The sequence below is a fragment of the Rhizobium zaerense genome, from assembly GCF_051810725.1.
GTDB classification, from domain to species: domain Bacteria; phylum Pseudomonadota; class Alphaproteobacteria; order Rhizobiales; family Rhizobiaceae; genus Rhizobium; species Rhizobium leguminosarum_I.
In genome coordinates this window covers 398,971-624,929 of sequence record NZ_JBPWQY020000004.1, presented here as the reverse complement: position 1 = coordinate 624,929, position 225,959 = coordinate 398,971, and the positions used below count along the sequence as shown (strand labels likewise).

The 225,959-nt window shown below is 60.7% G+C and carries 214 protein-coding genes and 6 pseudogenes (1 of these 220 running past the window's edge); 134 read left to right on the top strand and 86 right to left on the bottom strand.

Annotated features, from left to right (window positions below; all coding sequences use genetic code 11):
* The coding region (locus tag ACS4RR_RS30900; protein WP_456190596.1) for a hypothetical protein at positions 1-214 on the bottom strand (214 nt) is incomplete at its 3' end.
* Between ACS4RR_RS30900 and ACS4RR_RS30895 the strand changes: the two genes are divergently transcribed.
* Positions 198-1,220, top strand: a complete 1,023-nt coding sequence (locus ACS4RR_RS30895) for a helix-turn-helix domain-containing protein (protein ID WP_456190590.1) — start codon at positions 198-200, stop codon at positions 1,218-1,220. The genes ACS4RR_RS30900 and ACS4RR_RS30895 overlap by 17 nt on opposite strands.
* Before the next feature lie 46 nt (positions 1,221-1,266).
* Here ACS4RR_RS30895 and ACS4RR_RS30890 read toward each other — a convergent pair whose 3' ends face one another.
* Both ACS4RR_RS30890 and ACS4RR_RS30885 read right to left on the bottom strand, forming a co-directional pair.
* Complete coding sequence (locus ACS4RR_RS30890) at positions 1,267-2,346, bottom strand: LacI family DNA-binding transcriptional regulator (RefSeq protein WP_260111246.1); 1,080 nt, start codon at positions 2,344-2,346, stop codon at positions 1,267-1,269.
* Positions 2,347-2,421: 75 nt separating this feature from the next.
* On the bottom strand, positions 2,422-3,054 hold the full coding sequence (locus ACS4RR_RS30885; protein ID WP_170279653.1) for a TetR/AcrR family transcriptional regulator: 633 nt from the start codon (positions 3,052-3,054) through the stop codon (positions 2,422-2,424).
* 110 nt (positions 3,055-3,164) lie between these two features.
* On the opposite strand from ACS4RR_RS30885, the gene ACS4RR_RS30880 reads away from it, so the two are divergent.
* The 7 genes from ACS4RR_RS30880 to ACS4RR_RS30850 all read left to right on the top strand — a co-directional run bounded on the left by ACS4RR_RS30880 (position 3,165) and on the right by ACS4RR_RS30850 (position 12,670).
* Positions 3,165-4,238: an efflux RND transporter periplasmic adaptor subunit gene (locus tag ACS4RR_RS30880; RefSeq protein ID WP_170279654.1), complete on the top strand. Its 1,074-nt coding sequence runs from the start codon at positions 3,165-3,167 to the stop codon at positions 4,236-4,238.
* Positions 4,235-5,320, top strand: a complete 1,086-nt coding sequence (locus ACS4RR_RS30875; protein ID WP_456190589.1) for an efflux RND transporter periplasmic adaptor subunit — start codon at positions 4,235-4,237, stop codon at positions 5,318-5,320. The genes ACS4RR_RS30880 and ACS4RR_RS30875 overlap by 4 nt, the downstream gene beginning before the upstream one ends.
* On the top strand, positions 5,317-8,391 hold the full coding sequence (locus ACS4RR_RS30870; RefSeq protein WP_456190588.1) for an efflux RND transporter permease subunit: 3,075 nt from the start codon (positions 5,317-5,319) through the stop codon (positions 8,389-8,391). The genes ACS4RR_RS30875 and ACS4RR_RS30870 overlap by 4 nt, the downstream gene beginning before the upstream one ends.
* 271 nt (positions 8,392-8,662) lie before the next feature.
* Positions 8,663-9,748: an alpha/beta hydrolase gene (locus ACS4RR_RS30865; RefSeq protein ID WP_246709669.1), complete on the top strand. Its 1,086-nt coding sequence runs from the start codon at positions 8,663-8,665 to the stop codon at positions 9,746-9,748.
* 151 nt (positions 9,749-9,899) lie between these two features.
* A complete protein-coding gene (locus ACS4RR_RS30860; RefSeq protein WP_456190587.1) occupies positions 9,900-11,351 on the top strand; it encodes an NCS1 family nucleobase:cation symporter-1 in 1,452 nt (483 codons plus the stop codon).
* Between the two features lie 38 nt (positions 11,352-11,389).
* Positions 11,390-11,560 (top strand): hypothetical protein, encoded by a 171-nt coding sequence (locus ACS4RR_RS30855; RefSeq protein WP_162116336.1) that lies wholly within the window; start codon positions 11,390-11,392, stop codon positions 11,558-11,560.
* 66 nt (positions 11,561-11,626) lie between these two features.
* Positions 11,627-12,670, top strand: coding sequence for a magnesium and cobalt transport protein CorA (locus ACS4RR_RS30850; RefSeq protein WP_456190586.1), 1,044 nt, complete (start codon positions 11,627-11,629; stop codon positions 12,668-12,670).
* A gap of 44 nt (positions 12,671-12,714) precedes the next feature.
* On the opposite strand, the gene ACS4RR_RS30845 is transcribed toward ACS4RR_RS30850, so the two are convergent.
* Together ACS4RR_RS30845 and ACS4RR_RS30840 are read right to left on the bottom strand one after the other, a co-directional pair.
* On the bottom strand, positions 12,715-13,485 hold the full coding sequence (locus tag ACS4RR_RS30845) for a phosphotransferase enzyme family protein (protein WP_456190585.1): 771 nt from the start codon (positions 13,483-13,485) through the stop codon (positions 12,715-12,717).
* A 21-nt stretch (positions 13,486-13,506) separates the two neighbouring features.
* Positions 13,507-14,388, bottom strand: a complete 882-nt coding sequence (locus ACS4RR_RS30840; protein ID WP_456190584.1) for an MBL fold metallo-hydrolase — start codon at positions 14,386-14,388, stop codon at positions 13,507-13,509.
* 325 nt (positions 14,389-14,713) lie between these two features.
* Between ACS4RR_RS30840 and ACS4RR_RS30835 the strand changes: the two genes are divergently transcribed.
* The 3 genes from ACS4RR_RS30835 to glgB are packed head-to-tail and all read left to right on the top strand — an operon-like array spanning position 14,714 to position 23,427.
* Positions 14,714-17,938: an alpha-1,4-glucan--maltose-1-phosphate maltosyltransferase gene (locus ACS4RR_RS30835; protein ID WP_456190583.1), complete on the top strand. Its 3,225-nt coding sequence runs from the start codon at positions 14,714-14,716 to the stop codon at positions 17,936-17,938.
* On the top strand, positions 17,939-21,220 hold the full coding sequence (gene treS / locus ACS4RR_RS30830) for a maltose alpha-D-glucosyltransferase (RefSeq protein WP_456190582.1): 3,282 nt from the start codon (positions 17,939-17,941) through the stop codon (positions 21,218-21,220).
* Complete coding sequence (glgB, locus tag ACS4RR_RS30825) at positions 21,217-23,427, top strand: 1,4-alpha-glucan branching protein GlgB (protein ID WP_456190581.1); 2,211 nt, start codon at positions 21,217-21,219, stop codon at positions 23,425-23,427. Before treS ends, glgB begins: the two co-directional genes overlap by 4 nt.
* Positions 23,428-23,446: 19 nt before the next feature.
* Here glgB and ACS4RR_RS30820 read toward each other — a convergent pair whose 3' ends face one another.
* Positions 23,447-25,075: a thiamine pyrophosphate-dependent enzyme gene (locus ACS4RR_RS30820; protein WP_407768613.1), complete on the bottom strand. Its 1,629-nt coding sequence runs from the start codon at positions 25,073-25,075 to the stop codon at positions 23,447-23,449.
* Positions 25,076-25,100: 25 nt separating this feature from the next.
* A complete protein-coding gene (locus ACS4RR_RS30815) occupies positions 25,101-26,279 on the bottom strand; it encodes an amino acid aminotransferase (protein ID WP_407768612.1) in 1,179 nt (392 codons plus the stop codon).
* A gap of 155 nt (positions 26,280-26,434) precedes the next feature.
* Here ACS4RR_RS30815 and ACS4RR_RS30810 point away from each other — a divergent pair, with 155 nt between their 5' ends.
* Entirely contained in the window at positions 26,435-26,902 is a 468-nt protein-coding gene (locus ACS4RR_RS30810; protein WP_456190580.1) for an Lrp/AsnC family transcriptional regulator, read from the top strand.
* A gap of 12 nt (positions 26,903-26,914) precedes the next feature.
* Here ACS4RR_RS30810 and ACS4RR_RS30805 read toward each other — a convergent pair whose 3' ends face one another.
* The 6 genes from ACS4RR_RS30805 to ACS4RR_RS30780 all read right to left on the bottom strand — a co-directional run bounded on the left by ACS4RR_RS30805 (position 26,915) and on the right by ACS4RR_RS30780 (position 31,516).
* Positions 26,915-27,676 carry an ABC transporter ATP-binding protein gene (locus ACS4RR_RS30805; RefSeq protein WP_407768610.1) on the bottom strand — a complete coding sequence of 254 codons (762 nt, stop codon included), beginning with the start codon at positions 27,674-27,676 and terminating at the stop codon, positions 26,915-26,917.
* A complete protein-coding gene (locus ACS4RR_RS30800) occupies positions 27,673-28,713 on the bottom strand; it encodes a FecCD family ABC transporter permease (RefSeq protein ID WP_456190579.1) in 1,041 nt (346 codons plus the stop codon). The genes ACS4RR_RS30805 and ACS4RR_RS30800 overlap by 4 nt, the downstream gene beginning before the upstream one ends.
* Positions 28,710-29,735, bottom strand: coding sequence for an ABC transporter substrate-binding protein (locus ACS4RR_RS30795; RefSeq protein WP_456190578.1), 1,026 nt, complete (start codon positions 29,733-29,735; stop codon positions 28,710-28,712). The genes ACS4RR_RS30800 and ACS4RR_RS30795 overlap by 4 nt, the downstream gene beginning before the upstream one ends.
* 155 nt (positions 29,736-29,890) lie before the next feature.
* Positions 29,891-30,754, bottom strand: a complete 864-nt coding sequence (locus ACS4RR_RS30790; RefSeq protein ID WP_162116348.1) for an alpha/beta fold hydrolase — start codon at positions 30,752-30,754, stop codon at positions 29,891-29,893.
* A gap of 2 nt (positions 30,755-30,756) precedes the next feature.
* Positions 30,757-31,038, bottom strand: a complete 282-nt coding sequence (locus ACS4RR_RS30785; RefSeq protein ID WP_162116349.1) for a hypothetical protein — start codon at positions 31,036-31,038, stop codon at positions 30,757-30,759.
* 25 nt (positions 31,039-31,063) lie between these two features.
* The gene (locus ACS4RR_RS30780; protein ID WP_162116350.1) at positions 31,064-31,516 is read right to left on the bottom strand and encodes a hypothetical protein; all 453 of its coding nucleotides are present in this window, start codon (positions 31,514-31,516) and stop codon (positions 31,064-31,066) included.
* A 168-nt stretch (positions 31,517-31,684) separates the two neighbouring features.
* Here ACS4RR_RS30780 and ACS4RR_RS30775 point away from each other — a divergent pair.
* From ACS4RR_RS30775 to ACS4RR_RS30700, 16 genes and pseudogenes are all read left to right on the top strand, one after another.
* Positions 31,685-32,662: pseudogene (locus ACS4RR_RS30775) on the top strand (HAMP domain-containing protein); the annotation flags it as partial.
* Between the two features lies 1 nt (position 32,663).
* A pseudogene (locus ACS4RR_RS30770) lies at positions 32,664-32,957 on the top strand (response regulator); the annotation flags it as partial.
* A gap of 112 nt (positions 32,958-33,069) precedes the next feature.
* Complete coding sequence (locus tag ACS4RR_RS30765) at positions 33,070-33,327, top strand: type II toxin-antitoxin system ParD family antitoxin (protein WP_020486220.1); 258 nt, start codon at positions 33,070-33,072, stop codon at positions 33,325-33,327.
* On the top strand, positions 33,320-33,610 hold the full coding sequence (locus tag ACS4RR_RS30760) for a type II toxin-antitoxin system RelE/ParE family toxin (RefSeq protein WP_017967436.1): 291 nt from the start codon (positions 33,320-33,322) through the stop codon (positions 33,608-33,610). Before ACS4RR_RS30765 ends, ACS4RR_RS30760 begins: the two co-directional genes overlap by 8 nt.
* 132 nt (positions 33,611-33,742) lie before the next feature.
* Entirely contained in the window at positions 33,743-35,503 is a 1,761-nt protein-coding gene (gene treZ, locus ACS4RR_RS30755) for a malto-oligosyltrehalose trehalohydrolase (protein WP_456190595.1), read from the top strand.
* A 29-nt stretch (positions 35,504-35,532) separates the two neighbouring features.
* Complete coding sequence (malQ, locus tag ACS4RR_RS30750; protein ID WP_222350921.1) at positions 35,533-37,440, top strand: 4-alpha-glucanotransferase; 1,908 nt, start codon at positions 35,533-35,535, stop codon at positions 37,438-37,440.
* Between the two features lie 11 nt (positions 37,441-37,451).
* Complete coding sequence (locus tag ACS4RR_RS30745) at positions 37,452-37,652, top strand: hypothetical protein (RefSeq protein ID WP_026154492.1); 201 nt, start codon at positions 37,452-37,454, stop codon at positions 37,650-37,652.
* Between the two features lie 91 nt (positions 37,653-37,743).
* Positions 37,744-37,959 (top strand): hypothetical protein, encoded by a 216-nt coding sequence (locus ACS4RR_RS30740; protein WP_017967432.1) that lies wholly within the window; start codon positions 37,744-37,746, stop codon positions 37,957-37,959.
* Between the two features lie 10 nt (positions 37,960-37,969).
* Positions 37,970-38,155, top strand: a complete 186-nt coding sequence (locus ACS4RR_RS30735; protein ID WP_017967431.1) for a hypothetical protein — start codon at positions 37,970-37,972, stop codon at positions 38,153-38,155.
* Between the two features lie 9 nt (positions 38,156-38,164).
* A complete protein-coding gene (locus tag ACS4RR_RS30730) occupies positions 38,165-38,353 on the top strand; it encodes a hypothetical protein (RefSeq protein ID WP_080635731.1) in 189 nt (62 codons plus the stop codon).
* Between the two features lie 84 nt (positions 38,354-38,437).
* Positions 38,438-38,599, top strand: a complete 162-nt coding sequence (locus ACS4RR_RS30725) for a hypothetical protein (protein ID WP_017967429.1) — start codon at positions 38,438-38,440, stop codon at positions 38,597-38,599.
* A gap of 372 nt (positions 38,600-38,971) precedes the next feature.
* Positions 38,972-39,262, top strand: a complete 291-nt coding sequence (locus ACS4RR_RS30720; RefSeq protein ID WP_026154491.1) for a hypothetical protein — start codon at positions 38,972-38,974, stop codon at positions 39,260-39,262.
* Between the two features lie 41 nt (positions 39,263-39,303).
* Entirely contained in the window at positions 39,304-39,720 is a 417-nt protein-coding gene (locus ACS4RR_RS30715; RefSeq protein WP_222295496.1) for a hypothetical protein, read from the top strand.
* Between the two features lie 63 nt (positions 39,721-39,783).
* Positions 39,784-40,032, top strand: a complete 249-nt coding sequence (locus ACS4RR_RS30710; RefSeq protein ID WP_026154490.1) for a hypothetical protein — start codon at positions 39,784-39,786, stop codon at positions 40,030-40,032.
* A 178-nt stretch (positions 40,033-40,210) separates the two neighbouring features.
* Positions 40,211-40,441, top strand: a complete 231-nt coding sequence (locus ACS4RR_RS30705; protein ID WP_162116354.1) for a hypothetical protein — start codon at positions 40,211-40,213, stop codon at positions 40,439-40,441.
* 134 nt (positions 40,442-40,575) lie between these two features.
* The gene (locus ACS4RR_RS30700) at positions 40,576-40,839 is read left to right on the top strand and encodes a hypothetical protein (protein WP_017967425.1); all 264 of its coding nucleotides are present in this window, start codon (positions 40,576-40,578) and stop codon (positions 40,837-40,839) included.
* 8 nt (positions 40,840-40,847) lie between these two features.
* Here the strand turns inward: ACS4RR_RS30700 and ACS4RR_RS30695 are convergent, their stop codons facing one another.
* On the bottom strand, positions 40,848-41,918 hold the full coding sequence (locus ACS4RR_RS30695; protein WP_456190577.1) for a LacI family DNA-binding transcriptional regulator: 1,071 nt from the start codon (positions 41,916-41,918) through the stop codon (positions 40,848-40,850).
* Positions 41,919-42,101: 183 nt separating this feature from the next.
* On the opposite strand from ACS4RR_RS30695, the gene ACS4RR_RS30690 reads away from it, so the two are divergent.
* The 4 genes from ACS4RR_RS30690 (at position 42,102) to ACS4RR_RS30675 (ending at position 46,366) form a co-directional block, all read left to right on the top strand.
* The gene (locus ACS4RR_RS30690; RefSeq protein ID WP_456190576.1) at positions 42,102-42,929 is read left to right on the top strand and encodes an ABC transporter substrate-binding protein; all 828 of its coding nucleotides are present in this window, start codon (positions 42,102-42,104) and stop codon (positions 42,927-42,929) included.
* A 90-nt stretch (positions 42,930-43,019) separates the two neighbouring features.
* Positions 43,020-44,555, top strand: coding sequence for an amino acid ABC transporter permease/ATP-binding protein (locus ACS4RR_RS30685; protein ID WP_170259667.1), 1,536 nt, complete (start codon positions 43,020-43,022; stop codon positions 44,553-44,555).
* 93 nt (positions 44,556-44,648) lie between these two features.
* A complete protein-coding gene (locus ACS4RR_RS30680) occupies positions 44,649-45,785 on the top strand; it encodes an NAD(P)/FAD-dependent oxidoreductase (protein ID WP_170259668.1) in 1,137 nt (378 codons plus the stop codon).
* Positions 45,786-45,859: 74 nt separating this feature from the next.
* A complete protein-coding gene (locus ACS4RR_RS30675) occupies positions 45,860-46,366 on the top strand; it encodes a hypothetical protein (protein WP_222350924.1) in 507 nt (168 codons plus the stop codon).
* A 21-nt stretch (positions 46,367-46,387) separates the two neighbouring features.
* Here ACS4RR_RS30675 and ACS4RR_RS30670 read toward each other — a convergent pair whose 3' ends face one another.
* Positions 46,388-47,116 carry an endonuclease/exonuclease/phosphatase family protein gene (locus ACS4RR_RS30670; RefSeq protein WP_222350959.1) on the bottom strand — a complete coding sequence of 243 codons (729 nt, stop codon included), beginning with the start codon at positions 47,114-47,116 and terminating at the stop codon, positions 46,388-46,390.
* Between the two features lie 171 nt (positions 47,117-47,287).
* Between ACS4RR_RS30670 and ACS4RR_RS30665 the strand changes: the two genes are divergently transcribed.
* Positions 47,288-48,250, top strand: coding sequence for a lysylphosphatidylglycerol synthase domain-containing protein (locus ACS4RR_RS30665; protein WP_456190575.1), 963 nt, complete (start codon positions 47,288-47,290; stop codon positions 48,248-48,250).
* Here the strand turns inward: ACS4RR_RS30665 and ACS4RR_RS30660 are convergent.
* A complete protein-coding gene (locus ACS4RR_RS30660) occupies positions 48,197-49,702 on the bottom strand; it encodes a phospholipase D-like domain-containing protein (RefSeq protein WP_456190574.1) in 1,506 nt (501 codons plus the stop codon). The genes ACS4RR_RS30665 and ACS4RR_RS30660 overlap by 54 nt on opposite strands.
* 115 nt (positions 49,703-49,817) lie before the next feature.
* Here ACS4RR_RS30660 and ACS4RR_RS30655 point away from each other — a divergent pair, with 115 nt between their 5' ends.
* Positions 49,818-51,068, top strand: a complete 1,251-nt coding sequence (locus ACS4RR_RS30655; RefSeq protein WP_162116362.1) for a DUF763 domain-containing protein — start codon at positions 49,818-49,820, stop codon at positions 51,066-51,068.
* Between the two features lie 83 nt (positions 51,069-51,151).
* Here ACS4RR_RS30655 and ACS4RR_RS30650 read toward each other — a convergent pair whose 3' ends face one another.
* The gene (locus ACS4RR_RS30650; protein WP_162116363.1) at positions 51,152-52,069 is read right to left on the bottom strand and encodes a DMT family transporter; all 918 of its coding nucleotides are present in this window, start codon (positions 52,067-52,069) and stop codon (positions 51,152-51,154) included.
* A 245-nt stretch (positions 52,070-52,314) separates the two neighbouring features.
* Positions 52,315-53,031 (bottom strand): SDR family oxidoreductase, encoded by a 717-nt coding sequence (locus ACS4RR_RS30645; protein ID WP_260111260.1) that lies wholly within the window; start codon positions 53,029-53,031, stop codon positions 52,315-52,317.
* Between the two features lie 132 nt (positions 53,032-53,163).
* On the opposite strand from ACS4RR_RS30645, the gene ACS4RR_RS30640 reads away from it, so the two are divergent.
* Complete coding sequence (locus ACS4RR_RS30640) at positions 53,164-54,102, top strand: AraC family transcriptional regulator (RefSeq protein ID WP_456190573.1); 939 nt, start codon at positions 53,164-53,166, stop codon at positions 54,100-54,102.
* 208 nt (positions 54,103-54,310) lie between these two features.
* Here the strand turns inward: ACS4RR_RS30640 and ACS4RR_RS30635 are convergent, their stop codons facing one another.
* Positions 54,311-55,234, bottom strand: a complete 924-nt coding sequence (locus ACS4RR_RS30635; protein ID WP_170256546.1) for a LysR family transcriptional regulator — start codon at positions 55,232-55,234, stop codon at positions 54,311-54,313.
* Between the two features lie 102 nt (positions 55,235-55,336).
* Between ACS4RR_RS30635 and ACS4RR_RS30630 the strand changes: the two genes are divergently transcribed.
* The gene (locus ACS4RR_RS30630; protein ID WP_170279674.1) at positions 55,337-56,362 is read left to right on the top strand and encodes a YeiH family protein; all 1,026 of its coding nucleotides are present in this window, start codon (positions 55,337-55,339) and stop codon (positions 56,360-56,362) included.
* Positions 56,363-56,466: 104 nt separating this feature from the next.
* A complete protein-coding gene (locus ACS4RR_RS30625; protein ID WP_261321742.1) occupies positions 56,467-56,667 on the top strand; it encodes a hypothetical protein in 201 nt (66 codons plus the stop codon).
* A gap of 193 nt (positions 56,668-56,860) precedes the next feature.
* Here ACS4RR_RS30625 and ACS4RR_RS30620 read toward each other — a convergent pair whose 3' ends face one another.
* Both ACS4RR_RS30620 and ACS4RR_RS30615 read right to left on the bottom strand, forming a co-directional pair.
* Complete coding sequence (locus ACS4RR_RS30620; protein ID WP_017967409.1) at positions 56,861-57,064, bottom strand: cold-shock protein; 204 nt, start codon at positions 57,062-57,064, stop codon at positions 56,861-56,863.
* A 112-nt stretch (positions 57,065-57,176) separates the two neighbouring features.
* Complete coding sequence (locus ACS4RR_RS30615; protein WP_246726484.1) at positions 57,177-57,722, bottom strand: hypothetical protein; 546 nt, start codon at positions 57,720-57,722, stop codon at positions 57,177-57,179.
* Positions 57,723-58,032: 310 nt separating this feature from the next.
* On the opposite strand from ACS4RR_RS30615, the gene ACS4RR_RS30610 reads away from it, so the two are divergent.
* Both ACS4RR_RS30610 and ACS4RR_RS30605 read left to right on the top strand, forming a co-directional pair.
* Positions 58,033-59,127 carry a hypothetical protein gene (locus ACS4RR_RS30610; protein WP_170279675.1) on the top strand — a complete coding sequence of 365 codons (1,095 nt, stop codon included), beginning with the start codon at positions 58,033-58,035 and terminating at the stop codon, positions 59,125-59,127.
* 289 nt (positions 59,128-59,416) lie between these two features.
* Entirely contained in the window at positions 59,417-59,863 is a 447-nt protein-coding gene (locus ACS4RR_RS30605; RefSeq protein WP_170279676.1) for a GNAT family N-acetyltransferase, read from the top strand.
* Positions 59,864-59,877: 14 nt separating this feature from the next.
* On the opposite strand, the gene ACS4RR_RS30600 is transcribed toward ACS4RR_RS30605, so the two are convergent.
* The 9 genes and pseudogenes from ACS4RR_RS30600 to ACS4RR_RS30560 all read right to left on the bottom strand — a co-directional run bounded on the left by ACS4RR_RS30600 (position 59,878) and on the right by ACS4RR_RS30560 (position 68,563).
* Complete coding sequence (locus ACS4RR_RS30600) at positions 59,878-60,621, bottom strand: ABC transporter ATP-binding protein (protein ID WP_260111262.1); 744 nt, start codon at positions 60,619-60,621, stop codon at positions 59,878-59,880.
* Positions 60,618-61,472 (bottom strand): ABC transporter ATP-binding protein, encoded by an 855-nt coding sequence (locus ACS4RR_RS30595; RefSeq protein WP_170279678.1) that lies wholly within the window; start codon positions 61,470-61,472, stop codon positions 60,618-60,620. Before ACS4RR_RS30595 ends, ACS4RR_RS30600 begins: the two co-directional genes overlap by 4 nt.
* Positions 61,469-62,404 (bottom strand): ABC transporter permease, encoded by a 936-nt coding sequence (locus ACS4RR_RS30590; protein ID WP_170279679.1) that lies wholly within the window; start codon positions 62,402-62,404, stop codon positions 61,469-61,471. Before ACS4RR_RS30590 ends, ACS4RR_RS30595 begins: the two co-directional genes overlap by 4 nt.
* Positions 62,405-62,408: 4 nt before the next feature.
* Positions 62,409-63,506 (bottom strand): ABC transporter permease, encoded by a 1,098-nt coding sequence (locus ACS4RR_RS30585; RefSeq protein ID WP_456190572.1) that lies wholly within the window; start codon positions 63,504-63,506, stop codon positions 62,409-62,411.
* 6 nt (positions 63,507-63,512) lie between these two features.
* Positions 63,513-65,097 (bottom strand): annotated as a pseudogene (locus ACS4RR_RS30580) (ABC transporter substrate-binding protein).
* 42 nt (positions 65,098-65,139) lie between these two features.
* Positions 65,140-66,090, bottom strand: a complete 951-nt coding sequence (locus ACS4RR_RS30575; protein WP_407751216.1) for a dihydrodipicolinate synthase family protein — start codon at positions 66,088-66,090, stop codon at positions 65,140-65,142.
* A 36-nt stretch (positions 66,091-66,126) separates the two neighbouring features.
* Positions 66,127-67,002 carry an SMP-30/gluconolactonase/LRE family protein gene (locus tag ACS4RR_RS30570; protein WP_170259679.1) on the bottom strand — a complete coding sequence of 292 codons (876 nt, stop codon included), beginning with the start codon at positions 67,000-67,002 and terminating at the stop codon, positions 66,127-66,129.
* Positions 66,999-67,829, bottom strand: coding sequence for an NAD-dependent epimerase/dehydratase family protein (locus tag ACS4RR_RS30565; protein WP_260111266.1), 831 nt, complete (start codon positions 67,827-67,829; stop codon positions 66,999-67,001). Before ACS4RR_RS30565 ends, ACS4RR_RS30570 begins: the two co-directional genes overlap by 4 nt.
* A 14-nt stretch (positions 67,830-67,843) precedes the next feature.
* Positions 67,844-68,563, bottom strand: coding sequence for a FadR/GntR family transcriptional regulator (locus ACS4RR_RS30560; protein WP_017967398.1), 720 nt, complete (start codon positions 68,561-68,563; stop codon positions 67,844-67,846).
* 301 nt (positions 68,564-68,864) lie between these two features.
* Here ACS4RR_RS30560 and ACS4RR_RS30555 point away from each other — a divergent pair, with 301 nt between their 5' ends.
* The 6 genes and pseudogenes from ACS4RR_RS30555 to ACS4RR_RS30530 all read left to right on the top strand — a co-directional run bounded on the left by ACS4RR_RS30555 (position 68,865) and on the right by ACS4RR_RS30530 (position 77,182).
* Positions 68,865-70,805 carry an ABC transporter substrate-binding protein gene (locus tag ACS4RR_RS30555; RefSeq protein ID WP_017967397.1) on the top strand — a complete coding sequence of 647 codons (1,941 nt, stop codon included), beginning with the start codon at positions 68,865-68,867 and terminating at the stop codon, positions 70,803-70,805.
* Between the two features lie 123 nt (positions 70,806-70,928).
* Positions 70,929-71,915: an ABC transporter permease gene (locus ACS4RR_RS30550; protein ID WP_017967396.1), complete on the top strand. Its 987-nt coding sequence runs from the start codon at positions 70,929-70,931 to the stop codon at positions 71,913-71,915.
* 9 nt (positions 71,916-71,924) lie between these two features.
* Positions 71,925-73,045 (top strand): annotated as a pseudogene (locus ACS4RR_RS30545) (ABC transporter permease).
* A 7-nt stretch (positions 73,046-73,052) separates the two neighbouring features.
* On the top strand, positions 73,053-74,774 hold the full coding sequence (locus ACS4RR_RS30540; RefSeq protein WP_260111267.1) for an ABC transporter ATP-binding protein: 1,722 nt from the start codon (positions 73,053-73,055) through the stop codon (positions 74,772-74,774).
* Positions 74,771-75,982, top strand: a complete 1,212-nt coding sequence (locus ACS4RR_RS30535; protein WP_260111268.1) for a mandelate racemase/muconate lactonizing enzyme family protein — start codon at positions 74,771-74,773, stop codon at positions 75,980-75,982. Before ACS4RR_RS30540 ends, ACS4RR_RS30535 begins: the two co-directional genes overlap by 4 nt.
* 12 nt (positions 75,983-75,994) lie before the next feature.
* Positions 75,995-77,182 carry a mandelate racemase/muconate lactonizing enzyme family protein gene (locus ACS4RR_RS30530; protein ID WP_222295459.1) on the top strand — a complete coding sequence of 396 codons (1,188 nt, stop codon included), beginning with the start codon at positions 75,995-75,997 and terminating at the stop codon, positions 77,180-77,182.
* A gap of 188 nt (positions 77,183-77,370) precedes the next feature.
* On the opposite strand, the gene ACS4RR_RS30525 is transcribed toward ACS4RR_RS30530, so the two are convergent.
* The 5 genes from ACS4RR_RS30525 to ACS4RR_RS30505 all read right to left on the bottom strand — a co-directional run bounded on the left by ACS4RR_RS30525 (position 77,371) and on the right by ACS4RR_RS30505 (position 83,262).
* A complete protein-coding gene (locus tag ACS4RR_RS30525; protein WP_017967391.1) occupies positions 77,371-77,724 on the bottom strand; it encodes an ArsR/SmtB family transcription factor in 354 nt (117 codons plus the stop codon).
* Positions 77,725-77,913: 189 nt separating this feature from the next.
* Positions 77,914-78,606, bottom strand: coding sequence for a response regulator transcription factor (locus ACS4RR_RS30520; RefSeq protein ID WP_170258415.1), 693 nt, complete (start codon positions 78,604-78,606; stop codon positions 77,914-77,916).
* Position 78,607: 1 nt separating this feature from the next.
* On the bottom strand, positions 78,608-78,985 hold the full coding sequence (locus ACS4RR_RS30515) for a response regulator (RefSeq protein WP_162116410.1): 378 nt from the start codon (positions 78,983-78,985) through the stop codon (positions 78,608-78,610).
* Between the two features lie 3 nt (positions 78,986-78,988).
* A complete protein-coding gene (locus ACS4RR_RS30510; protein WP_162116382.1) occupies positions 78,989-79,630 on the bottom strand; it encodes a response regulator transcription factor in 642 nt (213 codons plus the stop codon).
* Positions 79,627-83,262, bottom strand: a complete 3,636-nt coding sequence (locus tag ACS4RR_RS30505; RefSeq protein WP_456190571.1) for a PAS domain-containing protein — start codon at positions 83,260-83,262, stop codon at positions 79,627-79,629. Before ACS4RR_RS30505 ends, ACS4RR_RS30510 begins: the two co-directional genes overlap by 4 nt.
* Positions 83,263-83,674: 412 nt before the next feature.
* On the opposite strand from ACS4RR_RS30505, the gene ACS4RR_RS30500 reads away from it, so the two are divergent.
* A complete protein-coding gene (locus ACS4RR_RS30500; RefSeq protein WP_456190570.1) occupies positions 83,675-84,427 on the top strand; it encodes an SDR family oxidoreductase in 753 nt (250 codons plus the stop codon).
* Positions 84,428-84,630: 203 nt separating this feature from the next.
* Entirely contained in the window at positions 84,631-85,401 is a 771-nt protein-coding gene (locus ACS4RR_RS30495; RefSeq protein ID WP_017967385.1) for an alpha/beta fold hydrolase, read from the top strand.
* A 145-nt stretch (positions 85,402-85,546) separates the two neighbouring features.
* On the opposite strand, the gene ACS4RR_RS30490 is transcribed toward ACS4RR_RS30495, so the two are convergent.
* Entirely contained in the window at positions 85,547-87,178 is a 1,632-nt protein-coding gene (locus ACS4RR_RS30490) for an ArnT family glycosyltransferase (protein ID WP_026154483.1), read from the bottom strand.
* 1,616 nt (positions 87,179-88,794) lie between these two features.
* Between ACS4RR_RS30490 and ACS4RR_RS30485 the strand changes: the two genes are divergently transcribed.
* Positions 88,795-89,784, top strand: a complete 990-nt coding sequence (locus ACS4RR_RS30485; protein ID WP_456190569.1) for a potassium channel beta subunit family protein — start codon at positions 88,795-88,797, stop codon at positions 89,782-89,784.
* 185 nt (positions 89,785-89,969) lie between these two features.
* Here ACS4RR_RS30485 and ACS4RR_RS30480 read toward each other — a convergent pair whose 3' ends face one another.
* Positions 89,970-90,920 carry a LysR family transcriptional regulator gene (locus ACS4RR_RS30480; protein ID WP_456190568.1) on the bottom strand — a complete coding sequence of 317 codons (951 nt, stop codon included), beginning with the start codon at positions 90,918-90,920 and terminating at the stop codon, positions 89,970-89,972.
* An 88-nt stretch (positions 90,921-91,008) separates the two neighbouring features.
* On the opposite strand from ACS4RR_RS30480, the gene ACS4RR_RS30475 reads away from it, so the two are divergent.
* The 9 genes from ACS4RR_RS30475 to ACS4RR_RS30435 are packed head-to-tail and all read left to right on the top strand — an operon-like array spanning position 91,009 to position 100,380.
* Positions 91,009-91,887 carry a dioxygenase family protein gene (locus ACS4RR_RS30475; RefSeq protein ID WP_456190567.1) on the top strand — a complete coding sequence of 293 codons (879 nt, stop codon included), beginning with the start codon at positions 91,009-91,011 and terminating at the stop codon, positions 91,885-91,887.
* The gene (locus ACS4RR_RS30470; RefSeq protein ID WP_456190566.1) at positions 91,884-92,945 is read left to right on the top strand and encodes a maleylacetate reductase; all 1,062 of its coding nucleotides are present in this window, start codon (positions 91,884-91,886) and stop codon (positions 92,943-92,945) included. Before ACS4RR_RS30475 ends, ACS4RR_RS30470 begins: the two co-directional genes overlap by 4 nt.
* A 56-nt stretch (positions 92,946-93,001) precedes the next feature.
* Positions 93,002-94,282: an ABC transporter substrate-binding protein gene (locus ACS4RR_RS30465; protein WP_407766409.1), complete on the top strand. Its 1,281-nt coding sequence runs from the start codon at positions 93,002-93,004 to the stop codon at positions 94,280-94,282.
* Between the two features lie 54 nt (positions 94,283-94,336).
* Complete coding sequence (locus ACS4RR_RS30460; protein ID WP_017967378.1) at positions 94,337-95,056, top strand: ABC transporter ATP-binding protein; 720 nt, start codon at positions 94,337-94,339, stop codon at positions 95,054-95,056.
* Entirely contained in the window at positions 95,056-95,781 is a 726-nt protein-coding gene (locus ACS4RR_RS30455) for an ABC transporter ATP-binding protein (protein WP_260111277.1), read from the top strand. Before ACS4RR_RS30460 ends, ACS4RR_RS30455 begins: the two co-directional genes overlap by 1 nt.
* Positions 95,768-96,631: a branched-chain amino acid ABC transporter permease gene (locus tag ACS4RR_RS30450; protein ID WP_260111278.1), complete on the top strand. Its 864-nt coding sequence runs from the start codon at positions 95,768-95,770 to the stop codon at positions 96,629-96,631. The genes ACS4RR_RS30455 and ACS4RR_RS30450 overlap by 14 nt, the downstream gene beginning before the upstream one ends.
* An 8-nt stretch (positions 96,632-96,639) precedes the next feature.
* Complete coding sequence (locus tag ACS4RR_RS30445) at positions 96,640-97,746, top strand: branched-chain amino acid ABC transporter permease (protein WP_456190565.1); 1,107 nt, start codon at positions 96,640-96,642, stop codon at positions 97,744-97,746.
* A complete protein-coding gene (locus tag ACS4RR_RS30440; protein WP_260111280.1) occupies positions 97,739-99,493 on the top strand; it encodes an FAD-dependent oxidoreductase in 1,755 nt (584 codons plus the stop codon). The genes ACS4RR_RS30445 and ACS4RR_RS30440 overlap by 8 nt, the downstream gene beginning before the upstream one ends.
* An 8-nt stretch (positions 99,494-99,501) precedes the next feature.
* Positions 99,502-100,380, top strand: a complete 879-nt coding sequence (locus ACS4RR_RS30435; RefSeq protein WP_456190564.1) for an intradiol ring-cleavage dioxygenase — start codon at positions 99,502-99,504, stop codon at positions 100,378-100,380.
* Positions 100,381-100,465: 85 nt separating this feature from the next.
* On the opposite strand, the gene ACS4RR_RS30430 is transcribed toward ACS4RR_RS30435, so the two are convergent.
* Entirely contained in the window at positions 100,466-100,678 is a 213-nt protein-coding gene (locus ACS4RR_RS30430) for a hypothetical protein (protein WP_017967372.1), read from the bottom strand.
* A 237-nt stretch (positions 100,679-100,915) separates the two neighbouring features.
* On the opposite strand from ACS4RR_RS30430, the gene ACS4RR_RS30425 reads away from it, so the two are divergent.
* The 10 genes from ACS4RR_RS30425 (at position 100,916) to ACS4RR_RS30380 (ending at position 111,971) form a co-directional block, all read left to right on the top strand.
* Entirely contained in the window at positions 100,916-102,229 is a 1,314-nt protein-coding gene (locus ACS4RR_RS30425) for a hypothetical protein (protein WP_407766412.1), read from the top strand.
* A 273-nt stretch (positions 102,230-102,502) separates the two neighbouring features.
* Positions 102,503-103,696, top strand: a complete 1,194-nt coding sequence (repA, locus tag ACS4RR_RS30420; protein WP_170279700.1) for a plasmid partitioning protein RepA — start codon at positions 102,503-102,505, stop codon at positions 103,694-103,696.
* A gap of 4 nt (positions 103,697-103,700) precedes the next feature.
* Positions 103,701-104,702 carry a plasmid partitioning protein RepB gene (repB, locus tag ACS4RR_RS30415; RefSeq protein WP_260111283.1) on the top strand — a complete coding sequence of 334 codons (1,002 nt, stop codon included), beginning with the start codon at positions 103,701-103,703 and terminating at the stop codon, positions 104,700-104,702.
* A gap of 154 nt (positions 104,703-104,856) precedes the next feature.
* Complete coding sequence (gene repC, locus ACS4RR_RS30410; protein ID WP_407766406.1) at positions 104,857-106,152, top strand: plasmid replication protein RepC; 1,296 nt, start codon at positions 104,857-104,859, stop codon at positions 106,150-106,152.
* Positions 106,153-106,265: 113 nt separating this feature from the next.
* Positions 106,266-107,150: a dihydrodipicolinate synthase family protein gene (locus tag ACS4RR_RS30405; RefSeq protein ID WP_407766405.1), complete on the top strand. Its 885-nt coding sequence runs from the start codon at positions 106,266-106,268 to the stop codon at positions 107,148-107,150.
* Positions 107,151-107,157: 7 nt separating this feature from the next.
* Positions 107,158-107,835 (top strand): GntR family transcriptional regulator, encoded by a 678-nt coding sequence (locus ACS4RR_RS30400; RefSeq protein ID WP_017967366.1) that lies wholly within the window; start codon positions 107,158-107,160, stop codon positions 107,833-107,835.
* 55 nt (positions 107,836-107,890) lie between these two features.
* Positions 107,891-109,219 (top strand): ABC transporter substrate-binding protein, encoded by a 1,329-nt coding sequence (locus ACS4RR_RS30395; protein WP_017967365.1) that lies wholly within the window; start codon positions 107,891-107,893, stop codon positions 109,217-109,219.
* Positions 109,219-110,157 carry a carbohydrate ABC transporter permease gene (locus ACS4RR_RS30390; RefSeq protein WP_407766403.1) on the top strand — a complete coding sequence of 313 codons (939 nt, stop codon included), beginning with the start codon at positions 109,219-109,221 and terminating at the stop codon, positions 110,155-110,157. Before ACS4RR_RS30395 ends, ACS4RR_RS30390 begins: the two co-directional genes overlap by 1 nt.
* A complete protein-coding gene (locus tag ACS4RR_RS30385) occupies positions 110,157-110,972 on the top strand; it encodes a carbohydrate ABC transporter permease (protein ID WP_260299121.1) in 816 nt (271 codons plus the stop codon). The genes ACS4RR_RS30390 and ACS4RR_RS30385 overlap by 1 nt, the downstream gene beginning before the upstream one ends.
* Positions 110,973-110,990: 18 nt before the next feature.
* Positions 110,991-111,971, top strand: a complete 981-nt coding sequence (locus tag ACS4RR_RS30380) for a sugar kinase (protein ID WP_456190563.1) — start codon at positions 110,991-110,993, stop codon at positions 111,969-111,971.
* A gap of 25 nt (positions 111,972-111,996) precedes the next feature.
* Here ACS4RR_RS30380 and ACS4RR_RS30375 read toward each other — a convergent pair whose 3' ends face one another.
* The 3 genes from ACS4RR_RS30375 to ACS4RR_RS30365 form a co-directional block, all read right to left on the bottom strand.
* Complete coding sequence (locus tag ACS4RR_RS30375; protein ID WP_456190562.1) at positions 111,997-112,842, bottom strand: carbohydrate ABC transporter permease; 846 nt, start codon at positions 112,840-112,842, stop codon at positions 111,997-111,999.
* Positions 112,843-112,847: 5 nt separating this feature from the next.
* Complete coding sequence (locus ACS4RR_RS30370) at positions 112,848-113,786, bottom strand: carbohydrate ABC transporter permease (protein WP_222385397.1); 939 nt, start codon at positions 113,784-113,786, stop codon at positions 112,848-112,850.
* A gap of 88 nt (positions 113,787-113,874) precedes the next feature.
* A complete protein-coding gene (locus ACS4RR_RS30365; RefSeq protein WP_162115646.1) occupies positions 113,875-115,122 on the bottom strand; it encodes an ABC transporter substrate-binding protein in 1,248 nt (415 codons plus the stop codon).
* 572 nt (positions 115,123-115,694) lie between these two features.
* Here ACS4RR_RS30365 and ACS4RR_RS30360 point away from each other — a divergent pair.
* The gene (locus tag ACS4RR_RS30360; RefSeq protein WP_222280674.1) at positions 115,695-116,729 is read left to right on the top strand and encodes a LacI family DNA-binding transcriptional regulator; all 1,035 of its coding nucleotides are present in this window, start codon (positions 115,695-115,697) and stop codon (positions 116,727-116,729) included.
* A gap of 19 nt (positions 116,730-116,748) precedes the next feature.
* On the opposite strand, the gene ACS4RR_RS30355 is transcribed toward ACS4RR_RS30360, so the two are convergent.
* A complete protein-coding gene (locus tag ACS4RR_RS30355) occupies positions 116,749-117,684 on the bottom strand; it encodes an alpha/beta hydrolase (RefSeq protein ID WP_222280673.1) in 936 nt (311 codons plus the stop codon).
* On the bottom strand, positions 117,681-118,829 hold the full coding sequence (locus tag ACS4RR_RS30350; protein WP_222280672.1) for a Gfo/Idh/MocA family protein: 1,149 nt from the start codon (positions 118,827-118,829) through the stop codon (positions 117,681-117,683). The genes ACS4RR_RS30355 and ACS4RR_RS30350 overlap by 4 nt, the downstream gene beginning before the upstream one ends.
* Before the next feature lie 247 nt (positions 118,830-119,076).
* Between ACS4RR_RS30350 and ACS4RR_RS30345 the strand changes: the two genes are divergently transcribed.
* Positions 119,077-119,895 (top strand): sugar phosphate isomerase/epimerase family protein, encoded by an 819-nt coding sequence (locus ACS4RR_RS30345; protein ID WP_260111288.1) that lies wholly within the window; start codon positions 119,077-119,079, stop codon positions 119,893-119,895.
* A gap of 92 nt (positions 119,896-119,987) precedes the next feature.
* On the opposite strand, the gene ACS4RR_RS30340 is transcribed toward ACS4RR_RS30345, so the two are convergent.
* Positions 119,988-120,749, bottom strand: a complete 762-nt coding sequence (locus ACS4RR_RS30340) for a DeoR/GlpR family DNA-binding transcription regulator (RefSeq protein ID WP_003550157.1) — start codon at positions 120,747-120,749, stop codon at positions 119,988-119,990.
* Positions 120,750-120,994: 245 nt separating this feature from the next.
* Between ACS4RR_RS30340 and ACS4RR_RS30335 the strand changes: the two genes are divergently transcribed.
* From ACS4RR_RS30335 to ACS4RR_RS30300, 8 genes are all read left to right on the top strand, one after another.
* Positions 120,995-121,795 carry a class I fructose-bisphosphate aldolase gene (locus ACS4RR_RS30335; RefSeq protein WP_260059461.1) on the top strand — a complete coding sequence of 267 codons (801 nt, stop codon included), beginning with the start codon at positions 120,995-120,997 and terminating at the stop codon, positions 121,793-121,795.
* A gap of 3 nt (positions 121,796-121,798) precedes the next feature.
* Positions 121,799-122,734 (top strand): PfkB family carbohydrate kinase, encoded by a 936-nt coding sequence (locus tag ACS4RR_RS30330; protein ID WP_456190561.1) that lies wholly within the window; start codon positions 121,799-121,801, stop codon positions 122,732-122,734.
* A 227-nt stretch (positions 122,735-122,961) separates the two neighbouring features.
* Complete coding sequence (locus ACS4RR_RS30325) at positions 122,962-124,107, top strand: ABC transporter ATP-binding protein (protein WP_407766488.1); 1,146 nt, start codon at positions 122,962-122,964, stop codon at positions 124,105-124,107.
* Positions 124,108-124,240: 133 nt separating this feature from the next.
* Positions 124,241-125,317, top strand: coding sequence for a Gfo/Idh/MocA family protein (locus ACS4RR_RS30320; protein WP_456190560.1), 1,077 nt, complete (start codon positions 124,241-124,243; stop codon positions 125,315-125,317).
* Positions 125,317-126,162: a sugar phosphate isomerase/epimerase family protein gene (locus ACS4RR_RS30315; protein WP_456190559.1), complete on the top strand. Its 846-nt coding sequence runs from the start codon at positions 125,317-125,319 to the stop codon at positions 126,160-126,162. The genes ACS4RR_RS30320 and ACS4RR_RS30315 overlap by 1 nt, the downstream gene beginning before the upstream one ends.
* Complete coding sequence (locus ACS4RR_RS30310) at positions 126,159-126,968, top strand: alpha/beta fold hydrolase (protein WP_260111291.1); 810 nt, start codon at positions 126,159-126,161, stop codon at positions 126,966-126,968. Before ACS4RR_RS30315 ends, ACS4RR_RS30310 begins: the two co-directional genes overlap by 4 nt.
* Positions 126,969-126,973: 5 nt before the next feature.
* Positions 126,974-127,675 (top strand): ribulose-phosphate 3-epimerase, encoded by a 702-nt coding sequence (locus ACS4RR_RS30305; protein WP_260111292.1) that lies wholly within the window; start codon positions 126,974-126,976, stop codon positions 127,673-127,675.
* A gap of 14 nt (positions 127,676-127,689) precedes the next feature.
* Positions 127,690-128,655 carry an ROK family protein gene (locus tag ACS4RR_RS30300; protein WP_260111452.1) on the top strand — a complete coding sequence of 322 codons (966 nt, stop codon included), beginning with the start codon at positions 127,690-127,692 and terminating at the stop codon, positions 128,653-128,655.
* Positions 128,656-128,704: 49 nt separating this feature from the next.
* On the opposite strand, the gene ACS4RR_RS30295 is transcribed toward ACS4RR_RS30300, so the two are convergent.
* From ACS4RR_RS30295 to ACS4RR_RS30265, 7 genes are all read right to left on the bottom strand, one after another.
* On the bottom strand, positions 128,705-130,315 hold the full coding sequence (locus ACS4RR_RS30295) for a DHA2 family efflux MFS transporter permease subunit (RefSeq protein WP_260111293.1): 1,611 nt from the start codon (positions 130,313-130,315) through the stop codon (positions 128,705-128,707).
* Between the two features lies 1 nt (position 130,316).
* Entirely contained in the window at positions 130,317-131,327 is a 1,011-nt protein-coding gene (locus tag ACS4RR_RS30290; protein ID WP_170259741.1) for an HlyD family secretion protein, read from the bottom strand.
* A 244-nt stretch (positions 131,328-131,571) separates the two neighbouring features.
* A complete protein-coding gene (locus ACS4RR_RS30285; protein ID WP_170275913.1) occupies positions 131,572-131,964 on the bottom strand; it encodes a DUF4112 domain-containing protein in 393 nt (130 codons plus the stop codon).
* Positions 131,965-132,130: 166 nt separating this feature from the next.
* On the bottom strand, positions 132,131-133,204 hold the full coding sequence (locus ACS4RR_RS30280; RefSeq protein WP_260111295.1) for an alcohol dehydrogenase family protein: 1,074 nt from the start codon (positions 133,202-133,204) through the stop codon (positions 132,131-132,133).
* 14 nt (positions 133,205-133,218) lie between these two features.
* A complete protein-coding gene (locus ACS4RR_RS30275; protein WP_456190558.1) occupies positions 133,219-134,598 on the bottom strand; it encodes an aspartate aminotransferase family protein in 1,380 nt (459 codons plus the stop codon).
* 31 nt (positions 134,599-134,629) lie between these two features.
* On the bottom strand, positions 134,630-136,126 hold the full coding sequence (locus ACS4RR_RS30270; RefSeq protein ID WP_456190557.1) for an NAD-dependent succinate-semialdehyde dehydrogenase: 1,497 nt from the start codon (positions 136,124-136,126) through the stop codon (positions 134,630-134,632).
* A gap of 120 nt (positions 136,127-136,246) precedes the next feature.
* On the bottom strand, positions 136,247-136,744 hold the full coding sequence (locus tag ACS4RR_RS30265) for an Lrp/AsnC family transcriptional regulator (RefSeq protein ID WP_456190556.1): 498 nt from the start codon (positions 136,742-136,744) through the stop codon (positions 136,247-136,249).
* 101 nt (positions 136,745-136,845) lie between these two features.
* Here ACS4RR_RS30265 and ehuR point away from each other — a divergent pair, with 101 nt between their 5' ends.
* The 10 genes from ehuR (at position 136,846) to doeB (ending at position 146,449) form a co-directional block, all read left to right on the top strand.
* The gene (ehuR, locus tag ACS4RR_RS30260; RefSeq protein ID WP_456190555.1) at positions 136,846-138,231 is read left to right on the top strand and encodes a MocR-like ectoine utilization transcription factor EhuR; all 1,386 of its coding nucleotides are present in this window, start codon (positions 136,846-136,848) and stop codon (positions 138,229-138,231) included.
* A gap of 122 nt (positions 138,232-138,353) precedes the next feature.
* Positions 138,354-139,139, top strand: coding sequence for an ectoine/hydroxyectoine ABC transporter ATP-binding protein EhuA (gene ehuA, locus ACS4RR_RS30255; protein ID WP_017967336.1), 786 nt, complete (start codon positions 138,354-138,356; stop codon positions 139,137-139,139).
* Positions 139,140-139,195: 56 nt separating this feature from the next.
* A complete protein-coding gene (gene ehuB / locus ACS4RR_RS30250; protein ID WP_017967335.1) occupies positions 139,196-140,044 on the top strand; it encodes an ectoine/hydroxyectoine ABC transporter substrate-binding protein EhuB in 849 nt (282 codons plus the stop codon).
* Positions 140,045-140,119: 75 nt separating this feature from the next.
* Positions 140,120-140,779 carry an ectoine/hydroxyectoine ABC transporter permease subunit EhuC gene (ehuC, locus tag ACS4RR_RS30245; RefSeq protein ID WP_026154478.1) on the top strand — a complete coding sequence of 220 codons (660 nt, stop codon included), beginning with the start codon at positions 140,120-140,122 and terminating at the stop codon, positions 140,777-140,779.
* Positions 140,780-140,783: 4 nt separating this feature from the next.
* A complete protein-coding gene (gene ehuD / locus ACS4RR_RS30240; protein ID WP_162115661.1) occupies positions 140,784-141,443 on the top strand; it encodes an ectoine/hydroxyectoine ABC transporter permease subunit EhuD in 660 nt (219 codons plus the stop codon).
* A gap of 2 nt (positions 141,444-141,445) precedes the next feature.
* Positions 141,446-142,225: an ectoine utilization protein EutA gene (eutA, locus tag ACS4RR_RS30235; protein ID WP_017967332.1), complete on the top strand. Its 780-nt coding sequence runs from the start codon at positions 141,446-141,448 to the stop codon at positions 142,223-142,225.
* 4 nt (positions 142,226-142,229) lie between these two features.
* Complete coding sequence (eutB, locus tag ACS4RR_RS30230; protein WP_222280657.1) at positions 142,230-143,231, top strand: hydroxyectoine utilization dehydratase EutB; 1,002 nt, start codon at positions 142,230-142,232, stop codon at positions 143,229-143,231.
* A complete protein-coding gene (gene eutC / locus ACS4RR_RS30225; protein ID WP_017967330.1) occupies positions 143,228-144,220 on the top strand; it encodes an ectoine utilization protein EutC in 993 nt (330 codons plus the stop codon). Before eutB ends, eutC begins: the two co-directional genes overlap by 4 nt.
* A gap of 32 nt (positions 144,221-144,252) precedes the next feature.
* Positions 144,253-145,434 carry an ectoine hydrolase DoeA gene (gene doeA, locus ACS4RR_RS30220; RefSeq protein ID WP_017967329.1) on the top strand — a complete coding sequence of 394 codons (1,182 nt, stop codon included), beginning with the start codon at positions 144,253-144,255 and terminating at the stop codon, positions 145,432-145,434.
* Positions 145,435-145,441: 7 nt separating this feature from the next.
* Positions 145,442-146,449 carry a N(2)-acetyl-L-2,4-diaminobutanoate deacetylase DoeB gene (gene doeB, locus ACS4RR_RS30215; RefSeq protein WP_017967328.1) on the top strand — a complete coding sequence of 336 codons (1,008 nt, stop codon included), beginning with the start codon at positions 145,442-145,444 and terminating at the stop codon, positions 146,447-146,449.
* Positions 146,450-146,455: 6 nt separating this feature from the next.
* Here the strand turns inward: doeB and ACS4RR_RS30210 are convergent.
* Positions 146,456-147,404, bottom strand: a protein-coding gene (locus tag ACS4RR_RS30210; protein ID WP_162115351.1) for an IS630 family transposase whose coding sequence is annotated in 2 segments (ribosomal slippage) — positions 146,456-147,067 and positions 147,069-147,404 — 948 coding nt in all. Because the reading frame shifts where the segments join, the coding sequence is not laid out codon by codon here.
* 251 nt (positions 147,405-147,655) lie between these two features.
* Entirely contained in the window at positions 147,656-149,473 is a 1,818-nt protein-coding gene (locus ACS4RR_RS30205) for a methyl-accepting chemotaxis protein (RefSeq protein ID WP_222280654.1), read from the bottom strand.
* Between the two features lie 202 nt (positions 149,474-149,675).
* Between ACS4RR_RS30205 and ACS4RR_RS30200 the strand changes: the two genes are divergently transcribed.
* The 14 genes and pseudogenes from ACS4RR_RS30200 to ACS4RR_RS30135 all read left to right on the top strand — a co-directional run bounded on the left by ACS4RR_RS30200 (position 149,676) and on the right by ACS4RR_RS30135 (position 159,302).
* The gene (locus tag ACS4RR_RS30200; RefSeq protein ID WP_170279719.1) at positions 149,676-149,924 is read left to right on the top strand and encodes a type II toxin-antitoxin system VapB family antitoxin; all 249 of its coding nucleotides are present in this window, start codon (positions 149,676-149,678) and stop codon (positions 149,922-149,924) included.
* 317 nt (positions 149,925-150,241) lie between these two features.
* Positions 150,242-150,886, top strand: a complete 645-nt coding sequence (locus ACS4RR_RS30195) for a TetR/AcrR family transcriptional regulator (RefSeq protein ID WP_017967326.1) — start codon at positions 150,242-150,244, stop codon at positions 150,884-150,886.
* A 36-nt stretch (positions 150,887-150,922) separates the two neighbouring features.
* A pseudogene (locus ACS4RR_RS30190) lies at positions 150,923-151,120 on the top strand (DUF1217 domain-containing protein); the annotation flags it as partial.
* Between the two features lie 446 nt (positions 151,121-151,566).
* Positions 151,567-152,406, top strand: a complete 840-nt coding sequence (locus tag ACS4RR_RS30185; RefSeq protein ID WP_456190554.1) for a transporter substrate-binding protein — start codon at positions 151,567-151,569, stop codon at positions 152,404-152,406.
* Positions 152,407-152,523: 117 nt separating this feature from the next.
* Positions 152,524-153,186, top strand: coding sequence for an amino acid ABC transporter permease (locus ACS4RR_RS30180; protein ID WP_260111304.1), 663 nt, complete (start codon positions 152,524-152,526; stop codon positions 153,184-153,186).
* Between the two features lie 5 nt (positions 153,187-153,191).
* Positions 153,192-153,851 (top strand): amino acid ABC transporter permease, encoded by a 660-nt coding sequence (locus ACS4RR_RS30175; RefSeq protein WP_017967322.1) that lies wholly within the window; start codon positions 153,192-153,194, stop codon positions 153,849-153,851.
* Between the two features lie 12 nt (positions 153,852-153,863).
* On the top strand, positions 153,864-154,634 hold the full coding sequence (locus tag ACS4RR_RS30170; protein WP_017967321.1) for an amino acid ABC transporter ATP-binding protein: 771 nt from the start codon (positions 153,864-153,866) through the stop codon (positions 154,632-154,634).
* 154 nt (positions 154,635-154,788) lie between these two features.
* Positions 154,789-155,043: a FitA-like ribbon-helix-helix domain-containing protein gene (locus ACS4RR_RS30165; RefSeq protein ID WP_017967320.1), complete on the top strand. Its 255-nt coding sequence runs from the start codon at positions 154,789-154,791 to the stop codon at positions 155,041-155,043.
* Positions 155,040-155,465, top strand: coding sequence for a type II toxin-antitoxin system VapC family toxin (locus ACS4RR_RS30160; protein ID WP_017967319.1), 426 nt, complete (start codon positions 155,040-155,042; stop codon positions 155,463-155,465). The genes ACS4RR_RS30165 and ACS4RR_RS30160 overlap by 4 nt, the downstream gene beginning before the upstream one ends.
* Positions 155,466-155,657: 192 nt before the next feature.
* On the top strand, positions 155,658-156,401 hold the full coding sequence (locus ACS4RR_RS30155) for a GntR family transcriptional regulator (protein WP_456190553.1): 744 nt from the start codon (positions 155,658-155,660) through the stop codon (positions 156,399-156,401).
* A 3-nt stretch (positions 156,402-156,404) separates the two neighbouring features.
* The gene (locus ACS4RR_RS30150) at positions 156,405-157,190 is read left to right on the top strand and encodes a transporter substrate-binding domain-containing protein (RefSeq protein ID WP_017967318.1); all 786 of its coding nucleotides are present in this window, start codon (positions 156,405-156,407) and stop codon (positions 157,188-157,190) included.
* Between the two features lie 81 nt (positions 157,191-157,271).
* On the top strand, positions 157,272-157,943 hold the full coding sequence (locus ACS4RR_RS30145; RefSeq protein ID WP_017967317.1) for an amino acid ABC transporter permease: 672 nt from the start codon (positions 157,272-157,274) through the stop codon (positions 157,941-157,943).
* A complete protein-coding gene (locus tag ACS4RR_RS30140; protein WP_017967316.1) occupies positions 157,940-158,599 on the top strand; it encodes an amino acid ABC transporter permease in 660 nt (219 codons plus the stop codon). The genes ACS4RR_RS30145 and ACS4RR_RS30140 overlap by 4 nt, the downstream gene beginning before the upstream one ends.
* Positions 158,577-159,302, top strand: a complete 726-nt coding sequence (locus tag ACS4RR_RS30135) for an amino acid ABC transporter ATP-binding protein (protein ID WP_260111305.1) — start codon at positions 158,577-158,579, stop codon at positions 159,300-159,302. The genes ACS4RR_RS30140 and ACS4RR_RS30135 overlap by 23 nt, the downstream gene beginning before the upstream one ends.
* Positions 159,303-159,753: 451 nt before the next feature.
* Here the strand turns inward: ACS4RR_RS30135 and ACS4RR_RS30130 are convergent, their stop codons facing one another.
* Together ACS4RR_RS30130 and ACS4RR_RS30125 are read right to left on the bottom strand one after the other, a co-directional pair.
* The gene (locus tag ACS4RR_RS30130) at positions 159,754-161,127 is read right to left on the bottom strand and encodes an ISNCY family transposase (RefSeq protein ID WP_456188934.1); all 1,374 of its coding nucleotides are present in this window, start codon (positions 161,125-161,127) and stop codon (positions 159,754-159,756) included.
* Between the two features lie 557 nt (positions 161,128-161,684).
* Entirely contained in the window at positions 161,685-162,644 is a 960-nt protein-coding gene (locus ACS4RR_RS30125; RefSeq protein ID WP_017967189.1) for a LysR family transcriptional regulator, read from the bottom strand.
* A 107-nt stretch (positions 162,645-162,751) separates the two neighbouring features.
* On the opposite strand from ACS4RR_RS30125, the gene ACS4RR_RS30120 reads away from it, so the two are divergent.
* Positions 162,752-163,201 (top strand): cupin domain-containing protein, encoded by a 450-nt coding sequence (locus tag ACS4RR_RS30120; RefSeq protein WP_456190552.1) that lies wholly within the window; start codon positions 162,752-162,754, stop codon positions 163,199-163,201.
* Positions 163,202-163,420: 219 nt separating this feature from the next.
* On the opposite strand, the gene ACS4RR_RS30115 is transcribed toward ACS4RR_RS30120, so the two are convergent.
* Positions 163,421-163,765 (bottom strand): YkgJ family cysteine cluster protein, encoded by a 345-nt coding sequence (locus ACS4RR_RS30115; protein ID WP_017967187.1) that lies wholly within the window; start codon positions 163,763-163,765, stop codon positions 163,421-163,423.
* 136 nt (positions 163,766-163,901) lie between these two features.
* Positions 163,902-165,131 (bottom strand): flavin monoamine oxidase family protein, encoded by a 1,230-nt coding sequence (locus ACS4RR_RS30110; protein WP_456190551.1) that lies wholly within the window; start codon positions 165,129-165,131, stop codon positions 163,902-163,904.
* A gap of 100 nt (positions 165,132-165,231) precedes the next feature.
* Here ACS4RR_RS30110 and ACS4RR_RS30105 point away from each other — a divergent pair, with 100 nt between their 5' ends.
* Complete coding sequence (locus ACS4RR_RS30105) at positions 165,232-166,773, top strand: cation:proton antiporter (protein ID WP_170259347.1); 1,542 nt, start codon at positions 165,232-165,234, stop codon at positions 166,771-166,773.
* Positions 166,774-166,838: 65 nt separating this feature from the next.
* On the opposite strand, the gene ACS4RR_RS30100 is transcribed toward ACS4RR_RS30105, so the two are convergent.
* Entirely contained in the window at positions 166,839-167,897 is a 1,059-nt protein-coding gene (locus tag ACS4RR_RS30100) for a LacI family DNA-binding transcriptional regulator (protein WP_170255469.1), read from the bottom strand.
* Positions 167,898-168,142: 245 nt separating this feature from the next.
* Between ACS4RR_RS30100 and ACS4RR_RS30095 the strand changes: the two genes are divergently transcribed.
* From ACS4RR_RS30095 to fba, 6 genes are all read left to right on the top strand, one after another.
* Positions 168,143-169,126 carry an autoinducer 2 ABC transporter substrate-binding protein gene (locus tag ACS4RR_RS30095; protein ID WP_456190550.1) on the top strand — a complete coding sequence of 328 codons (984 nt, stop codon included), beginning with the start codon at positions 168,143-168,145 and terminating at the stop codon, positions 169,124-169,126.
* Between the two features lie 126 nt (positions 169,127-169,252).
* Positions 169,253-170,767, top strand: coding sequence for a sugar ABC transporter ATP-binding protein (locus ACS4RR_RS30090; RefSeq protein WP_456190549.1), 1,515 nt, complete (start codon positions 169,253-169,255; stop codon positions 170,765-170,767).
* Positions 170,760-171,788 carry an ABC transporter permease gene (locus tag ACS4RR_RS30085; RefSeq protein ID WP_222385944.1) on the top strand — a complete coding sequence of 343 codons (1,029 nt, stop codon included), beginning with the start codon at positions 170,760-170,762 and terminating at the stop codon, positions 171,786-171,788. The genes ACS4RR_RS30090 and ACS4RR_RS30085 overlap by 8 nt, the downstream gene beginning before the upstream one ends.
* On the top strand, positions 171,788-172,774 hold the full coding sequence (locus tag ACS4RR_RS30080; RefSeq protein WP_170280911.1) for an ABC transporter permease: 987 nt from the start codon (positions 171,788-171,790) through the stop codon (positions 172,772-172,774). Before ACS4RR_RS30085 ends, ACS4RR_RS30080 begins: the two co-directional genes overlap by 1 nt.
* A gap of 11 nt (positions 172,775-172,785) precedes the next feature.
* On the top strand, positions 172,786-173,634 hold the full coding sequence (locus ACS4RR_RS30075; protein WP_170280912.1) for a sugar phosphate isomerase/epimerase family protein: 849 nt from the start codon (positions 172,786-172,788) through the stop codon (positions 173,632-173,634).
* 302 nt (positions 173,635-173,936) lie between these two features.
* Complete coding sequence (gene fba, locus ACS4RR_RS30070) at positions 173,937-175,001, top strand: class II fructose-bisphosphate aldolase (protein WP_170280913.1); 1,065 nt, start codon at positions 173,937-173,939, stop codon at positions 174,999-175,001.
* 7 nt (positions 175,002-175,008) lie between these two features.
* Here fba and ACS4RR_RS30065 read toward each other — a convergent pair whose 3' ends face one another.
* The 7 genes from ACS4RR_RS30065 to ACS4RR_RS30035 all read right to left on the bottom strand — a co-directional run bounded on the left by ACS4RR_RS30065 (position 175,009) and on the right by ACS4RR_RS30035 (position 183,689).
* On the bottom strand, positions 175,009-176,760 hold the full coding sequence (locus tag ACS4RR_RS30065; RefSeq protein ID WP_456190548.1) for a glycerol-3-phosphate dehydrogenase/oxidase: 1,752 nt from the start codon (positions 176,758-176,760) through the stop codon (positions 175,009-175,011).
* A 37-nt stretch (positions 176,761-176,797) separates the two neighbouring features.
* Entirely contained in the window at positions 176,798-178,327 is a 1,530-nt protein-coding gene (locus ACS4RR_RS30060; protein ID WP_456190547.1) for an FGGY-family carbohydrate kinase, read from the bottom strand.
* A 37-nt stretch (positions 178,328-178,364) separates the two neighbouring features.
* Positions 178,365-179,207, bottom strand: coding sequence for a DeoR/GlpR family DNA-binding transcription regulator (locus ACS4RR_RS30055; RefSeq protein WP_003562490.1), 843 nt, complete (start codon positions 179,205-179,207; stop codon positions 178,365-178,367).
* 150 nt (positions 179,208-179,357) lie between these two features.
* On the bottom strand, positions 179,358-180,305 hold the full coding sequence (locus ACS4RR_RS30050) for a D-ribose ABC transporter substrate-binding protein (RefSeq protein ID WP_162115737.1): 948 nt from the start codon (positions 180,303-180,305) through the stop codon (positions 179,358-179,360).
* Between the two features lie 111 nt (positions 180,306-180,416).
* Positions 180,417-181,469, bottom strand: coding sequence for an ABC transporter permease (locus tag ACS4RR_RS30045; RefSeq protein ID WP_003562489.1), 1,053 nt, complete (start codon positions 181,467-181,469; stop codon positions 180,417-180,419).
* A gap of 22 nt (positions 181,470-181,491) precedes the next feature.
* Complete coding sequence (locus ACS4RR_RS30040) at positions 181,492-183,036, bottom strand: sugar ABC transporter ATP-binding protein (RefSeq protein WP_456190546.1); 1,545 nt, start codon at positions 183,034-183,036, stop codon at positions 181,492-181,494.
* Positions 183,033-183,689 (bottom strand): DUF2291 domain-containing protein, encoded by a 657-nt coding sequence (locus tag ACS4RR_RS30035; RefSeq protein WP_170280917.1) that lies wholly within the window; start codon positions 183,687-183,689, stop codon positions 183,033-183,035. Before ACS4RR_RS30035 ends, ACS4RR_RS30040 begins: the two co-directional genes overlap by 4 nt.
* Positions 183,690-184,065: 376 nt before the next feature.
* Between ACS4RR_RS30035 and ACS4RR_RS30030 the strand changes: the two genes are divergently transcribed.
* From ACS4RR_RS30030 to ACS4RR_RS29940, 19 genes are all read left to right on the top strand, one after another.
* Entirely contained in the window at positions 184,066-184,485 is a 420-nt protein-coding gene (locus ACS4RR_RS30030; protein WP_456190545.1) for a hypothetical protein, read from the top strand.
* Entirely contained in the window at positions 184,482-186,056 is a 1,575-nt protein-coding gene (locus ACS4RR_RS30025) for an FGGY-family carbohydrate kinase (RefSeq protein WP_456190544.1), read from the top strand. Before ACS4RR_RS30030 ends, ACS4RR_RS30025 begins: the two co-directional genes overlap by 4 nt.
* A 32-nt stretch (positions 186,057-186,088) precedes the next feature.
* On the top strand, positions 186,089-187,600 hold the full coding sequence (locus ACS4RR_RS30020; protein ID WP_456190543.1) for a glycerol-3-phosphate dehydrogenase: 1,512 nt from the start codon (positions 186,089-186,091) through the stop codon (positions 187,598-187,600).
* Positions 187,601-187,611: 11 nt separating this feature from the next.
* Positions 187,612-188,544: a sugar phosphate isomerase/epimerase family protein gene (locus ACS4RR_RS30015; RefSeq protein WP_260111320.1), complete on the top strand. Its 933-nt coding sequence runs from the start codon at positions 187,612-187,614 to the stop codon at positions 188,542-188,544.
* A gap of 70 nt (positions 188,545-188,614) precedes the next feature.
* Complete coding sequence (locus tag ACS4RR_RS30010) at positions 188,615-189,550, top strand: sugar-binding transcriptional regulator (RefSeq protein ID WP_260111321.1); 936 nt, start codon at positions 188,615-188,617, stop codon at positions 189,548-189,550.
* Positions 189,551-189,645: 95 nt separating this feature from the next.
* Positions 189,646-190,422: a DeoR/GlpR family DNA-binding transcription regulator gene (locus ACS4RR_RS30005; RefSeq protein WP_456190542.1), complete on the top strand. Its 777-nt coding sequence runs from the start codon at positions 189,646-189,648 to the stop codon at positions 190,420-190,422.
* Complete coding sequence (locus tag ACS4RR_RS30000) at positions 190,419-191,189, top strand: triose-phosphate isomerase (RefSeq protein ID WP_222295865.1); 771 nt, start codon at positions 190,419-190,421, stop codon at positions 191,187-191,189. The genes ACS4RR_RS30005 and ACS4RR_RS30000 overlap by 4 nt, the downstream gene beginning before the upstream one ends.
* 11 nt (positions 191,190-191,200) lie before the next feature.
* Positions 191,201-191,656 (top strand): D-erythrulose-4-phosphate isomerase, encoded by a 456-nt coding sequence (gene derI / locus ACS4RR_RS29995; RefSeq protein ID WP_003562478.1) that lies wholly within the window; start codon positions 191,201-191,203, stop codon positions 191,654-191,656.
* Positions 191,657-191,872: 216 nt separating this feature from the next.
* Positions 191,873-192,772 carry a non-homologous end joining protein Ku gene (gene ku, locus ACS4RR_RS29990; protein ID WP_456190541.1) on the top strand — a complete coding sequence of 300 codons (900 nt, stop codon included), beginning with the start codon at positions 191,873-191,875 and terminating at the stop codon, positions 192,770-192,772.
* Between the two features lie 12 nt (positions 192,773-192,784).
* Entirely contained in the window at positions 192,785-193,603 is an 819-nt protein-coding gene (ku, locus tag ACS4RR_RS29985; RefSeq protein ID WP_456190540.1) for a non-homologous end joining protein Ku, read from the top strand.
* A gap of 8 nt (positions 193,604-193,611) precedes the next feature.
* Positions 193,612-194,670 carry a non-homologous end-joining DNA ligase gene (gene ligD, locus ACS4RR_RS29980; protein ID WP_456190539.1) on the top strand — a complete coding sequence of 353 codons (1,059 nt, stop codon included), beginning with the start codon at positions 193,612-193,614 and terminating at the stop codon, positions 194,668-194,670.
* A gap of 146 nt (positions 194,671-194,816) precedes the next feature.
* Positions 194,817-195,050, top strand: a complete 234-nt coding sequence (locus ACS4RR_RS29975) for a BrnA antitoxin family protein (RefSeq protein WP_456190538.1) — start codon at positions 194,817-194,819, stop codon at positions 195,048-195,050.
* A 40-nt stretch (positions 195,051-195,090) separates the two neighbouring features.
* Complete coding sequence (locus ACS4RR_RS29970) at positions 195,091-195,453, top strand: DUF488 family protein (RefSeq protein ID WP_456190537.1); 363 nt, start codon at positions 195,091-195,093, stop codon at positions 195,451-195,453.
* A 152-nt stretch (positions 195,454-195,605) separates the two neighbouring features.
* Positions 195,606-196,127 carry a DUF4142 domain-containing protein gene (locus ACS4RR_RS29965; RefSeq protein ID WP_026154531.1) on the top strand — a complete coding sequence of 174 codons (522 nt, stop codon included), beginning with the start codon at positions 195,606-195,608 and terminating at the stop codon, positions 196,125-196,127.
* Positions 196,128-196,136: 9 nt separating this feature from the next.
* Entirely contained in the window at positions 196,137-196,457 is a 321-nt protein-coding gene (locus tag ACS4RR_RS29960; protein WP_017967809.1) for a cupredoxin domain-containing protein, read from the top strand.
* A 41-nt stretch (positions 196,458-196,498) separates the two neighbouring features.
* Positions 196,499-197,212: an RNA polymerase sigma factor gene (locus tag ACS4RR_RS29955; RefSeq protein ID WP_017967808.1), complete on the top strand. Its 714-nt coding sequence runs from the start codon at positions 196,499-196,501 to the stop codon at positions 197,210-197,212.
* Between the two features lie 399 nt (positions 197,213-197,611).
* Positions 197,612-198,973, top strand: a complete 1,362-nt coding sequence (locus tag ACS4RR_RS29950; RefSeq protein ID WP_170276213.1) for a TadE/TadG family type IV pilus assembly protein — start codon at positions 197,612-197,614, stop codon at positions 198,971-198,973.
* A complete protein-coding gene (locus ACS4RR_RS29945) occupies positions 198,970-199,500 on the top strand; it encodes a TadE/TadG family type IV pilus assembly protein (RefSeq protein WP_170276212.1) in 531 nt (176 codons plus the stop codon). The genes ACS4RR_RS29950 and ACS4RR_RS29945 overlap by 4 nt, the downstream gene beginning before the upstream one ends.
* A gap of 1 nt (position 199,501) precedes the next feature.
* Positions 199,502-200,083: a TadE/TadG family type IV pilus assembly protein gene (locus tag ACS4RR_RS29940; protein WP_260059565.1), complete on the top strand. Its 582-nt coding sequence runs from the start codon at positions 199,502-199,504 to the stop codon at positions 200,081-200,083.
* Between the two features lie 103 nt (positions 200,084-200,186).
* Here the strand turns inward: ACS4RR_RS29940 and ACS4RR_RS29935 are convergent.
* From ACS4RR_RS29935 to ACS4RR_RS29895, 9 genes and pseudogenes are all read right to left on the bottom strand, one after another.
* Positions 200,187-200,625, bottom strand: a pseudogene (locus ACS4RR_RS29935) (SDR family NAD(P)-dependent oxidoreductase); the annotation flags it as partial.
* Positions 200,618-201,652: a proline racemase family protein gene (locus ACS4RR_RS29930; protein WP_456190536.1), complete on the bottom strand. Its 1,035-nt coding sequence runs from the start codon at positions 201,650-201,652 to the stop codon at positions 200,618-200,620. The pseudogene ACS4RR_RS29935 and the gene ACS4RR_RS29930, both read right to left, overlap by 8 nt.
* Positions 201,649-203,139, bottom strand: a complete 1,491-nt coding sequence (locus tag ACS4RR_RS29925) for an aldehyde dehydrogenase family protein (protein ID WP_456190594.1) — start codon at positions 203,137-203,139, stop codon at positions 201,649-201,651. Before ACS4RR_RS29925 ends, ACS4RR_RS29930 begins: the two co-directional genes overlap by 4 nt.
* 33 nt (positions 203,140-203,172) lie before the next feature.
* Positions 203,173-204,459, bottom strand: coding sequence for an NAD(P)/FAD-dependent oxidoreductase (locus ACS4RR_RS29920; protein WP_456190535.1), 1,287 nt, complete (start codon positions 204,457-204,459; stop codon positions 203,173-203,175).
* 22 nt (positions 204,460-204,481) lie between these two features.
* Positions 204,482-205,360 carry a 4-hydroxy-tetrahydrodipicolinate synthase gene (gene dapA / locus ACS4RR_RS29915; RefSeq protein WP_456190534.1) on the bottom strand — a complete coding sequence of 293 codons (879 nt, stop codon included), beginning with the start codon at positions 205,358-205,360 and terminating at the stop codon, positions 204,482-204,484.
* Between the two features lie 31 nt (positions 205,361-205,391).
* A complete protein-coding gene (locus ACS4RR_RS29910; RefSeq protein WP_456190533.1) occupies positions 205,392-206,057 on the bottom strand; it encodes an amino acid ABC transporter permease in 666 nt (221 codons plus the stop codon).
* 9 nt (positions 206,058-206,066) lie between these two features.
* On the bottom strand, positions 206,067-206,729 hold the full coding sequence (locus tag ACS4RR_RS29905) for an amino acid ABC transporter permease (protein ID WP_456190532.1): 663 nt from the start codon (positions 206,727-206,729) through the stop codon (positions 206,067-206,069).
* Positions 206,730-206,756: 27 nt separating this feature from the next.
* Positions 206,757-207,539, bottom strand: coding sequence for an amino acid ABC transporter ATP-binding protein (locus tag ACS4RR_RS29900; RefSeq protein WP_456190531.1), 783 nt, complete (start codon positions 207,537-207,539; stop codon positions 206,757-206,759).
* 62 nt (positions 207,540-207,601) lie between these two features.
* Entirely contained in the window at positions 207,602-208,435 is an 834-nt protein-coding gene (locus ACS4RR_RS29895; protein WP_456190530.1) for a substrate-binding periplasmic protein, read from the bottom strand.
* Between the two features lie 199 nt (positions 208,436-208,634).
* Between ACS4RR_RS29895 and ACS4RR_RS29890 the strand changes: the two genes are divergently transcribed.
* Together ACS4RR_RS29890 and ACS4RR_RS29885 are read left to right on the top strand one after the other, a co-directional pair.
* Positions 208,635-209,354, top strand: coding sequence for a GntR family transcriptional regulator (locus ACS4RR_RS29890; RefSeq protein ID WP_027664541.1), 720 nt, complete (start codon positions 208,635-208,637; stop codon positions 209,352-209,354).
* Between the two features lie 4 nt (positions 209,355-209,358).
* Positions 209,359-210,141, top strand: coding sequence for a pyrroline-5-carboxylate reductase (locus ACS4RR_RS29885; RefSeq protein WP_456190529.1), 783 nt, complete (start codon positions 209,359-209,361; stop codon positions 210,139-210,141).
* On the opposite strand, the gene ACS4RR_RS29880 is transcribed toward ACS4RR_RS29885, so the two are convergent.
* A complete protein-coding gene (locus tag ACS4RR_RS29880; RefSeq protein WP_456190528.1) occupies positions 210,138-210,686 on the bottom strand; it encodes a cupin domain-containing protein in 549 nt (182 codons plus the stop codon). The two genes, ACS4RR_RS29885 and ACS4RR_RS29880, sit on opposite strands and share 4 nt — an antisense overlap.
* Before the next feature lie 143 nt (positions 210,687-210,829).
* On the opposite strand from ACS4RR_RS29880, the gene aptA reads away from it, so the two are divergent.
* Complete coding sequence (gene aptA, locus ACS4RR_RS29875) at positions 210,830-212,164, top strand: omega-aminotransferase AptA (RefSeq protein WP_456190527.1); 1,335 nt, start codon at positions 210,830-210,832, stop codon at positions 212,162-212,164.
* A 78-nt stretch (positions 212,165-212,242) separates the two neighbouring features.
* Here the strand turns inward: aptA and ACS4RR_RS29870 are convergent, their stop codons facing one another.
* The 3 genes from ACS4RR_RS29870 to alr all read right to left on the bottom strand — a co-directional run bounded on the left by ACS4RR_RS29870 (position 212,243) and on the right by alr (position 215,754).
* Positions 212,243-213,265 carry a helix-turn-helix transcriptional regulator gene (locus ACS4RR_RS29870; RefSeq protein WP_456190526.1) on the bottom strand — a complete coding sequence of 341 codons (1,023 nt, stop codon included), beginning with the start codon at positions 213,263-213,265 and terminating at the stop codon, positions 212,243-212,245.
* Positions 213,266-213,340: 75 nt separating this feature from the next.
* The gene (locus ACS4RR_RS29865; protein ID WP_017967799.1) at positions 213,341-214,591 is read right to left on the bottom strand and encodes a D-amino acid dehydrogenase; all 1,251 of its coding nucleotides are present in this window, start codon (positions 214,589-214,591) and stop codon (positions 213,341-213,343) included.
* A gap of 29 nt (positions 214,592-214,620) precedes the next feature.
* Entirely contained in the window at positions 214,621-215,754 is a 1,134-nt protein-coding gene (gene alr / locus ACS4RR_RS29860; protein WP_017967798.1) for an alanine racemase, read from the bottom strand.
* A gap of 126 nt (positions 215,755-215,880) precedes the next feature.
* Between alr and ACS4RR_RS29855 the strand changes: the two genes are divergently transcribed.
* Complete coding sequence (locus tag ACS4RR_RS29855) at positions 215,881-216,345, top strand: Lrp/AsnC family transcriptional regulator (protein ID WP_170255508.1); 465 nt, start codon at positions 215,881-215,883, stop codon at positions 216,343-216,345.
* An 87-nt stretch (positions 216,346-216,432) separates the two neighbouring features.
* Here the strand turns inward: ACS4RR_RS29855 and ACS4RR_RS29850 are convergent, their stop codons facing one another.
* The 8 genes from ACS4RR_RS29850 to ACS4RR_RS29815 all read right to left on the bottom strand — a co-directional run bounded on the left by ACS4RR_RS29850 (position 216,433) and on the right by ACS4RR_RS29815 (position 224,144).
* The gene (locus ACS4RR_RS29850; RefSeq protein WP_026154530.1) at positions 216,433-217,467 is read right to left on the bottom strand and encodes an L-idonate 5-dehydrogenase; all 1,035 of its coding nucleotides are present in this window, start codon (positions 217,465-217,467) and stop codon (positions 216,433-216,435) included.
* 10 nt (positions 217,468-217,477) lie between these two features.
* Positions 217,478-218,884, bottom strand: a complete 1,407-nt coding sequence (locus tag ACS4RR_RS29845) for a TRAP transporter large permease (RefSeq protein WP_017967795.1) — start codon at positions 218,882-218,884, stop codon at positions 217,478-217,480.
* A 4-nt stretch (positions 218,885-218,888) separates the two neighbouring features.
* Entirely contained in the window at positions 218,889-219,461 is a 573-nt protein-coding gene (locus ACS4RR_RS29840) for a TRAP transporter small permease (RefSeq protein ID WP_017967794.1), read from the bottom strand.
* 272 nt (positions 219,462-219,733) lie between these two features.
* Positions 219,734-220,708, bottom strand: a complete 975-nt coding sequence (locus tag ACS4RR_RS29835) for a sialic acid TRAP transporter substrate-binding protein SiaP (protein ID WP_017967793.1) — start codon at positions 220,706-220,708, stop codon at positions 219,734-219,736.
* 23 nt (positions 220,709-220,731) lie between these two features.
* The gene (locus ACS4RR_RS29830) at positions 220,732-221,490 is read right to left on the bottom strand and encodes a FadR/GntR family transcriptional regulator (protein ID WP_017967792.1); all 759 of its coding nucleotides are present in this window, start codon (positions 221,488-221,490) and stop codon (positions 220,732-220,734) included.
* Between the two features lie 272 nt (positions 221,491-221,762).
* Complete coding sequence (locus tag ACS4RR_RS29825) at positions 221,763-222,683, bottom strand: alpha/beta hydrolase (RefSeq protein WP_050561859.1); 921 nt, start codon at positions 222,681-222,683, stop codon at positions 221,763-221,765.
* A 74-nt stretch (positions 222,684-222,757) separates the two neighbouring features.
* Complete coding sequence (locus ACS4RR_RS29820; protein WP_017967790.1) at positions 222,758-223,255, bottom strand: DUF4142 domain-containing protein; 498 nt, start codon at positions 223,253-223,255, stop codon at positions 222,758-222,760.
* 64 nt (positions 223,256-223,319) lie between these two features.
* Positions 223,320-224,144 (bottom strand): manganese catalase family protein, encoded by an 825-nt coding sequence (locus ACS4RR_RS29815; protein WP_017967789.1) that lies wholly within the window; start codon positions 224,142-224,144, stop codon positions 223,320-223,322.
* A 195-nt stretch (positions 224,145-224,339) separates the two neighbouring features.
* Here ACS4RR_RS29815 and ACS4RR_RS29810 point away from each other — a divergent pair, with 195 nt between their 5' ends.
* Positions 224,340-224,852 (top strand): ferritin-like domain-containing protein, encoded by a 513-nt coding sequence (locus ACS4RR_RS29810; RefSeq protein ID WP_162118918.1) that lies wholly within the window; start codon positions 224,340-224,342, stop codon positions 224,850-224,852.
* 649 nt (positions 224,853-225,501) lie between these two features.
* Positions 225,502-225,959, top strand: partial view of a sensor histidine kinase gene (locus tag ACS4RR_RS29805; protein ID WP_456190525.1) — the start only. 928 nt of this gene lie beyond the right edge of the window; 458 of the gene's 1,386 nt are visible here — the first part of the coding sequence; the start codon lies at positions 225,502-225,504; its stop codon lies beyond the right edge, outside the window.

The following is a 225,959-nucleotide window of genomic DNA, read 5'->3' as shown; positions in this document are numbered from 1 at the left end:
GCGCGGCGATGTGGTCTAGCGGATCATACTTCATTTTGGGTTCGGTTTGATTTACACTGTGAGTGTGAACCACATTGGGAGGGCGTTTTGCTTCTGTCAAACAAGGAATTCGAGCCCCGGTTTGCCGGCCCTGCTTACTCCATTGAGATTGGCCAAGCCAGCCGGGATCACAATTCACGAACGCAGAGGGGATATCGTTGAGATCCGAGAGCACGGCGCGCGCTCCTGAGCGTGAGACATATGGGTTTGCGCCGACGCATGAAGGCAGGGACTTCGAGTCGATGGTGCAAGCCTATTTGGCAGGCTACGGAGCCTTTAGCGCCAAGCCGCTGAGCAAAGATCGGGCTTTTGCTTGGGCAGCGGACCTGAGAACAAGCGGGCCATTTACGGCGCTTCATTCGGTTTATCAGAGTTCCTGGACGATTCGAACGCTCGAGGAGACGCCGCAACACCTCGCGTTTTACATCCCGCACACCGGATCCTTTCGACTGTCCATTGGAAAAAGGGTGGTTGAAAGTGAGGCGGGTCATCTTCTCATGGCCAACAACCATCAGGCCGGCGATCGTTTCGTCCAGGGCGGCCCGCACCGCTCGGATGCGCTGTTCCTGGACTGGAAAATTGTGAGACGAATGCTCGTTTCACTGGTGGAAACGCCGATCCTCGATCTGCTTGACCTAGAACCCGTTCTGGATCTCGCAACACCATCGGGCCAGCTTATCGGCAGCCTCGCGCAGACGATCGTGCGGGGCATGCTCAATGACGGTCCGCTTCTGTCTTCACCGCTTGCCATGGCAGGAATGAGCGAAACCCTTGCCAATCTCGTGATCCGATTTGGCTCTCACCGTTTTTCCGGCTATCTGGAAAAAAACAAAGTGTCGTTGGTCGCGCCTTGGCATGTCCGACGTGCTATCGACTATATGCACGCCAATATCGCAGAGCCCCTCACCATGACGATGATTGCGGATGACGTCGGTGTTTCACTTCGGGCGCTGCAAACGGGCTTCAAGGCCTTCAGGGGAACTTCACCGGGCAGTTACTTGCGCACGATCAGGCTGCAGGCAGCCCGCGACCAGTTGCGGGATCCGATGAATCAGCGATCCGTCCGGGAGATCTGCGCGATGTGGGGTTTTTCTCATGCCGGCAGGTTTTCCAGTGTCTACCGCAGCGCCTTTGGAGAAAGCCCGCGCGATACGCGCCTGCGGGCCGAGCGCTTGCGCTAATGCAGGATGCCGAAACGTGTGAACGGTTTTCGGACGACATCCTGTTCTAGGAGCGCGGCGGCGCGATGCTGCCCCTCAAGACGAGATGGCAACCGAGTTCCAGGCGATGGGCCGGCCGCTGCGGGTCGTTGGCGATCAGCCGCTGTTCGATGAGCGCCAAAGCGGCCGCGCCGAGCCTGTCTGTGGGAACGCTGATCGTCGACAACGGCGGGCGGCTGAATTCGCCGGGGACGATGTCGTCGAACCCCAGCACTGATATCGCTTCGGGCACGCGGATGTCGCGATCGGCCAATGCCTTCAGGCATCCGAGCGCTAGATTGTCGGCCGCGCAGAAGACGGCGGTCGCGCCTTTCATCGTGGCATCGCGGTCGAGCAGCGCATTGATCGCAGCCTCGCCGTGCCTGGGCTCATACCCCTCGGCCTCGACGATCATATCGTCGGGCACCGGAAGCTGCGCGGCGAAATAGGCATCGGAAAAGCCGTCATATCGGCGCTGGATCGTCGTGCGGCCCTTCCAGGTCAGGTGCAGGATGCGGCGATGCCCCAGCCCCAGCAGGTGCTCGATGCCGAGCCTTGCCCCAAAACGGTTTTCGGGCGTGACCGTATCGACCAGCATGGCCGGGTCTTCGCCGTTGACGATGACAACAGGCATATCAGGAGAGGCGAGGCTTCGGATCAATTCCGGCTGATCGTCGTTCAGGACCACGATGCCGTCGGCGCGCTCCGACAGCGCGATCTGCCTGACCCGAGCGCCGTCGATGCGGCGGCCGGTGCTAACGAAGGGTACGATCCTGATGCCGCGGCGTTCGCACTCCCTGCGAAGACCGTTGAGGATCGTCCAACTCACCAGATTGAGGTCGCTCTCCGGCGCGGCATCGTCGGGAATGGCGAGAAGCAGGACGCGTAAGGTCGCGATCGTCGCCTTCTTCCGCCGGCGGTCGAGGTAACCCAGGCGTTTTGCCGAATCCAGAACCCTCTCGCGTACCTCGATCGTCAGCGGTGCGGTTCCGTTCAGCGCGTGCGAGGCCGTGCTCAGCGATACGTCAGCATCGCGCGCGACATCCTTGAGATTGACTTTGCGTTCCACTTTTTCCGTCACGAATTGAGGTCGTGCCTTCGAAGGCATAGCTAACTCAATGTTTTTACATAAAAACTTCAAAAAAGCTACGTGTTTGGCACGGAATTATTCGTCGTTCGGCCATCAGTGAGGTTTGGCAAGCAGGCCGTTGAGCAGCAGGTCGAAATAGGCCCGCAGGAAGGCCTCCTTGTTGGGAGTGGGCACGCGGCGGTCGTCGAATATCAGCCGCAGAACTGTCGTCGTCAGGATGGGCGCGACCACGATGTCGGAGAATTCCACCGGAACTTCGCGAAACTCCCCTGACGCCACACCCTCGAGAATAAGAGCGTCGACCTTGGCGATGATCGGTTCAATGAACTGATCGTGGTGGCGGTCGATTAGGTCGGGGAATCGATGCCCTTCGGCAATGACGAGCCGCGTCAGCTCGCGGGTCGTGCGATCCTCGGCGATTTGTTCGTAGAGCAGTGCGAGAATGGAAATCAGCCGGTCGGCGGCGCTGCCGCTGAGACTCTCGGTGATCCCCAGCAGCTCCTGAAACGGCACGGAGAAGTGGTGGATCATGGCTTCGAAAAGCTTCTCCTTCGTCTCGAAGTAGACGTACACCGTACCCTTGGTGACGCCGACCCTGTCGGCGATGTCTTCGACGCGTGTGCCCGCGAAACCGCTTCTCACGAATTCCTCGAAGGCGGCATCCAGGATCTGGATGGGCCGCAGCGCCTTCTGTTCCGCCCGCGTGATCTTCTTCTGAGCTGCCATTTGCCTCGCCTCCCTTATTGCGCACGCCCTCGTCCCCGCGACGCAAAGTTTCATTGACTAATACGTCAGTCAATTATATAGAAGCTGCCGTTGAGAGCAAGAGGTCAACTATGAGAACCATTCTGGTCGCCACGGCGATCGCATGCGCCATCGGTCTCGGATCATGCAGCGATGCGGGCGAGCCGACTAAGCCAACCGCACGGCAGGTCGGCATCGTCGTCGCCAGGCCTGAGCCGCTGGTCCGAGGTGGCGCGGTCACCGGCGAAGTCCGCGCCCGTGTCCAGACCGATCTGTCCTTCCGCGTCAGCGGCAAGATCGTCGAGCGGCTGGTGGAAGTCGGACAGTCCGTGAAGGCGGGGCAGCTCCTCGCGCGGATCGATCCGGAAGAGCAGAGGGCCGATCTGGATGTGGCGGCTGCCAACCTTCAGTCGGCTGAGGCGCAGCAAACCCAGGCGCAGCTCGCATACGACCGCCAGCAGAGCCTGTTTCGAACGCAGGTGACGACGCGTGCGGCACTCGATCAGGCGCAGGAGGCGCTCCTGACCGCGCAGGCATCGACGAAGTCAGCGCAAGCGCTGTTGGAGACCGCTCAGGACACTCTGTCCTACACCGAGCTGAAGGCGGACGCCGACGGAATGATCACCGCCCGCAATGCCGAGGTCGGGCAAGTGGCGCAGGCCGCCCAGGTCGTGTTCACGCTTGCCCATGACGGCGACCGGGATGCCGTCTTTGAAGTGGTCGAGAGCGCGTTCCTGCGCCCGATCGACGGCGACGGGACCGTGACCCTTCTGGCGAACTCCTCGCAGAAGATTACGGCGAAGGTTCGCGAGATTTCGCCGACGATCGATCCCTCCACCGGAACCATCAAGGTCAAGGTCGCGATATCGAGCGACGCTCCGATCCCCCTCGGCGCTCCCGTCGTCGGAAGATTCAATTATGTCTCGCAGGACGTCATCCAGCTTCCCTGGTCCGCCATGACATCCAAGGACGGCAAGCCGGCCGTCTGGATTGTCGATCCCGCATCATCTGCGGTTTCGGCAAGGGCGGTGGATGTCTCCGGCTACGAGACCGGCAGCTTCATCGTCAAGTCAGGTGTGTCTGAAGGAGAGGTCGTGGTGGCCGACGGAACCAAGTTCCTCAGGCCGGGTGAAATCGTGTCTTATGTCAAGGAAGCTTCCAAGTGATTATTCGTCCCAAGATAGTCGCACTGATGATGGCTACGGCCCTGATCTCCTCCTGTACGCCGCAGGAGGAAAGCAAGGAGGAAGCCCCTCGTCCCGTGCTGTCGATGACAGCCAAGCCAACGTCGTCTTCGAGCTTGAGCCTGACCGGCACGATCGAACCGACGATCGAGACTGAACTCGGCTTCCGGATTCTCGGGCGGATGATCGCCCGCAACGTCAATGTCGGCGATCTCGTTAAGAAGGATGATGTCGTTGCCGCCATCGATCCGCTGGCGTTGGAGCTTGCCGTGCGCAACGCGCAGTCGGACGTAGAGAACAGCGACGCCCAGCTCAGGAACGCGGTGACCACAGAACAGCGCCAGCGCACGTTGCTGGAGTCGCGCTCAGGCACCGAAGCCTCGCTCGAAGAGGCCGAACAGGCAAGGCGGACGGCCGCGGCCGCCGTCGCCAAGGCGCAGGCCAATCTCGACAAGGCCACGGAGCAACTCGGCTACGCGCAGCTTCGGGCGGAATTCGACGGGGTGGTGACCGCGACCTCGGCCGAGGTCGGACAGGTGGTGTCGGCCGGCCAGACGGTCGTGACCATCGCACGGCCGGACAAGCGCGATGCCGTGGTCGACGTGCCCCAGGCAGCCGCCCAGAAGCTGAAGATCGGCGCGCCCTTCGAGGTGACGCTGCAGCTCGATCCGACCATCCGCACGTCCGGGATCGTGCGTGAAATAGCACCGGAGGCGGAGACGTCCACCCGCACGAGCAGGACCAAGATCGCACTGAGCGATCCCCCCGCCACCTTCCGGCTGGGCTCCGTCATATCCGCCTCGGCAACCATTGCAGCCGATCTGCAGATCGTCCTGCCTTCCTCTGCAATCCTTGTCGGCAGCGACGGCCCGAGCGTCTGGATCGTCGATGCGCCAGCCAGGAAGGTATCGCTTCGCCGCGTGAAGATCGACGGTGACATCGAAGATGGCGGCACCGCCCGCGTCAGCGAAGGGATCGCCCCCGGAGAAAGGGTGGTCGTGGCAGGCGTGCATAAACTTGAAGATGGCCAGACCATCAGGATCGACCAGGAGATCAGCCAGTGAAGTCCTTCAATCTTTCCGACTGGGCGCTCGAACACCGTTCGCTCGTCTGGTACTTCATGATCGTCTTCATTCTCGCCGGCGCCTTCTCCTACGTGAAGCTCGGCCGCGAGGAAGACCCGAACTTCACGATCAAGACGATGGTGATCACCGCCCGGTGGCCCGGCGCCTCCGCCGAAGAGGTGACGCGGCAGGTGACCGACAGGATCGAGAAAAAGCTTCAGGAACTGGAATCGCTTGATTACACCAAGAGCGAGACCGTTGCGGGCCAGACGACCGTCTTTGTCGAGCTGTTGCCGACGACCAAGGCGAAGGATGTTGCGCCGACCTGGCTGCGCATCCGCAACATGATTGCCGACATCAAGGGCGATTTCCCCACCGGGGTCGTCGGTCCTTTCTTCAACGATCGCTTCGGCGACGTCTTCGGAAACATCTACGCCTTCACCAGCGACGGGCTTACTCAGCGCCAACTTCGTGATCTCGTGGAAGATGCCCGTTCCAAGGTTCTGACCGTGCCCAACGTTGGCAAGGTCGATGTGGTCGGCGCCCAGGACGAGGCGATCTATCTCGAATTCTCCACACGCCAGATCGCCGCACTCGGGATCGACCAACAGTCGGTCATTCAGACCCTGCAGGCGCAGAATGCCGTCACGCAGTCCGGCTTCGTTGACGCCGGGCCGGAGCGCATCGCCTTGCGGGTCAGCGGACAGTTTACGTCCGAGGACAGCCTGAGATCGATCAATCTTCGGATCAACGACCGCTTCTTTCCGCTGAGCGATGTCGCCACGATCAAACGCGGCTACGTGGATCCGCCCTCGTCGCTGTTCCGGTTCAACGGCCAGCCGGCGATCGGGCTTGCGATCGGCATGAAGCAGGGCGCCAATCTTCTGGAGTTCGGTGAGGGGCTCGACGCGCAGATGAAACGTGTCGTCGCTGACCTTCCGATCGGCGTGGACGTCCACCGCGTTTCCGATCAGCCGGCCGTCGTCGACGAAGCGGTGTCGGGATTTACCCGCGCGCTCTTCGAAGCGATCGTCATCGTCCTGATTATCAGCTTCATCAGCCTTGGTCTTCGCGCCGGCATGGTGGTGGCGATCTCCATTCCGCTCGTCCTGGCGATCACCTTCGTGGTGATGGAATATTCCGGCATTTCGCTTCAGCGCATCTCGCTTGGCGCACTCATCATCGCGCTCGGGCTGCTTGTCGACGATGCCATGATCGCCGTCGAGATGATGGTGGCCCGCCTGGAGGCGGGCGACGATCTCAGGAAGGCCGCCACCCACGTTTATACATCGACCGCCTTTCCGATGCTGACGGGGACGCTCGTCACCGTTGCCGGTTTCATCCCGGTCGGTCTCAACAACAGTGCTGCCGGTGAGTTCACCTTCACGCTTTTCGTGGTCATCGCAGTTTCGCTGATCGTTTCCTGGGTGGTGGCGGTGCTGTTCACGCCGCTTCTCGGCGTCACGATCCTGCCGAAGACGATGAAATCGCATCACGAGAAGAAGGGCCGCTTCGCCTCGGTCTTCTCCCGGCTCCTGGGGCTGGCGATGCGCTGGCGCTGGGTCACCATCATCCTCACGGTCGGTGTCTTTGCACTTTCGATCGGCGGCATGGGGCTGGTGCAGCAACAGTTCTTCCCCAACTCGGACAGAACCGAGCTGGTCATCGACTGGAATCTCCCCAACAACAGTTCGATCGCCGAAACCAACAGGCAGATGGCCAAGTTCGAAAAGGAGATGCTGGCCGATAACAAGGATGTCGACCATTGGACGACCTATGTCGGCCAGGGTGCGCCACGCTTCATCTTGTCCTTTGACGTGCAGACGCCCGACGTGTCGTTCGGGCAGACGATCATCGTCACCAAAGGGCTCGACGTGCGCGACAAGGTGCGGGCGGAACTGCAGGACTATCTGACGAAAACCTTCCCCGGCACCGACGCCTTCGTCAAGCTTCTCGACATCGGCCCGCCGGTGGGCAAGCCGGTCCAGTACCGGATCAGCGGTCCCGATGTTCAAAAGGTCCGCGACCTCTCGCAGCAGTTCGCCGGCGTCATGGGATCGCACCCGCTTCTGGCGAACATGGTCCTGGACTGGAATGAGCCGTCCCGCGTGGTGAAGGTCGATGTCCTGCAGGACAAGGCGCGCCAGCTCGGCGTATCCTCCGAAGACATCGCCACTGCCCTCAACGGCATCGTCGAAGGCTCGACGGCCACCCAGGTTCGAGACGACATCTACCTGGTCAACGTCATCGGCCGCGCCAGGGCAGCCGAGCGCGATTCCATCCAGACGCTTGAGAATCTGCAGCTCTCCACCTCCAACGGCAAGGTCGTGCCGCTGTCTGCCGTGGCGAATTTCCGCTACGAGCTCGAGCAGCCGACGATCTGGCGTCGCGACAGGCAACCCACCATAACGGTCAAGGCGGCCGTCGTCGGTCCGACGCAACCCGCCACGATCGTCGAACAGCTCAAGCCGAAGGTCGAAGAATTCCAGAAAAACCTTCCCGTAGGATACAAGGTGGAAGTGGGCGGCGCGGTCGAATCCAGTGCAGATGCCCAGGGGCCGATCGCGGCAGTCGCTCCGCTGATGCTGTTTGTGATGGCGACGATCCTGATGATCCAGCTGCAGAGCTTCAGCCGCCTCTTCCTGGTGTTCGCGGTTGCGCCGACCGCCCTGATCGGCGTCGTCGCAGCACTGCTGCTCAGCAACGCACCCATGGGCTTCGTCGCGATCCTCGGCGTGCTTGCGCTCATCGGCATTCTGATCCGCAACTCCGTCATCCTGGTCGTTCAGATCGAGCACCTACGCAGCGAAGGAATGGCACCCTGGCAGGCGGTCATCGAGGCCACTGAACACCGCATGCGGCCGATCATGCTGACGGCCGCGGCGGCCACGCTGGCGCTGATCCCGATCTCGCGCGAGATCTTCTGGGGGCCGATGGCCTACGCCATGATGGGCGGCATCGTCGTCGGAACCGCGCTCACCCTGCTGTTCCTGCCTGCGCTCTACGTCGCGTGGTTCAGGATTCCAAGGGATGAAGGCGTTCAGGCCGGAGCCGCGGCTGCAGAGGTATGACGCAGTCTTCGACGGCCATCGCCCACGGCCGCCGCGGCGGCCGCTGCAACACGGGCCGCGATAATATGTGTGGGGTGGCGCAGGCGATGCCATCCCACGCGGGAAGGAACGACATACCGTATGACGAGATTGGCTGATCCATGCGCCCGAGAGCCTTGATTCCAGGGGAAATTTATCGATGACGGAATGGTATTCTCCGGAACCCTCGAAGGCAGATCACCGAGAGCTCCTGAAGACCGGGCCGGCCATCGTTGCCGCGATCGGCCTGGCTATGCTTGCAGGCTGTGCGACGAGGCCATCGCCGGACGTATTGAAGCCAGTTCATCTGAGTCAACTGACTCATGCCGAAGAGGCTCCGGTCAGCGTGAACGTTCTCGTGGCGACCAATAGAACCCCGGATAGCATACGGGGCGGGTTCGGCAGCGCATGGGCCGACAAGCTCACCTATGAGCAGTATGGGTTTTCGGTCCCTCCCGGCCGGAAGGACACCGCGATCACATATCCGACCGAGAGGCCGGATCCCGAACGCCAATTTGCCGTTATCGGGCGCAAGCAGCTTGCAAAGGATGCCTTCGTGGAGGAGGTGCTCCGCTCTACGCAGAACGAGGGCACCGTCGGCATCTTTGTCCACGGCTACAACTATAGCTATCAGGAAGCGCTGTTTCGCACCGCGCAGATCGCTGCGGACGCTAACATTCCGGGTTCTCCGATTCTGTTTTCGTGGCCTTCCGCCGCAGCCGTCGCCGGCTATGTCGCCGACCGCGATGCGGCGCTCTCCTCGCGCAGCGACCTCGACTCGCTTGTCACGTCGCTCTCGGCTTCAGGAAGGGTGAAACGCATCATCCTTTTCGGACACAGCATGGGCGGATTCCTGGTCATGGAAACGGTGCGCCAGCTCAAACTGCAGCATCGCGACGACGTTATCGGCAAACTGGCGGTGATCCTTGCCGCCCCTGACATCGACATCGATGTTTTCCGGTCCCAGCTGAACGATATCGGGCGAATGCCGGCCCCGATATCTCTTCTCGTGTCGAAGGACGACCGTGCGCTGGTGGCTTCGAGCTTCATCGCGGGTGAGCGGGCGCGCGTCGGACGCCTCGATATCGACGATCCCGTCATCAGAGATGCCGCCTTGAAGGAAAGGCTTCGGGTCATCGACATCACGTCGATCCGGGCGTCCGACGGGCTGGGGCATGACCGCTACGCGTCGCTTGCCAAGTTCGGCGCGCAGCTTGCATCCTTCGAAAGCGGGAAGCGGTCGAGCGCCGGCGACGTTGGCGCCTATGTCTTCGATGCCGCCGGTGCCGCAGTCGCAAGTCCGTTTCGTCTGGCTGGACGTGTCGTCGGATCGAACTGACTAGAATTCGTGTACCGGGCGAGCCCCATGGCTAATCCTGAGGCATCGCCAAGAGATGTGTACAATGTGACTATTAAATTGTCAGCTGCACAAATGAAGAGCAAACTTCCGCCTGTGGCCGATTTGGCCTCAAGGACATGGGAGGGCATTCATGAGCGTACAAAATCCGTCTCCCTCGTTATACAACGAGGACCTTGCACCCGCCGAGGAGCGCAAATGGGGTGCATTCAGCATTTTCAACGTCTGGACATCAGACGTCCACAGCCTGTGGGGCTACTATCTGGCGGCGAGCCTGTTCCTGCTGTGCGGCAGCTTCGTCAGTTTCGTCATCGCCATCGGCATTGGATCTCTGGTCATCTTCTGCCTGATGAGCCTGGTCGGCAATGCCGGCGTGCGCACAGGCGTCCCCTTTCCGGTTCTGGCGCGCGCCTCCTTCGGCACGTTCGGGGCGAACGTGCCGGCACTCGTCCGAGCGGTGGTCGCCTGCTTCTGGTACGGGGCGCAGACCGCCGCCGCATCCGGCGCGATCGTCGCCTTGCTGATCCGCAACGACAGCCTGCTCGCCTTTCACCAGAACAGTCACTTTCTCGGTCATTCAACCCTCGAGGTCATCTGCTACGTCATCGTCTGGGCGCTGCAGCTGCTGATCATTCAGCGCGGGATGGAAACGGTTCGCAAGTTCCAGGATTGGGCCGGTCCGGCCGTCTGGATCATGATGCTGGTGCTCTCGGTTTATCTGGTCGTCAAGTCCGGCACCTTCTCATTCGGGTCCGAAATCCCGCGCGACGTGCTGATCGAAAAGACCAAGGATGCGGGCGTGCCGGGTGAGCCTGGTTCGATTGCAGCGCTAGCTGCCGTGGCCGCCACCTGGATCACCTATTTCGCAGCACTTTACCTGAATTTCTGCGATTTTTCGCGCTACGCAACGAATGAAAAGGCGCTCAGGAAAGGCAACCTCTGGGGGCTTCCGATCAACCTGCTGGCGTTCTGCCTCGTCGCAGGCGTGACGACCACCGCTGCCTTCACCGTCTACGGAGAGGTGCTGCTGCATCCGGAAATGATATCGGCGAAATTCGACAGCTGGTTCCTGGCGCTGCTGGCCGCGCTAACATTCGCGATCGCAACGCTCGGCATCAACGTCGTGGCGAATTTCGTGTCGCCGGCCTTCGACTTTGCCAATGTTTTCCCGCGCCAGATCAATTTCAAGCGCGGGGGATATATCGCCGCATTGATCGCTCTTGTGCTTTACCCGTTTGCTCCCTGGGAGACGGGTGCGGCGCATTTCGTCAATTTTATCGGATCGACGATGGGGCCGATCTTCGGCATCATGATGGTGGACTATTATCTCCTCCGGAAGAGCCAACTGAACGTCGAAGCGCTTTATCATGAGGATGGCGAGTTCCGGTTCCAGAACGGATGGCACGGCAATGCCTTCATCGCATTTGTGGTGGGCGCGCTGTTCTCCTCGATCCTGCCGACCTTCACCACCATCCTGCCGGACTGGTGGGGCACCTACGGCTGGTTCTTCGGCGTCGCCATCGGCGGGGCGATCTATTTCGCATTGAGAATGGGCGCGCGGCGCAATCCGGCCTTCGCGTCCTGAGCAAATGAAAGCCGCCCGGCAATTGCCGGGCGGCTTACATGTCGGATTTCCTGCTGTCGCCTGTTTCAGCGGCGAGCGGCAACCGTTTGCAGGGCTCTGCACGAGCTGGAAGGCGCCGCCCGCCGCCTGACCACGACGAAGGCGGCTGGTCGGACCCCGCACCGATGCGGATGATGCATGTTTTACGAAATAGCATTATGATCGGCTGAGCGCCTGACCGGCGGAGGGGCTGCTGCGGATATACGATCCGTGCAGGAATGAGAGGACGGCAGGATTTGGAACGGCTGAAGGATCTGGACAGTATTCCCGCGCAGGGGGCTAGCGGTTCCACATCGCCTTCCTATGAACGGCCTGGCGTCGTGGCTGCCGCCGTTTACCAGCACGGGCAACGTATTCGCGACATCAGGATAGAGGAGGCCGGCGAATGGCGGGGCCGGGAGAATGCGATCGTCTGGATCGGCCTGCACGAGCCGGATGAGGTGCTGCTAAGCCAAGTCCAGGCGCAGTTCAATCTCCATCCGCTGGCGATCGAGGATGCAGCGCAGCCCCACCAGCGCCCGAAACTGGAGATCTACGGGGAGGCGATGTTCATCGTCGCCCGGACCGCGCACATGAAGGACGGCGAAATCATCTTCGGCGAAACGCACCTGTTCGTCGGTCGCGGTTATGTCGTCTCCGTTCGTCACGGCGACTCGTCCTCCTATCTGGCGGTGCGGCAGCGATGCGAGGCGACGCCGGCGGCCCTTGCCCACGGCGAGAACTACATCCTCTATTCCATCCTCGATTTCATCGTCGACAACTACATGCCTGTCATCGAGGTCGTGCAGGACGAGGTCGAAAATATCGAGGATCTGGTGCTGCGCGAACAGTTGACAAAGTCCGATATCGAGCGGCTTTACCTGTTGAGGCGCAGGCTGCTGCGGCTGCGCAACGCCGTGGTGCCGCTTGTCGACGTCTGCCGGCGATACGAGCACACGGATCTTCCCGGCATGGATCCGACGCTGCAATCGCTGTTTCGCGATGTCACGGACCATGTGCGCCGCGTTCAGGAAGATATCGACGCGCTGCGCGAGGTGCTGGCCTTCGCCTTCGAGGCGAGCGTGATGATCGGCCAGTCGGAGCAGACGGCGATTGCCCGCAAGCTCGCCGCCTGGGCGGCGATCCTTGCCGTCCCCACCGCGATCGCCGGCATCTACGGGATGAATTTCAGCGATATGCCGGAGCTGAAAACCCAATATGGCTATTTCGTCGTGCTTGGTGTCATAGCCATCTTGTGCCTTGGCCTTTTCGGCTTCTTCCGACGGAGGAAATGGCTGTAGGGTGGGCATGCGGCAGTCGGGACATTCGAGTTGGCAAAGGTGCGTCAGCACAGGGCCTTCAGCAGCCGATCCCGATGGCTTCGAACATACTGCATATCGCTGAGATACAGCCGGGCGTCTCCTCTCGCCACATGCTCCACGAATGTCTCATCTCCGGCCGCTGCACTTGGCAAAATGTAGTCGACGAGCGCTTGAAGCCGTCGGCAGATCATCTCGGGGAGTTGGAGCCGTTCTTGCATCGTCGCCCCATATGCCGTGCAGAAAATCTCCGCCCGCTGCAGCTGTTCGTCTAGGCCGAAGGTCACATCAGGATTGGCAGGATCGGAGAGCGGCGCCCAGCGGTAAACCGAATAGGCCAGATCCCATAGGCGAGGTGCGGGATGGGCGGTGTCGAAATCGATGATCCCGACAGCCTCATGACCGGCTGTGGCGATATTGTAGGGTGCATAATCTCCGTGGCATATGATCTCGTACGGTTCCTGCGGCGGCAGCATCCATGCCTGGACCTCGCGATCCGATTCCAGAAACCCATGAGATGCCGAATGAAATTCGCGCAGTAGCTTGGCTGCGGAAAGCAGCATGCGCTCCGACCCGACAAACTGATCGCTCAAGTCTTCGCAGACGCGCCCGGCAACATAACTGACGACTTCCTGGTTCCCGGTTATTTCAATGGGATGAGGCGCTCCCGGAAAGCCTCTGCTTCTCAGATGGCGCAAAAACCGGTGCACCGTCGGCGTCCATGCGCCGGACGGCCTGATCACGGTGTCGCCGTCACGCCAGATCTGCCCGGTTCGTCCGCCCTCCAACGGTTTCATTTTCCGGTCTCCAGACGTCCTCTATGCGGATTTCAGCTTGTCGATGTGGGCCTGAACCGTCGCGCCAAGGTTTGTCTCATGGCAGTTCCGGTAGAACGCCACCACGTCGGAAGGCATTCCCTCGGGGATGGCGACGAAGTCTTCAAGCCGCAGGCCGCTTGAACCGCCGAGTTGCGGCTCCGCCAATTGGCTCTCGCTCAAACTGCCGACACGATCGGCCAGGGCTAGGAAATAGGCGAGGTTGTCATGCACCGCCGAAGGAGAGTGCGTCCGGCCGTGCGCCGGGACGACCAGTCTTGCATTGAGGTCACGTATCCGCTCGAGCGAGGAACGGATCAAGCGCAGGTCGCCTGCATTTTTGCTCCAGACTTCGGGGATGGGGTATTCCACCGCGTCGACGGCCAGGCAGATGCGAAGTTCGGGAATCCATACGGCGACATGGTCGGGCGTATGTCCCGGCGTATGAATGAGCTCCAGCGTCAGATCGCCGCCGTTGACGGTCATCGAGCCGGAGAACGTGATGTCGGGACCGATGAGGTCGACGTCCCGAAACCTCGACTCCTGGCTCGCCTTGTCTCTCAGGACTTCCCGCGCGGAAGGGTCGCGTAAACGGTCGAGCGCGGCGGCATGCGCGATAATCGGAGCGCGCCGCGCAATGGCGGCATTCCCCCAGAAATGATCCCAATCCATGTGCGAATTGATGACGATCAGCGGACGAGCGTTTATCTGTTCCCCGAGCATGCCCAGCGCCGTCAGGCACAGCTCGGGCGTTCCGAGCGTATCGATCAGCACATTGAACCTTTCGGTCCGGATAAACACGCCATCAACCTCGTCGCCCGCCCTGACGATCACGATCTGATCATCGAGTTCGGGATATGAACATAATTCCACCGATGGGTTCACGTCTGGCTGCCTCTATTGCAATCGCAGTGATTTCATTCGGACACATCAAGTCTCGTTCGGGCGCTGATCTTTCAAAACGGTGCGGGGCCCTCCGTTAGCAGCCAAATGGGTCATCGTCTCAGACAGCCCGAGACTATTCACTTATATCGCGAACCTTCAAGGTCCGTCCGCGCAGTTCAAGGCTTTTCACGTGCATGTCGAGCGCCTCCCATCGGTCCCGCGCCGGTGCGGCCGGCGATGCCTGGCGCCACCTGAATTGAAACTTTTGGTGGAACAACGTCCGGCAACAGAAGTTTGCCTTCAAACCAAACTCGAGCGGCGGCCGATGTCATTCTCTCCAAAACAGGGTGTGTTGAGCACCCCACCCCGGATCTATTATGTCAATCCACTCCTTCTTCAGGGTATCGATGCATGGCGCGAGGTTTTCGACCATGCTGCGGAAACCGGTTTCGACCGTGTGCTGACAGCACCGCTCTTTGATCGGGGCGGGGCGCGCAGCATTTTTTCCTTCCAGGATGTGAATCGACTCGATCCTCAACTGTCGCTCGGAAGTGCAGTCGAGGATGGGGTGGGTCGCATGGTGGAGGCCGCCCGCAGGAGCGGCGTCACCCTGATGATGGACCTGATGCTCGACGGCAAAGCCCTGGATACCAAGGCAGGCTTTCGCCCTGTCGACCCAAGACGCTCACCACTGGATCCAGCAGGGCCGATGACTGAGATGGACGCGGAGTCTCAATCCCGGCTGTTGGAAGAATGGGCCGAACGGCTGCGGGGGCTGGCCGGTCTCGGCCTCTGCGGCTACCGCGCGCTCGGGATTGATCGCATTGCGCCGGCGGCGTTCAAATCGCTGATTTCCGCCGTGCGCGAGAAGGCGGACGCGCAATTCCTCGCCTGGACGCCGGGCACTGATTTTGGGGCGAGGAGCGCGGTCCAGAATACAGGCTTCGATGGATGTTTTTCATCTATGGCTTGGTGGGATTTCGACGAGAGATGGTTCATCGAAGAACACCGGGTTCAGAAGCCGCTCGGCTGGCAGATCGCTTTTCCGGAGCCGCCATTCGGCAGGCGGATCGCGCACGGAACCCAGAGCCGCGAAATCCTCGAACGACGGGCTATCAGGGCGCTGCGCCTTGCCGCCTCGCTCGGTGGCGGCCTGATGGTTCCGATGGGTTTCGAATATGGGGCCGCCACGCCGCTCGATCCGACCCATGGGAACGGGACGGGCTTGCGGGGGCTGCGCCATGATCTCCCTTTCGATATTTCTTCCGAAATTCGCCTTGCGAACAGCGAAATCGGCAAAGTCAGTTATGCGCCAGCCTCATCCCTGCGGCTCATCCGCAACGCCAACGGACCGGTCTCGGCGCTGCTGCAATCGGCGGCGGAAGACTTGCGCAGCGCCGAGAATGTGCGCTTCATCCTGCTCAACAGGGACCTGCGGAAAAGTGCGCCAGCTCCGCTAACGGCACTGCGCGAAGCGGCTTCCGGTTTTCTTCCGGTTGCAGCCGACGGCACCCCTCTGCGGCTGCGGGCAGGGGAAACCCTGGTGATCGAAGGCAGGGCGCCGGCGCCGATCACGTCCCGGCCTATGCTGGACATCGCGCAGGCGACGGCGTCGCCGCGGCTCGCCATTGAAAACATCATGCCGCGAGTCGATGACGGGCGCTTTCCCATCAAGCGAGTGGTCGGCGATGTCGTCAGTGTCGAGGCGGATATATTCGCGGACGGGCACGACCCGATCGCCGCGGTCCTGCTGTGGCGGCCGCTCGATGCGGCGGATTGGACCGAGACGGAGATGCAACTGGTCGAAAACGATCGCTGGCGCGCCGAATTCCTGCTGGAGCGCATCGGACGCTATGAGTTCGCTGTCGAGGCATGGAAGAACCCGTTTGCGATCTTTCGCTACGAACTGACGAAGAAGAGCGATGCGAGACTGGACCTGAAGCTTGAACTCCAGGAGGGGTTGAACCTGGTTCGTTCGGCTGCGACGCCTGCCGATGCAGCGCTCGGCGCCGACTTGAAGGTTCTCGTCAGCAGTCTCGAAAGCGCCTCGGATGCCGAGCGCACGGCGATCCTGCTCGATGCCCGAACATCGGAATTGATGAACAAGGCGGACAAGCGGCCGTTTCGGCTTCGCTCGACGGCAAGCGCCGTCGATGCCGAACGCAAGGCGGCTGCCTTTGCCAGCTGGTACCAGATCTTCCCGCGCTCGCAGAGCGGCGATCCGAACCGACATGGCACCTTCGACGACGTCATCCCGAGGTTGCACGCCATCCGTGACATGGGATTCGACGTGCTCTATTTCCCGCCGATTCATCCGATCGGTTCGACCAACCGGAAAGGCCGCAACAACAGCCTGAAAGCCGGGCCAGATGACCCCGGAAGCCCCTATGCCATCGGCTCCGAGGACGGCGGCCATGATGCCATCCATCCCGAGCTCGGCGATTTCGAGGACTTCCGCCAGCTGGTGGAGGAGGCAGGCCGGCACGGCCTGGAGATTGCTCTCGACCTCGCGATCCAGGCGTCGCCGGATCACCCATGGCTGAAGGAGCATCCCGGCTGGTTCGACTGGCGTCCCGACGGAACGATCAAATATGCCGAAAACCCGCCGAAGAAATACGAGGACATCGTCAACGTCGATTTCTACACGAAAGATGCGTTGCCCTCGCTGTGGGTGGAACTCAGGGATATCGTCCAGCTTTGGGTGGACCAGGGCGTCAAGCTGTTTCGCGTCGACAATCCGCACACCAAGCCCTTTCCGTTTTGGGAGTGGCTGATCGGCGATATCAGAGCGCGTCACCCCGATGTGATCTTCCTGTCGGAAGCTTTCACCAAGCCGAAAGTCATGTACCGGCTGGCAAAGATCGGCTTCTCTCAGTCCTATACCTACTTCACCTGGCGCAATGCCAAGTGGGAGCTCGAGCAGTATATGCGGGAACTCACGGAGACAGCGCCGAAGGAATTCTTCCGGCCGCATTTCTTCGTCAACACCCATGATATCAATCCGGATTTCCTGCAGAACGCGCCGCGCCCGGCCTTCCTGATCCGGGCAGCACTTGCCGCCACCCTTTCGGCATTGTGGGGTGTCTATAACGGTTTCGAACTTTGCGAGGGGCGTCCCGATGCCAAGCGCAAGGAATATGCCGACAGCGAGAAGTATGAGATCCGCGCCTGGGACTACGACCGCCCGGGCAATATCATCGCCGAGATCAGGATGCTCAACCGCATTCGGAACGAAAATCTTGCCCTGCATTCCCATCTCGGGCTGACACTGCTGAACGCCTGGAACGACAACATCCTTTTCTTCGAAAAGGCGAGCCGCGCCCGCGACAATGTCTTGTTGATCGCCATCAGTCTCGATCCGCACAACTTCCAGGAAAGCGACGTCGAGCTGCCGCTCTGGAAGTGGTCGCTCGGAGACGGTGGAGCGCTCGACGCTGAGGATCTGGTCGCTGGGCATCGGTTCAGATGGAATGGCAAATGGCAGAGAGTGAGCTTCAACCCTCAGATCCTGCCCTTTGCGATCTGGCGCGTTCGCGCAGCGGAGGCATGAATGGACACGTTGAATCCCGACGGTATGAACCAGCCGCTCTGGTACAAAGACGCGATCATCTATCAGCTGCACATCAAGTCGTTCTACGACGCCAATGGTGACGGGGTAGGCGATTTCGCCGGCTTGCACCAGAAGCTCGATCACATCGCAGCCCTTGGCGTCAACGCCATTTGGCTGCTGCCGTTCTTTCCCTCGCCGCGCCGAGACGACGGTTACGACATCGCCGACTACGGCAATGTCAGCCCCGACTACGGGACAATGGAGGATTTCCGGGCGTTCGTCGACGCCGCCCATCTGCGCAATATTCGCGTCATCATCGAGCTCGTCATCAATCACACGTCCGACCAGCATCCCTGGTTCCAGCGCGCTCGCCACGCCCCGGTGGGGTCGCCGGAGCGCGAATTCTATGTCTGGTCGGACAGCGACCAGAAATTTCCTGAAACCCGCATCATCTTCCTCGACACCGAAAAATCCAACTGGACGTGGGATGCGGTTGCCGGCGCTTACTATTGGCACCGCTTCTATTCCCACCAGCCCGATCTCAATTTCGACAGCCCACTCGTTATGGAGGAACTGCTGAAGGTGATGCGCTTGTGGCTGGAAACCGGTATCGACGGGTTCCGTCTCGACGCGATTCCCTACCTTGTCGAACGCGAGGGAACGATCAACGAAAATCTTCCCGAGACCCACGCGATCCTCAAACGGATCCGCGCCGCTCTCGACGCCACTCATCCCGGCGTCATGCTGCTTGCAGAGGCCAATCAATGGCCGGAGGACACGCGCGAATATTTCGGTGAGGGCGACGAATGCCACATGGCCTTCCACTTCCCGCTAATGCCGCGCATGTATATGGCGATCGCCAAGGAAGACCGGTTCCCGATTACCGACATCCTGCGCCAGACGCCCGAAATCCCCGAGAATTGCCAATGGGCGATCTTCCTGCGCAATCACGACGAGCTGACCCTCGAAATGGTGACCGACGCCGAGCGGGACTATCTCTGGGAGACCTATGCATCCGACAAACGCGCCCGCATTAACCTCGGCATCAGGCGGCGTCTGGCGCCGCTGATGGAACGCGACCGCCGGCGCATCGAACTGATGAACGCACTTCTGCTCTCGATGCCCGGAACGCCTGTCATCTATTACGGCGACGAGATCGGCATGGGCGACAACATCTATCTCGGCGACCGGGACGGGGTGCGGACGCCGATGCAATGGTCGCCGGACCGCAATGGCGGCTTCTCCCGCACGGACCCGGCTCGTCTCGTCCTCCCGTTGATTGCCGATCCGCTCTATGGTTACGAGGCAGTCAACGTCGAGGCCCAGAGCACCGATGCCCATTCGCTGCTCAATTGGACGCGAAAGATGCTGGCGCTGCGCGGCAGGCATCCGGCCTTCGGGCGCGGCTCGTTGCGGTTCCTCTCGCCTGAGAACCGAAAGATTCTCGCTTATCTCAGGGAATATGACGGCGAGACGCTGATGTGCGTCGCAAACCTTTCCCGGCTGCCTCAGGCGGTCGAGCTCGACCTCTCGGCTTTCGAGGGCCGTGTGCCGATCGAGCTGACCGGCATGTCGCCCTTTCCGCCGATCGGTCAGCTGACCTATCTCCTGACATTGCCGCCCTACGGCTTCTTCTGGTTCCAGCTGGAGGCCGATGCCGATCCGCCGGCATGGCGCACCGCGCCGCCCGAGCAATTGCCCGACCTCACGACGATGGTCATTCGCCGCGGCCTGCTCGATCTCGTCGATGAGCCGCGGCTGGGACGCGTCCTCAGCAACGAAATCCTGCCTGCTTACCTCGCCAGGCGCCGCTGGTTCGGGGCGAAGGACCAGCCGCTCCAGGCGGCGCGGCTGATCTCGGCAACGCCGATCCCCTTTGCTGATGGTGTCGTTCTCGGCGAATTGGAAGCGGTGCTGCCGGATCACACCGAATCCTATCAGCTGCCGCTCGCGATCGCCTGGGACGACGCGCAACCCTCTGCTTTGACGCAGCAGCTTGCTCTGGGGCGGGTTCGCCAGGGCAGGCGGGTCGGCTTCCTGACGGACGGGTTTGCCGTAGAGCCGACGGCGCGCGGGGTCCTGCGCGGGCTTGCCGACCGCTCCATCATCACCGGGCGTACCGGCACGCTGGAATTCCTTGGCACCGAGCGGCTCGACCGGCTTGATGTTACCGACGATATGCCGATCCATTGGCTTTCCGCCGAACAATCCAACAGTTCGATGATCGTCGGTGACGTCGCGATGATCAAGCTGATCAGGCATATTTTCCCCGGCGTCCATCCGGAGGTCGAGATGACGCGGTTTCTCACCCGCGCCGGCTACGACCACACCGCGCCGCTGCTTGGCGAGGTCGCGCACACTGATTCCAGCGGGCGTCGCTCGACTTTGATCATCGTTCAGGGAGCGATCCGCAACCAGGGCGACGCCTGGAACTGGATGTTGAGCAATTTGCGCCGCGCGGCAGACGAGCTCGTGCTGAATGACCCGGCGGTGGAACCAGGCGATGATGTCTTCCAGTCACTGATCAGCTTCGTTGCAATGGTGGGCCTGAGGCTCGGCGAATTGCATGTCGTCCTCTCGGGGGAGAACGCGGACGAGGCGTTCAGCCCTCTGATCGCCGGTGGCGGTGAGGTTGAGGCGATCAAGAAGGCGGTGGCGGGCGAAATCGCTTATGCGATGTCGAAGCTTACCGAACGCGAGGAAAGTGCCGATCCCGCGGTCGATCTGCTCGCTCGCCCGCTTCTGGAGCGCCGCGCCGAACTCGTCGAGCTTGGCGCAAACCTGGCGGAGAGCACTCGCGGCATGTTGATGACGCGTACGCATGGCGATTTCCATCTAGGCCAGATTCTGGTCAGCGAAGGCGATGCCGTCATCATCGACTTCGAAGGCGAGCCCGCGAAAAATCTCGCCGAGCGCCGCGCCAAGACCGTTCCGCTCCGCGACGTCGCCGGGCTTTTAAGATCGTTGAACTATCTCGTCGCCACCGCGCAGCTCGACAATGATGCGGTTACCGAACACGAGAACGAGGTGCGACGGGACGCCATCGCCCGCTTCGGGCGCAGTGCCGAGGAGGCCTTTCTCGATGCCTATTGGCAGGCGGTCTCCGCATCGAAGACGCTCGCTATGCCGCCCGAGCAACGACGGAGGGTCCTCGATGCCTTTCTTCTCGAAAAGGCCGCCTATGAAATCGCCTATGAAGCGCGTAACCGGCCGAAGTGGCTGCCGATCCCGCTCGCCGGCCTTACCGAAATCGCATCGCGCTTAGCGGGGGTAACGGCATGAATGTTGAACGCATGGAACTTCTCGCAGGCATCGGACAGGATGCGCTTTGGGCTCTGATAGAGGGCCGCCACGGCGATCCCTTTTCGATCCTCGGTCCCCACGAAAGCGGCGGCATGACGATCGTGCGGGTGTACTTGCCCGGCGCGGAAGCGGTCGATCTGATCGACGCGACGAGCGGTCGTGAGGTGACGCCGTTCAGCATCGTCCACCCGTCCGGCCTGTTTGCGGCGGCCGCCGCTTCGAGGACGGGATACCGGCTGCGGATCACTTGGCCGGATGCAGTCCAACTGACCGAGGACCCCTACAGCTTCGGTCTGCTGCTCGGGGAACTCGACCTCCATCTGATATCGGAGGGCACTCACTATAGTCTCAGCCGGACGCTCGGCGCGGTTGAGATGTCGATCGACGGTATATCAGGCGTTCGTTTCGCCGTGTGGGCTCCGAATGCGCGCCGCGTCTCGGTCGTCGGGGACTTCAACGCCTGGGATGGACGGCGAAACCCAATGCGGCTGAGACAGTCGGCAGGCGTCTGGGAGCTGTTTATCCCCCGGCTGGCTCCGGGTGAAAGATACAAGTTCGAGATCATCGATGCGCAGGGGACCTGCCTGCCGCAGAAAGCCGATCCGGTGGCGAGGGCGAGCGAGGCCGCCCCATCCACCGCCTCCATCGTCGCATCGTCGACGCCGTTTCGATGGAGGGATGAGGGCTGGATGAAGAGCCGGTCCCGGCAAGACAGGCTGGAGGGCGCGCTCTCCGTCTATGAAGTGCATGCCGGCTCCTGGCTTCGCGACCAAAAGGACGGCAGCAGATCGCTCGACTGGGCCGAGCTCAGCCAGCGGCTCGTTCCCTATGCCAGCGATATGGGATTTACGCATATCGAGCTGCTGCCGATTATGGAGCATCCGTTCGGCGGGTCCTGGGGGTATCAGCCGCTTGGCCTCTTCGCTCCAACTGGCCGATATGGGACGCCTGAAGATCTCGCTTATTTCGTCGACCGCTGCCATGGCGCCGGGCTCGGCGTCATCCTCGACTGGGTGCCAGCCCATTTTCCGACAGACGTTTGGGGGCTTGCCCGCTTCGACGGCAGCGCGCTCTACGAGCACGAAGATCCGCGCGAGGGCTTTCACCGCGACTGGAACACGCTGATCTACAATCTCGGCCGCAAAGAGGTGAAAGGGTTCCTGATCGCCAGCGCGCTGGAATGGCTGGAGCGCTACCACATAGACGGTTTGCGGGTCGACGCCGTGGCATCGATGCTCTACCGCGACTACAGCCGCAACGAGGGCGAATGGATTCCCAACCAATATGGCGGTCGCGAGAATCTGGAAGCGGTCGAATTCTTCAAGCACCTGAACAGCATCATTCACGCGCGCTGCCCGCACGCGATGACGATCGCCGAGGAATCGACGGCCTGGCCCGGCGTGACGAAGCCACCGGAGCAAGGGGGGCTGGGGTTCGACATCAAATGGAACATGGGCTGGATGCATGACAGCCTGAGCTACATCGAGAAGGATCCGGTATACCGGAGCTATCACCACGGCACGATGACCTTCGGCATGCTCTATGCCTATTCCGAGCGCTTCATTCTGCCGATTTCACATGACGAGGTCGTCTACGGAAAGGGTTCGCTGCTGACGAAGATGCCGGGCGACGAATGGCAGAAATTCGCCAATCTGCGCAGCTATCTCGCCTTCATGTGGGGCCATCCCGGCAAGAAGCTCCTGTTCATGGGCAGCGAAGTCGCCCAGCCGGACGAGTGGAATCATGACGGCTCGGTGAGCTGGGATGTGCTTGACCGGCCTCAGCATGTGGGGATTCAGCGGCTGGTGAAGGATCTGAACGGCCTTTACGGGGACGAGCCGGCATTGCAGTTCGGTGACTTTCATCCCGAGGGTTTCGAATGGGCGGCAGCCGACGACGCCGTCAATTCCGTCCTCGGCATGCTCCGTTATGCGCCCGATCACGCTTCGACGGTCCTGGTCATGTCGAACTTCACGCCGGTGCCGCGTTACGGCTACAGGATCGGTGTGCCGAGAGACGGCGTGTGGGTCGAGCGGATGACCACGGATGCGCGGGAATATGGCGGCTCCGGCCTTGTCAATGGCGCGGTGTCGACTGAACCCGTGCCCGCCCACGGCAGGTCCGTCTCCCTGTCGCTGACGCTCCCGCCGCTGTCGACGATCTTTCTGCAAGGGCCGTCACCATAAGATTTTAGCCCTTGCATATTCATTCGGTGTGCGGAGCCGGATGAATGAAAGGCCAAGGGCTCGCCTCGGATCCCTTCTCGATGGGAACCTCGATGAGAACAGGTTCGTCGAGAGAGAGGGCTTTCTCGATCGCGTGTTTCAATTCTCCAGGGCTCGTCACCTTGAATGCTCGAATGCCGAAGCTCTCGCCAAGCGCGACAAAGTCGGGATTGGTGAGCTCCGAGCCAAGATAACGGCCTTTATACGCCTGCTTCTGGTCACGCAGTACGTTGCCATAAGCCGAATTGTTGAAGACGATGGCGATGACATTGATCTTATGCTGGACGGCGGTAGCAAGTTCCTGAACCCCGAACATGAAGCCGCCATCGCCGGAAACAGAAATAACGGCTTTGTCGGGATTGGCGACTTTCACGCCCAAGGCCGTGTTGAAGCCGAAACCCAGATTGTCCTGATAACCGCATGTCACGTACTGACGAGGGGCATAGACCGGGAATGCAAATCGGGCGGTAAAGCCCATCTGGCAGATTTCCTCGACGAAGAAGCCGTCCCTTGGCAGGGCTTGGCGAATGGCATCGAGATAGGCGAGCTGCGGCTGCACTGCCGAGAAGCGAGACCTTGCCTCTTCATTGCGTTCGGCAAATTCGCGCGTGCGATCCGTGCGGCTCGAACCTGCCAGAGCATCGAGAAGAGCCTGCGTTCCAGCTTTGGCATCGGCGACCACCGCAACGTTCGGCTTGAGACGTACCATCTCGGTCGGATCGATATCGATGCGGATCACCTTGAGATCCTTGGGAAGCCACTTCCATCGCATGAACTGCAATTCCAGCCGGCTGCCGATCCCGATCAGGAGGTCCGTCTTCCGCCAGTATTCATAGGCCGAGACGAAATTCAGGTAGTTGGGGTGGTCGTCGGCGACGATGCCCTTGCCGGAGCGATGGGACGTGACGGGCGACTGCAGCAATTCCGCAAGAGCAGCGACTTCCGCTCCGGCATCCACCGCGCCGCCACCAACCATGATCATCGGGTTGCTCGCACCTGAGATCAGTGCCGCCGCGGCAGCGACCTGATCAGGGTCGACGGCCGGATGAGGTGCTCTCGTGCCGACCGGCAGATCGGTTTCTGGGCCGAATTGCCCGAACACGTCCCATGGCGCTTCGACTGCTCCTGGACCCTGGCGGCCGGAGAGCATTTTAGCGACGACCCCGGCCGTGACAGGACCGGTTTCGGACTGGTGATTGATCCGCTCCGCCGTTTTCGTAATTCCGCGCATCGTCGCGAGCTGATCCGGCAGTTCGTGCAACTGTCCTCTGCCTTGACCGATCAGGTGGGACATGATGTTGCCGGTGATGCACAGGACCGGGGTATTGGCGCCGTAAGCGGTGCAGAGAGCCGCGCCGGAATTGAGGACGCCTGGGCCTGGAACGACAGTATAGGCGCCGATCTGGCCGGTGGACTTGGCATAGCCATAGGCCATGTAACCGGCGCCCTGCTCGTGCCGGGTGTGAATGAACCGGATTTTATCGCCGGCATCATAAAGGGCGTCGTTGAAATCATACATATGGGCGCCCGGGATGCCGAAGACCGTGTCGATCCCATGGGCGACAAGCGAACGGGTGATCGCCTGGCCGGTCGTTTCTTTCCTGCTCATTCGGAGCCTCCAATGCTGCGTTCGGTTACGATCTCAGGCAGCCTTCGGCCCGGAGCGCCGCGACGATGGCGCCGGCATCGGCCGGCTGCATGCCGGCAAGGTTCATGCGCCCGGAATCTGCCATGTAGATGCCGTGGTTTGCCCTGAGTGCGACCGCCGTTTCCTTGCGCATGGAGAGATTGGAAAACAGCCCGCGTTGCCGGCTGATGAAGGCCAGCTCGGGAGAGGCAGCGGCCAGCGCCGCGCGATTGCCGTTGACGCGCTCGCACATTTCTCCGAGTTCGGTGCGCCACATTGCCGTCATTTCGGGGCTTTCGAGAATGGTCCTGACGACGACCGCCCCATGATCCGGCGGCATGGACCAGTTGACACGGGCGAGGGCCGCCATATTGCTTTCGGCCTGTGCAACGTCGTCGGCATTGCGGGCCACGACATAGAGCGCGCCGACGCGCTCGCGATAGAGGCCGAAGTTCTTGTCGCAGGAATAGGCGATCAGCGCTTCCTCGACCGCATCGAGGATCATGCGGGTGGGCGCGGCATCCAGTTCGAGACCGTCGCCCAGCCCCTGATAGGCAAGATCGATGAACGGCACCAGCCTGTGCGCAACGAGGAGATCGGTAATCTCTCGCCACTGCTCCATGGTGAAATCGATACCCGTGGGATTATGGCAGCAACCATGAAGCAGCACGACGTCGCCCGCGTTGGCGGAAGACAAGGTGTCCACCACGCTTTCGAATTTCACATGCTGCGACACCAGGTCAACGAAAGCGTACTCCTTTAGCGGCAAGCGCGCCGAGCTGAAGATCGGTGCGTGATTGGGCCAGCTCGGCGTCCCCAAGAGAACCTTCGCCGATGGATTTGCCGTTTGGATGAGTTCTGCGCCGAGTCGGAGCGCGCCGCTTCCACCCGGCGTCTGAATGCCGGCGAGGCGGTCGGCGATTTTCGGGGAGTTTCCGAAGATGATGGGCTCAAGCAGGCGCACGAATTGCAGGTCGCCTTCGGGGCCCAGATATTTCTTGCTGTCCTGAGTCTCAAGAAGAAGCCGCTCCGCCACCTTGACGGCACGCATGACGGGCGTGCGTCCCATGGCGTCACGATAAACGCCGACGCCGAGGTCTATCTTTCCGGAGCGCTCGTCCGCCTGAAAGGCCTTGATGAGTGCAAGCAGGCTGTCGGCCGGCCGGTTCTTCAGTTCCTCAAACACAGGTCCACCTCTTTTTTGATGTCATTGGCCGGAGATTAGCGGAACTTTCGCGACGAATTTCTGCGATTATCTCCTTTTATAGTCGCGTCGGTGCAGACAATCGGCGAATTGCGGGTATGTTACGCAGAAATTCCCCTTATATGAGAGGGCAGGCCATGCTCGACCAGTTCGATATCAAATTGCTTGCCGCCCTCCAGCAAAACAGCGAGGTGACGCAGGGCGAGCTGTCCCAGAAGGTCAACCTGTCCGCCACTCAATGCGCACGTCGTTTGGAAAGACTGCGCAAGGAGCAATATATTCAGAGCATTGTCGCCATCATCAATCCGGTGAAGCTGGGTTTCACCGTCGTTGCGCATACGCTTGTCAGCCTGCGCGCGCATACGGAAGGCGGAAACGAGCGGCTCCATCGTTTCATCGAGACCGCGCCGGAGATCCTGGAATGCTATTCGCAGACCGGTGACGCCGACTTTCTGATGAAGGTCATGACGCGCGACCTCGACCATCTCAGCCAGTTTCTCGAAAGAATGATCCGGGTCACCGATAATCTGGCATCGGTCAAATCGAGCATCGTCCTCAAGACCATCAAAAAGACGACCGCTTTGCCGCTGCAGATCGTGACGTGAGAGCGACCGCTGTCACCTGAGATACTGGATGTGCGGGCGCGAATGATGGGGCGAGGCTTCGATGCGGGCCTCGACGGAAAAGACCTCGCGCAGCAGCTTCTCGCTTAGCACGTCCTTAGGTGCGCCGGAGGCGACTATTCTGCCCTGCTGCAGGATGATCAGCTGGTCGCAGAACATGGCGGCATGGTTGAGATCGTGCAGGGCGACGATGCTGGTGATCGGCAGGCTGGAGACGAGCCGCATCAGGCCGATCTGGTGCTGGATGTCGAGATGGTTCGTCGGCTCGTCGAGGATCAGTTCCTGCGGCGACTGGGCGAGCGCCCTGGCGATATGGGTCCGCTGCTTTTCACCGCCCGACAGGCTCTGCCAGCGTTCGTCGCGTTTTTCGGTCATGCCGGCGCGCGTGAGCGCGGCCTCGACCGCCTCTTCGTCAGCCCTCGTCCAGCCCGAGAACATCGATCGGTGCGGGAAACGGCCGAGCTTGACGACGTCGACGACCTTCAGATTGACGTTCGTCGTCGCGTGCTGCTCGACGAATGCGATGCGTCGTGCGATCGACCCGCGGCTGATCGTACAGATATCGCTCCGGTCGAGCGTGACTCGGCCCGAATGCGGTCGCTTCAGGCCGGCCAGAAGCCGCAGCAGCGAGGTCTTGCCCGAGCCGTTCGGCCCGAGCAGGCCGAGCATCCGGCCGGGCTGCGCCTCCATGGAAACGCCGTCGAGAATGGTCTTCCTGCCAATTTTCCAGGTGAGGTTGTCGGCCTTGATGCTCATGACGCGCGCTGGAACCGGTAGAGGATGATCGAGAAGAAGGGGACGCCCACCAAGGCCGTGACGACGCCGATCGGCAGGATCTGGTTCGGAATGAGGGCGCGTGCGGCAATGTCGGCGAGCACCATGAAGATCGCCCCTGTTATGGCGCAGGCCGGCAGCAGACGGACATGCAGCGGCCCGACGACAAAGCGGGCGACATGCGGCACGACGAGGCCGACGAAGCCGATCGACCCCACCATGCTGACGATCGTCGCCGTCATCATTGCCGTCAGCGCGAAGAGCACCATCCGCGCGCGGCCGACATTGACGCCGAGCGAGGATGCCGCCTCGTCGCCGAAAGCGAAGGCGTCGAGGACGCGGGCGTAAAACAGGCAGCCGATGAGGCCGATGCCGACGACGATCGAGACCAGCGCGAATTCCGGCCAGCGCACGCCGCCGAAGCTGCCGAGCAGCCAGAACATGACGTCGCGGGCCTGCTGCGCATTGGCCGAGGTGGTGACGATATAGGACGTGGTGGCGTTGAAAAGCTGCGAAGCGGCGACACCGGCAAGGATGGTGCGATCCGCTCCCTCGCGCGTGCCGTTCGACAGTAGGGCGACGAAGAAGAAGGCTGCGAAGGCACCGGCAAACGCGCCGGCGGAAAGCGAGACCGCGCCGGCGCCGATCCCTAGGATGACGATCGCGACGGCGCCGGAGGAGGCGCCGGCGGAGATGCCAAGAACATAAGGTTCGGCAAGTGGATTGCGCAGCAGCGACTGCATGATCGCGCCCGACAGCGCAAGGCCCGTGCCGCAGAAGGCGGCGACGAGCGCGCGGCTCAGGCGATAGTCCCAGATCACCGTCTCATGGATGCGGTTCAGCTCGACCGCGGTCCAGCCTAGCCGGTTGGTGACGGCCGAAAAGGTGGTCGCGAGCGGGATCGGCAGATCGCCGATTCCGACGCTGACGCCGATGGCGACCGCGATGAGGCAGACGGAGGCCGAGAGCAGTGCCGTGACCACTCCCAGCTGCCGAAAGAGGCGGCCCGCGTCCGTCACTTCAACAGACCGAGGGCTTTCAGCTGCTCGGCCACCTGCTCGGCGCCGTAGACCGTGCGGACGGTCGGGTTCATCGCCTGGCCGTCCATGATCACGATCGCCTTGTTTTTGACCGCAGGGATCTGGCTGACGGCCGGATCGGTGTTCAGGAAATTGATCTTGGCCTCCGGCTTGTCGAGCTCCCAGCGGTTGCGGTCGAGACTGGCGACGACAATGACGTCGGGATTGGAGGCGATGATGCCTTCCCAGCCGAGCGTCGGCCATTCCGCTTCCGCTGATATCGCATTGTGTCCGCCGAGCAGGTCGGCGATGAAGCCGGACGCGCTGTTCTTGCCGCCGAGATAAGCGTCGGCCGACGGGCTGGGGCTGGAGAACCAGAAGACGTAGGAAAGGTTCTTGCCCTCCTTCGAAACGCTGGAGCGAAGCGTGGCTTCGCGCGCCTCGAAGTCGGCGATCAGCGCCTGGCCACGATCGGCGACGTCGAAAATCTCAGAGAGTTCGTCGATCTCCTTGTAGAGAAGATCCATGTTCCACAGCTCGGCGCGGCTGCCATACTGGTCCTTGACGTCCTTGGTGCTGAGGCAGGTACTGGGCGAGAGATAGGTGGCGACGCCCACCTTGTCGAAATCCTCGCGCTTGGCGACCTTGCTGTTCGGCCCGGCCAGGCTCGGCAGAGCCACTGCGACGAAATCAGGATTTTCGGCGAGCATCGATTCGAAGGTCGGCATCTCGACGGTCAGAAGCTTGACCTTGGCATTGGCTTCTGCGAGCTGCGGCAGAACCTTGCTCGGCCAGAAGGCGGTGCCGGCCATCTTGTCCTCGAGGCCGAGCAGCAGCAGGATTTCAGCGCTGTTCTGGCCGAGGCCGATCGCCCGTTCGGGCGCCTTCTCGAACGTCACCTGCGCACCGCAGTTTTCCAGGGTCAGCGGGTAGGTCGTCGAACCGGCCAAAGACGGATTTGCGGTAAGGCCGATCATGGTTGAGAGGCCGCAGGCGGCCAGAAGTGGTTTGAGGTTAGTCACGAAAGAAATCCCGGTGCGTGTACATATGCGGCCGGGGTATAGCCACAGGAGTGGGACTAAAACAAGAGAGGAAAGATCAACTTATAGCGAAAACTGACAACGCTGCGCAGGTAGCGGGATGGCGACACTACCGGAGTGCGTCTCGAGCTCAGGTGCTATCCGTGCTCGAGAAACTCCTGGATCGCCTGCGAGAGCGCTCCAGGATTCTCCTCGGCCACGTGATGGCCGCTGTCTATGCCGAAGCCGCGCACGTCATCCGCCCAGTTCCGCCAGACGGCGACCGGATCGCCGTAGATCTGTTCCATGTCGTCGCGCAGCGACCAGAGACAGAGCATGGGGCAGGTCACTCTTCGGCCGGCGTCGCGGTCCTCGCGGTCGTGGAGATGGTCGATGCGGATGCCGGCGCGGTAGTCCTCGATCATCCCATGGATCGCTGCTGGATCGTGGATGATGTCGACGAGGTCGTCATAGGCCTGCTTTCCCATGAGTGCCGGCGAGAGTTTGTCGTACCATGCCAGGGGAGCGGCCAAGATTGCCCGTTCCGGCTTTTCCGGCTGAGCGAAGAAGAACCAGTGGTACCAGTCTCTGGCAAATTTCCAGTCGGCGCGTTCCAGATGCTCTATGACGGGGATGCCGTCGGCGATGATGAGTTTCTGCACGCGTTCGGGATAATCCATCGCCATGCGGAAGGCAGCCAAGCTTCCGCGGTCGTGGCCGGCCACCGCGAAGTTCTCGTGTCCCAGCCTCAGCATCAGTTCAACCAGGGCTCCCGCCTTTGCGCGCTTCGAAGAGTTGCGGCTGTCGGGAGTATCGAGCGGCAGGTAGGAGCGGCCGAAACCAGGCAGGTCGGGGCAGACGATCGTGAGGTAGGGCGACAGCAGATCGGCCACCTTGCCCCAAGTCATATGTGTCCTAGGATGGCCGTGGAGAAGCAGAACGGCCGGTCCCGTTCCGCCGTGACGGACGCGAAACGCCCCCGGCCCAACGTCGACGGTCTCGAGAGAAAAGTCTTCGAACATGCTCAGCTGAGCTTCCCGACGCGCTTGGCGTATTCAGAAAACGTGGCCCCTTCGCCCTTGCGACCGGCTTCGCCGGCAAGCCGCAGCACGCGGATCGGAAACAGGATCGCTGCCAGATTGGCGCCGGACAGCTCGTGGTCGTCATCCTCCTCGATCGCTTTTTGAGCCTTTGAAAGCGCGGCGTCAACTTCCCCGCGCGTGAGCAGTTCCTTCTCGACGATTGCGTCACATAGCGAGGCCATCGCCATGATCAGGCCCTTGAGCTGCAGATTGGCGGTATTCATGAGAACTCCCAGGTGAAGAAGGATTTTAGTCTGGCTCGATCGGCCGGATCGTGTCGACAGAGACCGTGCCATTGAGGATACCTCGCTCTATATCACTTCTGTCCCGACCGATCTCGATCACTGTGTAGAGCTTGTCGTCGCGAAAGGCGCTGGCATTCGCCGTGGTGACGTCCTCGGCGGGCGCAGCATCGACTTCCATGAAATCGAGTTCACGCGCCGCGGCGACGATCCTGGCGTCGCCGGGCGTCCTCGCGGCAACGACGATGACGCCGTGGTTGGGAGCATTGTCCCACCGGGGATCGTCAGGTTTGGCGATGGGTTCCAGCCGATAGATATTGAGGACCTCGCCGCCGGTTTCGGGCGATGCCTCCGCAGCGGCATCCTGCATCTGCGCCTGACTCTCGACCGACCTTCCGAAGGTCGTCGAGCTCGTTGCATTGTTGATCTCTTCTTTGCCTGTCCTTGAGACGTTCGACATGTCACTCTCCTTGTCTGGGCGGAAACGACGGTCGAGCGGAAACTGTTCCCGCGCGGGCAAAGTTTGGCCGTTGATCTTCGGTTTGGCTTCTCTCTGCAACCCTATGGACGCCCATAGCCTTTTTCCGGCGGAGCACTAAATTAGGTTTGTTCGAAGAGGGGAATTTTCGTGAGCAACCAAACTAGCGAATTCGCGCGCGACAGCGTTGCGGTAGACAGCCTCAATGGGCATGACCACAAAACAATGGCGTTCGACGACGCCAGCGCGCTTCTGGAAGTTCTCGTCGCGGTCAGGCGCGGCGACTTTTCCGTACGAATGCGGTCCGACCTGACAGGCCTCACCGGCAAGGTCGCCGATGCCCTCAACGACATCATTGCCGCCAATCAGCGCATGGCCCAGCAGCTCGAGCACGTCGGGCAGGTGGTCGGCAGGGACGGGCGAACGAGCACGCGCGTGCGCTTCGGCCTGTCGGACGGCTCCTGGTCCGAAATGGAAGGATCGATCAACGGTTTGATCGACGATCTCCTATGGCCGACGACAGCCGTCACGCGCACGATCACCGCGGTTGCCAAAGGGGATCTCTTGCAGACCGTGCCGCTCGATGTCGACGGGCGGGCGCTCAAAGGCGAATTCCTGCGCTCGGCCGATATCGTCAACACGATGATCAAGCAGCTGAGTGTCTTCACGTCGGAAGTGACGCGCGTCGCGCGCGAGGTCGGCACGGACGGAAAGCTCGGCGGTCAGGCGCAGGTGCCTGAGGTGACCGGCGTCTGGAAGGACCTCACCGAAAGCGTGAACTCGATGGCCTCGAACCTGACGGCGCAGGTGCGCAATATCGCCGACGTCACGATCGCTGTTGCGAATGGCGATCTTTCCAAGAAGATCACCGTCGACGTGCGCGGCGAAATCCTGCAGCTCAAGGGAGCGTTCAACACCATGGTCGACCAGCTCAGGTCCTTCGCCTCGGAAGTGACGCGCGTCGCCAGCGAGGTCGGCACCGAAGGCAAGCTCGGCGGGCAGGCTCTGGTGCCTGGGGTGGCAGGCACCTGGAAGGACCTGACCGATTCCGTCAACGCCATGTGCGGCAACCTCACGGCCCAGGTCCGTAATATCGCCCAGGTGACCACGGCCGTGGCACGCGGCAATGCACCTGCCGCAAGAGGCATCTTCCGCTTCCCAGGCGTTGGAATTCTTTGCCGACGGACAGGGTTGCGATCTCGTCATCACCGATCATGCAATGCCGGGCATGGCGGGCGCTGAGCTTGCGCGCCACCTTCGCTTCTCCTTTCCAGGCCTGCCCATCATCCTTGCCTCGGGCTATGCCGAGTTTTCCGAAGACCATGGCCTCGGCCGGATGCTGCGGATGAAGAAACCATTCACGCAGGAACAGCTTCAGGCGGCGATGGATCAGGCTCTCTCGGGCAAAGTCGCGGCGGCCTGACAGTCGAAGTGCCGGCGCCGCAATTTCGGGTCGCAGTCAAGGCGGTTGACGGGAGTTTTATTTGTCCAGGTTATCAAAAACTGATAACATGGCTTCGATGAAAGGTATTGCCATGCCCTCCAGCTATAATATCGGGCCTCGCTATGAAGGCTTTGTCCGTGAGCTTGTTGAAAGTGGACGCTATGCCAGCGCCAGCGAAGTCATGCGTGATAGCCTCCGCTTGCTGGAACAGCGGGAGGAAATTCGCGCGCTTGAACTGGAAAAACTCAAGCGGGAATATGCCGAAGGTAAAGCCAGCGGCGAACCCGAAGAGATTGACCCTGCGGCCTTCCTGCAAGAACTGAAAGCAGAACGCGCAGTTCGTGGCTAAATATAAGTTGTCTCCGCGTGCCCAGCGCCAGATGCGCGATATCTGGCGCAATATCGCCGTTCACAATGAACTGGCTGCCGACAGGCTCCTGCAAAAACTTTTTGAAAAGTTCGAACTGGTCGCCGCTCATCCCGAAATGGGACCTGCGCGCCCGGAAATCAGCCCCGCGGCCCGCTTACTTGTCGAGGGGCGCTACATCGCGGTCTATGAGCCGACCAGTTACGGCGCCGAAATTGTCGTGGTCGTACATGGAATGCGCGAGCCAGCGACCTGGCTCGACTGACCCAGACTTCTATGTTTCGGTGAATGGTGACAGCGGCCGCCTTCGCGCGTCCGCTTGCTGACGAAACTTTTTGCTCCCGCAAAAGTTACCCAAATCCAATCTCACTTCATCGAAGGCTTTCCCTTGACCAAAATGAAGTTCGGCCCCGCATTCACCGAAGAGGGCATTTTGTTTCGCCTCTGGGCTCCCTTGCATGAAAGCGTGTCGCTGAAACTCGAAGGCGCTGATCCGCGGCCGATGCAGGCGCTCGGAAACGGCTGGCACCACTATACGGTCGCGGATGCCAGTGTCGGTACCCGCTATCGCTTCGTCCTGCCGGACGGTCTCGAACTTCCCGATCCCGCCTCGCGGTTTCAGCCGCAGGATGTGCACGGGCCGAGCGAAGTGGTCGACCTTTCCTTCTATCGCTGGAAGACGATCGGCTGGGCGGGTCGGCCTTGGGAAGAGATGGTCATCTACGAGATGCATATCGGCTGCTTCACGCCGGAGGGTACTTTCAAGGCGGCAATCGAGCATCTCGACTATCTGCAGCAGCTAGGCGTCACGGCACTGCAGATCATGCCGCTTAGTGAATTCCCCGGACGTTACAGCTGGGGTTATGATGGCGTGCTTCCCTATGCTCCGGACCGCAGCTACGGCCGGCCGGAAGATTTCATGGCGCTGGTGGATGCAGCACATCAGCGCGGCATCTCGGTTTTTCTGGACGTGGTCTACAATCACTTCGGGCCGGCCGGCAATTATATCCCGGCCTATGCGCCACTCTTTACCGATCATCACAAGACGCCCTGGGGCAACGGCATCAACTACGACGGCGACGGATCCGAGATGATCCGCGAGTTCATCATCGAGAACGCCATTTACTGGATCACCGAGTTCAGGCTCGACGGTTTCCGCTTCGATGCTGTCCACGCCATCAAGGACGACAGCGCCGAGCATCTGCTTCACGCGCTTGCCCGGCGTGTCAGGGCGGCGGCGTGCAGCCGGCATGTGCACCTGATCGTCGAAAACGAGGAAAACGACAGCGACCTGTTGCAGCGTGACGAAAACGGGGAAGTGAGGCTGTTCACCGCCCAGTGGAACGACGATGTCCACCATGTGCTGCATATCACCGCCACGGGCGAAACCTTCGGCTATTATGCCGATTACGCCGGTGACGCCGGCAAGCTCGGCCGGGCGCTGGCGGAAGGCTTCGTGTTTCAGGGGGAACACATGCCCTACCGCGGTGGAAGCCGCGGCAGGCCGAGCGGCCACCTCCCGCCCACCGCTTTCATCTCCTTCATCCAGAACCATGACCAGATCGGCAACAGGGCGCTGGGGGACCGGATACTTGCTTCGAGCCCTGCCGATGTCGTCAAGGCCGTCGTCGCCATCTACCTGCTGGCGCCGGAGATCCCGATGCTGTTCATGGGCGAGGAATGGGGCGCCAAAGAGCCTTTCCCTTTCTTCTGCGATTTCGACGAGGACTTGAACGAGAAGGTCAGGAAGGGCCGTCGCGAGGAGCTCTCCCGTTTGCCGGGATTCGACGCCAACGATCTTCTCGACCCGACGGCGCCATCGACCTTCGCCGCCGCCAAGCTGGACTGGTCGAAACTCACCTCTTCCGAGATCCTTGATTTTTACAGGACGCTTCTCGACCTCCGGCACCGCAGGATCGTGCCTTTGCTCAAAGGCGCCGGCGCCGGAAACGCGGTCTATCGCTCGGCGGGAAGCGCGCTCGCGGTGGATTGGAGCCTGGCGCAAAACCGACGTCTTCATCTGCACGCCAACCTCGGCGCCGAGGCGGCGCCGCTCGTCTCGGAGCAAGACGTCGGCGAGACGATCTTCCGTCTCGGCGGCAGCGATGGTGGCAAACTCGCGCCATGGACGGTGATCTGGAGCATCAGCGAGGCTTGATGGCGCGCTGACAGGAAGGCGATCGAACGATGAAATCTGCTGACCTCGACAAGCTCGCCCGCCGGCACGGCATCGGCCTGACCAGGCCCAGTCCCGACAATCAAGAGGTGGCGATATCAGGCGAGACCAAACGCAAGATCCTTCAGGCACTGAAGATCGACTTGGCGGGAGCGGCTGATCACGAGATCGGTGCGCCGCGGCGGCAGCCTGCGGCCAAGAAGATCGCCAGGTCATTTCTGCCGGATTTCCTTTCCAAAACGCCGGTCTGGGGCATAAGCCTGCAGCTTTACGAACTCCGTTCGGCACGTAACTGGGGCATAGGAGACTTCGAGGATCTCTCGGATATGGCGGATCTCGCGGGATCGCTGGGCGCCGATTTCATCGGCCTCACCCCGCTTCACGCGCCGTTTCTCGCCGATCCCGAGCGTTGCAGTCCCTACGAGCCCTCGAGCCGCCAGCATCTCAACCCACTCTATGTCGCGGTCGACCGGTTGCCGGGTTTTGCCTGTGACCCGGAACTCGAACGGAAATTGGCAAGCCTTCGCCAAACCGATCTCGTCGACTACGTCGGCGTCGTAGAGATCAAGCTGAAGGCTCTTCGCGATCTCTGGCCGGTCTGGCGAAGGCGCAGCGTGATCGACGAGGCTTATGATCCGGCTGATTTCGATGCCTTCGTCGCGCAAGGAGGAAACAGCTTGCGGCTGCACGCGCTTTTCGAATGCCTTTCGTTTTCCATGGTCGAGCGGGGGGCGGGCGCTGGCTGGCAAGGGTGGCCGGCGGATTTCCAGCGCTTTGACAGCGCAGCCGTCGCCGAATTCGAGCGTGGACACGCGGACGATGTGCGCTTTCACATGTGGTTGCAATGGCTCGCCCATCGGCAGCTGATGCAGGCAGCGGACCGGGCGCGGAAGGCCGGCCTGCGGATCGGACTCTATCTCGATCTTGCCGTCGGGGAGGCGGTCGACGGCTCGGCGACATGGAGCGAGCCGTATATCTATCTCTCGAAGGCCACGATCGGCAGCCCACCCGATCCCTTCGCCATAGATGGACAGGACTGGCACCTCGCTGGGTACCTGCCTTCCGCGATCGCGGCAGGAGAAATGTCGCCTTTCCGGCGCATGGTGAGCGCTGCCATGCGCTATGCGGGCGCCATTCGTATCGACCACGCCGCAGCGCTTCGCCGCCTCTTCCTGGTGCCATTGGGCAGCAAACCAGACGACGGCGCTTATGTCCGCTATCCCCAGGATCGGCTCCTGCAGATCCTCGCAGAAGTGTCCGCCGAGCATCGGTGCCTCGTCATCGGAGAAGACCTGGGACTGATCCCCAAGGGATTGCAGGACGATCTGGCGGCAGCCCACATTCTCTCCTACCGCATCCTTTCCTATGAACAGGACGAGAAGGGCTTCAAGCCGGCGGACACCTATCCCGTGCTCGCTTTGGCCTGCATTTCGACGCACGACCACCGGACCCTTGCCGGTTGGTGGCGCGGCGCCGACATTCAGGACCGGTGCGATCACGGCATCGTGCCGCCGGATCTTACCGAAAGACATCTCGAACATCGTAAGCGCGAGCGGAGAAGCCTGAAGGCGGCGCTCAAGGCGGCCGGCCTCGACCTGCCCGCTGGGCTTACCGCGCGGGCAAGTCGGGAGGCGCTGCGGGAACTGACCGTCAGCGCCTATCGCTTCATTGCCAGGACTCCATCGCTTCTCGCCGCAGTGCGTCTTGCCGATCTCACCGACGAGAAAAAGCCGACCAATATTCCAGGCACGAGCGACAGCTATCCGAACTGGAGGCCGAAGCTATCGGTGTTGCTCGAGGATATGACGTCGAGTCCGCTACTCAAGCGCGTAACGGCGGCGATGGGAGAAGAAAGGCCGCAAAATCGAGGGGCGAGGGAACGAATAGCAGATGGGCGGATTCTGAATAGGCAAGGATGAGGATCCTCGAGATGATTTCTAAGAAACAGCTGGTCGAAGTCGCCGTAGATACCGAAGAAGGGCGAATTGCGCTGGGCATCATGAACGCCAAACAGGCGATCGCGCTTCCTGATGAACTCGATGTGGAGGTTTCACATCCCGATCATGAGCCGGGCAAAACCGATCACTTCATCCATAAGGACGAACTGCGCAGGCATCTGGACAAATCGTAGGAACACCCGCCCTTGCTGTCGCGATTTGTTTTTCAGGCGGAACCTCCGCGGGTTTTGATTGTTTGACCTGATAACCGAAGGGAGAAAGACTATGGCAAATGCCGACCGAAAACATATTGGCGCCGGAGCGAAGGGGAAGGGCGACGGCAGCGGCGCGATGACCAATCTCGACGAGGAGCAGCTTCCCGAAAACATGGTCCTTTCCAACCGCGACAAGGCCCGGCACTCCAAGGAGCGCGGCCTCGACAGCAAGACGGTCCAGACTGAGCAATATTCAGATCACAGCGCCAATCGAGATCCTGAATGAGGAGACGTTGATGAGCAGCAGGTTACCCCCCGTTCCAGCCGAGAATGTCAGCGGCAAGGGCGTCGCTGGCAAGCGAGCAAGGACCAGTGCTGACGATGCCGAAATGGCAAGCAGCGCTGAAAACCCCGACAAGAAGGGGCAGCAAGGCAATAGCAAGATCAATACGACCCATCAGGGTAACCAGCAGGACCGGTAGGAGGCATCGATGTCTACATCGAAGAAGAGCCCGTCGACCATCCGTCAGGGTGGCCCCGGCGCATCGCATGAAAACGCAAAGGCTCCGCTCGAAATACCCAAGCCGGCGGCAGAGCCGGACAGGCGCACGCAAAGCAAGGTCTCAGGCGGTGGCGGTGAGCATGATCGCCATCACAGCCACGACCCGCAGCGAAAGTGAGCGGCAGCCGCAGCGGTGGAAACTGATCGGCGGAAGGCACGAGGTCCTTCCGCACAACATGACCAATATGATGGAACACAGACCATGACGACCGCATTCATTCTTGTTGCATTGGCTCTCATCGTCATCTTCGCCGGCCCGACATTGCTGTTTATCTGTGTCGGCTATGCCGACTATATGCTTGAGCGGCGCAAACATCTGATTGCGCTGAAGCACGCAGTGAAGCGTCGCAGCGATGAGCTGTAGCGGCAGCGGCGTCCGCCGCTGCCGACTCGTCCTTGCGCCGGCACCGCTGGGACGCTGATGCTGCGTTCGGGTTGTTCTTAGTCCCTCGTGCAAATCCTATTCTTTCATCAGTGCGATTCCTGATTTAATACCGCTGACAAGTCCCAGCGCCTTGGCGCCCTTACGATTGTCGATTGGCTGCGCCAGTCAGCAATCCGCAACAGCGTATCTCCTTTGCTGACCAAGCTACGCGATGACGGGGTTGTTCCGGTTCAATCGGGAGCCTCGCCTGTCTCATGTCTCAGGCAAATTCTGGAACAAATGTCCCTCAAGCCTGGTTACCTTGGCGAAAGACGAGCAACACTCGGGGGACAGGAAGAAGTGAAGGTTCCGATGCAGCTAAGGATAGGATTTGCGCTGGTTTTCGCCCTTATGCTGACAAGCTGCACGACGAGTGTAGGCGGTTATTCGTCGTCAGGCCTCGCTCCCATTCCTGGCAGCATCACTTATGGTGGCCAGCCCCGCACCAAGTTGACGAAGTCGCCCGCAGGTTCATCCTTCCCGCACACCTTCACCGATCAATGGGGACGCGAGGTTGAGGAAATCTACGTCATCCGACCCGACAGGAGCTTGCTTATCGCGGAGCGCCATTACCGCCCGGTTTTCTCGCTCGACGACGACTAAAACGAGCAGTTGCCCTTGAGAGATTAGGAAGGAGAATGATCATGCCGCCCCGCAAGAGCACAGCAACGAAAACACTCGACACCACGGGAGCCAAAATTGGCGAGCCCGTGCCAAAAGCCATCATTGATACGAATACCGCCTCCGTCGGAGTTCCAAGGCAGGCAGAGTCTGATCTGCAGGAAGACCTGAGCGCGCTGCGAAAACAAATCGACGCGCTCCAGCAGCGGGTGGCCAACGCCGCCCAATCGGCCAAGGGGAATGCCGGCGACGCAATGCGGCAGACGCAGGCGGCGGTGAAGCGTCATCCGGTCTCGACATTGGTCGTGGTGGCGGCTGTATGTGGCGCGTTAGCGCTTATCTTCACCGGACGTCGTGCAGAGCCGCCGCGGCGCTATCGCTATCGGCCGGCACTGGACGAATTGCGCGAGTTCTATGACTCTGTCCGCGACCGGCTCTAACAAGATTTCAGGATTGCGAAAATCATCGATATGCCCGACGCTCTATCATCAGCGAGGGATTACATGTTCGATATTATCGTGAGAAGTGCACTTGATATCGTTGGGCAGACGGAGCGTCTGATCGAGGCGATGCGGCGGATGCTGCAGAGTGAAGAGTTTGACGAGGTAGAAGTGTACGAGCTCGACTATGAGATTGAGCGACTCGGAGACATTGTTTTCAATGTGGACGAGGCCGTCCGCTCGCTGGTCCGCTCGGTTGAATATTCGCTGAAAGGTGCCCACGTGCACGCAATCTGCAGAACGGTGCACTGACGGCTCATCGCCAGGCTTCCGACCGACGGCTACGAGACCCGCGGCCCGCATTTGATTATCTCGATTCTGCGTGTCACGCCGATGTCACGCGACCGTCGCAGCAATATGTGCTTGATAGGCGCCGTTGGGCTCAGACCATCGGTCGGGCCGAAATGTCTATTGTTGCTGAGGCATCGCGATGACCTTGAAAACCACCGGGCTGGAAATTAGCCCCGATGAATTCATTTTTCCGGTTCACACCCGAACGATCGCACAGATCAGGTACGATATTCTCAATCAGGTCATGACCGTAGTCTATCACGACGGTCGTTCGCGCACGACCAGTGGCATACAAGGCCCCGCAATGCTGAGGATTCTTGCCCAGCGTCCAGTGGAGCGCTCGCCGTTTCTATTGCAGACCGTCATCTGACGCGGGAAAGACGTCGTCGACCGTTTTCGGTTGGGTACGAACCGGCTTCCGCGGGTTAAATCACCATAGTCGTGCATCCATTTCCCGCGACCTGCGTTCATCCTCCAACTGCCATACACATGGAGGGAACGCCGATGAACTTTCCATCACCGAAGACCGAATTCCCCGCGCAGCGCTTCGAAGAGGCGACCGCTGCCGCACGCGACGCTTTGGAAAGGGTGATCGCAGCTGCCAATGAAGCCGGATGGGGCACCGAAGAAATCACCGCGGCATTGCTTAAGGCCGCGCAGTTTATGAGCGATGCCAACAAGAGAGATCCCGATCCGGCCGACGATCCCTCGATCAGCGACACACCAGCCAGACAGGCGCAGATCGGTCACGGCGAGCTCTATGATTAGCCGCGATCTCACCGGTCGATCGTCGCGACAGAACCGCGCACGACGAGGTTCGTGCTGACGCGCAGATGTTCGACGGCAAGGGGGGTGCGTTCGATGCGGGCGACGAGCCGTTCGCCGGCAAGCTTGCCCATCTCATAGACGCGCTGGTCGACGATGGTGATCGGCGGAACGGTGACGCTGGTCCAGTCCGCGTCGAGAAACGAAATCATCGAGACGTCCTTGGGGATCGACAGGCCGAGCGACTGCAGCGATTTGAAGATGCGCAAACCGACGAGGCTGTCTGAAGCTAGCAGCGCCGTTGGCGGCGATCCATCCGAGAGTAGGCGTTTGATCACGGCGTCCGTCTGATGCTGGTCGGTAGCGCCAAGCCTGACATAATGAAGAGGGCTCGACAAACCCGCCTCGGTCAGCACGCTGACAAAACCCTCCACGCGTTCGCGCACGGCGGAATTCGAGATCCACCCAATATCGGTGAGCCCACCGTCGCCGGCATCCATGGCAGAGACGTAGGCGAGGCGGCGATGTCCTCGCCCGATCAGGTACCGGGTCGCGGTGATGGCCGCATTCCGGTCGTCGCCGGTCACGGCGTCGACTTCGAGTTCCGGGATGGCCCGGTCGAACAGAACCAATGGCACGCCGGCGCGGCGGACGTGCTGGAGATGATCGACGCTGTCGCAACGGGCAGGCGTGACGATCAGGCCATCGACGCGTTTGCCGATCAGGAGGTCGACGGCTGATTTTTCCGCATCCAGCTCTTCGCCCGAATTCGCGATGATGACGTTGAAGCCCGCAAGACGGGCCGCATCGCTGATGCCGCGCACCGCCAGGCTGAAGAAAGCGTTCTCGATATCGCCGACCACGACCCCGATGATGCCGGATCTTCCGGTGCTCATGCTTCGGGCGAGCTCGTTCGGGCGGTATTCGAGGGCGGCGGCAGCCGCCATGACCTGATCTGTAATCTTGGCGCTGACCACGCCGTAGCCGCCGAGAACGCGGGCGGCCGTCGCCTTCGAGACCTTTGCGGCCTTCGCGACGTCGGCGACCGTGACTGAACGTTTCGGATGAGCGGAATCTTCCATGAGCTGAGGACTACAAGAGTTGTTGACTACCGGTCAATTGACGGATATCAAATATGTTATGAGACCGGTCTCTTTATACGGGAGACCGGTATCTTGTCCAGGAAGCCTTTAGCCGCATATGTGGCGGGGCAGGGCGACCCGACGATGCCGACAAGAGCATTCCTTTCAGAGCGGAGAACGAACATGAAGCCTTTTGAATCATTCGTGGCCACCCTCGCCCCATTGCGCGCTGGCCTTTTAACATGCCTTCTTGCGATGGGCGCAGGCTCCGCAGCGGCGGCTGACAATCCCTATAACCTGATCGAGCCAGGGACCATCAGCGTTGGCACGATGGGCGATTCCAAGCCCTATACGTTTGCGACTGCGGACGGCCAGTTCACCGGTTTCGATATCGAACTGTTTCTCAACGTCGTCTCCCGCCTCGGCTTTCCAAAAGACAAGGTGACGTTCACGGGCCAGGAATTTTCTGCACTCCTGCCGTCGGTCGCAAACGAAAGGTTCGACGTTGCCGTTGCAGCGATCGGAACCACCGAAGCCCGCAAGAAGACCGTCGACTTTTCCGACGGCTATCTCGCCGGTTATCTCTCCGTCCTGACCCCGGATGCCGGTATCAAGGATGCCGATGGCCTCAAGGGCAAGCGTCTCGGCGTCGTGCAGGGAACCTTGCAGGAAGTCTATGCAGCCAAGAATTTCGGGGGAACTGATCTGGTGAAATTCCCCGACAACAATTCCGGCGTGGCCGCGCTCAACAACGGAACGGTCGATGCGCATTTTCTCGACTACGAGGCTGCCAAGCAATATGGCGAGCGCTATCCCGCACTGAAGGTTGCGGTAAACATCCCGTCCTTCGATGCGCCGGCAGGCTTCGTGGTCCGAAAAGGAAATGATGCCTTCCTGACGGCGTTGAACGGCGCGCTTCACGACGCGATGCAGGATGGCACCTGGAAGACCCTTTACGAAAAGTGGTTCCCCGGCTCACCGATGCCGGAACAATATCTTCCCAAGAAGTGACGCCGCAAGCCGCCCGCTCATGGTGGGCGGCTTACCAAGGCTCTGCCGGACGGCGGCGTCTGCGCCGGGCAAGAATTCATGGGGATCTGAATGAACTGGCTTGAAAATCTGCGCCGCAGCTTCCTGGACTGGGACGCCATGGCGGACGTTCTGCCGAGCATGATCAGCGTCGGCCTGAAGAACACGCTGATCCTGGCCGCCGCCTCTACCGTGCTCGGCGTCATCATCGGGATGGCGCTTGCTGTGATGGGCATCTCGCAATCCCGCTGGCTGCGGCTGCCGGCGCGCATCTACACCGATATCTTCCGCGGGCTGCCCGCGATCGTCACGATCCTGATCATCGGCCAGGGTTTTGCCCGGATCGGACGCGAGATCTTCGGTCCGTCTCCATTTCCGCTCGGCATCCTGGCGCTCAGCCTGATTGCCGGAGCCTATATAGGCGAAATCTTCCGGTCCGGCATTCAAAGCGTCGAGCGCGGCCAGATGGAAGCCTGCCGGGCGCTCAGCATGAGCCACGGCCAGGGCATGCGCCTGATCGTCATTCCACAAGGCATCAGGCGCGTTCTGCCGGCGCTGGTCAATCAATTCATCGGAAACGTCAAGGATTCCAGCCTTGTCTACTTCCTGGGATTGCTCGCCTCCGAGCGGGAAATCTTCCGTGTTGGGCAAGATCAGGCGGTGGTCACGGGCAATCTGTCACCGCTGCTGTTGGCGGGCGTCTTCTATCTCGTCATCACCGTGCCGCTGACCCACTTTGTCAATTATATTGATGCGAGACTGCGCCTCGGAAAACAAGGCCGCGGCTCGGGTGCTGCGAGCGGATTGGTCGAGGTAAGCGAATTGCGGGCCGCTGCCGGCCCCCACCCCACGGGCACGGCCGAGGAGAGGACACCGCGCTTCAAAGGCGGCGTCCTGAACATCCGCGACCTCACCATGGCCTATGGCGATTTCGACGTGCTCAAGGGTGTCGATCTCGACATCGCCGCCGGCACCGTCACCTGCATCATCGGCCCTTCCGGCTCGGGCAAATCGACGCTGCTGCGCTGCATGAACAGGCTTGTCGAACCGAAAAGCGGCGACATCCTGCTCGATGGCGAGAGCATCCTGGCGATGAAGCAAGAGAGGCTGCGCCGGCGCGTGGGGATGGTGTTCCAGCACTTCAACCTGTTTCCCGACCACACGGCACTTGAAAACGTCATGCTTTCGCTGACCAAGATCAAGAAGATGCCGAGGCAGGAGGCGCGGCGCATCGCCGAGGCACGTCTGGCCGAGGTCGGTCTCGCAGAACGCAGGGATCATCGGCCGGCAGGTCTGTCGGGTGGGCAGCAGCAGCGCGTCGCCATCGCACGCGCGCTGGCCATGGATCCGGAGATCATGCTGTTTGACGAAGTGACGAGTGCGCTCGATCCCGAACTGGTGAAAGGTGTGCTTGACCTGATGGCCGCTCTCGGCCGCCAGGCCATGACGATGGCCGTGGTGACGCATGAGATGGGATTTGCGCGCAGGGTGGCCGATCAGGTCGTCTTCATGGATGAGGGCCGCATCGTCGAGGCGGGCTGCCCGCAGCAGATCTTCGACAATCCCCGAAGCGAGCGGCTGAAGCGCTTCCTTGCTGAAGTTCTCTGAAGCGCCTGAGGCAACGCATGGTGCTCCCGGTCGTCCTCACGCCGGGCGTGCCGGATTTCATCGCTAGTAAGAGCAGAAAACAAGGTTATCGACATGAACGCTTCCATCAAGCCTTCCAAGGTCGTCGTCATCGGTGGCGGCATCTTTGGCGTCTCGACCGCTGTCCATCTGGCACGGCTCGGGGTCCGCACCGTGCTCGTCAATGACGGCCCGCTTGCCAATGGCGCCTCCGGCCGTTCGCTCGCCTGGCTCAACTCGGCACGCAAACGCACCGAGGCCTATCACCGGCTGCGGTTGGCCGGCATAGATCGCTACCGCACGCTGGCTGTCCGGAATCCTGATGCGCCGTGGCTGCGCTTCAACGGCGGCTTGACCTGGGATGCGGACGATGCCAGCAACGAGATCGCCGAGGTCTTCGACTATGAGCGTGAGCTAGGCTATCACGCGCAATGGCTCTCCCCGGAAAGAATTGCTGGGGTAACGCCAGGTGTGGACGCGAGTACTGTGACGCGCCAAGGCGCGATCTTCAATCCCGGGGAGGGCTGGGTCGATCTTCCGTCCTTGATCGGCGTGCTGGCGCAGGAATACCGCACGTTGGGGGGCGAGATCATCACGGACGCGGGTCGCGCGACGGTAGACGTCGAAAGCGGGCGTGCCCGTGGCGTGATCACGGCAGACGGCATGCGCCGCGATGCGGATGCCGTGCTGCTCGCTGCCGGCGGCGACGTCCCCGCAATCGTGGCCGAGGTCGGCCAGCATATCGGCGATGCAACGCCCGTCGCGCTTCTCGTCCGGACCAAGCCGATCCGCCACCCGCTGAAGGCCGTGCTCAACACCCCTCGCGTCGCCATCCGGCCGACGCCCAACGGTGGCTTCGCGCTCGATTCCGCCTGGTCCGAGGAAGAGGTGAGTGTCAGGCCCGACGGCAGCTACGAAATCAGACAATCGACGCTGGAGGGGCTGCTGCGCGAGGCCTCCAGGGTTCTCGAAGGCAATCCGGCGCTGGAGGTCGAAGATTATGGGGTCGGGCCGAAGCCCATTCCGGGCGACGGCGAGCCCGTCTTCGGCGAACTGCCGTCGATCCCGGGTTATTTCGTCGCTTTCAGCCATAGCGGCGCCACCCTCGGCCTAATTGCCGGCGAACTGCTGGCGGACGAGATCGGCACTGGACGCCGCCATCAGCTGCTGGCGGACTTTCGGCCGGAGCGTTTCAGCGCCTCGCGAAGATGAAGGCAGGAGCGGAGGCCGATGCATCCTTCTGAGCCCTCGAGCGTTCTATCGCCAGGAACAACTGGAGACGCATCATGTTCAAGGACGAACTCGGGGACACCGGCACAAACAAGGATATGCACGACGGTGTGGAAACCGCGCCGGCCTCCTTTGAAGAGGCGAGCATCAACCCTGATCTTATTAGACGTGAGGGTTTCGCCAGCGAGGCCGAATATCGGGCATATATTGCGACGCTCGGTGGTTATGCTTCCGTTGGAGACACCGTCGAGGAGCCCCTCCCGATCTACGAAGGTCATGTCTTGGAAGGCCGTTTGCAAGAACTGAGAGAAGAACTCGAAAACCTACGGGCTCGCCTTCACGTGATCCAACATCAGGCCGCGACCGTTGTTACGGAGAACGTCCGATGGGCCGATGCCAGCGCCCATGCGCAGCTCGGCAATCAGCCCTGGCTCAAGCTGGCAGGTGCTATGGCGGCGGCCTTCGTCGTCACGCGCGGCATCATGAGGTTGCCTCTGGCCGCCGTGGCGACGACGGCGCTGCCGTTGGTGGCGGCGGTGATGAACCGGAAGCTCGCCCGGTAAAGTCATCAATGCCGATGACTATCAGGCGAAGCCGATTTCGGCGAGCAGGGGCAGGTGGTCCGATGCGATCCTTGTCAGGCGGCTTTCCAAGACCGCCGCCTGTTTGACGATGAGATCGTCAGTGACGAAGATGTGGTCGAGGCGCATCAGCGGGTAGCGCGACGGAAAGGTCGCTTTCGGCGCGGCGCCGCCTGCCAGCTGGGCGTCTTTCAATGACCGCGCGGCAAGTCGGTAGGTCGCCGAGGACGGAATGGCGTTGAAATCGCCGCAGAGAATGGTTGGAAGAGGCTCATCCGCCGTGCCGCGCAGCCAGCCGGGGTTCAGCAATGTCGTCATCTGCCGGATGCGCTCGCGGCCACGAAGGCCGAGATGGGTGTTGACGACCAGCAGTTTTCTGTCGCCGACCAGTATTTCGACAGACAAAGCGCCGCGCTGTTCGCCAATAGATGGCAGCGGGCCGGCCTTGACCGCGCCTGTCGGCAGCGCCGTGATGATCGCATCGCCATACTGCTCCTCGGCAATCGACAGCGCCGGATGGAAATGAGCCTGCATCTCCAAAAGCGAGGCGATCGCATGGGCCTGGTCAACACCGCCGGTCCTGCGCCGGAGAACATCGACCTCCTGAAGAGCGACGATATCAGCCTTCGCCTCGGCGATGACAGAAGCGATGCGGCCGGGATCGAGCTTCCGGTCGCCGCCGATGCAGCTGTGCACATTATAGGTCAGGAGTTTGATTGATTGATCCGGCATCGGCCCCGCTGAAAGCTCGTTCCCCCAGGACATGGAAATTGTCCTTCGGGGGAACACAGAACTCGTTTGATCGTTCCAGATGATCGACGTAACGCCTTCGTGCTTTCTTCGAAGGCAGGGGGAAGCGCTCGCCCGCAAAATCTGCGCATCGCGCTTCGGAATGGATAATCGATGAGCCTGAAAAGCATAATCTGGAATGGATTATTAATTGCCGCCCTTTGTCTTGCGGTCTTCCTTCTCTATCGGATCTTCCAACAGTACAGCCTGGATGAGATCGTCCAATCGGTTCGCAGCATTCCATTCTTGACCTTCTGCACAGCGCTTCTGTTTACGGCGGCATCTTATCTCTGCCTCAGTTGCTTCGACCTCCTGGCGATCCGCTCGCTCGGCAAATCCTTGCCATACCGGAACATTCTACTCGCCTCGTTCGTCAGCCTTTCGCTCGGCCACAATATCGGATTTGCCGGATTAAGCAGCGGCGCCTTCCGCTATCGGTACTATTCGCGTTGGGGGCTGACGACGGAAGACGTGGCGAAAGTCATCTTGTTTTGCGGTGTCACTGTGGGGCTCGGGCTCATCGCGCTCGGCGGCCTCGCCATGATTATCAATCCCGGCGATGCCGGGCGCCTGTTGCGCATCGATCCTGCAAGCGCCCGTGTCTTCGGTTCACTGGCGCTGATGGTGCCGGTCGTCTATGCGTCTCTGGCGCTTTTCGTCCGCGGCACGTTGCGGCTGTGGCGCTGGTCGTTTCAGCTGCCGCGATTTTCGATCGCGGTTGCGCAGGTCGGAATTGGGACGATCAACTTCATGTTCGTCTCCGCCTGTCTGCATCAGATGCTTTCCACCTTCGGCGACGTTGCCTTCTTCAGATCGGTAACGGCTTACGTGCTCGCCAATTCGGCGATCATCGCAACGCATGTTCCGGGCGGTCTCGGCGTGCTCGAGGCAACTGTCTCCTACGCGGTGCCGAAGGAGGCGTCGATCGGCGCGCTGATTGCATTCCGCTGTGCCTATTTCTTCATTCCGCTGGCGCTCGGTACCATGCTCCTTGCTATCAGCGAGGTAAACTTCCGGCGGAAATCACGCGGGGCCGATGAGGAGGCGGACGAGCGCCCCGAGGCCCAGTCGGTCTAGGGGTGCGAAAGGCCGAGCCGGATCGAAGAGGCCAGTACCCCGAATCGGCGAAATGCTGCCCGACAGATCGACGGCGAATTCTCGCAAACCTCGCGGCCCGTCGTTGAGTGCGTCGACTGCCTGGACCACCGAGCCGCTTCTCATGAAGGCTGCGGCAAAAGTCTCCGTGGCGGCGCCGAGATATTCCGCCAGAAGCCGGTTACGCAGATCAGCGATCGCGCGGCGGTGTTCGCCGCTGTCGGCCTCGAACAGCATGTCGCATTCGTAATCCAGCCCTTCCGAGCGATTGTTGAGATTGGAGGAACCGATGCGGATCAGCTCATCATCGGCAATCATCAGCTTGGAGTGGATGAGCACCTCCACCTCGTTGTCCTTTTTCTGCACTGGCCCGGGCACGACGGGATAGTAGACGCGCAGGCGGGCTGCGCGATCGGCGCGTTTGAGGCGGCGGATGACGCGGTCGCGATTGCCGCCCATGACGATTTTTTCGATCAGGCCGTGAGAGCTCCGCGTGCAGATGATGATGACCTCGGGCCCGTCCTCCTCCTGCAGCCGCGCGGCAATGGCGTCGGCGACACGGAAGGAGGCGAGGTATTGCGCCTCGACGTAGAGCTGCCGCCGCGCCCGGGCGATGACGTCCAATGTCATGGCGATGCCATCGCTGATGCCGTTGCGAAAAGCGGTCGACGGTTCGGTCAGCGCCAAGGTGACCGGGATCTCCTGCATGGAAACGGCGAGATTGGCGGGCCATGTGAAGGGAACGCTCTCAGTCAACGGCAGGTGGCGTTCGCCGGTGGCGTTTTCCCAGCGCCGCCTGGCGATGTCGCCGATCATCCGGGCGGCATCGCCAGTGGTCATCGCCTGAACGTCATGCAGAGGATCGTAGGGCTCGCCACCAGGGTCGCGCCGCCACCTGTCCATGACGCGATGGCGCCTTGTGTCCCATCGCCGCGACGTCAGATCGATGCCGCCGATGAAGGCGACGGCATCATCAATGCAGACGAGCTTTTGATGATGGCAGCCGCGTACTGTACCTGGAAGGTCGAAGCGCAGATCGATCCTGTCATCCTTTGGAAAATCCTTCTTCCGAAGCAACTGGATTGATTTGTCCGAATAGATCGGCCCCAGCGCCCAAACGAGGATGCGTATTTCGAGGTCGGGGTTCGTCGCTACTACGGAATGCAGCAGGTCGGCCAAGGTTTCGTCGGATTTTTCGGGCTCGATCCGAATATCGGGATGGAAATCCCACCCAATGATCCACACTCTGCGTCGCGCCTGCCGCAACGCACGCGCCAGTTCTGAGAAATAGCGGTTACCATTGATCAGGAAAGCAGCCTTTTCCGCATATCCTTGCAGGCGCCGTGCCGTGCTTTCTTGTTTTTCGCCGCACGGATGTTGCGCTTTCGTTCGGGTCAGGTACGATTGATCGGACATGGTTTCAAATGCGGTCATGTTTGCCTCGGCCTCTCGACTGAGAACAAACGCCTGGAATTTCACCGGGTTCCCGATCGCAGGACGCGGCTGTTGCAATGGGCGGCGGCCCGCCATAGAGGATTGACACAGCGAAATGTCACAACGAGCAGGCAGCGCCGATCTTCCCCTTCACGGAGGACGCGTGCCGCATTGGCTAGGCGACCGGATGACGCGGCTCGGGACGCTGATCACCGAGGCGGTCGTCCATCACTATGGCCGCGACGAATTCCTGCGCAGGCTGGCGCATCCCTTCTGGTTCCAGTCCTTCGGCGCGGTCATGGGCATGGACTGGCATTCCTCCGGCATCACGACCAGCGTTCTCGGCGCGCTGAAACGCGGGCTGAAGCCGCGTGCCGGCGAGCTCGGCCTGCATGTTTGCGGCGGCCGCGGCGCGCATTCGCGCAAGACGCCGCTGGAGCTCGTCTCGATTGGCGAGCGTGTCGGTCTCGACGGCGAGGGGCTTGCGACCACGAGCCGTCTTATAGCCAAGGTCGACAGCGCCGCCCTTCAGGACGGGTTCGATCTTTATCTGCACGGGTTCATCGTCGCCGATGACGGCCATTGGGTGGTCGTGCAGCAGGGCATGAACGGCGACAAGCGGCAGGCCCGGCGCTATCACTGGTTGTCCGAAGGCTTGGAGAGCTTCGTGGATTCGCCGCATGCGGCAATCGAGGGAAGGAGCCAGGGTGAAATCGTCAATCTTGCCGACCGGCGAGCGGAACGCTCGCGACGCGGTCAGCTCGATCTGCTGGCGACCCTCGGTCCCGACCGGATCATCCGCGAGGCCGCTGCCTTGCTGCGTGCCGAAGAGCCGGCGCCCGAACCTGCCGCACAGCCGATGCTGCCGCACCTGATCATGCCTGCCCATCACGATGTCCGCGAGAGCGACGTCAACATGCGGCGGCTGCATGGAAACCTGGCTGCCGCTGCCGACCGCGGCCCGGCGGATTTCGAAGAGCTGCTACTCGTTCCAGGCGTGGGCGCCCGCACGGTGGAGGCGTTGGCGATGGTGGCGGAAGTCGTCCACGGCGCGCCATGCCGTTTTTCCGATCCGGCGCGCTTCTCGATCGCCCATGGCGGCAAGGATCGCCATCCTTTTCCGGTCCCGCTCAAGGTTTATGATGAGACGATCGCCGTGATGAAAACGGCGGTGCAGAAGGGCAGGCTCGGACGCGAGGAGGAGTTGCAGGCGCTCAAGCGCCTGGACGACCAATCCAGGCAGATGGAACGCTATGTGACGGGTCCAGACCTCAAGGAAATCATCGCCGGCGAATTCCGCCAATCCGCCGATTTCGGCGGTCGGAGCGTCTTCGGCTGGGAGGAGCCGCCCGCGGATGAGAGCTAAAACATCTCCGTCTTTCCGAGTGACGAAAATGCCCTAGCCCTTTATAAAACCGCTTCGCGCCTTTGCTGCGATTGCACCAGTTCTCAATGACCGTCGGGCGGGACGGCTTCGGCCGGAACCGTCTCTTTCAAATTCTTCCGATGGAAGATGAAGAGCCCCGCAACGACGATGATTGCGGCACCGACGATGATCTGCGTATCGGGAATATCATTGAAGAAGAGGTAGCCGAGGACGATCGCCCAGAGCAGCAGCGTATATTGCAGCGGCGCGAGCAGCGATGCCGGTGCGAGCTTCAGCGAGCGGGTGATGAGCAGATGCGCGCAGGAGGCGACGACGCCGAGCAGCAGCATGCCGGACCAATCGATGAGCGCCGCCGGCTGCCAATGACCGATGCTCAGGACGATGCCGGTGACGAGCGCCGCGACCGTCTGCCATGTCACGAGCGTCGTGTCGCTGGTCGAGCGCAGATAGCGGCTCATCACCAGCGACAGCGCAAAGGCAAGACTGCCGGCAAGCCCGAAGAGCGATGGAAGCGACAGCATCGCCGTGGACGGACGCAGCGCGATGACGACGCCTGCGAAGCCGGTCAGAACGGCGAGCCAACGGCGCCAGCCGATCTTTTCTCCGAGAAAGAAATGCGAGAGCGCCGCAACGTAGATCGGCCCGGCCATATAGAAGGTCATCACATCTGCGAGCGGCAGATAGGCGACGGCAGCGTAGAACAAGGCGACATCGACAGTCGCCATGAAGACCCGGATGAACTGGAGGCCCTTCTGCTCGACGCGGAACAACGCCATCGGCCCTTGCCGGAGGATCATTGGTCCGAGCACGATGAAGGCGCCGACCGAGCGGATCACCAGCACTTGGCCGACGGCAAAGCTGGCGACCAGCCACTTGCCCATTGCATCGTTCAGCGCAAAGAGCAGATCGCCGAGCAGCATCAGCACGACGCCTGTTATGATCAGGTTTCCGGCATCGGCTAAGCCAGTCTTGGTCGTCATCTCTCGCATCCTCGCAAAACGGCCGCGCATGCGCGGCCGAGTGCGGCTTCTGCCTTAACACTGCCGATGTCAATGGTCAGTTTGAAGCGGCTGTACTCGAATTTGCCATAGGCGAATGGCGAGCGACCGTTCTCGTTCACGTTGACCGACAGCTTACCTGTCTGATCGAGGCGCCGTGACGTACAGTCGTGGAACCAGCGATTAAATTGGGCGCACCGCCGCCCGCCCCAAATATTAAGTCAGGCTCACCAAGGCAGCGTGCCCTTGTCATTGATGAAGGCACCCGTCTGGCCGTCGTTCGCGACTGCAAGCTGGACGATGATCTCAGCCGCCTGCTCGACCGTCCGATAGCCTGTATTGCCGTTAAAATCGGTCTTCGTGTATCCGGGATCCGCGCTGTTGACCCTGATGCCGAACGACGCGAGGGCCTTGGAAAACGATACGGTCACTGCGTTGAGGGCGGTCTTCGAGCTGTTGTAGCCCAGGCTGTTCACACCAAAGAATTCGCTCTCCGGGTCTGTCAGGGCGCCAAGCGAACCGAGTTCGCTGCTGACGTTGACGACATTGGCGGAACTCGCTGCTTTGAGCAGAGGCAGGAAAGCTTGCGTAATTCGGATTGGCCCGAATACGTTGATCTCGTAGACCTGACGGATGTCGTCTACGGTCTGATCTGCCGGGTCGATGAATGCTCCGGGTATGCCCGCATTGTTGACCAGTGCGTCGAGCTTGCCGTCTTCCTGTCTGACACGATCCGCGGCTGCCTTCACACTTGCGTCCTCCTCGACGGCAATTTCAAGGAAGCGCACATCGTGACCCTGAGCTCGCAGAGTTTCCGCCGCACTCTCACCGCGCCCCGCATCGCGGGCACCAAGCCAAACACGATAACCCATTCCCCCGAGCCGTCGAGCGGTTTCAAATCCGATGCTTTTGTTGGCGCCGGTGATCAATGCATTCTTCGACATGGTGATTCTCCATTCTGGTTGCCCGTCCAATATGAGTAGGCGCTTTTCCGGCCGCGTGCCAAATTCTACTGAACTCTTGCCTAATCCTGCCGAAAGACTTGCGCGCGTTGGAGGAGGGTGCAATTTAACAGCATGGACAATGTGGGCGAAGAACTAAGGTCCCTGATCGAGAGGCACTCGCGTGGCGGTCGTACGACGACCGCCATTCCACGCGTCGGTTTGCTAAGAGCAGAACGCACGACTGAGCCGACGGCAGGCATGACGGAGCTTGTCATATGCTTGGTGTTACAAGGCGCCAAGGCAATCACTTGCGGCGAGAACGTATTACACCATGGAGCGGGCAGCTACTTCGTGGCCTCGGTCGAGGTTCCTGTCTTTGGCAGAATATCCGAAGCGAGCCTTCAGAAGCCATTTCTTGGCGTCGGGTTCAGCTTTGACGCCAGTAACATCGCCGATCTTCTGATTGAGATGCCTGATGTCCATGATCCGGAATTCTTGTGTGGCCTGGGCGTGAGCCCGACCGATACTCAGCTCGAGGAAGCGTTTCTACGTATGATGCGACTTCTCGATAGGCCAAACGAAATTTCCGTCATGGCACCAATGATTGAGCGGGAAATCCTGTTCCGCCTATTGCGGGGACCGCAGGGAGCGAAGCTGCGGCAGATCGCACAGATCGACGGCCGCCAGTCTCAGGTCAGGCGGGCGCTCGCCTGGATCTGCGAAAACTTCACGGAATCTTTCAAGGTCGAAGATCTAGCGCGGATGACCGGAATGAGTGCTTCGGTGTTCCACCGTCATTTCAAGGCGGCAACGACCATGACGCCCATTCAGTATCAGAAGCGGTTCCGTCTCCACGAGGCACGCCGTCTGTTGCTCGAGACTCGGGGCGACGCCGCCCGTGTCGCTTTCGCCGTCGGCTATGAAAGCGCCTCCCAATTTAGCCGGGAATACGGGCGGCTGTTCGGACTTCCGCCCGCCCGCGACGCAAGCCGGCTTCGCGCGAAGCCTATTGCGGTGGTGACGTCGGACGCATCAGACGATGCGGTGACAAGTTTTGGACGCGCAATTTAGCGAGCCTGGTGACAGAAGCCCGCTCGCTGATCAAGGAGCACCGATGCCAGCAAGTGGGCATCCCCATGCTGAAAATGTCACGACATCGTCGTGCGTGGCGACCACCAAAATGCCATGAAGCAGGCCAAACCGTTCCCGCGGGGGTGGAAGAGTACCGCTGACGCGCCCGTGAGCAGCAACGACAAAGACCGTCGGCGGCTTGGATCAGCTAGAGCGCCCAATCATCCCAATTTTGGACTTCGGCAGCTTTGTCCTCTCGGCAAATCGTTTCCAGCGCCAGCGAGGCACGACTGGCGTGCCTTTGTTTATGCCGCAGAATTGCAAATTGGCGGGACGGCAGGGGGAAGCGCGCCTTGACCAGCAGACCTTGCGTCAAGAGCGGCGCGGCCACGGCTCCCGAAACGATTGTGGCGCAGAGACCTTCTCTTGCTGCCGATATGACCGCCTCGTTCGACGGCAGTTGAAGCGCGACAGCCAGATCTCCAGGGTCTATGCCGAGATTGGAAATCGTCGCCTCGAAGGCCGACCGGGTTCCGGACCCTTTTTCCCGCATGACCCATTTCGTGCCCGAAACCAACTCTGCCGGAGCAATTGGTTTGCCACGCGCCCAGGGATGGCGCGGACCGACGACGACAAGCAGCTCGTCCTCGGCAAGCGGCTGAACATGCAGCGCCGGCTCATCAACGCTGCCTTCGACGAACCCGACTTCGGCCAATCCATCGAGGACTGCTTTTGCGGCGGTGGTCGTGTTGCCAATCATCAGCTTCAGGTCAATGCCTGGGTAGCGAATCTTGAAACGCATCAGCATCGCCGGTAGCCAGTAGCTGGCGATCGTCTGGCTCGCAAAAACCACCAGTTCACCCTTTTGCAAGCCGCCGAGATCGGACAGCACGAGCGCTGCCGCCTTTGCGCGTGCCAGCGTCGCTCTTGCCTCCCCCAGAAACACCCGTCCCTCATATGTCAGTTCTATGCGGCGTCCGACGCGGTGGAAAAGCTCGACGCCATAGGAGGTCTCGAGATTGCGGATAGCCGAGCTGACGGCCGAGGGCGTCAGCCCGATCGCAAAGGCGGCATTGGTCAGATGCTCGCGTTCCGCAACCGCAACAAAAATGGAAAGCTGTTCAAACGTCATTGATCTAATCGTTCGATTTTGTCGAATGAACTTTGCTATACTATTCAATGGAAGGCGACAATCGAGTGTGGGAAAATTACGGTCCTCTGCAAGGTCTTGCCGATGATCGTTTCCGCCTCCCGTTCCCTGTCGCTTCCTGCCGTCCTCCCGGGACTCGTCCTGTGTGCGGCGGTCACGCTCTCTGCCTATCTCGTTGAACAGCTGCAGATGATGGTTTCCGGCTCGCATTTGATCGAGAACCTCGTGCTCGCCATTTTGATCGGCATTGCCGTGCGCTCCTCGGTCTGCCTGCCGCAGACCTTCATTCCCGGCATCCAATTCGCCGCCAAGACCTTGCTCGAGATTGCGGTCGTGTTGCTCGGCGCCTCGCTCAGCACGGCTGCCATCAGTCAGGCTGGACTGCCGCTGGTCGGCGGAATTGCCGTTCTGGTTGCTCTGTCTTTGGCCGGCAGCTTTGCTATCGGCCGGCTCTTCGGGCTGTCGGCCAGCCTGGCGACATTGGTTGCTTGCGGCAATTCGATCTGCGGCAATTCTGCAATTGCCGCTGCAGCACCGGTAATCGGCGCCAAACCGGACGATATTGCGGCCTCGATAGCCTTTACCGCAGTGCTCGGCATCGGCGCGGTTCTGACGCTGCCTCTGCTTCACCTGCTTTTTGGTCTCAGCGCCGTACAATATGGCGTTTTCGCAGGACTGACGGCCTATGCCGTTCCGCAGGTCCTGGCGGCCACGGCCTCTGCCGGGGCCGTTAGCACTCAGGTGGGCACGCTCGTCAAACTGATCCGCGTGATGATGCTCGGACCCGTCATCCTCGTGCTCAGCGCAGTTCATGGCCGCGGTCCTGGCGGTTCGCCAGTCAAGCTCCGCCATGCTCTTCCGTGGTTCATCCTCGGTTTTGCTGCCATGGCGACGCTTCGTTCGCTCGACGCAATCCCGGCGCCGCTGCTGCCCGGGATGGCGGCTGTCTCCGCCGCCTTCACCGTCACCGCGATGGCCGCTTTAGGCCTCTCGGTCGATGTCAGGTCGGTCGCGCATACCGGCGGTCGTGTCCTCGCCGCGGCAACGCTGTCGCTGTTGGCGTTGGGGGCTCTCGGGCTTTGCCTGATTGGGCTGCTGAATATCGTCTGATCGATCATCTTTCAATATGATACCCCGCAAGCAATCTTGCGCATCCCGTCAATGAATTTGTCGAGAGTATCCTCCGTCCCGACCGAGCCACAAAAAGGTTGAGCTTGATTGCCGTATCGATGATCATGACCACCGCGCTGGAACCGTCTAGCGCCGATGCCGAGATCGCCGCCGACGCCACGGTTCACGACGCCTTGGCGCTCATCCTCTCCGGTGAGATGCCGGGACTGCATGTCAGAGCCGCCGATGGGACGCTTGCGGGATATTTGTCTCGTGACACCTTATTGCGTGCCAATCGGCTGTAGAGCAACTCCGGCATATTGCGGAGTGGTCTTGCGCCCGGAACTGCGCAGAACAAAAAGATAGAGCGTTTTCGTGACACGGGGACAGGCGGAAACGCTCCGGCTGGAGTCGTTTGCGGAAGAGGGCGACATCGCAGGTCGCCATGACGACGAGCCCAACCTGCTCAACGCAGGCTGGGCCATCTTCGGTTTTCGATCAGATGGTCGAGACGTTCTCAGCCTTCGATTTTCCGGTCTTGCGATCCTGTCCGATTTCGAAGCTGACCTTGTCGCCTTCGCGGAGCGACCCGCCGCTTTGCAGCGCAGACACGTGAACAAAAACGTCCTGCCCGCCACCCTCAGGGGTGATGAAGCCGAAGCCCTTGTCGTCATTGAAGAATTTAACGGTACCTGTCGGCATGAGATAACTATTTCCTTGTGTCGTTCAGCGATTTGCGAAGGCGAAACTATAGCTTCGGGGCTTCTCTATCAACCCTTTAGCACACTGGCGGCTTTTTGAACGCAAAAAGATATCAGCTCCGACGTAGCTCAATGCGGCTCGTAACAACGGATCGACCTGTCGCGGGGTCGGTATCGACGGTTGTGAGGCGCATGCCCGATGCCCCGGTTTTTTCGATCGTCATCTGCGCAAGTCGATCGCCATTGACTTCTTTCGCCCATCTGATCGCGAGGCTTATGGCATTGCCAGCGCGTTTTCCGCCAAGACCCGCAGTGCCAGTGCCCGCGCCCACGTAGGAGCCGGTGTAGGTGTCACCGCTAGCCTTGAGGTTAGCGCTGATGACACGGGAAAAAAGCACGAGACTGGTGCAGCGCCCATTGAGTGCGAGGGAGCTTGCATTCGCGTCTGACTTGAAACGGCAAGTGACTGTCATGGTGGGGGCATTTGTCCGCACTTTCACCGTACCCTTACCGCTCCAATTTCCCGCCAGTGTTTTCAGGAACGCGGATTCGTCGGCCTTGGCGTCGCCGGCCACAACTATCGACGCCGTCGCAACGGCGATGGCGCACGCAAGGACCTTCATCAGCTGAGTAACTTTCGGACCGCGTAACATCTGCATAACGACGCTCGGCTGATCGGGAGGGTCTGATATAACCGCTTTGCGGTGAATTGGTTCCGTATGGGAAGCATTCGACCACGTTCGCAGCCATCACCATCTTAATTCATGTGTCTCGCAGCGCCGAGGAGACGAGTCGTCGACATTCGAGAGCAACTCGCTCGCCACAGCGTGCAGGTTTTCAACAGATCAAGATACCAATGCTACCTTCGGACCCTAAGAGGGATTGCCGATCGCCCACCTGAGGCTTTAGATCGATTTTACACAATCAGATTGTGGAAGCCAGCGCTGTCACACGAGGAGTTCGACGCCATTGCCTTCGCTTGTTCTACCTAGTCGCCCGATCTCGTTGGCGCGCAACGTCATCTCCACGCCGAACGCTTATTTCTGGTCAACGCCAATCATCCTGGCACTCGCCATCTTTCTATTCGTCTCGCAAGCACCAGGCGTGTTCCGCGATTTCCAGATCAGCCAGAACCCCGTGACGCTCGAAAATGGGGACGTGCAGAACGGGCGATGCACGACACGCAGGGCAGTCTTTACCGATTGCGAGGCACGCCTGGTCTACAGCTACGGTGGACGAGACTACGATACCGAAGTCGAGGTCATGTTCGTCGATTTCCATACCGGCGACTATGAAACGGATCTGGTGATTTCAGCCGATCACCCGGAACTTGCGACGATGAGCCTGGGTTTGGACATGCTCTGGAACCGGATCGTCACGCTTGCAGTGTTCGCCGTCCTGCTTGGCGGCATGGGCCTGGGGATGATTTTTTTCTCTATGCGCATTTGGCGGGTTAAGGGCCAATTGCTCCGGCCTGCCATGCTGACCCCTGTTCCGGTCGAGATCACCGCATTCGACCGCAAACGCGGCGTCCTTTCGATTACCTACAACGACAAGATTGCCAACGACAAAACCGGGCGATCCGCTTACACGCGCATGAAGAGTGGAGAGGAGCCTCTGATCGTCGGTGAAGCCAAGGGCAAGGCGATCGGACTGGCAGTCAGGCACGGCAATACAGCCCTGCCGGTGCTTCTCGACGATCGCCTGCAGCGTGTGGAGCTTACGGACGATGAGCGCACCGCAGCTCTTGCGCCCTTTGCGTATCAGCAAGAAAGCGATCGCGATGCGCCGGTTTTGATTGAAGAACAAAAAAAGACGGTGTCGATCTGGAAGCGGCTGCAGCTTTTCTTCGGTGTGTTGCTTCTGATCGTCGTCGGTGTGGTCGGCTTCTGGCTTTGGTACGTCACGACCTCACCGACAGCATTCCAATCGCCTGGCATGGACATCAACAATCTCATGCCGGCGCCATTGAATGAGTGGGGATGCGAGCAGCTCAAGAAGCGGTTTGGACAGGAACGCGCGCCGTTCGGTTGCGTCGCCGACGATTATACGAGCTGGAAATAGAGGTTGGATGCGCTGTTTTATCGCGTTGCCCGGTCTGCCATGAACCAGGATGCTCGATCTGCCCAGCATTCACCGGACGGTTCTGAATCGGGTGCGTTAACTGGCATCCGCCTCGAGTTTGCCGAAAAGAAGTGATGCTGTCTGCTCTCGACGAGTTCCCTCCAGCCCCGCCCGCGATCTTTGCTCTTTAGGAACAAGTTCGGCGAAAAACCTGCGGATGCAGGCAACTCACCATTGCGAAACCAACAGCCTTCGGCGAATGTCACCTGACGTGGCGTGAGGCGAGTTTATGTCATTTCGGATCGAGCGTCTGGTTGAAAAACACATTAGCGGTGCGGCCGTCGTATTGGTAAATGCCTATGCCCTGCCTCCGTGGAATGAGAGCTGGTCCCTTGAAGCGGCTGCAGAAAATGTGACCTATGTGCTTGAAACTCCAAGGTCAATTGCACTTGCGGCAGTTGACGGAAGCAAGGTGCTCGGCATTGCGCTCGGGATACGACAGCGGCGCCATACCGGCCCGGTCATTTATCTGGACGAGCTTTCAGTGCAGCCCGATGCACAGGGTAAGGGAATTGGGACCGCTCTACTTTCTGCAATGTTCGAAACAGCCACAGCTGAAGGATGTAGCAGCTTGTGGCTGATCTCGAAGCGAGGAGGGGCGCTGTCGGAGTTCTATCAGCGTTGCGAATTTGCGATGATAGGCGACCTTGGCCTGTACTCTAGATCGAGCGAATAAGGCCAGATTGGGAATTACGCCTTTCCATACATCCGGCTCGCCCGCAGCAGGCGTTGCGAATAAGGATGTTCGACCGCACCTCTTCGCAAGGCACCGACATCGACCTGTTCGACGATCTCGCCCGCTTCCATGATGGCGACGCGGCTGCACATGTGCGAGACGACGGCGAGATCATGGCTGACGAGCAGATAGGTCAGGCCGCGATTGGTTCGCAGATCCTGGAGGAGATTGAGGATTTCGGCCTGAACGGACACATCGAGCGCCGATGTCGGTTCGTCGAGAAGCAGAACGTCCGGATCCAGCGTCAAGGCACGGGCGATCGCCACGCGCTGCCGCTGGCCCCCAGACAGCTGGTGCGGAAATCTGTAGCTCAGCGCCGGGTCAAGGCCGACCGATCTCAGGACGGCGTTCATGTCGACGGAATTCGTATCCAGGCCCTGGTTGCGCAGCGGTTCCTTCAGCTGCGAGCGGATGGTCTTGCGGGGATGGAGCGATCCATAAGGGTCCTGGAACACCATCTGCACCCGGCGAAAGAACGGCCGGCTGCGCTGTTGGTCCAGCGTCTCTCCGTGGAGCTCGATCCGGCCGTCATAATTGGCGTTGAGGCCGGAAAGCGCCCTCAGGACAGTGGACTTTCCGCAGCCGGATTCGCCGACCAGGCCGAAAGCAGTTCCCTTTTCGATGGCGAAGCTTACGTCTCGGACGACAGGCCGCTGCCCGGGTCCGAAACGGACCGTAAGATTGTCGATTTTAATCACCGCGGCGGCTCCAATGCGAATTCTTCAAGCCAGGCCGGATCTCGTTTCAGGATCGGTAGCCGGGCAGGTGGATCTTCGATCGTCGGCAATGATGCCAGCAACCCTTGCGTATAGGGATGTCTGGCCCTGTCGAGATCGCGCGCTTCGAGCACTTCAACGACCCGCCCCGCATACATGATGAGGACGCGATCACAGAAATTCCGGATGAGATTGAGATCGTGACTGATGAAGATCAGCCCAAGATTGCGGCGCAAGACGAGCTCGTCGAGCAGAGCCAGGATCTCGAGCCTCACCGTCACATCGAGTGCTGATGTCGGTTCGTCGGCGATCAGCACTTCTGGTTCGGCAATCAACATCATGGCGATCATCGCCCGCTGGCCCATCCCGCCCGAGATTTCGTGCGGATAAAGGCGGGCCACACGCTCCGGATCGCGGATCTGAACGGCCTCGAGCATATCGAGAGCCTGCTGCCAGGTCTTTGCCCTGCTCGTCCTCGGATGATGGAAGCGGTAGGTCTCGGCAATCTGTTCGCCGATCCGCATGACGGGATTGAGCGAATATTTCGGATCCTGCAGGATCAGGCCGATCCGCCGTCCCCTGATCGTCATCATCGTTTTTTCATTCGCCTTGAGCAGGTCGACGTCGCAAAAGCGCATCCGCTCGGCATTGACGATCGCGGTCGGTGGCAGCAGCTTCATGATCGCGCGGCCAACGGTCGACTTTCCCGATCCGGATTCACCGACGATCCCGAGCTTTTCCTGTCCAAGCGAAAAGCTGACGCCGCGAACGGCTCGCACCTGTCCGCCGCCGAAGGCGATTTCGAGGTTCTGAATATCGATCAGGTCAGTCATTCCGAACCTCGGGGATCGAGAACATCGCGAAGCGCATCGCCGACAAGGTTGAAGGCGAGGCTGACCAGCGCAATGGCAATACCGGGTGCCGCGATGACCCAGGGGCTGTCGAGCATGAATTCACGTCCGCTGGCGGCCATCGAACCCCATTCCGGCCATGGCGGCTGCGCGCCGAGGCCGAGGAAGCCGAGGCCGGCGGCGGTGATGATGATGCCGGCCATATTGAGGGTGACGCGGACGATCACCGAGGGAATGCACATCGGCAGGATGTGACGGGTGATGATCGCAATTGATGTCGCGCCCTGCAGGCGTACGGCGGCGATGTAGTCCGCCTTGCGGAGGCTGAGCGTCTCGGCGCGTGCAAGACGCGCGATCGGCGGCCAGGCCGTCAGCGAAATCGCGATGATCGCATTTGTGATGCCTGGACCGAGCGCTGCGGCAAAACCCAACGCCAGCACCAGCCCGGGAAAGGAAAGGAAAATGTCGGTGACGCGCATCAGGATTTCATCGACGATGCCGCCGAAATAGCCTGAGACGGTGCCGATCAACAGGCCGAGCGGGGCGACGATGACCGTGACAAGCATGATGATGTAGAGCGTGGTGCGGGCGCCGTAGATCACCCGGGAAAAGACGTCGCGGCCGAAATTGTCGGTGCCGAGCCAATGGCTCTCGGATGGCGGGGCAAGCCGCCCGGCCATGTCCTGAACGATCGGATCATAACTCGTCAGCAGGGGCGCCGCCGTCGCCACCACGATCAGCAGCACGATGATCGCCAATCCGGCGAGGCCAAGCGGGTGCAGGCTGAATTTCCGCCAGCCCTGATGAATTTGCTGCGCGGATGACTGGAACCAGCCTCGCGGTTCCGGCGCGAGCAGCCAGTTGCGAAGGCCGCCAGTGTTAGCGCTGTCCGCGTGCTCAGAGGAGATCGTCATGGCGTCACCGTGTCCTCGGATCAAGAATGCGATAAAGGAAGTCCGACAGGATGTTGATCGTCAGGAAGACGGCACCAATCGTCAGGACGGAACCCATGACCACGTTCATGTCGTTCATCTGCAGCCCCCGGGTCAGGTATTGGGCGAGCCCCGGCCACCCGAAGACGGTCTCGATGAGCACCGCGCCTTCGAGCAGACCGCCGAAGGTCAGCGCCATGATCGTTAAAAGCTGCACGCGGATGTTCTTGAATGCATGGCGCCACACTACCTTGCGGGTGCCAAGCCCCTTGGCCCGGGCGGTGATGATGTATTCCTGGCTGAGCTGCTCCAGCATGAAGCTCCGCGACATGCGGCTGATATAGGCGACGGAATAGTAGCCGAGGATTGCCGCCGGCAGGATGATGTGGCCAAGGGCGTTGTAAAACACGTCCCATTGGCCCTGAATCGCCGCGTCGATCAGGAGGAAGCCCGTCATCGGCGTGACGAGGCCTTCATAGAAGACATCGATCCGGCCCGAGGCCCCGACGAGCTTCAGCTTCGCATAAAAGACGAAGAGCGCCATCAGTCCGGTCCAGAAAATCGGGATGGAGTGGCCGGCAAGGGCGACGATCCGCGCGATGTGGTCGATAATGGTCCCGCGCCTGACCGCAGCAGTGATCCCTAAAGGAATGCCGACGATCGCCCCGATGATCATGGCGATGATCGCAAGTTCGATCGTCGCGGGAAAGATCGTCATCAGATCGGTGAGGATCGGCTGGCCCGTCGTCGCCGACATGCCGAGATCGCCTGTGGCGATCTTGCCGACGTAGGAGAGGAACTGCATCCAGATCGGCTGCCCAAGACCCAGCTCGTTGTAGACGCGATCGTAAACCTCCTTGCTGACCTCCGCCCCGGTGACGGCGAGCACCGGGTCGGCGGGCAGCAGGCGACCCATCGAGAAGGTCAGGAAGAGCAGGCCTAGCAGCGTCGTCACGACGGCTATGACGTGTCCCGCCAGGCGCCGCAGCAGGCTCAGTGCCGGGTGCGGGGTCGCCTCGGCGAACCCGCCTTCCGTAGAACCACGGCTGCTCTCCCGCTTCGATGTCAGATCGGCGCTCGCCACGGCATTCTACTCCTTGGTCACGTCATGCCAGCGCGTCGACCATGTCGTATGCCCGTGATAGCCCTTGACGTTGGCGCGCATGACATAGGGGTCGGTTCGTTGGAAGAAGATGACCAGCGGCGAAGCCATGCCGGCATAGATGCCATCCATCTTCTTGAAGATGTCGGTGCGCTTTTCCGTGTCGCGCTCCTTCATCGATTGGTCGATGAGCGTGTTGAGCTCGTCCACCTTCATGCCCGTGCGCCAGAGGTAATAGCTGCCGAGGCGCGCCTCGTCGCTATTGTCGGGGTTGAAGGCATATTGCGTGGCGACCGCGAAGGGATCGGGCAGGCGGGCGCCGGAATTGCCGAGCAGCACTTCGAATTTGCGCTCGCGGAAGGCGGGCGTGAACTCGCCGGGCACGAGATCGAGATCGATGCCGGCGGCGCGGGCACTCGCCTGCAGCGCTTCGGCAAAGGGCAGGGTCGGGGCTCCCGACGGATTGAGCACCTTCTTCAAGCCACTGGGATATCCGGCCTCCGCCAGCAACTGTTTGGCCTTGGCGGGATCGTAATCGTAGTGCGAGGCGATTCCTCGGGGCGCCGATCATGCCGCGCGGGATCATCGACTGCCAGGGAAAGCCCGTATAGCGCATTATGTTGCCGGAGATCGCTTTCCAATCGAAGGCATGCTGGAAGGCCTCGCGAACCTTCGGCTTCTGCAGATCCGGGTCCTTCTGGTTGAGGGCGATGTAGTAGAAGCCGAGACCAGGGACATTCTCGATGACCATGTCCTTCTTGCTGGCGAGCGCATTGAGGTCGCCGCTTGCCACATACTGCCCGACATCGACGTCGCCGGCTTCGAGTTGAAGCCGGAGATTGCCGGATTCCGGGATATGACGAGCGACGACGCGCGCCATGGCCGGCTTGCCGTCCCAATATTTCGGCTGCGCATTGAAGATCGCGACATCGTTCGGCCGCCACTGGGCCAGACTAAATGGGCCGCTGCCGGCGGAATTGGCGGATAACCAGGCACCTCCGAGATCGCCGTTCGCCTCGTGCGACAGCACCGTCTTTTTGTCGACGATGCCGATCGACGAGCCCGCCAGCGAATAGAGCACCAGATCGGTATTGATCGACTGCGGCAGCTCGATCTCGAGCGTGTGTTCGTCTTTTGCGCGAACGAGCTTTTCGACGTTTTCAGGCGTGAAGCCCCACAGTGCGATGTCGGTGGAGCCGACCTGTCCCATCTTGATGACGCGCTGGATTGACCAGGCTGCATCCTCGGCGGTCACCTTGTTGCCGCTCTGGAAGACCGCATCGTCGCGTAGTGTCAAGGTGATGATCTTGCCATCCGCCGAGACGCTCCAGTGCGTCGCGAGCATCGGCTTCAGCGTTTTAAGATCGTCCGGCGACAGCTGCACGAGGTTGTCGTAGAGGTTAGAGATCAGCTCGGATACCGTGCGGGCATTGTTCTGGGCCGGATCGAGCGTCCTTATGCCGGTGAGATTGGTGCCGATCACCAGCATGTTGGGTGGCGACGCCGCGAAGCTGGGCTGCGCCGTCGTCAGGGCGCCGGCAATTGCGATCGTTGTCAGTACTTGTCTCAGCATTTCAAGACCTCCCAATCCTGTTGTTCGTGGATAGTGTCGAGATCAGCCGGCCGCCTTGACGGCCGGCTGGTCCGAATGAGTTTGAATGTCGCCTTCGGCCTCCCAGCCTTGAAGGAGCCGATGAAGCTCCTCGCGGTCATGCTGGTCGAGCTGCGGCAATCCCGGCACACGCACGGGACCGACATCGAGACCGGAATAGGTGACGGCTTCCTTGACGACGGTCACGTTCGCGCCATTGCGGAATTTGGTCCGCATCCGCTCGAATGGCTCGAGCTTGTTGACGATCGCCCTGGCGGCGCCAAAATCGCCTTTTTCAAGCGCAGCGTGGACCGCAAGCGAGAGCTTCGGCGCGACATTGACGAGGCCGGACGTGAAGCCGCGGGCGCCGGCTGCGGTAAATGTCGGCGCCCAGCTCTCCGCCAGGCCGCAGACGAACAGCGCGCCGCCGGGGCTCGCCGCCGGGATCGCTCTCGACAACAACATCAGATCGGTCGTGGCGAATTTGATGCCGGCAACATTGCCGTGATTTGCAAGGCGGACGATATCGGCGACGGCGAAACCATCCGCCCTGACATAGGCGATGAGCGGCAGGGCGGAAGCATCCGCAAGATTGCAGAAATAGTCGATCTGGGCCGCAGGAGCTGCGAAGGGATCGACGGGCTGATGCGACATGACGGCGGATGCGCCGATCACCGCCGCATCTTTCGCCATGCCGATCGCCTCTCGCAGCGACCGGCCGATTGCGGCCGTCACCGGCGCCTTGCCGTCGACGCCTGAAACCGCCGCCTCATGGACGATCCTGATTTCCTGCGGCGTGAGCGCATAGAATTCCCCGGTATTGCCGGCAGCGACGATGTTGTGAATACCCGCTGCCGCCACCCGCTCATAGACTTTCGCCGTAATCCGAGGTTCGACTTCGCCTCTCCCGTCATAGGCCGTGACGGGAACACCCGAAACGCCCGTAAGCGCCTTGCGCATGATCGCGATGCTCATTTTTTCTTCCCCGTTCGCTTTCCATCCTAATGGTCGTTATCCGAAGCGGTAGGGCGCCAAGCCCTCCGCATTCACATCGAAGGCAATGACAGTGCCTGCCTCGAAATGTCCGGTGCGGTCCGTCGACAGGCTCGTGACGTAGAGGGTGCGCAGATCCGGCCCTCCGAAACACGGCATCGTCGGTGCGGGAACCGGCAGAATGTAGATTTCGACGATGTCGCCTTCGGGCGAAATCCGGTTGAGGCGACCGGCGGAAACGCCGGCACTCCAGTAGAACCCGTCACGATCGGTTGTCGCGCCGTCGGGCCGACCCTCGTCTTCCGTGAAGCTGCGAAGCCGGCGCCCATCGCCGAGCTCGCCCGTATCAGGATCGAAGTCGAACGCCTGCAGGAAGCATTGCCGGCTGTCGGAGTGATACATCCGCCGGCCGTCCGGCGACCAGGCGAGACCGTTGGAGCTAGTCAGTCCGGTTGCAACGGTCCGAGTGCGGCCATCGGCGCCCACGCGGTAAAGGGCGGCCTCATCGGTCTGCGGCTTGGCTTCGCTGAACGAGCCGATCCAGAAGTGCCCGTCGGGGCCGACCTTTCCGTCATTGAGGCGGCAGTTGATGTGGCGCCCGACTGGATCCGACACAAACTCGAAATCTCCCGAAACAGGATCGAAGAGATGGACGCCCGTTTGGAGCCCCACGACGATCCTGTGATCGCGGCAGAGCCCGAGCGCGCCGATTGCGGCCGGCATCTCGAAGCGGTCGATCTTACCTGAAGGCGAAAGCCGGACGAGCGCCGGCGCCAGAATATCGACGAGCCACAGAGTGCCGGTCTCCTCGTCCCATACCGGCGATTCACCGACCGTCAGCGGTTGCTGGATTACGGAACGGACGTCCGGGCGGATGACCCGCGGCGCCGTCATTCAACCGTCTCCAAGCTCTTGGCCAAGCCATCGGCGTCGCGCATGCGGATGGTGCCGTCGTGATTGATCTCACAGAATCCGCCACCCTGGAATGCCAGCGCGACTGGACCTTCGGATCCCTCTTCGATCAGTGCGTAATCGCGCGGCCGGTCCTGCGGCTGGTAGCCCAATCGTGCCGCCAGCTCGTTGTCCCACCATTGCGTGTCCGTATCGGAAACGCCGTAGACGACTGTTGCAGCGATCTGTGGGTGAGTGAGCCCAATCCGCACCAGTTGCGCCAGATCCCGCGCGCTGATCCAGATTGCCACCGATCGCTCGCTGTTGGGATAGGTGCCGGCATTGCCGATGCGGATGGAAAGGGAGCGAATGCCCGACGTGTCGTAGTAGAGCCCCGCCACCAGTTCGCCCCAGCATTTGGAAAGCCCGTAGGGGCTGTCGGGACGCATCGGATCGAGCGGCGATATGACTTCGCCGCGCGGATAGAAGCCGGTGGCATGGTTGCTGGAAGCATAGACGACCCGCTGGACCTTGTTGATCCGTGCCGCTTCGTAGAGATTGTAGGTTCCAAGCACATTCGCGTGCAGAATGGCGTTCATGTCGATGCCGCTGGCGATGCCGGCGAGATGAACGACGCCGTCGACATCCTTCAGCGCTGCCGTTGCCTCGTCGAGCTTTGTAAGGTCTGCTCTTACGAAAGTCTCGTTTTCGCCAAGCTCAGCCGGTTCCTGCAGGTCGATCAGGTGGACGTGCTCGAAATAAGCGTGAAGGTGAGGGCGCAGCAGCGTTCCGACACGGCCGGCAGCGCCCGTCACAGCGATCCGTTTCATTATTCTTCCTTCCATTATCGCTCAACCCCCTGAAACATGCGGGCGCGGGCGTTCAGTATGTGTTTCTTCATCGCATCGTGTGCTTCGGTTTCCCGCCGTGCGAAGATCGCCTCGACGATCACCGCATGCTCATCCTGGACGCTGCGAATCTGCTCCAGGGTCCGTTTCAAGCTCAGGCTTCGCGTGACGGAATGCCCGATGGCGAAATGCGGCCTGAACCATTCGCGAACGGTGATGTGAAACTGGTTGCCGGTCGCCATGGCGATGGCATCATGCAGAACCTGATCCTCCTCGGCACCGAGCTCTCCGTTGCGCAGACATTGCTCGATCGAAAGAAGCGCTGCCGTAATCCTCTCCTTGTCGGCCGGCTGCCAGTTTCGCGCTGCAAGCTCCGCCGCCTCGGCCTCGAGCCCGGCGCGGAATTCAAAGAACCGCTGGACATCGGCGAGCGATCCGACCGGCACCATTTTCAGCATCGACGAATCCGGTCTTTGCCGGACATAGGAGCCCGAGCCCTTGCGCGAAACGACCAGGCCGTCGGCTCTCAGGCGTTCGAGCGCTTCGCGCACGACAGGTCTCGAAGCGCCGAAATCGGCGGCGAGCTTCGTCTCCGACGGCAGCCGTTCGTTCACCGGAAAATTGCCGTCGGCGATCATCCCCACGATCTTCTCGTAGATGATGTCGCTGAAGCGCGTTGCGCCCCTGTTCGAAACGGCATCGACCGCGAATGTCATTATGGTGCTTTTCTCCGAACGATTTGGGCTCTCGCAGTTGCCGACCGAACGTCTGCGTGGAAGTGTACAGCTTCTGACAGATCTCTGTCTTGGATGCGTTTTTGCCTTGTTATTGGCGCGCGAGAACCGGGTTCTGTTGCTGCATCGCTACAAAATTTGTAATTATCTGTCAACTCTTGTAATCATTTGGGAACGTGTCTATGGTTCGGTCCCAGCGCCGAGGAGGGTGCGAGCGGCAGGTCGGGAGCCTGCCGCATCAGCCGGTTCAAAAGGTGCGCCGGCTTAGAAAGGGAGGAACTCGATGCCCAATGAAATTCTGTCGCGCGGCGTTACCCGCCGCACTGTGCTTGGTGGCATGGCGGGCGTCGCAGCCTTGTCCATTGCCGGTCGCGTCTCTGCCGCCGCAGGCGGCGAAGCACCCGCACTTGCACAGCTTGTGAAGGACGGAAAACTGCCGCCGCTCGCCGAGCGCCTGCCGAAGAAGCCGATGGTCGTCAAGCCGTTCGAGAAAGTCGGCACCTATGGCGGCTCGCTACGCCGCGGCCTTCGCGGTTCATCCGACCACAACGGCATCCTGCGCATGGTCGGCAACCAGAGTCTCGTGCGCTGGAACCTCGAATTTACCGCTGTGGAGCCGAATCTTGCCGAGCGCTGGGAGGTCAGCGACGACGCGACGCAATTCACTTTCCATCTGATTGAGGGCGTGCGCTGGTCGGACGGTCATCCCTTTACGGCCGATGACGTGGTTTTTGCGATCGAAGACTGCGTCAAGAACACCGAACTCTACAGCTCGACACCGGCGCAGCTTGCCGTCGCCGGCAAGCCGGTCACCGTCGAGAAGATCGACGATCATACGGTGAAGTTCACCTTTGCGGCGGCCAACGCGCTTTACCTGGAAAATCTCGCTACGCCGCTCGGTCAGCATCCGACGCTCTTTCCGAAGCATTACTGCAGCCAGTTCCTGCCGAAATATAACCCCAATATCGAGGCCGATGCGAAGAAAGCCGGCGTCACCAGCTGGACGGAACTATTCCGCAGCCGCTGCGGCGACATCGAGATCCCGTCGCGCTGGGGCAATGTCGACAAGCCGACGCTCGATCCATGGGTGGTCAAGGAGCCCTATGCCGGTGGTGCGACGCGTGTCGTCATGACCCGCAATCCCTATTTCTGGCAGGTCGACACTGAGGGCAATCAGCTTCCCTACATCGATGAGATCAACTTCGGCATTTCGCAGGATGTGGAATCGCTGATGCTGAATGTCATCTCGGGAAAGATCGATATCCAGGAACGCCACATCAGCGTGCTTGCCAACAAGCCGACGCTGTCGAAGAACATGGAAAAAGGCGATTATCGTCTGCTGACGCTCGTGCCTTCGGCCTCGCAGCAGTGCCAGATCTACTTCAACATCACTCACAAAGATCCGGCGATGCGCAAGATGTTTGCGGACAAGGCATTCAGGCAAGCGCTCTCGATCGGCATCAACCGCCCGGAACTCATCGATATCGTCTATTTCGGCCAGAGCGAGCCCTACCAGGCCGGGCCGCGTCCGACCCATCCGTGGTACAACGAGAAATACGCCCGCCAGTTCACCGAATTTGACGCCGACAAGGCAGGCGCGATGCTCGATGAGGCCGGCTACAAGAAAGGCGGCGATGGTTTCCGCCTCCGGCCGGACGGCCAGAAGGTGTTCTTCTCGATCGACGTCATTCCGACGCTCTATCCCGACCTCGTCGACGCGCTCGAACTGGTCAAGACCCACTGGGCGCAGATCGGCATCGACATGAAGGTCAACACGATCGAGCGGGCGCTCTATTACACCCGAGGCGACGACAATGCCCATGATGCGCAGGTATGGCCTGGCCCCGGCGGCCTCGATCCGATGCTCGATCCGCGCGATTTCTTCGCCTTTCATCCGCAAGGGTCGCGTTACGCCATTCCGTGGACGCTTTGGTACACTTCCAACGGTGCACGCGGCGAAGAGCCACCGGAAAGCCAGAAGAAGCGTATGAAGCTGTTCGACGAGGCGCGTTCGACGGCCGATCTCGACCAGCGCGGTGCGATCATGAAGCAGATATTCGATATCGCGGCGGAAGAATTCGAGACTGTCGGGCTTTGCCTTGCCGTCGGCGGCTTCGGCATCATCCGCAACAATCTGCGCAATGTTCCCGAAAAGCAGCCGGATAGTTGGTCTTGGCCCAATCCGGGGCCGGCAATGCCGCAGCAGTTCACCTTCACGAGCTGATTTGCACCTCCGGCGCCGTGCCTGACGGTACGGCGCTTTCTTTCAGTTCGCCCTCCGAGATGCCTTGCCGGCCATGGCGGCCGACAAGGTCCGGAAGGCGGCGTTCAATGCAAGAGGCGCCCCATGCTGGTCTTCATCGCCAAACGCTTGCTATGGATGATTCCATCGCTTTTTGCCGTCAGCTTCCTCGCTTTCGTGCTGATCCAGCTGCCGCCGGGCGATTACGTCACCACCTATATCGCGACGCTGGCCGCCTCTAACGAGATCGTCGATCAGAACACGGCGGCGCAATTGCGCGAACGCTTCGGTCTCGGCGATCCGATGTTGATCCAATATTTCAAGTGGATATGGGGTATCCTTTCGCGCGGCGATTTCGGCATTTCCTTCGAATGGCAGCAGCCGGTCTCGGATCTGATCTGGGAACGCATGGCGCTGACGCTTGTTCTGGCTCTGTCGACATTGATCGCCACCTGGGCGATCGCGCTGCCGATCGGCGTCTTTTCCGCCGTGCGCAAATATTCGATCGGCGACTATTTCTTCACTGCCTTCACCTTCTTCGGCTTGGCCGTTCCGTCCTTCCTGCTGGCGCTGGTGCTGATGTATGTCGCGGCTGTCGAATTCGGCCAGGATGTCGGCGGGCTCTTTTCGCCGGAATATGAGAACGCGGCCTGGAGCTTCGCCAAGATGGGCGATCTTTTCTCGCATCTCTGGCTTCCCGTCATCATTCTTGCCGTCTCCTCGACGGCGAGCCTCATCCGCGTCATGCGCGCCAACATGCTCGATGAGCTGCCGAAGCCTTACGTGACCACGGCACGGGCAAAAGGTCTCTCCGAGTTCCGGCTGCTGGTGAAATATCCTCTGATGATTGCGCTCAATCCGTTCATCTCGACGATTGCCTGGCTGCTGCCTAATCTCATCTCCGGCTCGGTCGTCGTCGCCATCGTCCTCAATCTGCCGACGGCTGCTCCTTTGTTGCTGCAGGCGCTGATGGCCCAGGACATGTATCTCGCCGGCGCCTTCGTTCTGCTGATCTGCGCGCTGACGCTGATAGGCTCTCTGATCAGCGATATCCTGCTTGCGCTGGTCGATCCCCGCATCCGGTTGGAATAGGAGCCGCATATGGCCGACATCACCGTTACGAACATTCCGCCGGATCGCGCCGCCGTTGCATCGCAGTGGCAGCTCATCTGGTGGGCTTTCCGCCGGCATCGGCTGGCCATGGTCGCGCTCGTCGTCACCGTGCTGATGTATATCGTCGCCCTGCTTCCCGGCTTCTTCGCCATCAACGATCCGATCTGCAGAATGCGCGGGCGACTTTTCACCCGCCGCAGAGATTGCATCTGATCGATACGCAGAACGGGTTCTCTTTTGGCCCGCATTATTATCCGATGAAGCTGACCCGCGATCCGGAAACGCTGGCCGCCATCTTCAAGGAAGACACGACAAAACGTGTCGACGTCCAGTTCTTCGGGCGCGGCTATGAATATTCCGTGTTCGGCCTGTTCAGGACCAACATTCATCTGATCGCCTCGCCCGACAAGACGACGCCGCTGCTTCTGTTCGGCGCCGACAGGCTTGGGCGCGATGTTTTCAGCCGAACGGTGCAGGGCTCGCAGATCTCGTTGTCGATCGGCCTCGTTGGTGTCTTCTTCTCGCTCATGCTCGGCATCGTGCTCGGCGGCATCTCGGGATATTACGGCGGCCGCATCGATTTCTTCCTGCAGCGGGTGATCGATTTCGTGCTGTCGCTGCCGACAATCCCGATCTGGCTCGCAATGGCCGCGGCCCTGCCGCAGGACTGGCCTGCGACGCTGCAATATATGATGATCACAATCATCCTGTCGCTGACCGGCTGGGCGCAGCTCGCCCGCGTCGTTCGCGGCCGCTTCCTGTCTTTGCGCACCGAGGAATTCGTCGCTGCCGCCAGGCTCGACGGTGTTCGCGAAAGACGCATCATCTTTCGCCACATGTTGCCGAGTTTCGCCAGCCATATCATCGCCTCGATCACGCTTGCGGTGCCGGCGATGATCCTTGCCGAAACCTCTCTCTCCTTTCTGGGGCTCGGTCTGCAGCCGCCGACCATCTCCTGGGGCGTGCTTCTGCGCGAGGCCCAGAACATTCGCTCGATCGCTACCGCGCCATGGCTCTTCATGCCGGGCTGTGCCGTCGTGGTCGCCGTGATGGCGCTCAACCTTCTCGGCGACGGCCTGCGCGATGCGGCCGATCCTTACAACAAATGAGGCCGGCATGACCGATATCCTTCCTATTGCCGGCAGGCCGCTGCTCCAGGTGAAAAATCTGACGGTCGAGTTCCCTCTGCGCACCGGCGTCTTTCGCGCGGTCAGCGACCTGTCTTTCTCGATCGAGCCGGGCAAGACGCTCTGTGTCGTCGGCGAAAGCGGATCCGGCAAGTCGGTGACGGCGCGTTCGATCCTGCAGATCGTCGATGCGCCCGGCCGTATATCCGGCGGATCGATCACACTGAACGATCAGAACGGCGGCTCGATCGATCTGACCAGCCTCAATCCGCGCGGGCGCCAGATCCGAGCGATCCGCGGCCGCGACATCGCCATGATCTTCCAGGAGCCGATGTCGTCGCTGTCACCGATCCACACGGTCGGCAACCAGATCGTCGAGGCGCTTCGCCTTCACACCAGGATGAACAAGGCAGAGGCGCGTGCTGAAGCCATATCGCTGCTTAAGCAGGTCGAGATTCCCTCGCCTGATAAAGCGCTGGACCGATATGCCTTTCAATATTCCGGCGGGATGCGTCAGCGTGCGATGATTGCCATGGCGCTCGCCTGCAAACCGCAGCTGCTGATCGCCGACGAGCCGACCACGGCCCTCGACGTGACGACCCAGGCTGAAATTCTCGACCTGATCGCCCGGCTGCAGAAGGCCAAGGGCATGGCCGTGCTCTTCATCACGCATGACATGGGCGTCGTAGCGCAGATCGCCGACGATGTGCTCGTCATGCACAACGGCGTTGCCAAGGAATATGCGCCGGTCGAGCAGATCTTTCATGCGCCGAAAGACGACTATACCCGGATGCTGATCGGCTCGGTGCTGAAGCTGGAAGCGAAGGCCGAGATCCGGCTGGCGCGCCCGCCGCTCGACACGACGGCGCCACCGATCCTCGAACTCCGCAATGTATCGATGGATTTCGGCGAGGTGAAAGCGCTGGACGATGTTTCCATTTCGCTTCTGCCGGGCGAAACACTCGGCATCGTCGGCGAGAGCGGATCCGGCAAGACGACGATGGGTCGCTCGATCATGCGGCTGATCGATCCCACGTCAGGCGAAATCCTCTATCGCCGTGCCGACGGCGACATCGTCGATCTGGCAACGGCAAAAGGTCAGACGCTCGCCGCCGCGCGGCGGGAATTGCGCATGGTGTTTCAGGATCCTTTCGGCTCTCTCAACCCGCGCATGACCGTCTCCCAGATCATCGGCGAGCCGCTGCTCGTCAATGGTGTCGCAAAGGGGCGGGCGCTGGAAGAGCGGGTTTGCCATCTTATGGAGCAGGTTGGTCTCGACCCGAGGGCACGTGAGCGCTATCCACACGCATTCTCCGGCGGCCAGCGTCAACGCATCGGCATTGCCCGCGCCATCACTCTCAATCCGCGCGTCATCGTTGCCGATGAGGCAACTTCGGCGCTCGATGTCTCGGTGCGCTCGCAGGTGCTCGATCTGTTGATGCGCCTGCAGGACGAACTCGGCCTCGCCTATATCTTCATCAGTCATGACATCGGCGTCATCCGCTACATGTGCGACCGTGTCGGCGTCATGTACAAAGGCCAGCTCGTCGAAATCGGCGATGCGGAGAAGGTCTGCCGCACACCCGAGCACGCCTATACGCAGGCGCTGATATCGGCAATCCCGCGCCCCGATCCACGTGATCGCGATCATTCGCGGCGGTTCCGCTACGTCGCGCCAGGCATTCTGAAGAATGGGAGTTCTCTGGGATGAAAATCACCGGGATCCGCACTTTTCTCATGCGTATCGGTCAGCCAGACCCCTCGAAATGGGCTTCCGACCAACGTGCGGGTGATGGCGTCTCCAAGCAGTTCGGCGGCACCAGAAACTGGCTCTTTCTGAAAATCGATACCGACGAGGGCATCACCGGCCTCGGTGAATGCTCCGGCTGGCCGCGCGTTGTCGAGACGGCGATCCATGATCTCGCCCCACTCCTCGTCGGCGAAGATCCGGCTCATACCGAGCGGCTGTGGCAGAAGATGCATATCGCCATGATGGGCCATGGCATGCTCGGGACGGTCGGCGGCGGTGCTGTGACCGGGATCGACATGGCGCTATGGGACATCAAGGGCAAGGCGCTCGGCGTGCCTGTCTGGATGCTGCTCGGCGGCAAGGTGCGCGACCGGATCCCGATCTATTCGCATGCAAATACACCCGAGCACGCACTTGCCCTCAAGGAGCGCGGCATAAAGGCGATCAAATGCGGCGGTGTCGCCGATCCGGTCCGCAAGGTCGCCGCCCTGCGTGAGGCCGTCGGCGACGACATGGACATCGCCATCGATCTGCATGGGCCGCCATGGCTGACGCCGGCGGATGCCTGCCGGCTGGTCCGGGCGCTCGAACCCTATGAATTGATGTGGGTGGAAGATCCGATCGCGCCGGAGAATATCGACGGCTACCGGCGGATCCGCGATGCAGCGCATGTGCCGCTTGCCGCTGGCGAACGTTCGGCAACCATATTCGGCGAGCGTGAGCTCATCGAGAAGGAACTGGTCGACGTGATCCAGCCGGACACGGGCCGGGCCGGCGGCATCACCCAGATGAAGAAGATCGCGGCCATGGCCGAGGCGCATCATATCCAGATGGCGCCGCATTCGGGCTCGCTCGGGCCGGTGGCGGAATATGCGGCTCTGCATCTGCTTGCGGCGATCCCGAACGCCCTCATCCTCGAGCGCCTCGACGATGACTGGGAGGGCCGCCGCCAGACGATCGTGCCGCATCCGCAACAGGTCGACGGCTTGATCGCCGTTCCCAATGGCCCGGGACTTGGCTGCGATATCGACGAGGCCTTCGTGGCGCGCTTCCCCAGCAACGGCAATGTCTCGGTGCCGCAAAGCGCCGGCGCCTACAATCCCGGAACCGACAACGAGCATCTCTACGTGCAGACGCGCCAGTCGCGCCGCAGCTATTTCAATCGCTAGAAGGACAGAAAGATGAAGATCGACCGCATGCGGGTTTTCATGACCCGCGACAAGGACCGTCCCCGCGTGATCGTCGCGCTCGACACCGATGACGGACTGACGGGCTGGGGCGAATGCTACAATCACGGCCCCGACAAGGCGCTTCCGCCGCTGCTGGATTATCTCTACGAATTTCTGTCCGGCGAGGATCCGACGCGCGTCGACTATCTCGTCAATCTGCTGATCCAGCAAAGCCGGTTCCCGCCGGGCGCGCTTGGCCTTGCCGCGATCTCCGCGCTCGATCACTGCCTGTGGGACCTTGCGGCGAAGGCGGCGAACGTCCCGGTCTACAAGCTGCTGGGCGGCGAAGTACGCGACCGCATCAAGGTCTATGCCGGAGTATACACCGCACCGGATGCGCCGGCGGCCCGCGACGAGTTCGATCGTCTGAAGGAGGGGTGGGGTTTTACCGCCTTCAAGCTTAGCCCCTGGCGTCTCGACATGCACGCACATCGCTGGGGCAATGTCGTCAAAGCCTCGGCGGATTATTTCCGCTCGCTGCGCGAAACGGTCAATGACGAATACGAGATTGCCTTCGACGCCCACGCCAAGATCTTCGAGCCGATCGCCGCAAGGCAACTCGGCAATGCGCTGGCCCCCTACGACCCGCTGTTTTACGAGGAACCGCTGCGTCCCGAGAACATCGAGGCCTGGGGCGATCTGAAACAAGGGCTCAACTGCGTGCTGGCGACAGGTGAGTCGCTCTATAACAGAAACGAGTTCCTGCGCCTGCTACAGGTCAAGGGCGCCGACCTCATCCAGCCAGATATCTGCGTTGTCGGCGGCATCAGCGAAATGCGCCGCATCGCCACACTCGCCGAAGCCTATTTCGTCGGTGTCGCGCCACATAATCCGATGGGTCCGCTTGCCACCGCGGTCAACGTTCATTTTTCGGCCGCGGCGCAGAATTTCCGCATCCTCGAATACCGGCTGCCAAAGGGGCAGGCCTACGTCTATGGCGGCATCGATATCGAGAAGCGGCAGGGAGAAACCCGCTACGTCGTCGATCCCTATCTGCCGAAGGACGGTTATCTCGAATTGCGTCCCGATCGGCCGGGCTGGGGCGTCGAAATTGACGAGAAGGCGATGGAAGAGGAAGGCTACATCCATTGGCAGCGGCGCGTGCCGAAGCGGCCCGACGGCTCCTACGCCTTCGCCTGAGGGCATTGCGCGCTTTCATAACAGGAGCTGGCCGCCCAGATGGACGCGGCCAGCGCCCGCAGGGCGACGCTTCCAGGCATCTGAGGATCAGACCCATTGCCATATGCAGTAGGTCTAGGCATCTTTCGGCAGCACCGAGCGAACCCTTGGCCAATCATGAGCCGCAAGGGCAACGGTTCGTCATTTCGTCAGGCGCCTGCGGCTCGGACGCGTTCCCCTTGGGTGCGGTGGTACCATCCGAAGACGTCAGCGAGCGTATCGAGCATCGCCTTGGCCGCGTCGGATTGAAGTGAATAGTAGATCGTCTGGGCAGCCCTTCGCGGCTGCACGAGTTCCTGCTCTCGAAGAATTGCCAAATGCTGGGAAGTCGAAGATTGGCTCAATCCCACTTCGTCGGCCAGAACGCCCACGGACATTTCTCCTTCGGCCAGCAGATGCAGAATGTGAAGCCGTTTGGCGTTCCCCATGGCCGACAAGAAGTTTGCTTCGTTGTCGAAGGCGTTGGATTCAGGGGAAGGCGCGGCTGACGATTGATTGTTCAAGGCGAGATCTCCTTTGGGGAACCAAAGCCGGGTCATATCCCCGAGCTTTAATTTAGAGATAACGCATGGGTGCGGGGCCGAAACCCATTATCGGCGCCGCATCGTCTTTTCCGGCGCGAATCGGATACGGCGCGCATCAAATGGACAGCGGCGGCAGATCATGTTCGAGGCCGGCATCCTTCGCCTATGCTAGCGCGGGCCGACCTGGCGCATTTGTGCGGGCAGTGTTTCCCAGGCCCGGATCAGTTCGCCGATAGAGGCCGCCTCCATCTTGTGCATGACATTGCTGCGATGCAGCTTGACTGTCACTTCGCTGATGCCGAGGTCGAAGGCGATCTGCTTGTTCAGACGTCCGCGCGCCACTTCATGCAGAACTTCGCGTTCACGCTGCGTCAGCGTTTCCAAGCGCTCGATATTGCGCTTGGCGATCGCGGCTTCCGCCCGTCGTTCGGCATCCATCGCAATGGCTGCACTGATGGCGTCGAGCAGCGTCTGGTCCCGCACCGGTTTGGTGAGAAAATCCACGGCACCGGCCTTCATCGCCTGGACGGTCATCGGGATGTCGCCATGCCCGGTCAGGAAGATGATCGGCTTGGAATTGCCATTTTCGGCCAGATGACGCTGCAGGTGGAGGCCGCTTGCCCCCGGCATGCGCACATCGAGGATCAGGCAGCCGGGGCTGTCCAAGATATCGGCGTCGAGCAATTCACGGGTCGAAGCAAAACTGGTCGACTGGAAACCCGCCGACAGGATCAACTCCGATAGCGCCTCGCGAACCGATGCGTCGTCATCGACGATAATGACAAGCGGCTGGTTCTCTTCATAAGTGCACTGCAGTGATAACGGCGCCGATCTCCGCTGCAACGGCTGGTCAACTCTCATGTCACCCTCCATCTGTCGATTTATGCAAAGCATTGGCGATGGCCGCCAGCAGGGCCTGGGCATCGAAGGGCTTGCGAAAAAATCCGCCCGCGCCTTGAGCGCGTCCCTGATCGGCTATCTCGTGGCGGCCGGTGATCAGGAACACCGGCAGCTCCGGACGTGACTTCCTCACGAGGTCACGAAGTTCGAAGCCATCGATGCCAGGCATTCCGATATCGGTGATGAGCAGGTCGAGATCCGACAGCCCGTTGACGAGCAGCGAGCCCGCCGACGAGAAGCTGCGGGCCACATAACCCGCAGATTCCAGAAGGTCGCCCATCGATTCCAGCAACCTTGGATCATCATCGACGATTGCCACGACGTGTCTTGTCTTGTTCATGTTTCAATTCCCTCCCACTCGGCGCGAGTGGGTTATTGGTATTTCCAATCTCTCCGCGATCCGCACCAGATCGGCGAGCGACGCCGCCGCCATTTTCTGCATCACATTTCTTCTGTGGATTTGCAGCGTTACTTCGCTGATTCCCAATTCGGCTGCCGCCTGCTTGTTGAGAAGGCCGCTGACAACGAGTGGCAGCACCTCGCGCTCGCGCGGCGTCAGGTCGAGATAGTGGCGTCTGAGCATGTCGATCTCGGCGCGCTCGGCTCTCTTTTCCCGATCCTGAGCAAGCGCCGCCTGGATTGCCGCCATGAGATCCGCATCGCTGAACGGTTTGGTCAGGAAATCCACCGCGCCATGCTTGATCGCACGCACGGAGGAGGGAATGTCGCCGTGTCCCGTAATGAAGACGATCGGCGGATGATCCCTGTCGGCGATCTGCCTCTGCAGATCGAGACCGTTGATGTCAGGCAGCTCGATATCCAGCACGAGGCAGGCGGGCACGTCCGGCTTGTCCGCTCTCACATAGTCGCCGGCCGATTCGAAGGCGATGGCGCGCATGCCGTGCGAGTCCAGCAGCTCGCCGAGCGCTTCCCGAACACGTTCATCATCGTCGACGATGAAGACGATATGGTCGTCAACCGTCATGGCACCGCCTTCGTTTCAATAGGCAATGTGAAGATCAACGTGGCTCCGCGAGGTTCGTTCTTCTCGGCCCACAATCGGCCACCATGCTGCTCGACGATCGAGCGGCAGATCGCCAGCCCCATGCCCATGCCATTTTCTTTTGTCGTGAAGAAAGGGTCGAACATCTTCTCGGGGAACTCGATACCGTGGCCGCGATCGCTGATTTCGGTCTGCACGACATTGCCGATGTGGCGCACGCGCATCTCGATCAACTTATCTCCTGCAATGGCTTCCATCGCCTCAATGCCGTTGCGGATCAGATTGATCAGAACCTGCTGGATCTGGATGCGATCGACTGCGATGAGCGGAAGGTTGCCGTCGACGTTCACGTCCATCCGAACGCGACGCCGCGACGTTTCGTCAGCCATGAGGTTGCGGGCTTCGTCGATGATGCTGGAGAGCGTCGTCTGGATCCTCCTGTCAACGGATTGTTTGAACAAGGCGCGAATGCGGCTGACGACATCCGCCGCCGAGTTGGCATCCCGGATGATGCGCTCGACCGTCCTCTGTGCACGCTCCATATTCGGCGGCTCGGCCATGAGCCAGCGCTGGCAGGCGTGTGAGTTGGTCACGACGGCCGCAAGCGGCTGGTTCACCTCGTGCGCGATGGAGGCCGAAAGCTCGGCCAGGCTCGCCACCTGGCTCGCCCGTGCAAGACCCTCTCGCGCTCGACGCAGATCTTCCTCCGCGTGAACTTCACCGTCGATATCGAGGCATATGACATTCCACTGGACGATGACGCCTTCGGCATTGCGCATCGGTGCCGCGCGCGTCTCGACCCAGCGATATTCACCATCATGGCGCCGCAGACGGTGCCTACGCGCATAGGGCTCGCCAGTGGACAATGAATGGGCATAGTTTTCTTTGACCCCTGCCACATCGTCGGGATGAACCCCGGCATCGAGTGTGCCGTCCAGCCGGGTTTTGCCTGTTCCATCCAACTCATCGAGATTATAACCGAGGAAGTCGCGCAGTTGCTGGCTGCGATAGATCGGCTCCCCATCAGGTGCTGCGCAATCGATCATTGCCGGCAGCGTTTCAACGAGCTGCGAGAGCGATCGTTCTCTCTCCCGCAGTGCCTCCTCGACGCGTAGTTGATCGTCGATGTCATGCGACAGGCCATACCATTGGACGATACGGCCGCTCTGATCCCGCAGCGGTTCGGCGCTGCCTTTCACCCAGCGGTAGACGCCGTCGGCGCGCCGCAGGCGATACTGCTTCGAAAAGCCCTCGCCGGTGACGAGGGAATGGTTGAGCGCTTCGGCGAGGCTGGCGGCATCATCGGGATGGACGGCGGCTTCGATGAGGGCTGCCAGCCGGCTCAAGCCGGGCTTTTCCATATCGGCGATGCCGAGACCGAGAAAATCGATCAGGCGCTGGTTGAAGAAGGTCGGGGTGCCTTCCGAGTTGAGCCGCCAGAGCAGGCTGGGAACCATATCCACCAGTTGCGAAAGCTCTCGCTCGCGGTCGCGCAGCGCTTCCTGCGCGCGCATCTCGTCGTCGATGTCGACTGAGATCACATACCATTGCATGATTGCGCCGCCTTGATCCCGCAGCGGTTCCGCGCGGCCGTCGACCCAGCGATAGGCACCGTCGAAACGGCGCATGCGGTATTTTATCGAGAAGGGATCGCCACTGGCGAGGGAATGGTGAACCGTCTCCAGCAACCTCAATGCGTCATCGGGATGGACGAGGGTGTGAATGACCGACGAGAGACGGCTCATGTCGGGCCTGTCCATATCGCCTACTTCGAGACCGAAAAAGTCGATCAGGCGTTTGTTGAAGAAGACCGGCTCCCCTTCCGGCGTCAGGCGCCTGATCTGAGCGGGGACCATGTCGACGAGCTGCGAGAGTTCGCGCTCTCGGTTACGCAACGCCTCCAGTGCGCGCACCTCATCGTCGATGTCGAGAGAAACGCCATACCATTCCGCGACCGTTCCGTTTTCGTCGCGCCGAGGCTCCACCCGGCACTCCGCCCAGCGGTAGACGTCATCCTTTTCGCGCCAGCGAAATCGCATCGCGCAGCCGTCGCCGGTTTCGAAGCAGTTCCGGAGCGTGCGCTGGATATCGGGAGCGTCTTCGGGATGAACCAGCTGCTGCAGCAGATCGTCGATGCGCGGTTCACCGAGAGCGTCGAAATTGGCGATAACCGAGCGGAAATGGTCCTGATACCGCTTGTTGAAATAGAACGACCCGCCGTTAGGCTCTACACTCCAGATGCGGACCGGCACGGCGTCTATGATCTGCTGAAGCTGTTGTTGGCTTCGACGCACAGCTTCCTCGGCATGGACCTGATCGTCGATGTCGTGGCAAAGGCCGTACCATTGGACAATGCGCCCCGCCTGATCCCGCATCGGCTCGGCCCGGCTCGACATCCAGCGATAAATTCCGTCGGCGCGGCGCAAGCGATAGCGGCTGGCGAAGTTCTCGCCCGCGAGAAGACACCTCCGCAGGGCATCACCGAACCCCACCGCATCCTCGGGATGAACAGTGGCGTCCAGGAGCGCCTCCAGCCGACTCATGCCCGGCTTATCGAAATCCACCACATCCAGGCCGAGGAAATCGACCATCCGCCTATTGAAGAATGTCGGCTCGCCATCGGGCGTCAGGCGCCACACATGGCTCGGAACCATATCCACGAGATGCGAAAGCTCCTCCTCCCGTTCCCGCAATGTTTCTATGCTTTGGCGCAAATTGAGCAATGCCGACTGGTGCTGCCGGGAAATGGCGGCCACGATGAGCGCCGAAAATGCCGAGATGGCCAGAAAAAGCTGCAGCATGACCTGCTTGTGCTTCTGGGACTCGGGATCGCCGGCGAACTGGCTGGTCCCCGTTATCGTAAACAGCGCCGTGATCAGGGCGAGGAGAGCCAAGGATACGGCAGCACCTTTGAACTCGAAGCGAACGGCAGCCCAAAGAAGGGGCGGCATGATGATGTATGCGAAGGGGAGGTAGCCGCTCAGAGAAAGAGCGGCAACGCCGAGAAAGATCAATCCCAGGACGCCAGCTTCCACCCATTGCGCGGCTGAGAGCTGGGTCTTGCCGCGCCAGCTATGAAATACAACCAGCGCCAGCGGCGCTACGATCAAGACGCCGGTGGCGTCTCCGATCCACCATAGAGGCCAAGCCGTTGCGAAGGATTGCGATTGCATGCCAAACCATGCCAGGGTCGCACTTCCCACAGTCGCGCTGACGATGGGCGCGATCCCTGCGCCCAGTACCACAAATGCCAAAACGTCCTGCAAGGTTTCAAACCGAACTGGCCGCTTCAAAGTCTGGTTGACGAGCCATGCTCCGGCCACCGCTTCAAGAGCGTTGCCGATGTAGATCAGGACGGCCGCAGGCAGGGGGCTGTGGAACCATGCGTAATTGCTGAACAATTCAGCCAGGCAGCCCCCCAGTACCCACCAAGGCCAGCTGTAGCGGGGGGCGAGGACAAGTGTCGCGATGAAAAGCCCCGCCGCAGGCCAGATGGAAATGCCGGTTCCAGGGACAATTGCGAGCGACTGCGCGAATCCGCATGCCAGCACATAGGCGACGATGAAAAGCCCCAGATGCAGGGGTCGGGGGCGGTGCGACCAGACGCTCATCATCAGCTGCTCCTGCCGGACAGGCAAAGCCAGCGGATCGTCGGCGTTTCGTACCGTAGTTCTTCTCGATTTCGGGGCTGGCGAGCTCATGTTCAAACCGTAACCCCGCCACATTACAACCGCAACTCATGGAAACCCATGCATTGCGCGGGGGTGTAGCCGCCGTGCCGGGGTCGACACTTTTGCGCGAACGAGAAATTGGGGACCTGTTCTGCCTTCCTGGTGGGGCATCCTCACCGTCGGGCTGGTTTTCCTAGACCTACGGATAAAGCGACCGATCCCCACGGACGATAGAGGGCGCCTGGTTTTCCAGTCATTGTCGATCCAATCGATCGCCAGACATTGAAGACGATGGGGAGCCCGTCGGCGATCTCGTCTTCATTCGCGCCGCGCAATGCAACAAAGGGGTGCTGAGATGAAAATCACGGTGGCGGGAGCAACAGGTGTTATCGGAACACGGCTCAGTGAAAACTTGCGCCAGTCCGGTCATCAAGTCGCGGCCGCATCGTTGTCGCTGGGCGTCGACACCATCACCGGAAAAGGCCTTGATGCGGCCTTGGCAGGGGCTGAGGTCATTGTTGATGTCACCAACGCGGCGTCCTTCTGCGACCGCGCCGCGCTGGATTTTTTCAGGGCTTCGACCAGGAATTTGCTTGCTGCCGCAGCTGAGGCCGGCGTCAACCACTATCTTGCACTTTCCGTCGTCGGTACGCCGCGTCTCGTTGAAAGCGATTACTTCCGCGCGAAAATGGTGCAGGAGAATCTCATCAGGGCGTCGAAGCGACACTATACTATTCTCCGCTCCACGCAGTTTTACGAGTTCATCAGCGGATTGATCGACACCGGTGCTGATGGTGATGTGTTTCGATTGCCGCCGGCGTTCATGAAACCGGTCGCAGCTGGAGACGTCGCCGCCTTGCTGGCGGAATTGGTAATGGGAGCGCCGTTCAACGATGTCGCCGAAATCAGCGGCCCGGAGCAATTCGGTATTGATGAAATCGCTCGGATCTATCTCGCCGCAAACGAAGATGAACGGCAGGTGGTAACGGATCCATCCGCCTCGTATTTCGGCGTTGAATTGACTGACGACGCGCTGCTTCCGGGCGCCGGCGCGCGCGTTGCAACCGAGAAGCTCTCCGACTGGCTCTACCAATCGATGGGGGAGTAGGTCATGTGGCTTTTGGCCGGCAGGTAAGGGATTTAAAATTGACCTGCCGCTGACCGGTATCGTTGCCGGGTCTGGTCTGAGCAATGCGTGCGGTCTCATTGGCTCACCGCAATCGTCAAATCGAGGTGAACGGGAATTCCAGGACTTGCTTTCCGAAAGATTGTGCACTAAGTAATCGCGTGCGATATAAAAGGAGTTTGACTATGTTGAAGATATTTGTCGCCGCTGTCGCGATCACCGCAGGTGGCCTTTTGAACGCCCATGCGGCCGAAAAGCCGACGGTCGTCCTTGTGCATGGCGCATTTGCCGATGCCTCCAGTTGGAATGGCGTGATCACACGTCTTGAAAAAGATGGATATCCGGTGGTGGCGGTCGCTAATCCGCTTCGAAGCGTAACGTCCGATGGCGATTACGTCGGCAAAGTGGTTGCTGGATTGAAGACCGACGTCGTTCTCGTCGGCCACTCCTACGGTGGCTCAGTGATCAACGAGGCAGCAGCCGGTAGCGCCAATGTCAAATCGCTCGTCTTCGTCGCGGCGTTCGCGCCCGATGTTGGGGAAACGGCCCTTGTGCTTTCGGGCAAGTTTCCCGGAAGCACGCTCGCACCGACCCTCGCGGAACCCGTGCAGTTGGATGGGGGAGTAAAGGACCTGTACATCAAGCAGAGCGCGTTTCACGATCAATTCGCTGCAGATGTATCCAAGGCGGATGGCAAGCTGATGGCCGCAACACAGCGCCCAATCACCGATAAGGCTCTTGGCGAGGCCTCGACCGTGGCGAGCTGGAAGAAGATCCCGTCTTGGTTCGTCTATGGTGACGCGGATAAAAACATACCGCCAAAGGCGCTAGGATGGATGGCGGAACGAGCGGGTTCTAAAGAGACGGTTGTGGTTAAAGGCGCGTCTCACGTCGTGATGGTCTCTCATCCCGATAAAGTCGCGAAGGTCATCGAAGACGCTGCGTCCAATAAATAAACGGCGCATTGTGGTTCTGCGACCGGATCAGCATTGATCCGGTCGTGGTAAGGCAATACGCAATGCGAGATACCGAAGTCTCTTTTCTCTCGAACTGTCGGGGCCATATCCTGTCCCAAGCCGATGGCCGTGAACCGTCGCGATCTCATGGACGGGTGATCCTGTAGACCAGCAAATCATCTGAATCCACAAGCTTGGTTGCGGTCTTGTCCAGATAGTCGATGACACCATCATGATGCTCGACGAATAGCCGGTCCTGCTTGTCGACGGCGTTCTTGGCCGCGCCGAACAGATCCGCGCCTTGCGCGCGCAATTCCTCGAGCTGTGCGATCGCGGTGGCGTCATCCGCGACGAATTTCGACCATTCGACTTCGCCTCCGCCAGGCGGGAACAACCAGCCGCGCGCCCTGCTGTAGTAGACTGCGACGGGATCGCCGACCTCGGGCGCGATGGCGACGACGAGGTCGCCCGGTTGCGCCAACCGCGCCAGTTCCTCGCCAAGCAGCTTGCCCTTCATGGCGATTGGCTTCTTCATCGTCCTGACGAGCGGCAATGTCGACCAGGCAAGCCCGACGGCCACGATGCAGATCGAGCGAAGCACAACCGCCGGCGTTAGAATGCCTCGAGATGCAAGCGTTGCCAGAAGCAGCGCGCCGTGGCCGCAGAACATCGCGACCGGCACATGGAAGATGTGGAAGTTCCACACATTGCTGGTGATCTCGCCGGCCGCAGCCAGATAGACGATCATGGCCGCAGCCAGCCACACATAGGGAATGGCCGAAAGAGTGCGTTGCTTCGGGTCTTCGGCGGGGCTGGGCGGCATCCACAAGCCGACGGCCAGCAGCACCAAGAACGGATAGCCGTAGAACCACAAGACCGAGGTGTTCCATAAGGATTCGAAGTAGAATCTATCCCTGACATATGTCCAGAAGCCGTCATCCCAGATATAGCCGCCGGTGCCGGCGACATGAAACGGCGGATAGCTGCGGCCGAGATAAATCGCCCAGCTGAAATAAGCGCCAACGATGGTCAGGCTCAAAAGCCCCGACAGGAAAACCCAGGTCGCCTGCTTTCGCTTCTTCTCGAGAATCCAGCAGGCCATCAGATAGAAGATGACGGCGCCGGCAGCGATGCCTGGTGGCTTTGACAGCACGCCGAGCGAGAAGCAGACCGTGGCGAGCGGCAAGAGCCAGCCGCTGCCGCCCGCCCAGTATTTGACGAACAGCCAGACGCCGAGAGTCACCAAGGCCAGCATCGCGGGATCGGGAAGAAACGAGCTGTCGATCATGACCGCCGCCGGCATCAGCGCGTAGGCCAGTGCCGTCGCGTGGGCGTGCATCTCGTCCCAGCAGAGCGCGGTTAGCCGGTGCAGCGAAAACACCGTCACCAGACCGAAGAAGGCAGCAACCATGCGGCCGAACCAGTCGTGCCAGCCGAAGAGCTGATAGAGCAGGGCTGTGAGATAGCTGACGATCTGGAACTCGCGGCCCTGATAGCTTGGTCCGGGTCCGGTCCAACTGACTTCCGGAAAGAAAATGTTCCAGCTGCGCTGCTGGAAATTGTCGGCCATCATTGCAGTGCTTATCTCGCGCCAGCTGAAGCCGTCGACCAGCGGCAAGGTGATCTTGTGGAATCTGAAGACGATCGCAATAAACAGGATCCCCAGCAAGATCGCCGTGTCGAGGTTCAGGTAGTTGCGAGCAGCGATGTCCCGGTCGGTCGTCTGCTGCTGACTTTGCTGACCCTTGGACTGATTCAATTCCGGCTCGTGCGTTATCTGAAACCGTGTCCTCCCTTCCGCTCGACGCGGCGCGATATGCGCCGGCATCGGATCGAGAGCAAGATTAGGCAGAGCGGGATCTCGCCGCCGGCGCGGCCGGCTGCGGAGCGGTTCGGAGGCTTCACCGGGCAGCGTCTTGGAAGGCTTGCGGGGCGGTTTTCTCATGATGGCAGTTCATCAGCAAAGCCTTAAAAAGCAATTCACCCAGATTGATTAGCGACTCATTCAAACATAACAAGAACATCAGCGGGGCGGCTGCCAATCTGAAATTGAGGCATGGAGTGCGGGATGCGCGAGCCGCCGATCAGCGAAGCCGTGGGAGACGCTGAGCGTGAGGAGGTGATCGCCTATCGAAGGGCGCCGCTATCGGCATTCTGCTGGAAACACAGCCGATTGGTATCTGGCGGCCGGTAAGATAATGAGCGAGCATATATCCATGCTGGGTGAACGGCGTTCACCGCGGCATCCTAGATCAGTGCTTCGGGGATGCCCCAAGGTTGACGAAAAGACATCCATTGCCGATCTCTATTTGTGTCAGAAGGTCCGCCCTTACCTCTTCGCCAACAACCGCCTTTAAGTGTCGCCACTTTTGGCCCTTCGGATGTGCCGGCACCGGTACGCCTTCTCGCAAAAACAGCGTTACTTCAGGAGCTTCATCTGATTTGTAGATGCAAATTCTCAACGGCTCAAGTCCTGTTGGCAGCATTTATTGTGCACTGCAAAACAAGAAATGGCAAACATTCATTTGCCGGTTAAGTCAACATTGGGCGGGATTCTGGCGGCTAGCGTTGGAGTGGCGGCGGAAGGTCCAAAGGATTGGTATCGGATTACGCGGGCTTCCAGGCCGCCGCACGGATCGTCGGCGACGCCTGCGGTAATGAGTTGACAGCACGCGGGAGTTTATCGGCAACACCGGCCGCCATGCCGTCAGGCTAGCAATGCGCGTGGTAAAGGGCTGGCGGTTGGAGGACGCCTTTCCAACGACTTGGTTGTCGGCGAGAGTGGCGTGTGAACTGGCCCGGCCGAGGGCGCGGTTAAAGGAAGGCGGCGGGCCCTCATATTGCCCACCGCCCACCCCTCCCGGCGTCCGCCGCCACGGTCGGGAGGAGAAGTGAGCCTATCTGAGCCAAGGCACGGTTTGTATCCAAGCAGACAAACAAAGATGCGGTGTCATTCCACAGTCACATAAGCATTTGTGAGGAGTGGTTTGCCGACAGGCGAATGTCATTGAAGTTGCTGCGATCATTGCCGCGGTGCCTGTGGATAGGCTGTGGATATCCGGTGGATGACAGGATCAATCAGCGCGCGATAACGTCGCAGTTTCCAATCGCATGTTGCCTATCCGTTCCGAATCTCGTCATTCTACCGTTGCTGCTGTCGACTTCCGCCGCAAACGTCGTCGATCGCATGCCACGGGCGCTCCGACTGATGTCGTGGAGCGCCCTTTTCTTTGAATTCGGCGTCTCGTCACAAAAGAGGGTATGAGAACCGATAGCTGAGCCTCGCATATCGTTGCTCATGCCATAGATTACGCCAATCGGTCGTCGATCAATCGGGCGACGCCGACCCCGGTGACCGGCCGGTACCTATTCATAACTTGCGGGAGTTGCATGATGGAATATCGACGTTTGGGAAAGTCTGGCCTGAAAGTGAGCGAGTTCTCTTTCGGCTCATGGGTCACATTCGGCAAACAGGTCAATGGAGGCGACGCCGTCGACCTCATGAAGCTTGCCTACGACAACGGGGTGAACTTCTTCGACAATGCTGAAGGATACGAAAGCGGCAAGTCCGAGATCGTGATGGGCGAGGCGCTCAACCGACTTGGCTGGAGCCGTGACAGCTTCGTCGTCTCCAGCAAGGTCTTCTGGGGAGGCCAGAAGCCCACACAGCGCGGCCTGTCGCGCAAGCATGTGACCGACGCCTGCCATGTAGCGCTCAAGCGGCTTCAGGTCGACTACCTCGACCTTTACTTCTGCCACCGCCCGGATATCGACACGCCGATCGATGAAACGGTCCGGGCGATGCATGATCTCGTTGCCCAGGGCAAGGTGCTCTATTGGGGCACGTCGGAATGGTCGGCGCAGCAATTGACGGAAGCCTATGCCGTTGCCCGGGATCTGCGCATCACGCCGCCGACCATGGAGCAGCCGCAGTACAACATCTTCGAACGCCAGAAGGTCGAGTCCGACTACTTGCCGCTCTATGACCTGATGGGCCTTGGCACCACGATCTGGTCGCCGCTCGCCTCGGGCGTCCTGACCGGCAAATACAACGACGGTGTTCCGGCCGACAGCCGTATGAACCTGCCGGGCTACGAATGGCTGAAGGAGAAGTGGTCCAGTGATGCCGGCCGCGCCCAGCTCAGACAAGTCGGCGAGCTCGCAAAGCTCGCGGACGAGATCGGCCTATCGATCACGCATCTCGCCCTTTTGTGGTGCCTTGCCAATCGGAACGTCTCGACCGTCATTCTCGGAGCCTCGCGCGCCAGCCAGTTGCAGGACAATCTCGCCGCCCTCTCACACCGACAGAAGATGACGTCTGACGTCCTGGACCGGATCGACACGATCGTCGGAAACAAGCCCGAAGCACCGCGTCGCTTCTAGGCGAACAGATCTCCCTCGACGAGCCGGATTAAGTGTTCGTCGAGGGAAAAGCGCCAGCCATGTTACCAGCACCTTGGTGCTGCGGACGGTGGTGAGAGCGTTCGAGAATGTGAAGTGCCGCGTAGCGACCCGTGCGTCCCACATCTCGGTCGCTACGAAGCGCGTCCATCCCAGGCCGCCGCCCGCTAATTGCCCCAGACGACGGCTTCCTCATGACGCTTGATCAGGTGGCGCAAGCTCTCGAAACCGGACCTGACAAACTCGGCGAAGTGATCGACCGCTGGAGCGCGAGGAGCATCAGTTCGCGTCAGGATGGCAAGAGCTCGTTCAGGGTGCGGAATGTTGACAGGAAGAGCGGTGATTGCCTTCTCCTTTCTCAACGCGAAGACGACGCTGTGCGGCATAACGGTCAAGGCGTCGGCCGCTTTGAGGTAATTGATGACGCCCATAAGCGAGCCGCCGGAGTAGCGTATCTTAATTTCGGTCGCTCCGAAGGACAGAAGAAGCGCCCGAAGATCGGCGAGCAGGGGACTGCCTGGCGGGGGCGCCACCCAGGGGTAGTCGAGAAGCTCGCCCGGCCGCGGGCACCGTTTCATGAGGAGGGGGCGCGTCGAGCGGCAGGCGATGACATTCCGACCTGGCAGTATCTGTTGGAACTCCAGGCCGGAGCCTTCTTCGAGGATGTCGATCGGGCAGACGGCCAGGTCGATCTGGTCGGCCTTGAGGGCTGAGCGGAGATCGGGAAGATAGCCGTAGCTCTGTTCGACCCGAACGTCGGGATGTGTCTGCTGGAACTCAGCGCAGAACTGCGCGATCAGAGCGTCCATGAAAAAGGGCGTGCCACCGACGCGGACGACGCCGCTCCTCCCCATTCGGAAACTGTCGACGAGGTCGGAGGCTTTTCGAGAAGCGGCGAGCATGACCAGGCCGTGCTCCGCCAGCGACAGCCCGAACGGCGTCGCCTGCAGTGGCCTGCGCCCTTTAACGAAAAGAGGTTCGCCCACCCGCTTTTCCAGCATCGAGAGCGCTCGGGACATTGCCGGCTGGGCCAGACCCAGCAAAGCCGCACCTTCCGTGACGCCGCCAGCTTTGACCACGGCCGCAAGCTGAATGAGGTGACGTTCGTCGATCTTCATAACAATCTGTTATACTGATCCTCTGCAAAATCATCAACGCTCGACTTCCATCGTGCTAGGCTTCTCATATGTCGATCGGGAGGAAACGATGATGACAGGGAGTGCCAGGGCGCTCACATTCGACGAGGCCACGTCATCCGAAGCCTTTGCCGAACGCTTCAGCGCGAACCGGAACGGCAAATTGGCCCACCTGATCGCTGCGGCCGTGACGCATGTTCATGACCTCATCAAGGAGTTCCGCCCGAGCCCGGACGAGTGGCGCAAGGTCATCCAGTTTCTGACCGAAGTCGGGCACGCCTCTGACGAGCGCCGTCAGGAATGGGTGCTGCTTTCGGACCTCATCGGCGCTTCCGCGCTGGTGGAAGAAATCAACTCACGTCGACAGAAGGGTGCGACGCCGAATACAATCCGCGGGCCTTTCTATCGGGACGACGCCCCTGAGCGTTCATCCGGAGCCTCAATCTCGGTCGATGGAAAGGAGGAGCCCCTAGGCGTCTCCGTGCGCGTGCAGGATCTCGACGGGCTTCCCATCGGGGGCGCCGAGGTTGTGACGTGGCAGGCCAACGCCGAGGGCTTCTACGAAAACCAGCAACCGGATCTCCAGCCAGAGCACAATTTACGCGGACTGTTCAGGACCGACGCGGAAGGCTGCGTCATGTATCGCTCGGTGATGCCTGCCGGCTACGGCGTGCCGGACGATGGGCCCGTCGGCCGTCTTCTGAAAGGCGCTGGCTATCCGCTGCATCGTCCGGCTCATCTTCAGTTCGTTGTCAGAGCGAAGGGGTTCGAAACGATTACGACGCACATCTACGATTCAAACGATCCACGTCTTGCGGAGGATGCCCTTTTCGGTGTCCGACCGGACCTCGTCGCGCGGTTCGAACATGCACAGGTCGATGGTCGGCGGGGCAGGTCGGTCGACCTGACCTTTGTGATGGTTCGCGCAAGACCGGGGAGGCAGGGATGACACGGCCGTTCTGCTACGCAGGCAGTCCCGCCCAGATCGTTTTCGGCAACGACAGCATTGGCAGTGTCGGTGCATGGATCGCCAAGGCTGGGCGCAAGCGCGCGCTTGTGCTCTCGACGCCGCACCAGAAGGCGGACGCGGAAGAGCTGGCCAATAAGATTGGCGAACTGGCCTGCGGCGTCTTCTCGGGGGCGGTCATGCACACGCCCGTGGAGGTGACCGAGGCTGCCATGAAGGTGGTGCTCGACACGGCGGCCGACTGCGTCGTCTCGCTCGGTGGGGGATCAACCACCGGGCTTGGCAAGGCGATCGCCTATCGCAACGACATCTTTCAGATCGTCGTGCCGACGACCTATGCCGGGTCGGAGGTGACGCCAATTCTTGGCCAAACCGAAGGCGGTCGGAAGACGACGGTGCGCGACGCGAAGATCTTGCCGGAGATCGTGATCTACGATCCGTCGCTTACCCTGGGATTGCCTGTCGCGATGAGCGCGACAAGCGGGCTGAACGCAATGGCCCATGCATTGGAAGGTCTCTATGCCCGCGATCGCAATCCGATCTCGACGCTCATGGCGCTTGAAGGCCTGCGGGCGTTTAAACTTAGCCTGCCAAAGATCGTGACAACACCGAACGACACGGACGCCCGCAGCGACGCGCTCTACGGTGCCTGGCTTTGCGGCACGGTCCTCGGTGCCGTCGGAATGGCGCTGCATCACAAGATCTGCCACACGCTCGGCGGTTCTTTCGATATGCCGCATGCAGAAACACATGCTGTCATGCTGCCGCATACCGCGGCTTTCAATGCAGCGGTGGCAGCTGCGGAGCTTTCACAGGCGGCGGGGATATTCGGCGGCTCGATCGGTGGCGGTCTTTGGGATTTTTCCAAGCAGATCGGTGCGCCGATGTCGCTCAAGGATTTCGGAATGACGGAGGCCGATCTAGACCGCGCCGCGTCGATCGCTGTCGAAAATCCGTACTGGAACCCTCGGCCGATAGACCGTCAATCGATCAGGAAGCTTCTTCAGGACGCCTGGGAGGGACGACGTCCGGAAGACTGAAATTTGGCACGCCGGACGGCGCGCTCTTTGGGAGGAGAGGGACAATGGGAGGAAGCATGTTCACGAGACGCGATTTTCTGAAAACAACGGCGACCGGCGGGGCCATCATAGTGACGTCCAGCCTTGCCGCTCCGGCAATCGCCCAGAACGCGGCCATCAAGCTTGGCTACGTCAGCCCGCAAACCGGCCCGCTTGCCGCCTTTGGCGAGGCCGACAAATTCGTCATCGATTCGTTCCTGGCGACGACAAAGAAGCTCGGCCTGACCTATGAGGTTGTGGTCAAGGATAGCCAGTCCAATCCTAACCGCGCGGCCGAGGTCGCAAAGGAGCTTATCGTCGACGACCAAGTCAATCTGATGCTGGTTTCTTCCACGCCGGAAACGACCAACCCGGTTTCGACGACCTGCGAAGGCGAGCAAATGCCTTGCATTTCCACGGTGGCTCCTTGGCAGCCGTGGTTCATCGGCCAGCAGGGCAATCCCGGCGATCCCTCATCATGGAAGCCATTTGACTACGCCTACCACTTCTTCTGGGGCCTCGAGGACATCATTGCCGTCTTCACGGGTATGTGGGGTCAGATCGACACCAATAGGAAGGTCGGCGGGCTCTTCCCCAACGACGGCGACGGCAACGCGTGGGGCGATAGGGTGGTAGGGTTTCCGCCAGTCCTGGAAAAACTGGGTTACGGACTGACTGACACCGGCCGCTACCAGAACCTGACGGACGACTTCTCCGCGCAGATCAACGCCTTCAAGCAGGCGGGTACCGACATCCTTACCGGCGTGATGATACCGCCGGATCTCACCACCTTCTGGAACCAGGCGAAACAGCAGGGATTGAAACCGAAAATCGCGTCGATCGGCAAGGCGCTGCTCTTTCCGCAGACGGTCGAAGCGTTGGGCGATGCCGGTCATAACCTGTCCACGGAAGTCTGGTGGACGCCCAGCCACCCCTTCAAATCGTCACTCACAGGCGAGACGGCAGTCACCGTCGCCAACGCATTCACCAAGTCGACCGGCCGCCCATGGACACAACCTATCGGCTTCGCCCACGCGTTGTTCGAGATCGCCGTCGACGTGATGAAGCGAGCGGGAGAGGTTGGCGACGGAGACGCTGTTGCCAAGGCTATAGGGGAGACCAAGCTCGATACACTTGTCGGGCCGATCGCGTGGGGCAACGAGAAGCTTCCGCCATTTGCGCAGAAGAATGTTGCCAAGACGCCTCTCGTCGGCGGCCAGTGGCGCCTGAAGTCGGGCGGCGGCTACGATCTCGTCGTCGTCGAAAACGGGCTGGCGCCCAATGTGCCGCTGGGCGGTAAGCTCGAAGTTTTGGCCTGAGGCAAAAGCTCTGCCCGGCGTCCGAGCCGGGCGGAACTGATCGGAGGAGGACCGATGCCCATTCTCGAACTTAAAAGTGTATCGAAGTCCTTCGGCGCGCTTGTCGTCGCCGAAGCGGTTTCCTTTTCGGTGGAGCCGGGAGAGGCGCTCGGCGTCATCGGACCGAACGGTGCTGGAAAATCGACACTGTTCAATCTCATCAACGGCAACCTCAAGGTGGCCGGTGGTTCGATCCAATTCGACGGCCGCGAAGTGACCCATGTGCCCCCGATGCAGCGCTGCCTTGCGGGCATGGGACGCACCTTTCAGATACCGCAGCCTTTCGAGCGCCTCACCGCCTATGAAAATCTGTTGGTCGCAGGCGCTTTCGGAACGCGCCAGGCGGAAGCCCATGTCGTCGATCTCTGTGCCGACATTCTGGTGGAGACAGGCCTAATCGCAAAGGCGAATGTCCCCGCAGGCTCCCTTTCCCTTCTTGAGCGCAAACGACTGGAGCTTGCGCGCGCGCTCGCCACGCAACCCAAGCTTCTGCTTCTCGACGAAATCGCCGGAGGACTGACGGAGGGAGAGTGTCGGCAGCTGGTGGCGACGATCAAACGCGTCCACCAGCGCGGCGTCGCGATCATCTGGATCGAGCATGTGCTGCACGCCCTGACCGCCGTCGCCGAGCGATTGCTGGTCTTGAACTTCGGTCGCGTGATCGGCATCGGCGCAGCCGATGCGATCATGGCCTCGAGCGACGTCCGCGAAATCTATCTCGGGATGGAGGTCTGATGGCAAGCCTTGTCGAAACACGAGGTCTTACGGCCTTCTACGGCGACTTCCAGGCCGTCTTCGAGGTCGATATCCGGCTCGAGGTCGGCGAGACCATCGCCGTGATCGGCGCCAACGGCGCGGGCAAATCGGCCTTGATGCGCTCCCTCGCCGGCGTGATTGCCAACAGCGCGGAGATGGTCCTTCATCGCGGCGAACCGATCGGTGCGCTAGGGGCACCGGACGTGGTGCGCCGCGGGATCGCGCTGGTGCCGGAGGGCCGCAGGCTGTTTCCGTCATTGACCGTAGAGGAGAACCTGCTGATCGGCAGCTACGGCCGCCAGGTGGCGGCCGGACCCTGGACCCTGGAAAGCATCTACGGGCTTTTCCCCATTCTGAAAGAGCGGCGACGCAATCCGGCGACGGCGCTCTCTGGTGGCCAGCAGCAGATGGTCGCGATCGGTCGTGCCCTCATGTCGAACCCAGACGTCCTGCTCTGCGACGAACTCAGCCTCGGTCTGGCGCCGGTGGTGATCAAGGATATCTACGCCGCCTTCGCCAAGATCAAGGCATCGGGCGCCGCGATCATCATCGTCGAACAGGACATCGTGCAGGCTCTAAAGGTCGCCGACCGGATTTATTGCATGATGGAAGGCCGCATTACCCTGACCGGCCGTCCCTCCGAACTCGATCGTGCGGACATCCATGCAGCCTATTTTGGATCGGGGACCCATGAACTGGCTTGATACGCTTCTCCAGGGAATACTGCTCGGCGGACTATATGCCCTATTCGCGGCTGGCTTGAGCCTTGTCTTCGGCATCATGCGGCTAGTCAATCTTGCCCACGGCGACCTGATCGTCCTTGCCGCATTCCTGATAATGCTCATCGTGTCATCTTTTGGGCTCAATCCGTTTGTCGCAGCATTGATAGCGGCGCCATTGATGTTCGCGCTAGGCTGGGTGCTTCAATATCATCTTCTCAATCGCACGCTCGGCAAAGACGTCCTGCCACCGCTGCTGGTGACGTTCGGCCTTTCGATCGTGATCCAGAATGGTCTTTTGGAAGCGTTCACGGCCGACAGCAGGCGAGTTCCGACGGGCTCGCTTGAAACGGCCTCGGTGCAGATCGGAAGTGTCAACGCCGGACTAATGCCGTTGCTGACCTTCGCCTCGGCCGTGCTCGTTGTCTTGGCCTTGAATCAGCTCATCTATCGGACCGCTCTTGGCCGGGCATTTCGCGCCACGTCCGACGACGTGGTGACCGCAAGCCTGATGGGCATTCGGCCAAACTCGATCTTCGCCGTCGCTACCGGACTGACGATGATGATCGTGACCGTTGCTGCGCTCTACCTCGGCATGAGAGCGAACTTCGATCCGACCGCCGGACCCGCCCGATTGATCTATGCCTTCGAAGCGGTGATCATCGGCGGCCTCGGCTCGCTTTGGGGCACGCTCGCGGGCGGTGTGATCCTGGGCCTTGCGCAGACGATCGGCGCTGCGGTCAATCCCGAATGGCAAATTCTTGCCGGGCACGTCGCCTTTCTTCTCGTGCTGCTTTTTCGTCCGCGCGGCCTTTTTCCGCGGGCCGTCGACTGAGGCGCGCCATGACCACGGGTTTTCAAACCATGACCAATGAACGAACGGCTCGCTGGCGCATCGAGACGAGGACGACTGTCTCTCGAATCTTCACAATATTCCTCTTCCTGGCGGCGGCCCTCATGATCTTCGCTCCTTTCGTCGTCTCGCGTGGCGTCGTACAGGATCTCTTCTTCATCCTGACCATGCTAACGCTGGCCCAAAGCTGGAATCTTCTCGCTGGTTATGCCGGCCTCATCTCGGTCGGGCAGCAACTTTTCGTCGGATGTGGTGCCTACGCCTTATTCGGCTTGGTTATCCTGACTGGAATGGATCCAGTTCTGGCGGTCCTGCTTGCCGGCCTCCTCGCAGCCGCCGTCGCGGTGCCGACAGCCTTCTTCGCCTTCCGCCTCTATGGGCCGTACTTCGCGATCGGTACCTGGGTGATTGCCGAAGTCGGGCGGCTGCTCCTTGCGCAATGGAAGACCCTCGGGGGCGGAACAGGGACGTCCATGCCGCGAGATGCGACGCGGGACATGCTGGGCGCCGCCGCACTCAGCGACTGGTTCGGTATGCGCTCGTCCGTCGCCGCCGATGCATTGGCCTACTGGATGGCGCTCGTGCTGGCGTCGGCGACGATCATCTTCGTCTACAGACTGCTTTGCAGCAAGCATGGGCTGGGGCTTGCGGCCGTCCGCGACAACGAGACGGCGGCACGTGCCCTTGGCGTCGACGCACAGCGGCTGAAGACACTGATCTATCTCCTGACGGCCTTCATCACGGGCGTGGTCGGTGCGCTCATCTACCTGCAGAAGGCTCGTATATCGCCCGACGCGGCCTTCTCGCTCACCGACTGGACGGCCTACGTCATCTTCATCGTCGTCATCGGCGGCATCGGCACAATTGAGGGTCCGATCCTGGGTGTGCTTGTCTTCTTCGTATTGCAGAACGCGTTTTCGAGCTTCGGTTCCTGGTATCTTCTGGCGCTCGGCGCACTGGCCATTGTTACCATGCTCTTTGCGCCTCGCGGCGTCTGGGGACTGATATCCGACCGCACTGGTTGGGAACTTTTTCCGGTCCGCCGTCGCCTCAAGGACGGATCTTCAGAATATGAAATGGGAGGGCCACATGGCTGACATCAAAACCGACGTATTGATCATTGGCACAGGCCCGGCCGGTTCGGCGGCAGCCGCGTTGCTCGCGACACACGGCCTCGAACCGCTGGTGATCAACCGCTATCGCTGGCTGGCGAACACGCCGCGCGCGCATATCACCAACCAGCGCACGATGGAGGTGCTGCGCGATCTTGGCCGCGACGTCGAGGACGAAGCCTACATGTTCGCCGCCGAGCAGGATCTGATGGGCGAGAACGTCTTTTGCACCTCGCTGACCGGGGAGGAGATCGGCCGCATGAAAAGCTGGGGCAACCACCCACTGTCCCGCGCCGAACATCTTCTCTCGTCGCCGAGCCGGATGAACGACCTGCCTCAGACATACATGGAGCCTTTGCTATTCAAGACCGCCTGTTCTCGCGGCGCGCAGCCGCGAATGTCGACCGAATATAAAAGCCATGTTCAAGATGCGGATGGGGTCACGACGACCTGCGTCGATAAGCTGACAGGCAGGGAACTGACCATTCACTCCAAATTCCTGATCGGCGCGGATGGCGGGAACTCCAAGGTCGCCGACCATGCCGGCCTGAGATTCGAAGGCAAGATGGGCGTCGCCGGATCGATGAACATCCTGTTCGAGGCCGATCTGTCGCGCTACGTCGCCCATCGCCCTTCCGTGCTCTATTGGGTATTGCAGCCAGGCGCCGACGTCGGGGGCATCGGCATGGGTCTTGTGCGCATGGTTCGCCCGTGGAACGAGTGGCTGATCGTCTGGGGATACGATATTAACCAGCCCGCACCGCAGGTCGACGACGCCTTCGCCACGAAGGTCGTGCGCGAGCTCGTGGGCGTCGAAGACATCGAGCCGAAGATAAAGTCGGTCTCGACGTGGACCGTCAACAATATGTACGCGACGACGATATCGAACGGCCGCGTCTTCTGCATGGGCGACGCAACGCATCGACATCCGCCGTCAAACGGCCTTGGCTCCAACACCTCGATTCAGGACGCGTTCAATCTTTCATGGAAGCTTGCGATGGTGCTGAAAGGTCAAGCTGGTCCTGAACTCCTCGACAGCTACCAGGCCGAGCGCGCGCCAGTCGCCAAGCAAATCGTCACCCGCGCCAACAAGTCGATCGAGGAATTCGGCCCTATTTTCAAGGCGCTCGGCCTGCTTGACTCGGTTGATCCGGTGAAGATGCAGCAGAACATGGACGCGCGCTGCAATGACACGGCAGAGTCCGAAGCGCAGCGCGCGGCAATCCGGACCGCGATCGCGAACAAGGTCTACGAATTCGACGCGCACGGCGTCGAGATGAACCACCGCTACGCCTCGAACGCCGTGGTGAAGGATGGTCAACCGGAACCCGCCTTCGAGAGAGACCCTGAGCTGCACTTCCAGCCGACGACTTGGCCGGGTGCGCGGCTTCCTCATGCCTGGCTCTTCGGTGCCGATGGAAAAAAGGTGTCCAGCCTTGATCTGACGGGCCACGGCGTTTTCACGGTGCTGACGGGCATCGGGGGCGACGGCTGGATTGCTGCGGCAAGGACGCTTTCGAAGGAGCTAAGGCTGCCGATCGCCACGCATCGGATCGGACCGCGACAGACGTGGCAGGATCTGAACGGTGACTGGGCGCGGGCCCGCGAAATCCGGGACTCAGGCGTGTTGCTTGTGCGGCCCGACCATCATGTCGCGTGGCGCGCGGACGCCGTGACGGCTGATCCGGAAGCGGAGCTACGCCGGGTTTTGAAAATAATTCTTTCTCTGTGAGGTGCACTATGAGCTCCGAAGAAAAGGGCTATTTCACCGAAGAAAATTCCGTGGAGGTGGTCACGAGCCGCAACGCTCAAGCCAGGGACGAGCGCCTGAAGCGGGTGATGGAGGTTGTCACACGCAAGCTACACGAGGCAGTAAAGGAGCTTGAGCCGACGCAGGACGAGTGGATGGAGGCAATCTTCTTTCTCACCCGTACCGGGCAGACGTGCAATGAATGGCGACAGGAGTTTATCCTGTTGTCAGACGTGCTCGGCGTGTCGATGCTGGTCGACGCCATCAACAATCGCAAGCCCTCTGGGGCTTCTGAAAGCACGGTGCTCGGTCCGTTTCACGTTGCCGACGCGCCGGAACTGCCGATGGGCGCCAACATCTGCCTCGACCAGAAAGGCGAGGATATGGTGATCGGAGGGCGGATACTCGACACGGATGGCAGGCCGATTTCCAATGCTGTCATCGACGTTTGGCAGGCCAATGACGAAGGCTTCTACGACGTGCAACAGAAGGGGGTACAACCCGACTTCAACCTTCGCGGCGTCTTTCGCACGGGCGCGGACGGCCGCTATTGGTTCCGGGCGGTCAAGCCCAAATATTACCCGATCCCGGACGACGGGCCAGTCGGCAAGCTGCTCGGCGCGCTTGGACGTCATCCCTACAGGCCGGCTCACCTGCATTACATCATAAAGGCCGAGGGCTTCGAGGCGCTGACAACACACATCTTCGATCCGGACGACCCGTACATCCACTCGGACGCCGTCTTCGGCGTGAAGGAGAGCTTGCTTGCCAAATTTCAGCCCGTAGAAGATCCAGTGCGGGCTAGCGACCTTGGATTCGCGGACAAGTTTTGGCAGGTGGAGCACGATTTCGTGCTGGCCCGGGAGTAGAACCTCTCGGGCGGGTCGGGCAACCGTCCGGGCGATGATTTCGACCTGCGGTTACCCCTAAAACGCCTGAAGCTGGGCAGGGTCTTCAGATTCCAAGCACGGTCACGAGCGGGGGCGTAAAGTTCTTGAAGCCCAATCTCGGCCAGTCGCACCTTGCGTCAAACCTCGTCTTCGGTTCGTGGCGCTGACATTTCGGGTTGGTCTTGAAGGCGTATCCGGGCAGGGTGACATATCGGGCATTTGCCGTGCAAAGGGCAATCGCGATACACAGCGTCAATGCAGAGCACATGGTTCTCATGGCACACCTCCAGGCGTCGTAGGAACCTTCAAGTGCGGAGAATTTCCGGTCGATAGTTCTCCCACTTTTGCTGGCCCCCCGCCATTCGCCTAATAGGAGGTGTGGCGTGGCGTCGTGAGTAATCCGTTTAGTGGAGCGTTGGCTAGGCGTTCAAGAAACCTTCATGAAACCCCAGGGTTGAAAAGCACACACCCGGCTCCAAATCCCGTCGGCGGTCATCGAAGCCGGGGAGGGGTAATGGGAAGCGCGCAGTTTCATTGGTTTGGCCGGGGCAGACTAGCCTTGGGCGTCGTTCTCAGTCTTTTTTGCCTTGTGCCCTGCTCCCCTGCGTTGGCGGCGCCCGCCGAAATCGGCGGCCTGACGGTGACCCTGCCCGATGCCGCTACCGGCTGGAGGAAGGCCGGCAAGGGCAATCTCTTTATGCTGCAGAAGGATTTTCCGGAAACGCAGGACGACAAGCGCGGCAATGCTCTGATTCAGATCACCAAGCCGCTCCCGGCAGCGCGCAGTTCCCTGAAGGCCGGCATGAAGACCTTCGTCGCGACGCTGCCCGACATGGCGAAGGAAGATATCCTGGTCAAACATTACGGGGTCACGGTGAACGGCTACGATATCCGCGTGGAAGAACGCTGCTGCGTTCATCAGAAGAATGTCAGCATCAGCCAGATCGTCGTCGGCATCGCCGGCGACAAGACGCAGGCCTATCTGCAGCTCGTGCTGCTGAATGTGAACGGTGACAGAAGCAGTAGCGCCGAGGCCGATTTTGCGACCCTCGTGCGCTCGGTGAAGCTTGATCCTTCCGACAAGGATTTCGATCTCGTGCCGGCGAGCGAAGACGGCGGGCTGGACGGCGTCTTCACCCATCTTGATACCGGTCTCCGGCCGAATGTCTTTGGCGGCATGGATTTTTATTCGGACAGCACGATCACTATGTTCGACCCGAAGGGGCTGTTCAGTACGGAACTGCCGAAGGGCGGCCGGAGCATCACCGAACATTGCAAGGAGACTCCGACCGATTGCGGCCTCTACAAGCTTACCGGCGGCGGATTTTTCTCCTCCGCCGGGGCGATCGAAATGCGTAGCGTCACCTCTGCTTACGGCACGATTGAAATCGAGACGAAACCGTTCTCGAAAAAAGGTGAGGACCTGGTGATTGCCGAAGTAGACCACCGCGCCGTGCCACCGTTTGATGAGGGCACGACGCTCGACGGCGAATGGGTATCCACCTTCGCCTCCAGCGGGATGACCGCGACCTCATCGGGATCGGTGGCTTCCAGCCATACGCTGAAGCTTCATCGAAACGGCACTTTCGAACGCACAGGCTGGTCGGGCGCCTCGATGACGAATGAAATCGGCGGATCGCAATCGGGCGTCACCACGTCAAGCAACCGGCCAGGCGCAAGCGGACGCTACAAGCTTTTCGGCTATCGTCTCGATCTGACCGACGTGAGTGGTAAGACGGAAACCATGAGCATATTCGAGCCGGACAAAGGTTCCGACGGGCTTCTGGTGATCAACGGCAACAACTACCTGAAGGACGATGGGAAATAGAGAGGCAGCGCCCAAGCTATTGATAAATAGGGCTTATACGGCGACATGATTGACTTCCCGGTCGGCTGGAAAGCCACCGTAGTTATCGGTCACTTCGAGTCATCGGCAATGCGCGAATCACTTGAAATCTGTCTCATGTCGCCAGCCGTCTCGATGGGCTGAAACGGACGGCTTGGTTAAGCATTTGTAAATTGGTAACGAATCGAGGCATATAGTAACTGCGCAACTGAGGCGCTTTCGTTCAAAATTGCGCAGTTACCTGGGAAAAAGATCATGCAGCCGAGTCTTGCTTTTCAAGACGATCAAGAGCACCTCCCATCGCTTCTGGCAACAGATGCGAAGGAGTTATCCTATCAACTTCAGCAGCATCAGGCAAAAATCTTTCCCCCGCTCTCGCAAAAGACCATCAGAACATTTTCGCCGGCGGAAGCTGCAGCCTTTATCGGCATCGGCGAAGGTTATCTCCGCCAGATAGCCGCCGACGGCCATGGGCCCGATCCGCTCGCAAACGGACGGCGGCTTTACAGTGCAACGGATATGGACCGCATTCGCCGGGTCCTCGACGAGCGAAACGGAACACCGAAATATGTGCCGGCCCGCCGGCCGGGGGAAAAACTCCAGATCATCTCCGTCATGAATTTCAAGGGTGGCTCGGGCAAGACCACCACTGCGGCTCATCTGGCGCAGTTCATGGCGCTCAGGGGCTACCGCGTGCTCGCCGTCGACCTCGATCCGCAGGCCTCCTTGTCCGCCTTGTTCGGTCATCAGCCGGAGTTCGACGTCGGAGAGGGCGAAACGATCTACGGTGCGATCCGATATGAGGAGCCGCGCCCCATCGCCGACATCGTCCGCGCCACCTACACGCCCAATCTGCATCTCATTCCGGGCAATCTCGAGCTGATGGAATTCGAGCACGAGACGCCGAAGGCGATGGCGTCGGGTACGGCGGAGACGATGTTCTTTGCCCGCATCGGCGAAGTCCTGACGGAGATCGAAAGCCTTTACGATGTGGTGGTCATCGACTGCCCGCCGCAGCTGGGGTTCCTGACGATGTCGGCGCTCTGCGCGGCCACCTCGGTGTTGATCACGGTTCACCCGCAGATGCTTGATGTCATGTCGATGTCGCAGTTTCTGACGATGACGAGTGAGTTGATGTCGGTCGTCGAAAAGGCCGGAGGGCGTACCAGCTATGACTGGATGCGCTATCTGGTGACGCGGTTCGAGCCGAACGACGGACCGCAAAGCCAGATGACCGGCTTCATGCGGGCGATCTTCGGCAATCGAATGCTCCACAACGCCATGGTGAAGTCGACGGCAGTGGCTGACGCCGGCGTCACCAAGCAGACACTCTACGAGGTCGAGCGGTCGCAGTTCACACGCGGAACCTACGATCGGGCTCTGGAGTCCCTCAATCTCGTGAACGGCGAGATCGAGGCGCATATTCGCTCGACCTGGGGGAGGAAATAGCTAGATGGCGCGCAAGAACCTCATCGAAATTTCCGCTCCGAAACCGGAAAGGATGGACGCAGTCGCACCGCGTGACAATCGTCCGATCGCCGGATTCGTGCCGCAGGAGCGCAGTGCCGCGCCTGTCGGCGGTATCACCAAGACGCTCGGCAACATTACCGAGAAGATGGAGCGGGCAAGTGAGCTGGAACGGCAGCTCGCTGCCGGCCAGACCATCGTCGAACTCGATCCCGGACTGATCGATGCTTCCTTCGTCAGCGATCGATTGGCGATCGACGCGGCCGAACTCGCGCAGCTTGTCGAGCAGATCCGCGAGCATGGCCAGCAGGTTCCGATCCTCGTCCGCCCGCATCCCGAAACCAGGGGACGCTATCAGGTCGCCTACGGCCATCGGCGCCTGGCTGCCGCCCGAGAAATCGGCATCAGGGTGCGCGCGGTCGTCCGTGATCTCACCGACGGTCAGCTGGTCGTCAGCCAGGGACAGGAAAACAGCGCTCGAACCAATCTCTCCTACATCGAGCGCGCGCTCTTCGCATCGCGGCTCGAGGAACGCAGCTTTGGCCGCGATGTCATCATGGCGGCTCTCGGCGTGGACAAGGCGGCGCTGTCAAGAATGCTGATCGTCATCCGGCAGGTTCCCCTGGACCTCGTCAACGCCATTGGCGCAGCACCCGATATCGGCCGCCGCCGATGGTTGGAACTGGGCGAGCGGCTTGAGAAAGCCGACGTCGACAAGATCATCGTGGAGTTGTCCGCGGACGACGCGCGCAAAATTTCGAGCGACGAGCGGTTTCAGCGGGCACTCGTTCTGGCAACGAAGAAGACGGCTGCGCCGAAACCGGCGGTGGCCAAAACCCAGGTTAATGGCGTGCCTGTCATGATTAAAAAAACAGCGTCCGGTGCAACCTTCGTTTTCGACGCCAAGACCGCCCCCGGTTTCGATCAATTCGTCCAGGAAAGGCTGAAGGGCCTGTTTCAGGAGTTCAACAAGGACAGAGGAGCGTAGCGCGCAAAAGAAAAAGGCCCCCAACGACGCCGTCGTGGAAGCCCTTCTCAGATCTTAAGCACATCGAGAATCGCATTTCCACGAATCACAGTCAAGCGTCTTAGGCACCAAATTGGTGGATGGTTTTCTTTTGCCTGAACGAAGGTGAAGGCAAATGGAGAGTGGATATGTGACGACGCCCTTTGGGCGGCGGCCGATGTCTCTTGGCATGCTGGCAAGCCAGCAACTGGCCGAGACCATCGAGCCGGGGATGAAGCGCAGCAAGTGGAAGCTGTTCAGGGCGATCTGCGAAGCGCGGCCGGCGCTCGGCGTTACCGATCGGGCGCTGACGGTGCTCGACGCGCTTCTGACCTTCTACCCAGACGACGAGATCTCCGAGGAGAAGGGCCTGATTGTCTTCCCGTCGAATGCGCAGCTTTCGCTTCGCGCCCGCGGCATGACGCCAGCGACCCTCAGGCGGCATCTTGCCGTTCTGGTCGAGGCCGGCCTGATCCTGCGCAAGGACAGCCCGAATGGAAAGCGCTATGCGCGACGCGACAGGGCAGGGACCGTCGGCGAGGCCTTCGGGTTCAGCGTAGCACCGCTTCTGGCGCGTGCAGTCGAAATCGAAAACCTGGCCGCCCAGGCGGTTGCCGACCGGGAACTGCTGCGCGCAGTCAGGGAACGGTTGACCATTTGCCGGCGCGACATCTCCAAGCTGATTGCGACGGCCTTCGAAGAAGAGGTCTCCGGTGATTGGGAAGGCATTTCGGTGACGTTTCGAACGCTCCTCGCCCGGATTCCGCGCGTGGCGACCACTGAGCAATTGACCCCGCTACTCGATGAGATGGGGTTGCTTCGGGCTGAAATCGTCAACTTGCTGGAAAAGCAGATAAAAACACAAAAAATAGACGCCAATGAGTCTCAGATTGAGCATCACAAACAGAATTCAAATCCCAATTCCACTCATGAACTTGAACCAAGCTTCGAAACGAAGCAGGGCGAATGGGCAGTTGCCGATCTTGAACCGAATGCCGGACCGCCGGACGAGCAAAGACTGAAACAACCGAAGCTTTCCGGCAACAGGGCGGGGGGGGCCGCCGATCCAGGGGCTGGGCATAACCTGAAATCCTTCCCGCTCGGCCTCGTCCTCCAAGCCTGCCCCGGTATTCTCGACTACGGGCCTGGCGGAACCATCGGCAACTGGCGAGATTTGATGTCGGCTGCTGTCGTCGTGCGCTCGATGCTCGGCGTCAGTCCCTCGGCCTATGAGGAAGCCTGCTCCGGCATGGGGCCGGAAAATGCCGCCACCGTGATTGCCTGCATTCTGGAAAGGGGAGGCCACATCAACTCGCCCGGCGGCTATCTCAGAGATCTGACCCGCAGGACCGAGAGGGGTGAGTTTGCGATCGGCCCGATGCTGATGGCGCTCGTGCGGGCGAACGGGCCAACAGCAAGGCGTGCCAGTTGACCGGAGGGAAGCCGCGGCCGCGACAATCATGTAACGAGACGGTGTGCAATCACCTCTTTACATCTAACATGTTAGTCTGCTACATCTGAGCCGGTAATTGGGAGGAGGCATATTTGACACAAAAATTCGGGCTCTCAGTCGCTCTCGCCACACCATTCGACAGCCACCGCGGCATCATGATCGAGGCGATGATCGAGCAGGCACGGCGAAGCCTCGCGGCCGGATGTTCGAGCGTGACGCTGTTCGGGACCACGGGTGAAGGTTCTTCCATCGGAACCAAGGAACGTGAACGTGTTCTCACTTCCATGCTTGATAATGGGATAGCAGCAAAGCAAATCATCGTCGGCGTGCTGGTCGACGCGGCCGAGGATGCGGCGATGCAGGCCGGGCATGCGCTTTCCGAGGGAGCCCGCAATATCCTTCTTGCTCCCCCTTCCTACTTCAAAAACGTCAGTGACGACGGCGTCTTCCAGTGGTTTTCGGCTGTTTTCGCTATCCTGGGCGAGAAGGCGCGAGATATTATCGTCTACAACATTCCCTCGGTCACCATGGTCCCGCTGAGCGTATCGCTGATCGGCCGGCTGCGGACCGCCTTTCCCAATATCGTCACGGGCGTCAAGGATTCCTCCGGCGACTGGCCTTTCACGGAAGCGCTGTTGAAGGCGCATGGCGATCTTGTCATCCTGGTGGGGGACGAACGTCATCTGGCGAAGGGCGTGCGGCTTGGCGGCCAGGGTGCGATCTCCGGCATGGCGAATTTCGTACCCCACGAAGTCAAGCTGATGGCAGAAGACGGCAAGGACGATTCCCGCATCGAGGATTTCGTTGACGAACTGCTGAAATTTCCGGTGACCGCTGCTGTGAAAGCGATGGTCGCTCACCTCACGTCGGATGAAATCTGGCTTGCGGTTCGCCCGCCACTCGTTTCAATATCCGGCGAAGGGCAGGCGCAACTCGCTCTTGCGTTCGACACTCTTTTCCGCTCGAAAGCGGCATAGGGCGGACATGTTTCTGGGAGAGGCGATGGACGGAACGGACGAGCAGCCGACACTGCGGGAAAAGGCGTATGAGAGCTTCACACGCCACCTTCTTGCGCGTGACGTGCGCCCCGGCCAGTTCGTTTCGCAGCGCCGCCTCGTCGAGCTGACGGGGCTGACGCTTGGCGCCATCCGCGAACTCATCCCGAGGCTCGAAGCCGAAGGCCTGATCAAGACGGTGCCCCAGCGGGGGTTGCAGATTGCGCATATCGACCTGAACCTTATTCGCGAGGCGTTCCAGCTGCGCGTGTTCCTGGAGAAGGAGGCGGTCGCGCTTTTCACCCGCTCTGCGTCGGACGAGACGATCGCCGGGCTGCTGAAGCAGCATCGAGATATCGCCGACGCCATTCGAAACGGCGATGGATCGCACGAGTTGGAGGTGCACGCGCAAGCTGTCGATTGGGGCATGCACGATGCCTTTATCGATGCGCTTGGAAATACCATCATCTCGAATGCCTACCGGGTGAACTCGATCAAGATGCGCCTGATCAGTCAGGACCGTTTTCGCATCGATGGTCACGTCGGACCTGTCATGGGCGAGCATCTGAAAGTGCTCGAGGCGATCGAAAGACGATCGGCGGAGGACGCCGTCAACAGCCTTGTCGCACACATCAATCACGCAAGAGATCGTGCGCTCAGGATATAATTGGAAATAAACAGCCGGGGGTGAGGAGATCGCCGGCAAAAGGAGGAGGTACCACATGTCATCGTTTTTGAACCCGACGAGGCGCGGCTTTCTGGCGGGTACGGCCGCTTTTGGCGCCAGCAGCATGCTCGGAGTGCGGTTGGCGTCGGCTGCTGTCGATTGGAAGCGCTTTGCCGGCACGACGCTCGAAGTGAACCTGGTCAAGAGCCCGCGCAGCGAAATACTTCTGAAGTACCTGTCCGAATTCGAGGAGCTTACCGGCATCAAGGTCAATGCCGAAGCGACGCCCGAACAACAGCAGCGTCAGAAGACGACCATCGAGCTGAGCTCCGGCAAGCCGAGCTTCGACGTCGTGCACATGAGCTATCATGTCCAGAAGCGGCAGTTCGAAAAGGGCGGCTGGCTTGCGGATATCGGCGGTTTTCTCAAGGACCCCTCTCTGACCGACCCGTCTCTGGTTGAAACCGACTTTGCCGAAGCCGGCCTGACTTTTGCCAAAGATCCGGACGGCGTTCTGCGTTCGCTTCCATTCTCGGTCGATTACTGGATCATCTATTGGAACAAGGCGCTGTTTGAGAAGAAGGGGCTTTCCTACCCGACGACGTTCGAAGAACTCGCCAGTGCTGCCGAGGCGCTCACCGATCCTTCGAGCAACACCTACGGCTTCGTCGCCCGCGGCCTGAAGAACGCCAATACCCCGGTCTGGACGTCGCTGCTGCTCGGCTATGGTTCGAGCCCGCTCGGCCCTGATGGCAAGCTGCGCACGACATCGCAGGAAGCGATCGATGCGGCCAAGCTCTATCAAAGGCTGATGACCAAGACAGCCCCTCCCGGCGTTTCCGGCTTCAACTGGGCCGAGGCGCAGTCGGCCTTCCTGCAGGGCAAGATCGGCATGTGGCTGGACGGCGTTGGTTTTGCGCCGCCGATCGAGAATCCGGAAAAATCGCGTGTCGTTGGCCAGGTCGGTTACGGCATCATGCCGAAAGGTCCGAAGGCACAGGCAGCAGGCACCTTCGGCGACGGGCTTGGCGTCGTCGCGGCAAGCCAGAAAAAGGAAGCAGGCTATCTCTTCTGCCAATGGGCGATTTCGCATGAAATGGGCGCACGTCTGCTGCAGGCCGGTGCCGGCGTTCCTTTCCGCCAGTCCGTCCTCGAGGACGCGAAGGTCCGCGAAGGCGTCAAGATGCCGGGCGCATGGCTTGATGCCGTCGTCGGTTCCGGCAAGATCTCGCAGCTCGCGCTGCCGGTCATCATTCCGGTCACCGAGTTCCGCGACGTCTATGGCGTCGGTCTCACCAACATGATCGGCGGCGCCGATCCCGAAACAGAACTGAAGGCAGCGACGGCACAGTTCGAACCCGTCCTGGCAAAAAGCGAGGGATAATGGCCTCGACAAGCATCGAAACGGCTGCCGTGGCCAAGACGTTGAAAGGAAGGAGCAAACCGGATCGGTTTGCTCCCAACTACTGGCCCTTCGTCATCCCGGCGCTCATCGTCATAGCCGCCGTCATCGTCTTTCCGTGGCTGTTTACGGTCTGGATGAGCGTCAACAGCTGGACGCTCGGCCAATCGCAGATCTTTGCGGGGCTGGACAACTATGCGCGCCTCGCTACCGACATGCGTTTTTGGGAGTCGCTGTGGCATACGGTGCTCTATACGACGCTCTCCGTGGTGGTTCCGCTGTTTCTGGGGACGCTCGCGGCGCTGATCTTCGATGCTCAATTTCCGTTGCGCGGTCTTATACGCGGCATATTCGTGATGCCGATGATGGCCACACCCGTCGCCATCGCACTCGTCTGGACGATGATGTTCCATCCGCAGCTCGGCGTCCTCAACTATCTCCTCTCCTTCATCGGCATCGGCCCGCAGGAGTGGATCTATAATCAGAGCAGCGTCATCCCGTCGCTGGTGCTGGTCGAGACCTGGCAGTGGACGCCGCTTATCATGCTGATCGTGCTCGGCGGTCTGGCGGCGGTTCCGCGCGAGCCCTATGAAAGTGCTGAGATCGACGGCGCCAATGTCTGGCAGAAATTCCGCTATCTGACGCTGCCGATGATCGCGCCGTTCCTGATGATTGCCGTGATCATCCGCAGCATCGATGCGGTGAAAAGTTTCGACATCATCTATGCCATGACCCAAGGCGGTCCCGGCACGGCGTCGGAGACGATCAACATCTATCTCTACAACACCGCTTTCGCCTATTACGATATCGGCTATGGCTCGGCGATGGCGGTTGTCTTCTTCATCCTCATCGTCCTGCTCTCCTTCGTCCTTATGATGCTCCGGCAGCGCGTGAACTGGTCCGACGGGGAGGCACGCTGATGAAGCGCAAGACACTTGATCGCATCGGACTGCTGTTTGTTGCCCTGGTGATGATCTCGCCGGTTGTCCTGTTCTTCCTCTGGATGATCTCGCTGTCGCTGAAATATGAGATCGACAGCGGCGCCTATCCGCCGATCTTCATTCCAGAGCGGTTGGCCTGGTCGAATTATCTGAAGGTCTTCGAAGAGAACAACTTCTTCCTCTATCTCTGGAATTCGGTGCTGGTGACGGGTGCGGCCACACTTCTGGCGCTGCTGATTGGCGTACCGGCCGGATATGGCATCGCACGGCTGAAGGCGGAGAAGTCCGCGATGGTCATCATGATAGCGCGCATGACGCCCGGCCTTTCCTTCCTGATCCCGCTCTTTCTGCTGTTCCAGTGGTTGAATGTGCTTGGAACGCTCCTGCCGCAGATCATCATCCATCTCGTCGTCACCGTGCCGATCGTCGTGTGGATCATGATTGGTTATTTCGAAACGACGCCGATGGAGCTGGAGGAGGCTGCAAGCATCGACGGCGCAACACCCTGGCAGGTTTTCCGCCTGGTCGCCTTGCCTATTGCCAGGCCGGGCATCGTTGTCGCCTTCATCCTGTCGGTCATCTTCTCGTGGAACAACTTCGTCTTCGGCATCGTGCTCGCCAGCCGCGAGACGCGCACGCTTCCTGTTGCGGTTTACAACATGCTCTCGTTCGAGCAGGTCAGTTGGGGACCGCTCGCGGCTGCCGCGTTGATCGTCACCTTGCCTGTGCTGATCTTGACGGTGTTTGCGCAACGGCAGATCGTGGCGGGCCTGACGGCCGGAGCCGTCAAGTGAGCGGGTGAGACAACGGTTTTGACGACTTCTACTGCCTTCGAGCAGCCTCCCGGTCAGGCGCGCCGCGTTTTGTGTGTCGGCGCGGCGGTTATGGACACCCTGTTTCGCGTGCGCTCGCTACCCACCGGCCAGGGCAAAATTCTGCCCTACGACATGCTGCAGATCGCCGAGGGCATGGCGTCGAGCGCCGCCTTTGCGGTCGCCCGGCTGGGCGGCCATGCCAGCCTCTGGGGTGCCGTCGGCAATGACGCCACCGGCGATCGCATCATTGCCGATCTCAGCGAGAGCGGTATAGATACGAGCGGCATGCTGCGTGTGGAAGGCGCCCGCTCGGCGATCTCTACCATCCTTGTCGATGATCAGGGCGAGCGCCTCATTGTGCCTTTCTACGATGCGGGCCTGCACGAGACGCTCAAGCCGGTCACAGCAGAGGACATTTCTTCTTTCGACGCGGTTCTGGTTGACGTCCGGTGGCCGAAGCTCGCACTGCGGACGCTGTTGGGGGCCCGAAAGGCAGGCAAGCCGGCCATTCTCGATGGCGATGTCGCAAGCGATGGCGTGATCGAGATGCTGGCGCCGGCAGCCAGCCACATCGTGTTCTCGCAGCCGGCGGCCGAACGGCTTTCTGGAGCAGCCGAGCTGGTGAAGGTCGTCGGCCTTTTGAAACGAAAGTTCGAGCATGCTTTCATCAGCGTCACCGCTGGCGAAAACGGCTGCTTCTGGTTCGATGAGCTGACCGGCGAAGTCTTCCATCTTGCCGCTCCGAAGGTGAGGGCCGTCGATACGCTCGCAGCCGGCGATATCTTCCATGGCGCTTTTGCGCTGGCTACTGCGGAAGGCATGCCGATCGAGGAGACGATGCGCTTTGCATCCATGGCGGCGGCGCTCAAGTGCCAGGTGTTTGGCGGTCGCACCGGGGCACCTAACAGAGCCGAGGTCGGCGATGCCCTGCGGGATTGGGACGTCGGCGTTAGCCGCAGCGCTTTGCTCCCGTTATGAAATTCGAAACGCGATCAGCGCCCCATCAGCTTTTGACCGAGCCGGCGGTCATGCCCGCCAGGAAGTAGCGTTGAGCAACCAGATAAAGGACCAAGAGGGGCAGGGAACCGAGCACGCTCATCGCCATCATCTCGTTCCATTCGAAGGCGTGCTGGCCCATCAGAAGCTGGATACCGATCGGAACCGTCCTGAGGTTCATCGATTTCGTCAGCGTCAGCGCAAAGAGGAATTCGTTCCAGGCTAGCAGAAACGTGTAGACCGCCGTGGCAACGATCCCGGGGATGGAGACGGGAACGATGACGCGCCAAAGCGCCGTCCAGCTTGAGCCGCCGTCGACAAGGACGGCCTCGTCCAGTTCTTTCGGCAGCGTGTTGAGATAGCCTGTCATCAGCAGGACGGCGTAAGGCAGGGTGAAGACCATGTAGGTGAGGATCAGCGCCAGATAAGTATCGAATATCCTGAAGGCGACCACCATGCCGAAATAGGGGATGAGAAGGGTGATCGGCGGAACGGTCTGGGTGCTGATGATGAAGATGTTCAAGGTGTTCTTGAACCGGAACTGATAGCGGCTGAAACCGTAGGCGGTCACGATCGCGACGACCAGAGTCAGGCAGGTGACGACGCCGGCCACGAAGTAGCTGTTGATGAAGAACCGCACTTTTACCGGATCGTTGAAAATCGTCAGATAGGCGGCAACCGTAAAATCATCCGGCAACAGCCGCGGCGGAAGGGCGAAGATTTCTGTATTCGATTTCAGCGAACTGAAAAACATCCACACGATCGGAAAGGTGGAGAAGACAAGACCGATCGCCAAGCCGAGATAGGTCAGGATGATCGGCAATGCCGAACTCTTGAAAGAACGCTTTGCCATGGCGGTTACCTGCGCTGCTGGTGTTTGATATAGAAATAGGTAACGCTCATCGAGATAATCAGGATGATCATTGCACTCGCCGAAGCCAGTGAGAATTCGTACTGGGAGAAGGCGAGCTTATAGGTGAAGGTGGAAAGCACTTCCGTCGAATAGATCGGGCCGCCGCCCGTCGTCATCCACACCAGCGGAAAAACCTGCATCGTCCAGATGAAATCGAGGAGCGCGATGCTGATGATGATCGGCATCAGCTGCGGAATGGTGATGTACCAGAACTTTTGCACTTCGTTCGCGCCGTCGATACCGGCTGCCTCGTAAAGCTCCTTCGAAATGCCCTGGAGGCCGGCGAGCAGGCTGACCATGTAGAGCGGATAGCCTGCCCAGATGTTTGCGAAGGTCAAAGCGTGGATGGCGGTGCGTGTCGACGAAAACCACTCGACCTTGAAGTTGATGATATGGAGCGCCATCAGCACGCTGTTGATGACGCCGTTCGGGTCGAGCAGCAGGCGCCAGATGATGGCGATAATGACGGCCGTGAACAGCCAGGGCAGGATGAAGAGTACACGCAGGATGCTGCGAATAAGCGGATCGACGCGGTTGGTGTTCAACAGCAGCGCGAATGCCAAGCCGATGATGAAGTGGAAGACGACGCTCATGATCGTGAAGTAAAGCGTCTGTACCAACGACTGCCAGAAGACCGGATTTTCGAAGATGGTCATATAATTCTGGACGCCCGCGAAGGCAGCGTCCTTTTTCATGATGGCGCCATCCATCAGCGAATATCTGAAGACCATCACCATGGGGAACAGCATCAGCAGCACAAGCAGCAGGCTCGCCGGCGAAACGTAGAAATACGGCACCAGCTTCCTCAAGGTGCTGTAACGAAGCCATCCTTTTCTCCGCGCTTTGGATTGCGCAGCGACCAGAGCCGTAGCCGAATGGTTCATGAGCTGTGACTTTCTATTCTGCCGAAATTTGACGACTTGCACCGGCAGCGCCTGTTTGCGCTGCCGGTGATCCGTGAAAGCGACGTGCTTAGAACTTCGCCAGCCAAGCCTTCTCGGTGTTGGCAGCTGCCTCCTTGGCTGACTGCCCGCCGTCGAACATCTTCTGAACTTCGACATTCATGTCGCGCATCAGCTCTTCGGCAACCGGAAGGCCGACGAATTCGTTCGCCGGATAACCGCTCTGGAAGATTTTGAAGGCTTCCGCGAAGATCGGGTCCGAGGCCACGAAGTCCGGCTTGGCATGGACGTTGCCGGGGAAGGCGTTGGCAATCGAGACCAGACGGCCGTTGACGTCAGGGCTCATCAGGTATTCGACGAGCTTCCAGGCCTCTTCCTTGTGCTGGCTGCCCTCGCTGATGCCGATGCCCCAGGACGCATAGGGCATGCCGCGCTTGCCTGTGTAGCCGTCAGTGGCCGGCAAGGCGGAGATGCCGAAATTGAGCTTCGGATTGCGCTCGCGGATGAGGTTCACATGGGCGAGGGAGTCCACCATCATGCCGACGCGGCCGTTGACGAATTCCTCGACCTTGTCCTGTTCCTTCTTGGCGAAGATGCCGGGAGAAATAACGCCTTCCTTGTTGAGGGAGGCGATATAGTCGAGCGTGCCGACGACGGCGGCATTTTCGAGGTCAGGCTTGCCGTCCTTCATCATCGAGGCGCCGGAGGCCCAGACCCAGGACATCACGTCGTTCTGGATTCCACTCGGAGACTGCAGCGACAGCGGCAGAACCCAGCCGTACTGGTTCTTCGAGGCGTCGGTCATCTTCTTCGCGGCTTCGGCGAATTCCGTGCGCGTGGTCGGCAGCTTGTCGACGCCGGCTGCCTTGGAGATATCCAGATTGACGAAGACCGGGTAGACGAAGGATGCCAGCGGGAACATCACGCTCTTGCCATCGACCTTGACGATATCGGTGATCTGGCTCTTGTCGTATTTCGCCTTCTCCATCAGTTCGTCCATCGAGGCGATCGCGCCCTGCTTGGAGAGCCCGTTTACCCAGGCACCATCCAGCCCTACCACGTCGCTCAGCGTTCCGGAGGCTGCGCCGACGACGATCTGGTCACGCGTCGTGGCATAGGGACCGCTAACCAGCGTCACCTTAATGCCGGGATTTTTGGCCTCGAAATCGTTCATAATGCCGCGCAGGGCACCGGACGGCATTTCGGGTTCCCACCATTGAATGAACTCGATGGTGGTGTCGGCAAACGCGGATGTGGCGCAGAGCGCCCATACCGCTACGGCCGCCCGCATGGTCACGCCGAATTTTCTGATATTCATCTGTGCCTCCCAAAGATTGTCCGTTAATCGATCCTCCTCAAGATCGTAGGCAAAGTAGGTTCCCTGGAGCCCCTTGCTGTCAATGAAGAACTGCGATCGGGAAAAGATGGGAGGCCGGCATGCACGGTGCGTGTTGAGTTAAATCATTGATAAGAAATAATAAAGGTGATTGACATCGGCAGTAATTTTCTACAGCATTTGTGTTGCTTGTGATGCATTTTTTCTTTACTTTCGTAAACAAATGAAAGTTTACCCAACAGAATGAAAAGCGTGGAACCTGGCGTCTTCACGGCAAATTTGGGAATTTGGGGTGCTGAAACAAGCACTTTTTGCAACCACGCGGCGCAGACGGTGCAATTCGCAGTGAAGGGAATATTTCGATTTTCGAAAGGGAGGGCAGAGCCTGCACCAAAAACGACGGATCACGCCGGCTTACGCGGTGATTTTCGACGATTCAGGATCCGAAGATCACCTGTACAAATTGCCGAATGCGTGATTTGGCGCGCCAGAGGATCGGCCGTTGCGTGAATCATTGCCGATTGGTTGTCGTCGTCCCGCCAGTAAGGAATTGAATGGCCAAGAAAAACTATAAATCGATGGACGACTTCGCGAGCGCCGCCGGCGTTTCGCGTCCGACCTTGTCGAAATATTTCGATGACCCCTCGCAGATCAAGGAGGTGACCCGCAAGCGGATCGAGGCGGCTCTGAAGAAGTCGCATTTCGAGCCGAACCTTTTCGCGCGGCATCTCAATCGCAAGCGGACCAGGAATATCGGCATTCTGGTCCCGACCATGTCGGATCCCTTTTATGTGCAGGTGGTGTCGCTGATTGAGTTGGAGTTGCGTGAAAGAGGATTCTGGCCCGTCCAAATCTCTTCGCACACGCGGCCGGAGCTGGAGGCGGAGGCCGTGCGGACCTTACTCTCGCTGAAGGTCGCGGGTGCGATCGTGGCGCCGCTCGGAGCTGGTTCGCGCCGTTCCGCGCTGGAAAGGCTGAGGGATGCCATACCCGTCGTCTGCTTCGACAATCCTGCCGATGCCGACCTTCCCTATGTCGGCAACGATAACGCGCAAAGCATGGCAGCCATTGTGCAATATCTCTGCCGGTCCGGTGAGCCGCCGATCTTCCTGGAAATTCCGCATATGACCGAAAATGCCGGCGAGCGGCAGGAGAGCTACCGCGCGACCATGGCAAGGGAAGGGCATTCCCCGCTGGTCATCGATTGCGACGCGCCACCTTCCTGGGAATTCGAGCGTCTCGGATACGAGCAGATGCAGAGAATTCTTGGCACTGGCGGTCTTCCCGGCAAAACGCTGCTATGCGCCAACGACCGCTTCGCTTTCGGCGCGATGGCAGCCGCCTTTGCGTCGGGGCTAAAAATAGGCCGTAGCGACACCTGCGACGTGCGCATCGCCGGACACGACGATCACCCGCTAAGCCGATATACCTGTCCGTCGCTGACGACCATGGCCCAGAACGCGCCGGAGATCGCCGCGAAATCCGTGGAGCTTTTGTTGGCACACATCGAAAGCGAAGATGATGGAACGACCCCTGTGACGAACAGGGTGATCCTCGAGGCAACGCTTATTATGCGCGATTCGGCTTGAGACTGGGCGGGTTCCCGTTTCAACGGGCAAGCCCAGGGTCCATGGTGCGCCATGCCATTGCAATGGCTTCGAGGGCCTCCTGCCCTTCCGGAATGGCCCCTCGCTTCGACACGAATCCATGGATCTGTCCGGGCCAGGTGCGGCTTGTGGCCTGCGCTTCCGAGCTGAGCCGCTCGGCATAAGCGGCCCCTTCGTCGAACAGCACGTCATATCCGGCAAGGATCACCAGGGCCGGCGCCACGCCCGTCAGCGACGCCACGCTCAGCGGCGAGGCGCGCCAATCCGACCGGCTTTCGGCGTCCGGCAAGTAGTGGTCTCGGAACCATTTCATCGCTGCGGCCGTCAAGCCGAAACCCTCTTCGTAACGTGAGTAGCTGTCGCTTGTCTGCAACTGGTCGGTCACTGGATAGATCAACACCTGTCCGATGATATCAGGCACCTGTCCGTCCCGCGCCAGCAGGGCGACGACGGCGGCCAAATTGCCGCCGGCGCTATCGCCGGCAACGATAATCCGCAAGGGATCGATGCCGAGCGCATCCGCATGCTCCGTCATCCAGACGAGTGCGGCGGCGCAGTCGTCGATGGCAGCCGGAAAAGGATGTTCCGGAGCCAGGCGATAGTCGGGCGAAACCACGACGGCACCCGCCATATTGGCCAGCGTCCGGCAGATATCCTCATGAGTTTCGGGCGCGCCGATGACAAAGCCGCCGCCATGGAGATAAAGCAAGGCCGGTGCGCCCTGGCGCGGCGCAGCGCGGCCGCGCCATATCTTCAACCGGATGGCGCCTACATGCCTTTCCAGGATCTCGGCCACGTCTTCGAGCGGCCGCTGGATGTCTGCGAAACTATCGAGATACTGCTGCCGCGCCAGCGCCGGGGTGCAGCTTTCGACCGGCGTTTGCGGGTCGCCAGGCCACGCTAGGGCGCGTTTGGCGGATTCGTCCAGTTCTGTCATGCCAGCAAACTCCTCGCTTCGTCTTCCCGCAATTCTTTTGGCTGCGCGACGATACCCGAAATGGTCTGCGCCGTACCGGTTTCACCTGCACGCAGGATCGCTTCCATGACTTCGAGCACATGGAGTGCGAGATCGCCCGAAGCGCGTGGCGCACGGCCTTCGATGATTGCGCGCGCGAGATCGGCAAGACCCAGCATGCGGTAGTTGGCGCGATCCGGTGCTGCGATCGGCCAATTGACGGCGCCGAAAAGTTCGCCGGATGTATCCGTTTCCTGCCACGGCGCGCCGCGGCTGGAGAGCGCGACGGAGCCGCCGAAATTATCCGGGTCGGGCAGGCGTAACGAGCCTTCGGTTCCGTGGAGCTCGATGGGATGGTTGGAGTGGCGGAAGACGTCCCAGGAGGTGCCGAAGGTGATCGTGGCACCGCAATCGAATTCCAGCAGCGATAGCACGCTGGTCGGCGTGCCGACCTTGAACGTGGTGCCCTGCTTCGGTCCCTCCGCCGTGATGAGCCGCTCTACCTGCCCGCTTGTGGCGACGGCCTGCACACGGCGGATCGGCCCCATCAGATTGACCATCATCGTCAGATAATAAGGCCCCATATCCATCAGCGGGCCTGCGCCGGCCTGGTAATAAAAGCTGGGATCCGGATGCCAGTGCTCCATACCGCGCCCCATCATGAAGGCTGTTCCAGTCACCGGCTTGCCGATGGCGCCGGCTTCCATCTGCCGCCGGGCATGGCGTCCGGCCGCCCCGAGGAACGTGTCTGGCGCCGAGCCGAGCATGAGGCCCTTTACGGCGGCGGCATCCACCAAGCTACGTCCTTCGGCGGCCGTGACACCGAGCGGCTTCTCCGTGAAGACATGCTTGCCTGCCGACAGCGCCCGCATCGAAACGTCAAAATGCGCAGCCGGGATCGTCAGATTGAGGATGAGGTCGATGCTCTTATCGTCAATGAGGCTATCGACGTCAGCCGCCCGCAGATCGAACTCCGCCGCGCGGCGCTTGGCGGCGTCTGCGTTGAGATCTGCACAGGCGATGATTTCGACGCCGGAAAACAGCGGTGCGTTGCGCATATAGGCGAGCGAAATATTGCCGCATCCCACAACGCCGATCCTGAGTTTCATACCATTGGTCTGTGCCATCTAAGAACCTGATTTTGTCGTTGTGGTGCGAAGAGTCGAGGGGTGCACTACATTTTAATCGCAAGGAATAAAATATATTGACGTACGATAACATTTGACCGTACGTAATGGCAAGACGCTGGCGTCGCAATCCCCGCTGAAGAGCCCGCCGTTTGTTCAGTCGCCGCTCCCGGCGGAAGGGGATTTCGGCAAGGCTGGCGAGGCCTCCGGCATCGGCTGTCATCAACGAATAGTTCAGGACCGAGATATGAAAAATGCTGAGCTGCAGATCGGCTGCCAGACATTCACCTGGGAGATGCTGGGTACCGGTTGGGGCGGCGGTCCGGACGATCTGGTGCGCGCCATTGCCGACGGCGGATATGCCGGTATCGAAATCACCGACACGATGATCGGTCACTACGCGCTCAAGCCTGCCGACTTTGCCCGCATCCTGACGGATGCCGGCTTGGCGCTGGTTTCCTTTGCTTTCGGCTCCGCCAGCGGCTTCACGATGGCGGAAAAGATTGCCTCCGATCTCGACACGGCGCGGCGATGGGTCGATTTCGCGGCGAATTTTCCCGGCGCGATGATATCGATGGGATCGGCGACGGTCGTCTCGGACGGCCCGCGCGATGAGAAATTCGCCATTGCGGCCGAGTGCTACAATCGTGTGACTGAGATTGGACAGTCGGCTGGCGTCGCTATAGCTGTCCACCCTTCCTCGCACCACAACACGCTGCTGTTCACGCGGAACGACTATGATCAGCTGTTTGCTCTCTTGGATCCACAAGTGGGTTGGGTGCCGGACACAGGCCATATCCTGCGTGGCGGCCAGCAGATCGGCGATACGCTGGCGGCCCACCGGGACCGGATCCGCTACGTGCATCTGAAGGATGTGGACGCCGACGGGACCTGGGCGATGCTCGGCGAAGGCGTCTGCGACGTGCCTACGGTGATTTCGGCCGTTCGGGATGCGCCGAACTTTATCGGCTGGATCGTGGTGGAAGAAGAATCGGACCATGCCGGAACCGATCCCGCCGGCGCCGTTCGCGCGAACCGCGAGACGCTTCGACGTCTGGGGTTTTAGCCCATCTCGTAGTCCGTGGCGTCGGCCAAAGCCATCCGTCGACGCCAAAGCCTCTCCTGTCTCTCTTGTAAATTGGAGAAGTGGACTGCAGGTCACGCGTAGCGAACCTCCACGCCCAGCTTGTCCAGCCTATGGCGAATGCTGTGCGGCATGTTGCTGTCCGTGATGATCAGATCGACGCGCGATAGCGAGAAGGCTTTGGAGGAAGCGCCGATGTCGAATTTGCTCGAATCCGCCACGAGGACGACACGCCGGGCCATGCGAACCAGGTTACGCTTGGTCCGCGCCACGTCCTCGGAGACATCGACGACATCGAAGGCCTGATCGATCGCGTGGGCGCCGACAAAAGCCTGGTGGGCGACGAGGCCGCCGACCGCTTTGTCGGAGTCCTGTACGATCGTGCTCACGGTGCTGGGAAACACGCGGCCGCCGATCATGTGCACGTCGAGCCCTGGCCGGTACATCAGATGCTGGGCGATGTTCATTGCCGTTGTCGCAACCACGACGTTGTTGACCGGTGGCATCTGCATGGCCACCTGCAGCAGCGTCGAACCGCTGTCGAAGACGATCGACTGATTGTCGATGATCTGTCGCGCAGCCATCTGGGCGATGCGTCGCTTCGCATCGAAATTGCGTTGCATGCGTTCCTCGAAGGCCGCTGCCGGCGAGTCGGACGGCAGGGCGATTGCCCCGCCATGCGTTTTGATCAGCTGCTTCTTAGCGTCCATGATTTCAAGATCGGAGCGGATCGTCACTTCCGAGACCTCGAAAAATTCCGCGAGCTGGCGGGTGCGTGCCTGACCCACCCGTTGAAGTTCCAGCATGATCTGCTGCCGCCTCTGTTCTGCAAGCATATGTGATCCCGACCTGTCGCGTTTTGCGACCATATGACTTTTGAAAAACGAAAGTTCGCCGCCTTATCCTACGGCTCGTGCTACAAAAATAGCCGCATGATGACGAAAATGCACGTCGAAAATTCGTCATCCATGTAAAAACGAAAGAAGTCGAAATATTGAATATTTGTTTGTTTTCGAGTTAGGGTTTCCTCAGCATCGGCGCCAGCAATCGTAAAGCCGGCAATCACAAAGGAAATATCGCCATGGGTCTCGGAACCAAAGTCCGCCTCGCACGCCTGTTCTCGAACCCATCGGGTCATCTGTTCGGAGGCGCCGTCGATCATTTTGTCGGTTATGGCAATGTGCGTGAGGGCGGGCTTGCCGACCTGCCGGGTGCGCTCAGACGCGTCATGGCGGGAGGCCCCGACTATATCAGTATCCAGCCCGGCGCGGCGCGCCACCTCTGGTCGGAATATGCCGGAAAGGCAGCGCTCGTCATTCAGGGTGGTTGCTTCACCGCCGACGACCGTATTCGCCAACTCATTGCGACCCCGGAAGACGCGGTGCGCTATGGTGCGGACGCACTGGCTGTCGCCATTCCCGTGCGCGGCGCCACCGAAGGAGAGTATATCCGCTGGCTCACCGATACGGTCAACGCCGCCGCCCGCTTCGAGATGCCGGTCGTCGCCCATGTCTATCCCCGCGATTTCTCCGACGGCGGCAAGATCGTGTTCACCCCGGATGAGATTGCCTATGCGGTGCGCATCGGCTTCGAGGCCGGCGTCGATGTGATCAAGGTCGGCTACACCGGCGATTTCGAGTCCTTCCGCGAGACCGTTGCGACCTGCCCGATTCCGGTCGTGATCGCCGGCGGCCCGAAGACCGATACGCTGCTCGGAGCGCTCGTCCAGACGTCGGAAGCATTGCGCGCCGGGGCCAAAGGCGCGGTCGTCGGTCGCAACCTCTGGGGTCACGGCGATACGACCATGGCCGCACGCGCCTTCAAGCTCGTCATTCATAAGGGGATGACGCCGGAGGATGCGCTGGCGGCGGCCGGTGCTTGAGACGTGTCGCGCCCTTTCCAGGTTCTGGGCTTCGGCGCCCTGGCCATCGATGACATCATCTATGTCGATCGGGGGCTGACGGCCGGCAAGGGGAAGGTGACGAAGCGCGCCATGGACCATGGCGGCAACGTGGCGACGGCCCTTGTTGCCGTCGCCCGGCTCGGCGGGCGCGCCGGCTTCATCGGCTGGCTCGGCGATGAGCGGGCGGCGGATGTGGCGGGCAGCGAGCTCGAGCGCGACGGCGTCGACATATCGCTGGCTCCCCGCCACGCTGATGCCGCGCCGATCCGCTCCGTGATCACGGTTGGTCCGGACGGCGACCGGTTCATCGCTTATGACGACGATGTGCTGCACGGCACGTCGGATGCGCTGCCCGACGAGGTTTTGATGCAGGCCCCGGTACTGCTGATCGATGGCTATGCCACGCATTCGGAAAGTGTCGTGGCGCGCGCATGCGCCTTGGGCTTGGCCGTGATTGCCGATATCGAATGGACGGTCGGTGCCGCGACCGACCGGATCCTGGCTTTTGCCGATCATCTGGTGCTGCCGCTCGCCTTTGCGCGGGAATACTCCGGCGAGGATGATCCAACGATGATCCTGGACAAGCTTTGGTCAAAGGATCGGTCCGCGGTTGTCCTCACCGATGGCGACCGAGGGACCTACCTCCGCCAGAAAAGCGATGCCACCTGGTGGCATGTGCCGGCCTATCAGGTTCAGGCGGTCGATACGACCGGCGCCGGTGATTGTTTTCACGGTGCCTACGCCCTTGCCCTCGCTAGGGGTAAAAGCCCGCTTGATTGCACTGCCTATGCCACGGCCGCGGCCGCCATTTCCGTGACCGCACGGGGAGGGCGCAGAGGTTTGCCGGATCACCGGACGTGCCTGGCATGGATGGCGGCGGAGAATGCGCCCACGCCGCTCCCGATGCGCCAATCATAAAAGTTACGCGCGATAAAAAATATAGTTCCGCAAATAATTTTTAATTTTCTGTAAAATATCTCTTTCTTTCAAAGAGATATGCAGATCGTCTGACCGATTACAGCGAGTTTTCCTCGATTCTTTTGTTGACTTTGAAGCTCAGTCCTGAGCCTTCTTGTCGAAACGATCGGAGATGGCAGGGAGCGCTGTCTGAAGGTGCGATCCGGACCGGTACGGGAGGACGAGACGTGGCTGTGGTTGTACTCGACAAAATCTGCAAGACCTATGGAAACAGCTACCATGCGATCAAGGATCTGAGCCTGACGATCCATGATGGCGAGTTTCTGATTCTGGTCGGGCCGTCCGGATGCGGAAAATCGACCGCTCTGCGCATGATTGCCGGGCTCGAGGAAATCAGCAGCGGAACGTTGAGCATCGGCGGTCAGGACGTCGTGGATCTCGCGCCCAAGGACCGGGACATTGCCATGGTCTTTCAAAGCTATGCGCTTTATCCGCACATGACCGTCTTCGACAACATTGCCTTTTCGATGAAGCTGGCCGGAAAGAACAAGGCCGAACGCACCAAGCGCGTGCATGAGATTGCCAAGATCCTGCAGCTGGAGTCCCTGCTGGGCAACAAGCCCGCACAGCTTTCCGGCGGCCAGCGCCAGCGTGTTGCGATGGGCCGCGCCATGGTCCGCGAGCCCGCGGCATTCCTCATGGACGAACCGCTCTCGAACCTCGATGCGAAGCTGCGCGTTCAGATGCGGGCGGAGATCGCCAGCCTGCAGAGACAGCTGGGCGTGACGACGATCTACGTGACGCACGACCAGACCGAAGCGCTGACCATGGGCGATCGGGTCGCTGTGCTGAAGGGCGGCGTGCTTCAGCAGGTGGATACGCCCAAGGCTCTCTATCACCGGCCGGTCAATGCGTTTGTCGCCGGCTTTATCGGCTCGCCCTCGATGAACCTTTTCGAAGGGCGTCTGGCGGGCGGGCGGATCCATCTGCCGGGCTTCTCCATTCCCTTGTCCGACGGCGCCACCGAGCGCGCTCCCGGTCTGTCCGCCTTTGAGGGAAAGGACGTGATCTTTGGGGTCAGGCCCGAGGACCTCTACGACAGCCGGTTGCCGTCAGGCGCCTCCCATCCGACGATTCCGGTTGTCGTGAAGTCGATCGAGGAGCTCGGCTCCGAGCTGATCGTGCATTTGAAGATCGACGCGGTCCGGATCGACTCGGGCGACCCCGATGCCGTCGAAGACCTGAGCGGGGCCGCCAATGCCGTCGCGCGCTTCGAAGCGGTCAGCGCGGTCGAGACGGGCCAATCGATCGATCTGGCCATCGACCCGGCGAAACTGCACTTTTTCAATCCTCAAACACATATGGCGCTATGAAGTGAGGAGGGAGAGCCGACACGCCGGTGGCGGTCCGGCCAGAAGACGTCGGCAACGTTCGATGTCTTGAAATCATTCCACCCGACGCCGAAACCAGCGTTCATTTTCACTACCCGACCCGAAGGGTTCATCGATGCCAGCAAAACAGGAAAGACGTCTCCGCATCGGCGTATTGGGAGCGGGCCAGATTGCCCAGGCCGCGCATTTCGAGAGCTGCACCAAGGCAGCCAATGCCGACCTCTATGCGATTTGCGACGTTGCCGAGGATCTCCGCGAACGGATGGCCATCACCCACGAGGCGGAAAAAACCTATGGCGAGTACGACAGGATGCTGGCCGATCCCGACCTCGATGCGGTGATCATCGCGACCGCCGATGCCTTTCACGTCCCGGCTTCCATTCGCGCCCTTCAGGCAGGCAAGCATGTCCTCTGCGAAAAACCCGTCGGTGTCACCATCGAGGAATGCCTTGAACTGAAGGCTGCAGTCGACACGTCGGGAAAGGTGTTTCAGGTCGGGCATATGAAGCGTTTCGACGCGGGGCTCCAGGCCGCCAAGTCCTTCATCCGCGATGAAATGGGCGAGATGGTTGCTCTGAAAGCATGGTATTGCGACAGCACGCATCGCTATCCGATGACCGATGCGGTCCAGCCGCTGATCGTCACCAGCGCCAATGCGAAGAAACCCTCCACCAATCCGAAGGCCGACCTGCGGCGCTACTACATGCTTGCCCACGGTTGCCATCTGATCGACACGGCACGGTATTTCGCCGGCGACATCGTCTCCGTCAACGCTCGTCTGTCCGAGCGCGCCGGCATCTGGTGCTGGTTCGTGGACGTGGAATTTGCCTCCGGCACGCTCGGCCATCTCGATCTTACCGTCCAGGTGCGCATGGACTGGCACGAAGGCTTTCAGATCTACGGCGAGAACGGCAGCATTTTGGGCAAGACCTATAACCCGTGGTACTACAAGACCAGCGAGGTGGACATTTTCCGGGAAGCGGACGGTGCCACCCATCGCGTGCTCGGTGCCGACGGCCATTTCTATCGCCGTCAGGTCGAGGGCTTCGCCCGCACCATTCTGGACGGCACCGCGACGGAAGGCGCCGACATCGATGATGGCCTGGCATCCGTTCGGGCCATGGTCGCCGTCGCGCGTTCCGCCGAAAGCGGCAAGGCGGTTGCGCTGTCCGACGTCACAGGTGGCGTGTGATGAAGCTCGGTATCTTCGCAAAGACCTTCGAGGGAACGGAACCCTTGACCGTTCTCAACTCGGTCGCCGCAGCCGGGTTCACCTGCGCACAATACAATATGGCCTGCTCGGGCCTTTTGTCGATGCCGGAGATCATTACGGAGGCCCAGGCCCGCGCCGTCGGCGAAGCGGCGCGTAGCAGCGGCGTCGAAATCGTTGCCGTTTCGGGCACCTTCAACATGATCCATCCGGATCCCGCCATGCGCGAGGCCGGCCTTCGCAGATTGGCGACACTGGCGGAGGGCTGCGCCGGCATGTCGACGGCGCTGATCACGCTCTGCACCGGCACACGCGACCCCATCGATCAGTGGAAGGCGCATGCCGACAACGACACGCCGGAGGCCTGGCGGGATCTCCTCGAGGCTATGGGCGCAGCCATCGAGATCGCCGAGCGCTACGATGTCAATCTCGGCATCGAGCCCGAGCTTGCCAATGTCGTCAACTCGGCCGAGAAAGCCCATCGGCTGATTGCCGCACTGAAGAGCCCCCGCATCAAGATCGTGCTCGATCCGGCCAATCTCTTCGAGGTCGCGACGCTGGATAAGCAGCGGAGCATTGTCTCTTCCTCCATCGACCTTCTGGCCGATCGGATCGTCATGGCGCATGCGAAAGATCGCAATCCGGACGGAAGTTTTGCGACCGCCGGCAAGGGTGTGCTCGACTACGCGCATTATCTCGGCCGTCTCAAGGCGATTGGCTTCAACGGCAGTCTCGTCACACATGGCCTTTCGGCTTCGGAGGCGGCCGATGCGGCGGCCTTCCTGAAGAATAGCCTCGACGGTAATTCTGCGGGGGCAGGAAGATGAGACGAGCGCAACCGTTCGAAACCAGCGACGGGACCATTCTCAATGTCGATGTGGCGGGCGAGGGCGCGTCCATAATCTTCCAGCATGGCCTATGCGGCGACGCGGCGCAGACCGACGAAGTCTTTCCGCTCGACGCGGGTTTTCGCCGGGTAACGATCGAAGCGCGCGGCCACGGCCATTCCCAAGCCGGCAATCTGGAGCAGTTGTCGATCGCGACCTTCTGCGATGATATCGCCGCCTATATGGAAAAGAACCTTATGCCGCCGATCGTGATCGGCGGCATCTCGATGGGTGCTGTGATCGCCTTGCGTCTCGCGGTCAAGCGGCCCGATCTTGTCAAGGCTCTGATCATCGCAAGGCCGGCCTGGCTGACGGCATCCGCGCCGGAGAATATGTCACCCAACGCCGAAGTCGGGCATCTTTTGAAAACTCTGCCGCAGGGCGAGGCAAAGACCGCATTCCTTGCCGGGCCGGTGGGTGTGCGGCTCGCCGCCGAGGCGCCGGACAATCTGGCCTCGCTTGTTGGTTTTTTCTCCCGCACGCCTCTGGATGTGACCGCCGAACTGCTCACCAGGATTTCCAATGACGGTCCTGGTGTGACCGACGAGGAGGTCCGCAATCTCACCGTGCCGACGCTCATCATCGGCCATGATCGGGACAGCATTCATCCTCTCAGCCTTGCGCGTGCTCTTGCCGAGCGGATTGCCGGCGCGTGTTTGGTGCAGATCACATCGAAGACTGAGAGCCGCCGGCAATACGTCGCCGACTTCCGGCTTGCCATGGGCAATTTTCTGAAGGAGCTCTGAAAGCAATGACGACCCCCTCCAAGACCTGGATCGCCGATCTCCCGAAGGATCGCCTGATTGCCGAATTCTCGGTCTGGTCGGCCGATCTCGTCCGTCTGGCGGATGATCTGGCGCGTGTCGATCCTCACGTCGACATGCTCCACATCGATGTCGCCGATGGCCATTTCGCGCCGGCCATGTTGTTTTTCCCTGATCTTGTTGCCGGCGTGCGCAAAGCGTCCTCGCGCCCGATCCACGTTCACCTGATGGTCGCCGACAGCATCCTCCTGTCGCAAATCGAGCAGTTCGCCGATGCGGGCAGCGATCTGATCAGTCTTCACGTCGAAAACGACAGCGTCGCCGACCAGGCTCTCGATCTTCTCGATCGCCGCGGTGTCGCAGCCGGCATGGTGCTGAAGGTCGAGACGCCTGTCGAACGCGTCGAGAAATATGTTTCCCGGCTGCGCTTTGTGACGCTGCTCGGTACGGCGATCGGCGTGAAGGGCCAGGGTCTCGATGAGAAGGCCGGAGCGCGGCTTCAGCAGGCAAAGCAAATCATTGCCGGCTGCGGCGCGGCGCATCGGATCGTGCTGGCGGCCGACGGCGGCATTCGCGAGCACACCGTGCCGCTTCTGCGCCAGTCGGGCGCGGAAACCGTCGTTCTCGGTTCCCTGGCTTTCAATGCGCCATCGCTCGACGGGCGGATGGCATGGCTGCGCGCACTCTAACTCATGGTCTTCACATGCAGCAGGTTGCCATTGGAATCGACCTCGGCGGGACGCAGGTGCGCGCTGCCCTCGTCGACGAGCAGGGCAGGATCCTGGCGCGCGCAGCCGAACCAACGGATGCGCTGGCAGGCCCCGACCGCGTGCTCGCCCAAATCTGCGGCCTGACCGATGGACTGCTTGCAGCATTGAACCCTGCTTCGGTGGTGGGCGTCGGCGTATCTGCTCCGGGCCCGCTCGATACGGTCGCGGGGGTCGCCTCGAATATCCCGACCCTCTCCGGCTTTGTCGATTTTCCACTGAAGGCGGAATTGCAGAAGCGGTTTCCGTTTCCGGTAGACCTCGAGAACGACGCGATTGCCGCTGCCATCGGCGAGTGGCAGTTCGGAGCCGGCAAGGGGCTCGATAATCTGGTCTATGTCACCGTGAGCACCGGTATCGGCGGTGGCGTTGTGTCGGATGGCCGCGTCGTGCGCGGTCGCAAAGGCATGGCAGCCCATGTCGGCCACATGTCGGTCGCGCCGAATGGAGAGCTTTGCCCCTGCGGCAACAGAGGCTGTTTCGAGGCCTACGGATCCGGAACGGCTTTTGCGCGCCGCGCCCAGATGAGGTCGATGGAATCCAGCGGGACGATAATAGGCAACGATGGCGGCGCCATCGACAGCCGCAGCGTTTTTGCGGCGGCAAGAAATGGCGATCCTCTCGCAAATCAACTGATCGACGAGGAAGCGGAAATTCTCGGTCGTGGCTTCACCAGCCTGATCCATATCTTCAGCCCCGATATCGTCGTGATGGGAGGCGGGCTTTCCCACGAGTTCGATCGGCTGCAACCCGGCATTCGAGGCTACATCACGCAATGGGCAATGCCGGCATTCAAGGATGTCAAAGTGGTACTGGCGGCATTGGACCAGAACTCGGGCCTCGTCGGCGCAGCGGCTCTGGCGTTTCTGACCGACAAGGTCCCTGCGGTCGATCATCAATAAAATCGGGGTGCCCATGTCGGCTAATGGAACAGATGCTCCGATCTGGCTATCAACCATGACCGGAGCCGCCGCCTCCCTGTTTCAGATCGATATTTCGCAGGATCAGGGCGAGGGGGATGAGGCAGAGCGAGATCAGCATGAGCGTGTGGAAGACGTCGATATAGGCAAGATAGCTCGCCTGCGTTTGAACCTGTTCTGCGATCCAGGCAGTTGCCTGCGTTTGGGCGTCCGCCATCGGCAAACCCCTGTCGATGAAATGCTGCGTGGCGGTTTGCAGTGTCTGTTGGTAGGCGGGATCGGGCGGCACCACGCTTTCGACGAGCCGGCTCTGGTGCCATTGCTCGCGATGGGCAAGTACGTTCGAGGCGATCGACACGCCGATCGAGCCGCCGGTGTTGCGGGAGGCATTGATCAGCGCCGATGCCTGGTCAGTCTGGTCGGGGCGCAGGCCGTCATAGGATGCCGAGGTGATCGGAATGAAGATCAGCGGCAGACCGAGGCCGAGAAAGATGCGCGACCAGACGAAGAAGCCGAAGTTGAGATCGGCATGGATCCTCGTCATGTCCCACATGGCCGCCGCGATGATCGCCGTACCGATGGCGATCAGATATTTCGGCTGGATGCGGGCGGAGAGCCGGCCCGACACGAACATCATGACCATCGCCATGAGGCCGCCGGGCGATAGCGCGAGGCCGGCCCAGGTGGCCGTGTAGCCGAAGTTCTGCTGCAGAACCTCAGGGACGAATTGTGTCGTTGCGATCAGGATCGCGCCCGTTGCCAGCATGACGATGAAGCACGATCCGAACTGCCGGCTTGCCAGCAGGTGGATGTCGATGATCGGATTCGATTTCGTCATCAGCCAGGGAATGGCGGCCGCAAGGGCGAGGATGCAGATTGCAATCGTGACGACGATGAAATTCGAATCGAGCCAATCCTCGATCTGTCCCCGGTCGAGCACCACTTCCAGGGCGCCGAGAAAGGTGGCGACGAGCAGGAACCCGACGATGTCGATGCGAATACCGGTGCGGCGCATTTCCGCCCGCTCCCGCTTCAGCGAGTCCGGCTCCTTCACCAGCATATAGACGAGCGCGAAGGCGAAGAGCCCGACAGGGCCATTGATCAGGAAGCACCAGTGCCATGAGAAATTGTCGGAGAGATAACCGCCGAGCGTCGGGCCGATCACCGGCGCAACCACGACGGCAACGCCGAACAGCGCAAATCCCTGCCCGCGCTTTTCGGGTGGGAATGAATCGGCGAGGATCGATTGCGAGATTGGCACCATGCCGCCGCCGGCAAACCCCTGGATCATCCGGAAGATCAGCAGCGATTCCAGGTTCCAGGCCATGCCGCAAAGGATCGAGGCAATGGTGAAGGTCGCAAGACAAAGCAGATAGAAGCGCCGCCGGCCGTAGCGTTTCGCGATGAAGCTGCTGGCGACGAGGATGATGGCATTCGAGACGAGATAGGTGGTGACGACCCATGAGGCTTCGTCGGCGCTTACGGCGAGGCCACCAGATATATAGCGAAGAGCAACGTTGGCGATCGTCGTGTCGAGCACCTCCATGAAGGTGGCGAGCGAGACGACGAGAGCGATCAGCCACGGGTTTGCCGCTTGTGTCGGCGATGCCTGGCTGCCAGCGGTGGTCGCAGCGCCGCTCACGTCAATCCCTCGGGCGGACCGTTACCGTCGGAACCACCGACATTCCAGGTCCGATCGCCACGTCCTGAGGCCAGTCGTCGACGGCGATCTTGACGGGAACGCGCTGGATGACCTTGACGTAGTTGCCGGTCGCGTTCTCGGCGGGAAGCAGCGAAAAGGCGGTGCCCGATCCCGGCTGGACCGAATCGACGTGGCCCTTCAGCGGTCTGTTCGGATAGGCGTCGATCGTCAGCTCGACCGGCTGGCCGGGGCGCATATCCGTCAGTTGCGTCTCCTTGAAATTGGCAGTCACCCAGATCTCGTCGGGAACGAACATCGACACGGCCTGGCCCGCTTGGATATATTGCCCTCTGGAACCGGAAAGGCGGACGATGCGACCGGGCTGCGCTGCGGTGATGGTCGTGTCGGCGAGGTTCTGTTCGGCGGCCTCGACCTGGGCTTGGGCCTGACGCAGGCTGGCAATCGCGCTCGCCTTCTGCGCTTCGGCGGCTGTCTTGTTCTTCAGCGCCGAGGTGACACTTGCCTGCGCCTGCGCCAGGCTTGCCTGGCTTTGCCTGAGCGTGGAGGTCGCCTGCTGCGCAGCCTGTTCGGAACCGGCGCCCGATTTGACCAGCTGCTGCTGCCGATCGGCCTCGTCCTGCGCGTACTGAAGTGCGGCTGCTGCCGAATTCTGCTGCGCCTTGGCTTCGTCGATAGCGGCATCGCCCGCTGCGATCTGCGCCTCGGCGCTTGAAATGGCCGCCTCGGCGACCCCAACCTGGCCTTTCGCCGCATCAAGCGCAATCTGATAATCGCGAGGATCGATCCTCAGGATCGGATCGCCCGACGTCACGTGCTGATTATCCGTCACGGATACGTCCGACACATAACCTGAAACCTTTGCGGCAACCGAGAAGCTGCGGGAATCGACGAAGGCATCGTCCGTCGTCTCGTAGGGGTGGAAATAGACCAGCCAGATGAAATAGCCGGCGACAGCCAGCAGCAACAGGGCAGCGATGCCGGAGAGGACCATGAATGGATGACGGCGAAGCAGCGAAGGGCGCTTTTCCTCCTTACCGTCATTCTGCCGTGCATCATCTTCCGCGGATTGATCCTGCAGGCGTTTCATTTCATCGCTTTTGGGGGGAGAGCTCTGATCCAACGGGCCGGTCTCGCACTTGGTGATTGAAACAGGGCGAACGCCAAAACCCCGCATAGGTTCCTGATGTGGAAGAACTGCAAAGGATTGTGATCGCTGAGCGAAACAATCGGCTTCGTCAAATGCGCCGGTTCAGCTCGTCTTCGTTGATCCCAAAGTGGTCGAGGATGATGCCGACGTTTCGGCGATGAGATTTGAAATAGACGTCGAAAAGATCGCCGAGGAGGGGAACCGTTCCGCCGGCGGCGTCGATCCCGAGATTGACAGCCATGCGGGCGAGCTTGTGGGTGGGAATGCCGAGACGTCTTGCCTCATCGATGATGAAAAGACCGATGAGGGATCCGGCAATGTCGCCGACCGCCGGGATGAGGCCGAGAACCGAGTCCGCGCCGATCCGCACGCCGATGACGGGCAATCTGACCGCGGTGTCCATCAGGCGCGCTAGGCCGACGGCGCGCCGAATTCTTGCGAGTTCGGCAGGGGTGAGGTATGTCGTGCTGCCGGTTGGCATCAGCGGCCGCGTGGCGCGAACGACAGTTCGGTCTCCTTCATGGATAGAAGGAAGCCTTGGATCTTCCGCAGCAGCGAACGCTCGATGTCATTGCAATGATTTTCCATGGCCGTGAAACGCCGCAAGGCTCATAAAGTTCGCCTGCGGCGTGATCAGCGATCGGGTCTTATCGTTGGCCGGGAACCACGACCAATTTGCCCACGAAGTTCTTCGCCATGAAGTCGGTCTGCGCGCGGTGGAATTCCGACAGCGGATAGATGCCGCCGACGAGAGGCCGGATTTTCCGGCTTTCGATATAGCCGACGATCCGACGAAAGTCGGCGCGGCTTCCCTGGCTCGAGCCGTGCAGTTCCAACTGCTTCAGGTACAGGGTTCGCAAATCGAGCTGGACGACCGGGCCGGCGATGGCGCCGGCTGTCGTGTAGCGGCCTTCGGGGCGCAGGATCTTCAGGAGATCGTTGAACAGCGGTCCGCCGACGAGATCCGCGACGACATCGATCGGCTGGCCACGGCTGGCGGCATGGACGGCTTCGACCAGATCGCCCTTGCCGCGGGTTACTACCGCCTCGGCGCCGATGTCGAGCATCGCCGCCTCCTTTCCGGGGCCGGCGACCGCGATCGGGATGGCGCCGCGGGCCCGCGCGAGCTGGATGATCGCCGAACCGACGCCACCCGAGGCGCCGGTCACCAGGACGCGTTCACCGGCGACAAGCCTTGCCCGTTCCAGCATGCGCTCGCCGGTCAGATAGGCACAGCAGAAGGTGGCGAGTTCGACGTCGGTCAGATCGGTTGCGACGACATGGGCATTCTCGGCCGGCAGTGCCATATATTCTGCATAACCGCCGTCGCGGCCATGGCCCATGTAATCGATGTCGGCGAGGCTGTCGTCGTCGCGGTTATAGATCGAGAAGTCGACCATGACACGTTCGCCGATGCGTGCCGGATCAACGCCGGGGCCGACGCCGACAATATGGCCGACCGTATCGGTGCCCTGAATGCGCGGGAATGTCAGCGTATTGCCTTGCCTGCGCCATGTGGAGACAGCCGACGGATCGTCCTCGGTGCCATAGGCGCCTTGGCGGACCCAGACGTCGGTATTGTTCATGCCGCAGGCCGTGACGCGGATCAGAACCTCGCCGTCCGCGGGTCTCGGGACGGGCACGTCGCTGTCATAGACGAGCTTGTCCAGACCGCCATGGCCGGTGAGCAATACGGCCGCCATCTTTTCCGGGATCGTCATGCCGCTCTTCTCCCTCAGATGTTCTTGAAGACGGTTTCGATCGCATCCGCCGCGGCCTTGACCACGATGTCGGCCTCCTCGCGTGTCAGGCAGAGCGGTGGGGCGAAGCCGAGGATGTCGCCCTGCGGCATGGCGCGGCCGATGACGCCGCGTTCGAGGAGGGCGGAGGCGACCTGCGGGCCTATCTTGCGGCCGGCATCGAAGAATTTTCGGTCGTCCCTGTCCTCGACGAATTCGACGGCCGCCATCAGTCCGTCGCCGCGGACTTCGCCGACGTTGCGGTGGCCGCCGATGGCTTTCTCCAGTTCCGAGCGGAAATAGGCGCCGGTCGCACCCGCATTCTCGACGATGCCGAGTTCGTCGATCAGCTCGAGATTGGCAATGCCTGCGGCAGCACAGATCGGATGAGCGGAATAGGTCCAGCCGTGACCGATCGCGCCCATCTGATCGGAACCCTGAACCAGGACTTGCCACATCTTGTTCGACACGATTGTGCCGGAAAGGGGAGCGTAGGCCGAGGTCAGGCCCTTGGCGATGGTGATCAGGTCCGGCTTCATGCCGTAATGATCCGAGCCGAACATGGTGCCGAGACGGCCGAAGCCGGTGACGACTTCATCGGCGACGAGCAGGATGTCATATTTGTCGAGCACGGCCTGGATCTTTTGCCAGTAGGTTTTCGGCGGCGGCACGATACCGCCGGTGCCGAGGATAGGTTCGCCGATGAAGGCGGCGACCGTTTCCGGGCCTTCGGTAATGATCATCTCCTCGAGCTTGTCGGCGCAATATTGCGAGAACTGCTCCTCGCTCATCGACCGGTCGGGGCGGCGGAAATAATAGGGTGCTTCGGTGTGCAGCACCGGTGCGCGCGGCAGGTCGAAAGCGTTGTGAAAAAGCGCCAGGCCGGTGAGGCTGCCGGTCATGACGCCGGAGCCGTGATAACCGCGCCAGCGCGAGATGATCTTCTTCTTTTCCGGGCGGTCGAGGATGTTGTTGTAGTACCAGATGAGCTTGATGTTGGTCTCGTTGGCGTCCGAGCCGGAGAGACCGAAATAGACGCGGCTCATGCCGTCGGGCGCGCGGTCGATGATCATCTTCGAAAGCGTAATCGAGGCTTCCGTGCCGTGGCCGACATAGGCGTGGTAATAGGCGAGGTTCTTCGCCTGTTCGGCGATCGCATCGGCGATCTTCTGGCGGCCGTAGCCGACATTCACGCAATAAAGGCCGGCAAAGGCGTCGAGGCTTTTGCGTCCTGTCGTGTCGGTGATGTAGACGCCTTCGCCGCCGGCAACGACGCGGGTCGGTGTCTCGCCACGAGCATGCGCACCCATATGGGTCGAGGGATGGAAGAAGTGATCGCGGTCCCAGGCGGTGAGTTCGTTGCTTCTATCGAGCATGTCGTAGCCTCTTTCTTGAAAATGGGGCGGCTCAGGCGGCCGTGTCGATGCAGAGATATTTAAGCTCCGTGAAGGCCTCGAGCCCATGGCGTGAACCCTCGCGGCCGAGGCCAGACTGTTTCCAGCCGCCGAAGGGAATAGGCCCGCCGGTGATCTTCACGCGGTTGACGGCGACCATGCCGTATTCGAGTGCGCGGCCGAGCCGCATCTGGCGGGCGCCGTTTTCTGTGACGATATAGGCGACAAGGCCGTATTCGGTATCGTTGGCGCGGGCGATAACGTCGTCTTCCGTATCGAAGGCGGTCATGGCCGCCACTGGCCCGAAAGTCTCCTCGCGCATGATCAGCGCCTCCGCCGGCACATCGATCAGCAGCGTCGGCTCATAGAAAAGCCTTCCGGCCTTGTGGCGCTTGCCGCCGGTGACGAGCCGCGCGCCATGCGCCAGCGCGTCGGAGACCTGCTCCTCGACCTTGGCGACGGCGTGTTCATGCATCAGCGGCCCGATCTCGGCGCCATCCTCGAGCCCCGGACCGACCTTCAGTTCGGCAATGCGGTCTGCAAAGGCCTTGGCGAAGGCATCGGCGATCCGCCGCTGGACGAAGATCCGGTTGGCGGCGAGGCAATCCTGGCCTGACGTGGCAAACTTGGCGTTGACGGCGATCTCGACCGCCTTTGATATATCGGCGTCATCGAAGATGATCAGCGGGGCGTGGCCGCCGAGTTCCATCACCAGCCGCTTCAGTGTCGGAGCGCACTGGGCGGCGATCAGCCGTCCGATCCCGGTGGAGCCGGTGAAGCTCATGGCGCGCACGCGATTGTCGGCGCACATCCGCCCGACGATCGTAGCGGCATTGCCGGTTACCACGTTGAAGACGCCGGCGGGAATGCCCGCCCGCTCGCCGAGCTCGGCAAGCGCCAGTGCCGAAAGCGGCGTCTCGGAGGAGGGGTGGGCGACGACCGTGCAGCCGGCGGCCAGCGCCGCGGCAGCCTTTCGAGTGAGCATCGCAGAGGGGAAATTCCAGGGCGTGACGATGCCGACGACGCCGAGCGCCTCACGCCGGACGATCATTTCCGCGCCGGGCAGATGGCTGGTGACGTTCTCGGCGATCAGCCGCTTGCCTTCCTCGGCATACCATTCGACGAAGGAAGCGGCGTAATCGATCTCGCCACGCGATTCCGCAAGCGGCTTGCCCTGTTCGAGCGTCATGATCAGCGCCAGATCCTCCTTGGCCGCGAGCATCAGCTCAAACCATTTGCGCAGGATCGCCGCGCGGCTCTGCGGCAGCATCGCGCGCCAAGCGGCGAAAGCGTCTGACGCTGCATCGATCGCCACAGACGTTTCGTCCGCGCCAAGGCTTGCAACCCAGGCCAGCGTCGCCGAAGAGGCGGGATCCGCGACCTCGAAACTTTTCCCTGATTTGCCGGCGATCCATCGGCCGCCGACATAGGCCAGATCGCGCAGGAGATGACGGTCGGCAAGCCGCGACAGCGCGTCATGATAGGCGGGGCGGGCAAAAACGGCGGTCATATCAAGTCTCCTCGTGGCGGTTGACGCAAGTTTTCCACGGGAGCGGGCGAGAGATTGTCTGTTGGTGAAGGCGAAAACAGAGAGATGGTCTAAAGGACGGCGGCCTGGCAGAGAGATTGTCTACGCCGCGGTCTCGTCTTCGCCGGCGGCAGTGAAGGAAGAGACCGGAAGGACTGTTTCCTCCTTCACCGTCTTGGTGACGATGTAGGTGAAGTAGCGGTCGATGCCGAGTTCGCGGTCGAGAAGCCCGTCGACCAGCCTTTGATAGGCGTCGATATCGGGCGCGATGATCTTCAGGATGTAATCGACTCCGCCGCCGACCGACCAGCAGGCGACGATCTCCGGGATTGCGGTCACGGCGCGCTCGAAGCGCTCGAAATCCGCCTGGCGATGATTGGCGAGCGTCACTTCCATCATCACGCTGGCGACCGGCGCGATGCGCCGCGGCGCGATGCGTGCATGGTAGCCGGTGATAACACCCGCCTTTTCGAGCTTGCGCAGCCGCATCCAGCACGGTGTCGGCGACAGCCCGGCCTTTTCGGCCAGCGCCAGTTTGGTGATGCGGCCGTCGCGCTGGACGGCGTCGAGAATGCGCAGGTCGATGGCGTCGAGCTTCATGGTGCTTTCTTTAGAAAGAAATCATTTCAAACGTAGGGAAAAGACAATGGGAGCGCATTTTTGCATTGTCAATTGAACTGATTTTCAGCAGTGTTAAAATCATGACAAAGTGGCGCCCCGATCCCTCGCAACTCCGCCGGCCGGCCTATCTCTCGCTTGCCGAGCAGATCGCAAACGCGATCATGGACGGCAAGCTCTCCGATGGCGTGCAATTGCCGCCGCATCGCAAGATGGCCGATGATCTGCATCTTTCCGTGCAGACGGTCAGCCGCGCCTATGACGAATTGATCCGCCGGGGGCTGATATCAGGCGAGATCGGACGCGGCAGCTTTGTCCAGACTAGACCGCGCGAGCCAGAACCGCCCTATCTGCCGGAACGGCTGGGCGAGGTGATCGATCTGTCGATCCTGAAGCCGGTCTGCGAGCAGATCCATTTGGAAAGGCTGCGGCAGGCCTTCGGCTGGCTTTCGGAAAACCTGCCCTCCAGCTCGGCGCTTTCATTCAGGCCGAATATGGTATTTCCACGCCATCGCGCCGTCGCTACGGAATGGCTGGCGCGATGCGGGCTGGAGGTATCGCCGCTGAACATCAGCGTGACGAACGGTGCGACATCGGGCATGACGGTGGCGCTGATGAGCGTTGCCCCGCCCGGTTCGACGGTTGCGACCGAAGCGATCAGCCATCATACGCTGGTTCCGCTCTCCACCTATCTCGGTCTGCACCTCGAAGGGCTGGCGATCGACGAGGAGGGCATGATCCCCGAAGCGCTGGACGAAGCCTGCCGAAAGGGACCGATCCGGGCCATTTTCCTGCAGCCCTCGGTGATCAATCCGATGGCGGCGCTGATGAGCGCGAACCGCAGGCAGGCGCTTGCCACCGTCGCGGCCAAGCATGATATCGCGATCATCGAAAACGATATTCTCGGCCCGATGGTCGAGAACCGCGCGCTGCCGATGGCCGCGTTTGCGCCGGAACGGACACTCTACGTCACGAGCTTCACCAAAATTACCGTTCCGGGCCTGCGGATCGGCTATCTCACCGCGCCCGACCGCTATGTCGCGGCCGTCGCCAACAGGCATCTCGTCTCCAACTGGATGGCGACACCTGCCATGGCGGAGATCGCCACCCGCTGGGTTAGCGACGGCACGGCGATGGAACTGGTCAACTGGCAGCGCCGTGCGCTTTCGAACCGGCACGCGATCGCGGCGGAGATGCTGGCGGGCCTGCCGTACCGGGCGCATCCGCAAAGCCTGCACGTCTGGCTGCCGCTCTCAGGCAACCATACCGAGGATGGGTTTGTTTCGCAGGCAAGGCTGCGCGGTGTGGCGATCGCGCCTGGCAAAGCGTTCCACACTGCCGATCAGGGCTGGACGCCGGCCGTGCGCATTTCGCTTGGTTCGACGACGGAAAGCGAGTTGCGGACGGGGCTCGGCATCGTCGCCTCACTGGCGCAAGGCAATCCGGAAGAGCTGCTGCTTGCGATCTGATGCCGATGCCTTGTATTTGAGCGCGCGCAGAATAATTGTCATGATATTATTTTACGAATTGACATGATTTTGATGGACCGTCATCGTTAGGACATTGCTTGTCTCAACAGGGAGAGACATGAATGCTTCCGCCCATCATCCGCATCGACAACATCGTCAAGAAATACGGCCCGCTGACCGTGCTCGACGGCCTGTCGATGAATGTCATGCCGGGCGAGAAGTTGGCGCTGATCGGGCCATCCGGCTCCGGCAAGACGACGATCCTGCGTATTCTGATGACGCTGGAGACGATCAGCGGCGGCCATATCGAGGTCGACGGCGAGCAGCTCTACCATATGCCCGGTAGCAGCGGGCTGGTGCCGGCTGACGAACGGCATCTGCATCGCATGCGCGAAAAGATCGGCATGGTCTTTCAGCATTTCAATCTGTTCCCGCATAAATGCGTGCTCGACAACGTGACGTTGGCGCCGATGCTGACCAAGGGTATCAAGCGGCCCGTGGCGGAAAAGCGGGCGCTGGAGCTTCTCGACATGGTCGGCCTGGCCGACAAGGCAAAGAGCGTTCCGGCGCAGCTTTCCGGCGGGCAGAAGCAGCGCGTCGCCATTGCCCGGGCGCTGGCTCTATCGCCGAAGATCATGCTGTTCGACGAGGTGACCTCGGCGCTCGATCCGGAACTGGTCGAGGAGGTGCTGAACGTCATGCGGCGGCTCGCCTCCGAAACCGACATGACCATGCTTCTCGTCACCCATGAGATGGGCTTCGCCCATGATTTCGCCGACCGTGTGCTGTTCTTCGATCGCGGCAAGATCGTCGAGGAAGGCAAGCCGGGCGACATCTTTCGCAATCCGACCCAGGAGAGGACGCAGACCTTCCTGCGCAAGATCATTGCGGCGGGGCACCGCGTCTGACCTCAGACATTGCCCGCAAGAACAAAACTCAAGGAAAATCAGAGGAGTTGGGAACGATGAAAACAGGATATCTTTTGAGCGCCGCCAGCCTGTCGGTGCTTCTGATCACAGCGGCTGCGCCTGCCTCCGCCGCCGATGACAAGCTCGAGCAGCTGAAGGAGCAGGGCTTTGCGCGCATCGCCATCGCCAACGAGCCACCGTTCACCGCTGTCGGCGCCGACGGCAAGGTGTCCGGCGCGGCCCCCGATGTGGCGCGCGCAATCTTCGAAAAGCTGGGCGTCAAGGAAGTGGTCGCCTCGATCTCGGAATATGGCGCGATGATCCCCGGCCTGCAGGCCGGCCGCCACGACGCGATCACCGCGGGCCTCTTCATGAAGCCCGAGCGCTGCAACGCCGTCGCCTATTCCGAACCGATCCTCTGCGACGCCGAAGCTTTCGCTCTCAAGAAGGGCAATCCGCTGAAGCTGACGAGCTACAAGGATATCGCCGACAATCCGGACGCCAAGATCGGCGCCCCGGGCGGCGGCACCGAGGAGAAGCTGGCGCTCGAGGCCGGCGTGCCGCGTGATCGCGTCATCGTCGTTCCGGATGGCCAAAGCGGCATCAAGATGCTGCAGGACGGCCGCATCGACGTCTACTCGCTGCCGGTCCTGTCGATCCACGATCTGATGGCCAAGGCAAACGATCCGAACCTCGAAACCGTCGCTCCCGTCGTCAATGCGCCGGTCTATTGCGATGGTGCCGCCTTCCGCAAGCAGGATGTTGCGCTCCGCGACGCCTTCGATGTCGAGCTGAAGAAGCTGAAGGAATCCGGCGAATTCGCCAAGATCATCGAGCCCTACGGCTTCTCGGCCAAGGCGGCGATGTCGACGAGCCGCGAAAAGCTCTGCGCCGCGGCGAAGTAAACGAGGTGAGCACCCGGCCATGCTATCGGCACGGCCGGGTTATCCTCAAACGATCTCCAGAGAAGCGAGTTGCCGATGTCGGGATGGTCCGGCTATCTGACATTGATCCTTGAGGGCGCCCTGGTGACGCTCCAGCTGACGATCATGGGGTCTGCTCTGGCGCTTGTCATGGCGTTCCTGGCGGGCCTCGGCCGCCTGTCGCGATTCTTTGCCGTGCGGGCTCTGGCGACGGCCTATATCGAATTCTTTCGCGGCACCTCGATCTTCGTCCAGCTGTTCTGGGTCTATTTCGTGCTGCCCTTTGCGGGCGTGACCCTGACGCCGCTGCAGGCAGGCGTGCTGGCGCTCGGGCTGAATGTCGGCGCCTATGCGGCGGAAGTGGTGCGCGGCGCCGTTAAGGCTGTCGGGCGCGAACAGTCGGAAGCCTGCATCGCGCTCAACCTTTCGCGATACCAGCGCATGCGTCACGTCATCCTGCCGCAGGCGCTGCCGCTGATGCTGCCGACCTTCTGCAACAATGCAATCGAACTCTTGAAGGGCACGGCCGTCGTGTCGCTCATCTCGCTGACGGATATGACTTTCCAGGCGCAGGTTGTGCGGGCGCAGACCGGCAGTACGCTGGTGCCCTTCGCGACGATCCTCATCCTCTATTTTCTCATGGCCTCGGCGATCTCCGCGACGATGCGCTGGCTGGAGCGGCGGATGGCGCGCAGCCTCGACGGCATAAGGACCTGATCGGATGGAATGGGATTGGGACTTCGTCTGGCAGATCATGCCGACCCTCCTCGAAGGGTTCAAGATCACTCTTCTCGCCACCATCCTCGGCGCTGCCGTCGCCATGATCGTCGGCCTGGGGCTCGCCATTGCGCGGCGCTCACCGCTCGCCGGCATTTCCAGGACGGTCGCTTTCGTCTCGGAATTCATCCGCGGTACGCCATTGCTGGTGCAGCTCTACTTCATCTTCTACGTGCTGCCGGATATCGGCATCCGGCTGGCGCCGCTCACCGCCGGCGTCATCGGCATGGGCATTCACTATGCAACCTATACCGCCGAGGTCTATCGCGCCGGCATCGAGAACGTGCCGCGCGGACAATGGGAGGCAGCCAAGGCCACCAATCTGTCGACCCGCCAGGCCTGGATCCACGTGATCCTGCCGCAGGCGATCCCGCCGATGATCCCGGCGCTCGCCAATTATTTCATCGCCATGTTCAAGGAGACGCCGCTGCTTTCGGCAATCACGGTGCTCGAACTGATGAACCAGGCAAAGAGCATCGCCAACAGCAATTACCGCTACATCGAGCCGATGACGCTGGTCGGCGTCTTCTTTCTCGTCATCAGCTTGATCTCGGTCTTGGGTTTGCGCTGGCTCGAGGAACGCTACGCCAGGATGGACGACTGACCATGACCGTAGAGATTGAGATCATTCCCGCCGGCCGGCTGCCGCGACTGGACGACCGGCCGCTGGAAAAGCGCATCGGCCTCATCATCCTCGCAACCGACCACACGACGGAAGTCGACTTCCAGCGCATGGTAGCCGGCGATCGCATCGGCGTTTATGTCAGCCGCATCCACTATGCCAATCCGGTCACGCCGGAAAACCTCCTGAAGATGCAGCCGTCGCTGACCGAAGGCGCGGCATTGATCCTGCCGGACGAGGCACTCGATGCCATCGTCTATTCCTGCACCTCCGCTTCGGTGGCGATCGGTGACCGGAACATCGAGGCGGCGATCCACGCGGCAAAGCCCGGCGTTCCTGTCGTGACGCCGACGGCGGCCGCCGTGACCGCCTTGAAGGCACTGGGCGCCAGGCGGATTTCGGTGCTGACGCCCTATACGATCGAGACCAGCCGGCCGATGGCGGATTATTTCGGGGAGCTCGGCTTTGCGATCGACCGGTTCACCTGCCTGGGACTGACCGACGACCGTCAGATGGCGCGGATCGCACCGGACGAGATCGTCGCCTTCGCACGCCAAGCACTGGCGCCGCAGTCGGACGCGCTGTTTATCTCCTGTACGGCGGTGCGGGCGGCCGAGGTCGCGGACCGGATCGAGGCTGAAATCGGCAAGCCTGTCGTCACCAGCAATCTTGCGACGGCCTGGGCCTGCCTGCGGCTCTGCGGCGATGATCGGGCGCGGTCCGAACTCGGTCAATTGATGACCAAGCCCTATCGGGAAGGCTGAGATCATGGTGAACACCTTGCCCGTTTCGCTGGAGGATATCCGTGCTGCGGCGCGCCGGATCGCCGGCCGCGTGCTCTGTACACCGATGGTGCAGTCCGCTTCCCTTGGCGAATTGGCAGGCGTTCCTGTCCATCTCAAGCTTGAGCATCACCAGACGACCGGCAGTTTCAAGCTGCGCGGCGCGACCAATGCGGTGCTCTCCTTGTCGCCGGCAGAGCGCTCGCGCGGCGTCGTCGCGGCCTCGACCGGAAATCACGGCCGGGCGCTTGCCTATGCGGCAAAGACGGAAGGTGCTGTTGCGACCATCTGCATGTCGCGGCTGGTGCCGGAGAACAAGGTTTCGGAAATCCGCCGCCTCGGGGCCGATGTCCGCATCGTCGGATTATCGCAGGACGAGGCGCAGCAGGAGGTCGACCGGCTGGTTCGCGAGGAGGGGCTGGTGATGGTCCCGCCCTTCGACCATCCTGATATCGTGGCCGGGCAGGGAACACTGGGGCTCGAAATCATCGACGCCTTGCCGGAGGCGGCAATCGTGCTGGTGCCGCTCTCGGGCGGCGGCCTTGCGGCGGGCGTTGCCGCTGCGGTCAAAGGCATCAATCCGAAGACCAAGGTGATCGGCCTGACGATGGAGAAGGGCGCTGCAATGAAGGCAAGCCTCGATGCCGGACGGCCGGTGCAGGTCGAGGAAGTGCCGAGCCTTGCCGACTCGCTCGGCGGCGGCATAGGTCTCGACAATCGCGTGACCTTTGCTATGTGCCGCGAACTTCTCGACGAGGTCATCCTGCTGACGGAAGCGGAAATCGCCGCCGGCATGCGCCACGCCTATGCCTGCGAGCGCCAGATCGTCGAAGGCGCGGGCGCGGTCGGCATTGCAGCGCTTCTTGCCGGGAAAATTGTGGCAAACGGTCCCATCGTCGCGATCCTGTCCGGGGCGAATGTCGACATGGAACAGCACCGGCGGGTGATCAACGGGACACAGCCGCTCTACCGCGAGGAGGGACCATGAGCCGGATGATCATTCTGACGGAAGCGGAACTGAGGAAAGTCATCGGGCTTGATCGCGATGCGGCCGCCTGCATCGAGGAGGCTTTCGCAGCGCTTGCAACCAAGGCTGTCGCCATGCCGCCGATCCTGCGGCTCGACATTCCGGAATATCGCGGCGAAGTCGATGTGAAGACGGCCTATGTGCCCGGCATCGAGGGCTTCGCAATCAAGATCAGCCCCGGCTTCTTCGACAACCCCAAGATCGGCCTGCCGAGCACCAACGGCATGATGGTGCTGCTGTCGAGCCGGACCGGACTGGTGCAGGCGCTGCTCTTGGACAACGGCTATCTCACCGACGTGCGCACCGCAGCAGCGGGCGCCGTCGCGGCAAAACATCTGTCGCGGGAAAATGCATCCGTGGCCGCGATCTTCGGCGCAGGCATGCAGGCGCGGCTGCAGCTCGAAGCACTGACGCTGGTCCGGCCGATCCGGGAAGCGAGGATATGGGCGCGCGATGCTGCCAAGGCGCAAAGCGTGGCAGCGGAATTGGCCGGAAAGCTCGGCTTTCCCGTCACCGCGACACCGAACGCCAGAGGTGCAATGACCGGCGCCGATCTCATCGTCACCACCACGCCGTCGGAAATACCGATCATCGAGGCCGGGTGGCTGGAACCAGGACAGCATCTGACGGCCATGGGCTCAGATGCGGAGCACAAGAACGAGATCGATCCGGCCGCCATTGCGGGTGCCGACCTCTACGTCGCCGACAGCTTGAAGCAGACGCGGCGTCTCGGCGAGTTGCATCACGCCATCGATGCCGGCCTGGTCGCAGGCGATGCGGTTTTTGCCGAGCTCGGCCAGATCGTCGCCGGCCGGACGCCGGGGCGGACGCGCAACGACCAGATCACCATCGCGGACCTCACCGGAACCGGGATCCAGGACACCGCCATCGCCACACTCGCCTTTGCCCGCGCCGGCGCGGCGAAGGCCGGGACCGCATTCGAAAGCTGACCGGCGCGGCGCCGGAAAAGAAGGGAAGAGACATGACAAAGCCCAATCTCAAATTCTCGCTCGGCGAATATGCCGCGCGGCTGGAAAAGACACGGCGTGCCATGGAGGCGAAGGGCGTAGACCTGCTTGTTGTCAGCGACCCGTCGAACATGGCCTGGCTGACCGGCTATGACGGCTGGTCCTTCTATGTGCATCAGGCGGTGATCGTGCCGCCGCAGGGCGAGCCGATCTGGTTCGGCCGCGGCCAGGACGCCAATGGCGCCAAGTTCACCGCCTATCTGAAACACGACAACATCGTCGGTTATCCCGATCACTATGTGCAGTCGACCGAGCGCCACCCGATGGACTATCTCTCGGGCATCCTGACCGAACGCGGTTTCGGCAAGCTGACGATCGGCGTCGAGATGGACAATTACTGGTTTTCGGCGGCGGCTTTTGCGGCGCTGCAGAAGCACCTGCCGAACGCCCGCTTCGTTGACGCGACCGCTCTCGTCAACTGGCAGCGCGCGGTCAAGAGCGAGATCGAAATCAGGTACATGCGCAATGCCGCCCGCATCGTCGAGGCGATGCACGCCCGCATCTTCGACAAGATCGAGGTCGGCATGCGCAAGTGCGATCTGGTTGCGGAAATCTATGATGCCGGCACCCGCGGCGTCGACGGCATCGGCGGCGATTATCCGGCGATCGTGCCGCTGCTGCCGTCCGGCGTCGAAGCATCCGCGCCCCACCTGACCTGGGACGATCGGCCGATGAAGAAAGGCGAGGGCACCTTCTTCGAGATCGCCGGCTGCTACAACCGCTATCACCTGCCGCTGTCGCGCACTGTCTTCCTCGGCAAGCCGACGCAGGCCTTTCTCGATGCCGAAAAGGCGACTTTGGAGGGCATGGAGGCCGGCCTTGCGGTCGCCAGACCCGGCAATACCTGCGAGGATATCGCCAACGCCTTCTTCGCCGTGCTGAAGAAATACGGGATCGTCAAGGACAACCGCACCGGTTACCCGATCGGCCTTTCCTATCCGCCGGACTGGGGCGAGCGCACCATGAGCCTGCGGCCGGGCGACCGGACGGAACTGAAGCCCGGCATGACCTTCCATTTCATGACCGGTCTCTGGCTCGACGACATGGGTTTCGAGACGACCGAGAGCATCCTCATCACCGACAGCGGCGTCGAGTGCTTCGCCAACGTGCCGCGCAGACTGATGGTCAAGGATTGAGGCTGTCATGACAGAGATTGGCTTGCGGCCGTCGCCGATCAGCGCGACGGTCAATTTCGCCGCCGAGGGTATCCAGCACGGATTCCTGCGCCTGCCTTACAGCCGCGACGACTCCGCCTGGGGATCGGTGATGGTGCCGATAACGGTCATCCGAAACGGCAAGGGGCCAACGGCCCTGCTGACCGGCGGCAATCACGGCGACGAGTATGAAGGACCGATCGCGCTCTTCGATCTTGCCAACTCGCTGAAGGCCGAAGAGGTGAGGGGCACTGTCATCATCGTGCCGGCCATGAATTATCCGGCTTTCCTGGCGGGGACCAGGACCTCGCCGATCGACAGGGGCAACATGAACCGCAGCTTCCCGGGCCGGCCCGACGGTACGGTGACGGAGAAGATCGCCGACTATTTCAGCCGTGTGCTGCTGCCGATGGCGGATCTCGTCCTCGATTTTCATTCCGGTGGCAAGACGCTCGATTTTCTGCCGTTCTGCGCGGCCCACATCCTGCCGAACAAGCAACAGGAGGAAAAAGCTTTCGAATTCGTGAGGGCGTTTGCGGCACCCTATTCGATGCAGATGCTGGAGATCGATGCGGTCGGCATGTACGACACCGCGGCCGAGGAGATGGGCAAGATCTTCATCACCACGGAACTCGGCGGCGGCGGCACCGCCACGGCCAAAAGTGCGGCGATTGCCAAGCGCGGCACCATGAACGTGCTGCGCCACGCCGGGATCGTCGCGGGCATCGTCGATCCTGGTCCGACGACCTGGCTCGATATGCCGGACGGTCGCTGCTTCTCCTTCGCAGAGGAGGGCGGGCTGATCGAACCTGTCATCGATCTCGGTGAAGCCGTCACTGACGATGCGGTCATCGCTCGCATCTATCCGACCGGGCGGACCGGGGTGGTGCCCCGCGAGATCCGCGCCGCCATGAGCGGCATTCTCTGTGCCCGGCACTTCCCGGGGCTGGTCAAATCAGGCGATTGCGTTGCCGTCGTGGCGGTTGTTGACGATTAGAGCGTTTCAGGTTTTGACGGAAGCGTATCCGGCATTGTCGAAGTAGTTGCTGCATTCGCTGGGCTCGATGGTTGTGACGAGGTGTCCGATGTGGCGCCAGGTGTCATCGATGGTTCGCTTCTGAGCCAGGCGCATCCAGTGCTTGATTTTGGCGAAAGCCTGTTCGATCGGATTGAGGTCGGGGGAGTATGGCGGCAAGTACCAGAGCCGAGCACCAGCGTTGCGGATCATCTGACGGATGGCGACCGACTTGTGGGAGCCGAGATTATCCATCACGACGATGTCGCCGGGTTTGAGCACCGGTACGAGTTGCTGCTCGACATAGGCGCGAAAGCACTCACCGTTGATCGGTCCATCGAAGACACAGGGTGCGGTAAGCCGATCGCAGCGCAACGCGCCGAGGAAAGTCAGGGTGCGCCAATGTCCGTGCGGCGCGAAGCTGCGCAGGCGTTTGCCCTTCGGCCCCCACCCTCGAAGCGGCGCCATGTTGGTCTTGATCCAGGTTTCATCGATGAAGACCAGCCGTCTTGGATCGAGGCCAGCCTGCCAGGATCGCCAGCGCTGTCGCCGTCGCGCGACGTCAGCGCGCGCCTGCTCAAGGGCGAACAGTGTTTTTTTTGAACCGCAATCCCTCACGTCGCAGGAACTGCCATACCGTATCGTGGGATACCTTCACCCCTCGCGCGGCCAGCTCTTCCTTCAACCTGTGCAGTGACACATGCGGCGTCTGGTTGATCCGCTCCACGATAAACGCCCGATGCGGCTCCAGAACCCGCTTGCGGTGGCCGCCCATCTTCCCAGGCGCGACAGATCCGCTCGAACGATAACGCTGCGACCACTTTACCGCTGAAGACACGGCAATACCGAACCGCGCCGCAACCGACCGGCAGCTCTCACCGGCTTCGATTGCAGCAACAACACGCTCACGAAGATCATTGGAAAGAGGTCGCGTCATTCGATGCTGGCCTCCACTCCAGCCAGCATCTTGAATCACAAAACACACAAAAACGGAATCCCTTCCGATTCAACTAAATCCGGATACGCTCTAGAACAGGATGATTTTAGGCCAGGTCGGCCTGAAATCTGAATCCTGTTCCAAATTAAATGGTTAGAGCATGATGTCCTCCGAATAATCGCGCACACTTTTCGGCACCATGCTCTAGGCGATCGGACAGGTCGAGCAGGACGAGCTTCGACGGTCAGGCGTCAAGCCGCTTTCTGCGGTCTTGACCCGCTGGCGGCCGCGTCGATCTGAAAGCGGTTTACCACCCCTTCCAGCGTCTGCGTCTGGCTGCCAAGTGCCCGGCAGGCCGTGGCGGTTTCGACGGCCATGGCGGCGTTGCGTTGCGTCACCTGATCGAGCGCGTTGACGGAGGCGTTGATCTCGCCGATCGCCACCGCCTGCTCGGAAGACACCGACACGATGCGGGCGATCAGGCCGGCAACCTGCTGGACCTGTCCTTCGATTTCCAGGAGCGCCTTGCCGGTGCGATTGACGAGGTCCACACCGGTGGAGACCTGGGCGGAGGAGGTGGAGATCAGAGCTCTGATCTCCTTGGCGGCGTTGGCTGAGCGCATGGCAAGTTCACGTACTTCCTGGGCAACGACGGCAAAACCCTTGCCTGCTTCGCCGGCGCGCGCTGCTTCAACCCCGGCATTGAGCGCGAGAAGATTGGTCTGGAAGGCGATTTCATCGATGACATTGACGATGGCGCCTATCTGGGAGGACGAGCCTTCGATCCTTTCCATCGCGGCGATTGCTTCGCGAACGACGGCTGCCGAATGTTCGGCGCTGGTGCGGGTCTCGGCCATCATGCCTGTCGCTTTGCCGGCATGATCGGAGGCGTCTTTGGCTTTGATATTCATTTCATCGAGTGCGGCTGTGGCCTCTTCGAGCATCGCGGCCTGCTGTTCCGTGCGCGACGCAAGGCTGTCGGCTGCATCGGTGATGCCGGCCGAGGAATTGCCCACTTGCTTGGAGGTCTGGGCGATCTCGGCCATTGAAGCGCAAAGCGCATCCATACTGTCGTTGAACTTCGCGCGCAAAGACTCGTAGGCGGCGGCGAACGGCGTCGTGATCCGGCAATCGAGATTGCCGGTCGACAGCTGTTCAAGGCCGTATGTCAGCCGATCGATCACCGTTTCGCGGATCTGCTCCTCGACGGCTCTTTCGGCCAGTTGGCCGCGTTCACGCTCGAATTCCGCATCGCGAAGTGCGGTCTCACGCTTCTGTGCGTCCTGCCGCTCGAGCGCGTTGCGGCGGAATACCGCGACGGCCCTGGACATGGCGCCGATTTCGTCGGAACGGTTGGCATAGGGGACTTCGGTCGAAAAATCACCTTCGGCAAGGTTGCCCATATAGGCCTTCATGCCATCGAGCGGCACGATCGCCCGGCGTCGCAAGAGATAGAGCCCCACCAGCAATAGCCCGAAGGATCCGAGGCCCGCAGCACCGGCATAGATCGTCCAGGTGACGATCTCCGAGGCGGCATTGCGCTCCTCGCCCTTCAGGAAGGCGTCGGAATTGGCAACGAGTTTCTCAACCGCGTCCTGGTGCGAATGAAAGGCGACGCGCAACTGCTCGATCGCCCCGTGCGCTTTGTCTTCATCCTTGGCATTCAGGGCCGGAATGATCTCACGGTTCATTACGCCCCAGAATGCATCGCCCTTGGCGATAACATCGTTTTCAAGCTCGTCCTTCAAAGCCTGCGGCAGCCGAGTGGTTTTCCAATAGGCGCGGCGGTCATCGTAAGCGGCCTTCAGATTTGCGATCTTGGCAAGATTGGTGTCGGTGAGTTCGGGAAATTTGCTCGCCTCGAAGGAGAGCATATAGGATTCCACCACAAACAGCGGCGGCGGCAGAATATCGGCAATCAAATCCTTGCCGTAGACAACCTGCTCGTAAACCGGCCCGTTGACTTTCAGCCGTTCAAGGGCCGACTGCTGCAATCCGATCGACATGAAAAGGCCTGCCGAAACGGCGACACCGAACGCAACCAGACTGCGGGCAATGGTGAATGCCAAGGACTGTCTCCCACATGATATGGCTTCTCTGCTTGAGATGCCTGATCCCTCGTGAAGTACTATGTCGATAGAACACTGAAATATGGTTAATTCTTTTTGACATCGGAACAAAATCAGGACCGAGACTACTTGAAGTATCCAGCCATCATCTGCAATCTTGATGTTAGCGACTGCTGCTACATGCAGATGAAAGGAGACCGACATGGCCGAACCTCAACTTTCCGTGCGCAGTGCGAAGGCACGCGATCTTGCACATCGGCTTGCTCGGCGCGAAAATCGATCAATAGCTGACATCGTTGAGCGGGCCCTCGAATCGTATGAAATACGGGAGACCGGCCGCGAGGCGGCCACGACCTTTTATGCTCAGCTTTCGCAACAAAGTGGCACGGATATCGACCTTGAGTCAGTCCTCAAAGAGGACAGACAGGCACACAAGGGCATCGAACTTTGATCTTTCTCGTTCCAGTAAAAACAGGCTTGCGGTTGATTTTGTTGCCGAAACTGCGTTAGAGGATGGGATACCCTGGGATGCTGCGGTCGAACTCTTGCTATAGGAATAGGAATAGGAATAGGAAAAGATAGAGGTTGCGGCGGAAATGGCGGTCACAGGCGCTCCATCGGTAGACGGTGAGAGATGCAACGCATTGCAGAGCTGATGAGTTCTCTAAATTGAAATTGCCAATGCCACAGCTGAAGAATCGCCTCTCAGAAGTCCTTGTCTCCTTTCTGCGGCCTTCGGCTTGTGCCTCGATGGGGGTCTAGGCCATAATGGATGTTGTCGAGCCCGCAGATGAGCCGCGCAAGCGCGGCCGGCCGAAAGTCTCCAGTGACGATGACAAGCGGGCGCATATCGTTGAAATCGCCCGCCGCGTTTTTGTAAAATACGGTTATGCTGGCAGCACGACCGCAGTCGTCGCTACCGAGGCGAGTGTTTCAAAACAGACGCTTTACAAGCTGTTTCAGAGCAAGGAAGAGCTGTTTGCCGCGGTGGTCGGAGCACATCGGCGCCTGATGCTCGACCTTCCGCGGCCTGCTGAAGATCTCTCGATCGCCGAGAGCCTCGAACGCATCTTCATGATCGATATGGATGACGACAAGGATGCGGATCGTGCCGGTTTCCTGCAGCTCGTCTTTCGCGAAGCGGGGCAGTTTCCCGAACTTATCGACATACTGCAGCGTGAAGGCATGCTTGCCAGCCGGCAGCATCTGGCAGACTGGCTGAGGGACCGCAGGGTGGAAGGCAAGTTGTCGCTTGATGATCCGGACAGCGGGGCCCGGATGCTGATGGATATGATCTTTGGCGCCATGGGTCCGCCGGAAGGACGAGCAAAGGCTTGGCCTAATCGGGCAACACTGCTTGCCCATCTCCAGCGCTGCATTGCAGTCTTTGCCGCAGGCGTCGGCGCCGCGTGACCCCGAAAGACGGCGATCCCTCGGCTTTTGACGTCGATGAGCGATTACAAGCTCTAATCTTATGCCATGCAGGCCTGCGGGCGTGAAGACATGGCTATGCCAAGGCCTTCATGAAGAAGGTGCTGGAGAGTGCGCTTCGCCCACAGCTTGAGCGACACCCGCTATGCAGAGTTGGCTGCCGCCTTCAAATTCGCCGGCGAGACGAAGACGGCGCGATCGGACGTGCAGCGGGAAGTTCATTAGAATCCATGAAGTCTACAAGCCTCCCCCAGCGCATACCTAGATTTCTCTTACCGAAATGCGCTGTATTTTCGTTTTCACACATTCCCTGCAAATCCACCGCGCATTTTTGCTGAAATGCTCTGGACGAAGCGGGAAGCTTCCGGTTGGCGAAAGTTGGCCGTTGGCTTGAGGTTGGCAGTTTCCCGAGATCCTAATTCGCCGCCTGCGCCAACGCCTCGCTTGCATATTCCATTTACCAAGGCTAGCGCAGCCGGGCGGTCCGGAAGTGGGATGAAAATGCTGCGCTGCCGAAAAAATCGCCACGCGCGCCACTGCGCGTTTTTTCGGCATACCCCATTGACAATTCATCCTTGATGGCACTTGATAACGTTATTCCAGTAAAACAGACATGCGTCCATTATACTGGAATAATAGGAACAATCCATAAGGGGAACGCCATGACCATTTCCTTTCGCACCGGCGTGATGTCGTTGGTCGCCGCCGCTCTGTTGTCCACGCCTGTGCTGGCCGAAGGCAGCAAGCTCGATGAAGTGTTGGCCCGCGGCCATCTCGTCCTCGGCACGGGCAGCACCAATGCGCCTTGGCACTTCAAGAGCGCCGACGACAAGCTTCAGGGATCTGACGTCGACATGGGCCATATCATCGCCAAGGCGCTCTTCGGCGACCCTGAGAAGATCGAATATGTGAACCAGTCCTCCGATGCCCGCATCCCGAACATTACCACCGACAAAGTCGACATCACCTGCCAGTTCATGACCGTTACCGGCGAGCGCGCCCAGCAGGTTGCCTTCACCATTCCCTATTATCGCGAGGGTGTCGGCCTGATGCTCAAGGCGGACGGAAAATATGCCGACTACGCCGCCCTGAAGGCGGTCGGTTCCTCCGTCACCATCTCGGTTCTCCAGAACGTCTATGCCGAGGCGATGGTGCATGCGGCGCTGCCGGAGGCGACCGTCGACCAGTACGATTCCGTCGACCTGATCTATCAGGCGCTAGAATCGGGACGCGCCGATGCTGTCGCCACGGACCAGTCGTCGCTCGCCTGGTACATGACGCAGAATCCCGGCCGTTACAAAGACGCCGGCTATGGCTGGAATCCGCAGACTTACGCCTGCGCCGTCAAGCGCGGCGATCAGGATTGGCTGAACTTCGTCGACACCGCTCTGCACGAGGCCATGACCGGCGTTGAGTTCGACTTCTACGCCAAGTCCTTCAAAACCTGGTTCGGCAAAGATCTGACGCCGCCGCAGATCGGCTTCCCGGTCGAGTTCAAGTAACAGCCATGTGGAGCGGGACATGTTTCCCGCTCCACATTTAAAGAGTGAGAGCATGATGCCGTCCGGAAACCGCTCACAGTTTTCGGTATCATGCTCTGGTCTGAAAGGGCGGCCCGCATGGGTTACACGTTGAATTTCGCTGCCGTCTGGCGCAATTTCGATTCTCTTTTGAGCGGGCTCGCGCTCAGCCTCGGCCTGGCGGTGATCTCGATCCTGATCGGGGCGGCGATCGGCCTTGCCGTCGCCTTCGCGCTGACGTCCAAAAGCCGCTTTGCGATCGTGCCGGCGCGGGTCTATGTCACTGTCATTCGCAACCTGCCAATTCTCGTTCTGGTGCTTTTTGCCTTTTTCGCGTTGCCGCAGATGGGCTTGCGGCTCGACAAGATAAAAAGCTTCGTCCTGGTTCTATCCCTTTACTCCGGCGCCTATCTGGCCGAGGTGTTCCGCGCCGGGCTGCTGTCAATTCCGAGAGGGCTGACGGAAGCGGGTCTTGCCATCGGCCTGACGGGGATGCAGATCCGCAGTTCCATCATCGCTCCGCTGATGCTGCGCAACGTGCTGCCGTCGCTGTCTTCGACGATCATTTCGCTCTTCAAGGACACCTCGCTCGCCGCCGCCATCGCGGTGCCGGAACTGACCTTCGCGGCTCGCAAGATCAATGTCGAGAGCTTCCGCGTTATAGAAACCTGGATGGTCACATCAGCCCTCTATGTCGCGACCTGTTTCCTCATCGCCGCCGTGATGCGCTTCGTCGAGCGCCGCCTGGCCCTGCCGAGATAGACCTGATGTCCCACACTTTTCTCGAACAACTCTGGATCGCCCGATACGTCATCATGAACGGCATCGGCGTGACCGTGTCGATCTCTCTGCTCGCCATCCTCGCGGGTTCCATACTCGGCGTTTTCGTCGGCCTGGCGCTCGTCTATGGCGGCGCTGTTTTGCGTCTGGCCGTGCGCGCCTACACCGATATCATCCGCGGCACGCCGGTGCTCGTGCTGGTGCTGGCGAGCTACTACGTCTCCGCCGCCGTCGGCCTTAATCTCGGGCCGTTCTCGGCCGGCGTGCTTGCCCTTGCCATCTTCTGCTCTTCCCATGTCGGCGAAATCGTGCGCGGAGCACTTCAGGCGATCCCGAAGGGGCAGACCGAAGCCGCCAAGGCGATCGGCCTGACCTTTACCCAGACCTTCACCTCGGTGCTGTGGCCACAGGCCATGCGCCAGTGCCTGCCGGCCTGGGTGAATACGGCGGCCGAGATGGTCAAAGCCTCGACGCTGCTCTCCGTTATCGGCGTCGCGGAGCTTCTCCTGCGCACGCAAGAAATCATCTCCCGCAATTTCATGAGCCTCCAGTTCTATTTCTTGGCCGGCGGTCTCTACTTCATCGTCAACTACGGCATCGAGCACTTCGGCAAATATGTCGAGCGCAAGACCGCCCTGCCGTCCTGAGGAGATCATCCAATGGCCAAGACCATTCTCGACATCCAGGGTCTGCGCAAGACTTACGGCATTCACGAAGTCCTCAAGGGCGTCGATTGCGCCGTGCAGGAAGGCGAAGTCATTTCCATCATCGGCTCGTCCGGTTCCGGGAAGACCACCTTGCTGCGCTGCATCAACATGCTTGAGGAATTCCAGGGCGGCACGATCAGCCTTGACGGCGAGGAGATCGGCTATCGCGTCGAAGGGACAGCGCGGCGCCGCAAGAGCGAGAAAGAGATTGCACGCCAACGCGCGTTGACCGGCATGGCGTTTCAGCAGTTCAATCTTTTTCCGCATATGAGTGCCGCTGAAAACGTCATGCTCGGCCTCGTCAAGGTGAAGAAGATGACCAAGCCGGACGCCCGCGCCATTGCGGAAAAATGGCTCGATCGTGTCGGCCTTTCCGCCCGCTCGAACCATTATCCAGGACAGCTTTCCGGCGGCCAGCAGCAGCGCGTCGCGATTGCCCGCGCCATCGCCATGTCGCCGAGGCTGATGCTGTTCGACGAAGTGACCTCTGCGCTCGACCCGGAACTGGTGGGCGAAGTGCTCCAGGTCATCAAGGGGCTTGCGGCCGACGGCATGACCATGCTGCTGGTTACGCACGAGATGCGATTTGCCTACGACGTTTCGTCACGAGTCATCTTCATGAACCAAGGCGTCATCTGCGAAGAGGGCGATCCGAAGGACATGTTCGTGCATCCGAAGACCGAGCGGCTGGCGGAATTCCTCAAAACCTCGAGTTTCAATTAGGCGAAAAAAGAAATCCATGACGATCACAAGTTACGGTGGGCGCAGCTCCCCTAACCACTGTTTGGCTTACGATCGCATGGCAAGCGCACATTGAATGTGATGGCAAATCCATTATATTGCTAGCATCGCTATCATGTTCCACAAGGTTGCCATCATGCCCGCAGTCACAATCAGAAACCTGTCCGAGGCGACGCACCGTGCTCTCAAGGTGCGTGCGGCTCATCACGGGCGCAGCGCCGAAGCGGAAATGCGCGAAATCCTCGAGGCTGCCGTCCGTCCGGAAACGCGGCTGCATCTTGGCAGCGCGCTCGCCGAACGGAGTCGTCGCCTCGGGTTGACAAATGAGGACCTTGCCGTTCTGGACCAAGCTCGCGACGCATTGCCTGCAAAGCCGTTGAGCTTTGAATGATTATCCTTGATACGAACGTCGTTTCCGAGGCGATGAAACCCGCGCCCGACGAAACCGTGAAATTCTGGCTCGATGAGCAGGCAGCCGAAACCCTCTTCCTTTCTAGCGTCACGATCGCCGAGCTGATGTTTGGAATCGGCGCCCTCCCGGCTGGCAAACGCAAGGAAAGGCTCTCCGACGCGTTGGACGGTCTGATGGAACTCTTCGAACGCCGTATTTTGGCTTTCGACATTACAGCGGCACGGCGCTATGCCGATCTCGCGGTCAAGGCCCGAGCTGCTGGCAGAGGATTTCCCACTCCGGACGGCTATATCGCCGCTATCGCGGCATCGAAAGGGTTCGCCGTAGCCACGCGCGATACAAGTGCTTTCGACGCTGCAGGTGTTGAAGTGATCAATCCCTGGGCGGCTTCGACCGCATAAGGTCGTTCGGCCAGTAAGAACAAGCCGCCACGAGTGGTTCGACGCTGGTCTGCGTTTGCAAGGCGTGGCAGGCACGCGCTCAATTTACGCTCAGTCTGCATTCGCAGCGTGCGAATTCAAGGGGAGGGATCCGAGACATCTTGGAAATCCTGAACGCAGAATTTTGGCACGCGCTTTGCTTTCCTGTCTTGTATGCAAGATAGCCACACATCTGAGAGCACGCAGAAGACCATTGAGGAGACGATCGTCTCCGGGATTCTTTCAGCCAAAATTCGGCCTGGGACGCGTCTTGGTGAAAACCAGTTGGCAACGCTCTTCAGCGTGTCTCGAACCCGCGTTCGTGAAGCCATGATGCGCCTGGAAACACGCGGCATCGTGCATGTCAGTCCAAGACGAGGCTGGTTTGTTGTCGAGCCGTCCGCAGAAGAGGCGATCGCGGTCTATGAGGCACGGCGCGTCATCGAGGCCGGATTGCTGCGCAGCATGCGGGCTCTGACAGACGAGGGGCGCAAAGCTCTCGACCTGCATTTGAACGAGGAGAAAAGCGCAATGGCTGCGGGCGATCGACAGCGCCTGACCTATTTGATGGGTGATTTCCACATCCGCATCGCCGAATCGAGTGGGAACGCCATCATCGTCGATATCCTCCGCGATCTCACCGCGAGGACGATCCTCATCTCGATGCTCTATCAGTCTGAATTTCATGCAGCACAGTCTCATGACGGGCATTGCCGCATCTTCGAGGCCATGCAAGCGGGCGATTTCGTCAGGGCTGCGGAGCTCTCTGTCGAACATCTGGACGAAGTGGAAACGGGGCTCGACCTCACCACACGCCCGGACCCGCTCTCGGAACTGCGCAGTTCCCTGTCACTTCCTCCCAAGACCGTGTCCCCAACCCCCGGACCCAAAAAACCACAACTTCAAAGGAGCAATTAAAACATGCTGACAAGACGAGTCATCTTCGCCATCGCGACCCTGGCTGCAACCTTCGGTTTCAGCTCCGCGTCTTACGCCGATGCTCTCGCCGACATCACGGCGCGCGGCACTCTGCGTGTCGCCGTCCCGCAGGATTTCCCGCCCTTTGGCAGCGTCGGTACCGATATGGCGCCTATGGGTTACGATATCGATGTGGCCAATCTCATTGCCGAAAAACTGGGCGTCAAGACCGAACTCGTGCCGGTCACCAGCGCCAACCGCGTTCCTTATCTGCAGACGAATAAGGTCGATCTGGTCATATCAAGCCTCGGCAAGAATGCGGATCGCGAAAAGGTGATCGATTTCACCACGGCCTATGCCCCCTTCTTCAATGGCGTGTTCGCGCCCGCCGATCTTTCGATCGCCAAGGTGGAAGATCTCGCGGGAAAGAGCATCGGCGTTACGCGCGGCGCTGTCGAAGATCTCGAGTTGACGAAGATCGCGCCGGCCGACGCGACGATCAAGCGCTACGAGGACAACAACGGCACCATCTCGGCCTTCCTCTCCGGCCAGGTCGACACCATCGCGACCGGCAACGTTGTGGCTGCTGCGATCCTCGCCAAAAATCCCCCGAAGCGGCCTGAGATGAAGTTCCTCATCAAGAACTCGCCCTGCTATATCGGTCTCAACAAGGAACAGGCAGCTCTTCTGGAGAAGGTGAACGGCATTATCGCTGCGGCCAAAACCGATGGCGCGCTGGACGCCATATCACAGAAGTGGCTTGGCGCCGGTCTCCCGTCGGATCTCTAAGGGACTCGGTCTCACGGACGTCATCCCGCGCCTGCGCGCGGGATGACGTGACGATCCGTCACCGCAAGAGGGGACAATTCCTTGAGTTACCATTTCGAATTCGGCTGGCTGCTTGAATATTATCCTGAGATCGTCAAGGGCATACTGATCACCCTGGAGCTTATCGCTATCGGCGGAGTGCTCGGCATTTCGCTCGGCATCTTCTGTGCCTGGGTGCGTGCACTCGGCCCGGCCTGGCTGAAGCCTGTCATTGCGACTTATGTCGAGCTGATCCGCAACACGCCGTTCCTGATCCAGCTCTTTTTCATCTTTTTCGGTCTGCCGTCGCTCGGTCTCAAGCTTTCCGAACTGACGGCCGCTAACCTCGCGATGGTCGTCAACCTCGGCGCCTATAGCTGCGAGATTATCCGCGCCGGCATCCAGGCAACTCCGAAGGGTCAGTTCGAAGCGGGCGAGAGCCTTGCCATGACGCGCTTCGAAACCTTCCGGCATGTCGTTCTCGTGCCGTCGCTGCAGCGCATCTGGCCGGCGCTGTCGTCGCAAGTCGTCATCGTCATGCTCGGCTCATCGGTGGTGTCGCAGATCGCCGCAGAGGATCTGACCTTTGCTGCGAACTTCATACAATCGCGAACCTTCCGCGCCTTCGAGGCCTACATCGTCTCGACATCAATCTATCTCGTGCTGGCGATCCTGCTCCGGCAGGTGCTGGCGGTAGTCGGCGGGTTCATTTTCCCAAGGAGAGCGGCGCGATGATCGAGTTCACACTCTGGGACATCCTGCGCAACCTGCTGCTCGCCACCCGCTGGACGATCCTGCTTTCGCTCGTCTCCTTCATCGGCGGCGGCGCGGTCGGACTGGGGTTGCTCTTCTTGCGCATCAGCAAGCGCAAGTCATTCAGGACGGTCGCAAAATACTATATCGAGCTCTTCCAAGGCACACCGCTGCTGATGCAGCTCTTCATTGCGTTTTTCGGTCTCGGCCTCTTCGGGATAGATGTGCCGGCCTGGCTTGCTGCGGGATTGGCGCTCACCCTGTGGAGCGCCGCCTTCCTCGCCGAAATATGGCGAGGCTGCGTCGAAGCGGTCGTGAGGGGTCAATGGGAAGCTTCCGCCAGCCTCGGCATGGGCCGGTTGCAGCAGATGCGCTATGTCATCCTTCCGCAGGCGCTGAGGGTCGCGATACCACCCACGGTCGGCTTCTCCGTTCAAATCGTCAAGGGTACGGCGCTGACCTCGATCATCGGTTTCGTTGAATTGTCGAAAGCCGGCACGGTGGTCACCAATGCCACCTTCCAGCCCTTCACCGTCTACGGGCTCGTCGCCCTCATCTACTTCGCCCTTTGCTGGCCTTTGTCGAAAAGCAGCCAGATCCTGGAAAGGAAGCTCAATGTCGCTCATCGAAATCACTGAAGTCCGCAAGAGCTTCGGCACCACCGAGGTGCTGAAAGGCATCAATCTCGACGTGAAGGCTGGTGAAGTCATCGCTATTATCGGCAAGAGCGGTTCAGGCAAATCGACCCTGCTTCGCTGCATCAACGGCCTGGAGACCATCACCGATGGCTCCATCTCCGTGGCCGGCGCGCAGCTCCTTGATGACGAAGTGCATCTGAAGGCACTGCGCCTCAAGGTCGGCATGATCTTTCAGCAGTTCAACCTCTTCCCGCACCTGACCGTCGGCGGCAACGTCATGCTGTCGCAGACCGTGGTCAGAAAGACCCCGAAAGCCGAAGCCGAGGCTACCGCCCGCAAGATGCTGGAGCGGGTAGGGCTGGGCCACAGGTTCGACGCCTATCCCGACGAGCTCTCGGGCGGCCAGCAGCAGCGCGTCGCTATCGCCCGCGCGCTGGCCATGCAGCCGACAGCACTTCTCTGCGACGAGATCACCTCGGCGCTCGATCCGGAACTGGTCGCCGAAGTTCTCGCCGTCGTGCGCGAGCTTGCGGCCGAGGGAATGACGCTCCTGATGGTAACGCACGAGATGAAGTTCGCCCGCGATGTCTGCAGCCGTGTCGTCTTCATGCACCAGGGCCGCGTTCACGAAATAGGCCCGCCGGAGGAAGTCTTCGCCAATCCTCATACTGCGGAGCTGAAGCAGTTTCTCGGCGTCAGCTAGAATATCCGTGCGTTTTCCATCTGGACAACGCTCAGGCGTTCGTCACGGATCTTCTGGATGACTTCGAGGCGATGCAACTCTTTCTGCGACATGGTGATCATAAAGGACATGACGACTCCGACCGCTCATGGTCTCGACCAGGCTGAAGATCGTCATCCTTGCTCCCAACGTTGGCGTTGACCAGTGCGTCGAGAGGCGAGACTGTCGCATCTCTAACTGGCCCAACTGTCGCATTACTAAATAGCCCTTACTGTGGCGGCAGGATTGAAATGTCCGCCGTTGCGCAAAGTTAAAATGTCACTTTGGGCGCGGTGTCAGCCATTTAGAAATGCGACAGCCGAGCGCCGCCGACCAGCCCCCGACCGGACCGGCTGGACCGGGTTGCAAGGGAAGGGAGGGGGCGGGTGAGATGCTCCCCTTCGGCTTTAGCTTTGACAATTGGAGCAGCCAGTCATTCCGCCGCATCGAGGTCAGAGAGCGCTTGTCGCCGTCGGGCAATGACGGCGGGATCGTTCATGAAATCCTTCCGGCGTCCGGGCCCACGAGCACGCGGCACATAGCCGTTCTTCTCGCTGTTGGTCTTCACCTTCGGCGTTGGCAACTGATCCTGCCGCTCCTTGATGTAGGCCAGCACATCGCCGAGCCGCTTGTTCTCGGTGATCGCCGCATGCGTCACCCGCTGGTCCTTGTCGAACGTCCTGTAGGGCAGGGAATGCCCCTTCCACCGGACATCCAAGCGACCATCCGCATAGGCATAGGTCTCGACATAGCGACCAGCCAAACCACGCGTCACCTCGGTCTCCTCCAGCATGATCCGCTTGCGTTCAAACGAAAACGTCAACTGCGCCCCGACATAACGCTGCTCACGCTTGCACAGAATGTCCTTCAGCCGGTCCGACGCAAGATTCATCGGCCGATGCAGATTATCGGGCCGGGTAGGGACAATCGCAAATCGCGCATTGTAGCGCTCGATGAAACCGGACAGGAAAGCGTTGCCGTCGTCCATGCCGGAAATCCCCGCCAGCCGCAGTTCTTTGACCAGCCGATCCTGCAGCGTCCGGTTCATCCGCTCGACGCGACCTTTCGCCTGGCTCGAATTTGCGCAAAGAATCTCGATGTTTAGCTCACAAAGCGCCCGCCCGAACTGGGTCATGCCCTGGCCGCCCTTGGCATCCTTCTTCGCCACCCGGAACACCGAATGCTTGTCGGAATAGAAGGCGATTGGGGCGCCGTGATGCTTCAGATAAAGCGCCAGCGCCTCAAAGTAGCTGAAGGCGCTTTCCGAGCGCACAAAGCGCAACTGCATCAGCTTGCCCGTCGCATCGTCGACGAACACCAGCAGCGAGCATGGGTCGCCGCGATCCTCGAACCAGCGATGTTCGGACCCGTCGATCTGCACGAGTTCGCCATAAGCCTCGCGGCGCAGCCGCGGCTGATGAAACGTCCGGCGCTGCTTGCGCGACAGCCAAAGCCCAGCCTCCGTCATCCATTGCCGCAGCGTCTCACGCGACACCGTCAGCCCATCGAGCTCGGCAAGCTTCTCGGCGGCCAGCGTCGGACCGAAGTCGGCATAGCATTCGCGAACCAACGTCACGGCGTAATCGCGAACCCCGTCACTGATCCGATTATTCGACGGCCGGCCGATCGCTTTGTGCCGGATCGACGCCGCACCACCCGTGTTGATCCGCTCCAGCAGACGACGCACCTGGCGCGTACTCAGATCAAGCACATGTGCCGCCGACACCATCGTCATCCGGCCGGCGATCACTTTCGATAGAATCTCGATCCGTTGCAGGTCGCGCTCGCTCATCGTAATCAGTCCCATCCGCAATCTCCCAGGTCATCAAACCCGGGGAGAGTGACATTCCAACTTTGCAGAAACAGGACGCTTCAACTTTGCGGCTACACTTACATGTGGCATAACCTAGTTTATGGAACTGTGCCGGCGCGGAGCCTCATACTGTTGACACCGACGCATACGGCTGCCTCCACTCGAACTGTTTGCGGAAGGTTCACAAGTCGCGTAGTGCACAGCGTCGGGGGCCGTTGACGGACGCTGGTTTCCCGTCACATCAAGGGAAGACCAATTTTGTCCGGTTTGCACTCACTTCGGCGAGCTCTATGCCCTTATCAGCGGTCTTCGCAGATTAGGGCATTGGAGAAACGGAGCGTCGCCAATAATTGCCCCGATCCGTCACGTATCTCCATGCGCGGGGCAGAGATGACCCCTTGCAGCCTCAGCGATGAGTTCGCGATTATCGGCAAGCGCCTCCCTCCTCGCTTGCAGCAGGTTGCAGCCGCGCGAAATCCGACGTTCAAGTAAGCCTCGATATGTAATGGAGCATGGGCACGTTCTTTGCCGATCGACGCGGGAAAGCACCGTCAGCGCGCTTCATTTGGCAGGGACTGCTCGCCGACATTAAGTGGCAGCAATATCTCGGCGATCAGGTTCCGAATCCAACGATGGGCGGGGTTGCCTGTCGCGCGCTTGTGCCACACGCCGACGATGAGGGCCGGCGGAAGCGGCATGGGAGCGTTATAGAGGGAGAGCCCGAAAAGATCCGCCAAGCGCTCTGCCAATTGTCGAGGGACGAGTGCAATATGATCACTCTCGCTCACAGCTCGGCAGACGCCGAAGAAAACAGGAACCGTCATGACCACCTTCCGAGTTCGTCCGATCTTGGCCAGTGCCGCATCACCCATGGCTTTTGTTTTTCCTTCAGGCGAGAAGAGGATGTGCCCGAGATCGCAAAAAAGATCGATCGGCAAGGTTGCGCCAGATTTTATTCCGGCTGCTTCGATTGCTGCGTTTCCTTTTCGGGCGATAGTTATGAAGGACGACCGGAATTGCGCATGTCGGTCGATCCAGTCTGGAAATTCTGCATCAGGAATGAGAGCCATGTCGGCTTCATACCGCTCAAGAGAGTCGATGTAGCTGTTTGGGACGAGGTCGACCAATTGCACCCGAATACCCGGAGCACGTTGGTGAATCTCACGCGCCAGCCGCGGCATCAGCATCTCCGCAAAGAAATCGCTTCCTGCAAGCTTGAAAGTGAGGCTGGCGCTACCGGGATCAAAAGAGGTGCCACTGAACAGCGCCTCCATCCTGTCGAGCGTCTCACGAAGAGGCATGGCTAAACCTCTTGCATAATCCGTCGGGCGCAAACCTTGGCCATGACGGACGAACAGCTGATCATCGAGCGCATGACGCAGTCTTGAAAGTGCGCCGGAAACCGCTGACTGAGACATTCCCAGTTTCTCACCGGCCTTCACAGTCGACCCTTCCCGCAACAAGGCGTCGAGCACACGTACAAGATTGAGATCAAAGGTCGCGAAATTCATTTCACCGATAGTTTCTATATGATCAAACGATTTTCTTAATAATGGATCGGATGGTAAAAACTACAACACGAAAGCGCTTCCGTTTCATCCCAACCGAGGAGGAAACGATGATTGATCTACTGGAATGTCCCGATACCATTGAATGGCTCGGTGTTTCTTACCGACCTATTCTGACGAATGCAGCAACTGGCGGAGCGATGTCCATCGTCGACAGCCTGTCTCCCGTCGGAAGCGGGCCGCCGCGACACATCCATGAAAGAGAGGACGAGACCTTCGTCCTTCTCTCCGGCTTGTGCGAGTTCTGGGTGGAAGGCGAGAGGTTCACGAAGAAGGCCGGCGAAACTGTCTTCGTGCCACGCGGAATGGAGCACACCTTCAGGGTTATCGGCGGCATGCCTTCGCGCCATCTGGTGATCCTGACGCCGGGGGGATCTGAAGATTTTTTTGCCGATATGGCGGCAGGCAAGTTCCAGATTCCGCAGGACATGGATCGCATCGCAGAATCTGCCCGCAGGCACCACCTTCGTTTCACTGGGCCGCCGCTTGGCAACGACTAGCCATTATAACCAGACGGTTCGATCGCCTGCAAACACCCGGCGACACTCAGCGCGTTAGCCTTGAGGTTTGGAGAATCCACAGTTCCCGTATGTCGCTGATCACAGGCGTTTTCGCGCCTAGGAGCAGAAACCTATGGGACTGGAGGTGGCGGACTCTTTTTAACTCGCTCATCCTGTCTCGGCGCCGCCGTGTCCAACCCGCGGAGTCGAGGTGACATCTCAGTTGACTGGCAAACGCGCATCGAAGTGGCCGGGCGACAAACTTGACTGACCGATCCCGAAGAACTCGCGGGCGGTCAAGCAAGCGCCATCGCCTGGGACGCAGGCGCGGCAGACGTCAGGCCGAAGATCGTATACCTGACAGGATGTCTCTGAACCGACGCGACCGACCAGAGCGGAGCAACGCGCACCGTCGCAACGCATTCCCTGCTCGTTTGCGGCTACGAGGTGCGCCGGCAGCAAATCGAGAGCAGCTTCCGTTTCGGTGGAAAATCTGGGCCAGCTCGGCGAATAGGAGCAGCAGGCTCCGCAGCTTCGGCAATCGAAATCGATCAGTGATGTCATGACCCGCTCCTACCACACAAGCTGCCAATGATAAAGCTGCAGGCTAACCGCTTCCCTTGGAGCGAGGGCATCCATTTCACCCTCGTCCTGACGTTAGGCGGTGAAATTCGACCTTAAGGGGTCAGTGGCCGGGATATCACGAGGGTGGTAGAACAGCCGCAGCCTGGTCGGCGGCCCGCAAGCCGCTTTCCCATGCGCCATGCGCGGTCGAAAAGTCGGACTGGTGCGTCGCCTCGCCGGCGAAAAACAGCCGGTCGCCGACCGGGCGCGCCAGGACTGCGCGTGCGTCGGCATGGCCGGGCAAAGCATGGCTATAGGAGCCGCCTATCCAATCGGTACGACACCAGGAAGAGGCTGCCAGGGGCCGCAGGTGGCGGCGGATGTTGCTGCCGAGCAGCGATGACAGCTGGTCGAGTGCGAAGGCAAATGCCTCCACCAAACCCGCGCGCTCGATGACGACAGCGCCGTTTCCGCCGAAGAAGCCTTCGATGATCGGCCGGCCGAACGGCCGGATATAATAGCTGCCGGTCTCGGCATTCTGCGGGTCGCCAAGCAGATGGGTTTCCGGCTCGAGACCATGATTACCATGGAGTTCCAAAAACAGCTTGTCTGCGAGGCCAAGCGGCAGCCGACTTGCGGCATGGAGGTGATCGTCGGCCTCCGGGTCGAAGATAATGGCTCCGCGGGCCAGAACGGTGGTCGATGCGGTGATGATCACGGTACGTGACGTGACAGGACCGCGGTCGGTCTCCAATTGGACGCCGTTCGCGGTCAATGTCACGCGTCGTACGGGCGTCGAAAGGTGCAGGGCCACGTTCGGAACGGCCGCGCTGATCAGACTTCCATAGCCTTCATGCACCCGCCAATTGGCATCGGTCGCCGTATCGTCATAGGCAAGAAAGTCGGTGACCGACAGCAGATCGAGCGGCACGCCGTTCATATATCCGCTGAGGGACTGGCAGTAGGCGTTCCATTTGCCATCTGGCTCCAGGGCGTCCGACGCCCTGTCGCTGGCGGGGGGATTAGCCCGCATCCGCTCCTCAAGAGCGGTCCATGCCGCCGCCGCGGCCGCGCGCTCCTCCTGCGTGAAGCCGAGATCGCGCCACTGGCTTTGCCACGCCGTCGGCCCGCGCTCGATGTTGAACCCGGCGGCACGGCCGATAGCGACGAGAGGATTGCGCTCGGCAGAATGCAGCCAGCCACACCCCATATCCAGCGGCATTCCGGCCAATTCGATTGTCCAGGCTCGTCCGCCAACGCGATTGCTGGCCTCCACGATGATGACCGAGCGGCCGGAATCGGCCAGCCCTTTTGCTGCTGCTATGCCGGCCGCGCCAGCGCCGACAATCGCAACCTCGTAGTCCATGATCGCCCTCCGCCGCTGCATCAGCAGCTTGATACGACACAAGTTTTACATCGGGGCCGCACCCGCTTCAATGTGCTCGAAAGCCTGCTAGTATGCTGAAATGACGTTCTTCGAAACACTCGTTGCATTGCTGGCGGTTGCCATCTTGTTGCTGCAGGTGACGCGTCGCACGCGCCTGCCCTACCCCGGCATCCTAGCTGCCGCCGGCGTCGCGGTGGCGATGCTGCCCGGCGCACCCACGATCCCCATCGATCCGCCGACGGCGCTTGCCCTATTCATCGCCCCCGTCCTGGTCGACTCGGCTTATGATTTCCCGGTGGGTGCGGCCCGGCGCATGCTGGTGCCGCTGTTCTTCTATGCTGTTGTTGCGGTTCTCGTCACGACAGGCGTGGTGGTGTCGATCAGCATGCTGACAGTCGGGCTTCCGATTGCGGTTGCGGTCACACTCGGCGCAATCGTTGCACCGCCTGATGCCGCAGCCGCCACGGCGGTCCTTTCCAATTTGCCCATCGCGCGCCGTGTGGATGCCCTGCTCAAGGGAGAAAGCCTGTTCAACGATGCAACCGCACTGCTGCTTTTCGGGGCCGCGCTCACGGTCCAGGCGCGGGGTGGGCTGGATGCCGGGACGGTGCTTCAGGTAGGATTCGCTGCACCTGGAGGGATCCTGTTCGGCATCGTCTTCGGCTTTTTCGTCTCGCGGCTTCGACCGATAACCGAAAATACGGTTGGTGGGACCCTGCTTCAGTTCGTCTACGCTTTTTCGACCTGGCTGATCGCCGAGCATCTGCACCTGTCGGCTGTCCTTGCCACGGTAGCGAGCGCAATGACCATCGCCGCCCTCTCTTCGGTCGAGGATTCGCCACGGATGCGGGTGCATTCCTTCGCGGTCTGGACGACGGTCGTCTTCCTGCTGAATGTGGTGGCTTTCCTGCTGATGGGGCTGCAGGCGCGCCGCATCCTTGCGATGATGTCGACTGAAGAGCTTCAGCGGGCGATGGGATTTGCCGCCATCGTGGTGGTCGGCGTCATCCTGGCGCGAATGGCGATGGCGTTCCTGCTTCACGCCGTCGTCGCGTCTCGCCACCGAAGCGGCCATGAATTGGCGCCTTTCACATCCGGAGAAACCTTGCTGGTGGGTTGGGCCGGTATGCGCGGCCTCGTTACGCTGGCGACGGCTTTCGCTCTCCCTGCCGATTTTCCGGAACGGGACCTGGTCGTGCTCACGGCCTTCACGGTGGTGCTCGCAACCCTGGTCATTCAGGGGGCGACCCTAGCACCGATGATCCATTTCCTGAAGCTCGGTCGGCAGGCAGAGGTCCGCGATGAACTTAGGGCTGCCCGAAAATCGCTCGCAGAAGCGGCCTTTCAGCGGCTTGAGAAGGAAGACGGTACTGAGGCCGAAGCAATCCGGACGATCTGCAAGGATCATTGGGCCGCATCAAACGATGCAAACAAGACCTCGCCGCTCGATCGCCGCCGTCACCTGACGATCGCTGCCGTTCTCGCCCAGCGCCAGCGCCTCGAGGAATTGCGCGACACAGACCAGATTGGCGCGACGCAATATCTCGAGCTGCAGGAAGACCTCGACTGGAAGCAGCTTTCCGTCGGCTCCGATGAGGATCGCCGCATCACAGAAAGCTAGATCCGATAAGGCGGTTGTCGACACGCTGCTTCGTCAGACCTGCGTTTCCGATGAGGCAGGACGCATCACTCGATATCTTTCAGCGCATCGAGCGGGCCGGTCAGTGCAGTGCGGGGTGGAACGAGCGTCGGCCGCACCAGATGCGTGATTGGCGGGCGGCGGTCTGCATCGAGGATCGCAAACCCCTTAGTGATCATCGCCTCGCTGTCCTGCCGGATCATGAAGACGGGGAAAGGGAGGAAAGAGCCGAACGGGTCGTAGTCATAGCAGCCGACGATGATATCGGCGAAGGTCTCGTGCGGGTGCAGCGCGAGGAAGCGCATCAGCCCTTCGAGATTGATCGAGGAATTAACGAAGAATGCGCGCGGCAGCTTTCCGTGGCCTTCGTAGAAGGCTTCGAAGGCACGTGCCGTCGTGGCGGGGGAATAGCCGGTCGGCTGTATGCAGACGTTGGGATCCGCGCCCAGCAATGCGCGCTTTACGTCGCGGAAACCGCGAATTCGCTCATGGCTGGCATGGTCGTTGCGGCCGCCGAACAGGTACAGATCGTCGGGTGAAAGTGGGCCATCCTCCTGCGCGCGCTCGATGATCGCCTGTGTCAGCATGCGCGCGCCTTCATAATTGTCGCTGATGATCGACGGCGCCAGCGTGCCCGGCAGATCGATGTTGACGTGCTTCAGCCCTGCCTTTTCGCAAACCTTGTGCACCCCATCCGGATCGGTTGCACCGGCGATGAAAAGCTCGTCGATCGAATAGGAGATCAGCGTCTCGACGACCTTGCGCTCCTCCTCCGGATCGCGACAGGCACTGACGACAAGGGGACACTGGCCGCGACTTCTGACCTGTGCCTCGAAAGATTGCGCCATGGAGGAGAAATAGCGGTTGTCGTGCACCGGCAGCAGAAGACCGACGAGGCCGGAGCGGGACGAACGCAGGCCGCGGGCCTGCAGATTTGCCGTATATCCGTGCTCGTTCGCGAGGTTCTGAATGAGCTGGGCCGTCGCCTCCTTGATACGCCTCTTGCGCCAGCTTCCGTTCAATACGGCGCTTACGGTGGAAGCCGACGCTCCCGATAGGATCGAGAGATCGTAGATCGTCGCCTTTTTCTTGCTGATGTCTGCCATATCTCGCCTTTTCCGCTGTCGTTCCCTTAGAAACAGACCCCTCTTGACGAAAGCCATACCTTGATCGATAGTTATTGCACCATCGATTGTGCAAAAAAGAAAGATCGATTGCGCAAAAATGGTTCGCCGGAGGAGGCGGGACGGGAGGCAAGGGTATTCCCTCGCCGTGAAGCAACCAGGAACAACCTGCCGCAACGCGGCCGGTGGTCGTCGTTCGCCATGAGCGACCTTGAGGAGGAGTGAAGATGAGGAGACTTATCGTAGCGGCATTTGCCGCATCGCTGACGCTTGCCGGGGCGGTAGTCGCGCTTGCGCAGGACGCGCCGAAGGTCGGCATTGTCGTCAAGATCGGCGGCATTCCCTGGTTCAATGCGATGGAAGCCGGCATCAAGGAACAGGGCAAAAAACTCGGCGTCGATGCCTTCATGATCGGCCCGACCAGCGCCGACCCGGCGCTGCAGGTGCGCGCCATCGAAGACCTGATCGCCCAGGGCGTCAAGGTCATCGGTGTGGTTCCGAACGATGCCAAGGTTCTCGAGCCCGTGCTCACCAAAGCACAGGCCGCCGGCATCAAGGTCATTACGCATGAATCGCCCTCGCAAAAGGGCGCCGACTGGAATTTCGAACTCGCATCGGCCACCGGTTTTGGTGAGGCGCACGGCAAGCTGCTCGCCGAAAAGATGGGCGGCAAGGGCGAATATGCCGTCTTCGTCGGCTCGCTCACTGTGCCCCTGCACAATGCCTGGGCGGACGCCGCAATCGCCTATATCAAGGCGAATTATCCGGACATGAAACTTATCGGCGATCGTTATGGTGTTGCAGAAGATGTCGACAAAAGCCGCTCGACGGCGCTTGATCTCATCGCTGCCCATCCAGATCTGAAAGGCTTCCTCGCCTTCGGCAGCCAAGGTCCGATCGGCGCCGGGCGCGCTATCGAGGAACGCCGCAAGACGGGCAAGATCTTCGTGCTCGGCCCGTTCTCGCCAGGCCAGGGCCAGAAGTTGATCAAATCAGGCGCGATATCGGGCGGCTTTATGTGGAATCCGAAGCAGGCCGGCGAAGTCTTCGTCACGCTCGCCGATCGCCTGATCAAGGGCGAAAGCATCAAGGAAGGTGATGATATCCCGGGTCTCGGCGTGATCAAGCCGGTCGGCAATAACATCATCGTCGATCAACTGCTGCCGATCAACAAGGATACGGTCGACGACCTGGCCGCAATGGGCCTCTGATGAGGCCCCCTCCCCGGGTGTCGGGCCGGTCGACATGGACCGGCCCGACGTTCGGGAAAACGAGCGGTATCCGGCCATGGCTGGACCATTGACCTTTGATGGCATTCGACTGGACAGGCAACCGGCATGAGCATGGCAACGGATGATGGCGTGAAGGCCCAGCCGCTTCTTTCGCTTCGCGGCATCAACATGACATTCGGCGGTGTGAAGGCACTGAAAAACGTCTCCTTCGAAGTCTTGCCTGGCGAGGTGCATTGCTTGGCCGGCGAGAATGGTTCCGGCAAGAGCACCCTTATCAAGGTGATCTCCGGCGTCTATCGGCCTGCAGACGGCGCCGAGATCATCTTCGACGGCGAGACGATATCCCACATGACGCCTGCCATGGCCCAGTCCCGCGGCATCCAGATCATCTGGCAGGACCTCGCACTCTTTCCGGAAATGAGCGTGGCTGAGAATATTGCCTTCCAGACCCTTTCCGGTTCGCGCCCGCGCTTCGTCAACTATGCTGCGATCCGCAGGACAGCCGAGGACGCGCTCGCCCGGCTTCGCGTCACCCTCGACGTCGACAGACCTCTCAAGGACTTCGCCATCGCGCAGCGTCAGATCGTTGCCATCGCCCGCGCGCTGATTGGAGAGGCCCGGATCGTCTTCATGGACGAGCCGACCGCCTCGCTCACCCAATCGGAGACCGATCATCTCCTGGCGATCGTGCGCACGCTGTCGGCTTCAGGTGTTGCCGTGGTCTTCGTCAGCCATCGTCTTGCGGAAGTGCTGGAAATCTCCTCGCGCATCACGGTGCTGCGCGATGGCGCGCTGGTCGGGGTCTATCCGGTGGAGGGCATGACCCAGTCTAAGATCACCGAGCTGATGACCGGGCGCACCTTCGACCAGAATATTCGTGCCCGCGACCTATCGCAGAACCCGGTCCTGCTTTCTGTCAGCAAGCTTTCACGGCCCGGCGAGTTCGAGGACATCTCCTTTGATCTGCGCCGTGGAGAGACGCTGGGGATCACCGGCCTGCTCGGCTCCGGGCGCACCGAACTTGCGCTGACGCTGTTCGGCATGCGCCGGTCCGCAGCCGGCACGATTATGCTGGAGGGGCGGCCGGTGCGCTTTGCCTCCAACCGCGAGGCGATTGCCGCAGGCGTCGCCTATCTCTCCGAAGACCGCCTTTCGCTCGGTCTCAACCAGCCGCAATCCATCGCCGACAATCTGGTCATGGCATCGCTCAACCGCATCCTGAGCGGTCGGCTCATTTCGATGGAAAAGAAGCGCTCGCTGGTCGCGCGCTGGATCGCCGATCTCGGCGTCAGGATCGGCAAGCAGGACGATGCGATCTCGACGCTTTCGGGCGGCAACCAGCAGCGCGTCGCGATCGCCAAATGGCTCGCCACCGATCCCAAGGTGTTGATCCTCGATGCGCCCACCGTCGGCGTCGATGTCGGCGCGCGCGCCGGCATTTTCGAAATTGTTGCCCGGCTTGCCGAGGCGGGGCTTGCGATCATGCTGATTTCAGACGAGGTGCCGGAGGTCTATTTCAACGCCGATCGGATCATCCATATGGAAAAGGGCCGTATCGCCGGCTGGCACGATCCGCGCGCGACCACACTGAAGGACCTGGAGGCGGCGGTCTATGCGTAAGCTGTTCCTGTCCCATACGACCGAATTCATGCTGTTTGCCGTCATCATCGCGATGAGCCTTGTCCTGGCTTTTACGACCGACCGTTTCTTCACGCTCGGCAATGTCTTCGACCTGCTCAATATCAGCGCGGTCAACATCATTTTTGCCGTCGGCCTGCTCGTGGTGCTGATATCAGGCGGGATCGACATCTCCTTCGCCGTCGCAGCCTCGATCGTACAATATGTCACCGCACTTGCGCTCGAGCGGATCGGCGGGGGTGGATGGCTATCCGGCTTCCTGATTGCGGCCGGCATCGGCATCGTGCTCGGCATGATCAACGCCTTCCTGATCCATCGCTTCCGCATCATCTCGATCGTCGCGACGATCGCCACCTTCAACGTCTATTTCGGCCTGCTGATGTTCTTCACCAAGGGCGTGTCGATTTATAATCTGCCGGACTGGCTGACGAGCCGCGTCATCATCTACGAGCGCGAAATGGCCGATGGGAGCTGGGCTGAGATCACGTTGCCGGTTGTCGTCATGGCCGTCTGCGCGCTCGCCACCTGGCTCTTCATTACGCGCACGACGACCGGCCGGCAGCTCTATGCCTTCGGCGACAATCCGGAAGGCGCGCGCCGCTTCGGCATCAATATCGGCGCCATGCAGTTCATCGCCTTCGGCTGGCTTGGGTTGATGGCGGGCATCGCCGGTCTCATGCAGGCCCATTATGCGCAGGAGGTCGTGCCGAACGCCCTTTATGGCCGCGAACTCGATGTCCTGGCTGCAGTGGTGCTCGGCGGGGCGCGGCTGGGCGGCGGCAAAGGCTCCGTGCTCGGTTGCGTGCTGGGCGTGCTGCTCGTCTCGATCACCCAGAACGGCCTCAACCTGATGGGCGTCTCGCCCTTCGCCTTCAAGATGATTGTCGGCGCGATCATCCTCGTTGCGATCACCTTGTCGAGCGCCCGCATCGGCAATCTGGTGCCGGTGTTTACGACCCGCAAATCGACCGATGACAGGTCTGCACACAGCGGAGGGAGCTGATGAACGCACTCGCCGCCCGCTTCAACGCCCTCTTCGGGCCCGACATGGCCGGTCCCCTCGCCGCGCTGGCGGTCGTGCTCATCATCTTCGGTTTCGCCTCGCCGCATTTCCTGACGGGCGCGACCTTCGGATCGGTCGCCTTTCAGCTTCCCGAGCTTGGCGTTCTGACCCTTGCCATGCTGATGCCGATCCTCACCGGCGGCCTCAACCTTGCGATCACCTTCACCGCCAACATTGCCGGCCTGACGCTCGCCTGGACGCTGCAGGCCAATGGCGGCATCGATGCCGGCCCGGGCGCCTTCCTCCTCGGCTCGGCTCTGGCGCTCGCCGTCGGCGCGGCAAGCGGCCTGGTCATGGGCCTTGTCATCGCCTTTTCCCGCGCCCATCCGATCCTCGTTTCACTGTCGATGATGATCTTCCTGCGCGGCCTCGGCGAGTTCCTGACGCGCGGCGGCGATATCTCAGGCTTCCCCACCTTCATCGCTCCGATTGGCCACGGCAGCATCCTCGGCATCCCGGTCCCGTTGTTGATCCTGGTCGCCTGCGTGATCGCCAGCCACATTCTGCTCTCGCGCTCCAAGCTCGGCTTTTCCACCTATATGATCGGCTCCAATATCGAGTCTGCCCGCTATTCCGGCATCAACACCCGCAAGGTCCTGGTGCTGGTCTACATGCTCTCCGGCGTGATGGCAGCGGTTGCCGGCATCATCATGCTTGCGCGCTTCAATTCGGTGCGCGTCGGCCACGGCGAGGCCTACCTGCTGATCACCGTGCTTGCCTGCTTCCTCGGCGGCATCAATCCCTTCGGCGGCTTCGGCCGCGTCCTGCCGGTCTTCGTCGCGCTCATCGTGCTGCAGCTTCTCTCTTCGGGGCTCAACCTGCTCGGTGCCAACCAGCACCTCACCACTGCCGTCTGGGGTATCCTGCTCATCGTCGTGATGGTGCTGCGGTGGCTCTCGGCCAAGTTCATCAGAATCGTGAAATAGGAGATACCACCATGGAAGGTTTCGGCGTTCACACCAGTATGTGGACCATGAACTGGGACCGCGCAGGGGCCGAGAAGGCGATTGCCGGAGCCGTGCACTACAAGATGGATTTCATCGAGATCGCGCTGCTCAACGCGCCTGCCGTCGATGCCAAACACACCCGCGACCTGCTTGAAAAAAACAAGCTGCGCGCCGTCTGCTCGCTCGGCCTGCCGGAAAATGCCTGGGCTTCCGTCCGCCCGGATGCAGCGATCGAGCACCTGAGGGTGGCGATCGAAAAGACCGCGGAAATGAGCGCCGAGGCGCTCTCGGGCGTCATCTTCGGCGGTATCGGCGAACGCACCGGCTTGCCGCCAACTGAGGGCGAATATGACAACATTGCCAAGGTGCTCGACGCGGCGGCAAAGCATGCGAAGAAGCACGGCATCCAGCTCGGCGTCGAGGCGGTGAACCGCTACGAGAATCACCTGATCAACTCGGCGCAGCAAGCCGTCGACATGGTGGAGCGTGTCGGTGCGGATAACATCTTCGTCCACCTCGATACCTACCATATGAATATCGAGGAGAAGGGTGCGGCAAACGGCATCCTGATCGCCCGCGATCACCTGAAGTACATCCATCTTTCGGAAAGCGACCGCGGCACGCCGGGCTACGGCAACATCCCCTGGGATGTGATCTATGCCGCTCTCGCCGCAATCGGCTTCAAGGGCGGACTTGCCATGGAAAGCTTCATCAACATGCCGGCCGAGGTCGCCTATGGCCTGGCCGTCTGGCGCCCCGTTGCGCGCGATATGGAAGAGGTCATGGACAAAGGCCTCCCTTTCCTGCGCAATAAGGCGGAACAATACGGCCTCATCTGACCCGGTTTGCCCGATATTCTGGATTCAGCGGCCGCAGGGGTGTTTGGCTGAAGAGTTCACCGGCAAGGGCATGGCGCGCGCTCTCTTCAGCACATGCACTGATTTTCATTCGGATCGTGCATGCGGAACTGACTGTCAAGGAATATCATACTGTTTGTGATATTGTTATTATTGCTTGTTACATTCCTCCTCCTATGCCATTTTGCCCATTGAAATTAGACGCTTGAACGGCTGGCGCCCGGGCTCTAGTTTCGAGGAGATGGCGGCATTTCGTTCGACCATCGATATGGGGGAAATCTTGGATGGCACGCATTACGCTGAGGCAACTGCTGGACCATGCTGCGGAGGAAGGTTACGGCGTTCCCGCTTTCAACATCAACAATATGGAACAGGCGCTCGCCATCATGGAAGCCGCTGACGCGTGTCAGGCGCCGGTTATCATGCAGGCGTCGCGCGGAGCACGCGCCTACGCCCATGACATCATGCTGAAGCACATGATGGATGCCGTCGTCGAAATCTATCCGCATATTCCGGTCTGCGTGCATCTCGACCATGGCAACGATCCCTCCAACTGCATGACGGCGATCCAGGCGGGTTTCACCTCGGTGATGATGGATGGCTCACTGAAAGCGGACGCCAAGACGCCCGCCGACTGGGCCTATAATGTCGGCGTCACCAAGATGGTGACTGAGATGGCGCATTTCGGTGGAATCTCGGTGGAAGGCGAACTCGGCGTTCTCGGTTCTCTCGAGACCGGCATGGGTGAGGCCGAGGACGGCCACGGCGCCGAGGGCAAGCTTTCGCATGACCAGTTGCTGACCGATCCGGACGAAGCCGTGAAGTTCGTGCGCGAAACCAAGGTCGATGCGCTCGCGATCGCGATGGGCACATCGCATGGCGCCTACAAGTTCACCCGCAAGCCGGACGGTTCGGTGCTGGCGATGAACGTCATCGAAGAAATTCACCGTAAGCTCCCGAACACGCATCTCGTCATGCATGGCTCCTCCTCGGTCCCGATCGAATTGCAGGAGATCATCAACAAATATGGTGGCCAGATGAAGCCGACATGGGGAGTGCCGGTCGAAGAAATCCAGCGCGGCATCAAGAACGGCGTGCGCAAGGTCAACATCGATACCGACGGTAGAATGGCGATGACCGGCCAGATTCGCCGCGTGCTGCAGGAGGACCCGAGCGAGTTCGACCCGCGCAAATATTTGAAGCCGGCGATGGCGGCGCTGACCAAGCTCTGCAAGGAGCGCTTCGAACAGTTCGGCACTGCCGGCATGGCCGGCCGCATCACGCCCCTTCCCGTTTCGGAAATGGCGAAGCGTTACAAGTCCGGTTCTCTCGATCCGGCTTTCTCCTGAAACTGGGTTAGCCGGAGGCCGGGCGTGCGGCCTTTTCCGGCTCGACGGCGGCAGGCCCGCCTGTCAGTGCTTGGCCGTGGAAGCGGCTCAGCTGGCTGACAACGTCCTCGATTTCGCTTGCCGTTCGTTCGGCATTCCAATTGAGTGCTGCCCCGGCAACGCCGGCGATTTCCCGCAGGCCTTCCAGCGTCAACCGGCCCTCGATCGCGAGCGTCGTGCGGCGCATTACGATGTCCGACAGATGGACGACGAGTTCGTTCCGGGCGATCCAGTCGATCTCTCGGAAACTGTAACGCGGCGCACCCGTCAGGCGCTGTTCGTCGGAATAGCTTGAAGGGGAAGAAAGCAGTGCCTCAGCCGTCGTGCCGTAGCGGCCGAGCAGTTCGTCGGCTCGCTCGGCAACAACGCCGCTGCGCGACGCGGTATCCATGATCCAGGCGTTGCGCTGCTTGGCATCAGCCGGAAAGGCCTTGCCGCCGCCGATCGCCAGGTAACGTGTCGACTGGCTGCGGCTGCGCTGCAGCCGGGAGAGAACGGTGTCGGCGACCTCTTCCGCAAAGCCGCGGAACGTCGTCCACTTGCCTCCGACCAGCGAAATGATCGGAAACGGTCTGCCGTTCTCTGGCTCCTTCACCGGCGCGGAGTGGTCGCGGCTGATCAGCCCCGGTGCGGTCGCATCCGATGCCGGCAGCGGGCGGATGCCGCTATAGCTGTAAACGATCTGATCGCGATCGAAGCGGAGCGTCGGCAGCAGCGAGCGGATGCTTTCGAGGAAATACTCCGTTTCGGGCTCCTCGCAGGAGACATTGTCAGGATCATTCGCCCGAATATCGGTCGACCCGACCAGCGCCAGCCCGAGATACTCGTAGACCAGGCAGATGCGGCCATCGTCGGCCTCGAAATAGATCATATGGCCGTTGAGGCTTCGCACCAATTCGGGATGGTCAAGCAGGATATGGGATCCCTTGGTGCCACCGATCAGCCGCGATGGAGCGCCGAGCAAAGTGTTGACCTGATCGATCCAGGGACCTGCCGCATTGACGACCAGCTTGGGAGCGACGCTGAACTCGCGGCCATCGGGCTGACGGAAGGTCAAACGCCCTTCTGAAACGGCAGCCAGTGTCGCGAAATTTGCCGCGAGGCTCCTCGCATTCGCATCAAGACCATCACGCACGAGCTCATAGACGAGCCGTTCCGGCCTGCTGATCTTGGCATCGTAATAGATGCCGCCGGCGACGATGGCGGGGGTAATATGCGGCATCTCCCTGCGCGCCTGTTTCTTCAGGATCAGCCGGTGGCGCGGCATAACCTGGTCGCGTGAACCGAAGAAGTCGTAGAGCCGAAGCCCGATCTTGATGAGAACCGCGCCACGGCTGCGTGGCGCCGTCTTCGACCCGAAGAGCGTCCGGATCGCTGCCCAGATGCCGCGCGTCCAGGAAAAGACCGGAATGAAGGTCGGCAGCGGCTCGACGCAATGTGGCGCGTTCTTGAGCAGGAGATTGCGCTCAAGCGTCGACTGCGCCACCAGTCCGAATTCGCCCGTTTCCAGATATTTCAGGCCGCCGTGGATGAGCCGCGATGGTGCGGCGCTCGTGCCGGAGCCAAGGTCGGCCTTGTCGACGATCAGGCAATTGACACCCTGCAGCGAGAGGTCGCGAAACAGGCCGGCGCCGTTGATGCCCGCCCCGATGATCAAAACGTCGATGTCGTTCTCACCGAGATTCGAGAAGCGCTGCTGTAAATCGGGGGTCATGCTCATCGTCCTAAATCGCCCGTCGCGGCAGGCATTTGTCTTTTCAGTTTGCCGATTGCTCCGGCGCAAGCGCGGCAATCCTAGGCCAAAGAGGGATCATCGCGTCGGCAATATCGCGGAATACCCGGTAACGCATTTCATAATCCGCGCTGCGCGCTGCATCCGGCCGGCAAGTCTTCGCAATGGAGGCGGTGTCGCGCGGATCGCTCTGCGGATCGGCGAAGATACCCACGCCCGACCCGGCACAAAGCGCAGCACCCCAGGCGGCCGCCTCATCCGTCTCGGTTACCGTCACCGGCATGCCAAGCACATCGGCAAACATCTGGACGACGGCAGGATTGCGCGAGACGCCACCGGCGAGCCGCGCCTGATCGAAGGCAAAGCCGTCGCGAAGCGCGTCGACATGGATGCGATGATTGAAGGCGATACCCTCGAGCACGGCGCGCAGCATGTCACCGCGGTCGTGCCATCCACCGAGCCCGAAGAAGCCGGCGCTGGCGGCTGCGCCATAAGGCGAGCCGAACAGATAGGGATGGAAGAGCGCCGTCGAGGGGCGCTCGAAGGCGGCGTCGATCTCGGGCGCCAGCAGGGCGTGGATCGAGTTGCCTTGCACCTCGCCATTCTTCCGTTCGGCAGCGCAGAGCGCGTCCAGAAACCAGTCGTAATTGGCTGTCGATGCCGGCGAGATCGACATGCTGTTCCAGATGCCGGGCGCAATCCCGTTGCGGCAGAACCAGCGCCGGTCGACACGTGGTTCCGACGAAAGCGTTTCGTTGATCGAATAGGTCCCGGCAATGACCGCGACAACGCCTTCGGCATAGCCCCCTGCCCCGAGCGCCGAGGCCGTGACGTCGTGCAGACCGGCAACGACAGGCGTTCCTTCGGCAAGGCCCGTCAGCTGCGCAGCTTCACGAGTCACACGTCCGACGATCTGGTCGGAGCGCGAGGCCGGTGGCAGGGCGTGGACGAGATCCTGCAATCCGAACAGCCGCAGGGCGTCCTTGCTGTAGTTCTGCGTTTTGACATTGGTGAAGGAGGTGCTGGCTTCGGTGCGGTCCGTACCGATGATCCCCGTCAGGCAGAACCGCAGCCAGTCCTTGCAGCTGATGAAATGGCCGATGCGCTTATAGCGCTCAGGCTCCATGTCGCGGATCCAGGCAAGCAAGGCCGATGGCGCGGAGACGTGCGGGATCTGCCCGGTCAGTTCGATCACCAGGTCGGCGACATCGCTCTGCGTCCACCGGTCGACGATCGCTCCTGCCCGGCTGTCCAGCGAGAGAATGGCACGGCCGAGCGGCTTTTGGGCGCGATCGAGCAGGTAGATGCCGTCTCCATGCGCGGTAGCGGCAATACCCTCTATGTCGCTTGCCGGCCGTCCGCTCAGCGAAATCGCTTCGCGGATGGCATCGGCCGTCGCGTTCCACAATTCATCCATGTCGCGCTCGATATGGCGAGGCTTCGGAATGAACTGCGTGACGCGGCGACGCGCGGCTGCAAGCGGCGTGCCGTCGATATCGAAGATGACCGCCTTGGTGACGGTCAAACCGCTATCGATCCCGAGCAGTGTCGGCATTCACGTTTACCTCACGAGGGACAACCGGCACGCGCCGTCAGGAGCGCCCTCCGGCGCCCTTGGCGATGACCACGTTGATATCTCTGGACCGCATGCGGTCGATGTGCACCGGCTGGGTCTTGTCGTCGACGATAACGACGTCGAACTCATCCAGTGCTGCGAAACTGTGGAGCGCACGCCGTTCGAACTTGGTATGATCGGCAAGCAGGATGCGCTTTACGGAACAATCGAACATGGCGCGCTTGGTGTCGACCGTCTCAGGAGACTGGTGCAGCACCGTGCCATCGCTGATCGCCGACATCGAGATGAACGCGACATCGGCCCTGAGAGCCTTGATCTCGTTGATGGTCATACGACCCATGAAGGCATTGCACCAATTGTAATATTGGCCGCCGAGGGCGAGCAGCGTCACGTCGTGCAGGCCCGTCAGCGCATTCATCAGCGTCAGGGAATTGGTAATTGCGGTGACCGGCACCTTCGAAGGCAGATGTGCCGCCATCTGAAGGACCGTGGTTGAGTCATCGAAAAAGATCGCCTGTCCCGGTTCGACGAATTGCATGGCCGCCTCGGCGATCAGCTTCTTTTCGGCCGACTGACGGTTCGAGCGGTAGACGTCGCTGGATTCGATGAGATTGGTCGCCGCCGCCGTGACGATGCCGCGCGTCTTCCTGAAGAGGCCGCGGCTGACCAGTTCATCGACATCGCGGTGAGCCGTCATCAGGCTGATCCCAAAGCGGTCGGTCAGGTCTTCAATCCGCATCGAGCCTTCACCCATCACGGCCTCTGCAATCATGCGGCGGCGCGCGATCTGGCGCGTCTGCCGGCTGTCGCTGGTGAGCTGGTCCAACAGATCGTCGTCCCGGCTGGTCTTCTGTGTCACGGGTCACCCCTGTCGCTGAATGATGGATCCCCGCTTCGTACAGTGATTGCCGCGCCAAGGCAAAAAGGCGAAGAGCAACCGGTGATTGAACCGCCGGCCATCGCTTCCAGCATGAAAGTGAGGGCGCTCTTGCGAGCGCCCTTTTGCCGTTCACTGCGCCAGAACGAACGGGCCAGTGTACTTGTCGATGTTGTCCTTGGTGATCAACAGGCAATCGAAGAGCTGCTTCTCGCTCTTGGCGCCGGTGTTACCCGTCTTGATCAAATTGTCGGCCTGCTTGACGGCCTCTTCGGAGAAGACGGCAACCGGTTGGAGAACGGTGTATTGGAGTTCGCCCGCCTTAATGGCAGCGACGGCATCCGGCGAACCGTCGAAGCCGCCGACCTTCACATTGGCGAGCTTGCCGGCTTCCTTGAGTGCGGCGATCGCACCGAGCGCCATTTCGTCATTGCCCGAGATGACGCCGACGATATCCGGGTTGGCCTGCAGCATAGACTGCATCTTGTTGTGGCCCTGGGTGCGGTCCCAGTTGGCAACTTCCTTGGCGACCTTCTTCAGATCCGGATACTGCGAAAGGACAGTCTCGTAGCCATTCGACCGTGTTGCAGCGTTGTTGTCGGAAGGAGCGCCGAACAGTTCGGCATAGTTGCCTTTGTCGCCGATCGCTTCGACCCATTGCTGTGCGCCGAGGGCGGCACCCTGTGCGTTGTTGGAAACGAGCTGCGCCTTCGCCAGGCCTTCCTGGTTGATTTCGGCGTTGACGAGGAGGACCGGGATGCCGGCAGCAACGGCCTTCTTGACCGCACCGACGGAACCGTCGGCGTTTGCCGGGTCGAGGATGATCGCCACCGACTTGTTGGTGATCGCCGTATCGATCAGGTTGCTTTCGGTATTGGTGTCACCCTTGTGGGCGTTGACCGAGGCCGTGTAGCCCAGCTTTTCGGCAGTTGCCTTGGCGACGTTGCCTTCCGTCAGCCAATAGGGATTCGACGGATCGTTGACGATGATCGTCATCATGCCCGCTGCCCAAGCCGAGCTTGCCAGAAGCGGTGCTACGGCCGCGGCGGCCAGAAGTATGCGCATGCTTTTCTTAAACATAATCTCTCTCCCATTCGTGAGTTCAGTTATTGCCGGGGATCCGGCAGTGCTTTCCCCAATCGGCTTCGTGGATTCCAGCCCGCCGTTGCGGATAAGTTTCGGTCTCAGCCGTCAGGACGATTTGACCCTGCGGCCGTATTGGATGCTGTTCATGAGGACGGCGAGAACGATAACCGCGCCGGTGAATACCGTCTGCCAGTAGGCCGAAACGCCGATGATCACGAGGCCGTCCGAAAGGAAACCGATGACGAAGGCGCCGAGCATGGTGCCGCGGACGGTACCGCGGCCGCCGGTCAGCGCCGCACCGCCGATGACCACGGCTGCGATCGCCGTCAGCTCGTAGGTTGTGCCTGCCGTCGGACCGGCGGAGGTCAGCTGCGAGGAGAGGACCAGGCCGGCGATCGCAGCACAAACGCCGGAAAGCACATAAACGATGATCTTCACGCGCTTGACCGGGACGCCTGAAAGGTCGGCGGCACGCTCGTTCCCACCTGAGGCGTAGAGCCAGCGGCCGAAGGCGGTGCGGCTCAGCACGATGCCGCAAATGATGGCGAGAACCGCAAGCACGATGACCCCGATCGGAATGCCTGCGAGCCGGTTGAAGCCGAGCCAGTCGAAGCCGGTATTGCCGAGTTCCGGGCGGCCGCCGAGATTGTTGTAGGTCAGGCCGTTGGTCATCAAGAGCGCGATACCGCGGGCGACGTAGAGCACGCCGAGCGAGGCGACGAAGGCCGGCACCTTGAGGTAGGCGATCAACACGCCGTTGACCGCACCGACCAGCGCACCAAGCGCACATGTGATGACGACGACGGCCCAGACCGGCGGATAGAGGATCACGCCGAAATAGGTGAGCGTGACGCCGTGCATCAGGAAACCGGCGATGCAGCCTGCAAGCCCCAGTGTCGAGCCGACCGACAGATCGATGCCGCCGTTGAGGATGACGAGCAGCATGCCGATCGCCAGAATGCCGAAGATCGCGACATGCGACGCCATGATCAGGAAGTTGTTCAGCGTAAAATAATAGGGCGACAGGAACGAGAAGACCGCGATGATGACGATCAGTGCGAAGAAGGCCCGGCCCTCCAGAATGAGACGCACGATATTGGTATTGCGCTTCGGCCCGCTGGAAACTGATTTCTTTTCGGTGACGTTCGTGACTGACATAATCAGTGCTCCATAATCCAGGCTAGTGCGCGATCACGGCTTCGCCGGAGGCGGCCATGATCTTTTCCTTGGTGACATCCGAGCCGAACTCGGCCGATATCCTGCCGCGATGCATGACGATGATGCGGTGCGCGATGCTCAGGCATTCATTGACTTCGGACGTCGAATAGATGACCGCCAATCCCTGCTTGGCGCGCTCCGCAAGCAACTTGAAAACTTCCGCCTTGGCGCCGATGTCGATGCCGCGGCTCGGCTCATCGAGCAGGATGACCTTCGGCTGGGTTGCCAGCACCTTGCCGATGACGACCTTCTGCTGGTTGCCGCCGGAGAGCGAGCCGATCGAAGCTGCACCGCCATCGGTTTTCACATGCACCCGCCGGATCGCGTCATTGACGAGATCGCGCTCCCGATGGCCTGAGGTGAAAAGCCCCTTAGTGAAGGCGCGGATACTCGCAAGCGACAGATTGGAGCCGACCGTCATCGTCTGGACAAGACCGTCGCGCTGGCGATCTTCGGGCACGAGCACGAGACCGCTGGCAATGCGCCCGGCGATGCTGAGCCTAATGACGTCCTGTCCTTCGAGCAGAACCTGTCCCCCACTTGCGCGCAGACGTCCCGCAATACACTCGAGCAGTTCCGTGCGCCCGGCGCCCATCAGCCCGTAGATGCAGACGATCTCGCCGGCACGCACCTTGAGAGACAGACGATCGACTGCATTATAGGCAGCGCCGGAGGGGCCGGGGACACTGAGATTTTCAATGGAAAGCGAGACGTTTCCGAACGGGTGTCCTTCCGGCGGGCTGCCGAGGTCGAAATTCTCGCCGACCATGTTACGGACGATCCATTCGAGATCAATATCCTTGCGCTCGGCATAGTCCGTCATGTTTCCGTCGCGCAGAACGACGGCGTGATTGGTGATCTGCAGCGCCTCTTCCAGATGATGCGAGATGTATACGATCGACACGCCGCGGCTCGTCAGGTCGTGGATGACCTTGAAGAGCACTTCCACCTCCGTCGCGCTCAGCGCCGAGGTCGGTTCGTCCATGATCAGGATGCGCGAATTGATGGAGAGGGCTCGTGCAATCTCAACGATCTGCTGCTGGCCGAGACGAAGATCCTCGACGCGAGTTTGCGGATCGATGTCTTCCTCGAGCTCTTCCATCAGCGCCCGGGTCTGACGTTCCTCTTCAGCGAAGTCGACGACACCGCCCTTGATGATCTCCCGGCCCATGAAAATATTGTCGCGCACGCTGAGATTAGGGGCCAGGCTGAGCTCCTGATGGATGATGGAGATCCCGCACTCGCGCGCATGGGTCGACGAGCTGAAGCTGATCGGCGAGCCGTCGAGAATGATCTCGCCGGAGCTTGGCTGCGCCACACCCGAAAGGATCTTCATCAAGGTCGACTTGCCCGCACCATTCTCTCCGAACAGCGTTGTGACCTGGCCGCGATGGATGTCGAAGTTCACCCCCTTCAAGGCGTGAACGCTGCCGTAGGATTTTGCGATGTTGCGGGCTGCGAGGACAACTTCGCCATTTGCCCCGTTGCTGCGTTGCGGCTGGCTCATTTGAGCTCGACCTTCACCGGCGTGACGAGCCAGTTCTTTGGGTTGATAAGTTTGAAGACGCCGACGACGGTCGCCTGCTTTCCGTCCAGGGCGTCAGCATCCAAGCCCGCAAAAACCGCCTTCTTCATCTCGTTATTGATGGCCGAGCCGGCATCCTGATACTGGATCTGGTTGGTGAACTGGCCGAATTCGATGGTGCCGGTTGCGTCGCGGAGGTCCGTGCCGTTGACCGCAGGACCGGTCTGGACACGGACCACCGTCTCGGGAGGCAGCCCATCGATCTTCATTTCGTTGGTGTTCGACTTGCGGGCGCCGAAAACGCCGGTCAGCGTGACAGGAATGACCGGTCCGGTGCTCGTCGCAGTGCCGTATTTCTCGGCTGCCGCCTTCTTGTCGGCGGCAATGGCGGCCGCGAGATCGGCGGCTGCAACGGCCCGCTCCTCGACATTTGCCTTGATCTTCGGGAACTGCTCGGCGCCGAAGGTTTCCGGAGAGAATACCTGCTGGCGGACATCGTTTTCGGAACCGATCCTGACGACCGTTGTATCGAACGCGATCGCTGCAACGACGATGACCGCCAATGCCGCGCTGACAAAGAGCCCGCGATTGCCGCTGCTCGGCTTTGATGCTGCATGATCGGGCGAGGTACTCATGTCCGGACGGCCTTTGGCTTGGAATGGCAAGATGGAGAGGGCTAGCGCAATGATGATCGCAGTCGGGCTGAAGCATTGCGCCGCACCGGAACAGAAACCGGCAGGCCACCCGCAAGAGCGCAACTCTGGATGAATATTCGCATTGGAAGCCTCCTCAACAAGACCGGCGGCTGTCTCCTCCAACCGCCTGGGCCCGCAAATTTTCCATCAGGAAGCGCACTTCCGTGATAGAAATATGTTACTTATTCCGCAAATGATGTTATATATTTTATAAGCTGTCAACGGCGCTTTCACGGCAACTCGACTGAAATGCACAACCTCACACCTTGTTTATCTCGCTGCGGCGCAGCAAAAAGCGACGGCAAATGCAGACATTTTGGCATTTGTCGTTCAGCCGCATGATGGCACCATCCATCTGTTTTTATTGCAGTATATGACAGACAAAACATTGCGCGCGCTGCCGCTTTTGCTGCCGCCCGCCGCTGTCGCCGCGGGGCCGAAGCAAACTCCTTGTTCTTCTATTTTAGATGAAAAAAATTACATCGCTAGAAAAATCTTACTGGCATTGTGGTATCTTTATGTTATATTTTCGAGCGAACTTCGGCAGGTTTCGGCTGCGCGCCAGATCTGGGATTTGCCAAAGGCAGCGCGCTTGCCGTTACCCGTGAAAGGACCGAGGTTGGCAGCCGGATGCATCATCCCAGAGAGTTTAGGGATCGGGAGGACTTCAGATGAATTTGATGCGCGTATTGCCCGCTGCGGCGCTTGCAATGGTGGCGAGATAGGCCTGCGATGACGTCGACCCAGAAGATCATCATTGGCATAGATGCCGGCACCTCGGTCATCAAGGCCGTCGCCTTCGATCCGTCCGGACGCCAGATTGCCACGGCCTCCGTTCGCAACAGATACACCACCGGAGACGATGGCTCGGCAACGCAGTCGCTCGATCAGACCTGGCTCGATTGCGCCAGCGCGTTGCGTGGCCTTAGCGAAAAAGTCCCTGATCTTGCATCCCGCACCGCAGCCATCGCCGTCACCGGACAGGGCGATGGCACCTGGCTCGTCGGCCGCGGCAATAGGCCGGTTGCCGATGCCTGGCTGTGGCTCGACGCGCGCGCCGCAACGACGGTTACGGCACTTGCCGGCGGAACCCAGAATCGTGCCCGCTTCGAGGCAACGGGCACCGGTCTCAACACTTGCCAGCAGGGCGCGCAACTTGCCCATATGGACCGCTTCACGCCGGATCTTCTCGATCGGGCAGAGGCGGCGCTGCACTGCAAGGACTGGCTCTATCTCAACCTTACAGGCGTGCGGGCAACCGATCCATCGGAGGCAAGTTTCACCTTCGGCAATTTCAGAACGCGCCAGTATGATGCCGTCGTGATCGACGCGCTCGGTCTTGACCATAGACGCGGGCTCCTGCCCGAAATCATCGACGGCAGCGAGACCAGCCACCCACTGACATTGGAGGCGGCGAAGGCCTGTGAGCTTCTTGCCGGAACGCCGGTCTGCCTCGGTTATGTCGACATGGTGATGACGGCGCTTGGCGCAGGCGTGCGCAGCGGCGCTCGCAACGCCGCCTGCTCGACGATCGGCTCCACCGGCGTGCACTTGCGCGCCAAGTCCGTTGCCGACGTTCAGCTCAATCGTGAGGGCACCGGCTATGTGATCGCCCTGCCCATCCCCGGCATCGTCACCCAGGTCCAGACCAATATGGGCGCCACGATCAACATCGACTGGATCCTCGGCGTTGCCGCCTATCTGTTGGCCGAGGCCGGCAAGCCTGCTTCGCATGCAGACCTCATTGCGCGCATCGACGACTGGTTTGCAGAAAGCCGGCCGGGGGCGGTGCTTTACCACCCCTACATTTCCGAAGCGGGCGAACGTGGGCCTTTCGTCAACGCCAATGCGCGCGCGGGCTTCACCGGGCTTTCGATGCGTCACCGCTTCCCCGATCTGCTGCGCGGCGTGGTCGAAGGGTTGGGGCTTGCCACCCGAGACTGCTACGCGGCGATGGGCGCGATGCCCGAAGAGCTGCGGGTCACGGGCGGGGCAACACGCTCCGTCGCCCTTCGCCGCTCACTCTCGGCCGCCGTTAACGCACCGATCCGCCAGTCGCGCCGCGAGGAGACGGGGGCGGCCGGCGTGGCGATGATGGCCGCGGTGGCTGTCGGCGTCTATTCCAGCATGGACGATTGCATTGCCGACTGGGTGACGCCGCTGCTCGGCGATCCGGAGACGCCGGATGCCAGCGAGGCTCACCGGTTCGACCGGCTCTTTTCTGCCTATGCCGATGTGCGCCAAGCAATGGCGCCTGCTTGGGACAAGCTTGCCGAAGCCGCAGCGACGTCGCCGGTGGGCGCCTAAATCTGATGCAGCAGGCATCGAAGGAGCATGACATGACCGAACCCGAACTCCTGGATCTCTTCGTCATCGGCGGAGGCATCAACGGCGCGGGGATAGCACGCGATGCTGCCGGCCGCGGCCTGCAGGTCGTGCTGTGCGAAAAGGACGATCTGGCACAGGGAACCTCGTCGCGTTCGGGCAAGCTGGTGCATGGCGGTTTGCGTTACCTCGAATATTACGAATTCCGCCTGGTGCGCGAGGCGCTGATCGAGCGTGAAGTGCTGCTCAACGCCGCGCCGCATATTATCTGGCCGATGCGCTTCGTCCTGCCGCACAGCCCTGAGGATCGCCCAGCATGGCTCGTGCGGCTCGGCCTCTTTCTCTATGATCATCTCGGCGGCCGCAAGAAGCTGCCCGGGACCCGCACGCTCAACCTGCTCCGCGACCCGGAAGGCACACCGATCCTCGATCAATACACACGCGGCTTTGAATATTCCGATTGCTGGGTCGACGACGCCCGCCTCGTGACCGTAAATGCGGTCAGCGCAGCGGAAAACGGCGCTTTGGTGTTGACCCGCTCGCCCGCCGTGTCGGCCCGCCGCGAGAATGGCGGTTGGACCGTGGTCACCAGAAGCAACACCACGGGAGAGACGCGAACCTTCCGTGCCAAATGTCTGGTGAACTGCGCCGGCCCCTGGGTGATGGACATCATCAATCGCGTCGCTGGTTCGAACTCCAGCCGCAATGTCCGCCTCGTCAAGGGCAGCCACATCATCGTGCCGAAGTTCTGGCCGGGAGCCAATGCCTATCTGGTGCAGAACCACGACAAACGCGTCATTTTCATCAATCCCTACGAGGGTGACAAGGCGCTGATCGGGACGACCGATATTGCTTACGAAGGCCGGGCCGAGGATGTTGCCGCCGACGAGACCGAGATCGAGTATCTGCTCCAGGCGGTCAATCGCTATTTCAAGGAAAAGCTGCGTCGCAACGACGTGCTGCACAGCTTCTCCGGCGTGCGCCCGCTGTTTGACGATGGCAAGGGCAATCCGTCCGCCGTTACCCGCGACTATGTCTTCGATCTCGACGAGACCGGCGGCGCTCCGCTGCTCAACGTCTTCGGCGGCAAGATCACCACATTCCGCGAGCTCGCCGAACGCGGCATGCAGCGCCTGAAGCACATCTTCCCGAACATGGGAGGCGACTGGACGGAGAAAGCGCCGCTGCCGGGCGGCGAAATTCCGAATGCCGACTACGAGAGCTTCGCCAACAGCCTGCGGGATATCTATCCCTGGATGCCGCGCAAGCTCGTGCATCACTATGGCCGTCTCTATGGCGCCCGCGCCAGGAATGTGGTTGCCGGCGCGACTGGCATAGAAGGGCTCGGGCGGCATTTCGGCGGACAGTTCTATGAGGCTGAGGCCCGCTATCTCGTCGCCACGGAGTGGGCCGAAACGGCAGACGACATCCTCTTTCGCCGCACCAAACACTACCTCCATCTGAACGAAGCGGAGCGCGCGGCCTTTGGCGAGTGGTTTGCTTCAACCCGCCTTGCCGCCGCCTGAAGGATGCCGCCATGCCGCTGACCCTTTCGCTCAACACCAATCCGCTGGTGAACCGCTTTGCCGACCCAGACGATCTGATCGATACGGTCGCGCGTGATTTGCGGATCCGCGACCTCCAACTGACCCACGAATTCATCAATCCGAGCTGGCAGGCGCCAGTGGTTAGTCGCCTGACGCGCACGATGATTGCTGCCCTGAAGCGCACCGGCGTGCGGGTCACCTCGGGTATGACCGGCCCCTATGGCCGCCTCAACCATTTTGGACATCCGGATGCCGATGTGCGTCGCTACTACGTCGATTGGTTCAAGACCTTTGCCGACATTACCGCCGATCTCGGCGGCCACTCGGTCGGCACGCAATTTGCGATCTTCACCTATAAGGACTTCGACGATCCGGCCAGACGCGAGGAAATGATCAAGATCGCCATCGATTGTTGGGCCGATGTCGCCGAGCACGCGCGTGCCGCAGGTCTCTCCTACATGTTCTGGGAACCGATGAGCATCGGCCGCGAGTTCGGCGAGACGATCGGCGCCTGCCTGTCGCTGCAGGAGCGGCTGACATCAGCCGCAATGGCCATCCCGATGTGGATGATGGCGGATATCGATCATGGCGACATCACCTCCGCCGATCCCGATGACTACGACCCCTATGCCTGGGCACGCGCCGTCCCGCCGGTATCGCCGATCATTCACATCAAACAGAGCTTGATGGACAAGGGCGGGCACCGGCCCTTCACCGCCGAATTCAACGCCAAGGGCCGCATCCAGCCGGCACCGCTGCTCCAGGCGCTGGCCGAAGGTGGAGCAAAAGACAATGAAATCTGCCTGGAACTCTCCTTCAAGGAACGCGAGCCGAACGATCGCCGGGTCATCCCGCAGATCGCCGAAAGCGTCGCATTCTGGGCGCCGCATATCGACACCGGCGTCGCCGACTTGAACATCTGAGGCGGAGATCTTTAAAAGGCAGCACTGCGATACGGCGGAATCGCCGCATGACCTTCGAAAAGGAGCCGTGATGACGGACGCCGATGATACGCTTGCCGTGCGTGCTGCCTGGCTTCACTATGCCGGTGGCCTGACGCAGTCCGACGTCGCTCGCCGTCTTGGCGTACCGTCGGTAAAGGCCCATCGCCTGATCGCCAGAGCGGTCGCCGATGGCGTCGTCAAAGTCACCATCGACGGGGATATCGTCGAATGCGTCGAGCTGGAGATGCGGCTTTCGGAACGGTTCGGACTTCAATATTGCGAGGTCGCACCCGATCTCGGCGAAGAAGGCTTGCCGCTGCGCGCACTCGGCCATGCCGGCGCCGGCTATCTCAAGCGCGAGATCGAGCGCGGCGACAACCCGGTCATCGGCCTTGGTCATGGCCGCACGCTTTCCGCTGCCGTCCAATATATGCCGAGGGTGAGCGCGAAGAACCTGCGCTTCGTCTCGTTGCTTGGCGGGCTGACACGAAACTATGGCGCCAATCCCTATGACGTGATGCATCGCATCGCCGAAAAGACCGGCGCCCATGCCTATGTCATGCCGGTTCCCTTTTTCGCCAATACCGGCGAGGACCGCGAAGTGCTGAAGGCGCAGCGTGCCGTCAAGGAGGTCTTCGATCTTGCCAATAATGCCGATCTGAAGCTCGTCGGCCTGGGAACTGTCGATGCCGAGGCGCAACTGGTTTTGTCCGGCATGGTCGAACCCGGTGAAATTGACGACATCGCCGCCGCAGGCGGCGTCGGCGAAATCCTCGGACATTTTTTCGACGCCGACGGCCATATCCTCGACACTGCGCTGACGGCGCGCACGCTCTCTGCGTCTTTCCCCAAGACCAAGAAAGAGCGGCTTGTGGCGCTGGCGGGCGGACAGTCGAAAGTGGCGGCCGTCCGGGCAATTCTGAATAGCCGCCGCCTTTTCGGGCTGATCACCGACGAGCGAACTGCGCAGGCGCTGCTGGAGTAGGGAAAACAACAACATTTTATCGCAAAATAACATAATAAATGTTGATTATCACGCATACTTCGTTATCTTAACATCAACGAGGGTGGGAGAGCGGGATGAGGCGGGAAGAGCGGCAGCAGTTGATCGTCAACCTGCTCGTCGAAAACAAGACCGTCGATCTCGACGACCTTGCCGATCGCTTCACCGTGTCAAAGATGACGATCCATCGCGATCTCGACGATCTCGAGCAGGCCGGCGTCCTGCGCAAGGTTCGCGGCGGCGCGACCATTGATGCCGGAACGCAGTTCGAAAGCGATTTCCGCATTCGCGAGCGCCAGGGCAACGAGGCCAAGCTGGCTATGGCTGAGACCGCGCTGGAACTGGTCGAGCCGGGGATGACGGTGATGGTGAACGACGGCTCGATGGCGGCCGTGCTCGGGGAAATGCTGCTGCAGAAGCGGCCGCTGACGTTGATCACCAACAATGCGGCGATCATGGAGCGGCTGAAAGGCGAAACCGGCATCACCTTGATCGCGCTTGGCGGCATCTACTCGGCGAAATTCAACGCCTATCTCGGCGTCGTCACCGAGGAGGCATTGTCGCGGCTGAGGGCCGACATCGCCTTCATTTCGACGCCGGCCGTCAGCGGCGCGCGGGCCTATCACATGGACGATAATGTCGTGCGCGCCAAGCGGGCAATGATCGCGTCGTCGACCAGGACCTGCCTTCTGGTCAATCATCAGCGCATCGGCCACACCGCCCTGCATCTCATGGCGGATCTGGCCGACTTCGACGCCGTTATCACCGACAGCGCACCCGATGCTGCTGTCCTGGAGGAATTCGAGCAGGCGGGCATTACGCTCACCATCGCATCAACGCAGGATCCGACATGACCGAAAAGCCGCGCTTCTGGATTGGCACCAGTTGGAAGATGAACAAGACGCTTGCTGAAGCCGAGCATTTCGCCCGCGGTCTCGAAGCTGCCGATGCCGCACGCGATCCGCGTATCCAGCGCTTCGTCATTCCGTCTTTCACGGCCGTGCGCGAGATCAAGGCGATGCTTGCCAAGACCTCGGTGAAGGTCGGCGCGCAGACCATGCATTGGGCCGACCAGGGCGCCTGGACCGGCGAAGTCTCGCCCGTAATGCTGAAGGACTGCAATCTCGATCTCGTCGAACTCGGCCATTCCGAGCGGCGCGAACATTTTGGAGAGACCGACGAGACAGTGGGGCTGAAGACCGAAGCAGCGGTTCGCCACGGTCTCATTCCGCTGATCTGCATTGGCGAGACGCTTTCCGACCGCGAAAGCGGAAAGGCCGCCGACATCCTCGCGACCCAGGTGCGCGGCGCGCTTTCGAAACTTTCTGGCGACCAGAAAGGCGCCGAAATCCTGCTGGCCTACGAGCCGGTCTGGGCGATCGGCGAGAAGGGCATCCCGGCGACTGCGGATTATGCGGATGCCCGCCAGTCTGAAATCATCGCCGTTGCCGAAGCTGTGCTAGGCCGGAAGATCCCCTGCCTTTATGGCGGGTCGGTCAACCCGCAGAACTGCGAAGAATTGATCTCGAGCCCGCATATCGACGGGCTCTTCATCGGCCGTTCGGCCTGGAATGTCGAAGGTTACCTCGACATTCTGGCCAAATGCGCCGCCAAACTCTGAGGAGAAGGAAAATGAAGCTTGCCATTGCAGGAGACAGCGCCGGCGAAGGCCTCGCCAAGGTTCTGGCCGACCATCTGAAGGACCGCTTTGACGTCTACGAGGTCTCGCGCACCAGCGCCGGTGCCGATCCTTTCTATGCCAACCTCTCGGATCGCGTCGCCTCAGGCGTCATCGACGGCACCTACGACAAGGCGATCCTCGTTTGCGGCACCGGCATCGGCGTCTGCATCTCGGCCAACAAGGTACCTGGCATCCGCGCCGCCCTGACGCACGACACCTATTCCGCCGAGCGTGCCGCTCTCTCCAACAATGCGCAGATCATCACCATGGGAGCCCGCGTCATCGGAACGGAGCTTGCAAAGTCTATCGCTGATGCGTTTCTTGCCCAGACCTTCGACGAGAACGGCCGTTCTGCCGGTAACGTCAAGGCCATGGATGATCTCGACGCGAAGTACAGCGCCCGTTGAGCAATGCTGGCGGTGAAGCCGGATATATCCTGGTGGTTGCCGCCTCGTTCAAACGCACGTCGCGACAAAAAGAGTCATCGAAACAATAACATCTCCAGACTCGGAATACGGGAGATCTCCACTTGTTAAGTCATTGAATTTAGATTCGTTCCGACTCGGAACAATTTGCCACGTGATTCAGTTGAATCGCGTTGGTTGTGTGAGGGAGTCGCGCAGATGGTTGCCCCGCGGGCGAATTGGAAAGGTTACATCAAGTTTGGAGAAGTCGCGTTTCCTGTCGCGCTCTACACTGCGGCATCCTCCTCCGAGCGGATCGCCTTCAACACTCTGAACCGAAAAACCGGCAATCGTGTTCGGCGCGAATTCGTCGACAGTGAAACCGGCGATCCCGTCGAGCGCGAGGATCAGGTCAAAGGTTTCGAGATCGAGGACGGGCGATATGTCGTGCTTGAACCCGACGAAGTCGCGTCCGCAATTCCGAACAGCGACAAGACACTTACGGTCGAGGCGTTCATTCCCTGCGATGAAGTCGACGATGTCTATTTCGACAAGCCCTATTACCTTGCTCCCGACAAGTTGGGCGGCGACGCCTACAAGCTGCTGCGCGACGGCATGAAAAAGGCCAGGGTTGCTGCAATTGCTCGCACGGTGTTGTTCCGGCGTCTGCGCACCGTTCTCATTCGGCCGCACGGCAACGGCTTGGTCGGCTCCACCTTGAACTATGACTATGAAGTCCGCTCGTCGCAAAAGGCTTTCGAGGAAATGCCGGACCTGAAGATCGAAGGTGAGATGCTGGAGCTCGCCAAACACATCATCAACACGAAAAAAGGCCAATTTGATCCCAAGCAGTTCGACGACCGCTATGAGGCGGCGGTGGCAGAGCTGGTGAAAGCTAAGATTGAGGGCCGGACGCTGCCGAAGAAGAAGACGCCCCCGGCATCCAAGCCCAGCGACCTGCTTCAGGCGCTGCGTGAAAGTGCCGGAATGTCCGCGCCCGCCAAGAGCAAGCGCACTGCAGCTAACGCCAATGCCGGAAAAGGTCGCCAGAAATCAGCGCGTGCGACATCGGCGAAGTCGCGTGGCACCGGCGCCGCTCAACACCGCCGCGCCAGCTGATTGGAGGATGCCATGGCCCTTCGTCCCCACTGGAAAGGCTACCTCAAGCTCTCGCTCGTCACCTGCCCAGTGCAGATGATGCCGGCGACGTCGGAAAATGAGAAGGTCCGCTTCCACACTTTGAACAGAGAGACGCAGAACCGCGTCGTCAGCCATTATGTCGATTCCGTCACCGGCAAGGAGGTGAAGGACGAGGACGAGGTGAAGGGCTATCAACGCGGCGAGAACGAGTATGTCATTCTGGAAGACGAGGAACTCGAAAACGTTGCACTCGATAGTACCAAGACGATCGACATCGAAGTTTTCGCACCGCGCGACGGCGTCGACTGGATCTGGTTCGATACGCCCTACTATCTTTCTCCGGACGATCCGGTCGGCCAGGAGGCATTTTCGGTCATCCGCGACGCCATGGCCGCCGAGAATATGGTCGGCATATCAAGACTTGTAATCTCAAGGCGGGAACGCGCCGTCATGCTGGAGCCACGCGGCAAGGGCATCGTACTTTGGACGCTGCGTTATGGGGATGAGGTGCGCGATGCCGAGATCTATTTCGAGAAAGTCGATGACCAGCCTGCCGACAGCGAAATGATGCCGCTTGTCCAGCAGCTGATCAAAAAGCAGACGCAGCACTGGAGCCCGAAGATGGTTTCCGATCCGGTTCAGGACAAGCTCCTCGATATCATCGACGCGAAGAAGAAGCAGATGAAAAAGCCGAGCAGGACAACGTCCAAGTCCAAGGAAAAGCAAGAGCCGGCACCAAGCAATGTCATCAACATCATGGATGCCCTGCGCAAGTCGGTCGAAGCGGAAAACCGCCCCGGAAGGCGCTAGGCCTGATCATGACGCGCCCGCGCCGCCCAATTCTGCCCTTGCTCGACGAATCTCACCCAACGCTGCAGTCTCGTCCGATCCGCAAGCGCGATCCCGACCAGCCTAGCCTGCCCTTTGATCCAATGCCGTCGCGCATCGAGCCTTGCCTCGCACTGCTGAAGCCGACCGTGCCCGTGGGGCCGGATTGGCTCTATGAGGTGAAGTTGGATGGCTATCGATTGGCAATCCATATTGAGCCGAAGGGCGTGCGGGTCATCACCCGCGGCGGACATAACTGGACCCATCGCTTCCCCACCATTGCCGCGGCGGCAAAAGAGTTGGGGGCAACGACCGCCATTCTCGATGGCGAGGCCGTCGTACTCGACGATCACGGTCGATCGGATTTTGGCGCCCTGCAACGTTCGCTCGGCGGGCGGGGCGGCAAGCGGGCGTCGACCGAGTCAATCCTCGTTGCCTTCGACCTTCTCTATCTCGATGGACACGATCTGACAGGCACCGAGCTTGACGTACGCCGGCACCTGCTCGAAGACCTGATACCTGACGGCGATGATCAGACGATCCGCATCTCCGAAGAAGTAGACCTGCCGGCCGAAGACCTCCTCGAGCACGCCTGCCATCGTCATCTGGAAGGCATCATTGCCAAACATCGCGACCGGCCCTACCGCAGTGGCCGCACGGGCGACTGGCTGAAGATCAAGTGCGTCCAGAGCGAGAGCTTCATGATCGTCGGTTATGAGCAGTCAGCATCCGCCCGCGGCGGCATCGGCAGCCTGCTTGTGGCCGGCAAACAAGGCTTCGACTGGGTTTACGTGGGGTCGGTGGGGACTGGTTTCACTGCCAGGGATGCTGAACACCTGAAAAAGACGCTGGACCGGCTGAAGACGAGCCGGCCGGTCGTTCCCTTGAAGGGCAAGCGCCTCGTCTTCGTCCAGCCGACGCTGATTGCCGAGATCGAGTTTCGCGGCTGGACCGATGACGGCAATCTCCGCCATGCGTCCTACAAGGGGCTGCGCGAGGTTCAAGACAACGCCGCTGTCTTCGATATGACTGGCTTGATGGGCGATTGAGGGCCGCGATCACCGCGGCCCCACAGGGAGCGGCCGAGCAGGCCAGCTAGATCGATCGCATGAAACAAGCTAAATAGTCGACGAAGCAGTCGAGATCCCTTATGCCGCTCACATGTCGATCCGACAGGCAACAGAAAGTCATTACCATGGCAAACCCGCCTCGCCGACCTGTCAATCCAATGGATGCTGCAGAAGCGTTGTTCAAAGCCGCGAAGAAGAAGGCGGAACAAGCTGTTGAGCGGCCAGCACTGCCGAATGTCAAGGAGCTTGTTTCGCTCAAGATCGACAGTGATGTGCTTGCCTTTTTCCAGGAAAATGGCGCTGGCTGGCAGGATCGTATCAACGATACGTTGCGCGCTGCGATGAAGAACGGCCTCTAACCCTGTTGCACCATCTTGTCCGCTACGGGTGGTCGCTGTGATGCCGAATGCACTGCACCGGCTACTCCGCAGCAGCGTCGTACATGTTCTCTTCGCCTTTTTGGCAATGGGCAGCTGGGCGGTTTTCGCCAACCGCGCGCACGCCATGCCATTGCCACTCTATGCCGGCCTTGTGCAGGGTACGATATCCGCCTGCCTGACGCTTTTCCCGAAATCCGTCATCGACTGGCTTTCAAAGCGCTTCGTCGGATCCATGCGATTTTGGGCGCCGCCTCTCATTGCCTGTATCGGCTCAGCCAGCAAACGCCAGATCCGGCAAGCTGACGCGACGCTTCTCTACGGGGCGAAAGATCTGCATCATAACCACGCCATCGTGCTTCAGCGCTTTCTCGGCAAAGGCTGACGCGTCGGCGACCGACATTGATGACAAGCGCCCTTTCCGTGTCCGAAATTTCTGGGAACCTTTTCGACAAACCTGCATCCAACGTTCGCTTCCGAAGGCGCATCACCGTTGCCGCCGGAAGGCATTCGGTCACGACACAAGGGAGACAGATCATGTTGAAACGAATTCTCGGCGCCACCCTGATGGCGGCATCGCTCGGCACGGCTTCGATCGCCGCCGACGCCAAGCCGACCGATCCTCAGATCGCCCACGTCGCCTATACGGCAGGGCAGATCGATGTCACGGCAGCAGAGCAGGCGCTGAAGAAAAGCAAGAATGCCGAAGTCATCGCTTTCGCCAAAACCATGGAGCGCGACCACAAGGCCGTCAACGACCAGGCGCTCGCCCTCGTCAAGAAGCTGAAAGTGACACCCGAAGACAACCCGGTCAGCCAGTCCCTGTCGACACAGGCGAATAAGGAACTGAAGACGCTGGAGACACTCAAAGGCGCAGCATTCGACAAGGCTTATGTCGAAAACGAAGTTGCCTATCACAAGTCGGTCAACGACGCGCTTGCCAACACCTTGATCCCTTCGGCGCAGAATAAAGAGCTCAAATCGCTGCTGGAAACGGGCCTGACCCTGTTCAAGGAACATCAGGTGCATGCCGAGCATCTGGCTTCGATGATCAAATAGGCAGGAGGGATGGGCTCGCTCATGAAATCGCTTCCGCTGCTGTCTGTGCTGCTTTGGGCGGGCAACGGGGTTGCATCGGCGACGGAGTATCAGATCACCATCGCGGGCATGAAATTCGGCTCGCCGCCTGCCGAGCTGCATGTCGGCGATGTGATCGTCTGGAAAAACGATGATATATTCCGGCACTCGGCAACCGCTCGCGACAAGAGCTTCGATGTCGACCTGCCGCCGAAATCGGAAGGCCGGATGACGATCGGCGAAGCGGGAGCGATCGATTTCTATTGTCGTTTTCATCCCGCGATGACGGGCAAACTGGAGGTTCGGCCGTAGGCCGGGCTTCAATCGAACAGGTAAGCAGGTGGAGAATTTCCATGGCAGCCATTCCAGCTCCGGCGGGGCAACATCGGCAGCAGACGTCGACACTGTCCGACGCCGATCTGGTGCCGCTGGCGAAAATGGGCGACGAGTCCGCCGTCCGAACCATCGTGCAGCGGCACAATCAGCGTCTGTTCCGCACCGCGCGCGCCGTCATCCGCAATGATTGGGAAGCTGAAGATGTCGTCCAGGCGGCCTACACCAAGGCTTTCACCAATCTCGCGGCATTCCGCGGCGAGGCGCAACTCTCGACGTGGCTGACCCGCATTACGCTCAACGAGGCGCTCGGCCGTGTGCGGGCCCGAAAGAACACCACTGGGCTCGAGGAAATCGACATGCAGACGACGGCGCCGGGTGGCGAAGTGTTACAGTTTCCGTCCTCTCTGTCTGCAACCGACCCGGAAACCGAGCTGTCCAGAAGCCAGGCGCGGCATCTCCTCGAAAACGCGGTCGACGAACTCCCCGATGATTTTCGCGCCGTCTTCGTGCTGCGGGATGTCGAGGGCATGAGCACGGAGGAGGCCGCATCTTATCTCGGCATAAGGCCCGAAACGGCCAAGACCCGACTGCACCGGGCGCGCAAGATGATGCGACAGTCGATCGAAAGGAAGCTTTCCGGAGCATTCTCGGCGCTGTTCCCGTTCGATGGCGCCCGTTGCGCCTACATGGCCGATCGCGTCATTGCCGCCCTGCACGACGACACCCGATGATGACTCGCAGTATCGACGGGAGAAATGCTCTGGCCTCAAGCGTCTGGATCGCCGGCCTCGTCGGCCTGTCTTTCGTGCGATAGTAGTAGAAAGAGAAAACCTGCTGCCAGCACGCTGATCTGCTTGGATAGCTCAGGCTTTCGAATGAAACCGCTGGAGAGGAAGCGCATGGGCGCGGGCGTATCCCCGCTTGCGGCTTACTCACACATCCGGATCCCCGTCGAATGAAAGAGATGATGTGTCACGCCGCGACTATCCATAATTCGCAGACATATACAATATGCGCACGAAACAATGCGTCGACAGTCCGCGTTCTGCCGGAAAATGCAAAAATTAACAGAGACTTAAGCAATTCGGATACTTCTCGCACGTTAGTATGACTTATGTGACGGTGGTTTCTTGCGCTCGGGTCTTTCACATTCACTTGCTCGGATCTTCAAAGCTCTTCGCGGTCTCGGAAGAGACAGAGGCGGCAATGTTGCGATCGTCGTTGCGCTCACCCTGGTGCCGATGATCGTCGCAGTCGGCGCGAGTTTTGACTACATCAGGACCTACAATGTCCGGCAGAGGATGCAGAGCGACCTAGACACGGCGCTGATCGCTGCAGTCAAAGAGATCGATACCGACGACACCGTCGCTCTCAAGCAAAAGGTTTCCGACTGGTTCCATGCGCAGGTGGAAAACAGCTATGCGCTTGGCGACATCGACATCGATACATCAAACCATAAGATCACGGCGACGGCGAGCGGCACGGTTCCGACGACGCTGATGAAGATCGCCAACATCGACACCGTTCCCGTCAGCGTGGCAAGCGCCGTCAAGGGGCCGGCCACCTCCTATCTCAACGTCTATATCGTCATCGACACATCCCCGTCGATGCTTCTGGCGGCAACGACGGCCGGCCAGTCGACCATGTATTCCGGCATCGGCTGCCAGTTCGCCTGCCACACGGGCGATGCGCACACGGTCGGCAAGACGAAATACGCCAACAATTACGAATACAGCGCGGCCAAGAACATAAAGCTGCGCGCCGATGTCGCCGGCGACGCCGTCAAGGACGTGCTCGCCTTGATCGATACGTCCGACAGCAATCATCAACGCATCAAGGTCGGATTGTATAGCCTTGGCGATACTCTCACGGAAGTTCTGACCCCGACGCTCAGCACGGACACGGCGCGCAATCGCCTCGCGGACGCAAGCTACGGCCTCACCAGCGCGACCTCGAAGGCAGCCACCTATTTTGACGTGTCGCTTGCGACGCTCAAGCAGAAAGTCGGCACCGGCGGCGACGGAACCTCCTCGAACTCGCCGCTCAAGCTGGTTCTCCTGCTGACGGATGGCGTCCAGTCGCAACGCGAATGGGTGACCGACAAAGTGACCTGGAAAAACGGGCAGGCGACGTCCGGGGCGTATTGGAACAAAGTGGCGCCGCTTAATCCGGACTGGTGTGCCTACGTCAAAAACCAGTCCGCCACCATGGCGGTTCTCTATACCGAATACCTGCCGCTCACGTCGGATTGGGGCTACAACGCAACCGTCGGTTCGACCATGGCCAGCGCCAACTGGAAAGGCACTTATGGTGGCACCATGCAAAGTGGCGTGTCGACCAGCATCACGAGACGCGACTACATTCCCTATGCGCTTTCCGATTGCGCATCGTCCAAGAGCCTGTTCATATCAGCATCGTCGTCGGCCGAGATCACCGCAGGCCTGTCTGCGCTTTTCACCCAATATCTCGCATCCGTCAGGCTGACCCAATGAGGCCAGGGAAACGCTTCGCATCGTTGCACCGTCTGCTTGGCGATCGCAAAGGGGTGGCTGCGATCGAATTTGCAATCCTGGCTTTGCCGCTCTTCATCATAATCTTCGGCATTATCGAAGTGTCGCTGATGTTCTTCGTCAACTCGGCGCTGGACGCTTCGGTGCACAAGATCTCCCGGATGATCCGCACCGGCGAGGTTGCGTCCTCCAAGATCACGCTGGCCGATTTCAAGGCCAGAATTTGCAACGACATGCTTCTCTCGTTCAGTTGCTCCAGCGATCTCCTGGTCAAGGTGAACGTGCTCTCGGACCTCTCGTCCGCCGCCAGCGGCGATCCCATCGACGACAGCGGCAATCTCACGGTCACCGAGACCTATGATATCGGCAAGGGCAGCGACTACATCCTGGTTCAGACGTTCCTGCCATGGACCGCCGTCGTCAATTTCTTCAGCCTGTCGAGCGCCAAGCTTTCGGACGGCCGCTACCTGCTCGGCTCTTCCGTTCTGTTCCGCAACGAGCCTTTCTGACATGATGAGATGGAGCCAGTCCTTTTTCCGCTTTGCCCGATCCCTCGCCCGTCATCTCATGCGCGACCGGTCGGCGGCTTCGGGCGTGGAATTCGCGCTCGTGTTACCGATCCTGGTGATGCTCCTGTTCGGCACCGTCGATCTCGGCCATGCGCTGACGGTCAGCCGAAAGATAGATGAGATCGCCGCTTCCACAGGCGACATGATTTCACAGCAGGGCTCCTGGACGAAGTCCGATGTCGCCAAGCTCCTCTCCGGCGCCAGCTTCATCCTGCAGCCCTATGAGACGAATGGGCTGACGATCACGCTGGCGGTGGACGATATCGCCACGAGCGGCAGCGCGACCGTCAACTGGTCCGCAGCGCTCAACACCTCGGCACTGAACTCCGGCTCCGCGAGCACGATCGAGGTCCCTTCGGAGATCCAGGATGACGGCGTGCAGGTCGTGCTGACCCGGGTGCAGTACACATTGACGACGCCGGTCTCGGCGTTCTTTTCAAACTTCACCGGGCAGAATGGCTACAGCTTCGATCGCCATTACTTCAATCGCCCGAGGGTCGGCGACAAGATCACTTACAAATAAGCCGGAGATCGTTCGCAGCCTTCTCACCTTGTAGACGGATGAAATCCGAAACCAAAGCAGGATTGCGCTTCCGGCATGCCGTCACTGAGCTCGACCCGCGCTTTCAAGCCACGGCTTGCGCGCCGGTGATTTCCACCAGCGAGCCGCACATGAAGGCCGCTTCATTCGATGCAAGGAACGCAACGAGCGCTGCCACCTCCTCCGGCCTGCCGATACGGCCGTAGGGGACGAGTTTGTCGAGATCGGCGATCGTCCGCCCAGTGTGCGCAACACCGGATTCGAGCATCGGAGCATGGATTTCGCCGGGGCAGACGGCATTGATCCGGACCTTGTCGGGCGCATAGTCGCGGGCGAGGTTCTGGGTGAACGCGGCGACCGCCGCTTTCGTCGTGTTATAGGCGATGTGGTTCGGCGCAGGGTAGAGGCCCCCATTGCGAGGCGGTATTGACGATCGCGCCGCCACCGGCGCCGATCATGTGCGGGAGGGCCGCGCGGCAGAGATGGAACATCGAATCCAGGTTGACATGCCGGCTCCTAATCCAGCAAACCGACCTGGGGACCCCAGGTGTCGGACAGCGCAAATCCCGCCGTGAAGGGATCGTCGTCGGACAAGCGGAGCTGTTCGCGACCGTAGACATAGGCCCGGCCGGTTATTCGCGGCAGCACGGCGCGGCGGCCGCCCACCTTGGTCTCTCCGATCGCCTCCGCCAAGAATTCGCCGCCGATGATCGACCGCGACGTCCTGCGGTCTCCGACCGAGACTTCTCCGCGGGCGTGGAGCACAGCAAGGTTCGCCGAGCTGCCCGTCCCACAGGGCGATCGGTCGACCCGGCCGGGCTGCAGTGTCGTGCAGGTTCGCACCGCGCCGTCGGCCTCCTGTCCACGAAACATCACATACGCGATCTCGTCGATACCGCTGAGGACGGGATGGGCGACCGAGACCTGCCGGGCGAGGAGCGACTTGAGCTCGATACCGGCTTCTGCGAGCAGCCGGGCATTGGCAGGTGCAATATCGAGACCGATCTGCTCGACATCAACGAGCGCGTAATAGACGCCGCCGAAGGCGACGTCGATCTTGATGCGACCCCATTTCGGCGTCTCCATCTCCTTGTCCAGCGCTTCGGCGAAGCTCGGCACATTGTCGAGGCTGACGGACAGGCACTGGCCGTCACGGCAGACGGCGCGTGCGACTATGAGACCGGCGGGCGTGTCGAGACGGACGACCGTCTCCGGTTCCGACATCGGCACCCGCCCGCTCTCCAGAAGTGCGGTGACCACGCAGATGCAGTTGCTTCCGGACATCGGGTGGGCGCGATCGGCCTGGAGGACGACGAAGCCGGCATCCGCATCGCTGCGTGTCGGGGCGATCAGCAGGTTCACCGACATGGCGACGTTGGCGCGCGGCTCGAAAGTCACGAAGCGGCGCAGACTGTCGTCGACCGTGTTGATGTGGTTCATTTTGTCGAGCATCGTCGCACCGGGTATCTCAGGCGCTCCTGCCACGATGACCTTGCCGACCTCGCCCTGGCAGTGGACCTGTAAGAGCTCCAGGGTCCGGTTCCAGTTCACTTGGCCGCCTCCGGTTTGATGTACCAGCCCCAGGGATCCTCGCTGGTGAAGCGGGTGATCTGCTTGGTCTCGAGATAGTTGTCGAGGCCCCAGCGTCCGAGCTCGCGGCCGATGCCGGATTCCTTGTAGCCGCCCCAGGGCGCTTCGGTGAACGTCGGTTGCGAGCAATTGATCCAGACGATCCCGGCGCGGAAGGCGGCCGCCACCCGTTCGGCACGGGCGTCGTCCTTCGACATCACAGCCGCGGCCAGGCCGAAGCGCGAGTCGTTTGCGAGCTCCACTGCTTCCTCTTCGGTCTTGAAGGCGCGCACGCAGACCACGGGCCCGAATATCTCCTCCTTCCATGCGTCGCTGTCGAGCGGCACGTCGGCCAGCACCGTCGGCCTGAGATAGAACCCCCTGTCGAATCCTTCCGGACGCGTGCCGCCGCAGGCGACGGTGGCGCCGGCCTTCCGGGCGCCTTCGATCGCCGCGACGACCTGGTCATATTGGCGTTTCGAGACGAGCGGGCCGAGAAGGGTTCCCTCGTCGAGACCATTACCGATCTTGATCCTGTTCGTCTCTTCGACCAGCAATTCGAGCAGACGGCCATAAATTGCTTCGTGCACGAGCACCCGGGATGTGGCCGAGCAGACCTGGCCCTGGTTCCAGAAGATGCCGAACATGATCCACTCGACGGCCTTGTCGATATCGGCGTCCTCGAAGACGACAAAGGGCGACTTGCCGCCGAGCTCCAGGCTAACGCGCTTGATGTCGCGGGCAGCCGCAGCCATGATCTTCGAACCGACCGGCCCGGAGCCGGTAAAGGCGAGCTTGTCGACCTGCCTGTGATCGATGATCGCCTGCCCGGCGATCGAGCCGGCGCCGGTTACGATATTGAGAACGCCAGCAGGCAGCCCGGCTTCGTCGGCAACCGCCGCCAGCTCAAGCGCCGTCAGCGATGTCAATTCGGCGGGCTTCAGCACCACGGTGCAGCCAGCGGCGAGCGCCGGGGCAACCTTCCATGCCGCCATCAAAAGCGGATAGTTCCAGGGAATGATCGCGCCGGTCACCCCGATCGGTTCACGCACCGCCTTGGAGGTGAAGCGCGCATCGGGAAGCGCGATCGCCTCCTCGGGGTTGTTGTCGAGCTGTTCGGCCAGCCCCGCATAGAAATCGAAGCAGCCCGCCGCATCGGCGACATCCCAGTCGGCCTCCGGAAACGGCTTGCCGTTGTCGAGCACTTCGAGGCGTGCAATCTCAGCCTGACGGGCGCGGATACCGTCCGCGATGGCGCGGAGATATCCGGCGCGTTGGGCCCCCGTCAGTTTCGGCCAGCCATCCCTATCGAAGGCGCGGCGCGCGGCCTTCACGGCGAGGTCGACGTCTTCGGCCGTTGCGGCGGCGATCCTGTGTATCACCTCTTCGGTCGCCGGATTGATCACCTCGCAGGTTCCGCCCTTGGCCGGTTTCACCCATTGCCCATCAATGTAGAGTTCGCTTCGCATAGTCACTCCCTTCGCCTTGCGCCGACGCCACTCTCAGAAACGGTCGACGCGATAGGGTTTCATATCCACGGGCGGTTCGACGCCCGTGATGAGATCGGCCATCAGCCGGCCGGTCGTCGCCGCATAGGTGAGGCCGAGATGTCCGTGGCCGGTTGCGTACCATACGTTGCGGCGCTTGGCGGAAGGCCCCATGACCGGCACGGTGTCGGGCAGTGCTGGGCGATGCCCCATCCACTCCGTCGCCTGCCGGACCTTCAGGCTCGGCAATGCCTCCTGAGCCCTCTTCACCAGGATCTTCGCGCGCCGATAGTCCGGCGGCGCGTCGAGACCGGCCATCTCGACCGTGCCGCCGACGCGGATGCCGCCTGCCGTCGGCGTGACCATGAAGGCGCGCGCCGGCCAGATAATCGAATGGCGCATCGAGATGCCGGGCTTCATGATCTGCGTGTGGTAGCCGCGTTCGGTTTCGAGCGGGATATGTTCCCGCAGCAAGGCAGAAAGCCGGGCGGTGAAGGCACCGGCCGCAAGCACCACCTTGTCGGCCGCAATGGTGCGCCCGTCCGCCAACCGAAGCGCTGAGACGCCGGCGTCGCCCTGCTCGAAATCGACGACGTCGCCTTCGGTGATCCCGCCGCCGAGCGCTTCGAACCTCTCGGACAGGGCGACGACAAGCCTGTAGGGATCGGTAATCGACCGGTTGTCGGGAAAGAGGACCGCCTTGCCGATCTTCGTCGTCAAAACAGGCTCGATGTCCCGGATGGCGTTGCCGCCAAGGATTTCGTGCCTGAAGCCGAAGTGCTCCAGGACTTCCATATGCTCCCGATCCGCCTTGAACTCGGCGTCATCGGCATAGAGGCTAAGACATCCCTCGGCGGTCAGCATATGTCCGAGGCCGGTTTCCTTCAGGAGCGCGTCCAGGTCTTCGTGGACGCGTCGGCACAGCATGGCGCCGGCCGCCTCCAGTTCCCGCAGCTTCGAAGGACGGCTTGCAGCCAGGAACCGCAGGAACCAGGGCACCAGTTTCGGCAGATAGCCGGGGCGGATGCGGACCGGACCCTCCGGATCGAGCAGCCATTTCGGCATCTGCGCCCAGATGCCGGGACGCGAGGCCGGCATGAATTCGGTGACGGCGATGCTGGCCATGTTGCCATAGGAAGCGCCGCGGCCCGGCGCCGCCTTGTCGAGCAAGGTGACGGTCTGTCCCCGGCGCTGCAGTTCATAGGCGATTGTGGTGCCGATAATGCCGGCGCCGACGACCACGATGGATGACACGGCGAACCTCGCTATTTCAGTGGTTTTGGGGCGGTTTGGCCGCCCCATAGCTGTTTGCAGTCGAGGTCTGTTACCAGTTGAGGATCGGCTGCATCGCCGCCTTGAATTCGGCCTTCTCCTCCGCCGTCAGTTCGCCGAGCGGCGCGCGGCAGGTGCCGACCGGCGTGCCCTGGAGCTCGCAGCCATATTTGATCTTCTGGACGAACTTGCCGCTCTCAAGGATGTTCAGCGCCCTGTAGAGAATCGTCATCATCTCGCGGGCCTCTTCGAGGTCGCCGGAACGGAACGTCCGGTCGAGGTCGCAGCACGCTTTCGCCATGCAGTTGGCCGGACCGCAGATCCAGGAATCTGCGCCCCAGAACATGAAGTCGAGGGCGATATCGTCGGAACCCGAGACGAGGTCGATACGGCCCTTGTAGCGCGAATGGATGTCGACGGCGCGCTGCAGAACGCCCGAGCTCTCCTTGATGCCGATCACTCGCGGATCGCCGGCGAGCGCATCCATCAGGTCGAAGGAGATCTCGATGCCGTCCTTCGGGGGATAGTTGTAGAGGATGAGATTGACATCCGTGGCGTCGAGCACGGTACGGTAGTGTGCGAGCAGTTCGTCCTGCGTCGGACGCGTGTAGAAGGGTGTGGCGAGCAGAACGGTGTCATAGCCGATCTCCCTGGCGCGCGCCGTGTTCTCGATCACCTCGCGGGTGGCAGGCGCGTTGGTGCCGGCGATCAGTATCTCGCCGTCATTGGCGAAGTCCTTGACGAACTTGAGCACCTCGTCGCGCTCCTCGTTCGAGAGGGAGAAGTATTCGCCGGTCGAACCCATCGGCACCCAGCCCGTGACGCCGGCCGCACGCAGTGCCGTCAGGTGCTTTTCGAACGCCTTGAAGTCGATCTTGTTGTTCGTGTCGAAGGGAGTGATGAGCGCGGGCATGACGCCGGAAAGTTTCATGGGGAATTCTCCTGTCTGGGAACGACTATCTTCAGATTGCGAGCTTCTTCAGGATCCGGCCTTCCACGAGCGAGACGGCCCGCGTCAGAGGAAAGGCGATCGCGAAGTAAATGAGGGCGACGACCGTCAGCACTTCGACGGGACGAGCCGTGTTGTTGGAGATGTTCTGGCCGACGAACATCAGGTCCGCCATGCCGACGGCGGAGACCAGCGCGCATTCCTTGAAGAGGCTGACGCAGTTGGACAGCAGTGTCGGGATTGCGCGCAGCACGGCCTGCGGCAGCACGACGTTCATCACCTGGCTCCTGCGCGGCAGACCGAGAGCGACGCAGGCGTCCAGCTGTTCCCGGCCGATGGACTTGAGGCTTGCCCGGAAGGTTTCGCTGGTGATCGCCCCCATATAGAGCGTCAGCGCGATGACACCCGACGCCAGGTTCGAGAGCTCGACGCCGAGCAGCAGCGGCAGGCAGAAGAAGATCCAGAAGAGCTGGATAAGCACCGGCGTGCCGCGGAAGAACTCGACATATATGCTGGAGATCGCACGAAGTGCGAGGTTGCGCGACGTCCTGAGGAGACCGACGAGAAAGCCGAGGGTGCATCCGAGCACGATGCAGATGACCGTCAGCTTGAGCGTCATCCACAGGCCGAGCAGAAGTGCGTGTTCGAAACGCAGCAGGATGGAGAAGTCGAGCGTCATTCTGGCCTCCTAGCTGACAAGGATCTGGCGGCGGCGTTCGAGCAGGCCGACGATCTGGGTTATCGGGAAGGACACGGCGAAATAGATGAGAGCGACGACCGTAAAGGTTTCGATCGGGCGGTAGGTCTCGGTGGCCAGCGTCTTGCCTTGGTACATCAGGTCCTGGATCGCCACGATCGCGACCAGCGCGCTCTGCTGGAAGATGACGATACCGTTGGTCAGAAGCACCGGGATCGACGCGCGGAATGCCGTCGGGAAGACGACGTAGAGCACCCGCTGCAGCGGATTGAGACCGAGCGCGATACCGGCGTCGAGCTGTTCGCGCGGAACCGCCTGGATGGACGCCCGGTAGGCCTCGGCGTTGAACGCCATCAGATTGAGCCCAAGTGCCAGGATGCCCATCGTCACCGGATCGAGGAAGACGTCGAACAGCATCGGCACGCAGTAGAATATCCAGACGATCTGAACGATGGCCGGCGTGCAGCGGAAGAATTCGACGAACAGCATGAACGGCAGCCGCACGGCGCGGTAGGGGCTCATGATCAGAAGGGCGAGCGCGAAGCCGAAGACGATGCCGATGACGTTTGCCGCAGCCGTCAGTTCGAGCGAAACCCACAGCCCCTGCAGAAGCGGAGCGATGGATACTGCGTTGAAGTCGAACGTGTAGTTCACGATGCCCTCCTTGCCGCTTGATATGGCCTACTGCTTGATATGAAAGACGCGGTCGATGAATTCCTTCGTCCGCTCCTCGCGTGGGGCGCCGAGCACCTGCTCGGGAGGGCCGTCCTCGACGACCACGCCGCCAGCGCAGAAGATGACGCGCGAGGCGATGTTCTTGGCGAACCACATGTCATGCGTCACGATCATCATCGGCATGTCCTGGGCGGCGAGCTGCAGGATGACATGCTCCACCTCGCTGACGAGTTCCGGGTCCAGCGCCGAAGTGACCTCGTCGAATAGCATCAGCTTCGGGTCGAGCATCAGCGCGCGGGCGATGGCGACACGCTGCTTCTGGCCGCCGGAAAGCTGGGCCGGATAGGCATTGGATTTGGCGCCGAGGCCGAACCGCTCGAGCAGCGCCTGGGCTCGGGCCGTAGCCTTTGCCTTGGCTTCTCCACGCACCTTGCAGGGAGCGAGAACCAGATTCTGTATGACGTTCAGGTGCGGAAACAGCGTGTAGTGCTGAAAGACCATGCCGATCGAACGGCGGACATTGGTGTCGATCTGGGTCTTCCTGCCCGCGCTTTCGGAAGAAATATAGGGTTTCCCATCGAAACTGACCGACCCGCTGTCGATCTGCTCCAGCCCCATCATCACCCTCAGCAACGTGCTCTTGCCGCCGCCGCTCGGACCAATGACGACGACGCGTTCGCCGGGCTTCATTTCGATGTCGATGCCTTTCAGCACCTGAATTTCGCCGTTGCCGTAGCTTTTGTGAAGCGCCTGCATTTTCACGAGGGGAAGGCTGAAGGACGTGGTCATGCCAATCTCCGATGATCGAAGCTGGAGAGGGCCGGCGCGAACCTCGCACCGGCCCGGTGAGATTACTTTGCGCCCTTGAGCACGTCGTCGACCGCCTTCTTGATCAGCTCGTCGACGTGGCCGGTCGCGACCTTCTCTTCGAGGAAGATATCGACCACCTCGACGTCAGCAGCCGAAAGATTGTGCGGCAGACCGAAAGCGACCCCCTGCTTGGCGAGGGCCGGCGTCGGGTTGAGCGCCACTGCCCATTCCGGGTTCGACTGGGTGAAGAGCTGGTTGGTGTCGGAGGCGTCGACCAGGATGTCGGCGCGCTTCGAGGTGACCGCCAGGCGGGTCTCGTCGTTACCGGGAAGGCGCATGACCGTGGCGTTCTTCACCGCCGCGGAAATTGCCTTGTCCTGCGCCGTGCCGGACATGACAGCGAGCGTCACGCCCGCCTTGTCGATATCGGCGACCGAAGCGGCGCCGGCTGCAATTTTCGGATTGTTTTTGTTATAGGCGAGCGAGATCTGGTACTCCATCGCCGGGATCGAGAACTGCACGGCCATGGCGCGGGCCGGCGTCCGGTTCAGCGCCAGCGACAGATCCCATTTTCCGGCCTGCAGACCGGCAACGATGTTGTCCCAGGTCGTATCGACGAATTCTGGCTTCACCTTCAGAACATCGGCAAATTCCTTGCAGAGATCAGCGAAGAAGCCGGAATATTCTCCGGTCGCCGGATCGCGCATGACATAGGGTGGGGCAACGGCTGCGCCGCAGCGCAATACGCCCGCCTTCTGCACACCCTGCCAATATCCCTCAGCGGTCTCAGCCTGTGCGGCGGTGGCGAAAAGACCTCCGATCAGGGCGAGCACGGGCAGCGCCCGCAAGGCGGACGTTATCAACTTCGAAAGCATCGGCATTCCTCTTTTGCTGTGCGCGAAGCGCGCGGTTCCACTCGTCGGCTGTCGCCGTTTCTGTTATTTTCTTGTCGGCTGCGTGTCGACTGAGAAAGATATGTCAACAGCGTGTCGACAAAGTCAAGCGGAAAAATTACATTGCCGACACGCGGCTTTTCTGGCCCAATGGGACCCGCGTCGAGAGAAAGGGACCTAAGTGTCTGATGAATCGGAAGTGAAACGAATCCGCGGGACCGGCTGGAAAAGCGTCTACGAGACGCTCCGCAACGAGATCCTGTCGCTCGCTCTACCGCCCGGTCAGCTTCTCGATGAGATGACGCTTGCCGAACGCTTCGACATGTCGCGCTCGCCGGTGCGCGAAGCCCTGATCCGGCTCGGCGCCGACGAGCTGGTCGTCACGCTCTCGAACCGGAGCACGATCGTAGCGCCGATCGAAGTGGCGACGTTTCCCAAATATGTGGAGGCGCTCGACATCGCGCAGCGGATGAATACGCGGCTTGCCGCCGCGCTCAGAACCGAGGCTGACCTGAAGATCATCGCCAAGCGGCTGAAGTCGTTCGAGGCGGCGGTCAAAACAGGCAATCACCTGGCGATGTCGGAAGCCAACAAGGAATTCCACATGGCAATCGCCCATGCCGGAAAAAACCAGTACCTGGCCTCGTTCTACGAGAAGCTGCTGTCGCAGGGGCAGCGCATGCTCCATCTGCATTTCGAATATCTGGAGCGAACGCACGAGGGCTATCTGCTGACCGACGAGCACACGCTCATGCTCAATGCGGTCAGGGACAAGAACGTGGAACTCGCCGACGAACTCGCCCACGCCCATACGCGCCAGTTCCAGGACAATTTCATCAACTTCATGCGCGAGAACTATACGACGGATGTCGCGTTAGGCCCGCTGCGGGCTGCGGAGTAATCAAATGAAAATAGACAGTATCGGCTTCGTCGGAACCGGCGCAATTACCGAGGCCATGGTTCGCGGCCTTCTGGCCGAACCGGCCTATGCCTCCGAGATTCACGTATCTCCACGAAGCACTCACGTCGCCGCGACGCTGGCCGACGAATTTGCCACTGTCAGAATTGCCAAGGACAACCAGGACGTCGTCGAGCGCAGCGACATGGTGTTCCTGGCAATAAGGCCACAGGTCGCTGAGGAGGTCGTGCGCGCGCTATCGTTCAAGAACGGCCAAATGGTCGTCAGCCTCGTTGCGGCGACGGGGCGCCGGGCACTCTCCGAATGGATCGGCGCCGACGTGCATCTGGTGCAGGCAATCCCCCTACCCTTCGTCGCAGCCAGGCAAGGCGTCACCGCCGTCTATCCGCCTGATACCACTGTCGCAGCGCTTTTCGATACGCTCGGAACGGCTGTCCAATGCCAGTTGAGGAAGGAATATGATCTTCTCGCGGCCGCGAGCGCAATGATGTCGACCTATTTCGGCATCATGGAGCAACTTGCGCTCTGGCTGGAAAAAAGCGGCCTCGAAAAGGTGAAGGGACAGGCCTACATTGCCCCGCTCTTTGCAAGCCTCGCGCAGAAAGCAAACAGCCCCGGCAACGAACCGTTCAGCGCGCTGAGCCGCGAATTTGCGACCAAGGGCGGACTGAACGAGCAGGTTTTCTCAGACTTCGAGAAGATGGGAGGCCTTGTCGCGCTGACCGCCGCACTCGATGGTGTCCTTGCCCGGATCGAGGGCAGGAACTAGAAAGTCGGCGGCGTGCAGGCGCTGATGACCTCGCAGGGTACCGGTCCGACGCAGCGGAAGCGGTGCGGGCGCCGGCTTTCGAAATAGTAGGCGTCACCCGCGCCAAGGATCCGCCGCTCGTCATCGACCGTCACCTCGAGCCTTCCCGAGAGCACGATCCCGCCCTCCTCTCCCTCGTGAACAAGGGGAACCTTTCCGGTGTCGGCGCCCGGCTGGTAGCATTCCTTGAGGATCTGCAGGCTGCGACCGAACAGGTGTTCTCCAACCTGCCTGTAGGAAATGGCGCCCTTGCCGATCTCCACCAGCTCCTCGGCCGCATAGAAGGCCTTCCTTGAACGCTCGGGCTCGAAGGCGAAGAACTCCGCCAGGCCGATGGGGATGCCGTCCAGGATTCGCTTCAAGGCCCCGACCGACGGGTTGGAGGCGTTCGATTCGATCAGCGAGATCGTCGAATTGGGCACGCCCGTGCGCTTGGCGAGCTCACGCTGGGAAAGCTTATGGGCGATGCGGAGATGGCGAAGGCGGTTACCGATATCGACTGACATGATATGGTTCGTTTGTGTTGTCCAGGATATCCAAAATTTTATCTTTCGATTTGTTTAGTTACAATAGCTTGTACCGACAAAGAAAAGGACTTGTTTGAAAAGGAGAAATTGCCATTCTCGGCGCCACCCCAAAGGAGGCCAGGATGGACCAGCTCAGCAAGACGAACGCGCCCGTACTCGAAAATTTCTGGATGCCGTTCACCGCGAACCGGCAGTTCAAGGCGACGCCGCGCCTTCTGGCAGCCGCAGAAGGCATGTATTACACCGACGTCGATGGACATCAGGTGCTTGATGGCACGGCCGGCCTCTGGTGCTGCAATGCCGGCCACGGCCGCAGGAAGATCGCCCATGCCGTCGAGCGACAGCTTGCAACCCTGGACTTTGCGCCGACCTTCCAGATGGGGCATCCGATCGCCTTCGACTTCGCTGCGAAATTGGCTGCGATCGCGCCGGGCGGTCCTGACGCCAAGCTCGACAGGATCTTCTTCACCGGCTCGGGCTCGGAATCGGTCGATACGGCGCTCAAGATCGCCATCGCCTATCAGCGGGCGATCGGCCAAGGCACGCGAACGCGGATCATCGGGCGCGAGAAGGGATATCATGGCGTCGGGTTCGGCGGCATTTCCGTCGGCGGTCTCGTCAACAACAGGCGGGTCTTCCCGCAGATACCGGCCGACCACATGCGTCACACGCTCGACGTCGAGCGCAATGCGTTTTCAAAGGGCCTTCCCCAACACGGCGTCGAACTGGCTGACGACCTCGAGCGCCTGGTGCAACTGCACGGCGCCGAAACAATCGCCGCGGTTATCGTCGAGCCGATGTCGGGATCGGCGGGCGTGGTCCTGCCGGCGAAAGGCTATCTGGAGAAGCTGCGGGCAACCGCCGACAAGCACGGCATCCTACTGATCTTCGACGAGGTCATCACCGGCTTCGGACGCCTGGGAACCCCTTTTGCGACCGACTATTTCGGCGTCGTGCCCGACCTGATCACCACGGCAAAAGGCATCACCAACGGTACGATCCCGATGGGCGCGGTCTTTGCCAACCGCAAGGTCTATGACGGCCTGATGGTCGGACCGGAAAACGCGATTGAACTCTTCCATGGCTACACCTATTCCGGCCATCCGGTCGCCTGTGCCGCCGGGCTCGCTACTCTGGAGATCTACGAGGAAGAAGGCCTGTTGACCCGCGCGGCCGATTTGGCCGAGGATTGGCAGGAGGCGCTCCATTCGCTGAAAGGCCTGCCTCATGTCGTCGACATCCGCAATCTCGGACTGGTCGGCGCTGTCGAACTGGCTCCTCGTGACGGCGCGCCGGGGATCCGCGCCTACGAAATCTTCGTTGACTGCTTCAACAAGGGCCTGCTGATCCGGGTGACCGGTGACATTATCGCCCTCTCCCCGCCGCTCATTATCGAGAAAACCCAGATCGACACGATCGTTTCGATGCTCGGTGATGCTCTGAAGCGTGCGGCATAGATCCGAGTGCAGCTTCCGTCGGCGATCGGATGTCTGGTCCACCGCCCGACGGAAACATCCGGCGCAGCGAGATGGAGATCAGCGCTTCAAGGTCTGTGACGGCAGTAGGCCGAAACGCTTCCTGTATTCGGCGGCAAATCGCCCCGGATGCGTAAAGCCCCATCTCAGCGCGACGTCGGCGATGGCCTGCTTCTCGTCGGACCCGAGCAAATCGCGATGAGCGGCGGCCATCCGAAGGTCCTGCAGGTAGGACATCGGGGTCGTCTCCCTGAACTGCCGGAAGCCCTGTTGCAAGGTCCGAACGCTGACCTTGGCCGCCAACGCGATATCGTTGAGCGAAATCGGCTCGGCAATGTGTTCCTGCATGAAGTCGATCGCCCATTTCACATGGCGCGGAGCCGGCCCAGGAGCAGGAAGCGCAAGCTCGTTGGAATAACGATTGGGGCAGGATTCCAGAAGCAGATAGATCGCCGCGTCGCAGAGTAAGCTGGCGGCCAGCGGCGCCCGTTGCAACGGTCCGTTGCCGCTGAGACCACGATGCAAGCTCGAAACAATTTGCTGCAATACAAGCCCCGGGCCGCTCGTCAGATCGATGTGCGGATGAAAGTCGATGTCGCCGCTGATCGTTCTCTCAAACATATGCGTGAGGTGACTGACGATCTTCGCCTGATCGACGAACAGGCCGAAATGACGGCGCGGCCCAAACAGGCGGGCACCGGCGGCGCGACCTGCCTCCAGAATGGTACCACGGGCTGGAACCGAATAGATTTGCTCCCGCATGCCCTCGAAAGATGCGGTTCCTTCCACCGGCAGAAAAACGATCATCCTGTCGCTGGGCGCCTCCCTCCTGATCAGGATTGTGCCTTCGTAGGTGCAGTCGGCTACGGTTACCTCTTCACCGACGGAGACAAAATTGCAGCGGTAAGCAATCGGCATATTGCCTTCGGCGGCAACCTTGATCGGGGAGTTCGGCGTCGACAATATTTCCGAGAGCTCGTCCGGGTCTGTTCCGCTGTGTGCCGTCTCCCGAATTAACATGCCCTGCTCCGCCAGCTGTCGGGTGAGGCCGCCGTTGTTCCGGATACGAGAATTGACCGACATTCGGGACCTCCGATGGACACAATGATAGCGGTTTTGCGCAATCATGCTCGTCTTGTTTGCGTTGCCAGGCCGCTTTCAGCCGTAGCGGCTGATCGCGAGATCCTTCGCATCGATTTCCGGCCGTCCCCCGCTGACGAGATCGCCGATGAGGCGCGCCGAACCGGTGCTCATGGTCCAGCCGAGCGTGCCGTGACCGGTATTGAGATAAAGGCCGGCAATCTTGGTCGCGCCGATGACCGGCGTGCCATCGGGCGTCATCGGACGCAGGCCGGACCAGAAGGAGGCCTTGGAAATATCGCCGCCGGGGAAGAGATCGGTGACCGAATGTTCCAGCGTGCTGCGGCGGGCGAGGCCAAGATCATTTGTATAGCCTGATATTTCAGCCATGCCGCCGACACGGATGCGGTCGCCGAGCCGGGTGATCGCGATCTTGTAGGTCTCGTCCATGACGGTCGATTCCGGCGCGCGTGATGCATCGGTGATCGGGATGGTGAGCGAATAGCCCTTAACGGGATAGACCGGCAGCCGAATGCCGAGCGGCTTGAGCAGCAGCGGCGAATAACTGCCGAGCGCGACCACCACCGCCTCCGCGTTCATCCGCTCACGATCGGTGATGATCCCACTCACGCGGCCGGCCTCGACATCAAGCGCCTTGATCGTCGTCCCGTAAGCGAAATAGACGCCGAGTGCCTCGGCTTTGGCCGCCAGCGCATTGGTGAACTTGAAGCAATCGCCGGTTTCGTCCTTCGGCGTCAACAGGCCGCCGACAATCTTGTCGCGCACGTGCTTGAGCGCCGGTTCGAAGCGGATGCAGCCGTCCCGGTCCAGCACCTCATAGGGAATGCCGTCAGCAGCCAGCGCCTTGACATCCTTTGCCGAGGCATCGAGTTGCTGCTCAGTGCGGAACAGCTGCAGGGTTCCCTGCATGCGTTCGTCATAGGCAATGCCGGTCTCGGCGCGAAGATCGGCCAGCGCGATGCGGCTGTAATCGGCAAGGCGCAGCATGCGGCTCTTGTTGATCGCGTAGCGCTCGGACGTGCAGTTCGACAGCATCCTGGCCATCCAGGAGAGCATGGCCATGTCGAGTTTCGGGCGCAGGATGAGCGGCGCGTGCTTCATGAACAGCCATTTCATGGCCTTCATGGGAATGCCGGGCGCGGCCCATGGCGAGCAATAGCCGAAGGAGACTTCGCCGGCATTGGCAAAGCTCGTCTCCAGCGCCGGACCCGGCTGCCGGTCGACGACCGTGACCTCATGGCCTGATTTGGCCAGCTGATAAGCGGATGTGACGCCGACGATGCCGGCTCCTAGAACGATGACCTTCATGATGTTCCCAATGATGGAGCCGCCGGCTCTTAGCGATATTGCCTGTCGTAACGATCGCCCAGGCCGGTTAGGATTTCGTATGAAATGGTGCCGGCGTCGCGCGCAATGTCTTCGAGCGTCTGATGGCGGCCAAGCACTTCGACGAGACTGCCGAAGGTCAGCGCCCCTTCGGGCAGTGCTGATATGTCGACGGTCGCGCTGTCCATCGACACGCGGCCGACGATCGGCAGGCGAATGCCCTTGAAATAGATGGCGCCACGGTCGCTGAGGCTCCGCGGCAGGCCATCGGCATAGCCTGCGGCAATGGTGGCGAGACGCGTTTCCCGTTGCGTGACATGCGCGCCGCCATAACCGACTTTCGTCGCCGCCAGCACGGTGCGCGTCTGCACGACGGCGACATCAAGGCTGACGACCGGCTCCATCGGGTTCTTCTCGCCGGCATTCGGAGCGCCGCCATAAAGCGCGATGCCCGGGCGGGCAAGCACGCCGTGATAGGCCTCGCCTAAAAAAACGCCGCCGGAATTCGCCAAGGAAATATCGAAGCCGGGAAACTCAGCGGCGATGCGGGACATCTCGGCAAACTGCTCGCCGTTCTGCTCGCTGTCCACGTCATCGGCCGAAGCGAGATGGCTCATGATGAACAGGATTTCGACATTGCTGCCATCGCGAAGGGCTTCCGCCAACTCAGCTCGTTCTTCCTTTGGAAAACCGAGCCGCGACATCCCGGTGTCGAATTGCAGGACGGCCGGCCGGCAGCGCTTCAGAATGCGCGCAGCCGCTGACCACTGCCGCCACTGCGCCAGCGAGTTGAGAACCGGGACGATGCCCATCTCGGCGCAGGCGATCTCGTTGCCCGGCTGCAAGCCGTTCAGCACGAAAATCTGGGCATCGCGCGCAAGGGTCGGCCGGAGCCTCACGGCCTCGACAAACTGGGCGACGAAGAAATGCCTGCAACCTTCACTGTAAAGCGTTCTTCCGACCCGTTCGGCGCCGAGACCATAGGCATCGGCCTTGACGACGGCCCCAGCGCGGACCGGTGCCAGCATCGATACGAGCTTGCGATAGTTACGGCCGAGGGCGGCAAGATCGATCGTCAGATAGCCCGTGGCTCCCTGCGCGGTCGTCGCGGTGCGTGTGCGGGAAGCCAAAATATCGCTATCCATGTCCACCTCTTTTTGATTTCAAGGAATTTATGAAATAATGAGCGAAATTGCCGATCATTCAGCAGTCGATTATTGTGTGATTTGCCTATTTCCCGCATAATCGATGAACATTTGGAACGATCTCTCATGCCCGCTCTCGACGCGATCGATCGCAATATCCTGAGACTGCTGCGCCTCGATGCTCGCATGAGCAATGCCAAGCTCGCCGCAGAGATCGGTCTCTCTCCATCGGCCTGTCTCAGGCGCATCAAGATCATGGAAAAATCAGGCGTGATCCGCGGCTATACGGTGCTGGTAGACACCGGCAATGCGGATGAGATGATCGCCGTGATCATCAACATCACTCTCGAACGGCAAACGGAGGACTATCTCGACCGGCTCGAGGCGGCGGTTCGCCGGCATCCCGAGATCCGGGAATGTTTTCTGATGACGGGCGGTTCGGACTACCTGCTGCGCGTGGAGGTCGCCAGTGCCGGCGAGTTCGAGCGGATCCACAAAGAGATTCTGTCGACCTTGCCCGGTGTCCTCAGGATTCATTCCAGCTTCTCGATCCGCAATGTTCTGGCGACGCGCACGAGGGGCAGGCGCTGAACCGCGATCACCAAGCGGCCCAACCGCCTGCCAATAAGAGCCGATCTTCTGTTCCGCTCCGCCGACGGACCGGCCCGGTACGGCGCTCTAAAACGTCAGCTGCACCTTGCAGGCGGCCGTACGGTCCCCAGCGAGAGTGAAGGCTGCGGTGGCTTCCTCGAGCGGCAGGCTGTGGCTGATGATCGGCCGCACGTCGATCTTGCGGCTGGAGATCAGCTCGACGGCAGTGCCGAACTCCTCGTGGAAGCGCTGCGTTCCGTGGAGTTGAAGCTCCTTGCCGACGATCGCGTTGAGAGGGATCGGCACGTCTCCTGTGACGCCGACCTGCACGATGGTTCCGCGCGGCCTGATGGCGGCAATCGCGCCGCGGATGGCCGGGGCGGCGGCCGAGCATTCGAAGACGAGATCGAAATAGCCCTTTCCCGCCTCGAATTCCGCAAACGCGGGGGCATCCTTGGAAACATTGATCGTGCGGGTGGCGCCCATCGCTTTTGCCCGGTCCAGCGCCGCATCAGCGAGATCGGTCACCATGATCTCGCTGGCGCCATGATAGGAGGCGGCGGCAACCATTAGGGCGCCGATCGGGCCGGCGCCGGTGACCAGCACCCGTTTGCCTGTGATATCTCCAGCCCGCGATACCGCGTGCAGGCAGACGGATAGCGGCTCGCTGCAGGCCGCTTCCGCTGCAGTTGTCGCAACTCCGACGGCAAAGCACTGCTTGGCCGGCACCACAAGCCATTCCCGGAACATCCCCTGCTCATGCGGCAGGCGCATCGCGCTGCCCATGAAGCGCATTTCCAGGCAGTGGATCGGCATGTTTTTCTCACAATATTCGCAATGTCCGCAGGGTTGGCTGGGATTGACCGCCACCAGCGTCCCGGCCTTCAGGTCGACCCGCTCGCCCGTCTGGCTCACGGTTCCCGATGCCTCGTGGCCGGGTATGATCGGCTCGCGAACCCTGACCGGCCCGAAGCCGCCATCCTGATAATAATGCAGGTCGGAGCCGCAAATTCCTGCCGCGGCCATTTTAAGAAGCACCTCGCCGGGACCAGGGGCCGCAACCGTTTCGGTCTCGATCCTGAGATCGCCCTTTTGGTAAAGCCGTGCCAGACGTGTCCGCATCGTGTCCATCCTATCTCAACAGTCCAAGCTGCTGCGGCAGCCACAGCGATACCGCGGGCACGAAGGTGATCAGGATCAGCGCCAGGAAGAGCGGCACCAGCCAGGGCAAGATCGCCATCGTGGTGCGTTCGACGGAGAGTTTCGCAACCCTCGACAACACGAAAAGCACCATGCCGAGCGGCGGGTGCAACAGGCCGATCATCAGGTTCAACGTCATGATGAGACCGAACTGGACGGGATCGATCCCGAATTTCAGGACGATCGGCAGAAGGATCGGCACGAGGATGGTGATGGCCGCGATCGTATCCAGGAAGCAGCCGACGAAGAGCATCAAGAGGTTCACGAGGATCAGGAAAACCCATTTGTTGTCGGTGATCGACAGGATCGCATCGGACAGCAGCTGTGCCGCCTGGCTCACCGTGAGCAACCATGCGAAGACCGAAGCCGCAGTGACGATGAAGAGAACGGATGCCGTCGTCTCGATCGTATCGAAGCTTGCCTTGGCGAGCGTCGAGGGCGTCATCGTACGGTAACGCACCAGACCGAGGAACAGGGACCAGAGGACGGCAGCGACGGCGGCCTCCGTCGGCGTGAACCAGCCCATCGTCATGCCGCCGATCAGGATGACGGGCGTCATCAGCGCCATGACCGCGGAAAAGCGGAAATACCAGTCGAGGGCAAGAAGCAGGACAAGGGCAATGCCCGCCGCAACATTCATCGATACGCCCGCCTGCATCAGCAGATAGATGGCAAGCGGCACCGCCAGGACGACGACGATTTCCATTCCCGCCGACAGGAGTTCTCTAACATTAAACGGCGCGTCCGAGCCCCAGCGCTTCTTATAAGCAAAGGCGGCGACGGTGATCATCATTAGCAGCGTCATGACGATGCCGGGCAAGATGCCCGCCATGAAGAGAGCGCCGATCGAGACGTTCGCCATCATGCCGTAGATCACGAAAGGCAGCGACGGCGGGAAGATCGGGCCGAGCGTGGCAGACGCCGCCGTTACGCCGACCGCCGCCTCAACCGGATAGCCGTGGTCCTTCATCGCCTTGATCTCGATCGTGCCGATACCGGCTGCATCGGCGAGCGCAGTGCCTGACATGCCGGAGAAGATGACCGAACCGATGATGTTGACTTGCGCGAGACCACCCTTCATCCAGCCTACGAGAGCCACCGCAAAGGAATAGATGCGGCCGGTGACACCGGCCGAGTTCATCAGATTGCCAGCGAGGATAAAGAACGGCACAGCGAGCAGCGGGAAGCTTTCGACGCCGGCAATCATCCGCTGGGCAACGATGATGTCGGGGGCAACGCCGTAAAGGACGATGTAGAGCACCGATGCGACAGCCATCGAAATGGCGACGGGCACCCCGATCAGCATCAGAACTAGAAACGAGCCAAGAAGCAGCAGCATCGGTTCAACCCTCGATCGTCTGGAATTCTTCGGGGCGCTCCAGGACGGAGTAGCCACGGCGCATGTTGGCGATGAAGACGATGACCGCACGGATCAGCATCAACACGAAAGCGACGAGAACGCTGTAGAAAACGATGTTGCGCGGCAGGTCGACGGTGACCATCTGCTCGTCCGCGACGATGTCGACGTAACGCCACATCAGGTGGCAGCCATAGGCGAAGAAGCCGATGCGGACGATATCGACGAAAGTGGCGAGCACGCGCGCCAGACCTGCCGGCATATAGTGATAGAATACATCCACCTGGATATGCCGCGACGTGCGTACGCACATGACGGAACCGAGAAAGACGACACCGATCAGGCAGTTGATCGCGATCTCCTCGGTCCATGCGTAGCTGTCGTTCAGCACATAGCGCGTAAAGAACTGCAGGAAGACGCAGCCGGCCATCAGCCAGAAGACCAGCAGCGTGATCCAGTCCTCGATGGCGTAATCCGAGACGTTTGCGGTCGGCGCCTGCCCTTCGAACTCGTGACCGATTTCTTCGGCCGTGATTTGCGTATGAATTTCTTGCGACATGATCGGCCTGTTCCGGTTGGGGAAGAAGGAGCGCGCGTGGCCGCGCCCTTCAGTTGTCGACAAACATCGTCCTTTGCTCGGCGTGACCTCGGCTCGGTGAGCGCCATTCCTGCCCTCATCCGGCTGCCGCAACCTTCTCCCCGCCAACGGGGAGAAGGGACATGCCGCGCCGGTCTTCAAGCCTCAGCGCTGACATTTGGCACGTCCCCTCTCCCCGTCTAAACGGCGAGAGGGTTAGGGTGAGGGCATCACGAAAAGGTGGCTTACGGGCTTTACTGGATCGCGCGAATTGCTTCCCAATCGGCCTTCTCGTAGCCGAAATCCTCGAATTTGACCTTTTCCATTACGGTCTTTTCGAAATCGGCTTTGTCGACTTCAGTGACATTCAGGCCCTTTTCCTTGAAGGTCGCAATCAGGCTGTTTTCCTTGCCGGCGATCGTCTTGCTCGTGCGCTCGGCGGCCTCCTGCATGACCTCGCCGAATATCTTCTTGTCCTCGTCGGAAAGGCTCGCCCACCGCGTCTTCGAGATCACGGTATTGAGGTGGTCGACGATGTGGCCGGTGAGGATGATGTTCTTCTGGACTTCGTAGAACTTCTTCGCCTCGATTGTCGTCAGCGGGTTTTCCTGCGCCTCGACCGTACCGTTCTGCAAAGCGAGATAGACTTCGGCAAAGGCGATCGGCGTTGTGTTGGCACCGCAGGCGCGCGGCATGGCGAGATAGGCCGGAACGTCAGGCACCCGGATCTTCAGGCCCTGCATATCGGCGCATTTGGCAATCGGCTTGTTCGATGTCGTATGGCGCGTGCCGTAATAGCTGACGGCAGCGATGTGGTTGCCGGTCTTGTCTTCATAGCCTTTGGCAAGACGCTTGAAGACATCGCTCTTTGTGTAGGCGATCAGGTGATCGGGACCGCGGAAGATATAAGGGAAGTAAGTCACACCGATCGGCTTGTAGTCGCGTGCCGCAAAGCTCGATCCCGAGATGATGATGTCGACCGTCCCGAGCTTGAGGCCTTGGTTGATGTCGGCTTCCTTGCCGAGCTGCGAGGCCGGATAGACCTCGATCTTGTAGCGCCCGTCGGTGCGCTTGTTGATCTCTTCCGCGGCCCAGACGGAATCCGTGTGGAAGGGCTCTGACGTTTCATAGACATGCGCCCATTTCAGCACTGTCTGGGCATGGGCGATCGCGCTGCTCGCCATGATCGCGGCTGCAGTGCAAAGTATCGTTGCCAGTCTGCTTTTCATTGCTCTCTCCTCCCGAGCTTGGGTTAAGTCTTGGCAGTTCCTTTCGGCGGCCGCTTGTTGCGTCCGCTCTCCTCTTCCTCCGAGAACTCCTCCCCGAAGCTCTCGGAAAACCTCTTCTGCGACATGGTGAGATGGGCGCGCATGGCCGCCTTGGCGCCGGCTGCATCCCCGGCCGCGATCGCGTCGCGAATGGCCCGATGCTCGTCCAATGCCCTGCGCCAGGTCGTCGGCCCCTCGAAGTGGCTGGCAAGCCTTGCGAAATAGGGGGTCATGCGCATGTCGAACATCTCGCCCGTCACCCGGATCAATGTCGCGTTTCCCACGATGGCAGCAATTCCGGTGTGGAAAGCGCGATCGGCATCGAGCACCGCGATTGCATCGTTGACCACGCCACTCATACGCGTCAGAGCTTCATCGAGCAGAGCGATGTCATCCGGTTTGGCGCGGCCTGCAGCTTCTTCGGCGATGGCGCATTCGATGAGGGCGCGCGCCTGCAGCAGCTCGAAAGGTCCCTCTACAGGCTCACGTTCGGCGCCTGCGACGATTGCGGCATTCTGGCGTATCACATAGATCCCGGATCCCATGCGGATGTTGACAAGACCTTCGACCTCCAGGACGATCAATGCCTCGCGGACGGTGGGACGTGAAACCGAGAGTTGCTCGGCCAGGTCGCGCTCGGCCGGCAGCCGTTGACCGACAGCAAGTTCGCCGCTCGCGATCATCAACCGGATCTGATCTGCGACCTGCCGGTAAAGGCGGCGTGATTCAACAGGCGAAAACATGATAGCCTCCCCAGCGGACTTTTCCTCAAATCCCGCAGCTGGTCAACTGGCCTGACCAATTGATCTACCGGTATCATTCACCGAGGGGTGCGTCAATGCGCCGCGCAAAAATGCTCCTTGGGACGAGTCATGGCCACGTCCGGTGCGCTCGGCGGAGAAACCATGCCGCTGAAGGCGGCAGAGACGAAGCGGCGGCTAACTCTTCCCCGCGGACGAATACGGTTTGATGCAGGAGCCCGACCTCGAAAGACCGGCGCCACGGGGATTGATGCCTAACCCCCTCGGGGAGATTTAGCCTGACCATTGTCAAGGCGGCGCGATATCCACTCCCTGACAAGGCCATTTGCCTTTGCCGCCAACTTCGTGGGAAATCGATTAAAACCATGCGGCGCCTCCGGGAAAACGACGCAGTCGGCGTTACCGTTTTGCTGTTGCCACTGGTGGCTCATTGACAGGCTGTCATCAATGATCGGATCAAGTGCCCCAGCGATGAACAATGCGTGTGGAAGCTTGGACAGATCGGCGAACCGGGGGCCGCGAGCCTCACGTCCGGAAAGGCTCGGCGTCAAACGCTGAAGGTTTCGAAGCGCCGATGGCCCGTCGATGACAAGGCTTCTTCCCGTTGACCGTCGCAGACTTTCCGAGCCCGTCAGATCAAAGCCGCCGCACATGGAAATGAATCCAGCAACGGCTTCCGCCTTGCCGCGTTGGCGCAGATGAAGCAGCGCTTCGGCCGCAAGATGCGCGCCGGACGACTCTCCACCGAGGATGATGCGCTCGACCTGAAGCTCGGCGAGATGCTCGACGAGCCAATCGACTGCCGTCCTGCAGTCGTGCACAGTGTCGTCGAGCCGATCATCGACGGCGTTATGAAAATCGACGGCGGCCACCAGAGTCTGGCAGCGCCCTGCGATCGGGCGGGTAATGCCGTCGTCGAGACGGGCATTACCCATCACCCAGGCACCACCATGGAAATGGACATAGAGGCCATGAGGGGCCCCCTTCGGCACGATCAGCCTTAAGCCGATTTTCCTGCCGTTGGCGGCAGCGAAGCGGCTGACCGCTTCGCCGTGGCGGATCGCTCGATCGGGCACCAGCGACTGCACCGCCTTGGTCATCGCTTGAACGCATTTAGCGTTCCAGCGCCGATCAACGTGATAACGGGGAAGAATTCCGAGGACGGCATTAAACATTCGGGCGCGGCTAAGTTCTTGCGTGGTGAAGGACAGTGTCCCCTCACCTGCTTCGTCCCCGATCGTCGCTCCTCTCACTTCGAGGTCAGCCCTTCTATTCTCGTCAGGTGCATTCTCAGATCGGGCAGAATCTTCTGCGAGGCCCGCTTCAATGCCCCATCCGGGCCATTTTTCGAATAATCTGAAAAGAGCCCCACGGCCTCCTGATGCGCAGTCACCTGCGTCGAAAGATAGGCTTGGTCCAGGTTTTCCCGGTCGCTTTGCTGCAGCGCTTCGAGCTTCTTCTTGTGCTCATCGTCGAGGGCAGCTGGCGGTTGGACTCCATCTTCGTTGGCGGCGTCCGCCAGAATAGGGCCGGCTCGCCCATGATCTTTCAACATATCGCCGGCGAACTGCTTTGCATCTTCGGCCGCGCCCCTGGCGACTTCAATCTCGGCGGTTTTGAGTTCGAACATGTTTGACATCGCGGCGCGGGTGGCGAAATCCACTGCCTTTTGACGGGCAGCGTCATCGGCAGCCAAGGCGGGCGTTGCGATCAGCAAAACAAAGCAAAGATTGAATTTGAGCTTCATCGTTATTCTCCAAGTGCGCAGGGCGAAGACGGGCGAAGGACCAATCGCCCGCCCACTTTCCGGCTCAACTCTGCTCGGCTTGTGCGCCGCTATCAGGCTTTGCGGGGCCAAGAACGGGCTTCTGTCCCATGGGCTGCGGCACCATTGTCTTGAAGCTTCCCTTGCCGTCGATCGACTTGCCGTTGGACCATCGTCCCGGTACCGGCTCGCTGCCATCCTGCTGAAATCCAAGATAGGCGTAGCTGAACTCCTGCAGCTCTTTCTCCTGAGGGAAGCTGTTGGGGATCGGGAAGACCTTCGATGGCCCGCCCAGCTCCTCGAGTGCCGCCATCCATTGGTTTTGGTGCATGGTATCGCGGGCGATGAGGTAGGAGAGCATCTCCTTCATCCCGCGATCATTGGTGAGGTTGAACAGTCGCGTCGCCAACACACGACCGGTGGATTCCGCAGCGACATTCGCGGTCATATCGGCTGCGATATTGCCGCTGGCATAGATGTGCGACATGTCGAACGGGACGCCGTCCGAATCGACGGGCATGGCCGAAAGACCGGCCGAAAGAAGGCTTTTCATGTTCAGTCCACCGAGAACCGCGCTTGCCACGGGGTCTGCCGCAACTTCTTCCTTAACCGAGACAGGCGCGCCTTCGAGGTTCAGCGCCACCGCGGTCGCCAGCATCTCGATATGCCCGAGTTCTTCCGCCGCCGTGTTCATCAACAGGTCCCGAAACTTCGGGTTGCCGCGGGCGCCGCACGCTTGAAAGAAATATTGCATGGCAACCCTGATCTCGCCCTCGACCCCGCCGATCGCCTGTTGCAGCGCGCGGGCGAAATGGGGATCGGGCGTCTCGACCCGCACCGGGAACTGCAGCTTTCCATCAGTGTAAAACATTCAACTCTCCTTCTTGAGGGGCGCTCGCCACATCCGACGAGTGGACCTGACATTCAGAAGCTGCCCCAACAACAAATCTGAGAGGCAGTTCCCGCCGTTCGGAAATATCCGGGAATTGGATACCGTGTTTCGGGCCGAGGTGCGGAACCAGGGCGGTTGATCGTGGTTAGGCGTCAACCAACAAGGAGGACTAAAATGCCAGGAACCGAGATTAGGGAAGTCTTCATCGCCGGTTTGAAAAATGCCCACGCCATGGAAAACCAGGCGCTCAGCATCATGAAACCGCAGCTCAAACGCATAGAGAATTACCCGGAGGTTGCCCAACGGCTCGACGCGCATATCCGGGAAACCGACGGGCAGATCGTCCGTCTGGAGGAGATCCTTGACAGTCTGAACGAGGACAAGTCGACGCTGAAAGATATGGCGCTATCCTTCACAGGGTCCATGGCAGCCCTCGGCCATACGGTTGCAGGCGACGAAATCCTGAAGAATTCGTTCGCCAATTTCGCCTTCGAAAATTACGAAGCGGCAGCTTACAAGTCGCTGCTGGTGGTTGCCGAGTCAGGTGGATATGGCGCCGCCATGACTGGGCTTCGGGCAAATCTGAACGAGGAGTTGGCAATGGCTGAATGGCTCAATGACAATCTGGTCGCTGTCACGGAAAAGTTTCTCTCGCTGCGACAGGTGGGCGAGACGGCGAAGGTCTAGGTTCGGCATGACCAATCAACTTCCCCTGTCCGAGACCGACCTTGCCCCGACGAGGAAATCGGCGCGAAAACATCGTGGCCTCGCTAGCCAGCTTCTCTCAAGCCGCAAGCTCGTCAACTGCCTGACCAACACAGGTAACATCGCTTGGTTGTAGGTCAATCCGCCGCACAAACTGAAAAAGGAGAGTTTACTCGCGGGCCGAGAACGACCTCGATCCCCGCCTTTCTGCCCTCATGGCTCGTCGCGACCATGGAACAGATACCGCTGCCCAGGAAATAGTGGCTTACCGGCTTCCTGAAACCGACAAGGCCAAAATCGCGCGGGAGAGAGACTGACTCGAGAATGCTCTCTAGAACCGGAAGTTCCGGATCCGCCAACCGCAATAGGATGAGATTTTCGCTTTTGAAAGGTTGCATCGCTCTGCCCGCCTTGTTTGGCAAGAGCACGCGGTCTCCCAGCCGCGAGCGCCATGAAGTCTGCTGGGCGATGACGAACCCCGAAGGATGGCCAATTGCGATACATTTGACCTACGGCGCCTCTTCAGCACGCGGGTCGCCGACCGGGTTTGGTACGCAATCGGACGCGTCGAGAAATTCCTTTAGCAGGTGCTAAAGTTTCACCTAAGGTAATCCGGCTGGGGGGCACTGGTATGGATCAATATTCCTTCCCGAGCGACGAAGCTGAAATCTATCGCCACATTGTCGAGAGCGCGCTGGACTACGCAATCTTTGCCATGGATCTCGATGGCACTGTGGCGACCTGGAGTGCTGGTGCGGAACAACTCTTCGGCTATTCGGCATCCGAGATGATCGGGCAAAATGGGATCATCGTCTTTTCGTTCGAGGATCAGCTCGCCGGAGCACCGCTCAAAGAGAGGCGGCTTGCGCTAGCTAACGGTCGCGCCGACGACAATCGGTGGCACGTCAGAAAAGACGGCAGCATGTTCTGGGCGTCAGGGTTGATGATGCCGCTTCGCAACGACGTGGGCGGGATTTACGGCTTGATCAAAATCGTCCGGGACCGGACCCTGACGCTTCAGCAGGACGAAGCGTTGCGCGCCAGCGAGGAACGCCTCCAGCTTATTCTCAAAAGTGCAATCGATTATGC

Bases quoted from the DNA above. Each gene is read 5' to 3' on its own strand.
- ACS4RR_RS30400 (WP_017967366.1), top strand. From the start codon at position 107,158: ATGTTTCTGGGAGAGGCGATGGACGGAACGGACGAGCAGCCGACACTG.
- ACS4RR_RS30025 (WP_456190544.1), top strand. From the start codon at position 184,482: ATGACGTCGACCCAGAAGATCATCATTGGCATAGATGCCGGCACCTCG.
- ACS4RR_RS29895 (WP_456190530.1), bottom strand. From the start codon at position 208,435: ATGCTTTCGAAGTTGATAACGTCCGCCTTGCGGGCGCTGCCCGTGCTC.
- ACS4RR_RS29940 (WP_260059565.1), top strand. From the start codon at position 199,502: ATGATGAGATGGAGCCAGTCCTTTTTCCGCTTTGCCCGATCCCTCGCC.
- ACS4RR_RS30530 (WP_222295459.1), top strand. From the start codon at position 75,995: ATGAAGATCGACCGCATGCGGGTTTTCATGACCCGCGACAAGGACCGT.
- ACS4RR_RS29910 (WP_456190533.1), bottom strand. From the start codon at position 206,057: ATGACGCTCGACTTCTCCATCCTGCTGCGTTTCGAACACGCACTTCTG.
- ACS4RR_RS29960 (WP_017967809.1), top strand. From the start codon at position 196,137: ATGGGCTCGCTCATGAAATCGCTTCCGCTGCTGTCTGTGCTGCTTTGG.
- ACS4RR_RS30335 (WP_260059461.1), top strand. From the start codon at position 120,995: ATGGGTCTCGGAACCAAAGTCCGCCTCGCACGCCTGTTCTCGAACCCA.
- ACS4RR_RS29920 (WP_456190535.1), bottom strand. From the start codon at position 204,459: ATGGGGCGGCCAAACCGCCCCAAAACCACTGAAATAGCGAGGTTCGCC.
- fba (WP_170280913.1), top strand. From the start codon at position 173,937: ATGGCACGCATTACGCTGAGGCAACTGCTGGACCATGCTGCGGAGGAA.
- ACS4RR_RS29820 (WP_017967790.1), bottom strand. From the start codon at position 223,255: ATGAAGCTCAAATTCAATCTTTGCTTTGTTTTGCTGATCGCAACGCCC.
- ACS4RR_RS30465 (WP_407766409.1), top strand. From the start codon at position 93,002: ATGTTCACGAGACGCGATTTTCTGAAAACAACGGCGACCGGCGGGGCC.
- ehuC (WP_026154478.1), top strand. From the start codon at position 140,120: ATGTCGGGATGGTCCGGCTATCTGACATTGATCCTTGAGGGCGCCCTG.
- alr (WP_017967798.1), bottom strand. From the start codon at position 215,754: ATGGATAGCGATATTTTGGCTTCCCGCACACGCACCGCGACGACCGCG.
- ACS4RR_RS30705 (WP_162116354.1), top strand. From the start codon at position 40,211: ATGACCTTGAAAACCACCGGGCTGGAAATTAGCCCCGATGAATTCATT.
- ACS4RR_RS30675 (WP_222350924.1), top strand. From the start codon at position 45,860: ATGTTCAAGGACGAACTCGGGGACACCGGCACAAACAAGGATATGCAC.
- ACS4RR_RS30315 (WP_456190559.1), top strand. From the start codon at position 125,317: ATGAAGCTCGGTATCTTCGCAAAGACCTTCGAGGGAACGGAACCCTTG.
- ACS4RR_RS30720 (WP_026154491.1), top strand. From the start codon at position 38,972: ATGCAGCTAAGGATAGGATTTGCGCTGGTTTTCGCCCTTATGCTGACA.
- ACS4RR_RS30120 (WP_456190552.1), top strand. From the start codon at position 162,752: ATGATTGATCTACTGGAATGTCCCGATACCATTGAATGGCTCGGTGTT.
- ACS4RR_RS30620 (WP_017967409.1), bottom strand. From the start codon at position 57,064: ATGCCGACAGGTACCGTTAAATTCTTCAATGACGACAAGGGCTTCGGC.
- glgB (WP_456190581.1), top strand. From the start codon at position 21,217: ATGAATGTTGAACGCATGGAACTTCTCGCAGGCATCGGACAGGATGCG.
- ACS4RR_RS29945 (WP_170276212.1), top strand. From the start codon at position 198,970: ATGAGGCCAGGGAAACGCTTCGCATCGTTGCACCGTCTGCTTGGCGAT.
- ACS4RR_RS30370 (WP_222385397.1), bottom strand. From the start codon at position 113,786: ATGAACCATTCGGCTACGGCTCTGGTCGCTGCGCAATCCAAAGCGCGG.
- ACS4RR_RS30090 (WP_456190549.1), top strand. From the start codon at position 169,253: ATGAGCATGGCAACGGATGATGGCGTGAAGGCCCAGCCGCTTCTTTCG.
- ACS4RR_RS30075 (WP_170280912.1), top strand. From the start codon at position 172,786: ATGGAAGGTTTCGGCGTTCACACCAGTATGTGGACCATGAACTGGGAC.
- ACS4RR_RS30180 (WP_260111304.1), top strand. From the start codon at position 152,524: ATGGGTTACACGTTGAATTTCGCTGCCGTCTGGCGCAATTTCGATTCT.
- ACS4RR_RS30175 (WP_017967322.1), top strand. From the start codon at position 153,192: ATGTCCCACACTTTTCTCGAACAACTCTGGATCGCCCGATACGTCATC.
- ACS4RR_RS30160 (WP_017967319.1), top strand. From the start codon at position 155,040: ATGATTATCCTTGATACGAACGTCGTTTCCGAGGCGATGAAACCCGCG.
- ACS4RR_RS30445 (WP_456190565.1), top strand. From the start codon at position 96,640: ATGACCACGGGTTTTCAAACCATGACCAATGAACGAACGGCTCGCTGG.
- ACS4RR_RS30575 (WP_407751216.1), bottom strand. From the start codon at position 66,090: ATGAGCATCGCGATCATGCGCAAGGCGCTTACGGGCGTTTCGGGTGTT.
- ACS4RR_RS30555 (WP_017967397.1), top strand. From the start codon at position 68,865: ATGCCCAATGAAATTCTGTCGCGCGGCGTTACCCGCCGCACTGTGCTT.
- ACS4RR_RS30425 (WP_407766412.1), top strand. From the start codon at position 100,916: ATGGGAAGCGCGCAGTTTCATTGGTTTGGCCGGGGCAGACTAGCCTTG.
- ACS4RR_RS30605 (WP_170279676.1), top strand. From the start codon at position 59,417: ATGTCATTTCGGATCGAGCGTCTGGTTGAAAAACACATTAGCGGTGCG.
- ACS4RR_RS30140 (WP_017967316.1), top strand. From the start codon at position 157,940: ATGATCGAGTTCACACTCTGGGACATCCTGCGCAACCTGCTGCTCGCC.
- ACS4RR_RS29880 (WP_456190528.1), bottom strand. From the start codon at position 210,686: ATGTCAGTCGATATCGGTAACCGCCTTCGCCATCTCCGCATCGCCCAT.
- ACS4RR_RS30135 (WP_260111305.1), top strand. From the start codon at position 158,577: ATGTCGCTCATCGAAATCACTGAAGTCCGCAAGAGCTTCGGCACCACC.
- treS (WP_456190582.1), top strand. From the start codon at position 17,939: ATGGACACGTTGAATCCCGACGGTATGAACCAGCCGCTCTGGTACAAA.
- ACS4RR_RS30320 (WP_456190560.1), top strand. From the start codon at position 124,241: ATGCCAGCAAAACAGGAAAGACGTCTCCGCATCGGCGTATTGGGAGCG.
- ehuA (WP_017967336.1), top strand. From the start codon at position 138,354: ATGCTTCCGCCCATCATCCGCATCGACAACATCGTCAAGAAATACGGC.
- ACS4RR_RS30435 (WP_456190564.1), top strand. From the start codon at position 99,502: ATGAGCTCCGAAGAAAAGGGCTATTTCACCGAAGAAAATTCCGTGGAG.
- ACS4RR_RS30765 (WP_020486220.1), top strand. From the start codon at position 33,070: ATGCCCTCCAGCTATAATATCGGGCCTCGCTATGAAGGCTTTGTCCGT.
- ACS4RR_RS30520 (WP_170258415.1), bottom strand. From the start codon at position 78,606: ATGAGAGTTGACCAGCCGTTGCAGCGGAGATCGGCGCCGTTATCACTG.
- ACS4RR_RS30595 (WP_170279678.1), bottom strand. From the start codon at position 61,472: ATGACTGACCTGATCGATATTCAGAACCTCGAAATCGCCTTCGGCGGC.
- ACS4RR_RS30510 (WP_162116382.1), bottom strand. From the start codon at position 79,630: ATGACGGTTGACGACCATATCGTCTTCATCGTCGACGATGATGAACGT.
- ACS4RR_RS30685 (WP_170259667.1), top strand. From the start codon at position 43,020: ATGAACTGGCTTGAAAATCTGCGCCGCAGCTTCCTGGACTGGGACGCC.
- ACS4RR_RS30050 (WP_162115737.1), bottom strand. From the start codon at position 180,305: ATGTTTAAGAAAAGCATGCGCATACTTCTGGCCGCCGCGGCCGTAGCA.
- ACS4RR_RS30355 (WP_222280673.1), bottom strand. From the start codon at position 117,684: ATGACAGAACTGGACGAATCCGCCAAACGCGCCCTAGCGTGGCCTGGC.
- ACS4RR_RS30010 (WP_260111321.1), top strand. From the start codon at position 188,615: ATGACGGACGCCGATGATACGCTTGCCGTGCGTGCTGCCTGGCTTCAC.
- ACS4RR_RS29955 (WP_017967808.1), top strand. From the start codon at position 196,499: ATGGCAGCCATTCCAGCTCCGGCGGGGCAACATCGGCAGCAGACGTCG.
- ACS4RR_RS30655 (WP_162116362.1), top strand. From the start codon at position 49,818: ATGTCACAACGAGCAGGCAGCGCCGATCTTCCCCTTCACGGAGGACGC.
- ACS4RR_RS30810 (WP_456190580.1), top strand. From the start codon at position 26,435: ATGCTCGACCAGTTCGATATCAAATTGCTTGCCGCCCTCCAGCAAAAC.
- eutC (WP_017967330.1), top strand. From the start codon at position 143,228: ATGAGCCGGATGATCATTCTGACGGAAGCGGAACTGAGGAAAGTCATC.
- ehuR (WP_456190555.1), top strand. From the start codon at position 136,846: ATGACAAAGTGGCGCCCCGATCCCTCGCAACTCCGCCGGCCGGCCTAT.
- ACS4RR_RS30565 (WP_260111266.1), bottom strand. From the start codon at position 67,829: ATGAAACGGATCGCTGTGACGGGCGCTGCCGGCCGTGTCGGAACGCTG.
- ACS4RR_RS30480 (WP_456190568.1), bottom strand. From the start codon at position 90,920: ATGAAGATCGACGAACGTCACCTCATTCAGCTTGCGGCCGTGGTCAAA.
- ku (WP_456190540.1), top strand. From the start codon at position 192,785: ATGGCCCTTCGTCCCCACTGGAAAGGCTACCTCAAGCTCTCGCTCGTC.
- ACS4RR_RS30440 (WP_260111280.1), top strand. From the start codon at position 97,739: ATGGCTGACATCAAAACCGACGTATTGATCATTGGCACAGGCCCGGCC.
- ACS4RR_RS30455 (WP_260111277.1), top strand. From the start codon at position 95,056: ATGGCAAGCCTTGTCGAAACACGAGGTCTTACGGCCTTCTACGGCGAC.
- ACS4RR_RS30155 (WP_456190553.1), top strand. From the start codon at position 155,658: ATGCAAGATAGCCACACATCTGAGAGCACGCAGAAGACCATTGAGGAG.
- ACS4RR_RS30345 (WP_260111288.1), top strand. From the start codon at position 119,077: ATGAAAAATGCTGAGCTGCAGATCGGCTGCCAGACATTCACCTGGGAG.
- ACS4RR_RS29840 (WP_017967794.1), bottom strand. From the start codon at position 219,461: ATGTCGCAAGAAATTCATACGCAAATCACGGCCGAAGAAATCGGTCAC.
- ACS4RR_RS30460 (WP_017967378.1), top strand. From the start codon at position 94,337: ATGCCCATTCTCGAACTTAAAAGTGTATCGAAGTCCTTCGGCGCGCTT.
- ACS4RR_RS30350 (WP_222280672.1), bottom strand. From the start codon at position 118,829: ATGGCACAGACCAATGGTATGAAACTCAGGATCGGCGTTGTGGGATGC.
- ACS4RR_RS30020 (WP_456190543.1), top strand. From the start codon at position 186,089: ATGACCGAACCCGAACTCCTGGATCTCTTCGTCATCGGCGGAGGCATC.
- ACS4RR_RS30665 (WP_456190575.1), top strand. From the start codon at position 47,288: ATGAGCCTGAAAAGCATAATCTGGAATGGATTATTAATTGCCGCCCTT.
- ACS4RR_RS30100 (WP_170255469.1), bottom strand. From the start codon at position 167,897: ATGGCAGACATCAGCAAGAAAAAGGCGACGATCTACGATCTCTCGATC.
- ACS4RR_RS30650 (WP_162116363.1), bottom strand. From the start codon at position 52,069: ATGACGACCAAGACTGGCTTAGCCGATGCCGGAAACCTGATCATAACA.
- repA (WP_170279700.1), top strand. From the start codon at position 102,503: ATGCAGCCGAGTCTTGCTTTTCAAGACGATCAAGAGCACCTCCCATCG.
- ACS4RR_RS30080 (WP_170280911.1), top strand. From the start codon at position 171,788: ATGAACGCACTCGCCGCCCGCTTCAACGCCCTCTTCGGGCCCGACATG.
- ACS4RR_RS29845 (WP_017967795.1), bottom strand. From the start codon at position 218,884: ATGCTGCTGCTTCTTGGCTCGTTTCTAGTTCTGATGCTGATCGGGGTG.
- ACS4RR_RS30390 (WP_407766403.1), top strand. From the start codon at position 109,219: ATGGCCTCGACAAGCATCGAAACGGCTGCCGTGGCCAAGACGTTGAAA.
- ACS4RR_RS30000 (WP_222295865.1), top strand. From the start codon at position 190,419: ATGACCGAAAAGCCGCGCTTCTGGATTGGCACCAGTTGGAAGATGAAC.
- ACS4RR_RS30635 (WP_170256546.1), bottom strand. From the start codon at position 55,234: ATGACGTTTGAACAGCTTTCCATTTTTGTTGCGGTTGCGGAACGCGAG.
- ACS4RR_RS30290 (WP_170259741.1), bottom strand. From the start codon at position 131,327: ATGGTCCTCTCCGGCATCGCTGCCCTGTTGCTGCTGGCTGTCGCCGGC.
- ACS4RR_RS29810 (WP_162118918.1), top strand. From the start codon at position 224,340: ATGCCAGGAACCGAGATTAGGGAAGTCTTCATCGCCGGTTTGAAAAAT.
- ehuB (WP_017967335.1), top strand. From the start codon at position 139,196: ATGAAAACAGGATATCTTTTGAGCGCCGCCAGCCTGTCGGTGCTTCTG.
- ACS4RR_RS30280 (WP_260111295.1), bottom strand. From the start codon at position 133,204: ATGACGATCCCGGAAAAGATGGCGGCCGTATTGCTCACCGGCCATGGC.
- ACS4RR_RS29865 (WP_017967799.1), bottom strand. From the start codon at position 214,591: ATGAAGGTCATCGTTCTAGGAGCCGGCATCGTCGGCGTCACATCCGCT.
- ACS4RR_RS29975 (WP_456190538.1), top strand. From the start codon at position 194,817: ATGGCAAACCCGCCTCGCCGACCTGTCAATCCAATGGATGCTGCAGAA.
- ACS4RR_RS30645 (WP_260111260.1), bottom strand. From the start codon at position 53,031: ATGTCGAAGAATGCATTGATCACCGGCGCCAACAAAAGCATCGGATTT.
- ACS4RR_RS30550 (WP_017967396.1), top strand. From the start codon at position 70,929: ATGCTGGTCTTCATCGCCAAACGCTTGCTATGGATGATTCCATCGCTT.
- ACS4RR_RS30195 (WP_017967326.1), top strand. From the start codon at position 150,242: ATGGATGTTGTCGAGCCCGCAGATGAGCCGCGCAAGCGCGGCCGGCCG.
- ACS4RR_RS30375 (WP_456190562.1), bottom strand. From the start codon at position 112,842: ATGGCAAAGCGTTCTTTCAAGAGTTCGGCATTGCCGATCATCCTGACC.
- malQ (WP_222350921.1), top strand. From the start codon at position 35,533: ATGAAATCTGCTGACCTCGACAAGCTCGCCCGCCGGCACGGCATCGGC.
- ACS4RR_RS30630 (WP_170279674.1), top strand. From the start codon at position 55,337: ATGATCGTTTCCGCCTCCCGTTCCCTGTCGCTTCCTGCCGTCCTCCCG.
- ACS4RR_RS30275 (WP_456190558.1), bottom strand. From the start codon at position 134,598: ATGCTCGATAGAAGCAACGAACTCACCGCCTGGGACCGCGATCACTTC.
- ACS4RR_RS30110 (WP_456190551.1), bottom strand. From the start codon at position 165,131: ATGGACTACGAGGTTGCGATTGTCGGCGCTGGCGCGGCCGGCATAGCA.
- ACS4RR_RS30615 (WP_246726484.1), bottom strand. From the start codon at position 57,722: ATGCAGATGTTACGCGGTCCGAAAGTTACTCAGCTGATGAAGGTCCTT.
- ACS4RR_RS30170 (WP_017967321.1), top strand. From the start codon at position 153,864: ATGGCCAAGACCATTCTCGACATCCAGGGTCTGCGCAAGACTTACGGC.
- repC (WP_407766406.1), top strand. From the start codon at position 104,857: ATGGAGAGTGGATATGTGACGACGCCCTTTGGGCGGCGGCCGATGTCT.
- ACS4RR_RS30680 (WP_170259668.1), top strand. From the start codon at position 44,649: ATGAACGCTTCCATCAAGCCTTCCAAGGTCGTCGTCATCGGTGGCGGC.
- ACS4RR_RS30560 (WP_017967398.1), bottom strand. From the start codon at position 68,563: ATGACATTCGCGGTCGATGCCGTTTCGAACAGGGGCGCAACGCGCTTC.
- ACS4RR_RS29850 (WP_026154530.1), bottom strand. From the start codon at position 217,467: ATGCGGACACGTCTGGCACGGCTTTACCAAAAGGGCGATCTCAGGATC.
- ACS4RR_RS30695 (WP_456190577.1), bottom strand. From the start codon at position 41,918: ATGGAAGATTCCGCTCATCCGAAACGTTCAGTCACGGTCGCCGACGTC.
- ACS4RR_RS30305 (WP_260111292.1), top strand. From the start codon at position 126,974: ATGACGACCCCCTCCAAGACCTGGATCGCCGATCTCCCGAAGGATCGC.
- ACS4RR_RS29870 (WP_456190526.1), bottom strand. From the start codon at position 213,265: ATGTCGGTCAATTCTCGTATCCGGAACAACGGCGGCCTCACCCGACAG.
- ACS4RR_RS30700 (WP_017967425.1), top strand. From the start codon at position 40,576: ATGAACTTTCCATCACCGAAGACCGAATTCCCCGCGCAGCGCTTCGAA.
- ACS4RR_RS30790 (WP_162116348.1), bottom strand. From the start codon at position 30,754: ATGTTCGAAGACTTTTCTCTCGAGACCGTCGACGTTGGGCCGGGGGCG.
- ligD (WP_456190539.1), top strand. From the start codon at position 193,612: ATGACGCGCCCGCGCCGCCCAATTCTGCCCTTGCTCGACGAATCTCAC.
- ku (WP_456190541.1), top strand. From the start codon at position 191,873: ATGGTTGCCCCGCGGGCGAATTGGAAAGGTTACATCAAGTTTGGAGAA.
- ACS4RR_RS29830 (WP_017967792.1), bottom strand. From the start codon at position 221,490: ATGTTTTCGCCTGTTGAATCACGCCGCCTTTACCGGCAGGTCGCAGAT.
- ACS4RR_RS29835 (WP_017967793.1), bottom strand. From the start codon at position 220,708: ATGAAAAGCAGACTGGCAACGATACTTTGCACTGCAGCCGCGATCATG.
- ACS4RR_RS30890 (WP_260111246.1), bottom strand. From the start codon at position 2,346: ATGCCTTCGAAGGCACGACCTCAATTCGTGACGGAAAAAGTGGAACGC.
- doeB (WP_017967328.1), top strand. From the start codon at position 145,442: ATGACAGAGATTGGCTTGCGGCCGTCGCCGATCAGCGCGACGGTCAAT.
- ACS4RR_RS30115 (WP_017967187.1), bottom strand. From the start codon at position 163,765: ATGACATCACTGATCGATTTCGATTGCCGAAGCTGCGGAGCCTGCTGC.
- ehuD (WP_162115661.1), top strand. From the start codon at position 140,784: ATGGAATGGGATTGGGACTTCGTCTGGCAGATCATGCCGACCCTCCTC.
- ACS4RR_RS30470 (WP_456190566.1), top strand. From the start codon at position 91,884: ATGACACGGCCGTTCTGCTACGCAGGCAGTCCCGCCCAGATCGTTTTC.
- ACS4RR_RS30165 (WP_017967320.1), top strand. From the start codon at position 154,789: ATGCCCGCAGTCACAATCAGAAACCTGTCCGAGGCGACGCACCGTGCT.
- ACS4RR_RS30640 (WP_456190573.1), top strand. From the start codon at position 53,164: ATGGACAATGTGGGCGAAGAACTAAGGTCCCTGATCGAGAGGCACTCG.
- derI (WP_003562478.1), top strand. From the start codon at position 191,201: ATGAAGCTTGCCATTGCAGGAGACAGCGCCGGCGAAGGCCTCGCCAAG.
- ACS4RR_RS30885 (WP_170279653.1), bottom strand. From the start codon at position 3,054: ATGGCAGCTCAGAAGAAGATCACGCGGGCGGAACAGAAGGCGCTGCGG.
- ACS4RR_RS30150 (WP_017967318.1), top strand. From the start codon at position 156,405: ATGCTGACAAGACGAGTCATCTTCGCCATCGCGACCCTGGCTGCAACC.
- ACS4RR_RS30130 (WP_456188934.1), bottom strand. From the start codon at position 161,127: ATGGGACTGATTACGATGAGCGAGCGCGACCTGCAACGGATCGAGATT.
- ACS4RR_RS29885 (WP_456190529.1), top strand. From the start codon at position 209,359: ATGAAAATAGACAGTATCGGCTTCGTCGGAACCGGCGCAATTACCGAG.
- aptA (WP_456190527.1), top strand. From the start codon at position 210,830: ATGGACCAGCTCAGCAAGACGAACGCGCCCGTACTCGAAAATTTCTGG.
- eutB (WP_222280657.1), top strand. From the start codon at position 142,230: ATGGTGAACACCTTGCCCGTTTCGCTGGAGGATATCCGTGCTGCGGCG.
- ACS4RR_RS30735 (WP_017967431.1), top strand. From the start codon at position 37,970: ATGAGCAGCAGGTTACCCCCCGTTCCAGCCGAGAATGTCAGCGGCAAG.
- ACS4RR_RS30710 (WP_026154490.1), top strand. From the start codon at position 39,784: ATGTTCGATATTATCGTGAGAAGTGCACTTGATATCGTTGGGCAGACG.
- ACS4RR_RS30780 (WP_162116350.1), bottom strand. From the start codon at position 31,516: ATGTCGAACGTCTCAAGGACAGGCAAAGAAGAGATCAACAATGCAACG.
- ACS4RR_RS30200 (WP_170279719.1), top strand. From the start codon at position 149,676: ATGGCCGAACCTCAACTTTCCGTGCGCAGTGCGAAGGCACGCGATCTT.
- ACS4RR_RS30265 (WP_456190556.1), bottom strand. From the start codon at position 136,744: ATGAAGCTCGACGCCATCGACCTGCGCATTCTCGACGCCGTCCAGCGC.
- ACS4RR_RS30065 (WP_456190548.1), bottom strand. From the start codon at position 176,760: ATGAGCATGACCCCCGATTTACAGCAGCGCTTCTCGAATCTCGGTGAG.
- ACS4RR_RS30880 (WP_170279654.1), top strand. From the start codon at position 3,165: ATGAGAACCATTCTGGTCGCCACGGCGATCGCATGCGCCATCGGTCTC.
- ACS4RR_RS29925 (WP_456190594.1), bottom strand. From the start codon at position 203,139: ATGCGAAGCGAACTCTACATTGATGGGCAATGGGTGAAACCGGCCAAG.
- ACS4RR_RS30430 (WP_017967372.1), bottom strand. From the start codon at position 100,678: ATGAGAACCATGTGCTCTGCATTGACGCTGTGTATCGCGATTGCCCTT.
- ACS4RR_RS30860 (WP_456190587.1), top strand. From the start codon at position 9,900: ATGAGCGTACAAAATCCGTCTCCCTCGTTATACAACGAGGACCTTGCA.
- ACS4RR_RS29900 (WP_456190531.1), bottom strand. From the start codon at position 207,539: ATGACCACGTCCTTCAGCCTTCCCCTCGTGAAAATGCAGGCGCTTCAC.
- ACS4RR_RS29815 (WP_017967789.1), bottom strand. From the start codon at position 224,144: ATGTTTTACACTGATGGAAAGCTGCAGTTCCCGGTGCGGGTCGAGACG.
- ACS4RR_RS30005 (WP_456190542.1), top strand. From the start codon at position 189,646: ATGAGGCGGGAAGAGCGGCAGCAGTTGATCGTCAACCTGCTCGTCGAA.
- eutA (WP_017967332.1), top strand. From the start codon at position 141,446: ATGACCGTAGAGATTGAGATCATTCCCGCCGGCCGGCTGCCGCGACTG.
- treZ (WP_456190595.1), top strand. From the start codon at position 33,743: ATGAAGTTCGGCCCCGCATTCACCGAAGAGGGCATTTTGTTTCGCCTC.
- ACS4RR_RS29965 (WP_026154531.1), top strand. From the start codon at position 195,606: ATGTTGAAACGAATTCTCGGCGCCACCCTGATGGCGGCATCGCTCGGC.
- ACS4RR_RS30745 (WP_026154492.1), top strand. From the start codon at position 37,452: ATGATTTCTAAGAAACAGCTGGTCGAAGTCGCCGTAGATACCGAAGAA.
- ACS4RR_RS30535 (WP_260111268.1), top strand. From the start codon at position 74,771: ATGAAAATCACCGGGATCCGCACTTTTCTCATGCGTATCGGTCAGCCA.
- ACS4RR_RS30285 (WP_170275913.1), bottom strand. From the start codon at position 131,964: ATGCCAACCGGCAGCACGACATACCTCACCCCTGCCGAACTCGCAAGA.
- ACS4RR_RS30540 (WP_260111267.1), top strand. From the start codon at position 73,053: ATGACCGATATCCTTCCTATTGCCGGCAGGCCGCTGCTCCAGGTGAAA.
- doeA (WP_017967329.1), top strand. From the start codon at position 144,253: ATGACAAAGCCCAATCTCAAATTCTCGCTCGGCGAATATGCCGCGCGG.
- ACS4RR_RS30085 (WP_222385944.1), top strand. From the start codon at position 170,760: ATGCGTAAGCTGTTCCTGTCCCATACGACCGAATTCATGCTGTTTGCC.
- ACS4RR_RS30725 (WP_017967429.1), top strand. From the start codon at position 38,438: ATGACGACCGCATTCATTCTTGTTGCATTGGCTCTCATCGTCATCTTC.
- ACS4RR_RS30360 (WP_222280674.1), top strand. From the start codon at position 115,695: ATGGCCAAGAAAAACTATAAATCGATGGACGACTTCGCGAGCGCCGCC.
- ACS4RR_RS30730 (WP_080635731.1), top strand. From the start codon at position 38,165: ATGTCTACATCGAAGAAGAGCCCGTCGACCATCCGTCAGGGTGGCCCC.
- ACS4RR_RS30805 (WP_407768610.1), bottom strand. From the start codon at position 27,676: ATGAGCATCAAGGCCGACAACCTCACCTGGAAAATTGGCAGGAAGACC.
- ACS4RR_RS30515 (WP_162116410.1), bottom strand. From the start codon at position 78,985: ATGAACAAGACAAGACACGTCGTGGCAATCGTCGATGATGATCCAAGG.
- ACS4RR_RS30270 (WP_456190557.1), bottom strand. From the start codon at position 136,126: ATGACCGCCGTTTTTGCCCGCCCCGCCTATCATGACGCGCTGTCGCGG.
- ACS4RR_RS30690 (WP_456190576.1), top strand. From the start codon at position 42,102: ATGAAGCCTTTTGAATCATTCGTGGCCACCCTCGCCCCATTGCGCGCT.
- ACS4RR_RS29855 (WP_170255508.1), top strand. From the start codon at position 215,881: ATGCCCGCTCTCGACGCGATCGATCGCAATATCCTGAGACTGCTGCGC.
- ACS4RR_RS29825 (WP_050561859.1), bottom strand. From the start codon at position 222,683: ATGTTTAATGCCGTCCTCGGAATTCTTCCCCGTTATCACGTTGATCGG.
- ACS4RR_RS30670 (WP_222350959.1), bottom strand. From the start codon at position 47,116: ATGCCGGATCAATCAATCAAACTCCTGACCTATAATGTGCACAGCTGC.
- dapA (WP_456190534.1), bottom strand. From the start codon at position 205,360: ATGAAACTTTCCGGCGTCATGCCCGCGCTCATCACTCCCTTCGACACG.
- ACS4RR_RS30395 (WP_017967365.1), top strand. From the start codon at position 107,891: ATGTCATCGTTTTTGAACCCGACGAGGCGCGGCTTTCTGGCGGGTACG.
- ACS4RR_RS30040 (WP_456190546.1), bottom strand. From the start codon at position 183,036: ATGAGCCAGCCGCAACGCAGCAACGGGGCAAATGGCGAAGTTGTCCTC.
- ACS4RR_RS30845 (WP_456190585.1), bottom strand. From the start codon at position 13,485: ATGAAACCGTTGGAGGGCGGACGAACCGGGCAGATCTGGCGTGACGGC.
- ACS4RR_RS30785 (WP_162116349.1), bottom strand. From the start codon at position 31,038: ATGAATACCGCCAATCTGCAGCTCAAGGGCCTGATCATGGCGATGGCC.
- ACS4RR_RS30715 (WP_222295496.1), top strand. From the start codon at position 39,304: ATGCCGCCCCGCAAGAGCACAGCAACGAAAACACTCGACACCACGGGA.
- ACS4RR_RS30835 (WP_456190583.1), top strand. From the start codon at position 14,714: ATGTCATTCTCTCCAAAACAGGGTGTGTTGAGCACCCCACCCCGGATC.
- ACS4RR_RS30385 (WP_260299121.1), top strand. From the start codon at position 110,157: ATGAAGCGCAAGACACTTGATCGCATCGGACTGCTGTTTGTTGCCCTG.
- repB (WP_260111283.1), top strand. From the start codon at position 103,701: ATGGCGCGCAAGAACCTCATCGAAATTTCCGCTCCGAAACCGGAAAGG.
- ACS4RR_RS30505 (WP_456190571.1), bottom strand. From the start codon at position 83,262: ATGATGAGCGTCTGGTCGCACCGCCCCCGACCCCTGCATCTGGGGCTT.
- ACS4RR_RS30475 (WP_456190567.1), top strand. From the start codon at position 91,009: ATGATGACAGGGAGTGCCAGGGCGCTCACATTCGACGAGGCCACGTCA.
- ACS4RR_RS30740 (WP_017967432.1), top strand. From the start codon at position 37,744: ATGGCAAATGCCGACCGAAAACATATTGGCGCCGGAGCGAAGGGGAAG.
- ACS4RR_RS30365 (WP_162115646.1), bottom strand. From the start codon at position 115,122: ATGAATATCAGAAAATTCGGCGTGACCATGCGGGCGGCCGTAGCGGTA.
- ACS4RR_RS30500 (WP_456190570.1), top strand. From the start codon at position 83,675: ATGAAAATCACGGTGGCGGGAGCAACAGGTGTTATCGGAACACGGCTC.
- ACS4RR_RS30310 (WP_260111291.1), top strand. From the start codon at position 126,159: ATGAGACGAGCGCAACCGTTCGAAACCAGCGACGGGACCATTCTCAAT.
- ACS4RR_RS30035 (WP_170280917.1), bottom strand. From the start codon at position 183,689: ATGAGTACCTCGCCCGATCATGCAGCATCAAAGCCGAGCAGCGGCAAT.
- ACS4RR_RS30340 (WP_003550157.1), bottom strand. From the start codon at position 120,749: ATGCTTGCAGAACAGAGGCGGCAGCAGATCATGCTGGAACTTCAACGG.
- ACS4RR_RS30485 (WP_456190569.1), top strand. From the start codon at position 88,795: ATGGAATATCGACGTTTGGGAAAGTCTGGCCTGAAAGTGAGCGAGTTC.
- ACS4RR_RS30450 (WP_260111278.1), top strand. From the start codon at position 95,768: ATGAACTGGCTTGATACGCTTCTCCAGGGAATACTGCTCGGCGGACTA.
- ACS4RR_RS30185 (WP_456190554.1), top strand. From the start codon at position 151,567: ATGACCATTTCCTTTCGCACCGGCGTGATGTCGTTGGTCGCCGCCGCT.
- ACS4RR_RS30125 (WP_017967189.1), bottom strand. From the start codon at position 162,644: ATGAATTTCGCGACCTTTGATCTCAATCTTGTACGTGTGCTCGACGCC.
- ACS4RR_RS30570 (WP_170259679.1), bottom strand. From the start codon at position 67,002: ATGACGGCGCCGCGGGTCATCCGCCCGGACGTCCGTTCCGTAATCCAG.
- ACS4RR_RS30045 (WP_003562489.1), bottom strand. From the start codon at position 181,469: ATGTCAGTCACGAACGTCACCGAAAAGAAATCAGTTTCCAGCGGGCCG.
- ACS4RR_RS30660 (WP_456190574.1), bottom strand. From the start codon at position 49,702: ATGACCGCATTTGAAACCATGTCCGATCAATCGTACCTGACCCGAACG.
- ACS4RR_RS30300 (WP_260111452.1), top strand. From the start codon at position 127,690: ATGCAGCAGGTTGCCATTGGAATCGACCTCGGCGGGACGCAGGTGCGC.
- ACS4RR_RS29970 (WP_456190537.1), top strand. From the start codon at position 195,091: ATGCCGAATGCACTGCACCGGCTACTCCGCAGCAGCGTCGTACATGTT.
- ACS4RR_RS30095 (WP_456190550.1), top strand. From the start codon at position 168,143: ATGAGGAGACTTATCGTAGCGGCATTTGCCGCATCGCTGACGCTTGCC.
- ACS4RR_RS30495 (WP_017967385.1), top strand. From the start codon at position 84,631: ATGTTGAAGATATTTGTCGCCGCTGTCGCGATCACCGCAGGTGGCCTT.
- ACS4RR_RS30060 (WP_456190547.1), bottom strand. From the start codon at position 178,327: ATGCCGACACTGCTCGGGATCGATAGCGGTTTGACCGTCACCAAGGCG.
- ACS4RR_RS30855 (WP_162116336.1), top strand. From the start codon at position 11,390: ATGTCGGATTTCCTGCTGTCGCCTGTTTCAGCGGCGAGCGGCAACCGT.
- ACS4RR_RS30015 (WP_260111320.1), top strand. From the start codon at position 187,612: ATGCCGCTGACCCTTTCGCTCAACACCAATCCGCTGGTGAACCGCTTT.
- ACS4RR_RS30105 (WP_170259347.1), top strand. From the start codon at position 165,232: ATGACGTTCTTCGAAACACTCGTTGCATTGCTGGCGGTTGCCATCTTG.
- ACS4RR_RS30590 (WP_170279679.1), bottom strand. From the start codon at position 62,404: ATGACGATCTCCTCTGAGCACGCGGACAGCGCTAACACTGGCGGCCTT.
- ACS4RR_RS30820 (WP_407768613.1), bottom strand. From the start codon at position 25,075: ATGAGCAGGAAAGAAACGACCGGCCAGGCGATCACCCGTTCGCTTGTC.
- ACS4RR_RS30865 (WP_246709669.1), top strand. From the start codon at position 8,663: ATGCTTGCAGGCTGTGCGACGAGGCCATCGCCGGACGTATTGAAGCCA.